This is a genomic window from Pseudoalteromonas sp. HL-AS2 (genome assembly GCF_031198805.1).
Classification (GTDB): domain Bacteria; phylum Pseudomonadota; class Gammaproteobacteria; order Enterobacterales; family Alteromonadaceae; genus Pseudoalteromonas; species Pseudoalteromonas nigrifaciens.
This window is the reverse complement of record NZ_CP133571.1, coordinates 1-230,686: the sequence shown is the minus strand read 5'-3', so window position 1 is coordinate 230,686 and position 230,686 is coordinate 1. Positions and strand designations below refer to the sequence as shown.

Below are 230,686 nucleotides of genomic sequence, written 5' to 3'. Positions count from 1 at the left end.
CTTCGATAAGCACAGGTTCAAACGCTTGGATACCCAAACGGTGAAGTGTTGGTGCACGGTTAAGTAATACTGGATGTTCACGAATTACTTCGTCAAGCACATCCCATACTTCCGGCATTTCACGTTCAACCATCTTCTTCGCAGCTTTGATTGTCGTAGCCATGCCGCGACGCTCTAATTTGCCATAGATAAATGGTTTGAATAGCTCAAGTGCCATCTTCTTAGGAAGACCACATTGGTGAAGCTTAAGTGTAGGACCCACTGTAATTACAGAACGGCCTGAATAATCCACACGCTTACCAAGTAAGTTCTGACGGAAACGACCTTGCTTACCCTTGATCATATCGGCAAGAGATTTAAGAGGACGTTTGTTAGAACCTGTAATTGCACGACCACGACGACCGTTATCAAGTAGCGCATCTACCGCTTCTTGTAACATACGTTTTTCGTTGCGTACGATAATATCTGGTGCTGCTAAATCTAATAGGCGCTTAAGACGGTTATTACGGTTAATAACACGACGGTAAAGGTCATTTAGATCAGACGTCGCAAAACGACCACCGTCTAGTGGTACTAATGGGCGTAGATCAGGTGGCAATACTGGAAGTACTGTCATGATCATCCACTCAGGGTTGTTACCTGATTGGTGGAACGATTCCATTAACTTAAGACGTTTGGTGATTTTTTTACGCTTAGTTTCAGAGTTAATTGTTGGTAACTCTTCACGCATTTCAGCAATTAATTGTGCAAGATCGAGTTCACGAAGCAAGTCTAAAACTGCTTCAGCACCCATCTTAGCTTCAAATTCATCACCATGCTCTTCAAGTGCATCTAAGTATTCTTCTTCACCTAATAGCTGACCACGCTCAAGCGTTGTCATACCAGGCTCAGTTACTACGAATGATTCGAAGTAAAGAACACGTTCAATATCACGAAGCGTCATATCTAGCATTAAGCCGATACGTGACGGTAATGATTTTAAAAACCAAATATGCGCAACTGGGCTCGCAAGGTCAATATGACCCATACGATCGCGTCGCACTTTAGTGAGTGTAACTTCAACGCCACACTTCTCACAGATCACACCGCGGTGTTTAAGACGCTTATATTTACCACATAAGCATTCATAATCTTTCACTGGGCCGAAAATACGGGCACAGAATAAGCCATCGCGCTCAGGCTTGAAAGTACGGTAGTTAATAGTCTCAGGTTTCTTTACTTCACCGTATGACCACGAACGAACCATGTCTGGTGAAGCAAGACCAATGCGAATTGCATCGAATTCTTCGGTCTTATTTTGTTGCTTCAGAAACTTAAGTAAGTCTTTCACCTTAGCTCTCCTGTCGGAGTTAATCTTGAGGACGGGTAGTCTCGTCCCTACATTCTATTCGGCCGTAACAGATGCTGCAGCGTTAACTGCAGCATCTAATTGGCTTAATTTTCTTCCAACTCGATGTTGATACCCAGTGAGCGGATTTCTTTTAACAATACGTTAAACGATTCTGGCATACCTGGTTCCATTTTATGGTTACCATCAACGATGTTTTTATACATCTTAGTACGACCGTTCACGTCATCCGATTTCACTGTTAGCATTTCTTGTAGAGTGTAAGCAGCACCGTAAGCTTCAAGTGCCCATACTTCCATCTCACCAAAACGCTGGCCACCGAACTGTGCTTTACCACCCAGCGGCTGCTGAGTAACAAGGCTATAAGAACCAGTAGAACGCGCATGCATTTTGTCATCAACTAAGTGATTCAGTTTCAGCATGTACATGTAACCAACGGTTACTTGACGTTCGAACTGATCGCCAGTACGGCCATCATAAAGTGTAACCTGACCACTTCTTGGGTAGCCCGCAAGCTCTAGCATGTCTTTGATTTCGTTTTCTTTCGCGCCATCAAATGCTGGAGTAGCTATTGGTAAACCACCTTTTAAGTTTTCAGCCAAACGACGAATTTCGTCATCTGTAAAGCTATCAATGTCTACTACTTGACGAGATTCGCCAATTTCGTAGGCTTGCTTGATGAAGGCGCGTAACTCATGCAGCTCACGTTGCTCTTTCATCATTTCTTCAATGCGTTCACCAATACCACGTGCAGCTAGACCCATATGTGTTTCAAGGATCTGACCGATGTTCATACGTGATGGTACACCCAGTGGGTTAAGTACGATATCTACCGTACGACCTTTATCATCGTATGGCATATCTTCTACTGGTACGATAGTCGAGATAACACCTTTGTTACCATGACGACCCGCCATTTTATCACCCGGTTGGATACAACGTTTAACAGCTAGGTATACTTTAACAATCTTAAGTACGCCAGGTGCTAAGTCATCGCCTTGAGTGATTTTACGACGTTTGTTTTCAAACTTCTTATCGTATTCAGCTTTAAGCTCGTCATACTGGGCTGCTAATTGCTCAAGCTCAGCTTGCTTGTCTTCTTCAGCAAGGCTTTGCGTAAGTAGCTTCTCAGCATTTAATAACGCTAATTTGTCTTCATCAAAGCCAGCTGCGATAAGTAACTTACGCGCACGGTCTAATACACCAGCTTCTAGAATACGGAACTCTTCGTTGAAGTCTTTCTTCGCATCGCGAAGCTGCATTTCTTCAACTTCTAACGCACGCTTATCTTTTTCAACACCATCACGGGTGAAAACTTGCACGTCAATTACAGTACCAGTTACAGAATTTGGTACACGTAAAGAGCTGTCTTTAACGTCAGACGCTTTTTCGCCGAAGATAGCTCGTAGTAGCTTCTCTTCAGGAGTTAATTGCGTTTCGCCTTTCGGAGTCACTTTACCTACTAGAATATCGCCGCTTTTAACTTCAGCACCAATATAAACAACGCCTGATTCATCAAGCTTGCCTAGTGCAGATTCGCCCACATTCGGGATATCTGCAGTGATCTCTTCAGAACCTAATTTAGTATCACGGGCAATACACTGTAGTTCTTGAATGTGGATAGTCGTTAGACGATCTTCTTCAACTACGCGCTCTGATAGTAAGATTGAATCCTCGAAGTTATAACCATTCCATGGCATAAATGCCACGCGCAAGTTTTGACCAAGAGCTAAGTCGCCCAAGTCAGTCGAAGGACCATCTGCTAACACATCGCCACGAGTAACCGGTTCGCCAACCATACAAGTTGGTTTTTGGTTAATACATGTATTTTGGTTAGAACGTGTGTATTTGGTTAAGTTGTAAATGTCGATGCCCGCTTCGCCTGGAACGCGTTCTTCTTCATGCACATTAACAACGATGCGACTTGCGTCACAATACATTACTTCACCACCACGTTTTGCAACGATAGTAACACCAGAGTCTTTCGCTAGTGTTAACTCAATACCAGTACCTACTAACGGCTTATCCGCTTTCAATGTTGGTACTGCTTGACGTTGCATGTTTGAACCCATCAATGCACGGTTAGCATCATCGTGTTCTAGGAACGGGATAAGTGCTGCCGCTACAGAGATCACCTGTTGTGGTGATACATCCATATATTGCTGGTCCATACGTCCCATAAAGGTAGATTCACCTTTGTGACGACATGGAATAAGTTCATCTACAAACTCATTGGTTTCGGTTAAGTTTGAGTTCGCCTGTGCGATAACAAACTGACCTTCTTCAATGGCTGATAGGTAATCAACTTCATCAGTTACAACACCGTCTACCACTTTGCGGTAAGGTGTTTCTAAGAAACCATAATCATTAGTACGTGCGTACGTAGATAATGAGTTAATTAGACCGATGTTTGGACCCTCAGGAGTCTCGATTGGACATACGCGACCATAGTGAGTTACGTGAACGTCACGTACTTCAAAGCCTGCGCGCTCACGAGTTAGACCGCCCGGCCCTAATGCAGAAATACGACGCTTATGCGTTACTTCTGATAGCGGGTTATTTTGGTCCATAAACTGTGATAACTGAGACGAGCCGAAGAACTCTTTAACCGCTGCCGAAATAGGCTTAGCGTTAATAAGATCTTGTGGCATTATCGCATCTAGGTCACCTAAGCTTAAACGCTCACGTACAGCACGTTCTACACGCACTAAACCTACACGGAATTGGTTCTCAGCCATTTCGCCAACACTACGTATACGACGGTTGCCTAAGTGGTCAATATCATCTACATCGCCAACACCGTTACGAATAGCAATCAATACTTTCATAACCGACACGATGTCTTCTTTGCTTAATGTGCCTGGGCCTGTATCGGTATCGTAACCAACACGGCTATTGAACTTCATACGACCTACCGTTGATAAGTCATAGCGCTCTTCTGAGAAGAACAAGTTCTGGAATAAGGCTTCAGCCGCGTCTTTCGTCGGTGGCTCGCCTGGGCGCATCATGCGATAAATTTCTACTAATGCTTCTAAACGGCTGCTTGAAGAGTCAATGTTCAATGTATTTGACATGTAAGCACCGCTGTCCACTTCATTGATATATAACGTATCAATTTTAGTGTGACCGGCTTTAACCAATTCAGCCATTAATTCAAGCGTTAGCTCGTCATTTGCATTAGCTACAACTTCACCTGTTGACTCATCAACATAGTTTTTCGCTAATACGCGACCAATGATGTACTCATGTGGTACTTCTAATTGCTTAATGCCTTTTTTCTCGATGTTCTTGATATGGCGAGCCGTAACACGACGACCACTTTCAACAAACACTTCACCGTCTTCGCTCTTAATATCAAAAGCGGCGGTTTCACCACGTAAACGTGAAGGTACCAGTTCCATAAGAACTTTACCGTCAGTTACTTCAAACGTAGTGTTGTCGAAGAAAATACCAAGAATGTCTTCACTCGAGTACTCAAGTGCACGTAAGATAATAGACGCCGGTAATTTACGACGACGGTCAATACGTACATATAAGTTATCTTTTGCATCAAATTCAAAGTCTAACCATGAACCACGATATGGGATAACACGTGCGTTATATAACACTTTACCCGATGAGTGAGTTTTACCGCGGTCGTTATCAAAGAATACACCAGGGCTACGGTGTAGCTGAGAAACGATAACACGCTCTGTACCATTGATTACAAAGGTACCGGTATCGGTCATGAGCGGAATTTCGCCCATGTAAACTTCTTGCTCTTTAATGTCTTTAACTGTGCCTGGAGCTTCTTTGTCCATAACTACAAGACGCAATTTCACGCGAAGTGGAGCAGAATAAGTCACACCGCGAATTTGACATTCTTTTACATCGAAAACTGGCTCGCCAATACGATAACTTACGTATTGCAGCTCAGAATTTCCTGAGTAGCTTTTAATTGGGAACACAGAACGGAAGGCTGCTTCCAAACCATGATCGCCATCAGCGTCAGGCACTAAGAATTTTTTAAACGATTCTAACTGTGTAGATAGTAAGAAAGGTATATCCAAAACTTGTGGACGTTTACCAAAATCCTTACGGATACGTTTCTTTTCAGAATAAGAGTAAGCCATGGGGTTCCTCAGCTTGCTGATCTTTGACCCGACCTGTTCTTGTAAGAACAGACTTAACTGGCATCTATGCCAAGATTTACAACATTTGATTGTTGTTCTAATTTAGTCCCACTTTAACACTAGCAAACTATAAAGCGTTGAAAGTAAAGAAAAAACCAGATTTTATTTGAACTAAAAGAGTGCATCACTCTATAGCGCAAAAAGGCCGGTGATTAAATAATCACCAGCCCTTGCCTGATTTCTCAGGCAGCGAACTTAGCAAAAGCTAAATTACTTAACCTCAACTTCAGCACCAGCTTCAGTAAGGTCTTTAGCAAGAGCTTCAGCTTCTTCCTTAGAGATACCTTCTTTAACAGGTGTTGGTGCAGCTTCAACAAGAGCTTTCGCTTCTTTAAGGCCTAGGCCAGTTGCGCTACGAACTGCTTTGATTGCAGAAACCTTGTTAGCGCCAGCGCCAGTAAGGATTACATCAAATTCAGTCTTTTCTTCAACTGCTTCAGCAGCTGGACCAGCTACCATACCAGCAGCAGCAGTTACGCCGAATTTTTCTTCCATTGCTTCGATAAGAGCAACAACGTCCATTACTGACATTTCAGCAATTGCGTCAAGGATTTGGTCTTTAGATACAGACATTTCAAATTTCCTAATAATTAACGGACTTTAAGTCCAAATAAATTTTACACCGAAAGGGATTAAACAGCTTAAAATTAAGCAGCTTGCTCTTCTTTCTGTACACGTACTGCTTCAATTGTTTTACACAATTTACCAGCAGACGCTTCTTTCATAGCGCTCATTAAGCGTGCAACAGCTTCGTCGTATGTAGGTAATGTAGCAAGCATTGCTGCATCAACAACATTTCCTTCAAAAGCGGCCGTTTTAAGCTCAAATTTCTCGTTCTTTTTTGCAAAAGCAGAAAAGATACGCGCAGCAGCACCTGGGTGCTCTGATGAGAAAGCGATTAAGCTTGGACCAACAAATGAATCAGAAAGGCACTCAAACTGTGTTCCTTCAAGAGCACGTTTTGCTAAAGTGTTACGGACAACTTTCATCCAAACACCATTTGCACGAGCTTCTTTACGAAGGGCAGTGATTGCGCCAACTGTTACACCACGAGAATCTGCAACAACTGCAGATAGAGCACCATTGGCTGCTTCGTTGACTTCAGCAACTATTGCTTGTTTGCCTTGAAGATTTAAAGCCATGGGTGTTACTCCTGGTTTAATGGGGTTACCGACACTCGGTGTCCCCTGTTCTACTCTTCCCTATCAAACAAGATAGAGATGCTTTTTACGGCGAGAGCCAGAAGGATTAGGAAAAATCTATCTGGGGTCTACACCGTCTACGTAGGTGAGTATTAAGGCCGAAGCCACCTACGGTCTTGGACGGAAGTCCAATTTATCGCTTTACCCTAAGGTGCAACGAAATTATGGACTTCAACCCGAATTCTTTACTTTGCTGAAAAACGAATTAATCAACAAAATGGCGCGAAATTATAGTACAAATTTCACGCCATGTAAACACTGATTAAGCTACAGTTGTGCTTAACGTGTTTTGGTCAACAGCAACGCCTGCGCCCATTGTTGTAGAGATGCTTACTTTCTTCACGTAAACACCTTTAGCTTGAGAAGGTTTAGCCTTCTTAAGCGCAACAATTAGTGACTCAAGGTTTTGTTGTAATTGCTCAGCAGTGAAATCAACCTTACCAATAGTAGTATGGATGATGCCATTTTTGTCATTACGGTAACGTACTTGACCCGCTTTTGCATTTTTAACTGCTTCAGCAACGTTAGGTGTTACTGTACCTGTCTTAGGGTTTGGCATTAGACCACGTGGGCCTAAGATTTGACCTAGTTGACCAACAACACGCATAGCGTCTGGTGATGCAACAACAACGTCAAAGTTCATCTCGCCTTTTTTAACTAGCTCAGCAAGATCTTCCATACCTACTAATTCTGCACCGGCTTCTTTCGCAGCTTCTGCGTTAGCGCCTTGTGTGAATACTGCAACGCGAACGTCACGACCAGTACCGTTAGGTAGTACAGTTGCACCACGAACGTTTTGATCAGATTTACGAGCATCGATACCAAGGTTAACAGCAACGTCAACACTTTCTACAAACTTAGCTGTCGCTAACTCTTTTAAAAGCGCGATCGCTTCGTTGATTTCGTAATCTTTAGTTACTTCCACTTTTTCGCGGATAGTACGCATACGTTTAGTTAATTTAGCCATATTCTTAGTCCTCTACGCTCAAGCCCATCGCACGAGCAGATCCTGCGATAGTGCGAACCGCAGCTTCTAAATCAGAAGCTGTAAGGTCAGCTCGTTTAGTCTCAACAATCTCTTCAAGTTGAGCACGAGTTACTGTGCCTACTTTTTCAGTGTTAGGACGGCCTGAGCCTGATTTAACGCCAGCTGCTTTAAGTAGCAAGTATGCTGCAGGTGGAGTTTTCATGTCGAACGTAAAAGAACGGTCACCGTAAACAGAGATCACTACAGGAACTGGAGCGCCTTTTTCGATAGACTCTGTACGTGCGTTAAACGCTTTACAGAATTCCATGATGTTTACACCGTGTTGACCTAGTGCAGGACCTACTGGTGGACTAGGATTAGCCATACCAGCATTAACTTGTAGCTTGATTAGAGCTTCAACTTTTTTAGCCATTATAAATACCTCATTAAGTGGGTCTCAGCCTTGTGCGCGCGAGGACGCGTACTCTAACGGCTCCCCAATATAAAAAATTGTTTCGTACTTTTTGTAGCGTAAAATTAATTTACCCAAATACAAAAAGGCCGCTGATTATAAGTTAATCAGCGGCCTTTTTCAAGCTTCGTGCCAAATTTTATAAAAAAATTAGCATCACTTTTTTAATCAATTACTTATCTTGTTCAACTTGACCAAATTCAAGTTCAACCGGTGTAGAACGACCAAAAATAAGTACCGACACTTTAACGCGGCTCTTTTCGTAGTCAACTTCTTCAACAACACCGCTAAAGTCAGCAAATGGACCGTCAGTAACACGAACAACTTCACCTGGTTCAAATAAGGTAGCAGGTTTAGGTGCTTCAGCATTTTCTTGTAAACGATTAAGAATACGCTCAGCTTCTTTGGCACTAATTGGTGCAGGACGATCAGAAGTACCACCAATAAAGCCCATAACACGTTCTGTGCTATTAACTAAATGCCAGCTTTTATCGTTCATATCCATTTGAATTAGTACGTAACCTGGGAAGAACTTACGCTCAGATTTACGCTTTTGACCAGCGCGCATCTCAATCACTTCTTCTGTTGGTACTAATACCTCACCAAAGCTCTCTTCAAGGCCTTTGATTTTAATGTGTTCTAAAATAGTTTGTGCAACACGCTTCTCATAACCTGAGAAAGCCTGTACTACGTACCAACGTAGCTTTATTTCGTTGTTCTCATCCGACATGGGATCAGATCTCCAATCCAGTTAAAAAGCCTACAGCGCGGAATAAAATGCCATCTAATCCCCAAAGGATAAGTGCCATTATCGCTGTTGCAACCATTACAATTAATGTCGTGTGGATAGTTTCTTGACGCGTTGGCCAAATTACTTTGCGCACTTCAATTCTTGCTTCTTTAGCAAAAGTAAGGAAAGTACGTCCTTTAGCTGTTTGCGAGGCAATTGCTAAACCAGCTGCTATTGCAACTACAACGCCAATCGCACGTAGTAATACAGACTGATCTGCAAACATGTGATTACCAACAACTGCGCCTGCAAGTAGCACTATTGCTACTAACCACTTTACTGACTCCATCGCACTTGATGGCGTTTCTACATTCGTGCTCATAATATTATTACCTTAACTACAGACACAACAACCCTACGCTATGGTAGGGTTAATCCATTAAAATCTAAACTTAAAAACAGACTTATTTAAACCGATTTTTAACCCCAGACTTACCCGCATCGCGAGTAATATTGGCAGGGGCGGAGAGATTCGAACTCCCAACCGTCGGTTTTGGAGACCGCTGTTCTACCAATTGGAACTACGCCCCTGCAAAGTGGATGCCTATTATACTTACGCAGTTCATTAACACAAGAGTAAAGATTGTCATCTGATAAAATCTTCACCGTTAATTTACACACCGCATTATTTAACCACTTAACTCGCTAAATTAATATTTATTTATGCAATAAAAAGTCATTCCTGCAATGAGTTACCGTAAAAAAATCAAAATAAACGTACCAACTCGCCACGATAGAAATCGCATAGCAACCAAATTTGCTCAAATGCATGCGTTTGCGGCACACTAATCATTTTAAGCTGAGCATCAAAGTCGGCTTTATGCCAAATAGTGCTGGCATTGCGAATTAATAACCAAGTTCGCGCTGAATGATAAGATTTAGTGGCTTTTTGCTCCAGTAATCTCTCTAACGCTAGGCGTAACCTTTGCTCACTTGGGGCTTGCGCCATATCGGCCAATGCCCGTTGCATTGGAATTGACAGTGGCCGGCCAAGCACTGCCATTGCTTCGGTTTCACTGGCATATAAATGCGCAACTTCAATATCAAGTTGCTGATCGCCTTTGTAGCAGCTAACGTCGGGCTTATTGGGCTCATTATGCCAAATATGGCGCATATGAATGCCATATTGCTGCTCATAACAACGTAAAAACAACCTCGCTGCCTCGTGCTCTAACTGTTGTTTTTCTTGTTCGCTATCACGCTTCATTTAATACCGCGTACACATTAGTTAATAAACTTGATGCGCCAAATCTAAAGGTATTTGCTTGTAAGTAGTCATTACCCATAATAGTGCTTGCAAGGGTTAAGTAATCGCTCGCATCTGCAACTGTTTTAACTCCTCCCGCCGCTTTAAAGCCAACTAGCTTGCCCGATTCTTTAATGGTATTGAGTATAGTTTTTGTCGCATCAAGCGTGGCATTAACGGCGACCTTACCGGTACTGGTTTTTACAAAGTCGGCACCGCCTTTAATAGCTAATAATGTGGCTGATGCGATTAAATCAGGTGTTTGTAACTCGCCGCTTTCTATAATCACTTTAAGTAGAGCGCGCGACCCACAGACTTTTTTGCTCTCGGTAACATACTTAAGCACACGGCTTTTATCACCCGCTATTAGCGCTTTATATGGAATAACTAAATCAATTTCATCTGCACCGCGCTCTATGGCAATTAGTGTTTCGTTTATTACGGTATTTAAAGGTGCGTCACCCGTTGGAAAGTTAGTTACTGTGGCTACTTTTATATGGCTTAGCTCTCTGGTAGCTAAGGCTATTTTTGCTTCTGCTACAAAATCACTGTAAACACATACTGCAGCGGGCGTGCCTAATTTAGGGTTAATGCTGTTCACTAACGTATTAATAGCGGCACTATCATCGTTGCTATTTAAGCTGGTTAAATCCATTAAGGCGACAGCCAAAGCAGCCTCTTTTTGTTGTTTAATCATAGTAACCTCATCATATTTATACCGTGATTTAATACCTGTAATTATAGTAACCTAAACTTGCTATAGCTCATAACCAAACACTCTAAGCCCTTAGTTTTACATGCAACCGACCGCAAAGCCTTACTAATTAAGATTTCGGCCTTAAAAACCCACTCGTTATAACTTTTAGTTATAACGAGTGGGTTTAAATTATTTTTTACTTAGTATGTGGCGCTATATTGTGGCTATCAGGCTAAACGAGCCATTTATTTTAGGGGTGTGATTAACGTGCAGTATTTACCTATCTTTACCAAACTCGACAACAAACCTGTATTGGTTGTTGGCGGTGGAGATGTTGCCTTGCGCAAATGCAGCGCGCTTTTAAAAGCGCGTGCCAGTATTACTTTAGTCGCTCCCAAATTTTGCCAACAGCTCATTGAACTTGCTAGCGAAAATAAAGTAACGCTTATACATGAGTACTTTAACGAGCAACATTTAAAAAATATGATGCTGGTAATTGCTGCTACAGATTTAGAGCATGTAAATAGCCAAGTGTTTGAACTGGCTAATGCTCATAACATTTTTGTTAATGTAGTTGACGATCAGCCTAAGTGCACCTTTATATTTCCATCGATTGTCGATCGCAACCCAATCACAATTGCTATATCAAGCGCAGGCACTGCCCCGGTATTAGCACGTCGCCTACGCGAAAAATTAGAAACCCTAATACCGCAACATATTGGCCCGCTGGCAACGCTTGTGGGTGGCTTTAGAAGCAAAGTAAAACAACGCTTTAAGCACTTTGCCGATCGTCGCCAGTTTTGGGAAGGCGTATTCGACTCATCTGTTGTTAGTAAAGTACAAACCGGCGACACCCAAGCCGCAGAGCAACAGTTAGAACACATGCTAAATGCTAAAGCCGAGCCCGAAGGCGAGGTTTATGTAGTAGGTGCAGGCCCTGGCGATCCTGAATTGCTGACACTTAAGGCACTGCAACTTATGCAACAAGCCGATGTAGTGGTTTATGACTATTTAGTGTCTGACGAGATCATGGAGTTAGTGCGCCGTGATGCCGACCTTATTTGTGTAGGCAAGCGTTTAGGCGATCACAGCGTAGCGCAGCAAGACACTAACCAAATGCTGGTCGATTTAGCCAAGCAAGGTAAAAAAGTATGCCGTATTAAAGGTGGCGATCCGTTTATTTATGGTCGTGGTGGCGAAGAAGTACAAGTACTTGCGGCTAACAAGGTAAATTATCAAATTGTACCTGGTATAACTGCCGCTGCAGGATGCAGTGCCTATGCGGGTATTCCGCTTACCCATCGTGACCACGCACAAGCGATTCAGTTTGTAACCGGGCATTGTAAAAAAGACGGCCAAGAACTCGATTGGCAATCGCTGGCTAAACCAAATCAAACCTTAGCTATTTATATGGGCGTGATAAAGTCGCCACATATACAAGCTGAGCTTTTAAAGCATGGCCGCAACGCCAATACACCCGTTGCCATTATTGAAAACGGCACCCGTAAAAATCAACGCGTAATTACTGGAAAGCTGGGCGAGCTTGCCGATTTAATTACGCGTAACAGTGTGGTTTCTCCTGCGCTGCTTATTATTGGCGAAGTAGCATCCTTGCACCAAGAGTTACATTGGTTTGGTGCCAAAGCGCAAACTAGCAGTTTTGCGCAACCACTTACCGATGTGGCATAAGCTTTATACATTTATTAGATTTTAACTTTTAATTATTTTAGTAGGACGACTAACAATGGCTTTAACTCACCTTCAGCAGCTTGAAGCTGAAAGTATCAAAATCATGCGCGAAGTCGCCGCTGAGTTTGAGAACCCAGTAATGCTTTACTCAATTGGTAAAGATTCGTCGGTACTTTTGCACTTAGCGCGTAAAGCATTTTACCCTGCAAAAATTCCGTTTCCGTTATTACACGTAGACACTAATTGGAAGTTTAGCGAAATGATTGAATTTCGTGACCGTATTGCCAAAGAATACGGCTTTGAGCTACTAGTGCATAAAAACCCAGAAGGCATGGAAATTGGTATAAGCCCATTCGAGCATGGCTCTGGTAAACATACCGATATAATGAAAACTCAAGGTTTAAAGCAAGCACTCGACAAATATGGCTTTGATGCCGCCTTTGGTGGCGCACGCCGCGACGAAGAAAAGTCACGCGCTAAAGAACGTGTTTATTCATTTCGCGATAAGCACCACCGCTGGGATCCTAAAAACCAACGCCCAGAGCTTTGGAATACGTACAACAGCCAAGTAAATCCAGGTGAAAGTATTCGTGTATTCCCTCTGTCTAACTGGACCGAGTTGGATATTTGGCAATATATTTATCAAGAAAACATCGACATGGTGCCTTTGTATCTAGCTAAAGAGCGCCCAGTGGTTGATCGCGACGGCACCCTAATTATGGTTGACGATGAGCGTATGCCACTTTTGGAGGGTGAAGTGCCAATGATGAAGTCGGTACGTTTTCGTACTTTAGGCTGCTACCCACTTACCGGTGCAGTGGAATCAACGGCCAGCTCATTAACCGAAATTATTGAAGAAATGCTGCTATCTACGTCATCTGAACGTGAAGGTCGGGTTATTGACCATGACTCGGCAGGCTCAATGGAAAAGAAAAAACGTGAAGGGTATTTCTAATGGCTAATCAAAATAACGACACATTTAACGAAGTAAAAGCAATCGGTATAGACGCTTACCTAGCACGTCAGCAAGACAAAAGCTTATTACGCATGCTTACCTGTGGCAGTGTAGATGACGGTAAATCAACACTCATTGGCCGCCTACTGCACGACAGCCACCAAATTTATGAAGATCAGTTAGCAGCACTACATAAAGATAACGAAAAAGTAGGTAACGCAGGTGATGACCTTGATTTAGCATTACTTGTTGATGGCCTACAAGCTGAGCGTGAGCAAGGCATAACCATTGACGTAGCGTACCGTTACTTCTCGACCGCTAAGCGCAAGTTTATTATTGCCGATACCCCAGGGCACGAGCAGTACACGCGCAACATGGTAACGGGTGCATCAACCAGCGATGTGGCCATTATTTTGGTGGATGCACGTTACGGCGTGCAAGTACAAACTAAACGTCACAGCTTTATTTGTGACTCGCTTGGTATTAAGCAATTTGTTGTGGCTATTAATAAAATGGATATCGTTGATTTTGACGAAACTGTTTATGAAAAAATTAAAGCTGACTACTTAAAATTTGCCGAGCAACTTAATGTAAGTAACATTAAATTTGTACCTATGTCGGCGCTTAAAGGCGATAACGTAGTTACTCGTTCTGTACATACGCCTTACTACACCGATAAACCATTGCTAGAGTTATTAGAAGACTCGCCAGCAGCGCAAATCGACACTGACTTTGAAGCACGTTTACCGGTGCAATATGTGGCGCGGCCTAACTTAAACTTTCGTGGTTTTCAGGGCACGCTAGCCTCAGGCAAGTTACAAGTGGGCGATGCAATAAAAGTACTACCATCGGGCAAAACTTCTAGCATTAAAGAAATTGTTACCTTTGATGGCAACCTAGACAGTGCACAAGCTGGCCAAGCAATTACCGTTACGCTAAATAGCGAAATTGATATTAGCCGAGGCGATGTCATTGTACCAGCAAGCTCTACGGCAATAGTTACCAACCAGCTACAAGCTAAATTAGTATGGATGCACGAAACGCCGCTGCAACTAGGTAAAAGCTATAACTTTAAACTTGGTAGCAAAAACACCTCTGCTCAAGTTACTAAGATTGATCACACTATCGATGTAAATACCTTAGAGCATGGTAGCAGCGACACTCTACAGTTAAACGAAATCGCTATTGTAACGCTAGAACTTAGCGAAACTATTTTGGCTGATGAGTATCACAGTAATCACGAAACCGGCTCGTTTATACTTATCGATCGCTTATCTAACTTAACTATTGCAGCCGGTATGATAGAGCAAGTACTGCAAAGCCAAGCGCAGCAAAGTAACTTTAGTGCTTTTGAAGTTGAGTTTAACACTTTAGTACGCAAGCACTTTCCGCATTGGCAAGCGCTTGATATATCAAAGTTATAATACTTTTTTAGCCTGTTATAGGATATAAAGCATGGTAGATCAGCTCATTTTAACAGGCATTATGCTTACCTTAGTCGGGTGCCTTTTTGGCACTCGGCTTAATCCTGCATGGCTATTTGTGGGAGCCATTGGCAGCAGCTACTTAGCAGGGCTAATAGATTTAGAAAGCATGTTAGTTAATTATACTAACCCGTCGCTAATTACTTTGGTATTATTAATATTAGTGTCAATTGCGATTGAAAAAACCACCCTTATTCAAAAATTAGCGCAATCACTATCGAGCGGTAGTTTAGTTAAATCAGTGACTAAATTGGGACTTTCGACCGCGTTTTTATCCTCCTTTACTAATAACACCGCCGTGGTTGCCTCCTTAATTACCGCGATAAAAGACAATCCCAATCACTCGCCATCAAAGTTATTATTACCGCTATCGTACACCGCTATTTTAGGCGGCACTATTACCCTTATTGGCACATCAACCAACTTAATAGTAAATGGTTTTGCCGTAGATGCGGGTATGGCGCCACTGGGATTTTTTGACTTTACCTTAGTAGGTTTGGGCGCATTAAGCGTGGGCTTAATCACCATTTTAGTCATGTTAAAATACTTACCCGACAACGGTAAAAGCGACCAAGAAGTCGTGCCTTTTTATCTTGAAGGTAAAGTACAAGCCGGTTCAAAGCTAATTGGTCGCACCGTAGAAGAAAATGGCCTGCGTGAACTTAAAGACTTATTTTTAGGCGAAATAATTCGCGATAACCAACGTATTTGTGCGGTCACGCCACAGCAAATAATTAAACAAAACGACATATTACTTTTTGTGGGCGATATAAAATCAGTCCCCCTACTTACGCGTTTCGATGGTTTAAAAGTAGTGCACGACAATCATCAAAAAGACATAGAACACTTAGTAGAGGTTGTCGTAAGTCAGTCTTCAAAATTTATTGGTAAAACCGTAAAAGAAGCCCGCTTTAGAGAGCAGTTTCATGCGGCCGTTATTGCTATTCGCCGCGGCCACGATCGCCTGCAAGGTGGTTTAGGGCAAGTGCGTTTACAAGCAGGCGACTCACTAATACTCGCCCCGGGTAAAAACTTTTACAGCTTGCCTAATTTAAAGCGCGAATTTGTGTATATATCGGGGTTTGATTTACAAACTCACCTAGCGCCTAAACAGTCAAACATTGTGCTGCTAAGCTTTGCCGCTGTACTGGGCTTAAGTATTATTGGCTTAGTGCCGCTAGTTAAAGGCTTATTAGTATTACTGATTGGCTTTATGCTTTGCGGTACTATTAAGCTTAGCGAAGTAAAACGTCGCTTTCCTATTGAGTTAGTCGCCGTAGTAGGCAGCGCCATAGGCTTAGCAAAACTAATGATAGGCACCGGACTTGCTGGGCAAATATCGGCGGCTATGTTTGTAGTACTTGGCGACTTTGGCCCATACAGCGCCTTTATCGCAATATTTTTAATGACAGTATTATTTACCGAGCTGATAACCAATAACGCCGCTGCAGCATTGTCGTTTCCGGTTGCCTATTCACTTGCCGTTGGCTTTAACGTAGACCCACTGCCATTTATTATGGCGGTTGCGTTTGGCGCATCAGCAAGTTTTATATCGCCGTTTGGTTATCAAACTAACCTTATGGTTTACAGCGCGGGTAACTATCGTTTAAAAGATTATGTAGTGATGGGCTTGCCCCTTTCTATTATTTATTCAATAACAGTATTAACCTTGATCCCGCTAGTATTTCCGTTTTAATACCGGCACGCACAGCATAAAGAGATAACTCACTATGGATGAAAATATTGTTTGGCATAACTACGCAACCACTAAAGCACAACGTAGTGAGCAAAAAAAGCATCAGAGCGCTATTATATGGTTTACCGGATTTTCGGGCTCAGGTAAAAGCACTGTAGCAAACGCGCTAGAAGCCGCACTTAATCAACAAGGTATTCATACTTACCTGCTCGATGGCGACAACGTACGCCACGGTTTATGTAAAGACCTAGGCTTTAGCGACGCAGACCGAGTTGAAAATATTCGCCGCGTAGGTGAAACGGCAAAACTTATGGTTGACGCTGGCTTGTTAGTGCTTACTGCGTTTATATCGCCTTTTAGAGCAGAGCGCGACATGGTACGCAGCTTAGTAGATGACAAGGAGTTTATTGAAGTATTTATCGACACCCCACTCGATGTATGCGAAAGCCGTGATCCTAAAGGCTTATACAAAAAAGCCCGCGCTGGCGAAATTAAACACTTTACCGGCATTGATTCCAGTTACGAAATACCCATCAATCCAGAAATAATTTTAGATACCAGTAAAAACACCCTAGACCAATCGGTTGTTCAGCTGATAACGTATCTAAAACAACAGCACATAATATAGGTTAACCCCAATGAACCAAACCGAACTGCTAGAAGAAACCCTGATCCTTGCCCGCCAAGCGGGTAGCGCCATAATGGGAATTTATCAAAAGGACTTTAACGTTGAATACAAAGCCGATGAAAGCCCTGTAACCGACGCCGACTTAGCAGCTCATAAAATTATTGTCGCAGGGCTACAGCAGCTCACTCCCGACATTCCTATATTAAGTGAAGAAAACGCCGATATAAACTGGGAAGTTCGCAAAGCATGGAAAAGTTACTGGCTAGTAGATCCTATCGATGGCACCAAAGAGTTTATTAAAAAAAATGGTGAATTCACCGTAAATATCGCACTTATCGAAAATGGCATTCCGGTTTTAGCCGTAGTAGACGCCCCTGCCCTTGGCGTATCTTACTTAGCAAGCGAAGCCATAGGCGCATTTAAAGACAAAGGCGATGAGCGCATAGAGCTAAAAGTAACTACCAAACCAAACACAGGGTTAATACGCGTAGTTGGCAGCCGCTCACACCCCTCACCCGATTTAGCCGAATTTGTAAAACGCTTTGACGAGGTAGAAATGGTTTCAAAAGGCAGCTCACTAAAGCTGTGCTTGGTGGCCGAAGGCAGTGCTGATATTTACCCCCGCTTAGGCCCAACCTGTGAATGGGATACTGGCGCCGGCCATGCAATCGCCGCAATCGCCGGCGCTAAAGTAACTAAACTTGATGGCAGCCCGCTAATTTACAACACCAAAGATGAATACTTAAATCCGTATTTTATTGTTTCAGCTATTGAAGAATAAAGCGCCTAGAGCTGCGGGCTTTTAGCTACTAGCAGCTCTATGTCAATTTAAACACCGTAGGTTGGGTTGAGTGAAGCGAAACCCAACGAATAACCGCTGTTAACCACAATATTTTAATCTTCCAATTTCACCTCAAAAACACTTAAATCGGTGCGCGTAAAAAGTGTGTAACGCCTAATGTGTGTCCGTTTATTGTCATGTAGTTGTCTTTATGTGATTGGGCTTTAAAGCCACACTTTAATAGTACGGCTTTTGAGGCGGGGTTATTATCTAGCACTAAGGCTTCTAACTTGTTAACTGCATAATGCTGAGCGGCTATGCTAATTAATTCGTTAAGGCAAAAACTGGCGTAGCCTTTACCTATGCTATTTTTAGCAACTCGATAACCCACTGCGGCAGTGTTTGTTTGCCCTGTTATATCTTTTAAATTTGCGCGCGCAACAATTTGCTCATTAACAATAAGCACACCCGAATAATGCGTACCTAATTGCATGTTTATAATGGCATCATAAATATGCATTTTAATGCCTAAATCGCGATAAAAGTAATCCTCTCTCGGCGGCAGCATTGATTCAAACCAAGCTTTATTTTCTGATTCAAATTGCAATAACATAGCTAAATGCTTAACTGACAAGGTTTCAAATATCACAAAAACTCCTGTTTTTAATCACTTTACAACCTAGGTGGAAAGTAGGGTTTACAATAATTATACTCTAGATTGCAGTGTGTAAACTTTAAACTTTATGGGGAAAAGCTATTAACCCCCTTTTTAAGTGCACCTTTCCTGCTTATTATTTTTAACGTTGAGCTAAAGCCACTGCCATTCTCTGCTCACTTTTATAACGCTGTTGCAAATTAATTACAGGCGTAACTGGTACGCTACAAATAAGCGAATATTAAGCTAGTTTATCGAATGAAATCATTAAGTAAAAACTATATGCTTTGCCGTCATTATTATTCTAAAAAAAACCTGGTGAGCTTATGCCCCCATCTCAAGATGCTACGCATTTTAATGCATCTACAGCAAAACAGTCTTCTTGGACTTTACACGACACACAGTGGACGTTAAGCCTATTTGGTACCGCCGTTGGTGCCGGTATTTTATTTTTACCTATTAATATTGGTATTGGCGGTTTTTGGCCGTTAATTATTATGGCGTGCTTAGCCTTTCCAATGACCTTTTTAGCGCACCGCGGTTTAGCGCGGTTTGTGCTGTCGTCAAAAAATAAAGATGCTGACTTTACCGATGTAGTAGAGGAGCATTTTGGGGTGACCGCGGGTCGGCTAATCTCTTTACTGTACTTTTTATCTATTTTTCCGATTTTACTTATTTATGGTGTCGGTTTAACCAATACCGTAGACAGCTTTATGGTGAACCAGCTTGGTATGGAGTCGCCTTCGCGGGTGTTGCTTTCTGGTGTATTGGTTGCAGGTATGATTGGCTTAATGATGGGCGGCGAAAAGCTGATGCTTCGTGCTTTTGCTATTTTAGTTTATCCGCTTGTGGGCATATTGTTTTTTTTATCCTTGTATTTGATCCCTAGTTGGCAAATGCCGAATATGGCGCTGCCAGAAGTGGGCAGCTTTGGTAAAACACTGTGGTTGTCGATTCCTATTATTGTATTTTCGTTTAGCCACGCAGCGGCTATTTCGAGCTTTGTAAACGTACAACGCGGTCATTATGGTAATAAAGCGGTTGCTAAGTCTGAGGCGATATTAAAGCGCACCAGTTTACTGTTAATTACCTTTGTATTGCTGTTTGTGTTTTCGTGTGTGTTGTCCTTAACTGGCGAGCAAATGGCGGCGGCGAAAGCGGCAAATGTGTCGGTTTTATCGTACCTTGCCAATATTACTGACAATTCGTTTATTGCTACGCTTGGCCCATTGGTGGCGTTTATTGCGATTATGTCGTCATTTTTAGGGCACTTTTTGGGTGCACGCGAAAGCTTTACTGGCTTAGTAACTAAGCAGTCGAACATAAGCGCTAAAGTTGCCGATAAGGTAGGTGCTGTACTAATGTTTTTTGCTATTTGGTTTTGCGCGGTTAAAAACCCGAGCATACTCGATATGATGGATCAGTTATCTGGCCCTATTATTGCGATGATTTTATTTATTATGCCCATGATTGCTGTTTATAAAGTACCGGCATTACACAAGCATCGTAATCGTTTAAGCACCTTATTTATATTAGTGGTTGGCTCAATGGCGGTAATGGCTTTGCTTTACAGCATGCTTAAATAATACTAAATATACTGGCTATAAGCTTTTTAACACAAAAAAATGGCGCTCATTGAGCGCCATTTTTATTGACTATATTTTGCTATTTAATCTAGGTCTGGCAAGTTACGGCCATAGAATATTTCTTGCATTTCACGGGTCAGTTTAGAGCGAATTTCTTCCTCTTCTTCATCTGACAAATCATCCGTAGAAAGGCCGAATAAATAGGTATTTAAATCAGTCTCTTTTAACATCATTTTAGTGTGAAACAGGTTTTCTTGATACACGTTTACGTCCATCATTTGGTACGCTTCTTTGGTATCTTCTGTCATGAAGTTTTGAATTGAGCTAATTGCATGATCGATGTAGTGCTTAACGCCATTAATATCGCGAGTAAAACCACGTACACGGTAGTCAATTGTTACTACGTCTGACTCTAGACTATGAATAAGGAAGTTTAACGCTTTAAGTGGCGATATTATGCCACACGTTGACACTTCAATATCGGCGCGAAAAGTACAAATACCGTCATCAGGGTGAGCTTCTGGGTACGTGTGTACACAAATATGGCTTTTATCTAAATGGGCAACCACTGAATCTGGTAATGGGCCTGGAGCTTCGTCAGCATCGTAATTTTGCTGCTCTTCTACCGGCTCTTCTGAAACCAAAATAGTTACGCTTGCACCTTGCGGTTCGTAGTCTTGGCGCGCTACATTTAAAATGTTAGCACCTATAATATCAACAACTTCACCTAAAATGTCGGTTAGTCTATCTGCACTGTACTGCTCATCGATATATTCAATATATTCTTTACGTTGTTGCTCGGTCTTTGCATAGCAAATGTCGTAAATACTAAAGCTTAAACTTTTAGTTAAATTATTAAAACCATGAAGTTTAAGTTTATCGAAGGGTTTGTTCATAATAAACCAACCTATAAATTAGTGAAATCTGCTCTAGCAGAATAAAAGTTCGCGGATTTTATACGAATTTTACTCATGGAAAAAGCGTTATTTTACTTGATCTTGCACAACTTCGTGGCTATGCGTAATTTTTACTGTTTTATCAAGCATTAATGCGACCGAGCAATACTTTTCAGCAGAGAGTGAAACAGCGCGTGCAAGGTGCTTTTCAGACACATTATTGCCCGTTGCTACAAAGTGTAAATTAACTTTGGTAAATACTCGTGGGGCAGTTTCGGCGCGCTCTGCCGTTAACTGTACTTCTACGTTGCTAAAATCTTGTTTGGCTTTTTTTAAAATGCTCACTACATCAACCGATGAACAACAACCGATTGACATTAATACCATTTCCATAGGGCTTGGTGCAGCACTGTCGCTACCACCGTCAAATACAACATTATGATTTGAATTAGAGCGACCAATAAAGGTATTACCTTCAACCCATTTTACATTTGCTTGCATTGTTATACCTCAAAAATTATTTTCTTGATTGTATACCAATCAGCTTTAATAAGTGAGCGCCCAGCAATAATATAAATTAGCTTGATCAAGGCACTTAAATTTATGCAAGGGTGGTAAAACCGTCAGCGCATTTAAAGCGTGCTACCGGAAAATATAGAAGGGTTGCGGGCTAAGAAACGGCGTTATCAAATAGGTTTTTAACCAAACCACCAAACTCATCAATAAACATGTGTTGCTCTACCGTAACAGGCCGCGAGGTGATGCTACTGAGGACTTCTTGTAAATCGTAAACTATGCCATCAACTTCACGCACAATTTGGCTACGCTGCTCTGTAGTGAGCTCTGTGTGCTGCTGACATATGAGCATTACGTTTTGTGCAATCACGTCTTCGATTAATTCCATAACCGTAGGTGCTCCTGGTTTTATTTCACCCGGCTTTTCAAATAAAGCTAAGTTTTGAGTTAGGTACATAATTAAGTCGTCGTACCCTTGCCTATTTAAAACCATTACACGTATACCTTAAAAATAATTAATTCAGTAATTTAAGCAGAAAGCACTAATAATTACTAGCTTAGCGACATAGCTAATACAAAAAAAGCAGCCGAAGCTGCTTTTATAATTATTTAGTAGTAATTTTAGTCTATTTTTAAGCCTGGGCTTAATGTAGCTGGCATAGCAACTTTTTCAAGCTCTACTGATGCTACTGGGTATGCACAGTAATCGGAAGCGTAATACGCGCTGGCTCTGTGATTACCCGATGCGCCAATACCACCAAACGGTGCAGCACTTGATGCGCCAGTAATTGGGCGGTTCCAGTTAACAATACCAGCGCGAATACGGCGTAAAAAGTGCTCGTAGTCGGCTGCACTGTCGCTAAGTAAACCTGCTGATAAACCAAAGCTTGTGTCGTTGGCTTTATCAATTGCTTGGTCAAAGTCGTCAAAGCGGAATACTTTTAGAAGTGGTCCAAAATGCTCTTCATCTGGGAAGTCGCTAATATTTGTACACTCAATAATACCTGGTGTTACAAAGCCAGTATTAACTGTATGCTCAAGCTCTACCAATACTTGAGCACCAAGCTCAACAAGTTCGTTTTGCGCTTTAACCATACCGGCAGCGGCGGCTGATGAGATCATTGAGCCCATAAATGGCTGATCTGCATCGTCATAATTACCTACTTTAATCGCTTTAGTTGCGGTAATTAAACGCTCCAGGATTACATCACCTTTGCTACCCGTTGGTAAAAATAGTTTACGTGCACAGGTACAACGCTGGCCACTTGAAATAAACGCTGATTGAATAATATCGTGAACAACCGCTTTAGTATCTTCAACGTCAGTAATAATAAGTGGGTTATTACCGCCCATTTCTAGCGCTAAAATTTTACCAGGTTGACCCGCAAACTGTTCATGTAAAATATGACCTGTGCGCGAAGAACCCGTAAAGAACAAGCCATCAATACCTTTGTGAGCAGCAAGGGCTTTACCCGTTGCTACTTCACCTTGTACAAGGTTAATTACACCCGCTGGTAAACCTGCTTTTTCCCACAGTTTAAGCGTAAGCTCGGCAACTTTAGGCGTAAGTTCTGACGGTTTAAATATAACCGTGTTACCCGCTAAAAGCGCTGGCACTATGTGGCCATTAGGTAAATGCCCCGGAAAGTTATACGGACCAAATACGGCTACAACACCGTGTGGCTTGTGGCGGATCATTGCGCGCCCTAGTGGCATTGCATTTTCTACGTCGCCAGTGCGCTCTAAAAACGCTTTTTCAGAAATGGCAATTTTACCAACCATAGCACCCGCTTCTGTGCGAGTTTCCCACAGTGGCTTACCTGTTTCTTGTGCAATAGTAATGGCTAGCTCTTCGCTGTTTTCTTTTAATTGCGCTGCGAATGCTTTAACTATTTCTAAACGTTCAGCAAATGTTTTATCAGCCCAAGCATAAAACGCTTCGCGCGCTGCGCTAACTGCAGCGTCTACTTGCTCTGCAGTTGCTGAGTTTGCTTGGAAAATAACATTGTTATTGGCTGGGTTTACTGAACTAAATTCGGTTCCTTGGCCTTGTGACCATTGACCATTAATAAATTGTGCAGGATGAGTCATTATACTTTCTCCTAAATTAAATCGTGGTTGCGCTTACGCTATCGCCCGCTTGTAAATACAGTGCATCGGCTACTTGTTGCGTTATTACTATGCTGCTCATGCGCTCATCGAACGTCATAGGCACTACAGTTGCTCTAAAATCTGTAAGCTTTTCGTTGGCTAATAACACCATGGTGTCGCCACTTGGTTCACCTATTTCAACTTTAAAGTGTTTAGCATTGCGAATGGTGGCAATGTTATCTACTTTTGCTTCAACTGTGGGGCCGGCATCAAAAATATCAACATACCCATTAAAGGTAAAACCTTCACTTTTTAATAGCTCAATTGCTGGGCGTGTGTTGTCGTGTACTTTACCAATAACAGCTTGCGCATTTTTGCTGAGCAAATTAACGTAAATTGGGTACTTAGGCATTAATTCAGCAATAAATACTTTTTGGCCTATGCCTGTTAAATAGTCGGCAGTTGGAAAGTCCATTGAAAAAAAGTGCTCTTCTAGCCATTGCCAAAATGGGCTGCTGCCATTGTCGTCAGACACACCACGCATTTCTGCAATGACGGTTTGCGCAAAGCGCTCTTGATGCTGCTTAATAAACATAAAACGCGATTTTGAAAGTAATTTACCGTTACTGTTTTTGCGGTATGCGTCTTTCAAAAATAATGTACATAGCTCTGTAGCGCCGGTGTAATCGTTACAAAGCGTTAAAATATCAACTGCTTTATATACGTTTAGAGTGCGTGAAGAATGAATCACTTTACTTAAATGATAGTGATAAAATGCATCATCTAAGCCAACAGCGGCTTCTATACCTGAGGTGCCAACTACTTCACCTGTTTCGGTGTCCTCTAGTACAAATAAATAACCTTCGTCGCCCGGCTCGGTAGCAGCTTTTGCAAATGAGCTAACCGAATGATCTATTTTCTTTTGCAATAACTTTTCATTATTAGGTAAAGAAGTAAAGCCATGACCCGATTCGTGGGCTATTTTCACTAATGCAGGGTAGTCACTTTGTTGGATTGGGCGAAGGATCATCATAAACCCGCTTACTCCCTTATATTATAACGGTAAATTAAAATTAGAGGGCAAACTAGGTCTGCCCTTAATAGATATTGTTTGGCTATGTTAAGCGCTTACAACACTGGCTACTGCTTTTTCAAAGCGTGCCATACCTTCACGAATGTCGGCTTCTGGGATAACTAATGATGGTGTAAAACGAACCACGTCAGCACCGGCAACTAATGACATAAGACCGTGCTCAGTACCTGCCACTAAAAACTCTTTTGCACGACCTTTGTATTGCTCGCTTACTACTGCACCAATTAATAAACCTTGGCCGCGAATTTCGCTAAACACGTGGTATTTATTATTAATTTCAGTAAGTAGTTGGTTAAATAATGCTGCTTTTGCTGTTACACCAGCAAGTACTTCTGGGGTATTTACAGTATCGAATGCTGCTTCAGCAACGGCGCACGCTAATGGGTTACCACCATAAGTAGAACCATGCGTACCTACTTTAAGGTGTTGTGCAATTTCAGTTGTGGTGATCATAGCACCAATAGGAAAACCGCCGCCCAATGCTTTAGCCGTAGTTAAAATGTCAGGAACAACGTTTAAACCTTGGTATGCGTATAAGTTACCTGTACGGCCAACACCTGTTTGCACTTCATCAAAAATAAGCAGTGCATTATGTTTAGTACATAAATCACGAACGCCTTGTGCAAATTCGTCAGTTGGCGAAACAATACCGCCTTCACCTTGTAGTGGCTCCATCATTACGGCACATGTTTTGTCGCTAATAAGTGCTTCAAATGCTGCCAGGTCGTTGTAATCACAATGTACAATGTCGCCTGGCTTAGGACCAAAACCATCTGAGTATGCCGCTTGGCCACCAACAGTTACGGTAAAGAATGTACGGCCATGGAAACCTTTGTTGAATGCGATGATTTGTGATTTTTCTGCGCCAAATTGATCAAGGGCAAAACGACGCGCTAATTTAAGTGCTGCTTCGTTTGCTTCTGCGCCTGAGTTGGCAAAGTAAACTTTTTCGGCAAAGGTTGCATCAACCATTTTTTTAGCTAAGCGTAATGCTGGCTCGTTGGTCATTACATTTGATAGATGCCAAAGCTTTTCGCCTTGCTCTTTTAATGCGCTTACTAATGCAGGGTGGCAATGGCCAAGACAGTTAACGGCAATACCACCAGCAAAGTCGATAAACTCTCGACCTTGTTGATCCCATACGCGAGAGCCTTCGCCTCGAACTGGAATTACGCTTGAAGGTGCGTAGTTAGGAACCATTACGTGATCAAATAATTCGCGATTGACTGTCATTTTATTTCCTCTTAATTGTGTACATCACAAAGCCGTAAATAGCTGTGTGGTAACCTGTAGCATATGTGTTTTTTAGCAAACTCAGTATAGCGATATTTACATAAAAAGGGCTGTGTGGTTCAATTTTCAGACGCTTATTATTTCAGAAAACATTGATTATGTCTCTTCAAAAACTTTCATGTAACCCTTGATAATAAAGGGCTTGAGATATAATTTCATAGATAGTGAATAACTATTTGCTTGCTTTATGCAGCTCGTTTTTAGCCAATAAAGCGCCTGAACAACGAGCGCGCCTCACTTTAAACGGGGAAATGTATTGAAAAGAGATAATAAAAAGTGAATGGATAGTCGCAAAAAAATTAACAAATTTAATCAATTTGAATAGCAAGATTATTAAAATTGCTTGCTTGGAGTGCTTTTAGCTCTTTTTTGGTGAACTTAAAGTACGAAAACCAACTAAGCGTTTCATCCGGTTCAACTAGCTGATGCTGCTTTAGCGTTAAGTACTGAGAGTAACATCGTGCTTTTAGCATTACCTGCGTTAAAGGCAGCGCTGTATCGCCTTTTTCTATACCATTAACGAGTTGCTGCATTACGCTATTAAACGGCAAATACTTAAAGGCCATTTTTTCAATTATTTTAGCGCTAATAGCCAACGACTGTTCGCTCAGTAAGGTGGTTAAAAATAAAGGGTCTGGTTTTAGCTCTAGCAATGCAGTATGCAAGCCTTTATTCGCTGTAGTGCGAGCAAATTGTACTTTTCGCTGCCAAATTTGCTCAAACACTTTTAAATATAAACGCACTAAGGCTATTTGCCCCACGTTTAATAACATCCCTAAGGTAAAAGCATGGCTTGGGTTAACCTCGTTAACTTCAGCAATTTTTTGTGCCGCAATAGCATTCGCCATGGCGCTTTCTTTTAAGCGCCTTTTTAGTAACGAAAAAGGCTCTGTGCTATAAGGCATCCAATGGCGCACTGCAAAAGTTGGTACTACTAGCTGTAAGTTATCTAGGCCAATATAACGCAGCGCTAAAGCGGGGCTATCTACTTTCACTGCGGTATTTTTGCTGCGTTGATTACGATAATAAGGCAAGTTAACTAAAGTAACTAACTCTCTGCCAAGCCAGCTTAGGTCGTTAACTAAGGGCTCTAAGCGCCCAACCGATGCGCTTTTTGTGGCTAAAATATCTAACATGGCACATACGCTGTCCTCTACACCTATGGTGTTTTGAATAACACTGTCTATATCGCTAAGCTGCTCAGACATCATTTTTTCTATTGCTTTATGCAGTTGCTCGCTCGCTGCTGCACGATATTTATGATGCGCGGTGCTTTTTAGCTTGCGCTTTTGCTGAGCGGCAACCTCTACTTCAAGTAATGTGCGTTGCTTTAGTGGTTCGCCATAGTCCATTTCTAGCGTATGAATAAAGCCAATTTGTTGATGAGCAAAGTTATGACCAAGCAGCAAATCATGTGCTCGTTGATTAAGCATTTTAACAATACGCGGTTGCTGCACTATTTCGGTCATGGCTCTCTGTCTTTAATGTAATGATATTTACTTAATACTATAAGCTTAGAAGCGAGTTAAAAAGTTATCAAGTAACGCTAAACCTTGCTCAGTTAAAATAGCTTCCGGATGAAATTGTACACCTTCAAGTGCTAAGTCTGTATGTAATAATCCCATAATTTCGTCAAACTCACCTTGCTGGGTTTGTGTCCAGGCTGTTACTTGCAACTCTTTAGGCAGCGACTGTGCCTCAACAATTAAAGAATGATACCGACAGACCGTTAAGGGCTTAGCTAAACCTTTAAATACTCCTTGATCGCTATGGTAAATTGGCGATGTTTTACCGTGCATTACTTTTTTAGCACGCACTACCTTTGCTCCTAAGGCTTGGGCAATAGTTTGATGCCCTAAGCAAATTCCTAAAATAGGATACTGCCCTTTTAATTGCTCAACAATACTTAATGAAATACCCGCTTCGCTTGGGCTTTTAGGACCGGGTGATATAACAATATGTTGAGGATTTAACTGCTTAATTTGGCTAAGCGTTATTTGGTCGTTGCGCTTAACCAGTACCTCTTGATCTAAACGCTGAAAGTACTGTACCAAGTTATAGGTAAACGAGTCGTAATTGTCGATCATTAAAAGCATGTAATAAAGCACTCAAAATAGTTATTGTTTGCGAGGAGTTGTTGCATTTTGTATTCTAACTTAAGCATCTTTGAGTGTCAGTGCTTTGTATAGTGATATATAAGTATTTCCGTAATAATAATTAATAACGGCTATGTGTTGATTTATACTCAAGCAACCCCCAGCTCTAATATTATGGCGTACATAAATACCCATACAATCTGAATTTAACTAAACCCTAAGCGTGTTATTTTTAAAACACATTTATTACACGCACCGTTAAGGAGTACCTATGTTAGGCGAAGATCATTCATTAACTCAAGACTTTCCTGAGCACCTAAATACCATTAAAAAACTCAATAGCAATGATCCAGAGTTTGCAGATAAAGCCAAAAAATACAACGCGCTTGATAAAGAAATTCGTACCTTAGAGCTGCAAGACGCGCCTATCGATGACGAGGAAATGCTGCAATTAAAACATGACCGTGTGGTGTTAAAAGATTGGCTACATCAACAATTGTTAAAAGCCAGCTAAGCGCAATTTATACCCATTGTATTTAAGAGCCCTCTGACTTATGGGCTCTTATTACTCTTGCTTCTTAATATACACTGCCACCACCCTTGGTATAAATTACAGCGTTATAGCTATAGCAGCCCTTCCTAATATTTAAAAAGCATTGCTATTAATTTAACTTGCAGACAAGCTATCTGTATCTAAGATAAATAACGTTAAGCTTATGTCTAAATACATACTCTCGATTGATCAAGGAACTACCAGCTCTCGGGCTATTTTATTTACCAAAGATGCCAAGGTAGTTGATACTGTTCAGCAAACATTCCCGCAGCACTTTCCCAATAATGGCTGGGTTGAGCATGACCCTAACGATATTTTACAAACCGTACTAAGTACCTGTAAAACAGTACTGGCTAATAACCAGGTTACAGCCGAGCAGGTCATTGCCATTGGTATCACTAATCAGCGCGAAACCACTTTAGTATGGAATAAAAAGACTGGCCAACCAATTTATAATGCCATTGTGTGGCAAGATCGCCGTACCAGCGAGTATTGCGAGCAAATACGTAGCAATAAACTCAGTAAAAAAATTAGCGATAAAACCGGGCTATTATTAGATCCGTACTTTTCAGCCACTAAAATTCGCTGGATTTTAGATAATGTTGCCGATGCACAGCAACAAGCGCTAGCCGGCGAGCTAGCATTTGGTACGGTTGACAGTTATTTACTGTGGCATTTAACCGCTGGCAAAGTACACCGTACCGATGCCACCAACGCCTCACGTACACTATTATTTAATATACATCAGCAATGTTGGGATGAAGAGTTACTAACGCAGTTTAATATTCCACACTCTATGCTTCCAGAAGTGATGGACAGCGCAGCCGAGTTTGGCAGTACCAGCAGTGAAATTTTTGGTGCACCGATTAAAATTTGCGCTATGGCGGGGGATCAGCAAGCCGCATTAATTGGTCAAGCTTGCTTTAAAGAAGGCATGGCTAAAAGTACCTACGGAACGGGCTGCTTTTTAATGCTTAATACGGGCGATAAAGCCCTTACCTCTAATAACCGCTTATTAACTACTGTGGCTTACAGGCTCAATGGTAGAGTGACCTACGCTATAGAGGGCAGTATTTTTATGGCGGGTGCCACTATGCAATGGATTGTTGAGGGCTTAAAGCTACTTGAACATGCCGGCGACAGCGAGGCTATGGTCAAAGACGTGCCACTGGATCACGGCGTATTTTTAGTGCCTTCGTTTACCGGTTTAGGCGCCCCATACTGGGATGCCAATGCCCGTGGTGCTATTTTAGGTTTAACCCGTGATTCTGGCATTAGCACTATAGTAGCAGCGGCGCTGCAGTCTGTTGGCTATCAAACCAAAGATTTACAAAAAGCCATGGAAGGTGATGGCCTGCGTCCAAGTATTTTGCGCGTGGACGGTGGCATGGCAAAAAATAATTGGGCCATGCAGTTTTTAGCTAATATTTTAGGCGCAAGTGTGGAACGCCCAGCGCTAACAGAAACAACCTCTCTGGGTGTTGCCTATTTAGCGGGGCTGCAAACTGGGATTTATAAGTCAACGGAGCAATTAGCTACTATGTGGCAATGCGACCGTCGTTTTGAACCAACCATGAGCATAGATGAACGTAACGACTTATACGCAAAATGGCAGCACTGTATAGCACAAGTCACGCTTTCAAATAACGCAACAAAAGACGACTGCTAATACGATAGTGTTATTCGCTATTGATATGCCATCGCTTAAATTAATAAAGAGGTATTCAGTGAAATTACTCGATAATGAATATGATTTACTGGTTATTGGCGGTGGCGTTAATGGCACTGGTATTGCGGCTGACGCCGCCGGTAGAGGCTTAAAAGTATTACTGTGTGAGCAAAATGATTTAGCCTCTGCTACATCATCAAGTAGCAGTAAACTTATTCATGGTGGACTACGCTATTTAGAGCATTACCAATTTAGGCTAGTAAAAGAGGCACTTAAAGAGCGTGAAGTGTTATTAAAAAATGCCCCACATATTATGTGGCCGCTATCTTTTAGGCTGCCACATCAAGCGCATTTACGCCCTTACTGGATGATTAGAATTGGGTTGTTTATATACGACCATCTTGCCAAACGCATTACTTTACCCGCATCAAAATCAATTAAATTTACCCGCGATAGTATATTGAATAATACTATTACCCGCGGTTTTGAATACGCTGATGGCTGGGTTGATGATTCGAGGTTAGTTATTTTAAATGCGTTAGCAGCACAGCAAAAAGGTGCAACCATTTTAAGCCGCACGCGCTGTATTAAAGCAGTTCGCAATAACAATAATTGGAGTGTGACCTTAGAGCAACAAGGTAGCAAAAAGCAATGTTCTATAGTTGCTAAAGGAGTTGTTAATGCAGCGGGCCCTTGGGTTGCATCACTTTTTGATGAGGTAATTACTGGGCCGTCGCCACATAATATTCGCTTAGTTAAAGGCAGCCATATTATTGTGCCGCGTATTCACACTGAGCCGCAGGCCTATATTTTACAAAATAAAGATCAGCGTATTATTTTTGTTACCCCATTTGAAGATGACTATTCACTGATTGGCACTACAGATGAAGAATACAGCGACAATATAGCAGATGTAAAAATTAGCGATAAAGAAGTCGATTACTTAATTGGCATTACTAATAATTACTTTAAAAAACAACTTACTCATAACGACATAGTGCATACCTTTAGTGGTGTACGCCCCTTACTAGATGATAACTCATGCGACGCACAAGCCGTTACTCGCGACTACAAACTGATATTATCGAGCAATAATAACCAGGCACCACTGCTAAGTGTATTTGGTGGGAAAATTACCACTTATCGCAAGCTCGCTGAAAACGCAGTAAACGAACTCGCCAGCTTTTATCCGCATATAGGCCAAACATGGACAAAAAACACTCCATTACCCGGTGGCGACTTTTCATCAAAGATAGTATTAAAGCAACAACTACAGGTAAAGTACGCATGGTTGCCTGAGTTTATTTTAAATCGCTTTATACGCAGTTACGGTACTGGCACTTATACCCTACTTACAGATGCCCGAAGCGTAGCTGATTTAGGCCAGCATTTTGGCCATGGTTTATACGCCACTGAAGTAAATTATTTAGTTAATAGCGAGTGGGCTAGCAGCGCCGAGGATATATTGTGGCGTCGTAGTAAGTTAGGTTTGCGTTTTAATACTGAGCAAATAACAGCGCTGAGCCAGTATATTCAAAATTATAATGGCTCAATACCGCTGTAAACATTTACCAAACTAGCTAGCCGGGGCTAAATGCTCATTAAGTGACGATTTTTCAGATACTGAAAGCGATTGCTTTGCTTTTGCTGCAAAATCGTAACGTACCAATACCGTTTTACCAACTGCACAGCAGTTACCTTGCTGGTGAGCTTCTTGGCGTAATACAAATGAGCTGGTACCTACATGCTCTACTGAGGTTTTAATGGTTACTTCATGGCCATAAAATAACTCACCAACAAACGACACTTCGACTTTGGCAATAATTAGCTTCCAGTCATGTGGGTTTAAATCTGGGGTAAAAAACCTAAAAATAGGCGCACGCGAAGCTTCAAACCATACAGGGAGTACGGTATTGTTAATATGTCCTAGCGCATCTGTTTCACTAAAGCGCGGCATCACTTTTTCAATAAACATAATAATCCAATAATAATTATATAAAGGTAAACTATGACGGACTTTATTCGCGTATACGATAACGCGCTCAGCAATGACTTTTGTGATAACTTTATCACTACCTTTTCTCAAAGCCCGCATATAAAACAAGGGATGACATCTGGCGGTATCGATTTAAATAAAAAAGATAGCCACGACTTGCACTTAAACAATCATCCGGAATACGTTGAGCAATTAAAACACATTCAACAAACCACTGCACAGTATGTTTTTAAATACATTGAAGAACATATTTTTATTATGATTGGTGCCTTTGGCCTAAAAGTGTATCACCCTAAAAGTGGCGAACCTGTTGACTTAACACACGCAAACTTTGATGAAGTGGGTAAACCACAACTGCCCTTATTAGTGCAGCAAATTTTTAGGCTAGGAAATATTCAGGCGCAAAAATACCAAGTTAATAAAGGCGGTTACCCGTATTGGCACAGCGAAGTTTATCCGCAGTTAAATCATAACGAGGCGCTACATAGAGTATTGCTGTTTATGTTTTATTTGAACGATGTTGAACAAGGTGGGGAAACGGAGTTTTATTATCAAAAGCGTAAAATTGCGCCTAAAAAAGGCACTATGGTAATAGCGCCCGGCTACTTTACTCACACTCACCGTGGCAATAAGCCAGTATCTAACGATAAGTATATTTTAACCTCGTGGGTACTGTTTAACCGCGCAGAGCAAATATACGGTGCGCCAAAGAGCTAGCGCACCTTTTTTATGTATATTAACCTAGTAGCTCATCAAACAAATTAAATAACTGATCAAGCTCTGCGGTGGTGTTGTAGTGCATGCAACCAATGCGCACTACGCCACCTTTATCAAGTACGCCTAATTGCTCACACAAACCTTGCGCGTAAAAGTTGCCATCCCATACACAAATATGTTGCTTACCTAAACATTCAGATACAGCGCGCGGCTCTAAACCTTCAAAAGTTAACGCAAAAGTAGGCGTACGCTCATTTAAACGATCTAAATCATCTATACCAAACAATTTAATACGCGGGTAATTAACTAAGCGCGTTAAAAAGTATTCACTCAGCGCCATTTCGTGTTGCTTGGTTTTAGCAAAGGCAACACTTAACTTTTCGCGGCGTGAATGGCTGTCGTCAAGCTCGCTAATTGCTGCAATGTAATCAACCGCCGCTATAAAACCAGCCATGGCTTCAAAGCTTTGCGTGCCGGTTTCCCAGCGACCAGGCGCTACGTCTTTAGCTGGCTCAACTTTGTACGGGGTAAATCCTTCAAGGTGCTCTTTTTTGCCATAAACCATACCTAAATGCGGGCCAAAAAACTTGTACGCAGAGCAGGCTAAAAAGTCGCAATCAAGCGCTTGTACATCTACAAGTTCGTGCGGTGCATAATGTACGGCATCAACATAAACAAGTGCGCCTACGTTGTGGGCAAGCTCTACAATACGTTTAATATTGTTAATTGAACCTGTGGTATTTGAAGCATAAGTTACCGCTACCAGCTTAGTATTACTGTTTAGTAAACTCTCGAACTGCGCCATATTGAGTGTGCAGTCGGTTTCGTTAATAAGCGCAGTATTAACTTTAACACCTTTATCTTCTGCGGCTTGCTGCCACGACGAAACGTTAGAAAAGTGATCCGCGTTAGTGACAATAATTTCATCACCCGTTTGCCAGTCGCGTGAAATTGCGCGGCTAAAGCTAAACGTTAAGCTGGTCATATTCGGACCAAATACAATTTGTTGTGAGCTGGGCGCATTGAGTAAATCGGCAGCAGCTTGGCGAGCATTTGCCATTAGCTCAACGGTTTTATCGCTTGAGAAAAATGCTCCACCTAAATTTGAGTTGTAATAACCCAAATAAGCAGTCATAGCGTTAAGTACCGATTGCGGTACTTGCGAGCCACCGGGGCCGTCTAAAAACACGGGAGATTTACCATTAACGCTTTGCATTAATGCCGGAAATTGCTCACGTAATTGCGTTATATTCATGCTCATTCCTTAAGACGTTAATACAAAGCAATCCAGGTAACCTGGCTTACTGGCATCAAGTTTATTCATTGGAGTAGCGTTATGCCACACTTGACGGTCGTTAATTACTGCAAACATACCGTCTTTTATGGCCATTTTAAAACAGGGATCGGCTTGCTTGTTTTCGTATACAAGCAATTCACCGCCCTCTAAGTTTTCATGCGATACTCCACATACACACACATGATCAAAACCATCTTGGTGCACGCCTTCTGGCGCTGCAGGCGTATCACTATCAATGGCTAACATACGAAATTGGTGAATTTCGATATCACGTTCTTCATCAATCCCGGTAATTTGACGAAACTCATTCACAATACTTTTCATGCCCGCTGACTCAAGTAGGCTTTGCTCTAAATTTTCGTAACTACGCTCAACATTACCCTGAAAGGTATTAATTGCATCATCTTGTACAAATGCTTTTGTTGCTTGTAGCTTTAGCTCACCATTTTGTAGTTTAACTACAGAGTAACGGCGTTTACGAAAGGCACCATCTGCATAAGGATTAGTCGGCAGGTTATCAAAAGAAGGCTTAACCAAATCAATATTTGTTTGGTTAATAAAACGCAGCTGCAGTAAATTCTGGGGGTTTAAAGCGGTCATAAAAATCCTGCTATAGTAATTATAATATTGCAGGGATTTTAATGCATGCAAAGAGGATTTATTGCTTTATTATTTAACTTCAAAACAATTAACCACCAAAATTAATACAATAAATGCAAAAAAACAACATTAACTATCTAAAATTTATTTTTGCCAATAAAAAACCCGCAAAAGCGGGTTTTTAAATAAGCTGTAAAAATTATACTGCTTGTTGAATGATCACGTTGTCTGCTTTTTTAGTGTAAGCAGGCATGCGATGGAAGTTCAAGTAGCGATATGTATCTGACGCTGTTGCATTGATCTTCGCTGCATATTCTTGATACTCAGCAGCAGTTGGCAATCGACCGATAATTGCCGCAACTGCAGCAAGTTCAGATGATGCTAAAAATACATTTGCACCATTACCTAAACGGTTAGGGAAGTTACGTGTAGAGGTAGACACTACCGTTGCTTTATCAGCAACACGTGCTTGGTTACCCATACATAATGAACAACCTGGAGTTTCTATACGTGCGCCAACACGACCAAAGATGCCATAGTAGCCTTCTTCAATTAGTTGGTCTTTGTCCATCTTAGTAGGTGGAGCAACCCAAAGCTGAGTAGGTAGTTGACCTTTAAAGCCATCTAGTAACTTACCAGCCGCGCGGAAGTGACCAATGTTAGTCATACAAGAACCGATGAATACTTCATCAATTTTCTCGCCAGCAACATCAGAAAGTAAACGCGCGTCATCTGGATCATTTGGAGCACAAAGAACTGGCTCTTTAATCTCAGCTAAGTCGATTTCAACTACGTGAGCGTATTCAGCATCTTTATCTGCTTCCATAAGCTCAGGATTAGCTAACCAGTCTTGCATTGCATTAATACGACGTTCAATCGTACGTACATCGCCATAACCTTCAGAGATCATCCACTTAAGCATAACAATGTTTGATTCTAGGTATTCAGAAATAGACTCTTTTGAAAGCTTAACCGTACAACCTGCAGCTGAACGCTCAGCAGATGCATCTGATAATTCAAACGCTTGCTCAACAGTTAGGTGCTCAACGCCTTCAATTTCTAGTACGCGACCAGAGAACTCGTTAATTTTACCTTTTTTCTCAACTGTTAATAAGCCTTGCTTGATACCGTAGTAAGGGATTGCATGTACAAGGTCACGTAATGTGATACCTGGTTGCATTTCGCCTTTAAAACGAACCAAAATTGACTCAGGCATATCAAGAGGCATAACACCTGTTGCTGCTGCGAATGCTACTGCACCCGAACCAGCTGGGAATGAAATACCTAATGGGAAACGTGTATGCGAATCACCACCAGTACCTACGGTATCTGGTAATAACATACGGTTTAACCATGAGTGAATAATACCGTCACCTGGGCGAAGTGAAACGCCGCCACGGTTCATGATGAAATCAGGAAGCGTGTGATGCGTGTTTACATCAATAGGTTTTGGGTATGCCGATGTATGACAGAAAGACTGCATTGTTAAGTCTGCAGAGAAACCTAAACAAGCTAAATCTTTAAGCTCATCACGTGTCATAGGACCTGTTGTATCTTGCGAGCCAACAGTTGTCATTTTAGGCTCACAGTATTGACCTGGGCGAATACCTGCAACGTTACATGCTTTACCAACCATTTTTTGCGCTAGTGTAAAGCCTTTATCTGATACTTCAGTTGCTGTTGGTACTTTAAATATATCAGTAGCACCTAAACCAAGTGATGTACGTGCTTTGTCTGTTAAACCACGACCAATGATTAGTGGAATACGACCACCAGCACGAACTTCATCTAAAATCACTTCAGATTTAAGTTCAAACTTAGAGATTACTTTATCAGTACCATGCTGCTTAACAACACCTTCGTATGGGTAGATGTCAATTTGCTCGCCCATGTTAAGCTCATCAACATTTAGCTCAATTGGTAAAGCGCCAGAATCTTCCATAGTGTTAAAGAAGATTGGTGCAATTTTATTACCTAGACATACACCGCCAACACGCTTATTTGGTACAAACGGGATATCATCGCCCATAAACCAAAGCACTGAGTTAGTTGCAGATTTACGTGAAGAACCCGTACCAACAACATCACCAACGTAAGCTAGTGGTAAGCCTTTAGTTTTTAATTCTTCTAGTTGGGTGATTGGGCCTACTTCGCCTGGTTTGTCAGGAGTGATACCATCACGTTCAATTTTTAGCATAGCTAAAGCATGTAGTGGAATATCTGGACGAGACCATGCATCTGGTGCAGGTGACAAGTCATCCGTATTTGTTTCGCCAGTTACTTTAAATACAGTAACTGAAATCTTTTCAGCAACAGCTGGTTTATTAGTAAACCATTCTGCATTTGCCCAAGACTCAATAATTTGCTTAGCGAATGTGTTACCCGCTTTTGCTTTTTCTTCTACATCGTAAAATGCATCAAACATTAATAATGTGTTTGAAAGGCCTTTTACTACGATAGGTGCAAGTGTGTCGTCATCAAGTAGGTCTATCATAGGTGCGATATTGTAACCGCCTAGCATAGTTCCTAATAATTCTGCCGCTTTTTCTTTAGAAAGTAGTGGAGAATTAGTTTCACCTTTAGCAACTGCCGCTAAAAACCCTGCTTTGATATAAGCTGCATCATCAACACCTGCCGGTACACGATTAGCAAATAAGTCGAGAATAAACTCTTCTTCACCAGCCGGTGGAGTTTTGATTAATTCAATAAGATCAGCCGTTTGCTGAGCATCTAATGGCGCTGGTACGATACCTAACGCGGCACGTTCTTCTACGTGTTTACGATATTCTTGTAGCACAATATTGCCCTCTTGGTGACGTGAAAGTATTCGGTAGCGCTTCATAAGCGCAATGTTACCCAATACTTATAGTATTCTAACGCTTAATTATAAAGCTTTTGTGGGTAGATGAAAATCTATCCAGTTCAGCAACTGATTATACCGACTATAAGTATTATGAATAGTAGATAAAGTAAAATCAATTTCTATGAATGTTTATTAAGTAAGAATCATTAGTATTAATTTTTAATTTAAGTTTTTAGTAGGCATAAAAAAACCCAGCATAAAGCTGGGTTTTTGTAATTCAATCGATTTTATTAACGTAAAACTTTAACGTTTTTAATCGTTTTGATATGCGCTTCTACACGACGGTTTTCTTCGTGTGCTGCTTTAGTGTTCGCTTCATTTTTAAGACGCTCTTCACCTAAACCAACTGTAGTAATACGGTCTTCTGCTACGCCATCAGCTACTAATTTTTTAGCTACTGCGTCAGCACGTTTTTTAGATAACCACTTGTTGTAAGATGCTTTACCTACAGAAGAAGTATGACCTTCTAAAAGAACAGTTGTATCTGGGTACTCTTTTAAGAACTCAGCTACTTTATCGATATCGTTTAAGTACTGTGTAGATACTGCAGATGTATTATTAGGGAAAGTCACTAATAAGCTTACAGTTACTTCTTTATCTTCGTATAAAGTACAACCTGTGCCATCAACTGCATCTGTCATTGGTGTGTTAGGACACTGATCATCTGCATCTGGAATGTTATCGTTGTCGCTATCTACTGGTGCAACTTCAACAATTACTGGCTCTGGAGCTGGTTGAACTGGCTCTTCTGCTACTGAACTTTGACCAAATAAGTAGTTAATACCTAGTTTAGCGTTCACATCGGTATAACCACGGTCAAGACCTTGATAAACAGATGTTTCTGCGTTAACAAATAAGCCGTCTGTAATGAAGTGCTGGTAACCAACACCTGCGTTTAAGAAAGTATTATCTGTTGCTACTTTTACTTCTTTAATACCAAATAAACCATAGAAAGGACCGCCACCAAAGTGGTAAAGTGCATCAACACCAAAACGCTCGCCGTCTACGTCGTTACGATTACCATTAGGAATCGGATTTTTAAGAAATGCATTAAAGTCCATATCTGCATACTCAAGACGTGCACTCCAGTAATCACTGAAACGGTAGCCAACTTCAGCACCCCAACTTGCAGATTCATTAACTTCCAAGTTTTGGTGCATGTTTAAGTTTTTCCAAGATGCATCGTAATAGTCACCGAACACACCAATGTAAAAACCTTCAGTTTTTTCTGCTGCAAATGCTGATGCGCTAGTTGCAGCTAACGCGATTGCGATTGTAAGTGATTTTAATTTCATTGTTTTCTTCCCATTTTAACAATTAAAAAATATAGCTAATTCGTTCTAGCTCAACCAGTTTTATTAATATTACCTGATCCTTTATTAATCAATACTTAACAAAAGATAAATTAATTCGTTTTCAACACTCTATATACAAGTATCAGTAAGTTTAGGACATATTAATTACTTTACCCAACCCCTAGATAATAAATACTATCGCTGGTATCTAAATTTATTAAATAACCATACCGACTTCACTAGCTGAGTTTATATTGAGCTCCAAGCTCCTAGCTTTAAATGCATATCAATAATATCAGCTCAGTTTATTGTGCTCAATAATAAAGCAGCGCTACGGCCGCTAAATGACCTTTTATAATCAGCAACTTAAATTTACATCTAGTGATTAAGTACCACAAAAAGTATAATACTCTTTATCGCTGCTAGGTGCATCCTGAAATTTTGCCAATTTGTCTGTATTTTCATAAGGTGTGTGCATAACCTGCATAAACTCATGCAATAATTCACTTGAGCCAGTCTTATTATACTCACTAAGTATTTTTTCGATCACATGGTTACGAGGAATAACTCGCGGATTAGCTGCCCGCATTACGGTATAGCTGCGATCATCGGTACGTTTTTGCCACTTACCGGCCCACTGAACTAATACCTCTGGTATGCTCATTCCACCTGTTAAAGACTCGGTTAGTGCATCAAACGTGTTGGTATAGTCGAGTTGGTGCTCTTTTAATAACTGTAATAGCTCTGCAATTAACTCTTTATCGGCTGTATCTGTGCCAGCTAAGCCCAGTTTTGTTGCCCACATTGCACTAAATTCAACATTAAATTGCTCAGCAAAACCATCTATTATTGGGGTCATTAACGCCACAGCTTGTTCGTCGTCATCATTTACAAGCGGTATTAAACTCTCAGCTAAGCGGGCGCAGTTCCAGTTAGCAATATTAGGTTGATTACCAAATGCATAACGCCCTTGCTTATCAATAGAGCTAAACACGGTATCAAAATCGAAGCTGTTCATCATGGCACATGGGCCATAGTCGATAGTTTCGCCGCTAACCAGCGTATTATCGGTATTCATTACCCCATGTATAAAGCCTACTCGCATCCAACTAACCACCAGCTCAACTTGGTTTTTAATCACTGCAGCTAAAAATGCTAAATAGCGCTCAGGTCCTGTTGCTTGAATTTTTGGGTAATGACGCTCAATAGCTAAGTCGGCAAGGTTTTTAAGCCCTTCAACGTCGCCTTGCGTTGCTAAATACTGAAACGAGCCAACACGAATATGGCTACTGGCTAAGCGCGTTACAATAGCGCCAGGTTGGGGTGGGTTTCTGTACACGGTTTCGCCACTACCAACCACTGCTAAGCAGCGCGTAGTTTTTATACCTAACGCTTGCATTGCTTCGCTCATTATATATTCACGAATTGCTGGGCCAAGTGCACAGCGGCCATCGCCACCACGAGAGTAAGGAGTGGCACCAGAGCCTTTTAATTGAATGTCCCACAACTGGTTTTGCGCATCCTCTACTGCACCTAGCAAATGAGCACGCCCGTCGCCTAAACGTGGTGAAAAATGTCCAAATTGATGCCCTGAGTATCCCAGTGCAACCGCTGCAATTGCTTGCTGTTCGTTGCCGCTAAAAGTACTGGCCCGTAACTCAGGAACTACATTAATATTAAACGCTTTAGCTAAGCTATCATTCCAAAGTAATAGCTGTGGGGCGGCCACCTTAGATGGGCGATCTTCAATTGCAAAATTGTCGGCTACTTGTCTGTACCTTGGCATTAAATTCATAACTACCCTCTACTGTTGTTGGCTTATACCTACACGATTATCGCCTACACTGTAGGCTATAATTAAGCTTAGCTCTTGCATGCTCAAACCGCTTTGTTGTTGTAATTCATTAAAGAACGCTTGCGCTGCAGTTAACGACTTTTTAGTTTGTAAGCCACCATCAATAATTTTATGCGCGCGCAAATAACTCTCAACATCCCGCGATAATAAAAAGGTGTCTTTACCCAATGCACGCAAAGTATAAGGGCCGGTATTTCCACCCAAGCGTGCACCGTGTTTTTTTAAGTACGCCCACAAACCAATAATATCTTCACTTGGCCAGTCTGCAATAAACTGACTAAAGCTACCATGTTGCTGGGTAACCTCATGGATCATGAACGCATTTTCGGGGATCGTTTTTACTTTTTTATAATTACGAACAATGCGCTCGTCGCTGGCTTTTTGCTCCAACATATCGGGTGGCATCATTAATAATTTTTCAACGCTAAACTGCCAAAAAACCTCTCTAAAGCCTGCCCACTTGCTGTTAATAACCGACCAGTAAAAACCACTTTGAAAAACCTTGCGCGTAAACTCTTCCAGCCAATCATCATCACTTAAAGCTGCTAATTGTTGCTTAGATGCAGGTTTAGCGAGTAATTGCTGTAGCATTTGTGTTGAGCCTTTTCGCTCTACTGCTCGCTGATAAATATCATTAAATTTTTCCATCTGCTTGAAACCTTATTTTGCAGTTACAAATTTCGCGCCGCGATTACCCCCTAGTTTAAGGGAAATCGTCCTTATACGTAACCGTTACCAAAATCGATGACACTATCTGCACTTAGCTGCTTGACACCCAGATGGCTAAAATGATTTAATCATCGCACTTACCCTATTTAATTATATTTGTATTGCTAGCAGTACAAATATAAAGGGCTGGAAGAGGTGCGTTATTCAGGTAGCGTATGTTAGGAGCACAAACTCCATTGAGCATACGTAAGGGGAATCAACGCCGAGAAACAACAATATTTGTGTCATTGTTGTTTCGGGCGACTAGGTTGAATCCTAGCGACTGTCACCAATAGCTATTTAAACGTAGCTTATTAGTTTGGTGGAGAGCTTCTGGTCTTAGTATAATAAGGCCGTGCGCCCTATTATTTAAGCCCATTCGCTCTTCGAATTATAACATACCCTACACGTGGGTATTTGTTCGAACGATGTTAATGCGGCTCTTTCCTATATAGCTTCTTAACTCACCGAACATTCTATAAGTTCGCGAGAGATGATCAAAAACTTTAATTTAGATGACTACTCAGTCTGGACGGCGCTCGTTACTCCGTTTAATCAAAACGGTACAATCGACTATGGCACCTTAACCACTTTGGTTGCTGAGCAAGCCGCTGCCAATAATGCTATTTTATTACTAGGCAGCACAGGTGAAGGCTTAGCCTTAACACTTAAAGAGCAACAAGCCATTGTTGAGCACGTGTGCCAATTATCGCCTAATGTACCCTTAATGGTGGCTGTAGGTGGTATGAACCTCAAACAGCAATTAGCCTGGGTTGAATACTGTAACCACTTGCCTATTCATAGCTTTTTACTTGGCTCGCCGCTTTATGCAAAGCCCGGTGTAATTGGGCAAACCCATTGGTTTGAAAGCCTTTTAAATATAAGTAAACACCCTTGTATGCTTTATAACGTACCAGGGCGAAGCGCTGTCGATATTCCAGTGGCAACCATTCAAAACCTACAACAACATAAAAACCTATGGGCACTTAAAGAAGCCAGTGGCAACATTGCGCAATTTGAAGCTTACCGTCAAGCGGCTCCTAACTTAGCTATTTTTAGCGGCGACGATGCGCTTATGCCCTACTTTGCCCAAGCCGGCGCTAAAGGGCTGGTATCGGTAGCAGCTAATGCTTGGCCGCTACAAACTCACGAATTTGTACAGCGTAGCCTAAGTGGCCAATACCCTAATTTATTTACTCAGTGGTCAAGCGCAATCAGTAGCTTGTTCACTGTAGCAAACCCCATTCCCGTTAAAGTACTCATGCATTTACAAGGGCGATTAACGAGTTCGTATTTACGCCCACCGTTAACTCACCTCGAATTAACGCAAACAACGTGCATTGAACAAGCAAACAACACCATTTTATCTTGGCATTAAACATAGGTTTTTATAATGAGCTGGTTAGAACTATTAAATAATTTAGAGTCGGGCGCAGTACGCGCAGCATCACAAAACGAAAGCGGCCAATGGCAGGCTAACGTTGCAGTAAAACAAGGTATTTTAGAAGCCTTTAAAAATGGTACAAACACCGAATTTGTCGGTGGCTTTGTTGATAAACATAACTTAGCGCCACAACAGTTTAGTGCCACCGATGGCGTACGTATGGTCCCGGGTGGCTCAAGCGTTCGCCGTGGTGCTTATGTAGCTAAAGGCACTATTATTATGCCACCAGCGTATGTAAATATTGGCGCATACATTGACGAAGGCACTATGGTAGATAGTCACGCTTTAGTTGGCTCGTGCGCGCAAGTAGGTAAAAATGTACACCTTAGCGCAGCCGTGCAACTTGGCGGTGTGTTAGAGCCAATTGGTGCCAGCCCAGTGGTAGTTGAAGATGATGCATTTATTGGCGCAGGCTGCGTAATTGTTGAAGGCGTAGTAATTAAAAAAGGCGCAGTACTTGCCCCTGGTGTGCGTTTATCGGCCACAATTCCGGTTTACGACTGTGTAAACGAGCGCCAACTAGACAAAAGCGAGCCAATTCCTGAGTACGCTATTGTAATACCAGGCTCTCGCCCTGCTTCAAACGAATGGGCGCGTGCACAAGGTTTAAGCATGTCGTGCGCGTTAATTGTTAAGTATCGCGATGAGCAAAGTGATGCATCATTACTACTTGAAGAGGTTTTACGTTAATGAGCTTTTTGAGCACGGGCGTTAAAACGGCAATTAATGAATTATCAAGCCAACTCGATAGCCCATTTTTTGTTTACGACCTAGATACGCTAAATAGTCACTTGGCACAATTGGTCGCACAAACCGAGGTAAAACTTTGGTATGCGGTTAAAGCGAATCCGCTGTCTAAAATTATTCAATGCTTAGATAACGCCGGGTTTAATTTTGACGTAGCCAGTAAAGGCGAGCTTGAGCAAGTACTTGCTCAAGGCGTTAGTAGCGATCGCGTGCTCAACACCGGGCCAGCTAAAAGCCCAAAACAAATTAAACACTTTATTGAGCGCGGCGTACGTACTTTTGTTGCCGAAAGTATTAATCAAGTTCGCTGGCTCAATGAGCAAGCCAAGCTACAAAACTATCAACTACAGGTATTACTGCGCGTACAGTTACGTTGGCCCGAGGGCGAAAAAAATCCACTAGGTGGCGATAGCCTCACGCCATTCGGACTCGGTTGTACAGAGTGGCAGGCACTTAATATTACCGACTATGACGCACTTAGCTTTGATGGCCTGCATATTTTTCAATGGGGAAATATGCTCAGCACGCAAAAACTCAGTGAGTTGTGGTCACAAATGATTGCACCACTTAGCCAACTTGCCCGCGATTTAAATATAAACCTTAAAATTTTAGATTTAGGTGGCGGCTTAGGTATTCCGTATACGCAAAACGACATAACGCTTAATTGGGATGACTTAATAACTGCCCTCGCTAAAATTAAAAAACAGGCGGGCGTTGAAGAGTTATGGATGGAGCTTGGCCGCTATGCCGTGGGTGAATGCGGACATTACGCAGCCCCAGTAGTAGAGCGCAAACAAAACTATGGCCAACAACAAGTTATTTTAAGTGGCGGTATAAACCACTTATTGCGCCCAGCCGTCACCAGTCAAGACTTTCCAGCAGCATTACTACGAGATTCACACACACCAACCCAAGCTATGAGCTTATACGGGCCACTTTGTACCGCACTCGATTGCTTGGGCGAGCACGCATTACCAAGTGATCTCAATGAGCACGACTGGTTGGTGTTTAGTCAATGTGGTGCCTATGGCTTTAGTGAAAGTATGCCGTACTTTTTATGCCACGAACTTGCTGGCGAATATGTTTTAGAACAAAACAAACTTAGCTGTTTGCGTACAGCCGAAGATGCCAGTTATTACTTGAGATAATGTACCTAAGATAATGTACCTGAGATAAAATTAAAATGTTGAGATACTCATGATCGCCTCACCAATTAGTCAAGAAAACATCGTCGTTGGTGAAGTTGCCAATGGCTTACCACTCACTATTCCTGTGTATCGTTTAAAAGGCGATGGCACGGGGCCAAGTGTGTATATTCAGGCCAACATGCACGGAGCTGAAGTACAAGGTAACGCGGTGATTTTTCAACTACTTGAACAATTAAAGCACCTTAATCTTAAAGGTGATATTACTTTAGTGCCCTATGCCAACCCTATTGGTTGCAATCAAAAGTCGGGGGAATTTACCCTAGGTCGGTTCGACCCTATCACCGGCACTAATTGGAATAGGATGTATCATTATAATACTGATTTAGTCACTCAGTTTGCACAAAACCATATGCAATACGACGATGCCATATTAAAAAGCGCGTTCAAACAGGCACTTATTGACGAAGTTGACAGTAAACTCAATGGCCCTGCTTATTTACTCAATACTGGTAAACGCATTGCGCTTAACTTACAAAAGCTCGCTCACCAAGCTGATATAGTACTGGATTTACACACAGGTCCTATTTCAAGCAAGCACTTGTACTGCCCAACCTATGCGACTAATAGCGCTCGCTACTTTAATATTGAGCACGTACTGCTTATTCCAAGTGACTTTGATGGTGCGATGGATGAGGCAAACTTTTGTCCGTGGTGGCATTTAAGCGAAGCACTGAGCAAACAAGGCCGCGAGCTCAGCATACCTGTAGAAGCTTTTACTGTAGAGCTAGGCAGCCAAGAAAAAATAGACTTGAGCGAAGCACTAAACGATGCAAACAGTATTTTAAGTTACTTAAATTATAAAGCCGTATTTGTAAATGCGTCCCACACTCCAGCTAACATTACTCGCTACGCGTGTCATTTAAACGATTACTTTGCTTACTACGCGCCCATGGGCGGAATGGTTGAGTATATTGCCCCCCTAGGCGGGCATATAAAAGCCGGTGAGCCAATTGCTAAAATACTGCGCATGGAGCGTTATTTAAGTGAACAACCACTACAAACACTTTCCCTTGAATCTGACGCTATTGCCATACTGCATTTTGCCTCGGCGAGCGTTAATCAAGGCACTGAACTGTATAAGTTTTTTACTAACGTATTTGAGCTTTAAGCTCTCCCTTCTCATTGCGTGAGAGTAAGTTAACTATAGTTAATTTGCATTATAAAAGCGGCTTAGGCCGCTTTTATTTTGATCTAATTATACTAAATATACGTAAATTCAGTAAAAGTTCACCGTTACATATGTAAAAAGGCGTTATAATTAAATTAACGCATTAAACCATCAATACTCACAAAGGAATTACAATGAGCTGGCGATACTTGATCATACTTTCAACATTAGTTAGTACTACTATTTTTGCTGAAGAAAAACCTAAAAGCAATGAGCAAAATAGTAATATTGAGCTGGTAAAACAATGTATTTTAAATGAGGTAATTGGTGGAGACGGCAAGCAAACACTCGATCAGCTTCGTAAAAAGTGCTCCGCTCTTGAAGAAGATAAGCAACTTACCGCCATCGATAAGCGCAAAGCACGAGAAGCAGTAAGCCAAAAAAACCGTAATGTTATTACGCCACATAAACGTAACTACATTTTACCTATTTCGTATGTATCGCATCCGAACAATAGCTCGTTTGAAACATTTGACGAGCTAACTGGCGAAAAAAATGACGAGCCACTCGATAACTTAGAAGCCAAATATCAGCTTTCAATTAAAGTGCCTCTATTCAATGACTTTTCAGATGAAGACCAAGCTATATTTTTTGCCTTTACACTACAGTCATATTGGCAGCTTTATAACAAAGAAAGCTCATCACCTTTTCGTGAGACTAACTACGAGCCAGAGGTTTTTTGGGTTAACTATTTAGATCCAGAACACGTTCCTTGGGGCGACGAAATGGCTGTTGTTTTGGGTATTTCGCATCAATCTAACGGTAATAGTCAGCCAAATTCACGTTCATGGAACCGTATTTACGCTAACTTTATTTGGGAAAAGAATGGCTTTGTATTTAACTTTAAGCCTTGGTATCGTATTTCAGAAAGCGAGAAAGAAACACCTTTAGATCCAAGAGGCGACGACAACCCTGACATTTACAAATACATGGGTTACTTTGAGTTTAGCGGTGCGTATCGCCTTAATGAACATGAATTTAGCTTTATGACCCGTAACAACTTAAATTCAGACAATCGCGGTGCATTACAGCTCGATTGGTCATTTCCGCTTTGGGGCCGAGTGCGTGGTTATGCACAGTACTTTAATGGCTATGGCGAAAGCTTAATTGATTATAACGCTGATATAGAAAGAATTGGCGTAGGTATACTACTTACCGATTTACTTTAATTAATTAGCGATTAAATTAAACAAATTAAAAAGCCAAGCATCGCTTGGCTTTTTTGCGTTTTAAAGAGTTAAACAGTTATTTTTTTACTACAAACTGCCCTTCAAATTCAGCCACTACCTTATCACCATCATAAATAATAACAGGTACTAAATAGCTGGCTTTACCTTCAGTTTCTAACTCGCTGAGCTTACCCTTACAGCTTTGTATATCAACACAGCCGCGTGGATCACTGCTAAGCGGTTTTAAATATTTAATATTGGCATCGGCTAATACAATATTTCCTTCAAGCCCTGCTTCTTTTAGTGCTAAGTAGGTTGCGCCCCAACCCGTAAGGGTTGCTAAGCTATAAATAGAACCAGCAAACATAGTGTTATGCAGGTTTAAATTAGCATCTAAATCTGCGCTAGTAGTAAACTGCCAGTCGGTATAGCTCTCTACTTTAATGCCCATTGCATCACTAATTGGAATTGACTCCCGCCAGGTGTTTTGCAGCACTTGAGTCCAGTTAGGGTGGCGAAACCAGCCTGGCTCTGATGGCTTTTGTTTTACCATTTTATAGTGTTGTACATCGTCGTACGCTAAATGCGCTTTTTCTTGTGTTTCATAACCATGGCGCTTATAAAATTCGAGTGCGCGCTCGCGTGCAAATAACACCAACTCTGCAGCGTCTTGTGACCATGCTATTTTTTCTAGGTCATGTAATAAACGACTACCAATATGCTGATTACGACTTTCTTCAGCTACAGCCATATAGCGAACTTGAGCTTGTTGCTGGTTATTAAAGTGCAGCCGCGCCACCCCTAATACTTTACCCGCTTTATTTTTAATAAAGCGATGCTCGGCATCTTGTTCTAAATCATCCTGTTCAGAACCACGTGGCTCACCCCAAGGGGCACGTAAAATTTCCCAACGTAATTGATAATAGGCTTGCCAATCTTCACTACTTTGCGGTGTACTTACCTGAAACATACATACTCCTGCTGTTAAGCCGTAAATAAAATACAACGTCACTTAATTATGGCAAATACCATACTCCATCTAAAAAAAACTGCCAATACGACTTTGGTGATGGCAAATACAAAGTGTAAAAAATTAATGACAAAAGCCATTGCGCTTTGCTTCGGCTAGTTTATGCTGGGCAACATGAGCGAATACATAAACCCTGTAAATGGCCTGATTAATAGCTATTTTATTGAAAATAGCCACAGTATTGGCCAGTTACTTTATTGGCATAAATATGGGGGCGATCACATTCAAGTACGCCAACATCAGCAACTGCGTTGGCTGCTAATAAATGACACTCTGCAATCTGTGGTAACGCAGCAGCAACCAAGCAATTTATTACTGCCACACTTACAGTGCTTAGCACAGCATTGGCACACATTAAGTACCCCTAAAAAAGTACTCGAACTGGGGCTTGGCGGCGGCGCAATTCGTAATTATTTGCTGCACCAATATCCACACGCAAAAATCACCTCAGCTGAAATAAATGCAGATATAATTAGTTGTTATAAAAAGTTTTTTACTACGCAGCAAGTGCCTAATAATAATACACAGCGGTTACTTTGTGAGGATGCTCAGCAAGTACTGGCGCGCGCCCGCAACATAGATTGGATTATTTTAGATTTATTTAGCCAAATAGACGCACCACGATTTTTATTCGCACCCGCTTTTTATCAAAAAATACACGCAGCCCTTAACAACAACGGCACGCTATTTATTAATTTTTTATCGCAACATGAGTCGCAATTAAAACAGTTACAGCAAGTATTACTTAATGTATTTGGTTATAAAGTTAGCCCGCAAAAGGTAGCAGGCTATATAAATCATATTGTGGTGATCACTAAACAGCTAAATTAAAGGTTACTGGCCCATCGTTACACAAACTCACTTGCATATCGGCACCAAACTCACCGGTAGCAACCGTTAAATTGAGCGCCTTGGCTTGCGCTACAAAGTATTCGTATAACTCATTAGCTTGGCTTGGAGTTGCCGCCGATGAAAAGCTAGGTCGCATGCCCTTTTTAGTATTTGCCGCCAAAGTAAACTGCGATACTACCAACAGCTCACCAGCAATATCTTTTAGACTTAAGTTCATTTTGTCGTTTTCGTCAGTAAAAATGCGGTAATTACTAATCTTATGCAGCAACTTATCGGCCGCTTGCTCGTCATCTTGTTTTTCAACACCCAACAACACTAAAATTCCTTGGCCAATTTCGCCAACTACTTGGTTATTAATTTCTACTTTGGCATGTTTTACACGTTGTATTAAACCTTGCATTTTATAGCGTATCCTTTGTATTTTCTTGCTCGTCTAGCTCTATTTCGGGCGTGTCTTCAATATTTTCAGGGCTAATACACGCCGTAAGCTCAGCGCCTAGCAACACCACTATCCACGACAAATATATCCACACAAACAAAATAGGAATGGTAGCAACTGCACCATAAATAACTTCATAAGATGGAAAGTGGCTAATATAAAGCGCAAAACCTTTTTTAGTTAACTCAAACAACATGGCAGCAAATAGTGCACCTGGTATCGCCGCTTTAAACGAAACCCGAGTGTTGGGCACCAAGGTGTAGAGCATAATAAAACCCACCATAGAAATGCCGTACGGCAATAACTTTAATAAAAAGCCACTAAACCCCGGAATCCCCTGATCAGCAAACGACACCAACGATACAATATACGAAGTAACTGCAATACTGCCGCCTAAAAATACGGGCCCTAAACTAAGTACCATCCAATAAACGGCAAACGAAATCATCATTGGACGCTTTTTCTTAATTCGCCAAATACGGTTAAGCGTGGCATCAACATTACGAATAAGTAACAAGGCAATAGCAGCTAAAAAGCCAATGCCCACTGCAGTCATTTGATTTGCATTGCCCGCAAACGAGCTAATATGCTCTTTAATAACATCTGACGAAGTAGGCACAAAGTTAGTAAATAAAAAGCTTTCAATTGCTAATCGAGTTGATTCAAACCCCGGAAAAGCCGAAAATATCGCCACACCTACGGCAATTAATGGCACCAAAGACAGCAAAGTTACATAAGCTAAATAGCCCGCGTTAACGGTTATTTGGTCATCAATACAGCGGTTAATATATTGCATCCACCAGCCGGGTTGCTGCCGTAAAAAAGATCCAACTTGCTGTTTATAATAAGAGAGCTTATCGTTCATAACATTGACTTGTGCTAATATAATTTTGACCATAATAACAATCAGCACCATAATTTACAGCATTAACACACGTAAATAGGAAACCAAATGAAAAAACAAACATTACTGAGTGTTACCGTACTTGCACTTGTACTAACATTATCGGGTTGCCAGTCAGCTTATTACTCGGCCATGGAAAAAGTAGGTGTTCACAAACGTGATATTCTTATTGACCGCGTAGAAGAAACCAAAGACTCGCAACAAGAGTCTCAAGAAGAGTTTAAATCAGCGCTTGAGCGCTTAACTACACTTATTGATTTTAATGGTGGCGAACTGCAAGACACTTACAATCAGTTAAACGATGACTATGAGTCGAGCTTAAATGCCGCTAACGAAGTGTCAACTAACATCAATAAAGTAGAAGACGTAGCAGAAGCTTTATTTGATGAGTGGAGCGATGAGCTTGAGCAATATAAAAGCGCATCACTTAAACGTGAAAGCAGTAAAAAGCTAGCCGCGACTAAGCGTCAATTTGATCAGCTATTACGCTCAATGCGCAGCGCAGAGAGCAAAATGGAGCCTGTATTAACATCGCTTCATGATAACGTTTTATACTTAAAGCATAACTTAAACGCACAAGCGGTATCGGCTATTAAAGGCGAGTTCACTAACCTTAAACGCGATATACAATTGCTTATGAACGACATGAACAAATCGATTGCCGACTCAAATAAATTTATTGAACAAATGAATAGTGCCGGTTAATTAGCTGATATTATATTTAAATTTGCCTGCATTATTGCAGGCTTTTTTATGGCTGCATGGCTGCTTTAGCACTATTTAAAACGGATTTAATTATGAAACACATTACCCTTATAATCTTTATAAGCTGTTTTTTATCAGCGTGTAGTACACCTAATCAGGTGCAAAAAATAGCTGATAAAAACTCAGTTATTGCTGTTAACAACCAAACAGGTCGTTACCATAATTTATATCAAGGCAAAAAGGTTTACCCAACCACCTGCGAGCAAAACTGCTACCCGCCACATCCGAACTTGATTTGCGAAACACCCAGCAGCAACTGCCAGTATCAAGGTAAGCAAATTAAGCCGCCGCTCAATACCGGTTATACGGTTCGTTGGTTAGGGCATGCCAGCTTTGTGGTCAGCACACGTAATGGGCAAAATGTATTATTTGATCCGGTTAGTGAGCAGTTTGATTCACCGGTTGATTTAGGCTTTAAGCTTGCAGGTGGGTTTTATCGCAAACCCGGAGCATGGCCAAATAAGCAAACACTTGAAAACATTAACGCCGTTATGTATTCGCATATTCATTATGATCACTTTAATAAAGCAGATATTAAAAAACTGGGTAATCAACCACGTTATTTAGCCCCGCTAGGCATGGCAGATAACTTCCCAACGGGTGGCTTTAATATTACTGAAATGGCGTGGTATGCAAAAACCAGCATTGAGGACTTAACCATACACGCAGTGCCTGCACATCACTTTAGTAATCGGGTGCTTATTCCCTATATTTACGAAGATGATAATAAAGATTCTTGGAATGGCTGGCTGCTTGAACAAAATGGCAGCACCTTATTTTTTGCCGGCGATACTGGCTATTCAAAACACTTTAAAGACATACAACAAAAATACGGTGATATAGACCTATGCCTAATGCCAATTGCCTCTTATTACCATAAAACCAACGCTAAAGGGTATCGATACGTTCATACTACGCCAGAGGATGCCCTTAATGCGGCCACAGAGCTTAATTGCAAAGTAATGATACCATGGGGGTATGGCAACTCAAGTTGGCAAATGGGCGATCACAGCAGCCACTCAGCGCTATCGCGCTTACTGCATATGTATAAACAAATGAATGCACCAGTACCGCTGTATATTTTAAATGAAGGCGAAACAATTAAACTTTAACTAATGCACGTAGGTTGGGTTGAGCGCAGCGAAACCCAACGAAAAATACCCTACCAACAAACACTAGTACTTAGTCTTATCGGCTGTTTTAAGCTCACTCTGCGTACAAAAGATCTTTAAGTGAATTATTCACAAAGAGGTTAAGAGGCGCTGCGCTTTTAGAGGAAAAAACTCAATGTAGTGCACAAGTGCACAGCGCACCAATTATCGCGGTGGTTGTAATTTCTTTAATCTACCCTCTTTAACCTTTTATTTAGCTAACCCACAAACACAAAAAAGCCGCTGTATTTTGCAATACAGCGGCTTTTAAAATCATTATTCTAAATTAATAGATTATGACTTAGGCGCACGACCCGCACGTTTACGTTCGTTTTCTGTAAGATGACGCTTACGAATACGAATGTTTAGTGGCGTTACTTCAACTAACTCATCTTCATCAATAAACTCAAGCGCTTGCTCAAGTGAATAGTTTAAAGGTGGAGAAAGCGTTTGCGCTTCATCTGTACCAGATGCACGTACGTTAGTTAACTGCTTACCTTTAAGGGCGTTAACTGTAAGGTCGTTATCACGGTTATGAATACCGATAACCATACCTTCGTAAACTTCAACACCGTGGCCGATGAATAAACGGCCGCGCTCTTGTAAGTTAAACAATGCGTTAGTCAGTGCTTTACCTGTAGCATTTGCAATGATTACGCCGTTTTTACGAACACCGATTGAACCGCCTTTATGAGGACCGTAATGATCGAACGTATGGTACATAAGACCAGAACCCGAAGTAAGTGTCATGAAATCAGTTTGGAAACCAATTAAGCCACGGCTTGGGATAATAAAGTCTAAACGCATACGGCCTTTGCCATCTGGAGACATGTTAGTAAGCTCACCTTTACGTAGGCCAACTTGCTCCATTACAGAACCCTGATGCTCTTCTTGACAGTCAATTGTTACTGTTTCAAACGGTTCTTCTAATACACCGTCAACAGTACGCAAAATTACCTCTGGACGAGATACTGCAAGCTCGTAACCTTCACGACGCATGTTTTCGATTAAGATACCTAGGTGTAACTCACCACGGCCAGAAACACGGAAGCTATCTGGGCTAGCAGTATCTTCAACGCGAAGTGCTACGTTGTGTACTAATTCTTTGTCTAAACGCTCACGAATATTACGTGACGTTACAAACTTACCTTCTTTACCACAAAACGGTGAGTTATTTACAGAGAATGTCATTGTTACTGTTGGCTCATCAACACTTAGTGGTGGTAATGCTTCAACGTTAGTAGGACAACAAACAGTATCTGAAATCTTAAGCTCGCCAATACCGGTTACAGTAACAATGTTACCTGCATAACCACGGTCAGTTTCGATACGGTCAAGGCCTAAGTAGCTTTGTACTGTACCAATTTTACCGTTACGTTTAGTACCATCAGCACTAATAATAGTTACTTGTTGGTTTGGAGCAACAGAACCACGCTTGATACGACCAACACCAATTACACCCACGTATGAGTTGTAATCAAGTTGAGAAATCTGCATTTGGAAGTCACCTTCAGGATCTGCATCTGGTGGTGATACTTCGTCAACGATCATTTGGAACATGGCATCCATGTTATCAGATGGCTCGTCTAAATCTAATGTTGCCCAGCCGTTGATTGCTGATGCATAGATTACTTTAAAATCTAACTGCTCGTCAGTGGCGCCTAAGTTATCGAATAAATCAAAGATTTGATCCATAACCCAATCAGGACGTGCACTTGGCTTGTCGATTTTGTTAATTACTACGATTGGCTTTAAACCTTGCGCAAATGCCTTTTGCGTAACAAAACGCGTTTGTGGCATTGGGCCTTCTTGAGCGTCAACAATTAGTAATACTGAGTCAGCCATTGAAAGTACGCGTTCCACTTCACCACCGAAATCGGCGTGTCCTGGAGTATCTACGATATTAATGTGGTAGCCGTTCCATGAAATAGCGGTGTTTTTCGCTAAAATGGTAATACCACGTTCTCTTTCTATATCGTTTGAATCCATCACGCGCTCTTCATTACCGCCGCGTGTTTCTAATGTGCCTGAAAACTCAAGCAGTTTGTCAACCAGTGTAGTTTTACCGTGGTCAACGTGGGCGATAATTGCTATATTTCTTATCTTTTCGATACTCATTAATATTCACTCAGAGAAATTGAATCTCATTGATCCTGCAGGGGCTTACGCACTCACCTGCGTTTTCACGAGATGTCCCAGCATAGGATTTAAAAGGGCGCATATTATCCCTTATAAATGGAATGGATGAAAGTTTATCCAAAATAAATTTGCAAACTTTCTGGTTTTTTTATTTAACCTACTGTTTTAAATTAACTAATTATAAAAATAAAATTTTTAATATTTTTATAAAAACCTCCACTTTAATGACTTTATTGCTATTTTGGTCAGTCTTTTGTATTTACTTTATGTTAGTCTATCACGATTAAATAGCGAGCAACTTTTTACTCTGTAACTGTTGCACTATATTGAAGCATTTACGCACCATAATGGTGCATATTAGAAACAGCCGTTATTACTTTTGTATTTTTTATGTTTATAAACATTAAGTTACAATAGTGGCACAAAATCAGCTTATAAAACACAAAGCATTTAAGCAGCAATAACAAAACCTTATAGTTGGAGGACACATGTCGCAATCGGTTTTAGATTTTATTAAAGAAAATGACGTTAAGTTCATTGATTTACGCTTTACTGATACCAAAGGTAAAGAGCAGCATATTTCAATTCCTCATCACCAAATTGATGAAGACTTTTTTGAAGATGGTAAAATGTTCGATGGTTCTTCAATTGCTGGCTGGAAAGGCATAAACGAATCAGACATGGTGCTAATGCCTGTTGCTGAATCAGCTAAGCTTGACCCATTCACTGAAGAAGCCACATTAATTATACGTTGTGACGTAGTAGAGCCTTCTACATTACAAGGTTACGAGCGCGATCCTCGCTCTGTAGCAAAGCGTGCTGAAGAATATATGCGCTCTACGGGTATTGCTGATACGGTTTTATTTGGCCCAGAGCCAGAGTTCTTCGTATTTGATGACGTAAAATATAAAACAGACATGTCTGGCTCTATGTACAAAATCGATTCTAAGCAAGCTGCTTGGAACTCAGATAAAGAATACGCAGACGGCAATACAGGTCATCGCCCTGGCGTTAAAGGCGGTTACTTCCCAGTTGCTCCTGTTGATGACTTTCAAGATTGGCGCTCTGCTACTTGTCTAGTATTAGAAGAAATGGGACAAGTTGTTGAAGCACATCATCACGAAGTAGCAACTGCAGGACAAAACGAAATTGCTACGCGCTTTAATACTATGGTGATTAAAGCCGATGAAATTCAAGAAATGAAGTATGTTATTCATAACATGGCTCATTTATACGGCAAAACAGCCACTTTTATGCCTAAACCTATTGTTGGCGATAACGGCTCTGGTATGCATTGTCATCAGTCGTTAGCTAAAGACGGTGTTAACTTATTTGCAGGTGATAAGTACGGCGGTCTTTCTGAAGATGCGCTTTATTACATTGGCGGTATTATTAAACATGCTAAAGCAATTAATGCGTTTGCTAATGCCTCTACTAACTCGTACAAACGTTTAGTACCAGGTTACGAAGCACCAGTAATGCTTGCATACTCTGCACGTAACCGTTCTGCATCAATTCGTATTCCGGTAGTACCATCAGCTAAAGGTCGTCGTATTGAAGTACGCTTCCCTGATGCAACGGCTAACCCGTATCTTGCTTTTGCTGCCATGCTTATGGCTGGCCTTGATGGAATTAAAAATAAAATCCATCCTGGTGATGCAATGGATAAAGATTTATACGACCTACCTGCAGAAGAAGCAGCAGAAATTCCAACCGTTGCCTCTTCATTAGAAGAAGCACTGGCATCTCTTGATGCTGACCGTGAGTTTTTAAATCAAGGTGACGTGTTCTCTAATGATTTAATTGATGCTTACATTAAACTTAAGAGTCAAGAAGTTGAAAAACTTAACATGACAACGCACCCAATTGAGTTTGAAATGTATTACAGCTGTTAATTTTAATTAACAGTTATAAAATATACCTTTAAGCCCGCTTTGCGGGCTTTTTTAATGGTAAATTAGTACTTTCTCCACTAAAGTAAAGTTAATGTTAAAAATGCAGGGTTGCAGAGTGAGTAGCAAGATTTTATTACTACTAATTACTTCATTATTAAGTGTTTGTAGTTACGCTGGTGAAAAAAAAATTTACGCATGGAAAGATAAAAATGGCGTACTGGTGTTTTCAGATACCCCCCATATTGGCGCCAAAGAGATAAAACTCACCAGCCAAGATTTAACCATGCCTGCAACAAATACAGATATATTAAATAATCAAACTAAAGCGCAGCCGGTTGCATTTAGTATTGGTATTGCATCGCCTGAGCATCATCAAACTATTCGTGAAAACACCGGCTCTGTGTATGTATCTACTCGCATTACCCCCCGCTTTGAAAACGACTTTACAATACAGCTATTTCTTGATGGTAAAGCCCATGGCGCAGCAAGTGATACCTCAACCTTTGCTTTAAGAGATGTAGAGCGTGGTGAGCACACTCTGCAAGTTAAGCTGTACAACAAACAAAGCCAAGTCATTGCGACAAGCCCATTGAGTGTATTTTTTATGCATAGAAAAGGCTTAAGCTTAGGTAATTAACTCCCACCTAATTCACATTAAAAATAGCAATTGCAGTGCAATTTCATTAAATTACTTGCCTGAAAACACAGGCGCACTAAAATGGTGCAACAATGCTTAATAACACACACTTTAGCCCTGAGCTACTCAATGCCATATGGCAAAATCAAACCACCGCCGTGATGCTTTTAAACGAAAGCTTTACGCTTATTTATGCCAATACCAGTACCAGTGAACTACTTGGTTTAGGCACTAAGCGTTTATTAGGGCAGTCTTTTGATGATTTATTTAACTACCATTCAATCGATTTAAAACGCATAGCGCAATACTCTTTAATTGATGGCGTAGATTGCCACCAGCATAGGGCTGACGTGGTATTTGTTGATTCTCGCCATGCTAAATTAGCAGTCAGTTCAAAACAGATAAAATACCAAGGTGCACTTTATATTTTATTAGAATGTCGGCAAACCGATGATGAAATTAAATTCGATCAAGCATCAAATCAAATGCACCAATACCAAGCCGCACGTAATTTAATTCGAGGTTTAGCGCACGAAATTAAAAACCCTTTAGGGGGAATTCGCGGAGCGGCGCAGTTATTGCAATACGAGGTAGACCAGCAAGAAAGAAATGAATGTGCCGAGCTTATTATTGAGCAAGCCGACCGATTGCGTGAATTAGTAGATAGACTGCTTGGGCCTAACCAATTGCCGCAAAAGTCTTATGGCAATATACATCAAACCTTAGAGTCGGTGATCAAATTAAGTACCCTAGATAATAGTGACAATATTCGCTTGGTAAAAGATTACGATCCGAGTATTCCCGATGTTTATATTGACCAAAGTAAAGTGCAGCAAGTGGTGCTTAATATTGTGCGTAATGCCCAGCAGGCATTAGTTAATGGTGGGGAAATAAAAATTAAAACCCGAATTAACTATCAGCACCGCCGGCCCGGTAAGGCACCCAAAAAAGCCTTGTTAATTCAAGTGCTCGATAATGGCCCAGGGATTGATATTAGTGTACGCGATACTTTGTTTTATCCGATGATCACTAATAAAGATGGCGGCTCTGGATTGGGGCTTTCTATAGCGCAAACATTAATTGATCAACACAATGGTTATATTGAGTGCGATAGCTGGCCTGGTCACACCGAATTTAATATTTATCTGCCTTTTGCAGATTAACGCCTTGGAGTATGCATGAAAACAGTTTGGCTTGTAGATGACGATGCCTCAATTCGTTTTGTATTAGAAAAAGCGCTTACTCGCGCAGGTTTTACAGTACAAAGCTTTGCTGAAGCACAAAGTGTGCTTAATGCATTAAAATTTAGCCAACCTAGTGTGCTGATCTCCGATGTAAGAATGCCCGGTATGGACGGCATGGCACTGCTAGAGCTAATAGCAGAGCAAGTGCCCGGCTTACCGGTTATTATTATTACCGCGCATTCAGATCTCGATTCCGCCGTAAATGCCTTTCAAAAAGGGGCTTTTGAATATTTAGCCAAACCTTTTGATTTAAACGAGGCGATTGCCCTAGTTGAAAGCGCCTATAGAGCTAATTCTACAAAAAAAGTTAAACGTAAACTCACGCCCCCTAAAAGCGCACATATAATTGGCGAAGCACCTGCCATGCAAGAAGTGTTTAGGGCCATAGGTAAGCTTGCAGCCTCAAGCATGAGTGTACTTATTAATGGTGAGTCAGGAACGGGTAAAGAGCTTGTTGCCAGCGCCCTGCATAACCATAGTCCACGTAAAGAAAACCAATTTATTGCGCTAAATATGGCCGCAATCCCTAAAGAGCTGGTTGAGTCAGAATTATTCGGCCATGAAAAAGGGGCTTTTACTGGTGCAGATAGCGTGCGAAAAGGCCGTTTTGAACAAGCCAATGGCGGCACCCTATTTTTAGATGAAATTGGCGATATGCCTCTCGACGTACAAACTCGACTACTGCGGGTATTATCTGATGGTGAGTTTTACCGTGTTGGCGGGCATAAAAGCATAAAAGTAGATGTGCGTATTATTGCTGCAACCCATCAAAACCTTGAAGAGCTCGTAAAACAAGGCAAGTTTAGGGATGACTTATTTCATCGCTTAAATGTAGTGCGCCTGCGCTTACCAGCCCTTCGAGAGCGTACCGAAGACATTGAGCGTCTAGCACTGCACTTTTTACATAAAAGCGCTAAAGATCTACAAGTAGAAAGTAAAATTCTTAGCCTTAAAGCAATTGAGCAGCTACGCTTGTTCAGTTGGCCCGGTAACGTACGTCAATTAGAAAACACCTGCCGTTGGCTTACGGTTATGGCTCCTGGCGAGCTTGTTAGCGAGCAAGACTTGCCACCTGAAATTATTAATGCCTCACTAACTCAAGAAGAAGGCGATTGGTTAGATGCCTTCCAGTTATGGCTTAATCAGGAACTTAAACAAGGTAAGGAAAATATTTGGCCTAATATTCAAGCGCAACTAGAAACCCGCTTAATAAAAACAGCACTCGCCAATTGCGCAGGCCACAAACAAGAAGCCGCTATAAAAATAGGCTGGGGACGCAATACATTGACCCGTAAATTAAAAGAGCGCAACATTAATTAGTTTTGCGCGAATAACTCTTAGGTAATTAATGAAGTTAATAGAGAACATTCCGCTATTTAAACAGATGGAAATTATCAACCGTTTAGGATTTTTTAAAGAATTTAGCCTTAACGAGCGCCAAATACTTTTAGAGTCGTTTGGTTTATTATATTTAGTGCGCGAAAATTCATTTTTATTTAAACAGCACGACAACGATAAGCGCCTATTTATAGTACTTAGCGGTGCATTAATAGTGTTTAAGCACAACCATTTATTAGAGCTCGGTACTATACGTCCTGGGGAGTTTATTGGTGAAGGCGCTTTTATTAATAACCGCGCACGCAGCATTAGCGCACGTGCTAAAACGGATGCAATTGTGCTTGCTATTACCTCTGATGCCCTTACTCGCTTACCCAATGTAATACGCGAAAAAATTAAAGATAGAATAATTGAAGGTATGAGCTTACGTATTGCCAAGTTGAGCGAACACATAGAAAACCATGGTTAGATTTGTATACGCACTTTGATGCAAAAATAGTGACTTCACTTTATACTAGCGTTAATGCGTTACCCCACCGAGAGCAAACATGAACGAAGAATATATAGAAATTGAATTAGAAGAAGAGCCGATTGAGCTGTGTAAATTATTAAAAGTACTAAATTTAGTAGAAGGCGGCGGCCAAGCAAAAAACTTAATTGCTGAAGGTTATGTGGGTGTTAACCATGAAATTTGTACAATTAAACGGAAAAAACTATACAGTGGCGACATACTAGAATTTGATGGTGAGCTTTTTCAACTTGCATTAACCGAAGATGCAACACCGGTAGAGCGACCTGCCGAGCAGCCGCAATCTGAGCCAAGCCAAGCAGCACCGCAGCCAGCGAGTCAGCCTGCAAAAAATAAACGTAAGCGTACTAAAAAACCTAAAGTAGATGAAAAAACCGGTCGTCGCCCTATTTCATTCGGTTAAATTATAGTCTTTTTTTGGTTTTTTATTTATAAAACCAGCCAGCTTGTATAGTTGGCTTTTTTGATCTTTAATTACCTCACTAACTATAAAAAAGTAAGGTAATTAAATGCTTGCACACCCCCCTCCTAAGTGGTTAAAACCACTCGCATGGGTAGCGCTTATATGGAACTTATGCGGCGTTATTGCCTTCGCACTACAAATGCTGATGACACCTGAAGTAATTAGCAAAATGCCTATAGATCAGCAAGCTGCATATTCTAACATTCCCGTTTGGTCAACCATTGCATTTGCTATTGCAGTCTTTGGCGGCACGCTTGGCAGTGCTTTATTGCTCGCTAAAAAGTCATTTGCACTGCCCGTATTTACCGTGTCGTTAATGGCTATTTTAATCCAACAGTATTACAATTTTATTGTTATTAACAGCGTTGAAATAATGGGATCTAGTGCGGTATTTATGCCACTGTTTGTGGTAGTAATTGCCATATTGCTACTTTGCGTTAGCTTTAAAGGCAAACAGCAAGGCTGGTTGTATGCAAATTAAAAATATCTTTTGGGTAAGTCTAGCTGGCTCCCTTGAATTAAAAACTTTCAGCATCATCTCTATTGTAATGGCTGTTTAAAAATCACGCTTTAAACACTGTTTTTTATCTTGGTATACACTTTGCAATTCACAAACTATAAAAGGTCACTCTACACAACACTTATCTAATAACAAAAGGGGCAAATAATGAATAATAGTTTCAAAACCCAGCAGCAACTTACCGTTAATGGTGAGCAGTTTCATATTCACTCTCTTAAAGGCCTTGGCGACAAAGCCAAACGCTTACCTTTTTCTTTAAAAATACTACTCGAAAACCTACTTCGTAACGAAGACGGCGAAAACATTAAAGAACAAGACATTCAAGCCCTATTAGATTGGGACCCTCAAGCTAAGCCCTCTGCTGAAGTAGCGTTTACGCCTGCCCGTGTTGTGATGCAAGACTTTACCGGTGTACCTGCCATTGTCGATTTAGCGGCAATGCGCGATGCGATGGAAAAACTAGGCGGCGATCCTGCAAAAATTAACCCACTTTCTCCTGCTGAACTTGTTATTGACCACTCTGTGCAAGTAGATGGCTATGGTAACGAGGGTGCGTTTGACTTAAACGCCAAGCTTGAATATGACCGTAATAAAGAGCGTTATGAATTTTTACGTTGGGGCCAAACTGCCTTCGATAACTTAAAAGTTGTCCCTCCAGCAACCGGTATTGTGCACCAAGTAAATTTAGAGTATTTAGCGCGCGTTGTTTTTAATGATGAACGTAATGGCCAAAAGTACGCGTACCCAGACACCTTAGTGGGTACCGATTCGCACACCACTATGATTAACGGCTTAGGCGTACTTGGCTGGGGCGTAGGCGGCATTGAAGCCGAAGCCGCTATGCTTGGCCAACCTATTAGCTTATTAATACCTCAGGTTGTAGGGGTTAAATTAAACGGCCGTTTACCAGAGGGCACCACAGCTACCGACTTAGTACTTACCGTTACCGAAATGCTACGTAACCATGGTGTCGTAGGTAAATTTGTAGAGTTTTATGGTGATGGCCTTGCCGACTTACCACTTGCCGATAGAGCAACAATTGCCAACATGGCGCCAGAATATGGTGCTACATGTGGTATTTTCCCGATTGATGACGAAACCATTAACTATCTGCGTTTAACCAACCGCGATGAGAAACAGCTTAAACTTATTGAAGATTATGCTAAGCATCAAGGCTTATGGCGTAACGATGGCGATGAAGCTAATTACACCGATAAACTTGAACTGATATTAGATGACGTAGTACCAAGCCTTGCTGGCCCTAAACGCCCACAGGATAGAATATCACTTGATAAAGCTGGCGAAGCAATTAGTCAGCATTTAAAAGAGTTTCAAGACGAGCGTTTAGCAAAAATTAGCAGCAGTGATACAGAGCAAGCACGTATCGAAAGCGAAGGCCCTGTAACTAATCCTGACGAATCAAGCAATGAAGCGCCGTTTATAGGCGCAGCAAAAGTAAACTTTAAGGGCCAAGAGTTCGAACTAAAAGATGGTGCCTGTGTTATTGCCGCAATCACTAGTTGTACAAACACCTCTAACCCCAGTGTTATTTTAGCGGCTGGCTTAGTTGCTAAAAAAGCCAAGCAATTAGGGATTAATGTAAAACCTTGGGTTAAAACATCACTTGCTCCTGGCTCTAAGGTCGTTACTGACTACTTAGAAAAAGCAGGGCTAATGGACGATTTAGAAAGCCTAGGCTTTAACTTAGTTGGCTATGGTTGTACAACGTGTATTGGTAACTCAGGCCCGCTGGCTCCTGAAATTTCAGATGCTATTCAAAAGCACAAACTGGTTGTGAGCTCAATTTTATCGGGTAACCGTAACTTTGAAGGGCGTATTCACCAAGATGTTAAAATGAACTTTTTAGCATCTCCTCCGCTTGTTGTAGCTTACGCCATTGCGGGCAGAACCGATATTGACGTATATAACGAACCACTGGCACAAGATGCTAACGGTAACGATATTTACCTTAAAAACATTTGGCCAAGTGTTAAAGAAGTAAGCGATTTAGTTAAGGAAACGGTAACCAGAGAAATGTTCGAAAAAAGTTATGCTAACGTATACGAAGGCGATAGCCGTTGGCAAAAAATTCAAATACCTGATGGGAAACTTTACGATTGGGATGATGCATCAACCTATATTAAAAAAGCACCCTTTTTTGATGGTATGAGTATTGAGCCTCCGGGTATTCCAACCATTACCGGCGCACGTTGTTTAGCAAAACTAGGTGACTCGGTTACTACGGATCATATTTCGCCAGCCGGTGCTATTAAAGCAGACTCACCAGCAGGGTTATATTTACAAGATAACAAAGTAGGACAAGCGCAGTTTAACTCTTATGGTTCGCGTCGTGGTAACCACGAAGTAATGATGCGCGGTACCTTTGCTAATATTAGGCTTAAAAACCTCCTTGCACCTGGTACTGAGGGCGGTGTTACCCGCACGCAACCTGATGATGAGCTTGCCAGTATTTATGATGCCGCCATGGAATATCAAAAGAACGATACGCCATTGGTTATTTTAGCTGGTAAAGAATATGGTACCGGCTCATCTCGTGACTGGGCAGCGAAAGGCTCGCTACTGTTAGGTGTTAAAGCTGTAATAGCACAAAGCTATGAGCGTATTCATCGCTCTAACCTTATTGGTATGGGAGTTTTACCGCTACAGTTTAAAGATGGCGAAAGTCATGAGTCGCTAGGTTTAACCGGCCAAGAGCAGTTTGATATTGAAGGCTTGTTTGATAAAACCAAGGAAGTTAGCGTTATTGCAACTAATAGTGAAGGTAAAAAAGTAAGCTTTAGTGCCGATGTACGTATTGATACGCCAAAAGAGTGGGATTACTACAAACACGGTGGCATTTTACAGTATGTACTTCGTAATATGCTCGATTAACTAATAGCAACTTAAACTTACGCCTAAAATTTAATCATAGCCTAACAATTTTGTTAGGCTTTTTTATGCGCGTCAGTTGCGATAAATCAAGGTAATGCTTTAAAAACACCCTACACTAGTAAGACTATTAGTGAGGGCGCTATGTCACAAATCATAATTATTAGGCTACTTAAAATATCAATTGTACTTGGGTTATGCCTAATTGTGACTGGTCATGCGTTAATTGTATCAAGCTACTTTACTAGCCAGCATGGTATTAACGGCATAATTATAGCGGCAGCCTGCATTGCTATTGGCGTATTATTATCGTTACCCACTAAAATTTATTTAACTATTTTACTTATGGAAGCAGAAAAGCGTTATTTAAAAGCGCATAGCCATAAACACAAATAATGAATAATTAAAAACCGTTTAAATCATTTAATTGTTTAGTACGTTGCTCTAATTTTTGTTTTGCTTTTTCAGCGTCATCAAACACCTTTTTAATTGATACTGGATCATAAACTGTAGGTGTAGCTGAAGTGTTATTTACTGCTGAGGATTTGGAACTGCCCGATAAAATAGCCGTATCTTGGGCAACCACCACGTTAATATCTTTAGGGTCTAGTTTTACTTCAACACTTTTACCATTAGGGTGAGGCGTATCTGAAAAATGCCATTGGCCTTGCCGATCTTGCCACTTAAATATTTTACTGCGGGTTGTTGAGGGTGTGTTCGACACGCTACTAACGGCTTGCTCAAACGTATTGCTGGTAAACGAAATTATTTTATCTTTAATTTGCTGAGATTCGTTGATCACAACAGATGTACTAAGCCATGTTTCTCCGTTTGGCTTTTTTAAATAAAATAGAGAAATAACAGCAATAATCATTACTGACACTGCTAAATAGGTAAAGTATTTCATAGCCTTCCTGCTTAAAATTAATCCTTTATTCGGCCAAGTTTAATAAAAAGCAATCAATCAGGCAATCCTTTTGTGTAAGTAAAAAACGCAGCCAAGGCTGCGTTTTATTAAATATTGAGCGAGATAATCAATAATATTAAATACCATCACCATCAATGTGCAAACCACACTCTCGGTTTAAACCAAAAAAGCGAGTTTCCTCTTCGGTCATACCGGGCTCTAGCTTACGTGTAGTATGTATGTCTCCCATAGAGACATAGCCTTCCTCCCAAAGGGGATGGTACGGCAAGTTATGCTTAGTTAAATACTGATATACATCGCGGTTTGTCCACTCAATAATTGGGTAAACTTTTACTGTACCACGGCTAATTTCAATTACTTGCTTATCAGCACGGCTTGATGCTTGGTCGCGACGCAGGCCACTAAACCACGTACCAGCATTAATTTCTTTTAAGGCGCGAGTCATCGGCTCAACTTTATTAAGCTGATTGTACTGCTTAATTCCGGCCTCTCCTTGCTCCCATAACTTGCCAAATTTAGCTTCTTGCCAAGCAGGGCTAAGCTCTGATTTGTACACTTTTAAATTGAGTGATAAACGTGCCGTCATTTGCTCAATAAATTGATACGTTTGTGGAAACAAATAACCTGTATCTGTTAATACCACCGGAATATCTGGCTGTTGTGATGTTATTAAGTGCAACATTACGGCGGCTTGAATACCAAAACTCGATGATAAAAAATGTGTCTCAGGTAAATTTTCAAGTGCCCATTGTACGCGCTGTTCAGCGCTCATGTTTTTCAGTATGCCATTGGCGTCTGCTAGCATGCTAGTTTGGCTTTGTTTATCTAACTGTAAAATATTTTTAAATTCACTCATGGTAAATTCCAAACCTTAGCCAGTGTGTTGCACTGGCTTATTATTATGCGTGAAAATCGGTAACCGATACTTTAACTTCAGCAACAATGCCTTTGCGGATCACAAAGTCACCAAAACATTCACCGTCATTACGCTCATTAACCCATTGCCCAATTAATTCATCAAAAGCAGCTAAATACACGTCTTCACCCACATTTTCTAAATATAATTTAGGAATACGCGTGCCTTCAAGGTTACCGCCTAAATACACATTATATTTACCCGGACCTTTCCCGACCAATCCCGCTTCGGCTAACATGGCACGGCCACAGCCATTGGGGCAACCCACTACGCGCATAATAATACTGTCATTCGGCACACCATGCTTGGCTAGTAGTGCTTCTATTTTTTCAACCAAGCTAGGTAAATAGCGCTCAGCCTCAGCCATGGCTAACGGGCATGTTGGCAGTGCCACACACGCCATGGAGTTTTTACGTTGCTCGGTATCTTTATCGTCAATTAAACCGTGGTTACGGGCAATTTCTTCAATCACGGCTTTTTGATCTGCAGCTACACCAGCAATAATTAAGTTTTGGTTTGCCGTCATGCGCATGTCACCTTGGTGAACTTCTGCTATTTTACGACAGCCTGTTTTTAGTGGTTTGTTTGGATAATCTAAAATACGCCCACTTTGAATAAATAATGTTAGGTGATGCTTGCCATCTATACCTTCAACCCAACCTATACGATCGCCTCGGTGAGTAAATTTATAAGGACGGCTTGCAGCAAACTCAACACCAGCGCGTTTCTCTACTTCCGCTTTAAATACATCAACGCCGACTCGGTCTAATGTATATTTTGTTTTAGCATTTTTACGATTTGAACGATTACCCCAATCGCGCTGTACCGATACCACATGCTCCGCAATTTTTAACGTATGTTCTAGTGGAATAAAACCAAAGTCGTCTGCTTTACGTGGGTAGGTTGCTGTATCGCCATGTGTCATGGCAAGGCCTCCGCCTACAAGCACATTAAAGCCAATTAATTTACCGTTATCGGCAATAGCTACAAAGTTTAAATCGTTGGCGTGCACATCCACTTCATTATTCGGCGGAATTGTTACCGTTGTTTTAAACTTACGCGGTAAGTAATTAGAACCTAAAATTGGCTCTTCTGTGGTTTCTGCTTTTTCACCATTAAGCCAAATTTCGGCGTAAGCCTTAGTTTTTGGTAACAAGTGCTCTGAAATTTTTGCAGCCCACTCATACGCTTCTTGATGCAACTCTGACTCAACCGGATTAGTAGTACACAATACATTTCGATTAACATCGCCTGCGGTAGCAATAGAGTCAATTCCAACGCTATCCAGTAATTGATGCATGCCTTTAATGTTAGGCTTTAATACACCGTGAAACTGAAACGTTTGACGCGTAGTTAAACGGATACTGCCATAACTGGTTTTTTCTTCTGCAAATTTATCAATGGCTAACCATTGCTCAGGCTTAATAATACCGCCAGGCATACGCGCACGTAACATTACGTTGTGTAATGGCTCAAGCTTTTGCTTAGCACGCTCACCACGAATATCGCGGTCATCTTGCTGGTACATACCGTGAAACCGAATTAACTGGAAGTTATCAGCGGTAAAACCACCGGTGATCTCATCTTTTAAATCTGTTGCTATAGTGCCACGTAAAAAATTACTTTCTCGTTTCATGCGCTCGTTATCAGAAAGCTTTACGTTTTTATCTTGTTCGCTCATGTTTAATCCTAAATTAGTGACAGTGACGGCTGCTTTAAATATTTAATTTTAGTAAACGTCTTTCTGATAGCGGTTTGCGCTGCGTAAATCTTTTAAATACTGCTGAGCATCTTCATCGCTCTTACCGGTATTTTCTTTAATAATTTCGAGTAATGCTTGGTGTACATCTTTTGCCATATGATTAGCGTCGCCACACACATAAAAATGTGCGCCGGCTTCAAGCCACTCAAAAATAGCTTTGCTGTTACTACGTAACTTATCTTGCACATACACTTTTTCGGCTTGGTCGCGGCTAAATGCAACATCTACTTTGCTTAGTAAACCCGACTTTAAGTAACCTTGAATTTCAACTTGGTATAAAAAGTCTTGAGTAAAATGTGGATTGCCAAAAAACAGCCAGTTTTTACCTGATGCGCCACGCGCATCACGCTCTTGTAAAAAGGCTCGAAACGGTGCTATTCCCGTACCAGGGCCAACCATAATGATTGGTGTTTCATCATTCGTTGGTAAACGAAAATTATCGTTATGCTCACTAAATACCTTAACTTTACAGCCTTCCTCAGCACGGCGCGCTAAATAGCCCGAACAACCGCCTAAATGCTCACGACCAAAGGCATCAAACTCAACTAATGCTACGGTTAAATGTACCTCGTCTTCAACCTCGCTTTGGCTAGAGGCAATTGAATATAAACGTGCTTGTAATTTACGCAGGCAATCGACGAGTGTTTGCGCGTCGAGCTTAGCGGGGTTTTGTGCAACTACATCAAATATTTGGCGCGGCTCAATGTATTGATGCATTGCCGCTTTATCTTCAACCAATTTTAATAGTTGTGGTGTGCCTGTCGCTATTGCATATTTTTCCACAAAGCCAGGGTACGACTGCGTTAATTCAAGTTTTTCAATCAGTGCATCGCGAACACTTAGCTGTTCATCTGCAACTTTTACTAAACTAGCTGCATCAATTTGCGTGTGTGTAAGCAACTCATCAACACGGGCTTCGTCATTTAAAAAATACACACCTAATGAATCACCTGGTATATAACTAATGTCTGAGCCTTCAAGCGAAATTTCTACGTGGCGGACATCTTTAGTTGAATCGCGACCTGTAATTTTTTGCACTAAACCTAGTTCTGCGGCAAACGGGTTTTGTTTAGTATATTGACTTGCCACAGTAGTTGACCCAGCAAACGGCATTGCAATAACTTGACCACCTGAACTACCTTGCTGTGCTTTTAAATCCGGTTCAAAGGCATCCAATGCGCCAGTGATCCAAGTTGTCGCTTCGTCTTCGTAATCTACATCTAAATCGGCGCGTTGATAAATTGTTTCTGCGCCGAGTGTATTTAACCGCTGCTCAAAGTCTTTTGCTGTTTGGCAAAAAAATTCATAGCTCGAATCCCCCAAGCCAATCACGGCTACCTTCACCCCATCTAACTTAGGCGCTTTTTTAGTGGTTAAAAATTCGTGTAAAGCCTCTGCATCTTCTGGTGGTTCACCTTCGCCGTAAGTTGCAACAACCACAGTTATAAACTTTTCTTTTTTTAGTGCAGTTGGTTTGTAATCGGCCATGCTCACTAGCTTTACGGCTAAACCGCGTGACTCTGCTTGTGCTTTTAACTTAGCAGCTACACCTTTTGCATTACCTGTTTGCGAGCCATATAAAATAGTTAATGCAACTGCCTCACCAGCACTTGGAGCTGCTCCCACAGCACCGCCTAAAGCCGCCGTATTAGCATTTGCAGCAAGATAACCACTAACCCATGCTTGTTGAATTGGATTAAGCTCAGCCACTAAACCTTGCAGCTTTTGTACTTGCTCTTGCGATAGCGGACTTGCCGCAGCGTTTAGTTGACCTAGCAACATGAATCAATTCCCCGTAACCCTAAAAGTTAAACACAACGTACTGTTATACGTCGTTCAAAATGAGTTTTACCTCACCCAGAGACTATCTGTTGAGGTTTACTGAGCTTGTAGGATAGCGGGCAATGCAGAGTTAAAAAAAGAACAGAATCAACTTTGATATTCTATTTAGTTATTAACTTTAGTAAATATAGTTAAAAACAGATTAAGAAATGTATTTTCGAAGGATAAAAGGGGCTATTTGTGCCTGAGCTTTATTGAGTAGATAAATATTGTTGTTATGTATAAATACCACAATCATAAAAGAGCGCTAAATTAACTCTGAGTTGCTGATTGCTTGCAGCTCAAACTCGCAGCTTCGTAAAAACAAAAAGCCCCAGCAAATAAATGCCGGGGCTTTTTATAAAACAGACTTAATTAAAAATTAAGCTTGTTTTGGACGTTCAATAACTGCTACGAATGTCCAAGATTTACTCTTAGAAATTGGAGCACATTCACGGATAGTAACTACGTCACCAGCCTGAACTTCATTATTTTCGTCATGTACGTGTAGCTTAGTCGTGCGTCGAATGAATTTCCCATAAATTGGGTGCTTCACATAACGTGCGATAGCAATAGTGAAAGATTTTTCCATCTTGTCGCTAATTACACGGCCTTGAAGAGTACGAATTTTATCGCTCATTATTGACCTGCCTTCTGGTTAATAACTGTTTTTACACGCGCGATATCGCGGCGTACTGTTCTTAGCGTGTGTGTCTGAGCTAACTGACCAGTGCTTGCTTGCATGCGCATATTAAATTGCTCACGAAGAAGTCCTAGAAGTTCAGTATTAAGCTCTTCTACGCTTTTATCTTTTAGTTCGCTAGCTTTCATCACATTACCGTCCGAGTTACGAAAGTTGTTTTGAATGGCAATTTACGAGCAGCAAGGTCAAACGCTTCACGAGCAAGCTCTTCTGAAACACCTTCCATTTCGTAAAGTACTTTACCAGGCTGAATTTCAGCAACCCAATACTCAACAGAACCTTTACCTTTACCCATACGAACTTCAAGCGGTTTGTTCGTGATTGGCTTGTCTGGGAAAACACGGATCCAGATTTTACCTTGACGTTTCACGTGACGCGTCATGGCACGACGAGCTGCTTCGATTTGACGAGCAGTCATGCGGCCACGGCCAGTAGCTTTCAAACCGAAAGTACCGAAGCTTACTTTGTTACCGTTTTGCGCTAGACCACGGTTGCGACCTTTGTGCGTTTTACGGAATTTTGTACGTTTTGGCTGTAACATTACTCGCTACCTCTACTTAGCACTTTTTTTGGCTTTCTTTGGTGCGCGTTTAGCTGGCTTCTCTTGCTCTTGTACTAGTGGTAAACCACCAATAACTTCGCCTTTGAAGATCCAAACTTTAACACCAATGATACCATAAGTGGTTAAGGCCTCAGAAGTTGCGTAGTCGATATCAGCACGAAGAGTATGTAGAGGTACACGACCTTCACGATACCACTCTGTACGTGCGATTTCTGCGCCGCCAAGACGACCGCTAACTTCAACTTTAATCCCTTTAGAACCGATGCGCATTGCATTTTGTACCGAACGCTTCATAGCGCGACGGAACATAACACGACGCTCTAGTTGAGAGGCAATGCCGTCTGCTACTAGTTGTGCATCTAGTTCTGGTTTACGTACTTCAGAAATATTAATCTGAGCAGGTACACCAGCGATTTTAGTTACCGCTTGACGTAATTTTTCTACGTCTTCGCCTTTTTTACCGATAACAACACCCGGACGAGCCGTGTGGATTGTTACGCGGATTGATTTTGCTGGACGCTCAATAACGATTTTAGACACAGAAGCCGTTTTCAATTCCTTTGTAAGGAATGTACGTACTTTGTGATCGCCAAAAAGCTGTGCAGAGAAATCTTTTGAACTCGCGTACCAGGTAGAAACCCAAGGTTTAGATATACCTAGGCGAATACCAGTAGGATGAACTTTTTGTCCCATTACTTATATCTCCTAGCTATCTGAAACCATAACAGTGATATGGCTTGTACGCTTAAGGATGCGGTCTGCGCGTCCTTTAGCACGTGGCATAATACGTTTCATTGTAGGACCATCGTCCACAAAGATCGTTGTTATACGAAGCTCATCAATGTCAGCACCTTCGTTATGCTCTGCGTTAGCAATAGCAGACTCAAGTACTTTCTTTACTAATACAGCCGCTTTTTTCGGGCTGTACGCCAGGATTTCTAGTGCGCGATCAACCGGTAGTCCGCGGATCTGATCTGCAACTAGACGTGCTTTTTGCGCCGAACCAGAGGCGAATTTATGTTTAGCTAATGCTTGCATTTATCTTCCCCTCTTATCGTTTCTTCGCTTTCTTATCCGCAGCATGGCCACGGTAAGTGCGAGTTGGTGCAAATTCACCTAGTTTGTGACCGATCATTTCGTCTGTGATAAACACAGGAACGTGCTGACGACCATTATGGACAGCGATGGTCAATCCGATCATGTTAGGTATGATCATTGAACGACGGCTCCAAGTTTTAATTGGCTTCTTGTCTCCGCTTTCCAACGCTTTCTCTACCTTCTTCAGCAAGTGTAGGTCTATAAAAGGACCCTTCTTGAGAGAACGTGGCATGGCTATTCCTCAACTATTATTTAGTACGACGACGTACGATAAACTTATCAGTACGCTTGTTCTTACGTGTCTTAGCACCTTTAGTCGGCTTACCCCATGGAGACACAGGATGACGACCACCAGATGTACGACCTTCACCACCACCGTGTGGGTGATCTACCGGGTTCATGGCAACACCACGAACTGTCGGACGGATACCACGCCAGCGATTTGCACCTGCTTTACCAAGTGAACGAAGCATATGCTCAGCATTGCCTACTTCACCTAGAGTCGCACGACAATCAGCTTCAACTTTACGTACTTCGCCTGAACGAAGACGTAATGTTACATACTGACCATCACGAGCAAGGATTTGAACGTATGCACCAGCAGAACGTGCGATTTGAGCACCTTTACCTGGTTTTAATTCTACGTTGTGAACAGTCGAACCTACAGGCATATTACGCATTGGTAATGCATTACCAGGTTTGATTGGTGCATCAACACCAGACTGGATTGCATCGCCAGCTTTTAAGCCTTTTGGTGCGATAATGTAACGACGCTCACCGTCTGCATATAATACAAGAGCGATGTTTGCGCTACGATTTGGATCGTATTCTAAACGTTCAACAGTGGCTGGAATGCCATCTTTAGTACGTTTAAAATCGATTAAACGGTAATGTTGCTTATGACCACCACCGATATGACGAACCGTAATACGACCATTGTTATTACGACCACCTGATTTAGAGTTTTTCTCTAATAGTGGTGCGTACGGCTTACCCTTATGTAAATCAGAGTTAACCACTTTAACTAAGTGACGACGGCCCGCAGAAGTAGGCTTACACTTTTGAAGTGCCATAATTCTATCCCCTTATTACTCGGCGCCGCCGACAAAGTCTAGCTCGCTACCTTCTTTAAGAGTAACGTAAGCTTTTTTCCAGTCGTTACGACGACCGAAACGTGCGCCAGTACGTTTTGTTTTACCCTTAACGTTAAGTGTGCGAACACCCGTTACTTCTACTTCAAAAAGCTTCTCAACTGCTGCTTTAACTTCAGCTTTAGTTGAATCTTTTGCTACTTTAAAAACAATAGTATTGTTTTCTTCAGCAGCAATAGTGCTTTTTTCAGAGATATGTGGAGCAACGATCACTTTTAAAAGACGTTCTTCGCGAATCATGCTAGCGCCTCCTCAAGTTGCTTAACAGCAGCGGCTGTAATAAGTACCTTGTCGAAAGCAATTAAGCTTACAGGATCGATACCAGCTACATCACGCGTGTCAACCTTATAAAGGTTACGTGCCGATAAGAAAAGATTTTCATCTACTTCTTCAGTCACGATAAGAACATCTTTAAGCTCAAGTTCTTTAAGCTTAGCAACTAGTTCTTTAGTTTTTGGTGCTGCTAGAGCAAAACTTTCAACAACGATTAAACGCTCTTGACGAACTAATTCAGATAAGATGCTTTTAATCGCACCGCGGTACATTTTACGGTTTACTTTTTGGCTATGATCCTGTGGTTTAGCTGCAAAGCTAACGCCACCTGAACGCCAAATTGGGCTACGAATCGTACCAGCACGTGCTCGGCCAGTACCTTTTTGAGCCCATGGCTTTTTACCACCACCGCTTACTTCAGAACGTGTCTTCTGAGCACGAGTACCTTGACGAGCACCTGCTGCGTATGCAACAACTACTTGATGTACTAATGCTTCGTTAAACTCACGTCCAAAAGTAGCTTCAGAAACTTCAAGACCGCCAGAAGCGTCTTTAATTGCTAATTCCATCACTAAATCTCCAGGACTTATGCTTTAACAGCTGGTTTAACGATAACGTCACCGCCGATAGCGCCAGGTACTGCACCTTTAACTAAAAGCAAATTACGCTCAGCGTCAACGCGAACTAGTTCTAAGTTTTGAGTCGTTACACGCTCAGCACCCATATGACCGGCCATTTTCTTACCTTTAAACACCTTACCAGGTGATTGGTTTTGACCGATTGAACCAGGAGCACGGTGAGATAGAGAGTTACCATGTGTAGCGTCTTGCATGCTGAAATTCCAGCGCTTAACACCACCTTGGAAACCTTTACCTTTAGAAGTACCGGTTACGTCAACCTTGTTGATTTCGTTGAATAATTCAACAGTAAGCTCAGCGCCTACTTCAAAATCGCCTTCACCACCATTTAGGCGGAATTCCCACAGACCGCGACCCGCTTCAACACCAGCTTTAGCGAAATGACCCGCTGAAGCTTTGTTTACACGACTTGCTTTTTTAGTGCCTGCGGTTACTTGAAGCGCGTTATAACCGTCTGTTGCTTCAGATTTAATCTGAGCAATGCGGTTAGGTGTCGCTTCAATAACTGTCACAGGGATAGATACACCATCTTCAGTGAAGATTCGTGTCATACCCACTTTACGACCGACTAGACCTAATGCCATTTTCCTAAAACCTCTCTAATCTTCCGATTAACCCAGGCTGATTTGAACATCTACACCAGCAGCAAGATCTAAACGCATAAGAGCGTCAACAGTCTTGTCAGTTGGTTCAACGATGTCGATCAGACGTTTATGGGTGCGGATCTCGTACTGATCACGCGCGTCTTTATTAACGTGCGGTGATGTTAGTACAGTAAAACGTTCAAAGCGTGTAGGTAGTGGAATTGGTCCACGTACTTGTGCGCCAGTGCGTTTCGCAGTTTCCACGATTTCCGCCGTTGATTGGTCAATCAAACGGTGGTCAAAAGCTTTTAGGCGAATACGAATGCGTTGATTTGACATTCTTAACCTCAATATAAAGAGCATTTAAAAGAGCATAAAAAAACGACCGAAACAATCTTAAATATTAAGATGTCGGTTGTTAGATTATATCTACGTTGAGTTCCAAATCGGAACTCCTGTTTATTAGCTAGAAATCCTAGCTTAATTTATCCTTCCAAGTTCCCTTGGGAATTTTGAAAGCCTGCGTATTATAATTACATTGGTGATAAATGCAACAGCTAATTAGTAAATAATTACAGCCTGCTGGTTGCTCAAATATACTGCAACCTATTATAGAGCAGCTACAATCAAGTGTAATGCATATATATTAAGCCATAACGTACTGACTAATCGGCAACGCAAATTAAAGGCTTTTTTAGATCTTATGTTATCATATGCGCCAATTTTGCTTTTATATACCCAAATTATATGGGTAATTACTCTCTATATGGTGAGTCGATGCGTATTGTAAATTATTGCTTAAATGTTTTATCAGCTGGAGTAAGCCGCTTACTTGTAAGAAGTAAGGTACTGCCAGAAAAGCCGACTGAACAATATGAATTAAACTCTAAAAACCCTACCTTTTATATTGTGCGCTTAAACTCTCGCTTTGACTTAGCGGCGCTTGCTCGGGTATGTAAACGCCATGGATTACCCGACCCTAGAGAACAACAAGTATTAGGCACACAACGCTTAGACCGCTTTATAGGGATTGAAAACCCACCTCCATTAATTGGTGACATATCAAAGCCAACTAATGCACTAGCGCAAGGCAAACAAATTATTGATCACTTATTAAGTAGTGGTCAAAAAGATGTACAGGTTATTCCTGTTACTATTTTATGGGGCCGAGCGCCCGGCAAAGAAAAGCCCGGACTTAGCACGCTCATAACACACTCATTAACACCAAGTTGGTTTAGAAAGTTATTTGTGGTGTTGTTTTCTGGCCGAGATAACTTTATCCGCTTTAGCCAACCACTCGACTTATCACTTTTAGTAGACGAAAAAGCGGACGTTAACGAGCTTCCACAAAAACTATTAAGAGTAGCCCGCGTGCACTTTCGCCGCCAAAAACTTGCCGCAACAGGCCCTAAAATGCCATCGCGCGAGCAGCTATTTAACTCATTATTAGCCTCTCCAACAATAAAAAAAGCCATACAAGACGAAGCAAAAGCTAAAAACATTAGCCAAGCGCAAGCACGTCAAAATGCGGTTAAGTTACTTAATGAAATAGCGGCTAACTATTCAGAGGCAATGATACGCGTAGCTGAGCGCTTTTTAACTTGGCTGTGGAATAAGCTATATAACGGTATAGATATAAAATACACAGAGCAAATTCATGAGCTGACTAATAAAGGCCACGAAATTATTTATATGCCGTGCCATCGCAGCCATATGGATTACTTACTACTTACTTATGCTATTTATCATCAAGGTTTAGTACCACCACATATAGCCGCGGGTATTAACCTTAACTTTTTTCCGGCAGGCGGGATCTTTCGCCGCTCGGGTGCGTTTTTTATTCGCCGTTCATTTGCCGGTAATAAGCTCTACTCTGCAGTATTTAAAGAATATTTAAGCCAGTTATTTATTAAAGGTTACTCTGTTAAATTTTATACCGAGGGCGGGCGTAGCCGCACCGGGCGTTTGTTACCACCTAAAACGGGTATGTTAGCAATGACCATGCAAGCTATGCTGCGTGGTATTGACCGCCCTATTTCTATTGTGCCGGTATATATTGGTTACGAGCACGTTATGGAAATTAACACGTACCTTAAAGAACTCGCTGGAAATGATAAAAAAGGTGAGTCTATCTTTGGAATTTTTAAAGCGATTAAAAATCTTAAAAACTATGGTCGAGGTTATTTAAACTTTGGTGACCCTATTTCCATAAACCAATACTTAAACGACAACCAACCCAATTGGCGTGACGACATACACCCTACCGATGTACAAAAACCACAATGGTTAGGCCCACAAGTGGCAAACCTAGCCGACCAAGTTATGGTTAAAATTAACAATGCAGCGGCACTTAATGCGGTTAATTTATTAGCGATGATTTTACTGGTAAACGACAAGCACGCACTGAGTAAGCCAAAACTTTTAGCGCAACTTGATTTTTACTTACGCTTACAACGCGACGCCAGCTACAGTAATAAAGTAACAGCTCCAGAGGAAACGCCAGAGCAACTGTTAACGCATGCATTAAAGCTTAATAAGTTTGATGTGATAAGTGATGAATTTGGCGAAATTATCGCGATTAACGATAAAGAAAAAACACTCTTTAATTATTATCGTAATAATATTTTACATCTTTTTGCCGTACCAAGTTTAATTGCACTGCATTTGTTTAGAGAAAAAACCACAACAGTTTCAAAATGTCAGCAGCTAGTTGCTGCGTTTTATCCGCTATTTGCTAAAGAATGGTATTTACGAGAGCTAGATGAGGACTACATTACGCGTATTTTAGCTAATTTTGTCGATCAAAACTTAATAGAACTTGATGGCGATAACATTCATATAACCAATACCAACGACTGTTTGGCTAAATTGGATATGTTAGGTAAAGCACTAAACTTTACGTTGCAGCGTTATGCCATTGTGATTGGCTTTATACAAACTAGCAACGGCATTGAAAAAGCAGAGTTAGAGCGAGAAAGCCAAGTGCTAGCACAACGCTTAGGTACTTTGCATGGGATTAAAACCCCAGAGTTTTTTGATAAAAAGGTGCTGGTCAGCTTTATTGATAATTTACGCGCACAGTCTTTAATTACCGATGGTGATGCGGGCTTAATAGGCAGCGTGCAATTATGTGAAACTTATATGCATCTTAAAGCATTATTGCCAGCACGTGTTTGGCAATCAATTAGCGATATAGTACAAGGTCAGTGTAAATAAAGCCTTAGTTTTGAGTGAGTGCTACGCCGCTTACTTACTTGTTTAAATGTAGGTGCCGTACAATTTATATGGCACCTACTACCCTTTGTTACTAGTGCGTAAGTTAGCGCTGACGCATAACCCCTTCTTGCATTGTTGAGGCAATTAAGTTGCCTTGGCGGTCAAAAAACTGCCCTCTTACTAACCCTCGACCAGAACTTGCACTTGGGCTGTCAACTGAGTATAAAATCCAATCATCCATTCTAAATGGTCGATGAAACCACATTGCATGGTCAATCGTGGCAACTTGCATATTAGGTTGCATAAAAGACACACCATGCGGCTGCAAAGCAGTTGGTAAAAATTCAAAATCAGACGCGTACGCTAATAAGTAATTATGAATACGTTGATCGTCTGGCATTTCACCGTTAGCTTTAAACCAAATGTGCTTAACAGGCTCCATTGCTTCAGGTTTAAATGGGTTATGAAAGGTCACCGGACGTATTTCTATTGGCATTTCACTAATAAATTGATTGCGTATAGCTGCGGGTATTTGCTCGGCGTTTTCTTTATAAAACTCTAACGATGAACGCAGCTCTTCGGGTAAAGGTACGTCAGGCATAGTCGCCTGATGCGATAATCCTTCTTCAGCCCCTTGAAAAGACGCTGTCATGTAAAAAATAGGCTTACCGTACTGAATAGCACTAACCCGACGAGTGCTAAAGCTTTTACCATCGCGAATAGCTTCTACATCATACACAATAGGCTTAGTGGCATCGCCTGGGCGTAAAAAGTAAGAGTGGAGTGAATGTACAATACGCCCCTCTGGTAGCGTTTCTTTTGCAGCAGATAGCGCTTGGCCCATAACTTGGCCGCCAAATACAGCACCAAAACCTAAATCTTGGCTTTGCCCTCGATACAAACCTTGCTCAATTTCTTCAAGTGTTAACAACGACAATAAATCATCTAATACTTGGCTCATTATTACTTCCTCAATTCTCTAATACCCAAATGATACTATACAATAGAGGGATGTAAATCATTCTACGAGTCCTGATATGGCGTATTGGCTATTTAAAACTGAACCCGATGCATTTTCGATTGACGATCTTAAAAATGCACAAAATCAAACCACACTTTGGGAAGGGGTACGTAATTACCAAGCACGTAACTTTATGCGCGACGAGGTAAAAGTAGGTGACCTCGTAATGATTTACCATTCTAGCTGCAAGCTCGTAGGCGTAGTAGGTATTGCTGTAGTAACAAAAGCAGCTTACCCAGATCCAACTCAGTTTGATTTAAGTAGTGATTATTATGATGCTAAAGCCACCAGCGACAATCCTCGCTGGGTAGTAGTAGAAGTAACTTATCAATCTCATTTAGACTCTCTGGTTAGCTTAAAAGAAATAAAAGCTAACCCTCGCATCACCGACATAGCGCTTAAAAAAGGCGGGCGATTGTCAATAATGCCCGTAACCAAAAGTGATTGGCAAATAATCACCCACATGGCTGAGGAGTAAAATATTTTACTATTTAACCTGAGCCTAGTTATTTAAAAAGCGGTAAATTTAGTTACCGGCTAATTTATAAGTAAAGCAATCCTCTATGCAACAGGTATAACTCTCTGACACTAATACAAAAGTACGTTTGTTTTTCTTATCTATGGTAATTTGCTATAATTCGCCGCTTGTTTTTGTGGAGGAAAAATGAAGTTACTGTATTGGTTAGATGAGTGGTTAACCCTTTCGTGTGATGAGCAGCAAGCCAAACTGCCAATGTCTGGGGGAGATTTACTTGGCGATGTATATGTTAAGTACGACTTTATTGATATTAATAAGCCTCTACTATTTACCTTTTCGCCTGCTGGTACTGATGTGCAGGAGCAAGACCTTCACGCAGACTTCGCGCCTTGGGGTTATCACCTAGCACAAAAACAAAACGTAAATGTTATCGCTTTTCAGCATTTGGGTAAGAGCAACTGGTTTCGTAACCGTAATTTAATTTTTTTTCTGGAACAATTATCCCCACTGCTTACATCTTTTAAAACTCGATTAGGTTATGGCTTAAGCCGTGGTGGCTTTGCGGTTGGTGCTTTTGCAAAATTATTAAAGCTAGATCAGGTATTGCTTTTTCACCCTGTTAGCACTAAAAATAAAAGCTTAGTGCCATGGGACGACCGCTCTAGCACAGATATAGCTCAGCAATATGATTGGGAAGGCAGTTATGCCGATTTAGATTTAGGCAACGCCCAAGGCTATATTATTTACGACCCCACTAATCGTATTGATCGACTACATGCCAAGCGCTATAAGCAACTTAACCATTTACGGGTATTTGGTATGGGTCACGGCACTCACGCCACTTACTTAAACAAGTTTGGTTTTTATAAGCAAGTAGCTGTGGACTTTATGCGCCATCAACAAATTGATATTGCGCAGTTTCGCCTGCAAACTAAAACCTTACGCTTTAAAGAGGACTATTACAAAAGGCTCAATAAAGCGAATAAAAAATCGGCGCATCGCCTAGAATTACTAAGTACTGCACATAATATTTTGATAGACGAAAAAACAGCTCACGTACAGGAGCATCAAGCCAGTATTGATATTCAGCCACTGATTGATGTAGCGCTTAAACATCAAGAGCAGCACCCCGATGATGCCATCCAATTACTCGAAGTCGCCAAGCAATTAGCGCCAAACGACCCTCTTGTGAAGCACAAACTGAAAGAGCTTGAATAGTACTAAAATTTAAACTAGCGGCCTGCAATACTATTAATACCACTGCGGCAACTACTTCCTATTGCCCAAAAGCCTTATATTTAAGGCTTTTTATTTTGCCTTTTTTTACGCCCATGTTTAGGCACTATGGCTAAATACATAATAAGCCCTAACCACGAAAAAAATACAATGCCAATTAACCAGGCATTTTTTTCGTGGCCTTGAGTGCGCTTACTATTGAGTATAATAACCACAGGTAAAATGTAGGCAATTAAAAGAATGATTAAAAATATAACTTCGTTCATGCTTTTGCCAAAGCAGGCCAGTCCACTTCACGACTTAATACTCGCTCTACTGCTATGTAGTGCAAAATGTCGCCGGCGCTAATTTTATAATCAAGTGGCGGATTTAAATCCATATTTTGTGCACTTAAATTGTGTGCCACACCAAGTAAAATAGCATCATGCTGATGTTTAAAATGATGAAACAACGTACCAAACTCCATCTCTTTGCTTTGCTCTGGAACGGCTAAGCTAAACTGCGTATCGCCATGTAAAATTGATAGTAGCTCTTCGTGCACTCGGCTCGAACCTGGATCTTGCATTGAACGTACGAGTATTTCTGCCGATTTAACACTGCTGCATTCTACATTTTGGCAATGCTCTAATAGCATATCTACTTTTGTTTCATCTAAAAAATGCGCGCTTATATGGCAATCATCTTTAACTAAACGGCTAATGCGCAATGCGGTAGTAAAGGTTTGATCGTCGTCTTGGCCGTCAATAATCACTTTATCGGCGTAGCTTATAGCTACACGTTTTAGCTCCTCTAAATCGGTAAAGCTACTTAACCGCACAAAGTCGACACTTTCGTTACTTAAAAATGGGTGCTCCATTTGCTCAGTTACTGCAAGTAAAATACGCCGTTCGGTACGTTTAGTGTCGGCCAGAATGTAATCAATCATTTTTTTAGTACGGGTATCGTGCCAACCAAAAATAATAATATGGTTGCTACTGTGAGCAAAGTTTTTATCACCAGTCATAGCGCGCCTAATTAAGTAAGTTATTGTTTGCCCTGTTTTGCCTAACAGAACGCCAAATAAAGCTAAACCAAAAGGTATTTGTATTAAAGCCACCACCCAACGCCCTAAATCTGTGGTTGGGCTAAAATCGCCATACCCTACGGTTGAAGTGGTTACCGTGTAATAATAAAAAAAGGTTGTTAGGGAGGTGAGTGCTTGCTCATTTGCTATATATAACAATCCCCATGTTAAAAGCATATGAGTCAAAATAGCCAGTGCCACTGCTTGCCAACTCAACTGATCTATATGAGCCCGTACAAGTAACACTAGCCTTTTAAATATCACCGGCATAATACAAAGTCTTAGTTAGTAAATTATCTATAAACAACACGTTACTTTATGCTATTGGTTTAAGCAATATTTTCACTATTCTCATTTAAACATAACGCCCATAAGACTAAATGCGGTTTGCCAATTAATGTTTTTCGTGATTAATTACCCTGCAAATAATACTAACAACAGTCCTAGTTATGCTTAATAAAATAGCCACTCCCTTTACCAAGCTCGTTGAGCGCTACCTGCCTGATCCCTTTATATTTGTAATACTGCTAAGTGTTATTACCTTAGTTATCGCTAGCGTGTTTACTCCAGCAACCGGTATTGAAGTACTGCAAGCGTGGGGCGATGGTTTTTGGAACTTACTTAGCTTTGCAATGCAAATGCTGCTGGTGTTAATTACCGGCTATATGTTGGCAAGCACTCCACCTATTAGTAAGTTACTAGAAAAGCTCGCCACCTTTGCTAACACTGCACCAAAAGCAATTATATTAGTAACGCTTATTTCACTACTCGCTAGTTGGCTTAACTGGGGGTTTGGCTTAGTTATTGGCGCGTTATTTGCCAAAGCCATTGCTAAACACACCCGAGTTGATTACCGCTTATTAGTTGCCAGCGCCTACTCAGGCTTTGTAGTGTGGCATGGCGGGTTAGCAGGCTCAATTCCACTGACGATAGCCACCGAAGGGCACTTTTTGCAATCAAGCATGGGGATTATTAGCACTGAGCAAACGCTATTTGCGGGCTTTAATATTGCCATACTAGTAGGGTTATTTATTATTATGCCGCTAGTTAACCGTTACATGCTACCAAGCGCCGAGGAAAGTGTTTACATAGACTCCGCACTATTAAAAAGTACCTCCCCTGCAATAATTAATATTACCAGGCCAGCCCAACACTTAGAGCAAAGTAAATTGCTTGGTATTACAATTGGCTTACTGGGGTTAATTTATTTAGGTTATTACTTTTTAGTTGCCGGTGGCGGCTTAAACTTAAATAGCGTAATTGCGTTGTTTTTGTTTTTAGCTATAACCTTACATCAAACACCGCATAACTTACTCAATAGCTTACAGCAAGCAATTCCTAGTGGCGCAGGTATTGTTATTCAATTTCCGTTTTATGCCGGCATTATGGCGGTAATGGTTGATAGTGGCCTAGCACAGCAAATATCAAGCGGTTTTATTGCCATAGCGGATGCAGACAGTTTGCCATTTTTTAGTTTTATAAGTGCCGGGTTGGTTAATATGTTTGTGCCTTCGGGCGGCGGACAATGGGCGGTACAAGCGCCAATTGTAATACCCGCAGCGCAAGCGCTTGGCGCCGACATATCAAGGGTTGCAATGGCAGTAGCTTGGGGCGATGCGTGGACTAACTTAATTCAACCTTTTTGGGCATTACCTGTACTTGCTATAGCAGGCCTAAAAGCCAAAGACATTATGGGATTTTGTGTAGTGCAGCTATTTGTAACTGGGGTATTTATATCCTTAATGTTGAGCTTTTATTAACTGTATAAAAATAATGTATTAAGCAGGACTGCAATTACAGCCCTGCTTTTAAATACGATTAGCTCGATAATATTTTCATTGGCAAGCTTAAAATGGGGTTTTCTGAGTCTGCAAAATGCATCATTACGGCTACATGCCCGGCAACCACCAGCGCATACATCACCGCTGAAAAACCTTGGCCATACTTATCAAGTGGCATTAAATGTGAAGTGTGCCTGCCGCGCCATTCAAATACAATTTCCAGCGCACCAATAAGCAAAAAGAACACCAACAACATTAAACCAAAGGTGTAACTTAGCCATAAACCAAACAGCACTCCCAATAAACACACACTTAAACCGACCCATGAGCGCATAGAAAAGCTAATACTTTTTAATACATGGCCACCATCAAGCGGTAAAATAGGCAGTAAATTAAATAAGTTAAGTAAAGCGCTAAGCACAGCAACACCGGCAAATATTTCCATTTCGGTAGCGTAGTACAACACTAAACTTAATACTGACGTTATAAGCCCAAACGCGGGGCCCATTAAAGAAATCACTACATCTTGCCAACGCGTGGTAATTTTATCATCACTTACTGCAAGCCCGCCTACAAACGGAATTAAATAAATGCCTTTGGTTTTAATGCCAAAATATTGCATGGCACGCACATGGCCGTATTCATGCACCACTAAGCAAGCAATAAGCATAAGTGCAAACTCAATACTGAATAACCAGGCATAACCGGCAACTGACGCTCCCGCTAACACTACCTTAATTACTTTGGCACTTTTAAATAGCTTAAAACCAAGGGCGGCCAATCCAAGCCAGCCTTTTTTAGTTTCACCACCAGTAGCTGCAGGTAAAGCAAGTTGCGTAGCAAACTCATCGTTTACAAACAACGAAATACTCTGCTCATTTACCAATGAGCTATCAATACCTATTAGTTTGTTATCAAAAGTAAATTGATAATAGTTGTCGCGGGGGTTATCAAAAGTAATCGCTTGTTGACTATGAAATATCTGCACAACTTTTTGCCCAGAAACCATTAGTGTAAAAGGCTGATCGGCTAACTTAAGTTCTATTCTTATCATAATTAAAACCGTTTAAAACAATAGCGCTAGTATACCGACTCAGCTAAAAAACACGAGCGAGCATGATTAATAACAACTTTTTATTAGCCGGATAATATACACATTAAAAGAATGACAAACACATGAGAATCTACTACTTTTATAGTAATACACACTATGCATTGAAAGGGATAACAGTGAAAAAAGTAGTGCCTAATATTCTGGTCGTTGATGACTCAAAAGCTATTTTAATTGTAATGGAAGCAATCCTCGCTGAGTTAGATATGTCAGAAACCATAACCACTTGCCTAAGTGCTACAAAAGCGCTAGAAAAAGTTAAACGTGACATAAACTATTTTGATGCCATTTTTACCGATTTAAACATGCCTGAAATGGATGGCATGGAGCTAATACGCCATTTAGGAGAGCTAAATTACCAAGGCGCCATTATTATTATTTCTGAAATGGAGCATAAGGTAATTAGTTTAGCTGCCAACTTAGCCAAGCAGCATAATGCTCACCTTATCGGTAATATTTCTAAGCCCGTACAATTAACTCAAGTAGGCTCCTTGTTAAATAAAGTTGCCTATTTAAATAGCCACACTTTAATAAAAGAACCTGCTATTTCAAAAACAGAGCTTATTAACGCATTAAAAAATGACGAAATAACGCCGTTTTATCAACCTAAAATATGTATTAATACCAGTAAAATAAAAAGTGCTGAAGTATTAGCGCGTATTGTGTCAAATACCGACGGTAGTATAATTTTACCAGCTCGTTTTATTAGCCTTGCTGAGCAACATGATCTAATTAATGAAATTACATTTGCGCTCTTTGAAAAAGCCACCAGTGATTTCGAAAATATAAAAGAACAGCTAGGACAAAATTTAAAACTGGCATTTAACTTATCTCCCATGCAGTTAAACGATCTTAGCTGCCCAAATAAGCTATTACTTATATTAAAACTTAACCAGCTTAAACCTAGTGATATTATTATTGAGATAACCGAACAACATGCGCTTTCAAGCCTAAGCCAATTAGAAACATTAAACCGCTTAAGAATGCATGGTTTTGGTTTATCGCTTGACGATTTTGGCGTTGGCTTTACTAACATGAGCCAGCTTAAAAACTTGCCCTTTACCGAAATAAAAATAGACCGCACACTTATTAGTAATATAGAAACAGATCAGTTTTCTCAAGTTGTTGTAAGCTCCCTCATCGACATTACCAATCAAGAGCATTTAGAACTAGTAGCAGAAGGGGTTGAGCGCCCCGAAGAGCTTGCCTATTTAAGGCATTACAAAACTCGCTTAGCAATACAGGGATTTTTATTTAGTCGTCCTAAATCTAAGAGTGAATTTATAGACTGGGCACAATATTGGATTAAAGTGACAGGAAATACCATTAACTATAAACCCCCAAGCTAATAAGGAGACCTCTTTAGTTGTCTCCTCTAGGGTGTTTATCCTCTTCAGTGACTAAGTTTTTACTATTTGCCAAACGTTTATGCCAACGCTGCTTCGCAACCGCACGCATATTAGTGGACTGATCACGCTCATCTACAATTTCTAAACCCATTAGTGCTTCAATCATGTCCTCAAGCGTAACAATACCCTGTACGTCGCCATACTCATCAACCACTAAACAAATATGCGTGCGGTCTGTTAATAAGGTTTGTAACAACGACGACGCATTTTGCGAACTAGGAACCGTATAGATTGGCTTTACTAGTTTACTAATTTTGTAATCGCTACCTAAGCGATGACATGCCAACATAATATCGTTTTTATGCACAAAGCCGATAATATCGTCAGTGTCTTTATCAAACACCAATATGCGAGAAAACGACGACGAACCATGCAGGTTCAAGTATTCGTTTACGGTTAAGTCTTTATGAACTTTAAAAATAACTGTACGTGGGGTCATCAAATCGCATAATTTGGCATGTCTAAAATGTAATAAGTTACGAATTATTTCAGACTCATCTTGGTGCAGCGCCCCCGACTCAGTGCCTATATCGGCCATGGCTTCTATTTCTTGGCGAATATAATAGGCTTGGTCATGCTTTGGTCCCATTAAATTTGTCAGCTTTTGTGCAAGCCATACAAAAGGTTTAAGCAATATAACTAAAAAACGTAAACCGTAAGTCACACTTGGGGTAAGTACTCGCCAATAGTTTGCCCCTAACGTTTTAGGTATGATTTCAGAAAACACCAGCACAAATAAAGTCATCACTGCAGAGGCAACCCCTACTGCTGCATCCGAAAATACAATAGCTGCTTGCGCGCCAACTCCAGCGGCTCCGGCGGTATGCGCCACCGTATTAAGCGTTAAAATAGCCGCTAATGGCTGATCAATATTATTTTTTAGTTTTTCGAGCTGCTTAGCTAATACAGGCTGCTTTTTACGCAGTAATGCAACATAACTAGGTGAAATGCTTAACAGCACGGCTTCCATTACTGAGCATAAAAATGAAATAACAATGGCAACGACCATATAAACTATCAGTAATGTCATTTGATCTCCGCTTAGTTGAATATATGGGCATGATAACAATACATGCTATATTTGGCCAAAGACTCAATAATAATAGGTATAATAATGAAACTTAACGCACTTTGGCGTCATAGCAATAAACTATTTAAACACTCCTTTGCCCTTTTTACTCTTAGCAGCTTAAGTTTTGCCGCGTTTGCAGCACCGCTTGATAAATCTAAAATTCAATTTATTGGTCCACTGGCTGAAAACATGCAATTAAAGCCTTTTCAAACGGCCCAAAGCGATACCATAATTAGTAACTTATTACCCCAGCTACAACTCCCCGTAGCTAACTTTTCGGTGTTTGACAAAAAACACAGCTGGCAGCCATTTAATAAAATAAATGCACTCACTTTAGGCGGCTTACAGGCACTTAAGTTTAATATAGAAACCACGCGTTTTAGCCAAGGTACGTTAACCTTAAAAGGCATTGAACAAGGGCAATTGTTTATAAATGGCGAATTGCAAAAGGCAGACAACAGCAGCTACAAACTCGCCTTAAATAATGGTAGTCATACTGCTATTATTGTTGCGCAACAAGTTGCAAATTGGCACGATGTAATACTCGACTTTGCACCAAAAACACCGAGCGATAACATTACCCTTAGTACTTCACAAACTAAGCGTTTATCGGCAAAACAATTATTTGATGCTCCCACTATTAGCGGCTTATCATTAGCGCCAAACTCAGAGCACTATATTACGACAACGCGCCGCTTTAATGATAAAACACTAAATCAAGCAAACAATGTAACTGAACTTAAAAACACCGACAATCAAACACTGTATCGCTTTGAGGCAGAACAACCAAGCAACCTTATTTGGAGCCCAGATAACCGCTTTTTAGTGTATTTACTAAATGGTGAATTAAAACAACTTAACCGTAAAAATTTATCAGTAAAAACCCTCTCTACTCGCTTAGAAGGCGCTAGCGGTTTTACCTTTTATAACGAGCACAGTGTAATATTTAGTTGGTCTAACCCTGCATCTGACAAGGGTAATGACAAACTCACGAAGCATTATAAAGGGTTACAAGATCGCTGGTCATACGCACGTTCAGTAAGCCAAGTTTATATGCTTGATACGCAAAGTGGTTTAATAAAAACACTTAGCCAAGGGCCACTTTCGCATAGCTTTGAAGACTTTAACAATAAGCGCGGTAAACTATTAATGAGCCGCCCTGTAGTCGCTATGCAAGCGTCAACTCACCCAGAAACAGAACTAGTAGAGCTTGATTTAAAATCAAATAAGCTTACTTCTTTGGGTAAATTTAAAACTTTTAATCAGGCCAAGTACGCCAATAAGGACGTGTATGTTGTTGCGGGCCCCGACTTTAAAAATGGGGCAGGTAGAGCATTGCCAAAAGAAATGCTAGCGAATAACTACGACGGTCAACTTTACCTGCTTACAGACGGCGGAAAAAACGTTAAAGCACTCAGTAAACAGTTTGATCCAGCAATTGGAAGACTGAGTGTTTTAAACAATGGCGACGCATTGCTAAAGGTTACTGAGCACGACACCCAACCGCTCTACCTATTTGATTTAAGTAAGCAGCACTTTAAAAAATTAAATACCGGTTTAGATATTGTTGAGCAGTTTAGCTACTCAAACGAGCGCAACATTGAAATATTACTCAGTGGCACCACGGCTTCTAGTCCACAACAATTAAAGCGATTTAATATAAGTAAAAACACCGCTAAAATAGTCTGGGATTCAAAGCCACTTAGCTATGCAAATACACAAATTCCAACTCTCGAAGAATTTAATTTCACTAATAAAAATGGCGTTGAAATTTCAGGGCGTGTTTATATCCCAAATAACCTTGATAAAACTAAAAAACACCCAGCGCTGGTTTATTACTATGGCGGCACATCGCCAGTGACACGAGGCTTTACTGGACGTTATCCGTTTAATTTATGGGCGGCAAACGGGTATGTGGTTTATGTAATACAGCCAACAGGCGCTACCGGCTTTGGGCAAAAGTTTTCGGCGCAGCACGTTAATGCGTGGGGCAACTACACCAGCGACGATATAATTGCAGGCACGCAGGCATTTTTAAATAAATACAACTATGTAGATAGCGAAAAGGTAGGCAATTTAGGTGCCTCTTACGGTGGCTTTATGACTATGCATTTAGCAACTAAAACCGACTTATTTAGCGCATCGATTTCTCATGCTGGTATTTCTAACCTCACATCTTACTGGGGTGAAGGATGGTGGGGCTACTTATATTCTGGCGAAGCGTCTAAAAACAGCTTTCCGTGGAATAACCCCGAGCTTTATAGTAAACATAGCCCGGTATTTAATGCCGATAAAGTAACCACGCCTATGCTACTCATTCATGGTGACAGTGATACTAACGTACCCGTTGGCGAAAGCTTAACTATGTACACTGCACTTAAATTACTTAATAAAGATGTAGAGTTAATAGAATACAAAGGTGCGAACCATCAAATTATTGCCCGCGACAAACGTTTTGATTGGTGGAATACCATGTTAGCTTATTTTGATAAAAAACTTAAAAATGAGCCACAATGGTGGGATTATCTTTACCCTAACGACTAATCGCTAAATTATTTTTAATAATTAAGCAAACTTAGATTAAGATATTTATTCTGAGTACAGCAGGCTAAATAGCACCTTTAATAAAACCCTAAAGGTGCTAAATTTTCTAAACTGTAAACTTATTAACTACTTTTGAAACATTAGCTTACTTAAAAACAATAAACGCCCTTCTCAGCCTTTACTTAATGGTGCTACCATAGAAAACTATAAGCATTAACAATAAAGTATTATGACTATTCATGTTTTATTGGTTGAGGACGACGAATTACTCGTTAAACGCATCCAAAATCATTTTACAAATACCGAGTTTACAATAGAAGTTGACCCTACTGGCGCCGATGCACTGAGCACTATAAGGTCGCGAGTTAATTTGCGCGGTGCTTTTTCATTAGCCATTATTGATATTGTTTTACCAAAGCGCGACGGCTTACAACTTGCAAAAGAGCTAAATACCCTTACCGATATTGGCGTAATTTTATTATCGAGCCGTGATTCACAGGCCGATCGTATTGCTGGCCTTGCCCAAGGCGCAGACGACTACATATGCAAACCCGTAGACTTACTTGAACTAGAGCTGCGCATGCGTGCTTTATATAAACGCATTGCACACTTAAATTCAGACAATGATAAAAACGATGATAACGGCGAAGAGTTTATAGAATATGCCGACTTTAAATTACACCCCGACAACCGCACACTAATTACAGCTACAGGTGCTGAATCGCGCTTAACCGAAGCGGAACATAAAGTACTTATTTGTTTAATTGGTAACGCAGGTAAAGCAACTTCTCGCGAAAAAATATCTGAAGAAATAGGCCAGCCTGATTGGAGCCCAAACGATCGTACTGTGGATGTGTTAATTGGCCGTTTGCGTAAAAAATTAAATGATGAAAAAGATCAAAAGCGCATTGTTACTGTACGCGGTAAAGGTTATATGCTCTCTATTTAGTACTTAGTTAATTGCGCTAGTAAGCGCTCAAAGGCGCGGTAGTTAAGTGCTTCTTTTAGCTCATCTAAGCTAATACGCTCCGCCCCTTTTAAATCACTAATAGTACGCGCGACTTTAATTATTCTATGGTATGAGCGTGGCGATAATGCCAGTTTTTCACTCGCTCTGGCTAAAAACTGCAACTCAGTGGAAGCGAGATCACAATGTATACTCATTTCTTTATTGTTTAACCGCGCATTCACTTTACCTTGGCGTTTTAGCTGCAAATAATAAGCAGCCTCTACTCGCGCTCTTACTACTGCACTGGTTTCTTCGGGTTTGCTACTTTGTAACTCAACACTCGTTAGCCTTGGTAATTCAATTTGTAAGTCAATACGGTCAATAAACGGCCCCGAAACACGCGACAAATAACGCATTACTTGATCAGGCGTTGCCCGCTTATCATTATGGCAACCTGTAGGGCTGGGGTTTAGCGCCGTAATAAGCTGAAACTGCGCCGGAAACTCCATTTGCCTTGCCGCACGCGAAATAGTGACCGTACCAGTTTCCATAGGTTCACGCAGCGAATCGAGCACTTTACGTTCGAACTCTGGCAACTCATCTAAAAAAAGCACGCCATTATGCGCCAATGAAATTTCACCCGGTTTAGGGTTTGACGAGCCACCGACTAATGCAACGGCAGAGCAGGTATGGTGAGGATTGCGAAATGGCCGTTGTCGCCAATTAGTTAAATCAATCGACTGGCCAATAATAGAATAAAGCGCCGCAGTAGCAATTGCTTCATCATCTGACATGGTTGGCATAATGGTTGCCATACGTTGAGCCAGCATTGACTTACCCGTACCAGGGGGTCCTAAAAATAGTAAGTTATGGCCTCCTGCAGCGGCAATTTCGAGTACTCGCTTTGCCCCAGGCTGGCCTTTCACATCACTTAAATCAAGCAAAAAATCAGGAGCTTGCGTACAATCTGGGTATTGTATATTTAACGGCAGTGGTTGCTGATTAAGTAAATCGCCCCACACTTCTGCAATAGAGCTTACGGCTTTGCGTTTAACCCCGTTAACTAAACTGGCTAAGCTATCATTTGCCAGTGGTAAAAAACAGCAACGGTCCTGCTCTTTAGCAGCAAGCACCGAGGGCAAAATAGCATTTACGCCACGTATCTCACCGTTAAGTGCCAGCTCCCCATAAAACTCATATTTATGAATGTCAGAGCACACTATTTGCCCTGAGGCGACTAAAATACCTACGGCAATAGCAAGATCGAATCGGCCACCGTCTTTTGGTAAATCGGCAGGGGCTAAATTAACAGTAATACGTTGATCGGGAAAACCAAACTTAGAATTTTCAAGTGCGCTACGCACTCTGTCTTTAGATTCTTTAACCGAAGCCTCGGGCAAACCGACAATATGAAAAGCAGGCAAACCATTACCTAAATGCACCTCAACAATCACTTCGGGGGCATTTATGCCCACCTGAGCACGAGAATATATGCGAGCTAACGACATTCCCTATCCTAATAAATACCCTTTAGCTTTAGTTTAGTCGGGATATTTAAAAACGTGTAATACAATACCCCATTTTATGGCTGCAAAACGCAGTAATAGAGTCATCAACATACTCAAAATCATCGCAACTTCAACGATAAGCGAAAAGTTAATACACAAGGTGTACACTATTCCCCCTGCTATACAGGTGGTTGCATAAAGCTCGCCCTTTAACAGCATGGGGATCTCTCGGGCAAGTACATCACGAATTAGGCCACCAAAACATCCAGTAATAACCCCCATAATCACTGCTGTCATATCTGGCATACCGGCAAGCAATGCTTTTTGTGTGCCCATCACGGCAAAAAAAGCTAAACCAAACGCATCGGCAATTTGTAAGTTATAGTGGGGTATGGTTCTTTGCTTATTTATTAGTCGCGTTGTTAGTAATATTGCAGCTAAAATTGCAGCAAAATAACTTTGGTCGTGCAGCCAAAATACCGGAACATTTAATATCACATCGCGAACAGTTCCTCCGCCGATAGCGGTTACGGTAGCAAGTACAACAACACCAAAGCCATCCATCTTCTTTTCATACGCTACCAAGGTGCCCGATATGGCAAATACTGCAACACCTATTAAATCAAACCAGTGGTAAAGTTCTGTCATGCCTACTCTTGCTAAAATATTTACGTTATTGCTACATAAGCTACGCTAAGTTTAAAAAAATAACTACTTTTAGCACTAATTAAGCTACTAAGTTCCTTTTATATTCAAAACTAGTCTATAAACCCTATGAGTTAAATTAACCTTTATAGCCGTTTATTACTCCTTCCTGATTAGCCAATTGAACGTGGTAAACAGTAAAGCGACGGCTTTTGGGTTGTAAGTCATTCGCCAAACTTTAGACATAAAAAAACACTCTTTAAGAGTGTCTGTTTATTCTTATTTATTTCAGTGGTTGCGGGAGCCAGAGTTTATGAAGAGCGAACGCATCACGCAGTGACGACGACCTTCGGGTTATGAGTCACTCACTAAATTTTAGACATAAAAAAACACTCTTTAAGAGTGTCTGTTTATTCTTATTTATTTCAGTGGTTGCGGGAGCCAGGGTTTATGAAGAGCGAACGCATCACGCAGTGACGACGACCTTCGGGTTATGAGTCACTCACTAAATTTCAGACATAAAAAAACACTCTTTAAGAGTGTCTGTTTATTCTTATTTATTTCAGTGGTTGCGGGAGCCAGGGTTTATGAAGAGCGAACGCATCACGCAGTGACGACGACCTTCGGGTTATGAGTCACTCACTAAATTTCAGACATAAAAAAACACTCTTTAAGAGTGTCTGTTTATTCTTATTTATTTCAGTGGTTGCGGGAGCCAGGGTTTATGAAGAGCGAACGCATCACGCAGTGACGACGACCTTCGGGTTATGAGTCACTCACTAAATTTCAGACATAAAAAAACACTCTTTAAGAGTGTCTGTTTATTCTTATTTATTTCAGTGGTTGCGGGAGCCGGATTTGAACCGACGACCTTCGGGTTATGAGCCCGACGAGCTACCAGACTGCTCCATCCCGCGCCTGAAATTGTATACTTATTTAAAGTTGCTTACATTACAACTTAGCTTCCAATTAGAAATTGGTTTCGGGAGCCTAATTTATAACGACTACCTTTGCTGGCTAATGAAGAGCTGAGACCGACAAGTTTTTCATTAACTAACATTTACAGTAACCTCAATCCTCTAAAGGAAATTGGTTGCGGGAGCCGGATTTGAACCGACGACCTTCGGGTTATGAGCCCGACGAGCTACCAGACTGCTCCATCCCGCGCCTGTATATTTTAAGTCTATCGACTACTTTATTTTATCTCTTAAGCTAGAGTTTACAGTAACCTCAATCCTCTAAAGGACATTGGTTGCGGGAGCCGAATTTAAAACGACTACCTTTGCTGGCTAATGAAGAGCTGAGACCGACAAGCTTTTCCCTAACTAACATTTACAGTAACCTCAATCCTCTAAAGGAAATTGGTTGCGGGAGCCGGATTTGAACCGACGACCTTCGGGTTATGAGCCCGACGAGCTACCAGACTGCTCCATCCCGCGCCTGTAATTTCTTTAAAACAAATCCGTAATAATTACGAGCCTGCCTTGAAGAGAGCGCTACTATATAGGAATAAACATATAATGCAAGGCTTTAGTTATTATTATTGTTTAAGTGAACAAAAAGCAAGCAAGTGGTGTTATAAGCATTCCCATTAATGTGGGTTAATCATTTTTTGCCACTCCCAATCAGGGTGCCCCATTACAATGAAGTCTGGATTTTCAGTGCTTTCACGCTGATTATAAGTTAGTGGGTTAAACTCTGCATCGGTAATACTGCCGCCAGCTTGCTCAACTATAATTTGTGATGCGCCCGTATCCCACTCACCAGTGGGGCCTATTCTTAAAAAACAGTCAGCCTTTCCTTCTGCTACAATACATGCCTTTAAAGAGCATGACCCTAAAGCAACGGTAGTAAATTGGGCGTTAAGGTACTGGCTCACTGCTTCAATTTTTTGGCGGCGGCTCACTGCAACCGTTAAGTTATCGGGTGAGGCTACAAATATTTGCTTATCGCTACCATTTTTACGCTTAAATGCCCCATTATCGGCGCTCGCAAAATAGGTTACCCCTTTTGTAGGCCAATGAATAACTCCCAGCACAGGTTGGTTATTCTCAATGAGTGCTATATTTACCGCAAAGTCGCCACTTTCTAAAATAAATTCTCCGGTACCATCCATAGGATCAAGTAACCAATAACGTTGCCAATGCTGCCTATCGGCTAATGCTGGGATCGGTGTTTCTTCTGACATAATAGGAATATTGGGTGCTAATGCCTCTAAACCAGCCACAAGTACGTCGTTAGCAGCAAGATCAGCTTTAGTAACTGGTGTGTTGTCTAGCTTTTGCTCTTTGCCAATATCACCATTTTTATAAATAGCCATAATGGCATCACCAGCACGCTCAGCCAATAATATACAAGGCTCTAGTAATTTATTCATCAATGACTCCTGATGCTAAATACTGATCTAATAATAATAAAGCAGCTACACTGCGTGCTTCGGTAAAATCGTCTTGTGTTAATAATGACCGCCAATCGGTTAATGGCCACTTAACAACGACCAGTGGCTCTGGCTCATCACCGGGCAATGTTTGTGAATACAATTGTTTAGCGACCATAATGTGCATGGTGGTATTAAAATGACTTGGCGCTATAGATACCGCTTTTAATCGTTTTAGGTAATCTGCACCAAAACCAACTTCTTCTTTAAGTTCGCGATTAGCGGCTTGCTCTGGTGTTTCACCTGGGTCAATTAACCCTTTAGGAAAACCCAGTTGATAGTCGTTAGTACCAGCGCAATATTCTCGCACTAGTAGTAATTCGTTATCTTTAGTTAACGGCACAATCATTACTGCACCTCGCCCGCCGCCACGAATTCGCTCATATTGACGTTTTTCGTTATTAGAGAATTTAAGTTCTAAAGATTCCACGGTAAATAAGCGACTTTTAGCTACAACTTTATTACTGAGGATTTGCGGTGGTATAGGGTGCTTTTTCTGTGTCATTGGCGTTAATTTGCTATCATGGCAGTTGTGCTTAATCATAAACTTTTCACAGGGAAAAGCCCATGCTAAATTGGTCAAAAATCGATACAGTTTTACTCGATATGGATGGAACATTACTCGATTTACATTACGATAGCCATTTTTGGCTTAACGTTATTCCACAACAGCACGCATTAGCAAAAAATATTAGCTTTGAAGCAGCGCAAGCTGATATTTCAAAACGCTACCAAGCCGTTAGCGGAAAAATACAATGGTACTGCTCAGATTATTGGGAGCAACAGTTAAACCTGCCTATTATGGAACTAAAGCGACAGTCTAAGCACTTAATAAAAGTGCGCGACGATGTGCCGTACTTTTTAACTGAACTTAAAAAAGCAGGTAAAGAGTTAATTTTACTTACTAACGCCCACCCTGAGTGTGTAATGCTTAAATTTGAGCAAACTGCAATTGATAACTACTTAGATGGAGTCGTATCGACTCATGAATATGGGGTAAGTAAAGAGCAGCAAAGCTTATGGCAACAGGTGCAAAGTGACTTAGGATTTAACAAAAGCCGTACGCTTTTTGTTGATGATAGTGTTCCTGTACTCAACGCTGCACGCCAATACGGTATTGAACACTTGCTTGCGGTTGCTAACCCAGACAGCCAACAACCACATAACGATATAGCCGATTACTTAAATGTTACCGACTATCGCAAGCTAATTTAATTATTTTAGCGCAAACTATTTTGTTGGATATCGTGCCTCTAAGCCTTCGTACACTAATTTTGCAAAATCTGCATGTTCGGTATTAAGGCTTTTAACAACTTCTACTAAATGCTCGTTATCTTCTTGGCCATCCCACACTTTAATGTAACTGCCATCTTTATAGCCATGATCTTGGCGGAAGAAGTTTAAGGTATTTTTACCTACATAACCTCGGTATAAATCGTCAATATTCATACCTATTTGTGCCATACAACCTGCAAAAGCAGCCGCATTAAAAGTTTTATCTGCGACAGCAGATGCCGCCAATACTTCCAGTGTTTGCTTAAAGTCATCGGCTTGATGGGCAGTGCTTAATTCTAGCTCAAGCTGTTTAGCTATTTTTTCGTAGCTGGTGATACCGTCAATTCTGAGTGACAAGCCAAAATGAAAAATATCCACTAACTCTAAAATAACTTGTTCGGTATCAGGCGTTTGTTTTTTCCACCATTTCCAACCGTAATGATCGAGCATTTCTGCACACTCAACCCAAATGGCTCTGTACCAATCAAACCCTTGGCTAAACCATTGGTCATGTACTTTGGTATTCATGGCATTTTGCATTTCTAGCATCACTACTAGTTTGTTTAAATTGGCAGACATATCAATTCCTGTCGTTTTTGATTAGCTAAATTTTCATTAGTGTAATAATACAGATAAAATGCTTGTTGTGCATTGCTGTATATTTTCATTAGCGTGCTAACTATGTTTATCTTGAAGTCGTAAACTCATGCCATGAGTTTATTAGGTCTATAAAATCTTCAAAACCACAACCACTGCTTAGGCCATTTTCTTCAAGCATTAAATCGTCGTCTTGATAAGCCATAAGATCTTCACTGTCTTGGTGCAGAGCATGGGCTTCAAATAGAGCTTCGTCTTTCGTTAAAATTAAATCTATTTCTTGGCCCTTTAGCGTTAAAGGCTCAAAGCTTGAACTCACCGATGCAATAAGCGCTTGCACCATAGCTATTTTATCTTTGCCTATTTCTTCGTTTAACCAGCGGCCAATTATGGCATGCTCGCTACTTATTTTAATGCGTAATCCGCTAATTGGATCGCGAATAAATTGATATTCCATACGTATCGCTTTTAAATCGTTAGTTGCGCAATTATATACGTAAATAGCTGCAGACGCTAAAAAGCAAAATAGCGCCAAAAGGCGCTATTTTATAAAGCTTTAATATTAATTACGTCACGATCTATAACGTGCTGCATCAATAATTGCCCAAACATATACAATAGCGGCAATTATTCCTGGCACAATTAAAAACCATAATGCCGCACCACCAAAAAATAATATAGCGAATATAAGCGCGGCAAGAATACGCCCTTGCACTAGCTGCCCCAACCCCGGGAAAAATATATTACATAATGCTGCGATTACGTTACCGCCTGAACCTTGTCCTGACATACTAACCTCTGTAGTTTATTTAATTTTTATATTTTAGCTATAGAATTACTTACACACTCTATGCCAATTTAATAAATGTTACAAATCATATAGTTGTATTTTTATCAGTTTAACGCTGTGGTGATTTTTACTAAATTGAGGTCAAATTAGCAATTTTTATTATATCTTTTTAACCTTTTTCTTTTTTGATTTGCTATCAAGCTACTAGTTTAGAACATAATTTTATGAATAGCTGTGTATAAAAACAGTATTTTATTTAGCCTAACAAAAACACCTGCTATACTGCCCGCATTATTGATTAAAAAGGCGTAACGATGGACGTTTCACAATTACTCGATGGCTTAAACGACAAACAACGCGATGCCGTTGCAGCCCCACTACAAAACATGCTGGTATTAGCAGGTGCTGGGTCTGGTAAAACACGAGTGTTGGTTCATCGTATTGCTTGGCTAATGCAAGTTGAGCAAGCCTCAGCGTATAGTATTTTTGCGGTTACCTTTACTAATAAAGCAGCTAAAGAGATGCGTACTCGCGTTGAAGAGACGCTAAAAGCGCCGGTTGGTGGTATGTGGATTGGTACTTTCCATGGTTTGTCGCACCGTATTTTACGCGCGCACCACCGTGAAGCAAAATTACCCGAAGCATTTCAAATTTTAGACTCAGACGATCAGCTACGTATGATCAAACGTTTATTAAAATCGATGAATATTGATGATAAAAAATGGCCCGCTAAACAGTTTGGTTGGTACATAAGCGCTAAAAAAGATGAAGCACTTCGCCCTAAAGATATTCAAGCCTACGATATTAACGAGCAAATGATGCTGCGCGTGTACGCGGCGTATCAAGAAGCATGCGACAGAGCAGGCTTAGTCGATTTTGCCGAAATACTACTGCGCAGCTACGAAGTACTCAAAAATAACCCTACACTACTGCGCCATTATCAACAGCGCTTTGCACACATGTTAGTAGACGAGTTTCAAGACACCAACACCATACAATACGCATGGTTAAAACTACTTGCTGGCGACTCCAATAGTATTATGATTGTTGGCGATGACGATCAGAGTATCTATGGTTGGCGCGGTGCAAAAATAGAAAACATTAAACGTTTTTTAACTGACTTTAGCGCAGAGACCATTCGTCTTGAGCAAAACTATCGCTCTACCGCCACTATATTAAAAGCCTCAAATGCCCTGATCCAAAATAACTCAGAGCGTATGGGTAAAAGCTTATGGACCGACGGTAACGAGGGCGAACCTATTTCTATTTACGCCGCATTTAACGAGCTAGACGAAGCGCGTTTTGTAAGTAGTAAACTGCGTAGTTGGTTAAATGCCGGCAATGCGCTGCAAGATGCGGCTATTTTATATAGAAGTAATGCGCAATCACGTGTACTCGAAGAAGCCATGCTACAAGAAGGCCTAAAGTATCGTATTTATGGCGGCATGCGATTCTTCGAACGCCAAGAAATTAAAGACGCCCTGTCGTACTTACGCATAATAGGTAACCGTCAAGACGATGCTGCATTTGAACGAGTAATTAATACTCCAGCTCGTGGTATTGGCGATAAAACGCTAAGCCATATACGCGACTGTGCACGCGCCGAATCGTTACCACTTTGGTATGCAGCAAAAGCAATTGTAGAGCAACAACATTTATCTGGCCGCGCTTCTGGTGCAGTGAGTAAGTTTGTCGAACTAGTAGAGCATATTGAAGATAAAATTAGCGATCTAACGCTACATGAGCAAGCTAAGTACGTTATTCAAACTTCTGGGTTAATGGCAATGTACCAAGCCGAAAAAGGTGAAAAAGGCCGTGCCCGAGTAGAAAACTTAGAAGAACTTATTAGCGCTTGCGATCAGTACGAATTGCCTGAGGAAGAAGAATATAGCTCTCCTCTACAAGGCTTTTTAGCGCATACCTCGCTTGAATCTGGTGAAGGACAAGCAGAAGAGCACGAAGACGCCGTACAAATGATGACATTGCACTCAGCTAAAGGTTTAGAATTTCCGTTAGTGTTTATGGTTGGCGTAGAGGAAGGTATGTTCCCTTCTCAACAAAGTAATGAAGAGTCTGGCCGTTTAGAAGAAGAACGCCGCCTTTGTTATGTAGGTATGACCCGCGCTATGGATAAACTATATATTAGCCATGCCGAAAGCCGTCGTTTATACGGACAAGAAAAATACCATACACCATCGCGCTTTTTACGGGAAATTCCCGAGGACTGTGTTGAAGAAATTCGTATTAAAACCCAAGTATCTCGACCACCCGCTGCAGGGCGTTTTAGCGCATCAGTTAGTCACGCTGCATTTGAAGATAGCGGCTTTAACTTGGGGCAACGTGTACTGCATGCTAAATTTGGTATTGGTACAGTACTTAATTACGAAGGTGCGGGTGCGCAATCTCGCGTACAAGTCAACTTTGATGATTTAGGTAGTAAGTGGTTAGTAACGGCATATGCAAGACTACAAGCTATATAAAAAGCAACTCATACAACTAGAACAACAATTAGCTGGCGCGCATCACCGCCAGCTAGTGCTTGTTACTGGCAATGATAATTGGTGCTATGAGCTGACAAACTCACTAGTACAAAATACTAATACACTTACTCTATCTAAACATTGTGCACTTAAAAATGCTCAATGGCCTGCACACATTCACCAAATATTAGGACAAGAATTTACCCACGCCATTTACGATGGCTTTAGTGGCTTATACCCCGATAAGTTGGCCGCAATTGCTGGTACAGTTAGAGCTGGCGGAGTATTGTTTGTATTACTTCCTGAGCTGGGTAACCTAAATAACTGGCAAGATCCCGCATTAAAAAGTGTCCAGTCTCATGGCCACAGCAATCAATATAGTTTATTCAATCAGCGTTTCAGCTCTATTATTAAAAGCTTACCGGCCTTGCATTACAGTGAAGAATTTGGCTGCATCAATAATAATTATAACTATGTCCTGCACAGTAATATTGATTTTGAACCGCAGAAAAACTGCGTAGCACAAATAGTAAAAGTAGCTCATGGTCGCGCCAATAGACCGCTACTGATCAATGCAGATAGAGGCCGAGGAAAGTCAGCCGCATTAGGCCTAGCAGCCGCAAAATTAGCTGATAAAAATGTAATTATTTGCGCCACTCAATTTAGAGCAACACACAGCAGCTTTAAACACTTAGCTGCACAGCTAAATGTTAATTACGATCCATTACAAAAACAGCTTGCTAACATGCAATATATTGCGCCAGACGCTCTGTTAAATGAGCTTCCCGAGTGTGACGTACTCTTAGTAGATGAAGCTGCTGCTATCCCAGTGCCTATGTTATTAAGCATGTTAGCGCATTATCCTCGTATTGTATTTGCAAGCACCTTAGTAGGTTATGAAGGCAATGGTAGAGGCTATACAATTCGCTTTAGTCAATATATTAAAAACCACTACAAAGCTTCTAAAGTAATTACTCTTGATGAGCCATTGCGCTTTGCTAAGCAAGATCCACTTGAGCAGCATATTCGTAGTTTATTAGCACTTGATGCACAGTATCAAGAGACTAATAGCAATAAATCGCAGATTCCTAAGCATAGTGAAGTAACTCAGCAACAACTCGTAACTGATGAAGCACTATTGTGCCAAGTCGTTGCTTTACTTGCACTTGCTCATTATCAAAGTAGTGTGAATGATTTACGCCAGTTGTTAGATGCGCCATCGCAACGCATATTTATCAGCAAAATAGACAAGCAATTAGTGGGTGTATGCTTAATCGCGATAGAAGGCGGTTTAAGTGAAGAACTTACTAAGCAAGTTATAAGTGGTGAGCGCCGCCCACAAGGGCATTTAATGGCGCAAACACTTGCACAACTGAGCTTTAACAGTGATTTTTTAACTCATTTAAGTGCGCGAGTTGTCCGTATTGCAATTGATCCAAGCTCACATAATTGTGGCCTAGGAAAAGCATTACTGAGCTATAGCGAGTCACAAGTAAAAGAACAATGTACTTGGTTTGGTGCTAGTTTTGGTGCCACTGCACAATTGCTAAAATTTTGGCAAAGCCTAGGCTTTAATGCTGTTAAATTAGGTTACCAACGCGACAAAAGCACTGCTGAGCACGCAACTTTAGTTGTTAAATCTCTTAATGCATCACAACAAAGTTTACAGTCACTGATTAAACAGTTTCAATACGAGCTGTTTTATGGCCTATTAAGCCACTTTAAGTCATTAGAATGGCAACTGGTTAGCACATTACTGCGCTCATTTAATGATGAGGTAATAGCTTCTGATACGTTAAGGTTATTTACACAGCAACTCAGCAGTAACCGCTTTACTATTTCCCCCACTCTCTGGCGTTTAATTAGCCAAAATCCTGTTATAATTACTAGGATAGCAGCCAATCAGCAGCAACTTTTAATTCAAACAGTTTTACAACACCATACCGATGAGCAACTTATTAAAAATTTAAATCTCAGCGGCAAAAAGCAATTAGAACAACAGTTTAGAAACACAACAAACATACTCGCAAAGCAACTTTCTTCATAAAGCCATTTCACTTTTCTGCAGACGTAAAAAAGCCCGAATCGTTAAATTCGGGCTTTCTACAATTTGGGGTCGGCGCGCTACTTCGTAGCGACAACGCAGTAGAATGTCGTAAGTGCCCACAGCGGTGGAAAATCACAGTGCAAATGCACCACATTCATTGGCTAGTGGTGATGTTTTTATGATTTGAGTGTCGGGTGTCGCTACGCTCGCCCGACCTACGCGGGAGACTTGTGTACATTATTCACCCACATTTCACTTTTCTGCAGACGTAAAAAAGCCCGACTATTTCTAGTCGGGCTTTCTACAATTTGGAGCCTGGCAATGTCCTACTTTCACATAGCAAATGCTACACTATCATCGGCGCTGTTTCGTTTCACTACTGAGTTCGGCATGGGGTCAGGTGGGTCCAAAACGCTATTGTTACCAAGCAAATTAGGGCGTTAATTCGTATCACTACAAATTAACTGAATTTGGAAAATATCTGATAATATTTTTTAAGTCTTTGCGTAAATATCTACTTTAGCAATATTAACTTCTTGCTTGAACTGTCACATAAAACGCGTTTGGCGTTGTATGGTTAAGCCTCACGGGTAATTAGTACAAGTTAGCTTAATGCCTCACAGCACTTCCACATCTTGCCTATCAACGTTGTAGTCTCCAACGGCCCTTCAGAGAGCTTATAGCTCTAGTGAGAAATCATCTCGAGGCCTGCTTCGCGCTTAGATGCTTTCAGCGCTTATCAGTTCCGAACGTAGCTACCGGGCAATGCCATTGGCATGACAACCCGAACACCAGCGGTTCGTTCACTCCGGTCCTCTCGTACTAGGAGCAACCCCTCTCAATTCTCAAACGCCCACGGCAGATAGGGACCGAACTGTCTCACGACGTTCTAAACCCAGCTCGCGTACCACTTTAAATGGCGAACAGCCATACCCTTGGGACCGACTTCAGCCCCAGGATGTGATGAGCCGACATCGAGGTGCCAAACACCGCCGTCGATATGAACTCTTGGGCGGTATCAGCCTGTTATCCCCGGAGTACCTTTTATCCGTTGAGCGATGGCCCTTCCATTCAGAACCACCGGATCACTATGACCTACTTTCGTACCTGCTCGACGTGTCTGTCTCGCAGTTAAGCTGGCTTCTACCATTACACTAACCGTACGATGTCCGACCGTACTTAGCCAACCTTCGTGCTCCTCCGTTACTCTTTAGGAGGAGACCGCCCCAGTCAAACTACCCACCAGGCACTGTCCGTAACCCCGATTCAGGGGCCAACGTTAGAACATCAAAACTACAAGGGTGGTATTTCAAGGTTGACTCCAACAAAACTAGCGTCTCATCTTCAAAGTCTCCCACCTATCCTACACATGTAGGTTCAATGTTCAGTGCCAAGCTGTAGTAAAGGTTCACGGGGTCTTTCCGTCTAGCCGCGGGTACACAGCATCTTCACTGCGATTTCAATTTCACTGAGTCTCGGGTGGAGACAGCGTGGCCATGGTTACACCATTCGTGCAGGTCGGAACTTACCCGACAAGGAATTTCGCTACCTTAGGACCGTTATAGTTACGGCCGCCGTTTACCGGGGCTTCGATCAAGAGCTTCTCCCTAAGGATAACCCCATCAATTAACCTTCCGGCACCGGGCAGGTGTCACACCGTATACGTCATCTTGCGATTTTGCACAGTGCTGTGTTTTTAATAAACAGTCCCAGCCACCTGGTCACTGCGGCTCCCGTCCGCTTAGAGAGCAAGTCTCATCACAGATAGGAGCGTACCTTCTCCCGAAGTTACGGTACGATTTTGCCTAGTTCCTTCACCCGAGTTCTCTCAAGCGCCTTAGTATTCTCTACCTGACCACCTGTGTCGGTTTGGGGTACGATTCCATATAATCTGAAGCTTAGAGGCTTTTCCTGGAAGTATGGCATCAGCAACTTCATCACCTTAGTGACTCGTCTCGTGTCTCAGGTTTAATGTTCGTCCGGATTTACCTAAACAAACGCCCTACTCACTTTCACATGGACTACCAACGCCATGCTTGCTTAGCCTGCTCCGTCCCCCCATCGCAATTATATCGAGTACAGAAATATTAATCTGTTTCCCATCGACTACGCCTTTCGGCCTCGCCTTAGGGGTCGACTTACCCTACCCTGATTAACATGGGATAGGAACCCTTGGTCTTCCGGCGTGGGAGTTTTTCACTCCCATTATCGTTACTCATGTCAGCATTCGCACTTCTGATACCTCCAGCAACCCTCCCGGGTCACCTTCAACGGCTTACAGAACGCTCCCCTACCACTCAGAATAAATTCTGAATCCGCAGCTTCGGTGCATAGTTTAGCCCCGTTACATCTTCCGCGCAGACCGACTCGACCAGTGAGCTATTACGCTTTCTTTAAAGGATGGCTGCTTCTAAGCCAACCTCCTGGCTGTCTGGGCCTTTCCACATCGTTTCCCACTTAACTATGACTTTGGGACCTTAGCTGGCGGTCTGGGTTGTTTCCCTCTTCACGACGGACGTTAGCACCCGCCGTGTGTCTCCCGGATATTACTTTACGGTATTCGGAGTTTGCAAAGGGTTGGTAAGTCGGGATGACCCCCTAGCCTTAACAGTGCTCTACCCCCGTAAGTATTCGTCCGAGGCTCTACCTAAATAGATTTCGGGGAGAACCAGCTATCTCCCGGTTTGATTAGCCTTTCACTCCTAACCACAAGTCATCCCCTAACTTTTCAACGTTAGTGGGTTCGGTCCTCCAGTTGATGTTACTCAACCTTCAACCTGCTCATGGCTAGATCACCGGGTTTCGGGTCTATACCTTGCAACTATTCGCCCAGTTAAGACTCGGTTTCCCTACGGCTACCCTAATCGGTTAACCTCGCTACAAAATATAAGTCGCTGACCCATTATACAAAAGGTACGCAGTCACCCAACAAGTGGGCTCCTACTGCTTGTACGTACACGGTTTCAGGTTCTATTTCACTCCCCTCACAGGGGTTCTTTTCGCCTTTCCCTCACGGTACTGGTTCACTATCGGTCAGTTGGGAGTATTTAGCCTTAGATGATGGTCCACCTATATTCAGTCAAAGTTTCACGTGCTCCGACCTACTCGATTTCACTTAAAATGTCTTTTCATGTACGGGACTATCACCCTGTATCGTGGCGCTTTCCAGCAGCCTTCCATTAACACATAATAAGCTTAAGGGCTGTTCCGATTTCGCTCGCCGCTACTTTCGGAATCTCGGTTGATTTCTTTTCCTACGGGTACTTAGATGTTTCAGTTCTCCGCGTTCGCCTCGTTAACCTATGTATTCAGTTAACGATACCTGCAAGCAGGTGGGTTTCCCCATTCGGAAATCCTAGTCTCAAGTGCTTTTTACTAGCTTGACTAGGCTTATCGCAAGTTAATACGTCCTTCATCGCCTCCAACTGCCAAGGCATCCACCGTGTACGCTTAGTCACTTAACCATACAACCCAAACGGGTCTTTGTTGTGTGACAGTTTAACTTCGCCAGAAGTCAATATTGAATACTAAAGTAGATACCAATCAATCAACTCAAAGAGTTAATTAAATGGCACTGAATGGTACTGCTACCATTCTTTTTTTACTTTTGAAAACTCTTGATAAATAACAATGTTATTCATCAGAATTTTATTATCAGCTTTTCCAAATTTTTAAAGAGCATATTAATTAGTTATCCCGAAGGACAAGCACTAATTAACAATCATCTGTGTGGACACTACGAACAAATAAGTTCTAAATCGTATAAGGAGGTGATCCAGCCCCAGGTTCCCCTAGGGCTACCTTGTTACGACTTCACCCCAGTCATGAATCACTCCGTGGTAAACGTCCTCCCGAGGGTTAGACTATCTACTTCTGGAGCAACCCACTCCCATGGTGTGACGGGCGGTGTGTACAAGGCCCGGGAACGTATTCACCGCGTCATTCTGATACGCGATTACTAGCGATTCCGACTTCATGGAGTCGAGTTGCAGACTCCAATCCGGACTACGACGCACTTTAAGTGATTCGCTTACCTTCGCAGGTTCGCAGCACTCTGTATGCGCCATTGTAGCACGTGTGTAGCCCTACACGTAAGGGCCATGATGACTTGACGTCGTCCCCACCTTCCTCCGGTTTATCACCGGCAGTCTCCTTAGAGTTCTCAGCATTACCTGCTAGCAACTAAGGATAGGGGTTGCGCTCGTTGCGGGACTTAACCCAACATCTCACAACACGAGCTGACGACAGCCATGCAGCACCTGTATCAGAGTTCCCGAAGGCACCAAACCATCTCTGGTAAGTTCTCTGTATGTCAAGTGTAGGTAAGGTTCTTCGCGTTGCATCGAATTAAACCACATGCTCCACCGCTTGTGCGGGCCCCCGTCAATTCATTTGAGTTTTAACCTTGCGGCCGTACTCCCCAGGCGGTCTACTTAATGCGTTAGCTTTGAAAAACAGAACCGAGGCTCCGAGCTTCTAGTAGACATCGTTTACGGCGTGGACTACCGGGGTATCTAATCCCGTTTGCTCCCCACGCTTTCGTACATGAGCGTCAGTGTTGACCCAGGTGGCTGCCTTCGCCATCGGTATTCCTTCAGATCTCTACGCATTTCACCGCTACACCTGAAATTCTACCACCCTCTATCACACTCTAGTTTGCCAGTTCGAAATGCAGTTCCCAGGTTGAGCCCGGGGCTTTCACATCTCGCTTAACAAACCGCCTGCGTACGCTTTACGCCCAGTAATTCCGATTAACGCTCGCACCCTCCGTATTACCGCGGCTGCTGGCACGGAGTTAGCCGGTGCTTCTTCTGTCAGTAACGTCACAGCTAGCAGGTATTAACTACTAACCTTTCCTCCTGACTGAAAGTGCTTTACAACCCGAAGGCCTTCTTCACACACGCGGCATGGCTGCATCAGGCTTGCGCCCATTGTGCAATATTCCCCACTGCTGCCTCCCGTAGGAGTCTGGGCCGTGTCTCAGTCCCAGTGTGGCTGATCATCCTCTCAAACCAGCTAGGGATCGTCGCCTTGGTGAGCCATTACCTCACCAACTAGCTAATCCCACTTGGGCCAATCTAAAGGCGAGAGCCGAAGCCCCCTTTGGTCCGTAGACATTATGCGGTATTAGCAGTCGTTTCCAACTGTTGTCCCCCACCTCAAGGCATGTTCCCAAGCATTACTCACCCGTCCGCCGCTCGTCAGCAAAGAAGCAAGCTTCTTTCTGTTACCGCTCGACTTGCATGTGTTAGGCCTGCCGCCAGCGTTCAATCTGAGCCATGATCAAACTCTTCAATTAAAAAGTTTTATGTCTTTCGACAGCTCAATGAATTCTGAATTTATTTTAATATCTTTCGATATTGAATTGACTGTGCCGAAGCAACTTATAAATAAGTTACTTCTGTTGGTCACTCAGTTTTCAATTGAGACTCTAATTTGTTTGCCTCGCTAATTACCCATAAAGAGTAAGTAGATTGGCTGTTAGAACTCAATCTGTACGAGTGCCCACACAGATGATTGCTTTATATTGTTAAAGAACGTTGCGACAATAAAGTAAAACTTTATCTCGCTAGGGCTGCGCATATTACGCTTTCCTATTTTTTTGTCAACACTTAAATGTAAACTTTATAAAAATCTAAATTTAAGTTTTACTCGACTCACTGATTGACTCTTGCCTCGCTAAGCGTTGCTGTCTGCCGTCTCAGTGGGGTCGCATTATAGGGCGCAGCCAGTTTTACGCAAGCGTTTTTTAAAGAAAACTTAAAATAAAACGCTGTTCGCTTGATATTTAAACCAAATGGTTATTTTAAACACTAAAAAGGCCCTTATGGGCCTGTTTAGTTAATTTACTATGAGCTTCCAGCCAAGTTTCGCTTGCTGCTTAGATTCTTGTTGCAGCTCGCTTGCCATTAATGGATGGTTTTTCAACCAGTCATTTTCAAACTGCAGATTTAAGACATCGTCTTTAACAGTTATCGCAAACTCAGGGAGTACATCATCTTGGCGACGCATACATAAAATGACAGCTATACGTATTAGTCTTACTAAATACTGCGCAAGTACACTATTTGCACCAAGAGAATCAAAATAGCCTTTTTGAAGATCAGAGCGATGCCCTTTAGCTACCGCAACAATGACTTTATGCTCTGACTGCGAAAAACCTGGCATTTCAGTATTTTTTAAAATATAAGCACTGTGTTTGTGATACTGCTTATACTCTATCAATAAACCAATTTCATGAAGCTGTGCAACTGCCGTTAATAAAGGCAACCCATTAAGTGCTTTTATTGGCCAGCTTTCATTTACTTCTGATGCTAAGTTTAATGCGAGACTGGCGACGCGGCTAGCTTGCTTTTGATCAACATGGTAACGATCGATAAAGCCATCGATTGTACGTTTACGAATATCGCTATTATGCAGCTCTGGTAGCATGCTGTATAAAACACCCTCACGCAGTGCTCCACCTGCTAATCCCATTTTTTCGATCTCGAGCGATTCAAATAATGCAATTAAAATGGCAAGCCCTGATACAAATACTAAACGGCGATCTTCACTTAGCCCTGGTAGGTCTAATGCGGCAATCGTTTTATAAGCGATTGATTGCTTTTTGATAGTGTAGAGTTTTTCAAGGGTTAATAGCTCATCTAGGTTTTGCGCTATCATGATTTCTTGAATTGCTTGTACTGTACCCGAAGCACCTGAGGCTATTTGCCAGCCTTTAACTTTATACTCTGATGCAATTTCATCAATGACAGTACGTGCGGCTTTTATTGCGGTGTTAAAGTTTGCATTGCTTAATTTGCAATCTTTAAAATAGCGCTCTAGGTAGGTAACACACCCGATGTTCAGGCTTTTGTAAAGTAATGCATCAAAGTTCTTACCAATAATCACTTCAGTGCTAGCACCACCAATATCGATAACAAGCTGACTACCGGTACAAGATGAGGTATGAGCAACGCCTTTATATATAGTGCGCGCTTCTAGTTCGCCGCTAATGACATTAACTTTATGACCGAGGATTTTTTCTGCTTGCGCTTTAAATACATCAGCATTACTAGCTAAACGTAATGTGGCGGTGGCAACTATAGTGATGTTTTGTTTAGGGATGTCTTGTAAGCGCTCAGCAAATAACGCTAGGCACTCCCATCCTCTATGCATTGCTTCTGAGCTTAATACATTGTCTATATCAAGCCCTGCAGCTAACCTTACTTTGCGTTTAACACGACCTATGGTTTGCAGGCCGCCAGCTATTGATTTAGCAATAAGCATATGAAAGCTATTTGAACCTAAATCAATAACTGCATATACATTTTTTTGCGGTTTAAGTTGCCCCACCGTTCAAAAACCTCTAATTACTATTACAGTTAAACTAACGGTCGTTTATGACCGTCCTTTTTGATAACTATTATTTGGGCGACGTCCGCTGTTGTTACTGCGATTACGTGGGCCTGTAGAAAAGTTACGCTTTCTATGAATAGTAGGTTTAGTTAAATCATCCAGCAATGCTGTTTTATCGTAATGTGATAAAGGAATACTGTGATCTATATACTCTTCAATTTCATGCAAGTTATAAGCATATTGTTCACATGCAAAACTAATAGCGTGACCAGACGCGCCAGCACGGGCTGTACGGCCAATACGGTGTACGTAATCTTCGCAATCATCTGGTAAATCAAAATTAAATACATGGCTTACTTCAGGAATATGTAGACCACGTGCTGCAACATCTGTTGCCACTAAAAAGTCTAAGTCGCCTTTACTAAACTCAGCTAAAATTGATTGACGTTTTTTCTGATTTACGTCACCGGTAAGCATGCCAACCCGATGTCCATCGGCTTTTAACCAGGCATATACGGTTTCACAACTATGCTTAGTGTTAGCAAAGATAATGGCTTTTTCAGGCCACTCTTCTTCAATTAACGTCAGCAGCAGCTTAATTTTATCTTCTTGTGAAGGATGAAATAGCTCTTCTTGAATGCGTTTACCGGTTTTTACGTCTGGTTCAATTTGTACGTGCTCAGGATTGGTCATATGTTCAAACGCAAGTTCTTGTACACGATACGATAGCGTTGCAGAGAATAATAAATTTAAACGCTTTGATGTATCTGGCATACGGTGGAACATATAACGAATATCTTTGATAAAGCCCAAATCAAACATACGATCTGCTTCGTCAAGCACGACTACCTCAATTTCATTAAGGGTGTAACAGCCTTGCTTATACAGATCAATTAAACGACCTGTAGTACCAATTAAAATATCAACGCCTTTTTCTAGTTGTGCACGTTGTTTTTCGTAATCTTCGCCACCATATACTAAACCTAAGTTAAGATTACAGTGCGGCGCTAAAATTTTTGCATCTTTGTGTATCTGAATCGCCAGCTCCCTTGTAGGGGCCATGATCAGGGCTCTTGGATGTTTACTAGGGGCTTTGCTAGATTGTAATAACCGATGGCACGTGGCAGTTAAAAACGCCAACGTTTTGCCTGTACCTGTTTGTGCTTGGCCTGCGATATCGCGACCCTCACAAATAAAAGGTAGGCATTTAGCTTGAATGGGTGTGCAATATTCAAACCCACTTTCGGTTAAACCGGCAACCACTTCCGGTGCAATAGCAAAGTCTGAAAACTTTTTATCGGTCAAATGTGTCTTAGTCATAGCGTTTAAGCATAACGTTTAAACTTGCAATAAGAAACAAGAGTGTTTAAATACGCACTAAATATTTCGCCTAACTAAACCGGAGAGCGCAATGAGCGAGAAAATAATCCAAATTACTGACGATAGCTTTGAAGCTGACGTATTACAATCAGACAAGCCTGTACTAGTAGACTTTTGGGCTGAGTGGTGCGGACCTTGTAAAATGATCGCCCCTATCCTTAGTGAAGTTGCTGAGGAATTTGATGGTCGCGTTACCATAGCTAAACTTAATATCGATCAAAATGCGGGTACACCGCCTAAATTTGGTATTCGTGGTATCCCTACATTACTTCTTTTTAAAGATGGCCAAGTTGCTGCAACTAAAGTTGGCGCACTTTCAAAAACTCAATTAATCGAGTTTTTAGAAAACAATCTTTAAATTTAAACAATAAAAAAGGGCTTAATGCCCTTTTTTTATTATTTTTTTGTATAAACACTGGACGCTGTGTCAATGAGCTGCTAGTTTATAAAGCCAACTAATCCTTAGTTATATTCAACAAACCTCACTCAACGATCAAACAAAGCGATTTTGAGTATGACAACTGTAATAAAGAACCCACCAATATGCATTTACGCGAACTAAAAGACAAATCTATAAAAGAGCTTGTAGACTTAGCTGAGTCCATGGGGCTCGAAAACGTAGCCCGCTTAAGAAAGCAAGATATCATTTTTGCTATTTTAAAATCACATGCCAAAGGCGGAGAGAATATCTTCGGTGGCGGTGTATTAGAGATTTTGCAAGATGGTTTTGGCTTTTTAAGATCATCAGAAGCCTCTTACTTAGCTGGCCCAGATGACATTTATGTTTCACCTAGCCAGATTCGCCGTTTTAGTATGCGTACTGGCGATTCAATCTCAGGCCTTATTCGTCCACCTAAAGACGGTGAGCGTTACTTTGCTTTACTTAAAGTAAATGAAGTTAACTTTGATAAACCTGAAAACTCTCGCACTAAAATTCTTTTTGAAAACCTAACACCACTGCATGCAAACGAACGTTTTCGTATGGAACGCGGTAACGGTAGTAAAGAAGATATTACAGCCCGAGTACTTGATTTAGCCTCTCCTATTGGTCGCGGTCAACGTGGTTTATTAGTAGCACCGCCAAAAGCGGGTAAAACCATGCTACTACAAAATATTGCGCAATCGATTACTCACAATCACCCAGATGCAACATTAATGGTATTACTAATTGATGAGCGTCCGGAAGAAGTAACCGAAATGCAGCGTCTTGTAAAAGGCGAAGTAATTGCATCAACATTTGATGAACCTGCTTCTCGCCACGTACAAGTAGCCGAAATGGTTATCGAAAAAGCAAAACGTTTAGTAGAGCATAAAAAAGATGTTGTTATCTTACTTGACTCAATCACACGTTTAGCCCGTGCTTACAACACCGTTATTCCATCATCTGGTAAAGTACTTACCGGTGGTGTTGATGCAAACGCACTCCATAAACCGAAACGTTTTTTTGGTGCTGCACGTAATGTTGAAGAAGGCGGCAGCTTAACAATTATTGCTACTGCGCTTATTGATACCGGCTCTAAAATGGATGAAGTTATCTACGAAGAGTTTAAAGGTACTGGTAACATGGAACTACATCTTAACCGTAAAATTGCGGAACGACGTGTATTCCCAGCTATCGACTTTAACCGTTCAGGCACTCGTCGTGAAGAGTTACTCACAAAACCAGATGAGCTACAAAAGCTGTGGATTTTGCGTAAAATTGTTCATGACATGTCAGAAATTGACGCAATGGAATTTTTAATTGATAAATTATCGATGAGCAAAACCAACGATGAGTTTTTTGATTCGATGAAACGCCAGTAATTCCATATAAGTTTTAAAGCTTATAAAAAAACGCCTAACAATTGAATATCAATTATTAGGCGTTTTTATTTGCCTGCAAAAAAGTAGCGCTGTACCGCTTTAACCATGCTCTTTGTAGTGCAAAAATAAGGCTTGTAGTTTATCAACTAACACTGCAATATTTTGTACTTCTTCTGGGCTTTTACACGCATCATCTAACGCTTTTGCAGCGTCTGCAATATCGCACAACTTAAACATTTGTGCTGCCCCTAAAATACGATGGCTATCTTTTTGTAACGCAACAAAGTCGCCACTATTAAAGTGCTGGCTAATTAACTCACTTTCTATTGATAAGCTTTGTTTGAAACTAGTCACTAAGTCACTCATATCTATATTTACGCTTGTGCTGTTTTGCTCATTTTTTATTGATGCGAGATGCTCAGCTATAGTGCTATAAAACTTCTCTTTATCAATTGGTTTAGCTAAGTAATCAGTAAAACCAAGTGCTAAATACTGCTCGATCTCATGGCTCATTGCATTGGCCGTTAAGGCAAATATTGGCTGCTCATAACCGCACTGCCTGAGCAACTCAAAAGCAGTAATGCCATCCATAATAGGCATTTGAATGTCCAACAGCACAAAATCAGGATACTCTTTTAAACATTGCTCTACAGCCTGCTCGCCATTTTCAACTGCAATAACGTCAAGCCCCATGGCGCGTAAATAACGGCTTATTAATCTGCGATTATCGTCATGATCCTCTGCAAGTAACACTTTAGCGCTTAGCGCTTTATAGTCACCATTTATATTGTCTTTAGCTGTAACTGCACATTCGCTTTTATCTACTGGTACGCACGGTACAAAGAATGAGAATTGACTGCCTTTTTTAAATTCGCTTTGCACACTAATATATCCCCCCATCATGGCAGCTAGTTGTTGTGACAAACTAAGTCCCAAACCAGTACCACCAAAACGACGGCTAATACTATTATCTGCTTGGCTAAAACATTCAAAAATAAGCTTTAGCTGCGCTGTATTCATACCTATTCCGGTATCTTTTACCGTAAGCACTAGCCCTTGCTCGGTATTATTGGCCACAATCGTAACTTGGCCACTGTGAGTAAACTTAATTGCATTAGCACACAGGTTTATTAATATTTGCTTTACTCGGGTTAAATCAAGCCTGGTATACAGTTCATTACCGAGTTGGTTGTCAAATACCAAGGATAAGTTTTTGGCTTTTGCTTGTACGCTAAACATCCCATGTATGTCATTCAGCACTTGTACAATATCAAAACAAGAAATAGACAGCTCCAATCTGTTTGCTTCTATTTTACTTAAATCGAGCACATCATTAATTAAACTTTTTAAATGCTCGCTTTGACGCTGAATAACTTTGAGCTCATCTTGTAACTGCTCAGGATCATACAAACCATTAATTAAGTCGTCGGTTTGGCTTAAAATAGCGGTGAGTGGGGTGCGAATTTCATGGCTTATATTTGCTAAAAACTGACTTTTAACATCGTTTGCTTCGCGCAGCTCTTGCGCCACACTTTGTAATTCTAACGTGCGTTGCTCTACTTGCTCTGTTAGTTGTAATTTTGCATTACTTTCTATTCTGCGACGGTAAATTGCTATTACTGTAATTAAAATAAGGATTGCTACAATGCCAAGCAGAATAGTTAACTGTGAACGTTTAGATATTTGCAGTTGTTGTAAGTGTTGTTGTTGTTTTAGCTGTTTAATTTCTTGGTTTAGTTTATCTGCTTCAAATTGAGTTTGAAAAATACTAACTGCCTTTGAAGCCTCTTCTGTATTTATACTACGTTGATAGTCAACATACTGCTGATGCAATTGCAGCGCTTGTTTAAAGTCGCCTAAGCTTGAGTAAATCAAAGCCTCAATACCTAAGCCGTCTTTAATGCGCATGCCATTTTTATATTCTTTTGCTAATGCAATTGAGTGCTCTGACGTTGTTTTTGCATTTTCAATATCGCCCTGAGCAAACTGCGCAGTGGCAAGCACATGCAGTGCTGCCGCTAATAACGATTTATTCCCTGCATCAAGTGCAAATTGCTGCGCCGCCTTTGCATGATATAAGGCCACATCAAATTTATTTAAGTGCAGATTAATACTCGCTAAATTAGCGTGCTTAGTAGAGAGTTGGAATGCATTATTTATGCTCTGATAGTAACGCAGTGCCAGCTGATTATAATGCAGTGCCAACTGGTATTGCTTTGACTCAGTATAGGCTACTCCCATATTGCCATAGACTTGAGCTACACCATCTTCATCACCAAGTTGTTGAAATACCTTTAATACCTCACGATACATTTCAAGTGCTGATTCGTAACGAGAAAGGCGAATATATATCCCGGCAATATTGTGCAAAATATCGGCTTTGTCTTGCGCACTGCCCTCTTTTTCGTAGATCAGTTTTGCTTGCTGATAATAATCTAGTGCTAATTCCATGTTATACATATCAAAATAAGCCAAGCCTATATTACTTAATAAATTGGCTTGTTTTAATGAGCCTTTTAAACGTATGGCTAACCCTAAAGCCCGGCTATAATCAACCACAGCTTGTTGTACAAACCCTTGATAATACAACACCACACCTTGCATTTTTATTGCTCTAAAATACAGATCGGGCAACTCATTAAAGGTGATGCTACTCTCTAATAACTTATAATACTCTAAGGCATGGGGAAGGTCGTTGGCATTAAAGGCAAGTTCAGCTAAGTCGCTATATATAGCAATGCGCTGTTGGTGTGGTAAGTTTTTTTTAGCTAACAGTGTAGAGGCAAAGCTTTGTTTATCTGACCAACTTTCAGCAGACTTAAATTGTTCAAATAAGTCGGCTGGTGTAACAGAAAAACTCAATGTAGAAAAAATGCTGCATACAGCCATAAAGCCAACAAAAAAGAAGCGTTGTAACCAACCCTGCATAATTACATCCTTGAAACTTTTGTAGCCACTATGATAATTTACCCAAGATACACTAATAACTAGATTGTAAACAATGCTTAACCCACTGATAGATGAGATTTTTGAGTTACTTTTGCAAAAGAAAGTATGGATGGTACATACTTTAGCAGCAGAATTACAACAACGTAAAATGATTAACACGCTTGATGTTGCCCCTGATCGTGATTTATTCAAACGTAACTTTTTAATTATGAACGCGCTTTATCAGCTACAGCAGCAAATTATGCCTAAGCAGCAACTCCTTATTAGTGGTTTACAAATACAATTTATTACCACAGCCAGTAACACTCTCATAAAAAACACCGATCCGCTACGAGACTACTACCTTGATTGGCAAAACTTTGAAACCTCTAGCGCCGAAATCGATACTCTTTTAACCCAGTTTTGGCAGCGTTTTACCAAACACAGTAAATCTGCACAAATAATAGATCTAGACACTCATAAACAGCTATTAATAAAGTGGCAACTATCTCAGCAAAGCACGCTAAAAGAAGTACAAAAGCGTTGGCGGCAACTGGCGTTACAGTGTCACCCTGATAAAGCAGTTGGTAATGCAGAAAAATTTAAACAGTTAAAGGGTGAATATGAGCAGCTTAGGGCAAGCTGCTCAGTAGATTAGTAATTATTGAATTAGTTATTCAATACACTATTAGCACGTAAGGCGACGAGCGCGTATTTTACGGCCTTTAATATTGCCTTCGGTTAATTTACGCAGTGCCGGTTTTGAAGAATTACGCTCTACGGCAACAAACGCAACGTTGTCGAGTACGTTTATTTTACCAACTTGACGCCCCGCAATACCGTCTTTACCGGTAAGTGCACCTAAAATATCACCTGCGCGTACTTTTTGCTTTTTACCAGAATCAAGCATTAAGGTTACCATTTCTGGTTTGTATGGTGGTTTTTCTAATAAGCTAAACGATGGCATTGGCTCTGGGATCACATCGCGCTCATAATGGTCACCAATTTGTGCAATTTTAAATGCTTCTGCCTCACCATAAATAGAGCATGCAATACCCTTTTTACCCGCTCGACCGGTACGACCAATACGATGCACATGTGTTTGTGTGTCGTGAGCTAAGTGATAGTTAATCACCATATCCATATCGTCAATGTCTAAACCACGCGCGGCCACATCGGTTGCTACTAGTATTGATGCACTTTTATTAGAAAAATGAATTAACGTACGCTCACGATCACGCTGCTCTAAATCACCATGTAAAGATACCGCACTAAAGCCTTCATCAACTAAATCATCACACAATTGCTGTGTTTCTACTTTAGTATTACAAAACACGACACAGCTTTGCGGGGTAAATTTAAGCAGCAATAATTTAAGTGTTGGGTAACGTTGTTTATTGTTATCCATTTTATAGAAGTATTGCTTAATAGTGCTTTTAGCTTGCTCTTCTTCTACCTTAACCATTACTGGATTGCTAAGCACACGCTTTGCAACAGCTTCTATTGCACGTGGAAACGTAGCGCTAAATAGTAATGTTTGGCGGTTAGTCGGAATGCGCTCAATAATTGCATCTAAGGTATCTTGAAAACCCATATCTAGCATTTGGTCGGCTTCATCTAATACGAGCGTTTCTACATCATCTAAACGCAAAGTACCTTTACGAATATGATCGTCAACTCGCCCCGGTGTACCAACAATAATATGTGCGCCATGTTCAAGTGAGCCAATTTGTGGACCAATTGATACACCACCACATAAAGTAAGTATTTTAATATTATGGATGCCACGCGCTAATTTGCGCATTTCTACAGCTACTTGCTCTGCCAACTCACGTGTTGGGCACAATACTAAAGATTGAATGCGAAAACGTTTTACGTTTAATTTAGCCAATACGCCTAAGCTAAACGCCGCAGTTTTACCTGACCCCGTTTTTGCTTGAGCAATAATGTCTTTTCCAGCCAGTACTGGCGGTAAACTTTGCGCCTGAACAGGTGTCATGTGGGTGTAGCCGAGTGTTGATAAGTTATCAACTAACCCAGAAGGTAAAGCCAAAGATGAAAAAGCAGTTGTGGTCACAGTAAATCCCAATACAAAAAAATAACATGGGGAAAAGCCCCACTCAATATGCTGCTAATAATAGCAGAATTCCTAATTGGCAACCATTAAGCATTATAAAAAAACACACTAAAAGGCATTGCAAATGATACTGGTTTTCATTAAGATTAACTCAGCGTTAATACTATCAACCCGGAAACAACTAATGAAACTAAGCCCACTTTTTATCGCACTGCTAGCAAGTACTACTGCGAGTGTTTATGCAAACGCAACAGATATAGAACATATAGAAGTAAAAGGAAGTTATTTTAATGACTATAAAGTAGACAATGCTAATGGCGCAATGAGAACGTCAGCTTCGTTACTTGATACCGCACAGTCGGTTACCGTTATTACCGACACCATAGTAAATGAACAACTCGCAACTACGTTAGGTGAAGTACTTACTAACGATGCCAGCTTAACGCCAGGTTCAAAGCAACGTAACCGTGAAGTATTTAATTTACGTGGGTTTGAACTGAGTTCATCTACAGGTTACTTGCGTGACGGCCATCAGCACTGGTCGCACTACCAACAACCTATCGAAATATTACAACAAGTTGAAGTTATTAAAGGCCCATCAAGTATTTTATATGGCCAATCGGGTCCTGGTGGCTTGGTTAATATGGTCACTAAAAAACCCACGTCACAAACATTATTTAAAGCCAGTGCCGATGTTGATCAACATGGTTCAACTCGCTTTATGCTGGATGCGGGCGGTGCACTTACTGAGTCGGAAGATTTACGTGCTCGCGGTATTTTAGTAAAGCAAGATGTTGATTATTGGCGTGAATACCAAAATGGTGAAAACCGTGAACGCGATCGCTTTTTAGGTGCATTAATTGTTGATTACGATATTAGCGATAACGCCTTAGTACGCGTACATTACGACCGCACAGATGACGAAGCCGGTTTAGATACGGGTGCCTGGATTGATAGTAATGCCAATGTAATTGGCGACGATAAAACAATTCGCGATATGTCTTGGGCGTTTACAGATATAACGGTAGAAAACCTAGGTGTTGACCTAGAAGTGTTTTTAACCGAAAACTGGCAAGTAAAACTTGGTTACAACGAGCAAACATTTGAGCGTCAACGCTTTGAGTCAGCACCTCGTAAACCAAGTAACTTTATCGAAGGTGATAGCTACGCGTCACGCCCTTACGATCGTTTTGATGATTGGCAGTTTAAAACCGCCTTTGTTGACTTTATTGGTGAATTTGAAACCTTTGGTATTCAGCACCAATTTTTAATTGGCGCAAATTCGCTTGATTATTATTATGGCCAATTAAAAACTAATGCCGAATCATTTGACTTTAGCGCCGGGCAAAACGAACCATTTCGCCCAGCTATAAGCTATAAAACAGATGACACTGTTAGCTCATCTGCTTATGACTATTACGGTATTTACATGCAAGATCTCATTTCGTTCTCACCAGAATGGCAGTTATCTTTAGGCGGTCGTTACGACAAGCAAAGTAAAGAAAATAGTAATAATGAATCGTTTGTTCCTAAAGTGGGTGTGCTATATCACCCTAATGCCTCGGCCACTATTTACGCTAGTTACTCTGAAGGTTTTGAGCCGCAAAACGAAACGCTAGTAAATACAAACGATGTTAATAATGGCATGAAGCTCGATGCGATTACCTCTGAGCAAAAAGAAATTGGTATTAAATGGCAGCTGTTTGACGATCGATTAATGCTCAGTGGCGCATTATTTGATATTAGCAAAACAGGCACTTTAGTGAGCGAAGATCTTGTAAACCCTGTTGATAATATAACCAGCATCACTACTCAAGCTGGCGAGCAGCGCCATAAAGGCTTTGAATTAGCGGCGCAAGGTGCAGCAACTGATCGCTTATTTGTAATGGCATCAACTATGTACTTAGATGCCAACTACGAACGCGACGCAACATTGCAAGGTAAGCGCCCTACCGATGCCCCTAAATGGTCTGCATCACTTTGGACGCGTTATGAATTAAACGACGTAATTGCATTAAACGCAGGTGCATTTTACGAAGGCGAACGCTTTGCCGACAATGCCAATACCGTTACTAAAGATGCCTACACCCGCGTAGATGTGGGTGCAACGTATAAAATAAACTTAAACAATACCGACGTTAACTTACGCCTAAATATTGAAAACTTATTTGATACAAACTACCTAGCAGGCGGTGGTTTAAATAATGTAACCATAGGTGAAGGCGCGAGCGTACGCTTAGCAGCACAATTTAGCTTTTAATTAATACAGCCCATACACATTTAACTGTATGGGCTTATTTAACTATACGGTTGTTAAACAGGCAATAATTGTAAGCTGTGAATTAGCGCTATTTTTTGAATATTTTTAAATAAGCTAAATGCCCAAGCACAACAACTAAGCCTGCTATAACACCTAATAAGCCATCAAATATAAGTGGTGCCAGCACTTCACCTGTAGTACCTACAATTGTTTGCCCATAATTGGTTACCGCTATTTGAATATGATGCAAAGCTTTAATGCCATGCACTAAAATGCCGCCGCCCACTAAAAACATTGCAACTGTACCCGCAAATGCTAAAAACTGCATAAGCCGTGGTGCTGCCGCTAACAACCCTTTGCCTAGTATTTCTTTAAATTTATTAGCCGATAGCTTAGATTGATTAAGTAAATATAGACCTGCATCATCAAGCTTCACAATTCCTGCAACTAAGCCATAAACGCCAATAGTCATAATTATGGCAATAACACACAATACCAATGCCTGATTTATTAATGTAGCAGCTGCAACTGTGCCAAGCGTAATTACTATGATCTCAGCAGAAAGTATAAAGTCGGTTCTAATCGCACCTTTAACTTTTTGCTTCTCGTATTCTACTAGGTCTAATTTGTCGCCCTCACTTTCGCTTTTATCATCATGAGGCAAAAACTTGGCAAATACTTTTTCTGCGCCCTCAAAACATAAAAATAATCCACCTAACATTAATAAAGGCGTAATTAACCAAGGTAACCACACACTTATTAATAACGCCGCAGGTACTAATATTGCTTTATTTAAAAACGATCCTTTTGCTACCGCCCACACCACAGGTAGCTCACGCTCTGCAGCTACACCGGTAACTTGTTGAGCATTAAGCGCTAAGTCATCACCTAATACACCCGCTGTTTTTTTTGTAGCAACTTTACTCATAGTTGCAATGTCATCTAGTAGCACAGTAATGTCGTCTAATAAGGTTAAAAGATTAGTACCTGCCATATAAATACCTAGCTTAAAAATAATATTATTAACATAACTTAAAGCCGCATTTTCACCAACGGTTAATTTTTCTTTGCTATGCTGATTAAAATTAATACGCAAATATCGATAATTACTTGCTGTTTGCACTGGAGATATAAATGAAAGCGCTGCTGATAATCGCATTAACTGTATTAGGCTTATCTGCTTGTAATGAGCCCACAATTAACACTCGTTATCTATGTAATCAAAAAGAAGCCACGCTTAGCGTTATCAATGAGCAAACAGCAGCACTAACACTTAATAATAATACTTATCAACTTAGCCGAGAAAAAAGCGCCTCAGGTAATAAATACATAAATAAAAATGTGTTGTTTTGGAGTAAAGATAGCGAAGCCATGCTTATTATTGAAGGGACAAAATACCACTGCCTACAACAGTAGGTAGTACAATAAAACTAATAAAATTAAACCGTGATAAAGCAAGTTTAGTGATACAAAGTAACTGTATTTTTCCAAGTGCTAATAGCTAAGTAACTGAGCATGCAATTTTACGTTACTTGGGTATAATACTTTTAACTTTATTGCTTAATAGCGGCCCACAATGAAATACAAAGATCTTCGTGATTTTATCGATTTACTTGAAAAAAGAGGTGAGCTTAAACGCATCACTCAAGAAATCGACCCGTATCTTGAAATGACCGAAATAGCCGACCGTACATTACGTGCTAAAGGCCCTGCGTTATTATTTGAAAACCCTAAAGGTTACGATATTCCGGTATTGGCTAACTTATTTGGCACACCCAAGCGTGTTGCCATGGGTATGGGCCAAGAAGATGTAAGCGAATTACGTGAAGTTGGCAAGCTTTTGGCTTTTTTAAAAGAACCAGAGCCACCAAAAGGCATTAAAGAAGCGCTAGGGCAAATACCTGTTTATAAACAAGTGCTTAATATGCCAGCAAAAGAAGTAAAAAAAGCCCCCTGCCAAGAAGTTATTTTACAAGGTGATGAGGTCGATTTAACTAAGCTGCCTATTCAACATTGCTGGCCAGGTGATGCTGCACCGTTAATTACTTGGGGCCTTACCGTTACTAAAGGGCCTTATAAAAAGCGCCAAAATTTAGGAATATACCGCCAACAACTGTTAGGCAAAAATAAAATTATTATGCGCTGGTTGTCTCACCGTGGCGGCGCGCTTGATTTTCAAGAATGGTGTAAAGAAAATCCAGGCCAACCGTACCCGGTATCTGTGGCATTGGGCGCCGATCCGGCGACTATATTAGGTGCAGTAACCCCTGTACCCGACACATTAAGCGAGTACGCTTTTGCAGGCTTACTGCGCGGCAGTAAAACTGAAGTAGTTAAATCAATATCAAACGATTTACAAGTACCCGCAAGCGCCGAAATAGTACTTGAAGGCTACATAATGCCAGGTGAAATGGCACCTGAAGGTCCGTATGGCGATCACACTGGATATTATAACGAAGTTGATGACTTTCCGGTGATGACAGTAACCCATATGACCCACCGTAAAAACCCTATTTACCACAGTACCTTTACCGGCCGCCCGCCTGATGAGCCTGCTATTTTAGGGGTGGCATTAAACGAAGTATTTGTACCTATTTTACAAAAACAATTCCCTGAAATTGTTGATTTTTACTTGCCACCAGAAGGCTGCTCGTACCGCATGGCTATTGTTACCATGAAAAAACAATATCCTGGTCATGCAAAACGCGTAATGATGGGAGTGTGGTCTTACTTACGTCAATTTATGTATACCAAGTTTGTTATTGTGTGCGATGACGATATTAACGCCCGAGATTGGGAAGATGTTATTTGGGCAATTACTACGCGTATGGACCCCGCTCGCGACACCACTTTAATAGAAAACACACCAATTGATTATTTAGATTTTGCGTCACCGGTTTCTGGCCTTGGCTCTAAAATGGGTATGGATGCAACGAACAAATGGCCTGGCGAAACAAACCGTGAATGGGGCGAGCCGATTGAGATGGATAAAGCCACCAAAGATCGCGTAGACGACATTTGGCAGAGCCTCAACATTCTCTAATATCCTAGACCAATAGGCTATAAAACAACCCTGCAGATATGCTAGAATCAACACATTCTATTGCGTATCTGCTATGAAAAGCGCTGCTAAAAGGTAAAAAATGCAAACATTAAAAGCTGAAGTTGTTGCTATCAGCCCACTTACAGAATTTGTTCATAAAGTAATTTTAAAACCACAACAACCGGTTTCGTTTGAAGCAGGCCAATACATGCATCTTGTATTGAGCGAAAATGACAAGCGTGCATTTTCGATTGCCAGCCGCCCTTCACAATGCGATCAAATAGAGTTACATATTGGCGCTTCGGGAACCGATACATATGCAATGCAGTCGCTTGAACATTTACGCAATGCACTTAACGAAAAGCAGCTAATAGAGATAGAAGCAGGCTTAGGTATATCGCAACTTCGTTTACAGTGTGAACGTCCAATTATTTTACTTGCTGGCGGTACTGGGTTTTCATATGCAAAATCAATGGCTGATCACCTAGCTGAAATTAGCTGCGACCGCCCGGTATTATTATACTGGGGCGTAAGAGAAGAATCGGCACTTTATGCACACCGCGAAATGCAAGTGTGGGCCGATAGCCACAAAAACTTTCAGTTTATTCCGGTAGTAGAAAACCCATCGGCTGATTGGCAAGGACATACCGGTTATGTACACAAAGCCGTAATGCAAGATATAGTATCGCTAGCGCCTTACGATATTTACATGGCTGGACGTTTTGACATGATAGGCATAGTTCGTGACGATTTTATTGCTCATGGTGCTATTCGCGAAAACATGTACGCAGATGCGTTTGCATTTATTAAATAATTGCACTTAACGCTCTCATTTCAAATATTAAGGCATCTAAATAGGTGCCTTAATTGTTTTTATAACAATAAATAATTAATAGTTAAAATCTATCAACATCATCAACATAAACAATTTCCTAAAAGTCGATCTATAAACCATACTTTGTATAGAACATTCAGCGGGAGAGACCCATATGCTAAATACAAAAGTAAAAGACTTTATGCAACACAAGTTGCCAAACATTACCCCAGATACCGAAATGACCACTGCCATTGCAGAGCTGCAAAAATTTAAATTACTTGGTGCCCCAGTATTCGATAGCAATAAATTTTTAGTTGGCTTTATCTCTGAGCAAGAGCTGCTTAAACCACTCATGCAAAGCAGTTATTTTTGTGATGGGGTGGTGAAAGTATCGCAACTAATGCAAACAGAAGTCGTGACTGTAAATGGCGACACCAACATTATTGAACTTGCTGAGCAAATGAGACCCGGTAAACCGAAAAACTACCCTGTGGTTGACGGCGAAAAAGTAATAGGAATGATCAGCAGAGCCGATATTCTCAAAGCCCTTTACGATAACTACCTAGCTTGTCAAACACACTAAAAACACTAATTTATAAATACTTCACCTGAACTCTGGTTACTTAGATACAAAAATGCCGCTATTAATAGCGGCATTTTTTATACTAATAATATTAAATTAGCGCGTACTTGCCATTGTTAGCAGTGCTTTTTTATCGCTGTAACTTAAGTAGGCTATTTCAAGCGCATTAGCTTGCGCTTTTTCTATATCGGCTTGTGATAAACCAGCTTGTGGCGCTGCCACTAAGTATTCGTGTTCAATTTCAATACCTTCAACCGCTGGATCATCGGTATTAATACAAGCCAAAATACCATGATCTAAAAACTGTTTTAGCGGATGCTGAGCTAAATCATTTACGGTACTGGTTTGTATATTACTAGTTAAGCACGACTCAATACCAATACGCTTATCGCGCAGATAGTTCATTAATTCAATATCTTCAATTGCTTTAACGCCATGGCCTATACGGCTCGCACCTAGCTCGTTAATTGCTTGCCAAATACTTGGTGCACCTAGTGCTTCACCGGCATGAATTGTTGCTGCTAAGTATGCGTCGTGTACTTGCTTAAAATGCTCTACAAATAATTCACCCGGAAAACCAATTTCATCACCGGCTAAATCTACAGCCACTAAATCGTCTTTAAAAGCGAGTAAGGCATCAAGCTCTTGTTGGCAAACTTTTACGCCATAAGTGCGTGATAAAATACCAATTAAATTAGCTTTTACATTAGCGCCTTTGGTTGCCGACTTAATGCCATCAATTACCGCCTCAACCACACCTTGAGGGTGTAAACCTTGGCTTTGTGCCATGTAGTAGGGGCTAAAGCGCAGCTCAACATAATCAAGCCCTTGGGCTTGTGCATCTTCAATATTTTCAATCGCTATACGTCTACAAGCATCGTAGTCACCTAATACAGTTACACCCCAATCTAATTTTTGTAAAAATGCCATCAGGTTTGGCTCAGGATCAATGACTTGTACATGAGGGATAAGTGCTGCAACGTTATCAGCAGGTAAAGTTATATTAAACTGACGACCAAGTTCTAATATGGTTTGCGCTCGTACATTACCATCTAAATGGCGATGAATATCTAGCAAAGGTAGTTTTCTATTGATCATAGTAGCAACTCAGTTAGGTTAAAATTGCGCGCATAATACGCAGCTATAGTAATAATTCAAGTCTAGTTTATTTAAAATATACTTTTGAGGCCATATGTCTGCTTTTTATGCAAAAAAGCAGATGATTTTATTTTTCTATCGCCGCTAAATAATGCCAAAGAGCTTTAAACAAAATATTCGCATCTATTGGTTTCGTTATATAGCTATTCATTCCACAGGCAAGCGCTTTTTTAACATCGTCATCATGGGCATTAGCCGATAAACCTATAATAGGCAAATCTAATAAGCCTAGCTCATTGCGTATTACCTTGGTTGCTTGTAAGCCGTCCATTTTGGGCATTTGAATGTCCATAAGGACAATGTCGTAACTTTTTTCAGTTAACATTTCAATTGCGGCAAAGCCATCATTAGCAATATCAGCAACACACCCTTTGGTTTTTAAAATGGCAGTGGCTACATGTTGGTTTAACGGGTTATCCTCAACTAAAAGTACTGCGCTGTTCGCAAATGATACGTTTTCTATATCCACGTCACTAAAGCTTTGCTCACTTTTCTCTACTTTAGGTAAAGGGGAGTTAAGCGGTAAACTAAAGGTAAATGTTGAACCTTGCCCTGCAGTGCTTTTTAAATCTATAGCGCCACCCATAAGCTCAACTAGCTTTTTACAAATACTGAGGCCCAACCCTGTACCGCCATATTGGCGTGACGTAGAGTTATCTGCTTGAGCAAAAGGCCTAAATAATTTCTTTTGTGCCTCTTTACTAATACCAATACCTGTATCGCTTACACTTAAATAGGTCATGGTTTTCGATTGCCAAATTTTCAGTGTAATACTCCCTTGAGCAGTAAATTTAACCGCATTATTGAGTAAATTTAGTAACACTTGCTTTAAACGAATAGCATCGGTGTTAATCACCAAGTTTGTATTTTTATCGTAATCTAGCTTTATTTCTAACGACTTAACACTTACTTCAAATTGTATTAAGTTAATTACCTCTTCAGCCAAGCGCCCTATATCTACGGGTTCTTGCATTAAATCAAGTTTACCTGCCTCCATTTTAGAAAAATCGAGTAAGTCATTTAATACCCTAAGTAACACCCCTAACGCACCATCAGCTTGCTCTATGTAAGTACGGGCTTGTTGCCAATCATTTTGTTGTAACGCTAAGTAGTGTAAGCCTTTAATACCATTAATTGGCGTGCGCACTTCGTGGCTCATATTCGCTAAAAACTGGCTTTTTATTTGACTCGCTTCATCAGCTTTTTGCTTTTCTTGGCGTAATGTGCGCGTTTGCCTAGCAACTTGCTCACGTATTTGAACATTTGTGCCTGTAACAGAAATTAAAAATGCTACCAGTAACCAAACAAACAGCATCCCCACTATTTGTGCCAACCAATATATTAACCAGGAGGTTGTAACTAAGGGCTCGTGCAACTCAACCTGCCACATACGGTTACCAATGAGTAGCTGGTAGGACTTTAACAAGTCCATTGACTCGTTGTTGGCAATATAAATAGCGTGGGTATTATTGGTATTGTTAATATCTAAAAAGCTTGCTGTAACTAAGTTTTCATGATCAAAAAGCAACGACTGCGATAGTTTTTTTAAGCTCACTACCGCAACGGCAAAACCTTTAAAGTCATCTTCAGTCTCTATACTTCCAAATACAGGATGCAAAAATAACACCCCTAACTCAGCCTGGTTTTGCACCAACTTAACCGGTTGGCTAATGACCATTTCGTTAAGCGTTTTTGACTTATTTAATGCCTCTTGCATAAAGTCGTTTGATGCTAAATCAAAGCCAATAGCATCTTCATTGCCTTTTAATGGGTATGCGTACCTAATTGGATAATATACATCTCGCTCAGCAACGGCTTGCCATTGGTTGGTTGGTGATTTTTCTTTTACAAAAAAATGTTCAACATCGGCTAGTTGCGTCATTTTTTGATATTCTAACAGCGCACTTTTAGGAACATACGGTACCCATTCAAACGCCAATATTTCTTCGCTGTAGCTTAACTGTTTTGCCGTAAATTGCCGAAACTCTTTAAAGTTCACATCTTCACTGCTCGAAAAAAAAGTAGCCAGTAAAGCCAAGTGTGCAGAGATTTCATCTAATTTATGAGTAATTGAGTCTTGTACAGCTAATGTTTTTATCTCTTGTTTTTGAATGTTTTTTTCTTTTTTAACACTGGCAGCACCATAAAAGCTAACACTAATAAGAATGTAAATAAGTAAAGAAGGCAGGATAACTTGTAGCCGGTATCGCATCACTGAGTAATTAAATGCAGCCAGCATCAATGGCGTAAAAATGAGCACCCCAATACTGTCGCCAATCCACCACGCAATAAAACTATCTAGCGCGGCATGTTGAGCAATTATATTATTAAAAACAAGTAAGCTGGTGCCGACACTAGCACCAATAATACAACATACAGGGCCGGCTATAATTAAGCTTTGTACACTATGTTTTAGTGACGATAAATCGAGGGGGGCTTTAATAACTTTAATTATTATTTGCGCGCCAAGCCATGCTTGAAAAACAACAGCGATAGCAATTGCAGCGGCTTGGAAAAAAACTTGCCAGTTTAATATATCAACAACATTATCAAGGTGAATTAAGCTAGTAAGTAATGCACCAACAAAAACACCTAAAAAAGACTTACGGCCCCATAACAAAAAGCTTGCTACAGCTATGCCCGCAGGGGGCCAAGAAGCCACAGCGAAACCATCTATAGCAAGCAATAAATTACTAAAATAGCCTGTAATAAAGTAAGCGCAAGCTAAGCAAAAAGACAATTTAAACAAACCTTTCATCGCCTTTTGCTCCTTGCAATATTAAATGGTGTTTATTAAATGTAACTCATTATTTATAAAGTACCAATGCTTTATCTAGTTGTGCACTTTTTTCATAACTTAACTTTGCTTGCTGCATATATTGTTTTTTATTTTTATTATTTAGTGCTTTATCAAACACCCTTGCCGCTAGGTCGTAATCACCTTGCGCATTAGCAAGACAAGCCAAAGCGAGCAGTAATGAGTTATTTTGCTCATCTTTTTTAAGTCGATCTTGAATACTCGTTTGTAATTTACGGGCATTTGCCGTTGTTGCTTTACTTAATATGTTAGCTAATTGTGCATGTTGTTCTTCATGCTTAACCATTTTTATTAAGTCATTTTCAATTACGCTTAACTGCCCTGCAGCAGCCATTTGCGTTAAATAAGCGCTGTAGGCGTAGCTATGTAGCTTTTTAGGTAACTGCTTATATTTAGCTGTTACTTCATCAACAGGAAATGAGGCAAAATAGGCATTAAAAACGCGATGCCACTGCTCATTTGTTAGTACTTTTTTGCGTAAAAGACGCGGTAAAAATGCTTCTAAAGCACTAAAATGTTGTTGCTGCACTAGCACTTCGGTGTAAATTTTTAGCTCAAGTGCTGTCGCTTTTTTCGATTCTGCAATAACCCGTAGTTGCGACTCTATAGCGCTACTATTACCACTAGCTAGCCATAGTTTTGCTACTTTTAGTTGCTGCTCTGGGTTTATATCAAATAAGTACTCAAGGGCTTTGTCGGTTTGATTATTAGCTAGTGCCGCCTTAGCAAGCAGTGCTAAACGTATATCTTGATACTGATCAGGTACCTTGCTAGATAGCGCCTGCTCTATTTGTGCATAGTCGTCATTAATTACACTCCATAGCGCCTGCTCAATTGCAGCTTGCTTGCGCCCTTGGCTACGAGCAAAAAAACTATGCTTAGTATTGCGATAAATAGAGAATAAATAACGCACGAGTTTATAGGTTAAATAACTAACGACTAATACTGCGATTGTTAGCACGGCAAACGAAACTATTGTGCCTTCAATTGTGGTGTTGTTAAACGAAATTAGTACATAGCCTTTTTCGTCCAATAAAAAAGGGGCTGCTGCTAACACCACAACAAGTGCAATAATTAAAATGATCAACCCTATCATTTTGCCCACTCCTTAACTTGCTGCGTGCTTTGTAAGTTTACTTTAGGGTTAAAGTTAAGCTGCTCTTTTTCTAGATTAGACAGCGACTTTAAAACCATTTTTGTAACATCATCATCTTGTTTAAAGTATTCAGCCACTAAACGTTTTGCTTCGCTTAGTGCTGCAAAGTAAACACTGGCGTGCTTGCTCAATAATGCATCTTGCGCTTGCGTTATATAAAGCTTAACTCTTTGATTTACCAGGTGTCGCTGTTGTTCACTTAATAATGGCTCTATAGCAACGCCTTCACGATGACGAATAGTAATAAAACCATCTAAAAATTGATCCCAACTATTTTTTAAGTTTTGCTGCCAATCGCTAAGATCTTCACTTAATACCTTGTCATCAATTTTTGCTACTTCTTCAGGCAGGTTCACCGCATTAAATACCAATTCATCAATATTTTTCAGCACACTACTAAGCTGTAAATAAATAGCTTCAACGGCAATTGGTTTTATGGCATCTAAGGTTTGTATATCTTGTGTAATGGCTTGGCGCACTGTAATAGTACCGGGGTGATCGCTAAGTAAAGCATCTAAACGTTTTAATACAGCGCTAGTTCCTTGATAGTCGTTTTCGGCCCACAACTTAAACTCAGCCATGCGCTGCAAGCTGGTAACTTCTTGTGGATTTAAAGACGAGCCTTGCTGCTGCGCTTGTTGTAAGGCAGCCTTTAGTTCTTGCTGGTTTTTTGTAGTACTTTCGCGCATTGCAGCTGTTACTTTTTGCTCAGACGTTAATAGTGTCTGTTGCAAATTAGCTTGAGCTAACTTAAGTCCTTGCAGCTCTTGTTGTAGTAATTTATTTTGCTCATTTAACTGATTAACAGCTAAGCTTTGCGTCTTGCTCGCGTTGAGCTTTTGATAAAACTCAAAGCCAACTCCAGAGGCAACAATTAGCGAAATAATAAGTGCTAAGCTCCCGACTTTACTTACTCGTTGCTTAGTATTGTCAGCCTTATCAGTTGCTTTAAGCGTATCGCTTTTAGCCGTAGCTTTGCCATTGTTGGCTGTTGCATTAGTCGTTTTTTGCGCTGCTTTATCTACCGTTGACGGTACTGACTGTTCGCTCATTTTGCTACCTTGCTGATTAATGCAGGTAAACATAGCGTTATCGCTAGCTCCTGCTGCAATATGTATATTAGCCGAACTTACCTGATGCTGCTGTAAATAAGCGCCTATACGCTCACTAGCTACATAAAATCGGCACTGTTGTAACCATTGTCTTTGGGGTGCAGCAAGGTTTTTAAAAATAGCATCAACCGCCGCATTACTTGTTATGACTATACCGTGTACATTCTGGCTTTGCCAGTGGTCTATCCAGTTGTTAGGCTCAGGGTCTATGGGAGTACGCTGATACACTACGCAGTTATTTAAAAAGGCACCACGCTGCTTTAGTGTTTTAGCTATATCAGGACGCCCCCCTATTCCTTTAACCAATACAATATTACAGCTATCAACATCGGCAAGCGATTTAAGCGCTAATAACCCCTCTGAGTCGTGCTGTTTAGGAACAGCCGCTCGCACGCCAAACACCTCATAAATAGTGTCGGCTGTTTGTTGGCCAACCCCATAAAATTGCGCTTTTATATTAATATCTGGCTTTAATTCACTCAGCGCCAAAACCGCATCTTGCGACACAAAAATAATTTTATCGGCATTAGTTAATGGGCTGAGCTCAATACTATCGGGGGTTAAATACTCTATTTTTAATACAGGAAATAAAGACGCTTGATAACCCGCTTGCTCAAGTTGTTGTGCAAGGGCTGCGCCTTTTCCTTGGGGACGAGTTATCAAGATATTTAACATTACGCGTCTCTATATACTTCAGCTAATATTCTGTCTGCACCTTGAGCCAATAACATTTTAGCCAGCTCAACCCCTAGTTTTTCTGCGTCATTAACGTGGCCGCTAACTTCATCACGTAAAATTTCGCTACCATCTATTGCGCCTACTAAACCACGTAAGTGCACTTGATCGCCGTTAACTAGCGCATAAGCACCAATTGGCACCTGACACCCACCTTCTAAATGGCGGTTCATTGCGCGCTCGGCATTTACCCGAATACGTGTTTCGCTGTGCTCCAGTGGAGCAAGTAATGCTTTTATTGCTTCGTCATCAGTACGACACTCAATACCTACAGCACCTTGTCCATTGGCAGGCAATGACACTTCAGGCTCAATATAAGCACGAATGCGGTCTTTCATTTCTAAACGGATCAAGCCTGCTGCTGCTAAAATAATTGCGTCGTATTGGCCTGAATCTAATTTTGCTAAGCGTGTATTTACGTTACCGCGAAGGTCATGAATTTTTAGATCTGGACGTGATGCGCGTATTTGACACTGACGACGTAAGCTTGAAGTGCCCACAATTGCACCTTGTGGCAGCTCGTCAATATTGGCAAAGTTATTTGATACAAAAGCATCACGTGGATCTTCGCGCTCACAAATAGTGTGTAGTGTTAACCCTTCTGGAAACTCTACAGGCATATCTTTCATCGAGTGCACGGCCATATCGGCCAACCCTTCTAGCATGGCTTGTTCAAGCTCTTTAACAAATAAACCTTTACCACCAATTTTAGCTAAAGGGGTATCTAAAATAATATCGCCTTGGGTCGACATAGGCACTAATTCTACTAAAATACCTGGGTGATAATGCTCTAGTTGCGCCTTTACAAATTCAGCTTGCCAAAGTGCCAATGCACTTTTACGAGTAGCAATACGCACTATATTTGTTGTTTGGGTCATAAAAAATACTCACTTAATAATTGCAATTTAGCTGGCTCAATCAGCTAATATTCTAAATTCTTTTTGAGCAATTAATTGGCCTTGCTCATCAATTACATCAACCCGCCATTGGCCTATTTGCGAGTCCATTATATTCTTGGTCGAATACGTACGATAACGAGAGGATGTTATATCTAACTCAATTTCAGCCACAATATCATCCTCAAAAAACCATACATGCTTTACCTGTTGGCCTTGTAAGTTTTTTAGCTCACTAAAAAACGATAACGTCTCGTCAAATTGACTTAAACGAATATCTGCAGCAAATACATTTACCGGCTCTCGCTTGCTTACTTTGCGTGTAAGCACTGCTCGGCTTATTTTATCGGTATCTATTTGCGCGCCAAGTGCCACACTCGCTAGCTGCGCTAAAGGGGCAAAGCCCTGCGTGCTAGAGAGTGCAGTATCACTAATAGCGGCAACATCAGTATCAACTAATAAATCGGTAGTAGGTACTTGCTCAATATTAACCGGCTCTGGTGAGTTGTTTTTAATCTCAGCTTGCGGGATTACGGGTAACTCTGCCGCTGCTACTTTATCAGGCTCTGCTACTTTTTGCTCTGCAACTAAATTAATAGGCGCAACTAACAACTCACTTTCACTGTTTTGTGACGCAACTGTTGCCGAGGTATTTAGCTCTACTTGCGTTGTTTGTAATGAAGTAACAGCACGCTGGCTTATATCGTTACTTTGCGCCAACACTCTATCCTCTGGCTCATTGGGGTGTTCATCCTGCTCGGCACTAACGGCACTGGTTAAGCCATATATAACGGCAGCAGAGGTCATGAGTAGCAGCATAGAAATACTCACAATACGACGCCAATTCCACTCGTAGGTTAGTGTAGTTACACTTTCTTGTGGTTCGCGTTTAACATTTGCTTTAATAACTATTTTTTGACTCATTTTAACCTCAGCGGCTCCATTATTAGCTTAAGCGAGCAATTAACCAATGGCGAATAGCTTGCAGTTCTTCTGCGCAAACCTGGTGAGCCATAGGGTACTCTTGCCAGCTTACATCCATGCTAAGTGCTGTTAATACTTCGAACGCACTTTTACCTGCACTAGGCGGTACTACATTATCTTGACTGCCATGCGCCATAAAAATATTTAAATCTGTGTGTAGTGCTTCATCTGCCAGCTTTTCTGGTACACACATATAGGTTGAAAGCGCCATTACACCCGCCAGCTTTTGCTCAAAACGTGGGGCTAAATGCAAAGCTACAACGCCACCTTGGGAAAAACCCGCTAAAATAATTTTATCAGCAGCAATACCATTGGCTATTTCTTGGTTAATAAGTTGCTCTACTTTAGCGGCAGAATCTCTTACACCTTGCTCATCGGCACGTTTATCTAATTCTATTGATTTAATATCATACCAAGAACGCATTTCCATGCCACCATTTATGGTGACCGGTTGCACAGGCGCGTGCGGAAAAATAAATCGCAGCCCTAGTTCATTTGGTAATTGTAACTGTGGTGCTACGGGTGCAAAACCTTCCCCCGAATCACCTAAACCGTGCAACCAAATAACGGTTGCTTTATGCTCACCTTGAGCCGGATATTCTACAAACTCTAAACTCATAACGATGATTGCCATTTAACGTCTTGGCCAGCTTGGCGAGTTGATGCCTCGTTAATAAACTGCCAAAACTCTGCGCCAGAGCGATTATCTATCCACTTATCACCACGTAATTCAAAATGATGTCCGTTAAACTTAGTCGCAACCCATACTTGGTGTAAAGGTGCTTGTTTGTTAATCACAATTTTACTGTTGTCAGGAAAAATAAGTTCTAAAATACCTTGTGCCGACTCATAATCTACATCTGCTTCACAATCATCAACTTGTTCTTCAATTGTGAACATAAGTGCTTCGGCTAATTGGTGATATTCATGATCAGTCATGGTTAATTTCCTTTGCAGGCGAGCCGCCTAATAGTGGGTGCGTTTTTGTACAGCTAGTGTAACAGGAATAAAATCATCCGCGAATAGCTGCATTTTTTAGATATTCTGTTACTCTGCGATTATAAAGCCAGCAACACTATTAATCTAATGAAAGCGATACATACTTCACAATTTAAGCAACTATTAATAAGCACTGTACTGCTAAGCGCATTAGCTGGCTGTGGTCAAAGCGGTCCTCTCTATTTGCCAGAGCAAAAAGCAGAACAAAATAAACCTCAAGACGTAGCTAATCCAGCAACTCAAACTGAGCAAACCAATACACCTAAAAAGCAGGAGCAATAAATGGATTTTTTTAATTATAAAAACAATCAATTATTTGCTGAAGACGTAAGCATTGCAAGTATTGCTCAGCAATATGGTACGCCATGCTACGTTTATTCGCGAGCCACCTTTGAGCGCCATTATTTAGCCTTTGCTAATGCTACTAAAAATCATAAATCCCTGGTGTGCTACGCCGTTAAAGCCAACTCTAATATTGCGGTACTCAATATATTAGCGCGTTTAGGGTCGGGCTTCGACATTGTATCTAAGGGTGAACTGGCGCGAGTAATTAAAGCCGGTGGCGACGCCTCCAAAGTGGTGTTTTCGGGTGTGGCTAAAACAGCAGACGAAATAGCCTATGCATTAAAGCTCGGAATTAAATGCTTTAATGTTGAGTCGGTCTCGGAGCTAGAACGTATTTCAGAAGTGGCCTGTGAGCTAAATTTAGCAGCGCCTATTTCTATTCGCGTTAACCCCGATATAGATGCAAAAACGCATCCGTATATTTCTACCGGCTTAAAAGAAAACAAGTTTGGTATAGATATCCAAACAGCTGTGAGCGTGTATCAGCATGCCGCTTCACTGCCTGGATTAAACATTATTGGCGTTGATTGCCACATTGGCTCGCAACTCACCGAAACCAGACCTTTTCTTGAAGCACTTGATAAGCTACTAACGCTAATAGATGAATTAAAAGCGTGTAACATCGAGCTTACCCATTTAGATATAGGCGGTGGTTTAGGGGTAACTTATAATGACGAGCAACCTCCGCACCCTAGCGAATATGCAGCGCAAGTTACTGAGCGCCTAGTTAATTATCGCCACCTTGAGCTTATATTTGAACCCGGTCGCGCCATTGCTGCTAACGCAGGAGTTTTAGTTACTCAAGTTGAATTTATTAAACAAAACCAAGATAAGTACTTTGCTATTGTTGATGCAGGCATGAACGACATGCTGCGCCCAGCGCTTTATCAAGCATGGCAAAAAATCATTCCGGTATCGGTACGCGACGACGAAACCCCTACTCATAACTTTGATATTGTTGGCCCTGTTTGCGAAACTGGTGACTTTTTAGGTAAAGACCGCGAGTTAGCACTTAAACAAGGCGACTTACTGGTACAAAGAAGTGCCGGTGCTTATGGCTTTACTATGAGTTCAAATTATAACTCTCGTCCGCGTGTTGCAGAAATAATGGTAGATGGCAGTCAACATCATCTTATTCGCGAACGCGAAACCATAGAGAGCCTGTATCAAGGTGAGAAAATTTTACCTTAAACGTTTTTGTAAGTCCCTGCTCTGTGGCATGATTAGCGCAGAGCAAAACCGAATTAGAGCGCTATGTTAGTTAATTTTTCCAAAATGCACGGCTTAGGCAACGACTTTGTTGTGATTGATAATATTACACAAAACGTTTTTTTGTCGCGAGATCAAATAATAAAACTGGCCGATCGCCATTTTGGCATTGGCTTTGACCAACTGCTAATGGTTGAAGCACCATACTCCCCTGATCTCGATTTTCATTACCGTATTTTTAATGCCGATGGCACCGAAGTAGAGCAATGCGGCAATGGCGCACGTTGCTTTGCCCGCTTTGTACGTATGAAAGGCCTTACCAATAAACATAAAATTACTGTGTCTACTAAGTCGGGTAATTTAACCCTATACATAGAAAAAGACGGCCAAGTAACTGTAAATATGGGCCATCCTAATTTTGAGCCAAGTAAAATCCCACTCAAAGCAACCAAGCGCGAACTGACCTATATTATTCGTACCGAAGAGCATACTGTTTTTAGTGGCGCGGTTTCTATGGGTAACCCACATTGTGTATTAGAAGTTGACGATATTACTACCGCACAAGTTGATATTTTGGGTCCGTTACTTGAAAACCATGAGCGTTTTCCGCAGCGAGCTAATATTGGTTTTATGCAAGTTATTTCCAAAGAGCATATTAAATTACGAGTGTGGGAGCGCGGTGTAAACGAAACATTAGCATGTGGTACAGGCGCTTGTGCAGCAATGGTTATTGGGTTTATTCAAAATAAATTAATCAGCACAGTACAAGTAGACTTACCCGGTGGCAGTTTACAAATTCGCTGGAACGGTGAAGGTCACCCAGTACGTATGACCGGCCCAGCAGAGCATGTGTTTGATGGACAAGTAGCACTATGAGTAAGCTAAACGCGCAGCAAGTGGTAGATTATTTACAACACCACCCTGATTTTTTAATTCAGCACCCTGAGCTACTTGCTCAGCTTGAGCTGCAACAACAAGCCCAAGGTGCAACATCTTTGGTGCATATTCAGCAGCGCCAATTGCGCGAGCACAATACGTTGTTAAAAAATCAAATTGCCAGCATGAACAAATACGCTGCACAAAATGAGCAAGTGTATCGCTTATTTAGCCTATGCCATCAACAGCTTTGCAGCAATAACGACTTCGATGCGCTTGCCAGTAACTTACAAGATATTATTTGTAGCAATCCAGATATTAGCGACTGTCGGTTAGTAAAGTACGACACTAAATATGCTCAACTTGTTGAGCATCGCCTGAGCAATTCAGGGCACTATTTAGGGCGTATTAATCAGCAAGAACGAGATTTGTTATTTAGCGATACGGCGCAATCAACGGCTATTTATTTAATTGGTGATATTAACAAGCCAATTGCTATTTTGGCTTTTGCCAGCAACAACGCCAACCACTTTGAGCCCGCACAAGACACCCTTTTTGTACTAGACTTTGTAGTCGCTCTGCAGTCAAGGTTGTTGGAACTTGCATGAGTGACAACCCTGCGCCAAATATCAGCGACTTAAGCGATAACTGGCGCACGCCTATTACTTTATTTAGCGACTATTTAAAATTTGAAAGGCAGTACTCAGCGCACACTGTTAACCAATATGTCAGCCAGCTTGGCTTTGCAGCGCTTTACTTTAGTAAACTCTGCGACGACTGGTTTAGCGTCCAGGGTGAGCATATTCGCCGTTACAGCATGGCACTGCGCTCAAAACAATTAAGTGGCCGCACTATTAGTTTAAAGCTCAGTTGTATTCGCAGTTTATATAAATTCTTAAAAGCCAAAAATATTGCTAAACAAGCGCATTACCATAACCCAGCGGTAGGCATAAAAGGGCCTAAGTTTGCTAAGCCTTTACCTAAAAATCTCGATGTAGATCAAATGGCACGCTTGCTCGAAATACCCGACGACGAACCTCTGGCCATTAGAGATAAAGCCATGATGGAGCTTATGTACTCATCAGGTTTACGTATTAGCGAATTAGTTGGTGCTAACCTACAAGATATAAGCGCCGCAAATGGTGAAATATTAGTACGCGGTAAAGGCAATAAAGAACGCTTAATTCCGGTAGGCAGTAAAGCGTTAAACGCGCTAAGAAAATGGCTCATAATACGCCCTCAATTTGCAAACCCTGACGAAGTGGCGGTGTTTTTAAGTAGCAAAAAAAATCGTATTTCGGTACGCCAAGTACGTTTAAGAATGCAAGAATGGGGCATCAAGCAAGGCATTAGCTCGCAAGTGCATCCGCACAAATTGCGCCACTCGTTTGCTTCGCATATTTTAGAGTCATCTGGCGATTTACGCGCGGTACAAGAACTGCTCGGGCACAGTAGTTTGTCGGCCACTCAAGTGTATACTCATTTAGATTTTCAGCATTTAGCCAAGGTGTACGACAACACGCACCCAAGGGCAAAAAAGCGAACTGATTAGGAAACCATAATATGATCCGCTTTAATCGTGCCATTGCACCTGTGTCGGTATTAAGCTTCGACCTAGACGATACCCTTTACGACAATCGCCCAATTATAAAAGCCGCCGTACAAGCGCAAACTGATTATTTAAATACCCTGCCGGGTTATCAACATCAGGGCTTGCAGCAATGGCTGCATTGTCGTGATTGTGCACTGCAACAGCAGCCAAAATTAATTGAAGATGTAACGCAGTGGCGTTTGCAAACACTGGGCTTACTTCTTGCTAAGCAAGGCTTTAATGCCGACGACGCAAAACACTTTGCAAGTGCTGCGTACAAGATATTTGCTCAAGCTCGCAGTAATATAACCGTGACCGATGACGTACTTAACTTGCTCGATAAGCTCGCTACTCGCTTTACCCTTATAGCCATAACCAACGGCAATGCCGATGTGAGCCAGTTTAATTTAAATAATAAATTTAACTTGGTACTGCAAGCGGGTTTACACGGTAAAGCTAAACCGCACAATAACTTGTTTGATCAAGCAGCTACACATTTACAGGTGCCACACAAAGCTATTTTACACATTGGTGACAGCCTAGATAGCGACGTGCAAGGCGCTAATAATGCCGGCTGCCAATCTGTATGGTTAAATAACCAAGCTGCCAACTATACTTACAAAGGCCTTGCCGATATTGAAATAACTAACATTAATGCCTTATCACACTTAATTTAAGTGCACGTGTACTAGTTTAATATAAATCAGTAAACAGATAGGTTAGAGTTAAGTATAAAAATAATCCTAAGGACAGAAAGTGACTCTAAGTGACTACCTAGAAAAATTGGCAAATGAGCCAAAAAGCATCGAATTTACCGACACTATGGCAATTATCGATACACATTACCGCTTCACCCCTTGCGCATTTAATAATCATGGTTTACTTAGTGCTGCGAGCGAGAACAATGGTTCTTGCAAAATTTTCGCTTTTGCAAAACTAAACCAACTTAGTAAACAAAATACGCTCGATTGCTTTGGTCAGTTTTATCATCAAGATGTGCTTAACAACCCCAAAGGTAGCGATCATATGAATATTCGCACCTTTATGCTTGCTCCTGAAGTGACCCCGTTTTTAGGCGTAACCTTTACTGGCGAGCCACTTAAAGCTATTTAATCACCCTGCAAGGGTTAAATAAGCGATTTTTCCATAAAATAGCGAGTACCCGTGCGCGGATAATTATTAAGTTGATACTTAACTTGGTAACCGTGCTTTTCATAAAAAGGCTTGGCTTGAAAATCAAGCGTATCGAGCTGCCCCCTCGTTGCCCCAAGCTCAACTGCAGCCGCTTCAAGTGCGACTAATAACTTAGTCGCCAAGCCATTGCCACGTACTAACTCGCTGCACCAAAGCCAATTTATCTGCAACCAATTGCCAAATACACAGCCACTAATCCCAGCGACCAATTCCTCTTGTGCGTCTAAAAACTGATAACCAATAGACATACGCTCAGCATCAAAATGCGCGCTATTAAACGCCACTATTTTTTGACGAAGCGCCTGATTTAAGCAATCGTCATTATTTGCATATAATTGATACATTAACGCCTCTAATATTTATAAAATTAAAAATTATTAAACCAACAGCTGCTTATAAAAATGCATATTCTGTAGCGCCTAACACTAAATTTATAGCTATTTACCCACCTTCAGTAATGTTTACTTGGCAGCTTTGCTATAATCTGCTGCACACTTTTGCCAATGACTAACAGCAACCATTTATGAGCACCAAAATTCGACTCGCTAAATACATTGCCCATGCTGGTGTTTGCTCGCGTAAACAAGCCTCACGCTTAATTGACGAAGGTGCAGTGATAGTAAATAACCGCCCGGCTAATCATATTGACCATGTTGATGAGCAAGACCAAATAACAGTTAACGGGCAAATTATTAAAGGCACTGCTGAGTTAATTTATTTTGCTTATCATAAGCCTGTAGGTATTGACTGCAAGCTTGATCAGAATGACCCTGCTAGCCTTTATCACCACCTGCCTACTATTACGCGTGTTTACCCTATTGGCCGTCTTGATAAAGACTCCCGTGGCTTGCTTATATTAACCAACGATGGTGAGTTGTGTAACCAACTAATTCATCCCGACTTCCACCAGCCAAAACGTTACTTAGTTAGCGTTAATAAAAGCATTGATGCCGAGTTTTGTACAAAAATGGCCGCAGGTGTACCGGTAGATAAGCAAATAACCTTGCCCTGTAGCGTTGAAAAAATAGCAGACAAACAATTTAGTATTATTTTAAAGCAAGGGCTTAATAGGCAAATTAGAAAAATGGCACACTATTGTGGTTACAAGGTAATTGACTTGTATCGCGAGCAAATTAGCGAGCTAACCCTGCAAACGCTAAACCTTGCCCAAGGGCAATATATTGCAATTAATAAAAGCGATATTATAAAGTAAGCGCCTTTTAAAACGCTTTGGGGTTTTAAAATAAATTTAAAAGCTCACTGCAATCATTGCAATAGCTGTACTTATACCAACAAACCACATAATTGAGCGCATAATATCTAGGTTAAGGTAGTAAAAAGCACAAAATAAAACACGCGCTACAATGTGGCTCATCGCCAAGGTTTCGGTTACCGCATTAACATTATTAGTGCCTAATACCACCGCAAGTGCAACGGCAAATACTGCTAACGACTCAAAACAGTTTTGGTGTGCAGCTAAAGCGCGCGCTCCTAAACCGGTTAATTGAGTTTGTTGTTGGCGCGGATGCTTGTTGTCGTAGCCGCCCAATTTATTAAGTTCGATTACTGCGGGTATTCTTGCTAAATAAGGCATTACAACGGCCAATAAAGCACAAGCGATTAAAATAGTCATAGTACGGTTCTTTGTTATTGTTAATTATTTAAAATAACACACCCACTATAAAAAAGCCGCCAGATAAGCACCTGACGGCTAAACAGTAACATCAAGCCAACTATAAACTAATTTACGGCAGTTAAACTGCGGCATATTGTCGCAGCTGAGCCTAAAGCACTATCGCTTTACTTTGTATACCTTGTTAACTTATCGCCCTCTATTATTTTTGTATTGTTATTATGACTTGGGTATTTTTCACTTTTTTAGCCGCTTTTATGCAGGCGTGGCGCAATGCACTGCAAAGTAAGTTAAGTAGTAATGTGAGCGTAGCTGGCGTTACTCTATCGCGTTTTATTGTTGCAGGCCCTATTGCTGCTGTGTATTTGTATGGTTTATATCAATACCAAGATACCGCTATGCCTAGTTTTAATAATGCTTTTTGGGGCTTTATTATTGGCGCAAGTATTATGCAAATTCTTGCTACTGGCTTAATGGTTAAATTATTTAAAATGAATAATTACGCTGTGGGCGCTGGGCTTGCAAAAAGTGAGGCTTTGGTTGCCGCTATTTTAGGAGTATTATTTTTTGGCTCGGCGTTAACCTTATTGGGTTGGTTGGGGGTATTTTTAGGGGCTATTGCCGTACTGCTAATGAGCGGTATAACCAGCATTAAACGCTTCGATGCCAAAACAGCTTTATTAGGGCTTGCGTGCGGTACTTGCTTTGCGCTTACTTCATTATGGGTACGTGAGGGCAGTTTAAATTCAGGGCTATTATTTCCTCACTCTGCTGCTTGGGTACTGCTTTTTGTTATTAGCTTACAAACTCTAATATTGCTGGGTTATTTATTATTAAAAGAGCCACACACCCTCAGTAAACTTTGGCAATATAAGGGCACAACTGTCGCGATTAGTATTTTTAGCTGTGTGGGCTCTATTGGCTGGTTTAGCGCCATGAGCTTGCAGCATGTTGCCTATGTAAAAACGCTTGGCCAAATAGAAGTGTTTTTTACCATACTCATTGCCGTACTGTGGCTAAAACAACCGCTTAAAAAACAAGACAGCGCCGGGTTATTACTCATTGCTGTTGCCGCTATTTTAGTCATGCTGCCCAATTAATTACTGGCAAAAAAAGCGCAGGCTTTTAATCCTGCGCTTTTTTTGATTAAACCGCGTTGAGTTTACTTTTTAATGACTTATTTTAAGTGTGATCACACCGCAAATAATCATTAATACACCGGCAATACGGCCAAAAGTGGCGGCATCACCATAAAACAAAATGCCCACAATAAATGTGCCAGCAGCGCCAATGCCTGTCCATACCGCATAAGATGTACCCATAGGAATATCACGTTGAGCTAGCCACAACATAAAACCACTAACCACCATAAATGCAACCGCAATGCCAATACCTAACCAGCGGCTGTCACTTTGTTGCGAAATTTTTAAGCCTATTGGCCAGCCAATTTCAAGCAAGCCCGCAATTATTAAATACATCCAAGCCACTTAAAGCACTCACTCTATTAAAAATTTGCGGTATTTTAGCGAGCTAATTTATTCATTAACAGCAATAAACAAGATTAATGATAATTAACCAGCTCACACTTTAATAAGCTACCTATTTTGTAGTGATTAAAAGCTACTTTTTTGCTTATCCGCACTAACCTTTTTATCGTCGCTCACTTTTTTTAGCATTATGTCGTATAAATCTTCACGTCGATCTTTTAAGTTACGTACTGTCCCTTCGCTGTGAAGAATTTTTAATTTATCCATATCAAGGTCACTAAATAACAACATTTCGGTATTAGTGGTTGCCTCATTGAGTGTTGCATCATGTGGGAATGAAAAGTCAGACGGTGTAAGTACTGCCGATTGTGCAAACTGTACATCTAGGCTTTCTACTTCTGGTAAGTTACCAACAGAGCCTGCTATAACCACATAACATTCGTTTTCAATAGCGCGTGCTTGAGCACAATGACGTACCCGTAAATAGCTATTTTTAGTATCAGTCCAAAAAGGTACAAATAAAATTTCTAAGCCTTCTTTGGCCATAATTCTAGATAGTTCTGGAAACTCAACATCGTAACAAATTTGAATACCAACACGCCCAGCATCAGTTTCAAATACCGCTATTTTGTCGCCGCCTTGAATAACCCAGTCATTTTGCTCATGCGGGGTAATATGAATTTTACGTTGCTCATCTATTTTACCGCTGCGGTGACATAAATAACTGACGTTATAAATTTTATCCCCGTCGGCTACTGGCATTGAGCCGGTAATAATATTGGCATTGTATTCAATTGCCATACGCGACATAGCATTTTTAAAGGTTTCTGTGTACTCGGCTAAATTGCGGATCGCTTCGGTTTGATTAACTTGCTCAGTTAACCCCATTAGCGGGGCATTAAAAAACTCAGGGAATAAAATAAAGTCACTTTGATAATCAGAAACCGTATCAACAAAATACTCGACCTGCTTGAGCATTTCCTCTACCGACTCCACCTTACGCATTTGCCACTGCACCGCACCTACACGCACAATCGACTTTACTATATTAATAACGGTGTCGGTTGGTTCGTACAATATGTTATTCCACTCCAGTAATGTGGCATAACCTACTGATTCTTGATCTTCGGGTAAATACTTTTTAAGTAAGCGTTTAACTTGAAAATCGTTTGCTAGCTGAAAACTTAAGATAGGATCGTACAGCTCTTTTTGATCTACTTTAGCTATATATTCCATTGGGGTCATTTCATTACTGTGATTGTAATAACGCGGAATACGACCACCCGCTAAAATAGCGCGTAAGTTGTATTGGCGGCACAATTCTTTTCGGGCATCGTACAGCCTACGCCCAAGGCGCATACCTCTGTGCGTTTCGCTAATCGCAACATCTAAGCCATACAATGCATCGCCAGCGGTATCACTAAATACGCGGTCATGACCATCGGCTATGTCTTCATAGGTATGGGGGTTAGAAAAGCGGGCATAGTCTACTTGCACGCTTAATGCTAAGCCTACCAGCACACCATCATCCACAATGCCTATTTGCCCTTCTGGAAACTGGTCTATTAATCTAAAAATTGTATGGCTAGGCCATGCACCACCTAAATCTGGGTATGCTTGATCCATCAAGGTTTTAATTTGTGGGTATTGCTCTTTAGTTAAATTACAAATTTCGAGATGGGTTTTTTCTACCGTCATACACAACTCCTTGAGGAATGGGGAATAAAAAAGCCGAACATACGCCCAGCTTAATAAAATAGTTGATGTGCTATTACTTAATTCATTTTTATTGTTTTAAACTACGATAAAAAAGTGTAGTTACACGCTCTTTAGGTAACCAGCTAGCGTATTCAAGGCCAAGCTCTGCCAATGGGTCGGCGTTAAGTACTTGCTCTAAGCTTGCCTTGTTTTGCATTGCTTTAAGCATAACATCTTTGGCTTTTTGCACCAGCTTACGATACACCACCAGCCCTGAACGATCGCTTAGCGGACCATGTCCTGGGATCACTTTTGTATTATCGTCAATTTGTTTCACTACGTCATCTACAGCCGCTAAAATACCATCAACACTGCCACCACTGTCTACATCTACAAACGGTAAGCTGCCAAAGTTAAAGAAAATGTCGCCCATGTGTACAATGTTAGCCTTGTTAAAAAATATGACTGCGTCACCGTCAGTATGTGCATGCTGATAATGCATTACATGAGCATGTTCGTTGTTAAAGTACAGCTTTAAATCGTGGCTAAAACTAATCCGTGGTAAAAAATCTGCCCCTTCACCATGCTCCGCTACTAAGCGCTTATGCACATTATCGTGAGCAATAACGTGGGCACCTGCTTTAGCAAAATTTTCGTTGCCTCCGGTGTGGTCGCCATGATGATGGGTGTTAATTACAAACTCAGTACTGCCGGGCTGTAAATCGCTAATCGTTTTTTTAATATCGCTTGAAAGCTTGGCAAATTGATCATCAATAATATAAATACCATCGTCGCCGACACTTACAGCAATATTGCCTCCTTGACCAAGTAACATATAAATATGCTCGCTCAGTTTTTGCGTTTTAACTACACTTTCATCGGCATAAGCCGCACTACTTAACAACAAACCAGTGATTAATGCGGGAAGTAATTTTTTCATTTTAGTGCTCACTTATATTTATAATTAATTATCGTCTATTAATGGAATAACCACACTACATAGACCCTACCTGCCTAAAAACACACTGCTGTAAATTCACCCTAAAAAGATAAACAGGCACTAGCTTAGTTCACTAAACAGTTACTTGCCTTTTGGCGATATTATTATTTGATGTACTAGCGCTTGTGGTAATAATGGCGTGTTTTCTGCATTAATATACTGACTAAAACCGGCACGATAAAAGTTTGATAACGGGTGCCCCGACTGCCCGCCAGGTACGGTTAAAATGGCGTTTTCTAAATGTCCGGGCTGTACAATAAAGCGCTGTGAAGCACCAAAGCTACGCCCCTGCACTGCTGGCATGTAACTATCACCAAACCCTGGCGTTTTTGGCATATTTAAAAAACGGGCAAGTATTGGTATTTGTTTAGCAAACGGATGCTCTATAACCAGCTCGTTTACTTTGCCCCACTGCCAGCCTTGAATGTTATTACCGTATTGCGTACTGAGTTTAGCAATAGTTTGACTAAATGCCCCCTGCAGCTGCTGCTCCCAAGTTGAAAATTGTGGATTGAGCCAACTGCTTGGTTGCGCGTTAATAAGCTGCCAAACTGCCGGTTCTAAGTCACGCCTTACGTAGCTCAACGTGCCATTTTTCTCACTTAAGCTTTGCTGCAACGCACTAAAGGTAATATTAATCACTTCATCGCGATAATGCTTTACCAAGGTATAACCTACTGAGCTTGCACACGCGCACTGCTGCCAGTTTTCAACCGCGCTAATATACGCGGCGTTATTACCTTCATCGGCTTTGAGTTGCTTGAGTAATAAAGCGTGCCAAGGAATTAAAAACCGGGCTTGGTTATCAAGCTGTAATTGATAAAAATCATCTTCAACAAATTTTTGTTTTTCAAACAAGCGGTCGCGCACTTGTGTTGCACGCGCGCCAAGTGAATAGCCGCCGTTACCAAAGCGCTCGTTATCCTGAGCACTTACCACCCGTGAGTTTGCAGTCCATATTCGTCCACTTACTGGGTTTTTAACCACGGGGCGCTGCGCTTCATTTTGCAACCAAAGCGGCGAGTAATCAGTACTTTTCACACTAAGCTCGCTGGGTGTTTTACGCCCAGGAATCCCCCCCATTAACTTCCATGCGGCACTGCCTTGGCTATCAACTACAATTAAATTTTGTACCGGAATACCTACATCGCTGGCTATAGCAAGGGCATCATCAACTTCGGTAGCCTGTTCGAGCTGTAATAATTGCATATTAACCGCATAACTTTGATGCGCCGCCCAGCTCAGTGCATAAGCTTGCCCGTTAATATATTTTACCGGGCCATATTCGCTCAGGGTAAGTGTGTAAGTTTCGGCTTCATTATTAGGTAATGCAATTTGCTCATCTATTTGCCACGTTTTATTGTTACTTGTAAGCGCAACCCAATCCGCGGTATCAATATAACCATTGGTAAACCCCCATGCGATATGATTATTAGTGCCTACTACAATAGCTGGCGCACCCGGTAACGATACGCCCGTAACTTGGGTTTTTACATTGTTATGTACATAATTTAGTTGCGCTTTGTACCAAATAACAGGCACTGCCATTGCTAAGTGCATGTCATCGGAGAGCATAGCAGATCCGGTTGTAGTTAATGCGCCGGTAACTGCCCAGTTATTACTGCCGCGCTCTTGGCTTGCTGCAAAAGAATTAAATGCATACATTGCTGGTGTTGATGATTGCACAGTGGATGATTGCTGCGTTTGTTGCTTGGGTATTGGTAGTTTAGGTATGCCTGCGCTGTAAGGTGCTAGTTGGCTGCCATCAAGCGCAGCTTGGTATTGACTAGGTTGCGTTAAAAATTTGAGCATATGTTTGCCGTATTGCTGCTCAATTTGAATTAATGCTTGGTCGCGCTCAAAGGTGGCACTTTGTAAATCAAGATACATACTAAAAATTATTAATAGGCTATCTTCGCTTTGCCATGGCCTTTGCTGTGCACCAGTGAGCAAATATTCAAAGCTTGAGTAACCTATTTGCGCTAACCCTTCGTTAACCCCTTGAGCGTAGCTTTTAAGTAATTGCTTATCCGACTCAGGAAGATTTTTTAAAATAACTTGGCTGCGTTTACGCAATTGATGAAAACGCATTTTTTTATCTAGTGCTAGCGCCGCCTTACCAAAAATTTCGCTCAACTCACCAGCGGCATTACGCCTCAGTAAGTCCATTTGAAAAAATCGGTCTTGCCCATGCGCATACCCCAAACCATAAGCGGCATCGTTGTGGCTTTGTGCTTTTATAACAGCTTGACCAAGTACGTCGCGCGAAATAATGACCGGCTCATTAATCGCTTCGCTATGACCTTTGCCGTCAAGCGCTGGTAAACTCAAACTAAGTACACCATAAACAACCGCAGTACCGGCCAGCCCTAAAACCACTACTAACAGCAGCAAGCGCTTGATTACTTTAAACATCCAGCTATCCTTTAAAAATTCTAATAAAGTATTATTAACATATATTTACTATCCTTCTATTAAAAAGTCATATTCTGCGGCGCAAAGGATGAAATAAACCTCAAAATCCACGATAATAGCTAATCCACATATTGTGCAGCCCTAGTTGAGATGAGTATGACTGATAAAACATTTATAAAAGGTAAAGACCGCGATTTAGAATCGTCGATCTCTACTATGCAAAATAAGCTAAAAGCCCTTAATATTAATATTGAGGAAGCGTTATGGCTTAACCCTGTAGCTAACTGTTATTCGGTACATATTCGTGACCAAGACTGTGGCGTAATGTTTACCAATGGTAAAGGCGCAAACGACAAAGCATCGTTAGCTTCGGCATTAGGTGAATACTTTGAACGCTTAAGCTGTAACTACTTTTTTGCTGACTTTTATTTAGGTGAAGAATTTGCCCATGCAGAGTTTACCCATTACCCAACCGAAAAGTGGTTTACAGTAACAAACGATGAAGTGCCTGAGGGCATTATGGATGAAAGCTTATGGGACTACTTTGACCCAGAGCGCGAACTTAATGCATCGCACCTTTTCGATTTTAACTCTGGTAATGTTAAGCGTGGTATTTGTACTGTGCCATACACCCGCCAAAGCGATAACCAAGATGTGTATATTCCGGTTAACGTTATTGGTAATATTTTTGTATCTAACGGTATGAGTGCCGGCAATACTAAATTTGAAGCACGGGTACAAGGCTTATCCGAAGTATTTGAACGCGCTATAAAAAGCCGCATTATTACTGAGGGCTTGTGTCTGCCTATCGTGCCTGAAGAAGTCGTTAAGCTGTACCCTAAAATTCATGAAGCGTGTGAAGAGTTACGCAGCCATGGTTTTCATTTACGTATTGCCGATGCCTCTCTAGGCGGTAAATACCCAGTAATGAGCGTTACCCTTATTCACCCAGCTGATGGCTCTGTATTTGCTTCTTTTGGTGCTCACCCATCATTTGAAGTGGCACTTGAGCGTACCGTAACAGAACTATTACAAGGTCGTCGTTTAGATCAACTTGATGTGTTCCAACCTGCTACTTTTGATAATGATGAAGTTGCCTCTCCAGAAAACACTGAACTGCACTTTATTGATTCTAGCGGCTTAATTTCTCATGACTTTTTCCGCGCAAAAGCCGACTTTGACTTTGTGCATTGGGACTTTAGCGGCACAACTGAGCAAGAATATAACTTTTGTACCGACTTAATCCATAGCATGGGGCATGATATTTACATCATGGATTACACTCACTTAAACGTATATGCATGTCGTATTTTAGTCCCTGGTATGTCAGACATTTACCCAGTTGATGAACTAATTTGGCGTAACAACAACGAAGGCGCTAAGTTCCGCGAAACATTTTTATCACTTGATCAGTACGACGTTGAGCAATGGATGGAAATTTATGACTCACTAGAGGAAGCGGGCCATAGCGATATCATTCGCGCTGCCGAGTTTATTGGTTTAGTAACCGACCCTGATACATCTTGGGATACGCTGCGTATTGGTGAACTAAAAGCGCACCTTTGCCTAGCCGCAGGTAACGAAGAAGCCATTGATTGGGTTGACTGGATATTACATACCGGGCAAGTAAACGAAGATGCAATGCGTCACTTTCGCTGTTTAAAAGCTATTTTAGAAATAAAATACGATGACGAACGCGAATATGCAGACTATCAAGATGCATTAGGCTTAATGTTTGGTACTGCCAATGTAACGCTCGCAATTGAAATAGCCGAAGGCCGTAAATTATTTAACGGTTTAACCTTCCCAGGCTTATCGCTTACTGGCTTTACAAAGCATGCTGCATTACTCGATGGTTATCGCAAGCTCCATGTAGCTAAACAGCAGCATTGGGCACGCGAGGTTAGCGACTCGTAATTTAGTTAAACTATTAATTATAAAAATAAAATGGCGCATAATCTGATGCGCCATTTTTATTTGTACAATAAATTAGCTATAGTGGATACTGTCTAATATAAAAGCAAAATGTAGCTAATGTCGCCAATGAATAATAGTAAAAATAATAAAGTTCATAATTTTAAGCTGACCTTCTGGCTATCACTTACTCTTATTGTATTAGTAAGTGTTGTACTTGATCGGATTAACTATAACCGAGCAAAAGATGCACACCGATTACAAATACTCTCTGAAGTAAGCACTTACCGAGCACAACTTGAAGCTATTTTAGTGTCTAATATTCAGCTAATTCGTGGTTTAGGTGTTGCTGTTGCCGCAGAACCAAATTTACAGCAAGCACGCTTTGCGCAAATTGCTGCCCCCTTATTTGAGACCTCAAACGAACTACGAAATATTGGTGGCGCACCCGACATGGTAATTAACATGATCTATCCGCTTGCCGGTAACGAACAAGCCCTAGGCCTTAACTTTTTAGACAATGAAGCTCAACGTATCGATGCAATTAGAGCCAGAGACACAAATAAAATTGTAATGGCTGGCCCATTAACGTTAATACAAGGGGGTTCTGCACTTGTTGCTCGCGTTCCTGTTTATAAAGCGGATAAATCCTTTTGGGGGCTGCTTTCTGTGGTATTAGATCTTGAAAAAGTATATGCAAACGCAGGTATTAATGAACTCGAAAAACAATACAACGTTGCTATTCAAGGACGCCATGGCTTAGGCACAAAAGGCGATTTTTTTTACGGTGAGCCCGCCATAATAGAGCAAGATCCTCTTGAGTTTTCTTTAAGTTTTCAAGGCGGTAATTGGCAACTTTATGTTGCTCCTAAAAAGGGCTGGAGCCCTGTAAGTTCTTCTATTTGGCCTTTGCGTGTAGCTATAATAATTATATGCGGCCTATTAATTTGGGCGTTTTTATTCTTTTTAAAAATGTTTAACCGCCAACAACAAAATGAAAAAATGCTAGAGGTTATGAGCGATCTGGCTCTAGTAGGCGCTTGGTCGTTTAATTTAGAAAATAAACAAGCGTATTGGTCTGATATGACCAAAAAAATATTTAAATATTCACCTGACGAACAACCACAATGGCCAAAGGATCTTGGCTACTTTAAGCCCGGAAAAAGCCGAGAAAAAGCAGCTAAATTAATTGAACAAGCAATTAAATTTGGTGAGAGCTACGAAGCTGAACTTGAAGTTATTGATGCTAAAGGTAATATTATTTGGGTATTGGTGCACGGTGAAGCTGAGCATAAAAATGATCGCTGTATAAGAATATTTGGCTCATTACAAAATATTGATACCCGTAAAAAAATAGAATTAGAAAATAATAAAATATCGTTATTTAACGAAGCCTTGGCGTCTTTAACCGTTAACGATCAAATTTTAAACGGACAATTAAGCCAATCTAAAGGTGTGATTACTCAAGCAATTTGTCAGGCGCTCAACGTAGATCAAGCCAGTATTTGGCTATTTAGCGAAAATAGAACCCAGCTCAAGCCTATTGCCTTTCATAATATAAACACCACAACAAATAACAACAATGAACCATGGTTACAAAAAGATATTCCTGATTTTTTTGAAGCCATAGAGCATAAAGCCATATTTAGTGCAGCAGATGCACAGCAGTGCCCTATTTTAATGCCAATTAAAGAGCACTACCTAAAGCCACTAAAAATAAATGCCATGTTGTGTGCAGTTATTCCTGCCGGAAGTGGGATCATTGGTATGGTTTGCGCCGAGCAATGCAATACAACCCGCGCTTGGGCGCACAACGAAGAAAGCTTTTTAATTGCTGTAGCAGCACTTGTTGGCAGCCTTTACTCTAGCCAACAACGCATAGAAACAGAGCAACAACTAGTAACCGCCAAAGAAACCGCAGAGCAAGCTGTAGCTGCTAAAAGTGAGTTTTTAGCGAGCATGAGTCATGAAATTCGCACCCCTATGAATGGCGTGCTAGGGATGCTTAATATTGTTAAAAACACAAAGTTAGATCAACAACAAATGCACCACATAGAGCTTGCTCAGTCGTCGGCGCAATCATTACTGAATATTATTAACGATATTTTAGATTTTTCTAAAATAGAGGCTGGTAAATTAGATATTGAAAAAATTCAATTTAATTTACCACGTTTGTTAGGTGAGGTTGTTGAATCATTTGCGCTTAAAGCGGAGCAAAATAATACCATCTTAATTTTAGATGCAACCCTCATCACCGTCAGCGAAATAGTTAGCGACCCTAATCGGTTACGACAAATATTAAGTAACTTAATTAGTAACGCGGTTAAGTTTACATTTAACGGAAAAATAGTAGTCACCGCAAAAATTGATGAAACAACCGATGGTACATCTTTAGTTTGTTCCATTATTGATACCGGTATTGGCATAAAGCCAGAAAAACACTCCACATTATTTGACTCATTTACCCAAGCAGATACCTCAACAACACGCCAATATGGTGGCACTGGCTTAGGGCTCGCTATTGTGAAACAGTTATGTGAACTGATGGGAGGTGAAGTAAGCGTAACCAGTATGCTAAACGAAGGCAGTACTTTTTCGTTTTCAATAAAAATAAAACCTAAATTAAGTAAGCAGCAAGACCTACCTAGCCATTTAATTAAAAACAAACATATTTTAATTATTGATAGCTGCTTATTAAACTCAACCATAGCTAAAAAGCAGCTGATAATATGGCAAGCAAATGCCAATACCTTAACCGACTACACTGCTGTAAGTGCGTATTTTAAAGATCAGGCAACTACAACCCTCGATGCTATTTTAATCGACTATTATTTTTTTGAACAAGCGCCGCAATCGCAAATTACTGAGGTTAAAAATTACCTAGCTAAGCACAGTTGTAAGCTAATAATAATGGCACCTATGAGCTATTCCAAAGATGACTCTACGCTAAGTTTAAAAGTAGACTCAATGATTTTTAAGCCATTAACACCCTCAGACTTATTTGACTCTCTTGCTAATGATAAATACATAGAACAACAGCAACAACAGGCACAACTACAAAATAAACTCACTGAAACGCCATTAGTTAATACAAATGAGCCACAAGTTTTATTAGTAGAAGACAATAAAATTAACCAAGTTGTTGCTGGGGCTTTATTAAAACAAGCCGGTATTTCATTTGATATTGCTGAGAATGGACGTGAGGCGATAAAGCAACTAAATGAGCAACCCGCTAATACTTACCAGTTAATTTTAATGGACTGCCAAATGCCTGAAATGGACGGCTACCAAGCAACTAAAGCGATTAGAAATGGCGACTCGGGTAAGCATTATCAAAACATAACTATTATTGCTTTAACAGCCAATGCAATGCAGGGAGACAAAGAAAAGTGCTTAGCAGCGGGTATGAATGATTACTTAAGTAAGCCACTCGATTTTAGTGCACTGCACCCTAAACTTCAGCAATGGCTTGGCACTCAATAAAAGTGTAAGCTAATCATATAGTTTATTAGTTGAGATGAGTTATGCAATTATCAGCAAATCAACAGCGTATTATTGGCTGTTTACTAGAAAAGCAAAGTACAACTCCCGAACACTACCCTTTGTCGTTAAATGCGCTAACTAATGCGTGTAATCAAAAATCAAATCGTGCACCGGTTTTAAACTTAACCGACAGCGAAGTGCAAATTGCACTCGATGAATTAATAAATGCTCGACTGGTTACCATTGATGAAGGGCTTTCTGGGCGAGTAAATAAATACGACCACCGTTTTTGTAACACCGAGTTTAGTAGCTTAAAATTTAGTGCGCAGCAGCGCGCAATTATTTGCTTGTTACTGTTACGGGGTGCACAAACTCCCGGAGAATTAAAAACGCGATGCGCACGATTAGCAAATTTTAATAGTGTAGATGACGTTGAGCTTGCACTTAATAAATTAATTGAAAATGACATAATAACCAAACTCGCGCGCGAGCCTGGTAAACGTGACTGTCGTTATATGCATTTGCTTGGCGAGCAGCCAATAAGTGAAATAACACGCCCTGCAGAGCAAACGACTGATGAGTTAAAAAGTGAAGAACTCAATGAGTTACTCGCCGAAGTAGACGAGTTAAAAACCGAGTTACAAAAAATTAAAGCTCACTTAGGGCTTTAATTTGTTAGCCCTAAATCACATAATACAAGTGCTCTGCTGAGCGAAATAATTATTTAACCCTAAGGAGTTGGCCATGCGCGCCGAGATTATGGCTGCAATGAAAGTGCAGCCAGTTATTGATGTAAATGCTGAAATTAGCCGTCGTGTTAACTTTATTAAAGCCCGCTTAATAGCAGCCCATGCAACGTCTTTGGTATTAGGTATTAGTGGTGGAGTCGACTCTTCAGTGTGCGGCCGTTTATGCCAACTTGCTGTTAATGAACTTAACCAAGAGCAAAGCACTACTGATTATAAATTTGTTGCTGTGCGTTTACCTTACGGTGTGCAAGCCGACGAAAATGAAGCGCAACTAGCGGTTGATTTTATTCAACCTAGCAGCCGCATGACAGTAAATATTAAGCCTGCAACCGATGCGCTACACGAACAAACAATGGCGGCTATTGTTGGTAACGGTGAGTCACTCCCTGAGCAAGAAAAAATTGATTTTATTAAGGGTAATGTTAAAGCCCGTCAACGCATGATTGCACAATACGAAATTGCTGCATTTTGCCAAGGTTTAGTGGTTGGCACCGATCACAGTGCCGAGAATATTACCGGCTTTTATACCAAGTTTGGTGATGGCGCTTGTGACCTTGCACCGCTTTTTGGCTTATCTAAACGCCAAGTGCGCGCTTTAGGTAGTACATTAGGTGCTTCGTCTGTATTAGTTAATAAAGCACCTACCGCAGATTTAGAAAGTGATCGCCCAGGACTTACCGACGAAGAAGCGTTAGGTTTAAGTTATGAGCAAATTGATGACTTTTTAGAAGGTAAACCGGTTACGCAACAGGTTGAACAAACACTTAGCGCTATTTATCAGCGTACGCAACATAAGCGTCAACCAGTGCCAACTATATACGATGAGCTTTAATACAGTAATTATCGTACGATACCTTAGTAATTTGACTGATCGACCGCTTAAAGTATTACGTAAGATTTTAATTAAATTGGTATTAACGCTGATCCCCTGCCAAAAGAGAGTTTTGTAGTATATATGACACCACCGATTTTAATTACAGGTGCTGGGCAACGCATTGGCCTTGCTTTAGCTAAACATTTTATTGCACAAGGGCAGCCGATAATTATTACCTATCGTACTCGCCACGCTGCAGTTGATTTACTGGAGCAGCAGGGCGCTGTATGCATTTATGCAGACTTTAGTACTGATGATGGTATTAGCACTTTTATTAAAGCACTTAAAGAGCATACCAACTCACTACGCGCTATTTTACATAATGCTTCCAGTTGGGACTGCGAAGCTAATAACGCCAACTTTGCGCAACTGTTTGACAATATGATGCGAATTCATGCAAAAACACCTTATTTAATTAATTTACTGTGTGCAGAGTTATTACTAAATTATCAAACTGAGATGAATACTCCCGCAGATATTATTCATCTTACCGATTACGTAGTAGAAACAGGTAGCCCAAAACATGTCGCTTATGCAGCAAGTAAAGCAGCGCTTGATAACTTAACTAAGTCGTTCAGCGCCAAGTACGCACCTAATATTAAAGTAAATTCGGTTGCACCATCGTTAATTATTTTTAATGAGCATGATGATGAACAATATCGTGCTAAAACGCTGAAAAAGTCATTAATGGGTATCGAACCAGGATGCCAAGAAATAATAAATAGTATTGATTTACTATTACATAGCCACTACATCACAGGCCGCGCTATACCTGTAGATGGTGGTCGGCATTTAAAGTAAACCAAACTAAATTAACTGAGAAATTTATGCATAACGAACTAAAACAAAGCTATGAAAATATTATTACCGCTGTAGGGGAAGATCCTAACAGAGAAGGCTTACTCGACACGCCAAAACGTGCTGCTAAAGCAATGGAATACCTAACTCAAGGGTATCGTCAAACATTAGAAGAAATTACTAATAACGCCGTATTTACCTCAGATGCAGACGACATGGTATTAGTACAAGACATAGAGCTTTACTCTATGTGTGAGCATCATTTATTACCTTTTACTGGCCGTTGTCATATTGCTTATATTCCCAATGGCAAAGTATTGGGACTGTCTAAGTTTGCCCGTATTGTTGACATGTTTGCCCGTCGTTTTCAAATTCAAGAGCAACTAACTCATCAAATTGCTAAAGCCGTTGAAGAAGTAACGGGTGCAACCGGGGTTGGCGTAATTGTTGAAGCTAAACATATGTGTATGATGATGCGCGGCGTAGAAAAGCAAAATTCAAGTATGCGTACCTCTGTAATGCTGGGTAACTTTAGAGCCGATCCAAAAACACGTAATGAGTTTTTGCAGCTAATAAAAGGCTAACTTATGGCTAATGCAATTATTAACGTAACCAATTTACGACTGCGTACTTTTATTGGCTTTAACCAAGAAGAGCGCGAGAAAAAGCAGGATGTAGTGATTAACTTAGAAATTCATTACCCTGCACACGACGCCTGTAAAACCGATGAAGTAGATCAAGCACTAAACTACAAAGTAATTACCAAAGAAGTAATCACTTTAGTAGAACAAGGCGACTTTTTATTACTCGAAAAACTGGTTGCTGAAATTCTTGCTGTTTGTCATTCACACCCAAGTGTTCATTATGCTAAGGCTCGCGTAGATAAACCGCATGCATTACGCTTTGCCGATTCTGTGTCTTTGACGTTAGATTGGGCTAAATAATACGTGTGGATCAATTGATTTAGAATAAATAAGAAAGCTTAAATAAGCTTTTCGACACCTAAGGTAAGGGCGATAACGGCTAAGTAGCGTGCCCCCTTACCTAGTGTTACCAACAATAAAAACGTACTAAAACGCACTTTAAATATTCCCCCTATTACGGTAAGCGGATCGCCAACTATAGGTAGCCAGGCAAATAATAAACTATATACACCGTATTTATTAAACTGCTTTTGTGCTTTTTCAAGCCCCTGCTCTGACACTGGAAACCAGCTTTTATCTTTAAAGCGCAGTACTTGAGTACCCAACCAGTAATTAACGCAGCTCCCTAATACATTGCCCAAAGTGGCAGCTAGCCATAACAACAATAAATTTACTTTACCTTGGGTCATCATAGCTACCATTACCACCTCTGACGAGCTGGGCAATAAAGTAGCCGATATAAAAGCGCTAAAAAATAGCGTGAGATAAAGCATAGTATCCTTAACAATAGGAAGTAAATAAAAAATAAACCCAGCAAAAGCTGGGTTTAAAATACGCTATTAACAAACCGACATTGCTATTTTATCAAATTTAAACTCAACGGGTAGTCAAACTCTTTACCATCATTGGCTTTAACCGCGGCAATAATCACCATTACAAACGAAAATATAGCGACTATTGGCAGTAAAATTACACCAATAACAACAAACATTAAAAGAAAACACACAAAGTAAGCAATCATCATAGTGATTTGAAAGTTGAGTGCTTTTTTGCCATGAACATCAACAATCGGCATGTCATCTTTTTTTATTAACCACACAATTAACGGCCCAATTACAGAGCCTAATGGCACAATAAATCCAGACAAGGCACTTAAATGACAAAGCATTGCCCATGTGCGGTCATCTTTTTTGACGGGTTCCAGCTGTTGCTCATCATGCATAACGCTATCCTTATATTTACTATTTTTGCGTGAGTGTAAGTGTGTATTTCATAACTATAACTCAGTTTATAAACTTATTTAGCTAACTTAGTAATAAATTAAGGCATCACTTTTAAATGATGCCTTTAGCTTATTACTCAATGGTTGTACTTTGTTTACTCTTTAATACCCATTAAATCGAGCATAAATGCATAGTTTAGCGCGGTATCTTCTAAGCGCTTAAAGCGCCCTGATGCACCGCCATGCCCTGCTTCCATATCAATTTTAAACAGTAACTTATTGTCATCTGTTTTATAGTCACGCAGCTTAGCAACCCACTTTGCTGGCTCAAAATACTGTACTTGCGAGTCGTGCAGACCCGTAGTTACTAGCATATTAGGGTACGCTTGCTTAGACACTTGATCGTACGGCGAGTAAGATAGCATGTACTCATAGTATTCTTTTTCATTTGGGTTTCCCCACTCACCATATTCGTTAGTTGTTAGTGGAATACTTTCATCAAGCATGGTTGTAACCACATCCACAAAAGGTACTGCGGCAACCATACCTTTGTAAAGTTCAGGAGCTTGGTTTGCTACTGCGCCCATTAATAAGCCACCAGCGCTACCGCCTTGGGCAAATATTTTGTCTTTAGCGCCATACTTTTGCTCTACCAGTGCTTTAGTCACATCTATAAAGTCATTAAACGTATTCTTTTTAGTAAGTAATTTACCATCGTCATACCAAGGACGACCTAACATTTGCGAGCCTCGAACATGGGCAATAGCAAACACAAAACCACGATCAAGTAAACTTAAACGCGCACTTGAAAAAGTTGGATCCATAGTGGCGCCATACGAGCCATAACCATATTGTAGCAATGGGTTCGTCGCATCTTTTTTAAATTTATCTTTACGGTAAACTAAGCTTACGGGGACTTTTACACCATCGCGGGCGTTAATAAATATACGTTCAGATGCGTAATTATCAACATTAAAGTTGCCTAGCACAGCTTGTTGTTTTAAAAGCGTTTTATCCGTTGTTTTTAGGTTTATATCGTAAGATGAACCCGGCGTGGTCATGCTCGTATAGTAAACACGTAACTTATTGCTGTTTATATCGTTATTACCATAAGCACTAATAGTGTAGGCACTGTCGTTAAAAGATAATAACTGCTCTTGATTAGTGCTTAAATTGCGTATTATTTGTCGCGATTGCCCCATTTCACGCTGTTGGTAAACCACATAGTCATTAAATAACTCTATCCCTTCTAGCTTTATATCATCACGTGCTGGGATCAGCGTTTGCCAGTTTGCTTGATCATGTGCTTTCTTAATAGCGACTTTCATTAGCTGAAAATTAACCGCATTTAAATTAGTGACAATATAATAACTCTCACCTAATTTAGAAATACTATACTCAAGATTCGCTTGGCGTTTAATTAAGCGTTGAGGCATTGCTTTAACGTTATTTGCGCTAAGCACCGACATACCTGATGCAGTGCTACTACTGTGCCAAATATAAATTTCAGTACCGTCTTTGCTTTTACTTAACCCGGTGTAATAGCTTGAGTCTGTTTCTTCGTAAACTAGTTCGTCATTGGCCTGCGGCGTACCTAAAGTATGGCGATAAACCTGGTAGCCTAACAAAGTCTGTAAGTCTTTTTTAATGTAATACAGTGTTTTGTTATCGTTTGCCCAAACAAGGTTACCACTTGTGCCTTCAAGCGTATCTTGGAGTAGCCTCCCGGTGCTTAAATCTTTAATTTTAACGGTATAAATACGTCTACTGAGAGTATCTTCACCGTAAGCCATTAAGTTACCGTTTGGACTCACATCTAAACCACTTACAGCATAATAGTCATGAGCCTTAGCAAGTTCATTTACATCTAAAATAACCTGTTGGTTAGTTCCTGAAAAGTCACTGCTACGCACATAAGTAGTGTACTCGTTATTGCCACGAGTTTGCGACGAGTAATAATAATCACCTTTTTTTATCGGTACTGAATCGTCATCTTTTTGAATACGCCCTTTAAGCTCGGCAAAAAGTTTAGCTTGCTGCGCTTGAGTATGAGCAAGCATGGTATTTGTATAGCTATTTTCAGCCTCAAGGTAACTAATAACATCGGCTGCTTTGCGTTCATCGTCACGCAGCCAATAGTAATTATCAATGCGGGTATCGCCATGAATAGTCATGGCGTGCGGTACTTTTTTAGCTATAGGTGCAACAACTTGAGGTAACTGCTCTGCTGTAGTACTTATAACGTTTGTTTGGACTGCTTCGGGCGCCTGATTACAGCCACTTAAAATAGCTAAAGATGATATAGCTAGAACACAAGGGATATGTTTCATAAGATAAAGCCTTTACTTTAGTGAAGCTAAATAAAAAGGGAGCCGAAGCTCCCTCTAAGTAACAATTAAGTTATAAGCTTACTTTTGCTTACGACGACGCATAAATGCAAGCGGCGCAGTAAGTAATAACCAAGCTAATGAACCCGAAGATTTTTTCTCTGGCTCTGGTGTTACAACAACCGGTGGTGGTACTACTTTAGTAATACTAACCGTAACCATTGCAGGCTCTGATACATTACCACGCGTATCAATTGCCACTACTTGTATCTGGGCTGAAGAATCACCTGTCAGTAAAGCTGTGTTAGTAACAACAACTTGACCATCGGCATCAACACCCAAACCTTGGTGAGTATTTGACTGAACAAAGTACTCTGAAATAGCTAAATCAAACTCAGACTCTGTTACTGTTAAAGCACCTACAACGGTACCGTTTGCTGCATCTTCAGAAACAGTAAATTCACCACCAACAAGCGCTGGCGCTGAAACATCTGGAACCTCTAAATCAGCAGCTGCCATCACTTTAACAACATCTAAGCCTGAAGCCTGTGTTAGCGCAAATGGACCACTTGCTGTAACAACTGCTTTTTCACCTGGTTTAAGTGTTGTAACTGCTTCACCTGTTTCAAGCGAGGTAAATGCTACTTGAGGTTGCATACCAAATACAGTTGAACCTGTAACACTATCAGTTTCAGTAAATACACCACTTTGATATGCAGCATAACCCACAGATGCTTTAAAGTTCATCTGCTCGCCTAGTAGTGTCCCATCTATATTAAGTAGTTCAGAACAACCAGAGAAGGTAATGGTGTCCTCTCCCGCAGAGTGATAAAGCGGAGTACCCCACGCCCATGAATCATTACCCGCGCCATCTGTCTCACCAATTAGCGTACGGCTACGCCCAGGGAACGCTGTATCGCGGCCACGGTCGTTTAAGTTTGTCATAAACTGATCTGCTACACCGTCATTATCGGTATCAATTTCTAATCTGTAACCCGCTTGGAAGGTATGCGTTAGTGGGTCTCGTAATTGAATCGATGAAGTAACAAATATGCCTGAGTCACAAAACTCTGCATTAAACGCCGAGAAAGTAGTTGCTAGAATATTAAATTCAGCTTCTGCAAATGTTTTCTCAACACCCACTGCAACAATGCTTTCTGCTTGTGGCATAATTTCAGTTTGACCACTATTTGTAACAACAAGAGCCATTTCACTATCGACGATTTGCGATGAAACGCTTAGCTCAGTAGCTGCTTTAGGCATTGCATGATAAACAAGGTGTAAATCATGGTCAGTATCTGTGCTGGCATCATCAAACACCAAAGCACCATCAAACTCTACTGAGGTTAATGCTGCACTTCTTGCTGCAACTTCCTCTGCGCTAAATGGGTTATTTAGATTCCACTCTGGTAACTTAGCTGGATCAACGGTTAATACTACGTCAAAATTAATAGCTTGGCCTGCAGGAACAGTAATTGATGCAGGGAAATCCCAACTAATAGCCGCAGTATCTATATCGCTCTGGTAACGCGCTTCTGTACGTAAGTTATAAGTTTTAGCGTCAGCTGAGAAGTTCTTAACTGTTACCGTTTTAGTTAACGATGCAGTTTCTGTCATGCTTTCTAAGCCAAATGAAAGCGCTGCTTGCTTGGTATTAAACTTAGCGTTATTTACCCATGCAGCAACCGGTAAATTAACCGCTTTAGCTACATCAACTAAACCTGCGCCAATCATACTAATAGGTGCTAATTCTGAAGCAGGATTAATTGCTAACGGCTCGTTTGTTACATTTAAATTAGCCGCATTCATTATTGTGGCTTTAATTTCAAAGGCATTACGATCTGGATGTGCTTCACGAATCATCGCAACAGCACCAGCAGTAATTGGACCTGAAAAAGATGTACCTGAAACTGGGTTAGTACCAGTTTGAGTACCTGCTGCTGCAACATCAATGCTAGTACCTGGTGCGGTAATTTCTGGTTTTAATAAACCATCCATTGAAGGACCACGAGATGAGAACGTAGCTACAGCGCCAGATGTAGTTTTAATGTCAATGCTAATATCAAATGTTGCCGGACCACCTGCTGCTAACTGTGCTTTTAAAGCCGCACCTGCAGCAAAATTAATGCCTACGTTTTTAATTGTTACAGCAGCATCAAAACCACCCATAGGAGCTGGTGTACCATCATCAGTATTGTTTGCAATCATCACAAACTCTGCACCATTTATTTGTGCGTTTAATACTTTGTCGGTAAATGCACAAGCACCACGGTCTATTAATACAGCTTTACCGGTAAAATCAACATCGGCGGCAAACGCAACACAACCATTTTGGTTAGCGTCTGGATAAACTAACTCAATGTCTGCACCTGTTATTGTGTAAGCTTCTTGAGGACCAAAACCTGATGGCTGAATATTACCTTCAACGCCAGCAATAGTACCTGTAGCAACACCTATTTCAGTTGTAGGGTGCGTCATTGCACCTACAGATAAGGCATTAGGTGTGGTACTTGGGCCGCCTATACGGAATGGGTTATCACCATCGTTACCCGCAGAAATAACCATATTAACGCCTAATTCAACAGCACGCTGAATTAAGTATTGTGTACCGCCGCCAGTATATGTGTCGCCAAACTCGCCACCAAGCGACATATTCATTACATCTACACGGTCAGAAATATCACCATCGCCATTAGGATCCATTGCGGCTTCTAGTGCTGCAGCCTGTGCGGCACTTGGACAACCGCCACCACATACAGAGTAAACATAAAGTTCAACGTCTGGCGCAATACCATTTACTGAGTTTGAAGACGAAGTACCGTGGTTTGTTGGATCTCCTGTTACTGGAGAGTTAGCAGGATCGTTCTCTATCGGATCAGCGTCTTCATTAATAAAGTCGTAACCACCTTTAACAACACCTTGAGGCCAAGCCACTGTAGTAGGATCTGCTTGCGCTGCTAAATATGCTTCAACTGTACCTGCTCCACCAAATGCTTGGTGAGTGTAATCAATACCTGTATCTAATACCGCAACACGCTGACCTTTACCGCTTGCAATACCGTCTACAATAAGTGGTTTTGCATTAATATAGTCAGAGCTTGCTGCAACATGCAGTTCGCTATCGAACATAGGTAATACTTTTGCTACTCGTGAATCTTTAGCAATTTTAGCAAGTGCTTCAGCCGAAGCTTGAACGATTAACGTAGGTGCTAATATTTTGGTTTTACCAATTATTTTCGCATCAAAATCTAAGCTATTTAATTCAAGAGTCATAGTGTCTTGAAGTTGCTCTATATTAGCTGTAATTTCACGATTATTTGATTGCTGGTAAGTACCTGCAACATAGGCGTCTACTGATGTTGTAGCGCGTAATACAATCATATGTGCCGATGGTTCTTTTTTATCTGCAACTTGTTCTTTTACTGCTTCAGCTTTTTGATAAGTAATATTAGCCGTAGGTAAGTTACTTGCACTTGCAAGTGTTGCAATAAATGCGCTTGAGACAGCAGTGGCAATTGCTGTTTTCTTTATTATATTTTTAGACATCATTTCCCCTAGGATAGGTTATGTATTATTGTATTTACTATATTCAACCATGGGCTTAAATATAAAACTTAAACCCATACGTGAGCAACACCTTAGTTACATTTAAGTTACAAGCAACACATAAAAACAGAGAAAACACTAGCAACAAACTGATTCCAAAGGGAAAAGAAAGAAATTAAGTTTGTGAATGATTGTAAACAACCAACACTTATTTTGAGATGTAAATGGATAACGAAGTAATTAATATTTTAAGCATGGCCAAAGTGATTCAAACCGCGGTTGCTCCCGTCTTTTTAATTACAGGTATTGCTGCCACTTTAGGGGTTTTATCAAACCGTTTAGCGCGTATAACAGATAGAGCTCGTTTGCTTGAACGTAGACTAAAAGTAAGCACTGATGATGACTTTAATCTGTCGCTAACCACCGAGCTAAGAGCGCTGCTAAAGCGCTCTCGTTGTATACACCTTGCATTTAGCTTGAGTGTGTTAAGTGCATTGTTGGTTTGTGCGGTTGTTATGTTATTATTTTTATCGCATATTCAATCAGTTAACTTAGGCGTAACGATAGGTAGCTGTTTTGTAGCTGCTATGGCTTTGCTTATATTTGCTTTTATGTCGCTACTTTGCGAAGTGTTTTTAGCCACTCGCAGTATGCGCCGTGGCATGATATTCGCCGACGTCGATATTAACGATTAAGCCTCAAGCAAACCAAACTATCGCTTTCACTTGAATAAAAGTGGCAGCTAAGATACAAAGATAGAATTAGAAACTTTTACTAGGGATAAGTTTAATGAAATTGAAGCAAGTATTTATCGGGGCATTATTATCAACATGCGCACTTAGCGTATCAGCAAATTCTGCATTTAAAGAGCCAAGCGACGCTATTGAATATCGTCAAGCTGCATTTTCTATGCTCTCAGTACAAATTAGTGACATGGGCGCTATGCTTAAAGGCAAAATTCCTTTTGATGCAGATAAATTTAAAGCACGTGCAAATAACGCAGCTGCACTGGCAAAAATGCCATGGGAAGCGTTTTACGAAGGTACTGATAAGGGTGATACTGCTGCACTTGCCGCTGTTTGGGCTGAAAACGACACTTTTATGAAAAAAGCAACTGCATTTCAGCAATACGCAGATGAACTTGCTGTAGCTGCACAGTCTGGCGATAAAGCTGTTATTGGTAAAGCGTTTGGCGCATGGGCCAAAGGCTGTAAAGATTGCCACACGCAATTTAAAGACTAAGTTTTCAAATAATAAAGGCGCCTATTTAATTCATAATCGGATTTAAATAGGCGCCTTTTTATTTTTAACCCAAGTTAAGTAAATAACTAAGTGGCTCACTGCCCCAAGTTGTCATAAGCACTACAAGCAATATTAAAAATACGACCCAAGCTAACCAAGGTGCTTTTGTAAGTATTGCTGGCTTTTCATTTGGCTGTTGTTTCGTTCCGGTGATCATCGCTTTCACTAAAGGCTTGCCTTTAATCTTATAAATTACAATTGCTAAAACATGCAAACCTATCGCATAAAGTAAAATATCAAAGTTTAAACTATGTAACCAATTAGCAAAATCAACTGTACTGCTCGACACGTACTGCGCTAAAGGCCCATCAGTTAAAATACCATCACTACTCATTAAGCCACTAACAAGCTGAGTAATAATAAGTATAAAAAACAACAACACCATATAACTACCTGGCGCAGAATGCCCAAGCGGAGTTTTATTAGTTTTAAGTGAGGTTATTACCGCTTGCGGGGAGTGTATTAACGCGCTTAACTTAGCTGTTTTACTGCCTATAATCCCCCATATTAATCGCGTTAAAATAAGTGCTAAGGTAAAAAAGCCAGCAATAAAGTGCAGTTCAATCATACCTTCTTCAATACTAAAATAGAGCACAGCAATACTAAACACTAATAACCAGTGAAAGCTTCTGACAAAGCCATCCCATACTTTTACTTTAAACATTAGTTATCTCGCTAATTAAGTTATTGTTTCATTATTTCAAACTTTGTTTAGATTTGCATTAAACCTATTATTTAAAGCATGCTTTATGGCACACTTAAGCAATTAATTTTACTGGCTAATATTTCTGCAAATGAACAGACCATCGCGTGCAATTTTAAAAGGTTTTGTTGACATGTTACCGCTTTGTTTGGCGGTGATCCCTTGGGGAATACTCTGTGGCTCACTGGCTATTCAAAATGGTTTTACTGCCCTTGAAACTCAAGCGATGTCTTTATTAGTGTTTGCGGGCTCTGCGCAGCTTGTCGCTATTGAGTTAATTGCGGGAAATACGCCACTACTCACCATTTTGTTTACTACCTTTATAATTAGCTCTCGGCATTTTTTATATGGCTTAGCGGTACGTCATAAAGTAATTGATCAACCTTTGCGCTGGCGTCTACCTGTAAGCTTTGTATTGACCGATGAGTTGTTTGCATTTTCGCACCACCCTAAAGCCTATCGTACAAAAATACGTTTAATTTACGCACTTAGCGCCGGTTTTAGCTTTTATATTGCATGGAATTTATGGACATTTATAGGCATTGTTGCTGGTACTATGCTCCCCGATTTAACCCATTTGGGCCTCGACTTTGCTATAGCCGCTACATTTATAGCTTTAGTTATTCCGGGTGTTAAAAGCCTCGCCTCACTCGTTACAGTTATAGTCGCAGGCATTAGCGCTACACTGTTTAAAAGTACCGGATTTGAGTTATGGCTGGTGAGCTCTGCATTACTGGCCATGAGCGCAGGATACTTTACAGCAAGAATAACTGCCAAAAAGGAGCGCAACTTATGATGACCACTATTTTACTAATGGCCTGTATTACCTTTTTTACCCGTTACTTATTTTTGCACCGCGCTTTACCCTTTAAAGTTGGGCCTAAAATGCAACAATTTTTAAGTTTTAGTGCACCAGCGGTACTTACGGCTATTTGGGTACCTATTGTATTTTTAAACGATGATGGCATTAATTTAAATTGGCAAAACCCTTATTTAAGTGCGGCTATAGTAGCTATTATTGTGGCTTATAAAACCCATAATATTTACTACACTACGATTGCGGGTATGGGATTATTTTTAATTTTAAATTAAAAAATAGTCTTAATATATACAACAACCATATTAAGCAATGTACTTAAAAGAGTAAATTGAGCATCAACAAAGATAAGGTAAAGCATAAATAATGCACAAGTTTCATCAGTTAAGCGCCACCAGTTTGCAAGGTAACACCATTGATTTTAGCGAGTTTGCTGGTAAAGTCGTGCTTATTGTAAACACGGCAAGCAAGTGTGGTTTTACCTACCAGTACGAGTCACTACAGGCTTTGCATAATAAATATGCTAGCCAAGGCTTAGTAATTTTAGGATTTCCGTGTAATCAGTTTAATCAGCAAGAACCCGGAGATGCACAGCAGATAGAGCAAGGATGTTTAATAAACTACGGGGTTAATTTTTTAATGGCCGCTAAAGTAGAGGTAAACGGAGAGCATGCTCATCCGGTATTTCGTTATTTGAAATCGACACAACCTGGCTTTTTAACTCGCAAAATAAAGTGGAACTTTACTAAGTTTTTAATCGCAGCAGACGGCTCACCAATTAAACGCTATGCACCCTTTACCAAGCCAGAAAAGCTAGAGCTCACCATTCAAAAAGCACTGCAACAAAGCAATAAGTAACGCCGCTTAAAAGTAATAAAGAGGCACACAGCCTCTTTATTGCCAATCTAATCAAAATTTAAACATACATAAATGCGTACATTTAGAGTCTAATTCACATTGGTACTTTAGTTATACTAGCGCAATTTAATCGGTGTAATCGCTTAAATCGTCTTCGCCTAGGTTTTTACGCAAGCGCTTTTGCTCAAGGTAGTCTTCCAACTTTTTCTTAACCTTTTGCTTGTTCTTATCGTGCTGATTACGCCCGAGCATTTCGTACTCGTCTTCAACAAAATCGTCATCTAGCGCATCGTAACTAAATGTCTTACCCACAACCCACTCCATAAAGTGTTTGAGACCAACCAAGGATTTTATAATCGCAATAATTGGTAAAATTAAAATGTTCGACACATAAAGTGCAATGCAGTTTAGCGCCAAAATAAAGCCATGTAGCTATCTTAAATAGCCTCCATGTCAATACTGTGAATAAATAGCGCTAAATTCGCTTTATGGAAAGTGAGAGTTTTTTATCGTATCGATAAATAAAATTAATTACTGCTCTAGCTTTAGCCAATTTGACTAAAAAATAGTTTTTTTATAATAAACCTTTGCTATAGACAATACTAAAAATAAAACCAACCTATTGTTTAATATAATAAAAAAACATTGGCACTAAACTTGTTATTACTTATTTATCATCAATAAAAAACTGAGAATAAATATGAAAAAATTACTATTAATGAGCACTTTAATATGTGCACCTGCCGTTGTGGCACATAATGATAACGATTCAACAGTGTCATTTAATAATGAGCAATGTAATGTAGAATTTAAAAATGATGTACGTATTAAGCCTGACGAACTAGAGATTTTTACCGCCAATAAGCAAACTATGCAATTTAATACCAATGGCAATTTAACCATTAATGGTGAATCGGTAGCGCTTAATCATTCCCAGCAAAAGGCGCTAACTCAATATTCAGATAGTTTACGCACGCAATTACCCGAAGTAGCAAATATAGCCTTAGAAGGCGTTAAAATTGCAGGTGTTGCACTGCAAGAAGTTGCTAATGCTTTTAATATTGATGGCCTCGATAATATCTCATCGTTAATGGACGACATTAAACTTGAAGTACAAAATACTTTTTATCAACAAGACACCTTTGTTATGGGCCAGCAAAGCTTTAACCAATTTGGTGAAAACTTTGAGCAGCAGTTCGAACAACAAATAGAGACCGCTGTTGAGTCTGCTGTAATGCAATCTATGGGGAGTATTTTAGTTGCTTTAGGTTCTGAATTACTTGGCTCAGGAGGCGACATGCAAGCCTTTGAACAACGTATGGAAAATATGGGTACGCAAATAGAAGAAAAAGTAGAGCAGCATGCCGATGCGCTCGAAAAACGTGCCAATGCCTTATGCGAAAATTTTGCCAATATAGCTAAACAAGAAGAACAGCTAGTAGTACAAGTACCTGAACTTAAAGGTTACCAATTATTTAGCTTTAAACAAAACTAGTTTACAAACTTCACTTAGGTAATTATTTAACATCCCTTTGCAGCCGTTACGCTTAACTTAACGGCTGTTTTTTATTGTGCCGAAAAACTTGTTACAAGCTGTTGTTCCCCTTTAAATTAGGCTACTTTTTTGCTAGTAAGGTAAGTTTACCTAGTGTGACAATTGCTTGCTCTATTTGCTCACTCCACTGCACACCATAGCTTAGCCTTATACAGCTTTTGTATTTATTTGAAGCTGAAAATATCAACCCTGGAGTAATGCTTATACCTACCTCAAGCGCTAATGAAAATAGCTTTTGGCTATCATACTCGCAGCCTAAGTCTAACCAAATAACACAGCCACCTTGTGGATCGCTGATCCGTGTACCTTTTGGCATGGCTTGCTGTAAGCAACGTCGCATATGCTCTTTATTCGTACGTAAACGCTGCCTAAGTACTTTTAAATTACGATCGTATTCACCGCTAAAAACAAATTCTGATAACGTCCATTGATTAATTAGTGAGGTAGAACAACTCAATGCTCTTTTATAACGCCTAGCTTGCCCTGCAAATTTCCCCGCAATAAGCCAACCAACACGATAACTAGGGGCAGCCGTTTTAGAAAAAGACGAACAACTTAGCACCAAGCCTTTTTTGGAATACGCTATAGCAGGTGTACCTCGTTTGGGTGTAAAGTATAGGTCGCCATATACGTCATCTTCAATGAGCACTACGTTATGGCTTTCAACTAGTTCCACCAGCTGTTCTCGATTTTTATCTGGCATAAAACTACCAACCGGATTACTAATAGCCGTAGAAAATAAGCACGCTTTAATATCGTGCTCATTAAGCGCCTGCGCTAAATCGTTTAGCCAAATACCATTATCTGGGCATAAAGGTATTTCAAGTGCTTTAAGGCCTAAACTTTCTATTAACTCTATAATTCCGTGATAGCAAGGGCTCTCTATGGCCACTACATCACCGGGCTTAGTTACGCATTTGAGTGCAATTGCCAGTGCTTCTTGCGCACCATTAGTGATCACCATTTCATCCATATTAATGCCAATGCCAAAGTCTAAATAGCGATGAATAAGTTGCTTTTTTAACGGTGCATAACCATCCAGTGGCCCGTAATTAATAGCGTTACTACCGGCAAGCGTCATTACTCGGCGCATATTTCTGGCTAAGGCTTTATCGGTTGGTGCTGCAGCAACCGGGTTAGCGACTCCAAAAGGCACCACATGGGCCTGATGAATGGCTGTGTATACCTGCTCAATCAGCGCCTGCTTGTTTACAATCACGGGCTCGCGGCTCAGCTTAACCCGTTTTGGTAAGCTGCTTGCCATGTTAACGGCTTTTAAAAAGTAGCCTGACTTTTCGCGTGCCTCTATAACCCCTTGATCCTCTAGCGCTTGATAGGCCTGCTTTACCGTAGGAATACTTATATTAAGGTTGCTAGCCATTTTACGTAAAGACGGCAGTTTTTCTGAGGGCAATAAAGCCTGTTGAGCACTCATATCCCTGATCAGTTGAATAACTTGCTGGTACAAAAACTCATGACCTTGATGGCTAACCGCTTTTAAAATCATTACACCCTCAATCTGTATAGGTTACATATTCCATTTTCTGTATATGGTAAGTATACAGATAAGCTTTAAAATAGCAGCTTAATCGACTTTGGAGAGCAGTATTGAAAAGTGCAGCGCTATATATAACAACTGTTTTAATTTGGGGCTCAACCTGGTTGGCCATAGAGTTTCAGCTAGGCGATATTGCTGTTGAACTATCGCTATTTTATCGTTTTGCAATCGCGGCATTATTAATGTGGTTATATGTGGCATACAAAAAACCTAAAATGCGATTTAATTTAGTCGATCATGGTTTTTTCGTATTATTGGCCCTGTTTAACTTTGGCCTAAATTACTTAATGCTTTACTGGGCACAAAATCACCTTAGCTCTGCAATGACCTCGATTGCTTTTTCAATGCTATTAGTAATGAATATAGTTAATACCCGATTATTTTTTGGCAAACCTATTTCAAAACGAATTTATACCGGTGCTGTACTTGCCATTTTAGGTATCACCTGCTTGTTTTGGCCACAATTACAGCAACTCAACTTGAGTAACAGTGCATTCGTCGGGTTACTACTTGCTCTTGGAGGCACCTTTGTGGCTTCATTAGGAAACATGGTAAGTGTACGTAATTCACGCAAACAAATTGGTGTGTTACAAGGTAATGCTTGGGGCATGTTATACAGTGCCATTGGCTTAGCCTTATATGTATTTATAAGCGACGTGCAATTTAATTTCACTGCACCTACTAGCTATTGGCTGTCGTTATTGTACTTATCTATTTTTGGCACTGTAATCGCCTTTGCTTGTTACTTTGCACTGTTAAAAAATATTGGCCCCGAAAAAGCCAGCTATGTCATCGTACTGTTTCCTTTAGTTGCGGTAACACTAAGCAGCTTTTATGAAGGCTTTGAATGGCATGCAAATACCTTTGCAGGGTTTAGCTTAGTACTACTTGGTAACGCCATAGTGCTTACCCCAACAAAACGAATTAATGCCTTTTTAGCAAACAGAGCGGTTGCTAGAAGAGGCTCTGTCCCCAGTTAGACGCGTTATTAACGCAACTAACGCAAAAGCGCCTACTGTAAAGTAGGCGCTTTTTTATTGGTTAATATAAAAACAGCTGCCAAGTGTTCGTTATAACTCCTAGTAATACTAACTTTATTAAAAACACCATTTTGCTAAAAAGCTAAGTAATTCACCCATGCAATGCAAATATAAAGTGCATTACACCAACTTTTTTTAGAACTTTACTGGAATTTTTTTAACGCTCATAAAGTTAATTTTATAAACACTAATTAAACAGCATAAAAAATCATTTAATTAAAATAATTTAATCTGAATAAATAACCAAAAAAGAATACTTTTATCGCATTAAAAATAAAAACAAACACAGAGACCCCATAACAAAAGGGATTTAAAAACTAACGGCGTGAATAAAAATGCAAAAACACCCAAACCCACCAAGTGAACGGCAGGTTAATAAAATCCTTTCGGATTAAAATAACTAATGCTTCGGGCTCAATTTTTATCGCTTTATTTTTAAACAATTAAGAGGCAGAATGCCCCCGTTTTCACCAACCACAACTCGGAGTTAAGTAATGAACCCAATTAACACATTAAATGAAACAGCTGCTACTCACATTGCCGTTAAACCAACAAACCGTAAAGCTAAAATGTTAGCAAAGCTTAATCGCTTCGGTAAAAGACTCGCTCTTGGTAGCACAGCTCAATATAAATAGTCACACAACCATGACTATTTATACGGTGCAGCAAGCACCCAACCACTAAATAAAGCTTCTTATTTAGCTCCCACTGCTTGCTGCAACCTATTTAATTTTATTAAAATTGTCTTTATTTCCCCTTATTTACAAAAAAAACCTCATTTTAGCCTAAATTTTAAGCAAACAGTCTTTTTGCTATTTACACATGCGTATGACCTAAGTATTATTCTGCGTCACGGAGAGATGGCAGAGTGGTCGAATGCACCGGTCTTGAAAACCGGCATAGGTTTGTAGCCTATCTAGGGTTCAAATCCCTATCTCTCCACCACATTTATATTGGTGGCTTTAATTTTTACTTCCATCAATAAAAAAACGGTTATGCGTTGGAGAGGTGTCCGAGTGGCCGAAGGAGCTCCCCTGCTAAGGGAGTATAGAGTTTGTAGCTCTATCGAGGGTTCGAATCCCTCCCTCTCCACCATACTTAATTTAAACCACTTAGTTGTGGTTTTTTTATGCCTATAATTTAACACCAAGACTAAATTGGGAGGGTGAGATCCCTCGACAGGGTTCAACAAAATGTCGGGAACATTTTGGGCCGCTGCAAGCGTCGCGCAGCGATTGATTACATGGAGGTAAGCAAGTCTATCCCTCCCTCTCCACCATATTTAATTTAAACCACTTAGTTGTGGTTTTTTATGCCTATAATTTATAAAACTAAACAAATTGTACCAAACTATAACTTAGGGCATGATTAACTTAACTTTAAGCCAATTTAGGTTTAACTATGATCCGGGTTATATTGCTATCAATTTGCTTAACCGCGCCAACCTTTAGCTTGGCAGAAAACATTACTGTTTATAAATGCGTTATTAAAGGTGTTCCTACATTTAGCCAGCTGCCCTGTGCTCTAGATGCACAAGCCATTACGCTAAAAAATATTAATGTAACCACAGCCTATAGCAATACAACTGCTAGCAGTAAAATTACAGATACTTCTGTTGATGATTACTTAAAAACGCAGCAAATTAATCGTGATATAAAACGCTACCAACTGGCTATTAAACAATATCAGCAGCAATACACAGAAAAAAAACAGCAAATTGATTACATGACGCAAGATAAAGCCAATCGTTTAGGGGCTTCCTCTATTGCCAATGCGATTGCAACTAAAACATCAGCTCTTAAACAGTCATACGATGCTTTAATTGGGCAAGCACAGCAACAAATAGAGGCGTTAAATCAGCAAAAAGAGCAACTTAGTCAACAACCTTAATCGCTTTTTTTATAACCGCTATAAACTTATGTATTGCGTCGGCGCTATTATATATATGCGGTGAAACTCGTATACCAAGCTTTCTGGCATCCACACTAATCCCTGCACTATTAAGCTCATTCAATACATGTTGTTGCTGCATGTTAAAGTTTAAAATAGCAGTACCACTGCATTGATGCTGCAGCGTGGGCGACACAACATATTTACCCAACTGTTGCTGAATAAGCGCAAGCATTGCTAAATTATGCGACCTAACTTTATCAATTCCCAATGCGGCAAAATAGGCAATACTATTGGCTGCAATAATATAAGGTACAACTGAGGGAGTACCGCCCCAAAATTTAAGCGCTCCCTTGTTATAAATAAAATGATTTATATCAAACTCAAAGGGATTTTGATGAGAAAACCAGCCAACATCTTTAGGCTCACAAACAGCTATTTGCTGTGGGTTAACCCATAAGTAAGCAGCACCAGGGCCGCCACATAGCCATTTAACGCTAGAGCCAATCATAAAGTCAGCATTTAAGGCGGTTAAATCAAGCGGTATCACCCCTGCAGATTGCGCAACGTCAATGATTGATAAGCTATTCGTTTTTTTACTCAAAGCAACAATATCGTGTACAGGGGCTTGTACCCCTGTATTTGAATATACGTGACTGATAAAAACTAAATCTATGTTATCCGTTAAATAACGCTGCCAAACGGTAATATCGGTTAAGTTTTCATATTCAGGAATAAATGTTATTTGCGCGCATTTTGGCAAAGCTTTTTGCATCGCAAAGCCCATACTTGGAAAGTCGCTTTGCGTCATTAATACTTTGCAATTTTTTTGCTGTAATCGCGGATGCGACATTAACAATTTGGTTAAGCCGCTGGATAAGTTAACTTGTGGACAAAATTGCTCGCTAGGCGCATTAAATAACTGCCCTAATGCGGTATTAAATTGCTCTACTGCAGGTAACCATTGCTGCCAGGGTTCTTTATTTGACGATTCCCACGGCGAAAAATAATGAGCTGCTAAATGCTGCTGACTATTTTTCAGTGGACGCCCTACTGAGTGGCTTAATAAATAACAGCCTTCGGCCATACAAAAATCGTGTTGATTCATCTTATTTAATCCACTGTTTTAGCAAGTTTATATCGTCGTAACGTGTTTTTATATCGTCGCGTTTAGCGCTGGCACGTTTATCACGGAGTTTTTCTAACGAATCGAGCAAAACATGTAATGGTGGGCCACTGGCTGTTACTTTACTCATATGTTGCTGTTGCATTTGCTTTGACGGTTGCGCAATAAATTTTTCAACCAATTGATTATGATGACCGATTGCAGTGTCACCATGTAATTTACACACCTGAATAAATAGCTTTGCGTGGTATTTAAACCAGTCATTGTCTTTATATTGCTGCGCCTGTAAAAAGTCATCCATAAAGCTTTGCATGCGCATTGCTTCGCGCAATATTTGCTGATCTTCTGGCATCATATATAAAAACTTATCCACCAGCATTTGTGAATAACTTGGCTCGTTGGCATTACACAGCCCAAGTAGCATATCGATAACGTTTATGCCGGCAAAATCTCCCGCATTTGCACCTCTGTATATCTCATTGCCTACTCGATGCGGTTTATAATAAGGGCGCACACAATTAAAAAAGCGCTCTGTGTCTAACTGGGTATAAAGTGCATTATTCGATTCAATTACATCTATTAACGCTTGTTTTGCTACTTTTAATAGCTCGGCACAGGTGGGGTGCGAAATACCTAATGGTAATATTTTTAATAATGCATCGCTGGCGCGTTTATATGCCAAAATACCTTGGGTGTTGTAATCAATAAATAGTTTTTCGTCGGGTAAATTAGTAAAACGTTTATACGTGCCATTTAGCGCTTTATTGTGCGTGGTTAAATGGGCAGTCGCAAAGCGTGGCGTTACTCCAATAGAGGCACCTATATGCATTGCTAGTGCCGACGCTTCTACCAATGGCGATGTGGTCTCACGGCTTGGCTCGGTAATTTCATGACGACGACACGCCGCCATAAAAAGCCCTACATTACCGAGTAAATCAAACGCACTATCAAAACCTTCATCGGTATTTCCCTCCGCTAATAAATTACTTATTAATGCGTTACCTTCATCTTTTAATTGCTGTTTTAAAGGCTCTCCCAACCCCTCTACATTGGCTTTATCATCTTGTTGCCAGTAAAGTTGCTCAAGCTCGCTGTTTATCTGTGGGAAGGCGCTTCTTATCCATCGATCAAAAATGGCTGTATGGGTGCTCATTATTGTTTCCTGTTATTATAGTTATCACTAAATGCTAACAGAGTTTAATGAGGGTAAAACGCTAAAAAAATTAGTAATTATCAACATCATTAGCAATAATCACTACAAATATAAAAATAATTAATAAGAATCTATATATGCTCGATAAAAAAGATCAGCAATTGCTCATTGCCTTACAAGCCAACGCTAGAATGTCTGTTGCAGATCTTGCCAGTCATATTAGCCTCTCAGATACGCCCTGCCTTAGACGAATTAAAAAGCTAGAACAAGCTAGTATTATTACCGGCTACCACGCTGCTATTAACCCCAAGGCACTTAAACTAAACGTTTTGGTGTATGCATTTGTACGTTTAAATCAAAATTCGGCCAGTGCTGCCCGGCAATTTGAGCAACACGTAGAAAAGCTCACTCATGTGCTAGAGTGTTCGGTAATATCGGGAAGTTACGACTATTTACTAAAAATAATTGCGCATGATTTAGAAAGCTATGAGCAGTTTGTTAAGCATCAACTAGGGAGCTTAAGCTGTATCGCTAATATAGAATCAACCGTGGTGTTAAAGCAGTCTTTTAGCAAAAAACAATTACCATTATAAAAAATACCGCAAATAACTTACTGTTAGCTATACTGATATTTTAAATTGGGAATATTACTTGTACAGGGATTTATGTGAAAAATTTTAACTCCAAGTATTACTCTAGTGTTTTTTACATTATTTTTTCTTTAGCCTATTTTTTTGTAGGAGTAATACTTACCAAGCTAACCTTTGACTCGCAAATTATTCCGGTTTGGTTACCTGCTGGTATAGCCTTAGTTGGCTGCTTTGTGTGGTGGTGGCGATTTATTCCTGCGCTATTTTTAGCGGCTCTCGCATTTAATTTAAATTTTTTTGCTAATACAACTCATGAAATGGTATTGGTAGGAAATTCATTAAACGAGGCTATGTATATTGCCTTTGGGGTGGTATTGCAGGCCATGGTTGGGGCCGCAATATTAAAGTTTTGGTTAGGCCACCCTCTGCGCCTTAAAAAGCGCCAAAACATTATTTATTTTATTGTAGTTGTAGGTGTTTTAGTCAGTTTAATTTCGGCTAATTTTGGCGTGTTTGCACTAAGCCAATTTAATGCAATGTACAGTGCAGATAATCACTGGAAAAACACAACTTACTGGTGGTTAGGTGATATTTTAGGGGTGTTAATTGCCACTCCATTTTTACTTTCGTTATTACCAGAGAAGTCTGATAACTATAATATTTCGGTGCTACCGACACTTTCGGTATGTTGCATTTTATTTGTATCAGTAGCGGCCACCACACAATTATACGATAGTGAAAGCCGTATTAATGCGATAAAAATTGCTGAGCGCGAAGTGCAAGTGATAGAAAACAGCCTGTACCGCTATACTAATCGCAGCATTATTGCTGTGCAAAGTTTAGCTAGCCAAGTTCAGTCATCGCCAACATTAAGCCAGCAAGACTTTAATCAATATGCCAACACCCTACTTGCTAAGCACTCATTTATAAAAGCTTTATCATGGAATGTAAAAATCCCATCTCATCAACGCCAAGCATTCTCTAAAGAAATTTCAAGCATTTATAACTTAAATTATGATGTTATTGGTGAACCTTTAGAGCCAAACGATCCACTCGTTATTGTAAAATATATAGCACCGCTTAATAGCAACCAAAAAGCAATTGGGTTTAATGTATATTCAAACCCAGATCGCAAAGCATCCTTACTCAACCCCGCAATAAAGTATCAGCCAGTGGGAACTAAAATAATTCAACTCGTACAAACTGAGCACTCTGATGCTGCTTACTTATTATTTGCGCCTGTATATTCTCAATCCAATGAAAAAGAAACTATTAAAGGCTATGCCACAGGCGTATTTTTAGTCCCTCAAATTATTAAGCAGGCCATTACTGAGCAGCAGTCTAAAATGTTTTCGATTGCTATTTATGAAGATATAAACAAACCCGCATTTTACAGTAACTCAAACAATCTTAATGTTGCACAAGGCAGTAAGCTAATATCGTTTAATGTCGATTTTGGCGGGCAACAATGGATCGTAAAACTGGCACTTAAAGATGCCTTTTTAGCTCAACATAATAATCAACTCACCTTACTGCTGCTGATACTTCAAGTAGTTGTATGCTCATTAATTTTATTGATTTTACTACTGTTTAATCAGCAGCAAATTGCACTTACTCGCCAAGTAGCAGAGCGTACTTATTCGTTAGCACAAGCAAAAAAGCAATCTGATTTGGCTAACCGGGCTAAGAGTCAATTTTTAGCTAATATGAGCCATGAAATACGCACGCCACTAAATGCTGTTATTGGCTTTTCTTCGCTTGCCCGTAAAGAAGACGACGCCAATACCCTAATTGATTATTTAGATAAAATAAATTCGTCATCTAAAAGCTTATTAAATTTGATAAACGATATTCTCGATATATCTAAAATTGAATCAAAACGGCTAGTGCTTGAACGTATTCCATTTGATTTAACCGCACTTATTCAGCGCATTAATACTATGTTTGAACAAAGTGCTGCAAGCAAAGCAATTGTGTGGAAAATAAATAGCAACATCCCTAAAGACACTTGGTTTGTTGGCGATCCAATGCGATTAGAGCAAATAATGCTTAATTTATGCAGTAACGCTATTAAATTTACTAACGCTGGCAGTGTTACTTTAAATGTAGATACGCAACTTATTGCGCCCAATAAAGCACAGCTAACAATTGCCGTTATTGATACCGGAATAGGTATAAAAGCAACTCAACATGAAAAGTTATTTAGTGCATTTACTCAAGCCGATAACTCTACTTCTCGGCAGTTTGGTGGCACCGGCCTTGGGTTAGCCATAGCCAAAGAGCTTAGTGTATTAATGAATGCAAATATAGCGCTACATAGCGAGCTTGATAAAGGCTCTACTTTTACATTTACATTAGAAATAGAGACGGTTAAAGCGCAAGACCCCCTTATAAAACCTACAGATAATACTAATATAGCCGCTTTAAAAATTTTAGTGGCCGAAGATAACCCGGTTAATCAAATGGTTATAAAAGCCATGCTTGGCTCACTAAAAATTGTGCCACAGGTTGTTGAAAATGGTGAGCTTGCAGTTAATATTATAAAAAAACAGCATTTTGACCTCGTGTTTATGGATTGCCAAATGCCAGTAATGGATGGCTATAGAGCAACGGCCCTAATCAGGCAATTTAAAACGGCTGAGGAACTGCCAATTGTTGCCTTAACTGCCGACGTTATGCCCGAAGACAAAGCACACGCTCAGGCGGTTGGTTTTAATCAACACCTTGCAAAACCGCTTGAACTAATTAAGCTAACCGAGTGTCTTGCTCAATATGCAGTGGTTTATGAACAATAATAGTGTGTTTTTAAAAATATTTTTAACTTGTATGCTTAGCTTTTTGCCTCACTTAGCTGTCGCTGAAAATTGTATTGCGCAGGCAAGCGATTTTGAATTTATTAAAAAGAGTAAACAGCAAGGCCTATTACGCTATACAAAGGATCACCACCAAGCGTATTTTGATTACCAAGCGCGTGCCCCATTTAATAGCTACCTCAATCATGCGTATCAGTATATTAGTGTAGCTAATCCTCGCGCTGCTATGCCATGCCCTGTATTTACTCAAACGTATCAGCAACTAGTTACTCAAGGCAGTCGTAAGCCTAACCCCACTATTGCCGACATTATTGCTCCTTTTGAGTTAAAACATTCACAAAGTAAAAAAGCGGTATTACTCGTGCACGGCCTTACCGACTCTCCTTTTACCTATCACGATTTAGCCCAAGTGTATTATCAGCAAGGTTATACCGTACGCACTATTTTGTTACCCGGCCACGGCAGTGCTGCTAGTGCGTTACAAGATGTAGACCTACAGCAATGGCAACAAGCTGTGCGTTACGCTATAGAGCGCACAACACAAGACTTTGATGAGGTTATTTTAGGGGGCTACTCTACGGGGGCCGCACTACTTATAGACTATGCAATCACGCAAGCGCTTTCATCAAAAATAACGGCGCTTATGTTATTTTCACCGGGCTCCGAGCCGCATAATAAACAAGGTTGGATAGCCAAGTGGCTTGATTTAATCCCATTTTTAAATTGGATAGATAAAGACGCCGATGTTGATTTTGCTAAGTATGAGTCGTTTCCACTCAATGCTGCAGCAGCCTCATATGATGCAATGTCATTGGTTAGCATTAAAAACTTAAGTAAGCGCCCTGCTTTGGCATTGCCTGTATTTAGCGTAATAAGCGATATTGACGCGACAATTGATAGCCATGCCACCCTTAAATTATTAAATGCACTACATAATACTAATTTAAGTCGCTATAAAAAACTCGATACCCTAGTGCTTTATGGTAGCAGCACTATTTTACCCCCAAATTTTGCAGCAGATTACAGAGTATTAAATCCGCAGTGTGCCAGCGAAGCATGTCTAAAAATCCATGGTATATCGCATATTGCCATTGTTAACTCACCACAAAATCCGCATTATGGTATTAGTGCCTCTTATCGTAATTGCGGCAGTTTTATTGGCGGCGAAAAGTTATATAAAACCTGTAAAACCACAAAAAGCCCGCAACTTGGAGAACGTACAGCTGCTAACTTAAAGCAATATCCCACCTTACAACGATTAACCTATAACCCCTTTTTTCCTGAGCTTAAAAAACAAATAAGCACCTTTATAAAAAACGTAGAACACGCACAAGGTAAGTAGTAATGGCGACATTTTCGCATCAATGGTTTAGTAGTATTAATCAAATAGAGCGAGCGCATTGGCAACGTTTGTTTGGCGACGAGCCATTTACCCAACATGCTTTTTTATACGCATTAGAGCAAAGTCAGTGTGTTAATCAACAAAGTGGTTGGCAGCCTTATCACTTAGCTATTTTTGAGGGCGAAAATATTATTGCGCTGGCACCTGGCTATTTAAAAAGCCACTCTTACGGTGAATATGTGTTTGATTGGGCCTGGGCAGAAGCATACGAGAAACATGGCTTAGAGTACTACCCTAAATGGTTATGCGGTGTGCCATTTTGCCCCATTGAAGGTAGCCGTATTGCTATAGAGCATAGCAATCCTAGTTTAGTGTATAAATACATTACAGAGTTACTAAACCTGCACAGCAAAGAGCAAGGCTGGTCTGGTTGGCACGTTAATTTTTGCAACTTAGCCCAAGCCACACACCTCACTGAGCAACACGCCATGCTTAGAGTGGGTGTGCAATTTCAGTGGTTTAATAAAGGCTTTACATGCTTTGACGATTTTTTAAATACGCTTAATTCACGTAAGCGTAAATCACTAAAAAAAGAACGCAGCAAAATAACTCAACAAAACATTACTATTGAATGGCTGCAAGGGATGCAAATTACGCCTGAAATTATGCAGCTATTTTGCGAATTTTATCAACGTACTTATTTAAAACGCTCTGGCCACTTAGGCTATTTAAATATGCCCTTTTTTAAGCTTTTACATGCGCTAATGGCCGACAAGCTAGTCATTATGCTAGCCAAAAAAGAGGACGCTATTATTGCCGCAACCCTTAGTCTAATAGGAGCAGATACACTGTATGGGCGGTATTGGGGGGCAAGCGAAGAGGTAGATTCTCTGCACTTTGAACTATGCTATTACCAAGGGATTGAGTTTGCAATAAAGCATAACCTCAGCTGTTTTCATTCAGGGGCACAAGGTGAACATAAAATAGCACGCGGTTTTGCCCCTGTATTAACCTACTCAGCTCACCATATAGTTGATAATAACTTTAGCAACGCAATTAGCGATTACTTAAAACGTGAACGCCAGCATATTAATATTTATAAAGATCAATGCAGCGCATTACTGCCGTTTAAAAATCAGTAACTGATTATTAGCAGGCATGGCTATATCACTTATTAACGTTAGCCCTGCTTGCTTTGCTAATAGCTCAACTGCTGCAAAATCTCTAATACCGCTAAGTGGGTCGCGCTCTATTAAAAAGCGATTAAAGTCGTTATTACTTTGGCTAGTAAACTCGCCTTTATATTTAAATGGCCCGTAAATACATACTATGCCTTGGTCATTTAAATGCTGTTTTACACCCGCAAAAAAATGCTCTACAAGTTGCCAGCTTACAATATGAAAAGTATTAGCCGTGTAAATAGCATCCACTTTATCTATTGGCCACGCATTGTTTAAGTCAAGTTCAAGGGGAACATGTAAATTGGTTAAATTAACATCGCGGTGCCATAAATTAATACCTTCATGATTAATCGCTCTGTCGCTGCTATACCATTGTAAATGCGGCAACTGCTGAGCAAAGTACACGCTGTGCTGACCTGTACCTGAGCCTATTTCGAGCACCGTTTTGGCATTCGCTAACACAGGTTTTAACTGCGCTAAAATAGGCTGTTTATTATTTTCACACGCTTGTGAGAATGGCTTGATCATTTTTACTCTCGAGGTTAAAGACTGATGCGCAACAGTAAAACAAATTTAGCGTATTTTGTCGTGCGCTAATGTACGCTTTAAAGCCAGTTAATTAATCTATACTTTTATAGCTGTACTTTACATTGAAACACCTAGCTCAAAATGTAATGATAACTATTATCAAATAACCCTTGCAATTTACCACACCAGCCTACAGATAGAGTACAAGGTTTACTTACAATAAATAATTACCAAGCGAGTGCGTAATGAGCATTCTCAGCCGCTGGTTTAATCCTTTTAAGGAAGAATATTATGACTCAGTTTAGAACAGAATCAGATAGCATGGGCGAGTTACAAGTCCCTGCTAATGCACTATATCAAGCGCAAACTCAGCGCGCTGTGAATAATTTTGCCATCAGTGGTTTAGCTATGCCTAAGCAGTTTATAACCGCCCTTGCTTACATTAAACAAGCGGCAGCGCAGAGCAACTTTGAGCTTGGGCACCTAAGCAAAACTAAAGCTAAAGCAATAGAGCAAGCATGCCAAGAAATTATTGATGGTAGCCATTATGAGCATTTCCCGGTCGATATATTTCAAACTGGCTCGGGTACTAGCTCAAATATGAATGCCAATGAAGTGATTGCCACTTTAGCAAGCCGGCTAGGCGATGAAAGCATTCATCCTAATGATGATGTAAACATGGGGCAAAGCTCTAACGATGTGATCCCTACTGCCATTGCCCTGAGCAGCGCAATAAATGTGGTGTACGAATTACTCCCTTCACTAGAAAAACTATCACAGCATTTAGAACACAAAAAAGCCGAGGTTGGCGCTATAGTAAAAACCGGCCGCACTCATTTAATGGATGCTATGCCGGTTACTTTTGGGCAAACTCTAAGTGCCTGGCAAACGCAAATTAACCATGCCGCGGCTGGTATAAGGCATAGCCTAGAGCGTGTTTGCGAACTAGCGCAAGGTGGTACCGCTGTAGGAACAGGTATTAATGCCGATCCACAATTTGCACCGCTATTTGCTAAAAATCTCAGTGCCAACGTAGGTATTAGATTTACGCCTAGCAGTAACTTTTTTTACAATATTGGTTCGCAAGATGCCATTGTCGCGCTTTCAGGGCAATTAAAAGTACTTGCTGTAGCGCAAATGAAAATAGCCAACGACTTGCGCTGGATGAACTCTGGTCCATTAGCTGGTTTAGGTGAAATAGAGCTTGAAGCACTGCAACCCGGATCATCTATTATGCCCGGCAAAGTAAACCCAGTGATCCCCGAAGCGGCAGCTATGGTGAGCGCCCAAGTAATTGGTAACGACGCTACAATTACCGTTGCCGGCCAAGCAGGTAATTTTGAGCTAAATGTAATGCTGCCTGTAATTGCTTATAATATTTTACAAAGTATAGAGTTACTCGCTAATAGCGCCCAAGCACTGGGAGATAAAGCCATTGCTAGCTTTACAGTAAATCAGCTAAATATTGATAAGGCACTGGCTAAAAATCCTATTTTAGTAACCGCGCTAAATCCGGTGATCGGTTATGAGAAAGCAGCCAAAATAGCGAAACAAGCATATAAAGAAGCTCGCCCAATTATTGATGTTGCCGAGCAAGAAACTGATTTATCGCGCAGCGAGCTCGAAAAGCTACTTAACCCCAGCAAGTTAACCCAAGGCGGGCTGTAAATATTCACAGTAATTAATAACGGCTTTAATTGCTTGATAATAGAGTTTTTATTGCCGTAACAAATGCACAGTGTATGATAGTGGTGAATAATTCACCACTATCAGGATTTGTTATGCGTACACCATTGCTAGCTATATTTTTACCACTGTGTTTAACCGCTTGTTTAGATAACCCCGTAGCAGAAACAGAAAAAACAACTGCCAGCGAAGCAACAACGCCATCGCAGCAAAAACTACAACAACTGCAAAAAAGTAACAAAGCAGAATTACATGCCCCAGCCGAAAAACTATCAAATACTGCCATGAAAACAGTTACTCTTGATGACATTAAAACAGCTAAAAATGAATTAAATACGCTCATTGCTAATAAACAATGTGATAGCAGTACGCAGTGCCAAGTAGAAGCTGTAGGTAGCCGAGCATGTGGCGGCCCAAGTAGTTATATAGTGTATTCAACGACAACAGCAACAACTGAGCAAGTCACTGCATTAAGTAAAAAAATCACTACTTTTGAAAGTAACTATAATGCCCAAAATCAAATGGTCAGTATTTGCCAACATTTAACTGCGCCAAGCACGCAGTGTGTAGAAAATAAATGTGTTAAACTTGAAGGCTCAGCAGTAAGTGTATTTTAAGGATAAGGTTATGAGTTGTTTGCCATCAGCAATTAAACTATCAATTGTAAGTATTGCTACTAGTATTTTGTTACTGAGCGGCTGTGCTAGCACAACATCGTCAAGCAATGATCACGGAACGAGTTTAGCGAGTCTTAATAGTCAACTTAACGATATTGTTAGTAACAATAGCTGTACAGCTAGCTTTCAATGTAAAGTGCTTGAAGTAGGTGCGCGTGCGTGCGGTGGGCCAAGTAAGTATACGGTGTACTCAACACTTAATACCCAACAAGAACAAGCTGAGCAGATTGCACAGCAAATAACAGCACAAGAAAACACGCTAAATAAGGCACAAGGCTTAACTGACTGCCCATCAGTGCTTGAAGTACAATCACTGTGCATTAATCAGCAATGCCAACCTTTTGAAATAAAATAATGCTGCAAACAATTTAATTTCAGCGTTATCCTAAATATGGGATTAACGCTGAAATAATTACCACCATTACTAAACAAATCCCCGCTTTAATAATATAGTGCATTGGCATTTTGTTAAGCACCCAATACGCATAAATAAAACGCACAAAGTAGCTTGCCGCAGTACCAAATAATGCAAAAATTAGTAAGTAAGCAATTAAAATTATATTCACGGCAACTCGTTATTTTATCTTTTTAGTTTAAGGGCATAGCGTCTATAACATAAAACTACTTAATTTTTTTTGTATGAGCAATCAAAAGTTCTGCAACGCGTTGCTTTACTACGCGCTTATCATCACTTTGCACATCAAAACGGCTTGCAAGCTGTGCTATTTCATCGTCGTTTAAATTAAACGATAGACGCTGTCGGGTTTTTTTAGACTTTACATCCAAACCGAGTATTTTGCGGATCATATCTGAAGGTGTTAGCTCTTGATCAATCGCTTGCTTTTTTATCGACTTTTGTACTTCGCTACTTAGATCAAATGCCATTTGCGTGGCACGCACTGCCTGCTCTTGGCGTAACCACTTTTCTTTAGCATCACTCACTTAGCGTCTCCTGGAAACAAGTCAACAATGTCGGTAATTGGCCGCGTTAAGGTAAGCGATACTTCGGTTTCGCCACCATCCCAAATCTCAATATTTAAACCAAAGCCTTTATCATCAGACTCTAAACAAATCATTTCACACAGCTCACCACCTTCTTGCTCATAACGTGGAAGAGCTTGATTGCGATAGTCTTTATTATGAAAATAACACACAAATGGCGATTCGCTTTGCTGATAGCTGTTAGCTAAAAACTGCGTAAAACGCTCTGGTATATTTTGCACTGTGATATGCGTTAAAGACTCTTCATCAAAAATACGCGCAAACTGATCAAGGCCAAATATATCTTCTACTTCATCACGTTGTACTTTTATAGAAAAGTTAGCCCATTGCTCACCATCTTCTTGCTCTATTTGTAAAAATACCACTTGGCCGCTGTCACTTTCCAACACAAACTCAGTGTCACTACTGTGTTGATACTGGTAGGTTTGTATATCAATAACGCGAAGAGTTTGCCCTTTTAACCACGCTGGATAAGCAAATGAATCGATGACAGTAAACATGTCACCTTTTTTAAGCTCACTGGCATGATTAAGCTGACGCTCTGGCTCTTTTTTAGATTTGAAAAAATTAAACATAGGAAGGCTGCCTTCTAAGCAAAAAAGGTAACTAAGCTAAAGCCTGGTTACCTTTTTAAATATGAACGTAATTATTAGCTATTTTGCTTGGCTTTAATACGCGCTAAAATATCAGCACTTTTTGGACTGCTGTCGCCAATTCCGGCCTCTGCCATTTTCGCTTTTAAATCGTCGCCGTTTACATCGGCTTCAAGCTCTTTAGCTGCACCTAACTGATCTTGACGGTCTTGCTGGCGTTGCTTAATACGCTCAAGTGATTGGCGAGCCGATGTCATAGACGAGCTGTTAGTGTTTAATGTGCTGTTTACAGCCATAGTAGCTTGTTGCACGCTTTCTGTGGTTTTAACCATAGTTAGCTGGCGTTGGTTTTCTTTAATCGACTTTTCAGCTTCTTTAACTTGCTGTTTAAGCGCTACAATATGATTGCTAAAACCAGATAATACTTGTTCGTTCTCTGCTTTTTCAGCTTCAAACTCGCCAATTTTTTCTGCAATTTCTAATGCTAAAGCTTCGTTGCCTTTTTCCAGCGCTTGCCCAGCATAAGCTTCATGCTCAGCAATAGATGCATCTACAGCGCTAATTTTACGCTTAGTTTGCATTTCTTTCGCCATAACTTCTGTTAGGCTTTTTTTAGCACGGTGCAAAGCATTTTGTGCATCTGCAATTTCTTGCTCAAAAATACGGATACCGTTTTTATCTACAATTGCTTCGCCTGCTTCACGCGCGCCGCCACGTACTGCTGTAAATAATTTTTTTAAAATACTCATAATCTTAACTCCACTAAATCGCTACTAATCGTTTAAATACATGGTCACGGCTTCTAGTGCATCAATAGCATTATCGGCTAATGTCACTAGTTCGTGGGTAATGTCATCTAATGATGAATTTACCGACAGTGCGCCAAAAATCGCGTATTTATTATCGATTTTAGCAAATGCACTTAATGGAATTGGCACGTTTAAACGTAGTAATGTTTCGTTTAACTCGTTACGTAATTCCGGCTTAACTTCATCTTCGTCAAACAAGTAGCTAATGCATAATAACTGCTCTTGTGTTTGCGTAACAAAAATTGGAAGCTCATCATTTTCATCAACAATGACTTGTAATACATCTTGCTCACCTGGATTAGCAATCAAGAAAGACTCAAAGTTAGCGCCTTCTGTTTCAAAAGAAGCTAATTTTATTGAAAGTTCATTTAATTCCATGTCTCTGCCTTTTGTCGTTTGACATATTATGTCTGAGTTAAGATTCTCATGGCTGACATATTATGTCAACCATGTTTTATTAGTTTTTATACAACTCGCTTTCTATTTGCCATGCTGTACGGTAATAATCGTACAGTTGGCCAGAGCCTAACCTATTGACTTCAATATCTTTAATATGTTCGAAATAATTATTCGGAAAAATAAAACTAGCCAGTAAATATTCTTTACTGATCCACCTTGATGGTATCGGCATTGCGGTTACATCGTTGATTCGCCCACTAGCCGATTGCCCCATTTTGGTAGCTATAGTCCAGCCCCACTGTCCAAATGAAGGAATGTTTTGTTGATACTGCTCTACATATTCAAATCCAGCCGCTTTAACCGTTTTAGCAATACTTAAAAAGGCTTTTTTAGCATGATAAGGCGAAGTTGACTGCACCGCCATTGCGCCATCTGGTGCTAGTAATTGGCGTACATGATTATAAAAGTAGTCACTATACATTTTATTTAAATCGGGATGATTAGGGTCAGGTAAATCAATTAAAATAGTATCAAATTGCTTTGCCTGATCGAGCAACTTTTCAACTTCTAAAAAGGCATCACCAACAATAATATCTGCACGCGGATCATGCATAGATTTGCTATTAAGGCTTAACAACCGCTGGCTAATATCTTCAGGCGAAGTAAATTCAGCATCTTTATGGCCAAACAAATTAAGCAATTGCCCATCAAGGTCAATCAGGGTTACTTTGCTCACCGGCCACTTTAAAACATCTCTAAGTGCCAGCCCATCGCCACCGCCAATGATCAGTACCCGCTCATGACGGTTTGATGCCAACATTGCCGGGTAAACTAACATTGAATGATATATTTGCTCATCAACACTAGAAAACTGTAAGCGCCCATTTAAGTATAAATCGGTTATTGGCTGCGGCTGATTTTTACTTAACCGCTCGGTTAGTACCACATGTTGATATTTAGTGGCTTGAGAATAAATAACCTTGTCTTTGTATAAAACATTGCTCAAGTTATCCATCCAACTACTGCCCAATACCAATATAAACGCAAATAATACTAGTAATAACAGGTGACACGCTAATAACAGTTTGGCAAAGCGTACATAGGTGTGATACCGCCATAAAAAAGCAAGCCCAGCAATTATATTAAACAGCGCAGTCCACGCGGCTGCTTGCATTATGGGCATAGACAACATAATGCTAACCCAAATAGCCGCGCCAATTCCGGCGCCTATATAGTCGGCACCATAAATTGTTCCTGCGTTATTTTCTAAAAAACGGCCATAAACATGCTGACGAATACGCGCAATAAGCGGTATTTCCATACCAATAAACAAGCCAAGTATAAGGCCAAATACATAGGGTAAAAAACGCGACCACTCTTGTAGCTTTTGAAATACATAGCCATTGAGTACTACGTCGGGAGGTAAATTAAAAATACTCGAAAACATATGCGGCAGTGAATAGCTAACAGCAATAACGCCGGCAATGGCTAAAATACAGCCCATACCAATCAAAGCAATTATACTTTCTAGCCAAGCAAAGGCGGTAAATGCATCTTTAAACCAACGTGCTAAAAATGCGCCAATGCCCATTGCTACTATCATAGTGCCGATCATCGCATAAATAGCGCTTTCTACTGAGCCAAGTACCCGCCCCGCATAATGAGACAGTAAGTATTCATAAATAAGGCCACACCCTGCGAGTACGGCCATAACGGTAATAAGTAAAATATCGTGCCCAAGTAAACTAAATTTACTTGGGCTTTTTATAGTTGATGACACTCGATTATGCGCCTAATAGTGTTGCCATAGTTATACCTACCGCAAATGATAACGCTGCAGAAATAGCGGCTACACCCACATTTTTTTGACGGTTCACTTCATCTGAAATATCACAGCCAGATAAAATTATTTTAATTGTCACTAAGTGCAAAATAATAAATACCAGTAAACTAACTACTGCACTTATAGCCCAGTACAACAAACTCGCATTAATATTATCGGCTACATAAGGCGCAATCCCCGTTGCTGCGGTAATGGCTAATGCGCTGCCAATTAAAAAACCGGCATAACGAATACCCACGGCTAAGTTGCCATCAATAATTGCTTGTTGTAAGCAATCACCACTTTTATTGGTGCGCTTAAACAGCTGTACGCGATATTGGCTCACTAACAACAGCACTAGGCTGCCAATAACAAAAGCAGCAACCACAATTGGTAAACCATGCCAACCGTCGGTAGCCACCCACAGCAATGCCGAGCGAATTACAATGGCGACACTAACAACGTGGCCAAAGTCGATAACAGCCGCAGTCACGTTACCTTTAACTATTTCGCTATGTAAGCTCACTTTACGCAGCGCAACTTTATCTTGAAAGAAATGCCCAAGCTTAATAAGTAAAATAGCCAGTGCACCATAACCCAACATTTGCAGAGCTTCTTGCTGTAATGACACTGCAAAAGCACCGCTGCTTACACCTGTAAGCACAATCGCCAATGCAACTAAACCCGCAGCAAAACTAATACCAAATGCAAAGTTATCACGCTCAGTAATTTCATCATTAGCATGCAGGTTAGATACCCAACCCTTAATATATTTAAGACTCACAAACAGCAAAACAATAATTGCAAAATCAATCGCCAGCGCTTGTAGTGACCACATTGTTATTCCATTAAATTCATACATATTACTCTAACTCCAACTTTATTCTTTTACTTACCACGGCTCACGCCACGAGAGGTTCTACTACCGCTGTTACGAACTGAGCCCGAGTTATTGCTATAACTACTCGAACGAGAATAACTACTGCGACTTTTAGGTGGTGTGTAGCTACTTCGGCTTAAGCCTGACGCCCCCGTTTTTTTGCTCGCATAAGGGCTAGTAAACTGCTTACCTTGGCGTTGATATGATTGACGCGTACGTGTTTCTAGCGTGCTCTGCGCTTTAATTTGTTTTGGGCTTGAGTAGCGCGTGCGGCCGTAATCGTTGTAATAACTATATTTACGACCTCGGCTCCAGCTACCATATTCAACACGATTGAATACATCCCCTAAAATACGATACATACCGTACCATTGCCAAAAGCTAGTACCATTGCTGTTAGATTGCCAGTTACCATAATTAGGATTACCCACCATTTGGTTACCAACTCCAGCGCCTTCAGCTTGCTGACTAATAGCACCAATACGCGCTAAATTACCTTTAGACATATCCGCAAGCATATTAATAGGATCGGTTAACGCATCTGAAAATAACGTAGGCTTTGCAGCTTCACGCAATAAGTCAATACTGTGCAAAGTATCTTCGTAAGGAGGAATAAGGTAGGTGCCCTTAATATCTTTAAGTCGCTGTGTTAAACCACTATAAAGTGCACCTTGACGAGTGGCGTCAAGGGTAATGACATCAACAACTTTTGAAAGTTCTGGTTGCTGATTTTTAAGCTGAACACCGTATTCTTTAAGTAGTAATGCATTACGCAAACTACCATTATCAAGCGCAGTACCTAGCTGTGATAGCTCAACCTCCGCTTTTTTAATCGATTCTTGAATTGTTTTTTGCAGTTGCTCTTCTTTAGATTGGCAACCCATAAGCACCGCAAACAAACAAAACAGGCTGAGAAGTTTCCAAGCTTTAATATTTGACATTCATGTCACCTGATTTACTGAATTAACCTCAGTAGTTTTACACAGGTCACTTATTAAACCAACAGTGAAGTTGCAACAAAATGATTTTAAAAATGAATTTCTAACTTGAGAATACAACGATTGTTAAAGGCTACAGGCTCCTTGAGCTATTTTTGATGCTCTTTATCGTCGGGTGTCGCTACGCTCGCCCGACCTACGTGGGAGATTTGTGTACATCACTCACCCATATTTCACTTTTCTGCAGACGTAAAAAAAGCCGAATCGTTAAATTCGGGCTTTTACAATTTGGAGCCTGGTAATGTCGTGGTGCCCACAGCAGTGGAGAGCCACAGTGCAAATGCGACACACTCATTAGTCAGTGGTGATATTTTTATGATTTGAGTGTCGGGTGTCGCTACGCTCGCCCGACCTACGCGGGAGACTTGTGTACATTACTCACCCACATTTCACTTTTCTGCAGACGTAAAAAAGCCCGAATCGTTAGATTCGGGCTTTCTACAATTTGGAGCCTGGCAATGTCCTACTTTCACATAGCAAATGCTACACTATCATCGGCGCTGTTTCGTTTCACTACTGAGTTCGGCATGGGGTCAGGTGGGTCCAAAACGCTATTGTTACCAAGCAAATTAGGGCGTTAATTCGTATCACTACAAATTAACTGAATTTGGAAAATATCTGATAATATTTTTTAAGTCTTTGCGTAAATATCTACTTTAGTCATATTAACTTCTTGCTTGAACTGTCACATAAAACGCGTTTGGCGTTGTATGGTTAAGCCTCACGGGTAATTAGTACAAGTTAGCTTAATGCCTCACAGCACTTCCACATCTTGCCTATCAACGTTGTAGTCTCCAACGGCCCTTCAGAGAGCTTATAGCTCTAGTGAGAAATCATCTCGAGGCCTGCTTCGCGCTTAGATGCTTTCAGCGCTTATCAGTTCCGAACGTAGCTACCGGGCAATGCCATTGGCATGACAACCCGAACACCAGCGGTTCGTTCACTCCGGTCCTCTCGTACTAGGAGCAACCCCTCTCAATTCTCAAACGCCCACGGCAGATAGGGACCGAACTGTCTCACGACGTTCTAAACCCAGCTCGCGTACCACTTTAAATGGCGAACAGCCATACCCTTGGGACCGACTTCAGCCCCAGGATGTGATGAGCCGACATCGAGGTGCCAAACACCGCCGTCGATATGAACTCTTGGGCGGTATCAGCCTGTTATCCCCGGAGTACCTTTTATCCGTTGAGCGATGGCCCTTCCATTCAGAACCACCGGATCACTATGACCTACTTTCGTACCTGCTCGACGTGTCTGTCTCGCAGTTAAGCTGGCTTCTACCATTACACTAACCGTACGATGTCCGACCGTACTTAGCCAACCTTCGTGCTCCTCCGTTACTCTTTAGGAGGAGACCGCCCCAGTCAAACTACCCACCAGGCACTGTCCGTAACCCCGATTCAGGGGCCAACGTTAGAACATCAAAACTACAAGGGTGGTATTTCAAGGTTGACTCCAACAAAACTAGCGTCTCATCTTCAAAGTCTCCCACCTATCCTACACATGTAGGTTCAATGTTCAGTGCCAAGCTGTAGTAAAGGTTCACGGGGTCTTTCCGTCTAGCCGCGGGTACACAGCATCTTCACTGCGATTTCAATTTCACTGAGTCTCGGGTGGAGACAGCGTGGCCATGGTTACACCATTCGTGCAGGTCGGAACTTACCCGACAAGGAATTTCGCTACCTTAGGACCGTTATAGTTACGGCCGCCGTTTACCGGGGCTTCGATCAAGAGCTTCTCCCTAAGGATAACCCCATCAATTAACCTTCCGGCACCGGGCAGGTGTCACACCGTATACGTCATCTTGCGATTTTGCACAGTGCTGTGTTTTTAATAAACAGTCCCAGCCACCTGGTCACTGCGGCTCCCGTCCGCTTAGAGAGCAAGTCTCATCACAGATAGGAGCGTACCTTCTCCCGAAGTTACGGTACGATTTTGCCTAGTTCCTTCACCCGAGTTCTCTCAAGCGCCTTAGTATTCTCTACCTGACCACCTGTGTCGGTTTGGGGTACGATTCCATATAATCTGAAGCTTAGAGGCTTTTCCTGGAAGTATGGCATCAGCAACTTCATCACCTTGGTGACTCGTCTCGTGTCTCAGGTTTAATGTTCGTCCGGATTTACCTAAACAAACGCCCTACTCACTTTCACATGGACTACCAACGCCATGCTTGCTTAGCCTGCTCCGTCCCCCCATCGCAATTATATCGAGTACAGAAATATTAATCTGTTTCCCATCGACTACGCCTTTCGGCCTCGCCTTAGGGGTCGACTTACCCTACCCTGATTAACATGGGATAGGAACCCTTGGTCTTCCGGCGTGGGAGTTTTTCACTCCCATTATCGTTACTCATGTCAGCATTCGCACTTCTGATACCTCCAGCATACCTCCCGGTACACCTTCAACGGCTTACAGAACGCTCCCCTACCACTCATCCTAAGATGAATCCGCAGCTTCGGTGCATAGTTTAGCCCCGTTACATCTTCCGCGCAGACCGACTCGACCAGTGAGCTATTACGCTTTCTTTAAAGGATGGCTGCTTCTAAGCCAACCTCCTGGCTGTCTGGGCCTTTCCACATCGTTTCCCACTTAACTATGACTTTGGGACCTTAGCTGGCGGTCTGGGTTGTTTCCCTCTTCACGACGGACGTTAGCACCCGCCGTGTGTCTCCCGGATATTACTTTACGGTATTCGGAGTTTGCAAAGGGTTGGTAAGTCGGGATGACCCCCTAGCCTTAACAGTGCTCTACCCCCGTAAGTATTCGTCCGAGGCTCTACCTAAATAGATTTCGGGGAGAACCAGCTATCTCCCGGTTTGATTAGCCTTTCACTCCTAACCACAAGTCATCCCCTAACTTTTCAACGTTAGTGGGTTCGGTCCTCCAGTTGATGTTACTCAACCTTCAACCTGCTCATGGCTAGATCACCGGGTTTCGGGTCTATACCTTGCAACTATTCGCCCAGTTAAGACTCGGTTTCCCTACGGCTACCCTAATCGGTTAACCTCGCTACAAAATATAAGTCGCTGACCCATTATACAAAAGGTACGCAGTCACCCAACAAGTGGGCTCCTACTGCTTGTACGTACACGGTTTCAGGTTCTATTTCACTCCCCTCACAGGGGTTCTTTTCGCCTTTCCCTCACGGTACTGGTTCACTATCGGTCAGTTGGGAGTATTTAGCCTTAGATGATGGTCCACCTATATTCAGTCAAAGTTTCACGTGCTCCGACCTACTCGATTTCACTTAAAATGTCTTTTCATGTACGGGACTATCACCCTGTATCGTGGCGCTTTCCAGCAGCCTTCCATTAACACATAATAAGCTTAAGGGCTGTTCCGATTTCGCTCGCCGCTACTTTCGGAATCTCGGTTGATTTCTTTTCCTACGGGTACTTAGATGTTTCAGTTCTCCGCGTTCGCCTCGTTAACCTATGTATTCAGTTAACGATACCTGCAAGCAGGTGGGTTTCCCCATTCGGAAATCCTAGTCTCAAGTGCTTTTTACTAGCTTGACTAGGCTTATCGCAAGTTAATACGTCCTTCATCGCCTCCAACTGCCAAGGCATCCACCGTGTACGCTTAGTCACTTAACCATACAACCCAAACGGGTCTTTGTTTCGTGACAGTTTAACTTCGCCAGAAGTCAATATTGAATACTAAAGTAGATACCAATCAATCAACTCGTAAGAGTTAACTAAATGGCACTGAATGGTACTGCTACCATTCTTTTTTACTTTTGAAAACTCTTGATAAATACAATGTATCTATCAGAATTTTATTATCAGCTTTTCCAAATTTTTAAAGAGCAAGAGAAATAAAAACTTCTCAAAATTAAACACACTTCATTCTCAGGTCGTTTATGACCCGATAAAGAATATTTATTTTTAAGAAGTAAAGTGGTGGAGCTAAGCAGGATCGAACTGCTGACCTCCTGCGTGCAAGGCAGGCGCTCTCCCAGCTGAGCTATAGCCCCACATATGCTGGTCTTACTGTTTGTATACCGACTTTGCTTCCAGACAAGGCGTGGGAAATCGACGTTTAGTTTACTAAACGAGATATTCCATAACGATGTATGGGAGTAAAGTGGTGGGTCTGAGTAGATTTGAACTACCGACCTCACCCTTATCAGGGGTGCGCTCTAACCAGCTGAGCTACAGACCCAAACAATAAGTGTTGTTCTCTTTACAATTAACAATCATCTGTGTGGACACTACGAACAAATAAGTTCTAAATCGTATAAGGAGGTGATCCAGCCCCAGGTTCCCCTAGGGCTACCTTGTTACGACTTCACCCCAGTCATGAATCACTCCGTGGTAAACGTCCTCCCGAGGGTTAGACTATCTACTTCTGGAGCAACCCACTCCCATGGTGTGACGGGCGGTGTGTACAAGGCCCGGGAACGTATTCACCGCGTCATTCTGATACGCGATTACTAGCGATTCCGACTTCATGGAGTCGAGTTGCAGACTCCAATCCGGACTACGACGCACTTTAAGTGATTCGCTTACCTTCGCAGGTTCGCAGCACTCTGTATGCGCCATTGTAGCACGTGTGTAGCCCTACACGTAAGGGCCATGATGACTTGACGTCGTCCCCACCTTCCTCCGGTTTATCACCGGCAGTCTCCTTAGAGTTCTCAGCATTACCTGCTAGCAACTAAGGATAGGGGTTGCGCTCGTTGCGGGACTTAACCCAACATCTCACAACACGAGCTGACGACAGCCATGCAGCACCTGTATCAGAGTTCCCGAAGGCACCAAACCATCTCTGGTAAGTTCTCTGTATGTCAAGTGTAGGTAAGGTTCTTCGCGTTGCATCGAATTAAACCACATGCTCCACCGCTTGTGCGGGCCCCCGTCAATTCATTTGAGTTTTAACCTTGCGGCCGTACTCCCCAGGCGGTCTACTTAATGCGTTAGCTTTGAAAAACAGAACCGAGGCTCCGAGCTTCTAGTAGACATCGTTTACGGCGTGGACTACCGGGGTATCTAATCCCGTTTGCTCCCCACGCTTTCGTACATGAGCGTCAGTGTTGACCCAGGTGGCTGCCTTCGCCATCGGTATTCCTTCAGATCTCTACGCATTTCACCGCTACACCTGAAATTCTACCACCCTCTATCACACTCTAGTTTGCCAGTTCGAAATGCAGTTCCCAGGTTGAGCCCGGGGCTTTCACATCTCGCTTAACAAACCGCCTGCGTACGCTTTACGCCCAGTAATTCCGATTAACGCTCGCACCCTCCGTATTACCGCGGCTGCTGGCACGGAGTTAGCCGGTGCTTCTTCTGTCAGTAACGTCACAGCTAGCAGGTATTAACTACTAACCTTTCCTCCTGACTGAAAGTGCTTTACAACCCGAAGGCCTTCTTCACACACGCGGCATGGCTGCATCAGGCTTGCGCCCATTGTGCAATATTCCCCACTGCTGCCTCCCGTAGGAGTCTGGGCCGTGTCTCAGTCCCAGTGTGGCTGATCATCCTCTCAAACCAGCTAGGGATCGTCGCCTTGGTGAGCCATTACCTCACCAACTAGCTAATCCCACTTGGGCCAATCTAAAGGCGAGAGCCGAAGCCCCCTTTGGTCCGTAGACATTATGCGGTATTAGCAGTCGTTTCCAACTGTTGTCCCCCACCTCAAGGCATGTTCCCAAGCATTACTCACCCGTCCGCCGCTCGTCAGCAAAGTAGCAAGCTACTTTCTGTTACCGCTCGACTTGCATGTGTTAGGCCTGCCGCCAGCGTTCAATCTGAGCCATGATCAAACTCTTCAATTAAAAAGTTTTATGTCTTTCGACAGCTCAATGAATTCTGAATTTATTTTAATATCTTTCGATATTGAATTGACTGTGCCGAAGCAACTTATAAATAAGTTACTTCTGTTGGTCACTCAGTTTTCAATTGAGACTCTAATTTGTTTGCCTTACTTAGCGAACTAAGCTTGGCTGTTAGAACTCAATCTGTACGAGTGCCCACACAGATGATTGCTTTATATTGTTAAAGAACGTTTTGAGTCGCTTTAGCGTCTCAAGGGATGCGTATAATACATCCTTTATTTTTCGAGTCAATACTTTGTTTTAAACTTTCTTTCGACAATTTAAAACCGAAGTTTTATTTAACTCTCTGAGTAGTTCGCGTCTCGCTAGGCGTTGACGTTTCCCGTCTCAGTGGGGTCGCATTATAGGGAGATCCGAAAACAGATCAAGCATTTTTTACTGAAAAACTAAAAAAAAACGACGTTCGCTCAGTAACTGAGCTAAAGCGCCTAAAACTGATAGTTTTATAAACAATTACTGCTTTTGTGGCACTTAAATAAGCTCTGCTGTTACACTCATAATTTAATATAACTGTTAGTTAAAGGTGCAGATATGACAATCCGTTCTTATAAAGGTGTTATCCCTTCATTTAATGCGTCTGTTTATATAGATGAATCATCGGTATTGGTTGGCGATATTACTTTGGGTGATGATAGCAGCGTGTGGCCGTTAGTTGCTGCCCGTGGTGATGTAAACTATATACGCATTGGTGAGCGTACTAATATACAAGATGGTAGCGTGCTGCATTTATCGCGAGCAACCAAAAGTAACCCCGAAGGTTATCCGCTTATAATTGGTGATGATGTAACGGTTGGGCACAAAGTTATGTTACATGGTTGTCAGTTAGGTAATCGTATATTGGTGGGAATGGGCGCAATTATTATGGACAATGCCATTGTTGAAGATAATGTGATTATTGGCGGGGGTTCATTGGTGCCACCAAATAAGCGTTTGGAGTCTGGTTACTTATATGTAGGCAGTCCAGTTAAGCAAGCTCGAGCGCTTACCGAGCAAGAGCTTACATTTTTAAAAGTATCTGCGGATAACTATGTACTGCTTAAAAATGAGTACTTAAGTGACGACGTTATATAAGCACTTAGCTAATTAAGCTGACTTCTATTTGGCCTGCCGAGTTGTAACTTTCATCTTCGATAAGTTGCTCGGCGCGCTCTTCGTAATCAAAACGATTTTTTTCAAAATAACTTGTTGCATGACTTTCATCGGTCAAACCTAAACTACTTACCGCAATAACACATTCCACCAGCATGCCATTTACTTGTGCAAAAAAGACTAATTGGTGCGCTGGCTCTCTAAATTCTAACCTATCTATAAATTGTATTGCTTGGTTCATGTAAGTGCTCCCTGTTTTAGTGCATTAACGACAGGTAGTATTGCAGGCATTTTATTACGCCATACATAATATGCCTGGGCAGCCTGACCAACTAGCATGCCGCTGCCATCCAACAATTTAGTCTTACTATTATACTGCGCTACCCAATTCATAAAAATGGTATTTTGCAGTGAATAAAACATGTCATACGCTACTTCACAGTTAGTAATATGTTTTTGATCAAGTGCTGGAAGCTCGTCATTCATACTGCTAGAGGTAGAGTTTATGATAAGCGCATAATCGTTTTCTGGTAGATTGTTAAAACCATAACCCGATACATTCCCATGTTGAGCAAACAACTTTGCTAAATTTTGTGCTTTTTCGGCGGTACGATTAACAATAACAACTTCCTGTGGCTGATGATCCAGCAAGGGTAAAACAACCCCCCTTGCAGCCCCGCCTGCGCCTATTATTAAAATACGTTTACCGGTAATACTGACATTATTAGCCAGCAGATCGCTTACAAAGCCGATGCCGTCGGTGTTATCGCCTAGTAACGTGCCGTCTGCTTGCTTTTTTAAGGTATTTACTGCACCGACAATTTTAGCTAATGGTGTGAGCTCATCTGCCATTGCAAAAGCCTGCTCTTTAAAGGGCATAGTTACATTAGCTCCCTTACCGCCTTGAGCAAAAAAATTCGATACTGTTTTTTCAAAGTTATCGATAGGTGCTAAGATTGCGCGATAGTCGATTTGCTCACCTAAAGAGATAGCAAATTGTTTATGTATCGCGGGGGATTTTGAATGTTTTATTGGATTTCCAAAAACCGCATATTTGTCCATTTTAAAGCAACCTCTTTGCAGTAGTAATACTGCCTATTAACGATGATAAATAATATGATTAAACGACTTTTTTCAAAATCTAAGCCCGCCATAATAGAGCAAACACCCACACCTGAAAAAACACCTTATGAAATACTAGGTGGAGAAGCAGGCGCACTTGCTATTGCAAATAGATTCTACGATATTATGGCTACAGATGAATACGCTAAACCATTATATGATATGCATCCTCTGCCATTAGATAGAATTCGCCAAGTGTTTTTTGAATTTTTATCTGGCTGGTTAGGCGGCCCAGACCTATTTGTAGCAAAACATGGCCATCCTATGCTGCGTAAACGCCATATGCCTTTTACCATTGATCAAGACTTGCGCGACCAATGGATGTACTGCATGAATAAAACATTAGACCTTGAAGTAGATAATCCATTACTACGAGAAGGCCTTAAGCAATCGTTTGGACAGCTAGCGAGCCATATGATTAACCAGCATTAACGCATAACGCTAAATACAAAAAAGGCGCTATGTAGCGCCTTTTATATTTACACGAGAAGCCTTAAAGCTGGCACTCTCTAGCAATTAAATCATTTGGTTGTGTACTCAACCATTGCTGAGGGCGTAAGTAATACTGGTATAACTTAGCCTCAGCACTCTCTGCGTCTGGAGTGTAGTTATACTCCCAACGCGCTAACGGTGGCATAGACATTAATATAGATTCGGTGCGACCACCCGTTTGCAAACCAAACAGAGTGCCTCTATCCCAGACTAAATTAAACTCTACGTAGCGGCCACGACGATAAAGCTGGAAGTCGCGTTGCTGCGCTGTGTATTCATCTTTTTTACGACGCTCTATAATAGGTAAGTAAGCCTCTAAAAAGCCATTACCTACTGCTTGCGTAAAGGCAAAGCTTTGCTCAAAACCCAGTTCATTTAGGTCGTCAAAAAATAACCCACCTACACCGCGTGTTTCATCGCGATGCTTTAAATAAAAATATTCATCGCACCAGGTTTTGTACTTTGGATACAACTCATCGCCAAATGGTGCACATAAGTCATGTGCTACTTGATGCCAATGTACTACATCATCAAGTACAGGATAAAAAGGGGTTAAGTCAAAGCCACCACCAAACCACCATATTGGTTGTTCGCCTTCTTTTTCGGCAATAAAAAAACGCACATTGGCATGACTGGTTGGTATATGTGGATTTTTTGGATGAATAACCAATGACACACCGCAAGCATGAAAGCTTCGCCCTGCAAGTTCGGGTCTGTGTGCGGTTGCAGATGCGGGCATAGAGGCACCAAATACATGCGAGTAGTTAACACCGCCTTGCTCAATAATATTACCATTAGTGATAACGCGTGTACGTCCGCCGCCGCCTTCGCTACGCTGCCAGTTATCTTCTATAAACTTAGCTTTACCATCGGCTGCTTCAAGGCCTTGGCTAATAGTGTCTTGCAAAGCCATAAAGTAGGCTTTTACTTGCTCTAATAATTTACTTTGCATATTAACCTCTAAATACTTTGCCATTCATGGCATCTTTAATTGTACTTGGTTGCGTATTACCACCGAGTGGCTCATCAACATAATAACCTACCTGCTCAGTAAACTGGCTTTTAGCCTCGGCAATGCTTAATACTGTATTTTGACCGCTTAAATTAGCGCTAGTTGATACCAGTGGCTTACCAAACTCTTGGCATAAGCGCTTTACGGTTGGATGGTTAGTCACCCTAACTGCAATAGTGTCATACTGCCCAGTTAACCACTTTGGGGTGTTTTTAGCTGCGGGCATAACCCAAGTAATCGCATTTGGCCAACTTGAAAAAATGTCGGCACGTTTATCCATTGGGATTTTGGCATCATCTACATATTTTAATAACTGCCCGTAGTTATCGGCAATTAAAATAAGGCCTTTTTCGACCGGGCGCTGTTTAATAGCCAGTAGTCGCTCAACTGCTTGTTGATTATCTGGATCGCAACCTAAGCCATATACAGCTTCTGTAGGGTATAAAATCACTTCGCCTTGCGCTAAACATGTTATAGCAGCAGCTATAGTAGATTGATCTGACAAAATCGTCTCCAGGAGTTTTAAACGTTATTCAGTGGCTGCAAGTTTATGCATACAACTTTTTTGCGGGCATTGTAACACAGTGCTATTAGCCATTTTTCTCTCAATCAGCAGTGGCCAGTTACATTCTGGGCACGATTGCTCAACCGGTTTATTATTCAGCGTATATTTACAGCTTGGGTAGCAATCGCATGAATAAAATATTTTACCAAATTTATTACTACGTGAAACTAAACGGCCTTTTTTACATTTAGGGCAACTAGGTAATGGCTCTTCATTTTGCTTTGCCTCGTTTTCATTGGCAATGTAATGACACTCTGGATACCCTGTACAACCAATAAACATACCGTAGCGGCCATTTTTTACCACCAGCTGCTTACTACATTGTGGACATGCGGAATCTTCTAGCACTTTTATTTCACTGCTATCGTGATGCGCCAACGGGCGAATAAAATCGCACTTGGGGTAGCTGGCACAACCTAAAAATGGGCCTGATTTACTATTGCGGATCACTAACTCTGAACCACATTGTGGGCATATCTCATATTCTTTTTCTAGGGCGTGCTTATTCGCCGAGAAAAGCGAATGGTCGATTTTACTCATGGTGATCCTAAAGGTTGGTGAATTTTCGCCTAATATACCCAAAACACTTAAAGATACAATAGCTATACCCATTACATTAAATTAGCGGCCAATTATAGCGTAAAAAGTACGGTGCAATAATAAGGCAAAGATTATGGCATATACTTGCTATATAAATTACTTTTTCGAAAGTACTTAAGCAATTTAATTTACTCGTATGCTCATATTTTGTATTAAATAGGTATTAATAGGTATCTTGAATTTAGGTATTAGTGAAGTAAGTCGCCGGGCTGGTCAAATATAAGATCTTCCATTTGCTCACAAGCCACTTCTGCTCCGGGTATATTAAATAGCACCATTAACACCACCCACTTTAAATCGTCTAACCCTATAAAAGATTTATCTAGCGCTGCTAAGCGGTCCATTACCATTTCACGGGTAATACCATTAGTAACGCCAATGCGTTCAACAAACATTAAAAAATTACGGCACTGCACATCCAGCATTTTGCATTCGTGGTCGGTAAATATTCTCATTGTTTGTGGCGAGTCAGTGATTAAATATGGTGATGTGTCACTATGCTGTAATTCGGCTAGCTGCTCTAGCCAATCTAGTGCTTTAAATATTTCGGCTTGATTAAAACCAGCTCGTAATAATTCATCGGTCAATTCGTTAGGTTCAATGAAGAGCCCAGCGTCGTTGTGAATATAGTTTTCAAAAAGATACATAAGCACTTCAAACATATCACCACCTCGCATTTAGCTTAAGTACTTAGTTTAGGGTCTGTTAATCTTTCAAGGTTAAATTTGCAGCAGCCTGTTTGGTATTTAGGCAAGGCAGAGCCTATGTGGTGTATTCCCCATAAATTGGCGATAACGCAGCATTAATGCCACACAGGCGCTACCCGAAGGGTTCTGCCTAGGGGCAATTAACTCTTTGTTGCTCGGTTTTTACTTAGCCCACTAGGTTACAAACCTCGCGCCGCGATTAAATTGCCTCTAGTTTGAACAAATATTAACCCGCAAAGGTCAACAGACCCTGATGTAACCATCTAAAACTCGCTCTATTTGATCATCTAGCTCCAAGTCCAGCAATCTGGCTTGCACTTTATCAATTGGCCACTGAGCACGGCGAACAATGTCATCAACACTGGTTACCTCAAAGCCAATACTATTTAACACCTCACACTGGGAGTCTTTATTGGTTTGGGTTGACTGCTCTGGAGTTAAAAAACCACTTTGATAAGCAAAGCTCACCTCATCAAGAATATCACTTACATTCTCCACGAGCTTAGCACCTTGCTTAATTAAAAAATGACTCGCTTGGGCAAGTGGGTTTTTAATCGATCCGGGAACAGCAAATACTTCTTTATTTTGCTCCAGCGCATAGCGTACAGTAATAAGCGAACCGCTTTTAATTTCAGCTTCAACAATAAGTACCCCCAGCGACAACCCCGATATAATACGATTACGACGCGGAAAATTATGTGCATTCGCGGCAGTACCAGGTAAAAACTCACTTACAAGCAAGCCCTGCTCTAATACTTGATTTGTAAGTAGCTTATGCTGCTTAGGGTAGTAAATATCAACACCGGTACCCAGCACGGCAATGGTTTTTCCGCTGCCAGCTAAGGCCCCTTTATGCGCAGCTCCGTCTATACCGCGGGCCATGCCTGAAGTAATAGTGATTCCAGCTAAGGTAAGTTGATATGCAAACTCAGCAGCTATTTCCAGCCCGGTGGGAGTGGCGTTACGGCTCCCAACTATGGCTATTTGTGGGCTAGTTAATAACGACACATCGCCTTTGCAAAAAAGCAATAAAGGCGCACTGGCTATTTGTTTTAAATCTTCGGGGTAAGCGGCATCAAAAATACTAATAACCGTTATATTATTGTGTAGGATTAACTGTTCATAATGCGTAATTTGCTGCCAATTAGTGTGCAACAAATTAGTAGCTTGATTAGCACTTAGTCCTAATTGCAGTAATTGCTGATGAGATAAGCCAAACAATGACTCAAGGGAATGGTTTTTAGATAGTGCTAAAAGGGTTTTAATACCCAACCCTTTACACATATAAAAGGCAAGCCAGTGGGCTAGCTTGCCAGATGACTGATCCATGCTCTCTCCTAGAGCACCGACTCGCTACTTAATGAATAACTGCAATATCTCCAACGCGAATTGGGTGCTGATTTTTAGTTATTAGCGCATAACTTACGTTGTCATACACCTTAAATACAATTAACTCACCTACTTTTTCTTTCGGCATTTTCCAAACCGTACTTCCATCATCGGGTTCAGCACCAAAAAACTCGTTAGCATTTGAAATTAACTTTTCAAAGCGACTTGAGTCCTCGGTGTAGCGAGGACCACGAGGACCATCTATAACGCTTGGTGATTGGCGTTCAATATCAAGTACATGACCCACTTCTACTTGCTGCTCTGATCCTAAGTTTAGCACCACTACATCCATAGTGCTAAATTCTCTAGAATCGCTTGGCGAAGCAATAACATAACCCAATACAGCCTGGGTAGGACGATGCATATTAAAATACGCTGGTAGCATTTGCCCTTCCATTGCTGGAAGTAAAAAGTCGCCTTGTTTTATTTCGCGCTTCACCGACTCAACTCTGACCGATGCAGGCTCGCCATTAGCGGCATCACCTTTTCTAAAGGCGCGAGCCATACCAACATAAGCAGCACGATTAGCAAGTACCCTTCCAGTTTCTGGGTCTAAATATGGCTTACCTTTATGATAAATTGCATAAGCTTGGTGTAACTTTAAATCGCCTTTAACGTATAAAATATGCCCTAATGTTTGTGTTTTCGTGTTCTCGTTTGCCCCTAAAATATAAGGTTTAGCTTTTATATCGTCGCTATTTATAGCTTGCTCATAAGTTATATAAGGTCTGATCATTTCTAGTGGCAAGGTGGTAATTGCATTTTTGCCTTTAGGGGTAATTCGCCCCTGAGGAGACAGCTTTCGGTACGCTTTATTTATCACTAAACGTGGATTTCCCTGCGCATCGTAGATTAATGCTAAGGCATCGCCGGGATAAATAAGGTGAGGGTTATTAATTTGCGGGTTCAATTGCCACAACTCAGGCCATAGCCAAGGTTCGTTTAAATAAACTCCAGAAATATCCCAAAGTGTATCGCCTTTTTTCACAACATACTGTTTAGGTGCATCTTTTTTTATTTTTAGCACATCAGCATAAGTATAGAATGCAGCACCTAATGCAACGATAATTGCAATTAATGGAGATTTCATTGGGCTTCCTTGTATTGTTTTTTCATTATTATTGACCAAAACCTGTTAAAGGGGAACGCGAATGGCTAAAATAAGAGCATACAATACCCTAAATTAAGCATAAGTGTAAAAGGTAACTATGGCTACGTTAGAAGTTTTAAGATTCCCAGATGAACGTTTACGTACAATAGCACAAGAAGTTGCACATGTTGACGACCAAGTCCGTGTGATTATAAAAGACATGCTAGAAACTATGTATGATGAAAATGGCATTGGTCTTGCTGCCACACAAGTTAATATTCATCAACGCATTGTAGTGATTGACGTATCAGAAGAGCGCAACGAACCACTGGTATTAATTAATCCACAAATCATTAAAAAAGACGGTACAACCGTAAGCGAAGAAGGCTGCCTTTCTGTGCCTAACTCTTACGCAAAAGTTGATCGCGCAGAAACGGTTACTGTTGCCGCGCTTAACGAGCAAGGCGAAGAATTTGTACTAGATGCAGATGAACTACTAGCTATTTGTATTCAACACGAACTAGATCACCTTCAAGGTAAGCTTTTCATTGATTACTTATCGCCATTAAAGCGCCAACGTATTCGTAAAAAGCTTGAAAAAGAAGCCAAATTTGCAGAATAGTAATAAGCACCTTAGGAAAACTCAGTGACTCAACCATTACGCATTATATTTGCCGGTACGCCGGACTTTGCCGCACGTCATTTACAAGCGCTGATACAAAGCGAACACCAAATAGTGGGTGTGTATAGCCAGCCAGACCGCCCGGCAGGTCGTGGTAAAAAATTAAAAGCCAGTGAAGTCAAAGAGCTCGCACTTGAGCACAACTTACCGGTTTTTCAGCCACAATCACTAAAAACAGAAGACGCCTTAAATGAGCTTACTAGCCTTAATGCCGACATCATGATTGTAGTGGCTTATGGCTTAATTTTACCTAAAGCCATTTTAGATGCGCCGCGATTAGGCTGTTTAAATGTGCATGGTTCTATTTTACCACGCTGGCGTGGTGCTGCCCCGATTCAACGTGCTATTTGGGCAGGTGATGAACAAACCGGCGTCACCATAATGCAAATGAATGAAGGGCTAGATACTGGCGACATGTTACATATAAGCCGCTGCCCTATTAGTGCCACCGAAACCAGTGCCAGTTTATATACTAAATTAGCTGATCTTGGCCCTGGTGCACTTATTGACACTATTAACAACTTAGCGAATGGTAAAATAACCCCTGAGCCACAAAATGATGCCGCGGCTAATTACGCTAAAAAGCTCTCAAAAGACGAAGCCAATATTGACTGGTCTATGAGCGCGGCGCAAATTGAGCGTAACATTCGCGCGTTTAATCCGTGGCCGGTATGCTTCACCCAAATGGGAGGGCAGCCAGTAAAAATTTATCAAGCACATGTTGTAGAGCAATCAAGCAACCAGCCTGATAATAACGGGCGCGTTCTGTCGAGCGACAAAAATGGCGTTATTGTAGGTTGTGGCGAACATGCTTTATGTATTACGCAATTACAACCGCAAGGTAAAAAACCAATGGCAATTAACGACTTTTTAAATGGTCGTAGTGACTGGGTTACTCCTGGCACAATATTAGGCGAAAATAATGAGTAATGTTCCAAACGTACGAGCGCTTGCCGCTGAAACTTTATATAACGTAGTTGATAAAGGCGCTTCGCTTAATCAAGAACTACCATTTGCCAGCCAAGGCTTGCCACCTAAAGATAAAGCCCTGCTACAGCAAATTTGCTATGGCGTTTTACGCTATTTACCAAGCCTTGAAAACTACTGCCAACATTTAGTTGAGGAGCCGTTAAAAGGTAAGCGTAGAATATTTCAGTTTTTATTGTATGTGGGCATTTACCAACTACAACACATGCGTGTTCCGCCACATGCGGCAATTTCAGAAACTGTAAATGCACTACAACAATTGCGTGCTTTGGGTTTAAAAGGACTTATTAACGCTATTCTACGTAGTTTTCAGCGCCAACAACTTGAGCTTGAAGAAAAAGCCAAACTTATTCCGGTGTGTTTATACAATCATCCAAACTGGTTTATCAAACAAGTTAAAGAAGCTTATCCTGATAGTTGGGAAGATCTGCTTGCAGAAAACCAACAGCAAGCGCCTATGTGGCTGCGTGTAAATCAAGCGCAATACAGCACGCAAGAATACAGCGATATGCTAACAGCTAACGATATTGAGCATACACTTAACCCTGATTTTATAGATGGGATAAAGTTAGCTAAACCACGAGATGTATTTTCATTACCCGAGTTTGATACCGGTGCTTGTTCTGTACAAGATGCTGCTGCACAGTTAGCTGCGCGCTTTTTAGAGCCTAAAGATGACGACACTATTTTAGATGCCTGCGCCGCGCCGGGTGGCAAAACCTGTCATATTTTAGAATTGGCCGATGCTGAGGTACTTGCCCTTGATAGCGATGCAACTCGCCTAGAGCGTGTTAAGCAAAACTTAACTCGTATAGGCTTAGGTGCCGACCTACAATGTGGTGATGCATCACAACCACACACTTGGTGGGATGAAAAACAGTTTGATCGTATTTTACTCGACGTACCTTGCTCGGCTACCGGTGTTATTCGCCGCCACCCCGATATAAAGTGGTTGCGTCGTGCATCAGACATTGCCGATTTAGCAGCATTACAAGGCGATATACTCGATAGTATTTGGCCGCTTCTAAAGCCAGGTGGCACCTTGGTATACGCTACTTGTTCAGTACTCCCTCAAGAAAACCAACAACAAGTTGCTAAGTTTTTAGCTAATAACAATGATGTTGAGCATATTCCTCTACATGATAAAGACACGCCCACCACACCTGGTTTACAGTTACTTCCTGGTGAAAGCGATGGCTTTTATTACGCTAAACTAGTTAAAAAAATATAACCTATACAGCACACAACAATTAGCTATCTATCTTATTTTAGATAGCTAATACTTCATAGCAATAGGTACTTATAACACTGGTAAATAATGAAAATAATCATACTCGGGGCTGGCCAAGTAGGCGGCACACTAGCTGAAAATTTAGTTGGTGAACAAAACGAAATAACGGTCGTTGATATTGACGGCAACCGCTTACGCGAGCTTCAAGATAAGTATGACCTACAAGGCGTTGCTGGTCACGGCGCTCACCCAGATGTACTTCGCAGAGCCGGTGCGGAAGACGCCGATATGATTATCGCGGTAACCAGTTCAGATGAAGTAAACATGGTTGCCTGCCAAGTTGCGTATAGTATTTTTAATACCCCGACTAAAATAGCCCGAATTCGTTCTGAGCAATATTTAAAGTATCGTGAAAAGCTGTTTCATAACGATGACTTGCCGGTCGATCACTATATTGCTCCTGAGGCATTAGTAACTAAGTACATTCGCCGCTTAATAGACTACCCAGGCGCATTGCAAGTGCTGCAGTTTGCCGATGGCATGCTCTCTTTGGTTGCTGTAAAAGCTTACTATGGCGGTTTATTAGTAGGTTATGCGCTATCTACGCTTAAACAGCATATTCCCAATGTGGAAACTCGTGTAGCCGCTATTTATCGCCAAGGAAAAGCGATAAAACCTCTAGGCACAACAATTATTGAAGCCGATGATGAAGTGTTTTTTATAGCAGCCACTAAACACATCCGCGCCGTTATGAACGAACTCCAAAGGTTAGAGCGTTCATATAAAAACATTATGATTGCTGGTGGCGGTAATATAGGCGCAGGCCTAGCGCGCTCACTGGAAAAAAATCACAGTGTAAAATTAATTGAGCGCAGCAAAGAGCGCGCCGAGCAACTCTCTGAAATGCTCGACAACACGATTGTTTTTTGCGGAGATGCGTCAGACCAAGAGCTATTGTCAGAAGAGCATATAGATCAGGTTGATGTGTTTATTGCTGTAACCAACGATGATGAAGTAAATATAATGTCGGCCATGCTAGCAAAACGTATGGGCGCACAAAAAACCATGGTACTTATTCAACGCAGTGCATACGTTGACTTAGTACAAGGCGGCGATATTGATATTGCAATTTCACCACAAGAAGCCACTATTTCGGCATTACTTACTCATGTTCGCCGCGGCGATATTGTTAACGTATATTCACTACGCAAAGGTGCAGCTGAAGCTATTGAAGCTGTTGCCCATGGTGATGAAAATACATCTAAAGTAGTTGGCCGAACTGTAAGGGATATAAAACTCCCAGCAGGTACTACTATTGGTGCTGTAGTACGTAACGACGACGTGCTTATTGCCCACGACGATACCATTATTATGTCGGGCGACCATGTCATCATGTTCTTAATTGATAAAAAGCACATTAATATTGTAGAAAAACTATTTCAGGTGAGCGCTATATTTTTATAGCAGTACATTGTTGGTACTTTAAACACAAAAAAGCAGCTTAGTTAAGCTGCTTTTTTAATATAGGGTACTAAAGCTTTATTGTACTTTGGCAAACTCTTCTTTAGAAAGTTCGCCATTACCGTCAGTATCTAGCTGATCAAATATTTTTACTAACTGTGTATTTGCCGCAGCTTCTTGCTGAGAAATAACACCATCGCCGTTGGTATCAAAAGAGGCAAAATCCACTGCTGCATAGGCTGCTGCTGAAGACGCTAAAACTAAAATCGCAAGTGATGTATTTAATACTTTCATAATAATCTCCTAAAAATGAGAGGTCCTTCTCAGAAATCCCTGGCTGTGAAAAATAACCGAAAAAGTAATTAGTAGTTAGCAAACTCTGCTTTAGAAAGCTCACCGTTACCATCTGTATCTAACTCTGCAAATTGTGCGATTAAATCGGAATCTACCGACGCTTCACTTTGGCTAATTGCGCCATTACCATCTACATCAAGGGTATCAAAATCACTTGCTGCAAAAGCGGCTGATGACGATGCTAGAGCGATAAGTGCGAGTGCTTTATTTAACTGTTTCATAATTTAATCCTTTACTATGTTATTCAATGCTTTATCAAAAAATTAGATATACTAAGGTTTATACTTTCCTTGTTATTCTTTTTTCATAAGCTCCCTTGCTTACTTAGGTTGTCTTTGGCAACACAGAATTTTATCAACCTTGCATTTTGCTTATGCTTTAGAAAATTCTTCTTTTGATAACTCACCGTTTTGGTCACTATCAAGCTCTGAGAAAATACTCATTAACTCTGCATCAACAGCAGCTTCGCTTTGACTAATTGCGCCATTACCATCTACATCAAGGGTATCAAAATCACTTGCTGCAAAAGCGGCTGATGACGATGCTAGAGCGATAAGTGCTAACGTTTTATTTAATGTTTTCATAATCAATCTTCCTTCAAAGTTTATGTTAACTGCGATTAAGTGCTTCACTTTAAATCACGTTTAATGCAATACAGCTTAACTATTACAACTTCGATGCCAACATTTAAAACATCAATAACTTCAATTAGTTAAAGGTAACATGCACTTAAAGGTGATAATTAACTGTCTATTTTTGTTGCCTTTTTGCAACACACTTTAACCCCAAACAATAAGTTCGAACAAATTCAATGCCTTACAAAAAGCAAAAAACGCCACAGATTATAAATACACACTGTAAGGAGACTGTTTAGCTGGGGTATTCAACTCGGTTACAGCTGAATAATTTTTGAAATGAAAATAACCAATAGCTTTTATTTTTATAAATAATTGTTTTTTATCGATTATTTTATTTTTATCAATGCAGGTATGCGTTATTTAAAATTAAATTTAATAAATCGCTATTTTGTTGCAAAATAGCGAAATGTACAGTTACTCGGTTTCTGATTGGAGTATTGAAGGGTCAATAAAGTGATCCCCCATAAAGCTTTTCATTTCTTCTTCGCTGGCTAATAGCTTTATTCCACAGTAAGCACCTTGAACGTGTTCTTTCACGCTACAAATTTCTCCCTGAAAGTCTTTAACTTGCTTATTACTGCTATCGAGGATGATTGAGCATTGCATCCCTTTAATGTTTTCGGCCTGGGCTTTGTCTTTAAGATCAAACTTTACGCCCGTTAGCGAAATATCTTTAATTACCCCGTCGAGTATCCTGTCATCACTAAGTTTTAGCTTGGCCGATAATAAGGTAGGTATACGAGTTTGCGAGCGTAAATCGAATAACTGCACTTGCTTTGGGTAATTAATAAAAAGTAAGCGTGCGGGATGAGATGCAACTGACATTATTTGCTGACGAAAAGCGATAACCTGCCCACCACTTCCCTCTATTAGTGCTCTTACTACCACCATTACCCCATCGTGCAGGTAGTCGCTTGCTGTAGGCAGGCGCTTTGAGCTCGGATAGTTTAAAATAATAAATCGATTTTCGAGCAAACCTATAAACTCTGTTTTTACACGCTTGCTGGCTGTTGGTGTTAAAATTTCAAGATCAACCATGGCACCAGACATTATTTGGTGTAACTTTTCTAGGTTAGTTGTTGGCATATCCTTTTCCCTAATACTATTTATAAACTAACAATTAAATTATCCGCGCCAAAATGTAGGCGTAAACAGCACTAATAAAGTAAATATTTCTAAACGGCCAAATACCATAGCAATGGTAAGCAACCATTTAGCACCATCACTAATAGACCCATAGTGCGATGCAACATCTCCTAAGCCCGGGCCAAGGTTATTTAAACACGCTGCAGTAGCAGAAAATGCTGTAATGTTATCCATACCGGTTCCCATCAGCGCTAGCATAATAATTATAAACACCAATGCGTACGCTGAGAAAAACCCCCATACAGCTTCCACTACTTTGTCTGGCAACGCTTTGCTGCCTAACTTGATAGAATATATAGCCCGAGGATGCACTAGCCTATTAAGCTCTCGCACGCCTTGTAAGTATAGTAAGAATACGCGCACCACTTTCATACCGCCACCGGTAGAGCCCGCACAGCCACCTATAAAGCTCGAAAATATAAGCAGTATTGGTAAAAATAATGGCCAAGCCGAAAAGTTATCGGTGGCAAATCCTGCCGTACTGCTAATTGAAACAGCATGAAATAGCGCTTGGTCGAGTGTTTCATCGCCATTGGCATACACTTCATGAGACGAAAGCACGGTAAAGCAAATCACCACCAGCGCTAACTGAATACATAAAAACACTTTAAACTCAGGGTCGCGAATATAAACACTGATATTTCTACTTGCTACCGCAGCGTAATGCAGTGAAAAGTTAATGGCTGCAATAATTAAAAAGAACACACAAATAAAGTTAATTACTGGGCTATCAAAATGCCCCATAGAGGCATCATAAGTAGAAAACCCACCAATGGCGACCGTTGAGAACGCATGGCTTATTGCGTCAAACCAATCCATACCTGCAATCCAATATGCCAAGGTACACGCAAGCGTAATTGACACATATATATACCAAAGGTGCTTTGCAGTGTCGGCAATTCGCGGGGTCATTTTAGAGTCTTTTACTGGCCCTGGTATTTCGGCGCGATATAGCTGCATACCACCAACCCCTAGCATAGGTAAAATAGCAACCGCCAACACAATGATCCCCATACCGCCAAACCACTGTAGTTGTTGGCGATAAAATAATACCGATTTAGGCAAGTACTCTATACCGGTTAGTACCGTTGCTCCGGTGGTGGTTAACCCCGAAAACGCTTCAAATACCGCATCAGCCAGTGATAGGTTTGGCTCTTGTAAAAATATCAGCGGTAAGGATGCAAACGCGCCAAGTACCAACCAAAACAACACAACAATTAAAAACCCTTCCCGCGCTTTTAAATCGCCATCTTCGTGGCGGTTAGGGTAATAAGCCATTAAGCCAATAGTGACACTAAAAATAAAAGCCAAAACAAAAGGAACACCACCACCGTCTTTATAAATTAAAGACACGATTGCCGGAGGCACCATGGTAATACTAAACAGTGCAACAAGTTGCCCAAGGATTTTTATAATGGTACGAAATTGCATTTAGCGTATCGCTTTTATTATTAGTAAGTTTAACGAGTAAGATATTGTCTTACTCTTTAATGGTTAACTCAACCGCGCCGTGGCTTAAATCAAAAATATCTTGAATTGCTTGCGTCGCTTGGCGGCTATCAATAGTAATAACCCATTCAATATTAGCAGTAAATTGCTTATCGATGTTAAGCACTTGATACTTCGTTTTTAATAGTTGCTCAATAACGCCTTGCATACTGTATTCACTACTACCAATTAGCTCAATACTTGGCACTTTATTTATCGTTGATAAGTTAGCTAATGCATTATTTAATGTGCCCCCATAAGCACGTACTAAACCGCCTGTACCTAGCTTTATACCACCAAAATAACGCGTAACCACAGCGGTAACTTCACCAAGCCCTGAGCCCATAAGCACATTTAACATGGGTTTACCGGCGGTGCCATTTGGCTCACCATCATCTGAAAACCCATACACATGGCTTCCTCCTGGTTTACCCGCTACGTAAGCCCAGCAATTATGCCGTGCATCGGCATACTTAGTTTCAATACTTTTTATAAACGCTTTAGCTGAACTTAAATCTGGGGTATGTGCAATATGCACAATAAAGGTGCTTTTTTTAATCTCTTCTTGATGAAAAGCATCTGCTGCTGGGTATTTATATTCTGACATTCGTTGATGAACCAAGTTATAAACCAAAAAATGGGGCCAACAGGCCCCTCTTTATAATACAGCTAGTCTAACGCGTGATTAATCTAGCGCTAAATTTCGTGTCATATTCTCAAGGCTATCTTCGTGTACTATGATGTTATCTTCAATACGAATACCACCATAAGGCTTAAACGACTCTACCTTTTGCCAATTAATAAACTGTTTATTATCGGTTTGTGCTAAATCGCCTAGCAAAGAGTCGATAAAGTATAGCCCAGGCTCAATAGTAAACACTTGGTTTTTTTCAATTATGCGAGTACAACGCAAAAATGGATGTCCCTCTGGAGCTGCTTGTTGTGCGCCCATTTCATCAGCCATAAAACCACCCATGTCGTGCACTTGTAAACCTAGGTGATGCCCTAAACCATGTGGGAAGAAGGTAGAGGTAATTTTACGTTCAACTATTTCCTCAGCCGGTAGCTTAACAATATCAAAGTCGCTAAGTATTTGTGCAACTCTATTGTGACACTCAACATGTAAATCACCATAAAGCATGCCGGGTTTTAACCCCGTACCTAACTCTATTTGCGCTGCAGTCATTGCTTGCACTAGCTCTGCAAATTCGCCTTGTTTTTTAAAGTCATACGTACGGGTAATATCTGCCGCATAGCCATTAAAATTAGCGCCTGCATCTATTAAAAATGAGTTGTGTTGCTGCGGTGCTTTTGCCTCAAAGTGCGTGTAGTGCAAAATGGCGCAGTTTTCGTTTAGCGCCACAATGTTGCCATAAGGCATTTCGTTTTCACTTTGGCGAGTTGCCATTAAGTAAGCTTGCTGAATATCAAACTCACTGCCACCATTAAAAAAGGTATCGCGGGCAGCTTTGTGGCCATCTACTGCAATACGGTTGGCGTTGCGTAAACATTCAAGCTCATATTGGGTTTTATAAGCGCGGTGGTAATGAAAGTAATTTAGTACCGGCTCAGGATTCATAACACTAAAGCCTAGTGCTTGTGCTACTTCTAAGTATTCGCCCACATAAGCGTAGTTAGCTTTGTCGTAGGGCAATAGCTTTTCAACCTGATCGGGCTGTAATAACAATTCAATGTCAAAATACTCAGCCCAAAAATCGCGAGGCTCATCTGGCACTTTATGCCAAAAATCAACCGGACGATAAAAAATAAGTTTAGGCTTGTCGCTACCATTTACCACAATCCAGCAATGTGGATTGTCTAGTACAGGTAACCAAGCTTTAAAGTGTGGATTAACTTTAAACGGATAATACATATCATCTAAAAACTGACGCTTAGCTTGGCCCGAGTGAATAACTAATCCCTCTAACCCTTCACGTTCACAAATTGTACGAGTACGTTGTTGCAGTGTTGCAATATGTTCGGCGTATAAAACGGCTAATTTATCCATAATAAACCCATCTGTTGTATTTAACTTGCTTTGAGTCTACCACACACATAATCCATACCCAAAGCGCTCAAAATAAGGGGAACATCTAACCTTATTAGCATCCCCTTACCTTTATTAATTATCCGCCCATTTTCATTTCGAGTAGCGGCGCCAGTATATTTCCCTCGCGGTGTAAACGCGTATGATAAACCTGCCTGTAGGCAAATACGTTTTTAACATAATCGCGAGTTTCTCTATACGGGATCAATTCAATCCATAGCTCTGCTGGAATAGCTTCATCTGGTAACCAGCGTTTAATACGATGATACCCTGCGTTATATGAAGCCGTTGCCAATATTTCATTGCCGTGGTTTTTCTTTTTTAAATACTGCAAATAGCGCGTACCTAATCTTATATTTGTTTGTGGTTGATATAAGCGGCGGCTCGACACACTGCCTTTATTTACGTAATCGGCAGTACTGGGCAATAACTGCATTAACCCTCGCGCATTTGCTGATGAACGTGCATCGGGGGCAAATGAGCTTTCACGGCGCGCAATGGCAATACTCCACGCCACGTCTATTTTACTGCGCTTACTGTAGCGCTCAAATACATCTTGAAACGCAAACGGAAAACGCTGCTCTACGTTATCCCACGCTTTTATTTTTGCCAGTGTAAAAATAGTGCTGTCATGCCAACCCAGCTCTGTGGAGAGTATTGAAGCAGCTAACTTTTCTTCGTCACTCGAGGTGTTTGTTAGGTAATTCCATTCGCGACGTGCCGAGGTAAAGCGCTCAAGCTCATAAAAAGCTTTCGCACGCTTGTAGCCCGGGGCATTTTTTACTTTATTAACAAGCGCCTGATCAACAACTAAAGGTTGGTTATTTAAATCAACCGGTAACCCTAATCGTGCCGCGGCTAAAAAACCATAATAATCGCGATTAGCTGCTACTGTTTTCCAAATAGCGTCTGCTTTTTGTTGCTCACCACGTTTTGCGTAGCTGTACGCTAACCAGTATTGCTGGCCAAGACTTAAGTTATCTTTACCAGTAAAAAAGGCTGCAATACCCTCCCAGTCTTGGGTTTTAAGCATATTACCGAGTTGCCACTGAATTAGTTTGCTGTCTTGGCGATCTTTTGGCACTTTGTTTAGCCAAAAGCTTGCTTGTTTATGTCCGCTGGAAGCAAGCGACAGTGCAAAGGTATAATACACATCTGCTTTAGCTGCATCGCTGTAAGTAAATATTTGCTCTAGCTTTTCCCATGCTTTTAAAGCAAGCTCTTTATCGCGCCAAATTAAACGCTTTACACCATAAAGAGCAATTTGCCCTTCTTTAACCGACTTATTTTTGTATCTGTATAATCCGGCTGCAGCACTTGGATCGCGGCGTACTTTTAAGTATAAATCAGCTAAGTAACCTTCATTACTGGGTAGTAATGTTTTTAAATAAGGTAATAGGCTTTGAGTACCGCCTTCTGCCGCCATAGTCACCCGCTGCCAAACAGCCTCTTTACTCATATAGCCTTTTTTACGCCATAACGAAAAAAGCCCATCGCACGCTTTAGGTTGCGACTTGCCTACCGTCCATAAATCAGTTACTTGGTTAAATATCGCTTTTTCTGGCGCACCTAAATCAAGTTGATAATCTAAATATGTACAAGTCAGTTCAGTATCAGAGGTTTTACGGTAATTGCGAATATACGCTGCTTTTTTATTATGCTTTTCTAAATAGCTTAACCATGCTTTACGCACTGGCCACTCTAGCGGCGTATGCTGATAAATAGTGAGGTAATCCTCTATTTCTGCTTGGTGTTTTATATCGGGATGTCGTTGCCAATATACTTTTTCAACATAAGGCTTTAATGGATGATCAAGATTACTTATAGCCATTTTAAAGTCTTGGTAATCACCATAGCGAACTTTTTTTTCAGCGTCTAAAAATGCATCGTTATCGATGTTTGCCTCAACGCAGTGAAGAGGGAAAATAAAAACCGCTGCCATAGCATTTAATAAATATTTTTTCATAATGCCTTCATAATAAAATTAAAATAATAAGCAAAAACTTTTGTTCCACCATAGCACCAAACAAGCTATATTTTAACCAACTGTTTTGTAACCAAGTTAAATTTTTCGTTGCATTTTTAATTCAAAGCAAGCACACTGATTAAATCGCAACTCATCGTACCAGTCTTAGTTCGTCAACTAGGGAGAATAATAATGTTATATAAAAGCGATTCCTTTGAAGTTAGCTTCATAAAGGAAAACATCGCCGAGTTTAAGTTTTGTGCTACAGGTTCTGTAAACACACTATCTCAGCAAACCCTTTCAGATTGCGCAACAGCATTAAAACAATTAGCTGCAAATACTGATATAAAAGGCATGATTTTTACCAGTGATAAAGAACACTTTATTATTGGTGCCGACGTATTCGAATTTTTACCTATATTTACTAGATCTGAAGCAGAACTAGTAACTTGGATAAAAGAAGCCACTGACGTTTTTGACGCTATCGAAGACTTACCATTCCCAACTCTAAGCGCTGTAAATGGCTTAGCACTTGGCGGTGGCTGTGAGTGGGTACTTGCTACCGATTATCGTGTAGCAAGCGAAACTGCACAAATGGGTCTTCCAGAAGTAACCCTTGGCATAATGCCTGGTTTTGGTGGCACAGTACGCTTACCGCGCATTATTGGTGCCGATAACGCCATGATGTGGATTACCTCAGGTTCTACTAACCGCGCAGCAGATGCCCTTAAAGTAGGTGCTTTTGACGCAGTAGTTAGTGCTGACAAACTTATAGAGTCAAGTGTATCAACACTTGAATTAGCAATTGCTGGCAAGCTCGATTGGCAAGCAAAACGCAATGTAAAGCTACAACCACTTAAATTAAATCGTGTTGAGCAAGGCATGAGCTTTGCAATGGCTGAAGGCATGGTAATGGCTAAAACTAAAGGCCACTATCCTGCACCTGTAATGGCTGTAAAAACCATTAAAGCAGCTGCTAACTGTACTCGTGATGAAGCAATGGCAATCGAAAATACCAACTTTGCTAAATTAGCAGGCACGCCAGAAGTTGCCGCGCAAATTGGTATATTTCTAGCCGACCAGTACATTAAAGGTAAATCACGTAAACTTGCTAAACAAAGCGATGTAGAAATTAAACAAGCTGCAGTATTAGGTGCTGGCATTATGGGCGGCGGTATTGCATACCAGTCTGCTTATAAAGGTACACCTATTATAATGAAAGACATCCAACAGGATGCACTTGACTTAGGTATGGGCGAAGCCTCTAAGTTACTTGGCCAAAAAGTTAAACGTGGCCATATGTCGATGGAAAAAATGCTTGGTACGCTAAGCAAAATTAAACCGACCCTTAATGATTCTGATCTACAAAGTGCCGATATTATTGTTGAAGCCGTAGTAGAAAACCCTAAAGTTAAGCAAGCAGTACTTGCAGAGCTTGAGAAGACCATGCCAGAGGGCACGGTACTTACCTCAAACACTTCGACTATTTGTATTGATTTGCTAGCAGAAGCGTTAGATAAACCAGAAAACTTCTGTGGTATGCACTTTTTTAACCCAGTACCAAAAATGCCGTTAGTAGAAATTATCCGTGGTGCAAAAACCTCTGATAAAACCATTAACGCCGTAGTTGATTACGCGCTTAAATTAGGCAAGTCTCCTATTGTTGTTAACGATTGCCCTGGCTTTTTTGTAAACCGTGTTTTATTCCCTTACTTTGCAGGTTTTAGCAAATTAGTAGTTGAAGGTGCTAACTTTGCAAAAGTAGATAAAGTAATGGAAAACGTATTTGGCTGGCCTATGGGTCCGGCTTACCTACTTGATGTTGTAGGTATTGATACTGCTTTTCATTGTACTGGCGTAATGGCCGATGGCTTCCCTGAGCGCATGGCGCGTGCAGATAAAGACCCAGTGACTATTTTTGCTAACGAAAAACGTTTTGGCCAAAAGAACAAAGCTGGTTTTTATAAGTACGAAACAGATCGTCGCGGTCGTCTTAAAAAATCGCATGACGAAACTGCAATTGAGCTACTTAAGCCAATTACTGAAGCAGAAAAAGCATTCGATAAACAAGAAATCATTGACCGTTGTATGATCCCAATGCTTAACGAAGTGCTACTTTGTTTACAAGAAGGCATTGTTGCATCACCACAAGAAGCTGATATGGCACTTGTTTACGGTGTTGGTTTCCCTCCATTTAGAGGCGGCGCGTTCCGTTACTTAGATCAAACCGGTTTAGCTAACTTTGTGGCAACTGCCGACAAATATGCTCACTTAGGTGCGATTTATCAAGTATCAGAGCAAACTCGTCAATGGGCCGAAGAAGGTCGTGTTTTCTATAAGGTGGAAGGTTAATATCATGAATAATCCAGTAATTGTAGATTGTATCCGCACACCTATGGGTCGTTCTAAAGGTGGCGTATTCAAAAATAAACGTGCCGAAGACTTAAGCGCACATTTAATGAAAGGCTTACTCGATCGCAACCCAGCAGTTGATCCAGCATCAATTGACGATATTTATTGGGGTTGTGTACAGCAAACATTAGAGCAAGGCTTTAACGTTGCACGTAACGCTGCATTACTTGCCGGTATTCCGCATAGCGTACCAGCAGTAACAGTTAACCGTTTATGTGGCTCGTCAATGCAAGCATTGCATGACGCAGCACGCGCAATAATGACTGGCGCTGGCGACACTTACCTAATTGGTGGTGTTGAGCACATGGGCCACGTACCTATGACTCACGGTAACGACTTTCACCCAGGTTTAGCAACAAGCATTGCACAAGCTGCTGGCTCTATGGGCTTAACAGCTGAATACCTAGCAACACTGCATGGCATTAGCCGTGAGCAGCAAGATGAATTTGCGTACCGCTCACATCAACGTGCTCAAGCTGCAACTGTTGAGGGACGTTTTCGCCGCGAAATTTTAGCAATGGAAGGTCACGCAGCAGATGGTTCTCTTATCTTAGTTGAAGACGACGAAGTAATTCGTCCAGAAACAACGGTAGAAGGCCTATCAAAGCTGCGCCCAGTGTTTAATCCTGCATCGGGTACGGTAACAGCCGGAACTTCTTCTGCACTTTCTGACGGCGCATCTGCAATGTTAGTAATGAGCGAAGCAAAAGCAAAAGAACTTGGCTTACCAATTCGCGCACGCATTAAAGCAATGGCAGTAGCGGGTTGCGATCCATCAATCATGGGTTACGGCCCAGTACCAGCAAGCAAAAAAGCACTTGCACAAGCAGGTATTACAATTGATGACTTAGGCGTAGTTGAGCTTAACGAAGCCTTTGCAGCACAATCATTACCTGTAATGAAAGATTTAGGGTTAATGGATGTAGTTGACGAAAAAGTGAATTTAAACGGCGGCGCAATCGCACTTGGACACCCACTAGGCTGTTCGGGTTCGCGTATTAGCACATCGCTTATTCACTTAATGGAAGACAAAAATGTACGATACGGTTTAGCAACTATGTGTATTGGTTTAGGCCAAGGCATTGCAACTGTATTTGAACGTGTTCAAGACTAATTAGTTTAAACATGTAAAACCATCTTGGTGATTAAAAAGGCGAACTGATTTTATGCAGTTCGCCTTTTTTTATTGGTTTATTTTTAGTTATTTTATATGGTTAGATTAAAAAATCTGGAATACTGTGATCGGGTGTATTATCTGTTATTGCCAAGCTCTATTGATTAAACCCTTTGATTAAATAAGGTGTGTAATTTAGATATGAGTAAAATAGTTAAATAACGCTTTAAATTGCGCTAAACTCTACAACTTATAAAATGTAAAACCCTAATGTGCAGCAATCGCTTTAACTAAACAGGCAAATTTATTATGAGCTTTAATAACCCCGATCACCAATTAGATGCCATAGGCCTTCGCTGCCCAGAGCCAGTGATGATGGTACGCGCTGCTATTCGTAAAATGAATGATGGTGAAACGTTATTAATAACCGCTGATGACCCATCAACAACTCGCGACATTCCGAGCTTTTGTACGTTTATGGATCACACGCTGGTGGCTAAAGATGCAGAAGCAGCACCGTATAGATATGTAGTTAAGAAAGGGCTTTGAACTGGCGTAGGTTGGGTTTCGTTTCACTCAACCCAACCTACAGAAAATCTACTTCTTCGTTATCGTCACTTGTGGCTTGTCGTAATTACTGTAATCAATACTTACTATGTAGGTGCCTTTTATTGCGGGCGTATAGCTAAAGTAATTATAAATAGTATTACAGTCGGCAACTGCAGGTTGGACTAGTGTTAGTTTTTGCCCTGCTGGCTGAGTATCGCTGTAGCCACAGTTGTAACCTTCACTAAAGTCGGCATCGGCAATTTTAAATTCGTATACTTTACCAGGCGTTGAAAATTTAACTTCTGCTTGATACAGCGATCGCGCTACTTGGGTAAATTGGTACTGTGGCTCTGCATCCCATAAGGTAAAGTCGCCCCTTAAATACACGGTACGATCTAATTTTTGTTGTGGTAATACATCATCAAGCGTTATTTGCGTAGAACAAGCAGTTAAAAAACTAACAAGTGCTAAGGTTAAAATACGTTTTATTGGGCTTTTCATTCGAGATCCTTACTTTATATATGCAGGTTAATAATACACCAAAATTAAAACTAAAAAGCCAGCAAAACGCTGGCTTTTTACATTATCGAATAATGTTATTTTTGTAGTACAGAAATGTCTGCAATACCTAAAAACAATCCGCTTAACTGACTTAAAAGCGCCAGACGATTTTGCTTAACTGCTTCGTCGTCGGCCATAACCATCACGTTATCAAAAAAGCTATCAACACTTTGACGAATACCAGCCAATTGGCTTAATGCTTCTTGGTAATTACCACTGGCGTAAAGTGGTGCAAGTTCAGTAGCAAATTTTGCTACTTGTGCCGCAAGTACTTTTTCAGCGTCGTCGGTTAGTAAACTTTCATCTACATTACCTTCGCTGGTAATGTCATTTTTAGCAAGTATATTACTTACGCGCTTATTAGCGGCTGCAAGCGCTTCTGCTGCGTCTAATGTGCGAAAATGGCTTACGGCTTTAACACGGCGATCAAAATCAACAGGTTTAGTCGGACGACGTGCAAGCACAGCTTGAATCACATCTACTTCTATTCCTTCGTCTTGATACCAAGCACGGAAACGCCCTAGCATAAACTCAAACACATCGGTTGATACATTAAGATTAGTTAGCTTATCGCCAAACAAGGTTTGCGATTTAGCAACTAGGTCTAAAATATCAAGCGGTAGCTCTTTTTCTACCATGATGCGCAATGCGCCAATAGCAGCACGGCGTAAAGCAAATGGGTCTTTGTCGCCTTTTGGCGCTTGGCCTATGCCAAAGATACCCACTAAGGTATCAAACTTATCGGCAATCGCTACTGCGCAACTAATTAAGTTGGTAGGTAAGCTGTCGCCTGCAAAGCGTGGCATATATTGCTCATTCTGCGCTAGTGCTACATCTTCAGCTTCGCCGTCAAAACGTGCGTAATGCATTCCCATAACACCTTGGATGTCGGTAAATTCCATCACCATTTCGGTCATTAAGTCAGTTTTACTCAATAAACCAGCACGTTGTGCTAGCTCTTTATCTGCACCAAGTTGCTGGGCAATATAACCGGCAAGCTCGCTAATACGCGCAGACTTGTCTTTAAGTGTACCTAACTGTTTTTGGAACAATACGCTATCGAGAGATTCTAAACGGCTTTCTAGTGTTTTCTTTTTATCGCTTTCAAAAAAGAATTGCGCATCGGCTAATCGAGGACGCACTACTTTTTCGTTACCCGAAATCACTACGCTAGGATCTTTACTTTCTATGTTAGACACAAACAAAAACTTATTTAAAAGTTTGCCGTTTTGATCTAAAAGCGGAAAGTATTTTTGATCGTCTTTCATCGTGTAAATAAGCGCTTCGGCCGGTACTGCCAAAAACTCTTCTTCAAATGTAGCCGTTAATGTTACTGGCCATTCTACCAGTGATGTTACTTCTTCAAGTAAATCTTCATCCATGGCTACAACCGCATTTATTGCTTTTGCTGCAGCTTCTATTTGCGCTCGAATTTGCGCTTTACGCTGCTCGTAATCGGCAATAACGTAGGCTGATTTTAAAACATCAAAAATATCATCAGCATGGTTAATGGTAATTTTTTCAGGATGATGAAAGCGATGTCCTTGAAGCTGGTTACTTACCTGCTTACCCAGCACTTCACCTGTTACTAACTCATCACCCAATAAAATAGTTACCGTATGCACTGGACGAATAAATTGTGTTTTATTCGCGCCCCAACGCATTGGCTTAGGAATAGGTAATTTAGCCAGCGCTTTATTAATAACGTCAACCATCAGCGTTTTAGTTTCTTGCCCTGCTACTTTAGCAAGGTGCAGCAACCACGCGCCTTTGTCGGTTTCAAGTGTTTGCGCATCTTTTACTTCAATACCACAACCACGTGCCCAACCCATTGCAGCTTTAGTAGGATTGCCATCTGCATCAAACGCTGCCTTAATTGCTGGGCCGCGTTTTTCTACTTCTTTATCTTGTTGTTTTGCATCAAGCGCTATTACGCGAAGGCCTAAACGACGTGGTGATGCATACCAGCTTACGCCTTGATGCGCTAATTCTAATGTCTCTAGTTCTGCAGTTAAGTTTGCAGCAAATGCTTCTGCTAATTTACGCAGCGCTTTTGGTGGCAACTCTTCGGTGCCAATTTCTACTAATAAGTTTTGTGCTGACATGCCTACTTATCCTTACACAGCGGGAAACCAAGCGCTTCACGTTTATCATAATAACTTTGTGCACACGCTTTTGATAAAGCACGAACGCGTAGTATGTAACGTTGGCGTTCGGTTACCGAAATTGCGTGGCGCGCGTCTAATAAGTTAAATGCATGCGATGCCTTCATTACTTGCTCATAAGCCGGTAACGGTAAGTTTGCTTCAATTAACTTTTGGCTCTCTGCTTCACATTTATCAAACTGAGCAAATAGATCTTCTACGTTGGCGTGCTCAAAGTTATAAGTAGATTGTTCTACTTCATTTTGATGAAACACATCGCCGTAAGTTACTCGCCCAAGCGGGCCATCAGCCCAAACTAGGTCGTAAATACTGTCTACGCCCTGAATATACATGGCTAAACGCTCTAGGCCGTAAGTGATTTCGCCAGTTACCGGTGAGCACTCAATGCCGCCCACTTGTTGAAAGTAGGTAAACTGGGTTACTTCCATGCCGTTTAACCAAATTTCCCAACCTAGGCCCCACGCACCTAAGGTAGGTGATTCCCAATTGTCTTCAACAAAGCGCACTTCGTCTGTTAAGGTATCTATGCCTACGGCCGCTAAAGAGCCTAAATAAAGCTCTTGAATATTATCTGGCGAAGGCTTTAGCACAACCTGAAACTGGTAATAATGCTGTAAGCGGTTTGGGTTTTCGCCGTAACGGCCATCGGTAGGTCGTCGACACGGTTGTACGTATGCACTCGACATTGGCTCTGGGCCAATCGATTTTAAAAATGTTTGCGGGTGGAATGTCCCAGCGCCCACTTCCATATCAAGTGGTTGAATAATAACGCAGCCTTGCTGCGCCCAATAATCCTGTAAAGCCAGGATCAAACCTTGAAAGGTTTTAACGTCATATTTTTGCATATTTGGCTTTTTACTATCTGAGAAGTAGCGTGAAAATTACCCTCAGTATACCTTGTGCACACGCAGGTTTTAAGCAGTTTGTGCAATTGAAAAAATAAAAAAGGAGCCATTGGCTCCTTTTTTGTGAGTAGTATTACTAATTATACGTCTAGGTTAACTACGCGTAGCGCGTTCTGTTCTATAAACTCGCGACGAGGTTCTACTTGGTCACCCATTAGCGTTGCAAATAACTGATCGGCAGCTACTGCATCTTCAACGGTTACTTGTAGCATACGACGTGCATCGGGATCCATTGTAGTTTCCCACAGCTGACTTGGGTTCATTTCGCCCAACCCTTTATAGCGCTGTATATAGAGGCCACGCTTAGATTCAGCAATTAGCCATTCTAAAGCATCCACAAAGTTATCAACAGGTTGTGTTTTCTCACCGCGTTGAATATAAGCGCCTTCAGTAATGATATTTGCAATGTTTACACCAGTAACAGCAATGCGCTGATAATCGCGTGAAGCTATAAAATCATAATGAAGTACGTGCGCTTTATCTACACCGTGCTGACGAATTTTCACTACTGGGTAGTATAAATTGCGCTCAGTATCGTGCTCTGTTGCAGCTTGGAAAATAGTAGCATCTTCATCACGATCAATTAAGTCATCAACTAATTCTTTAGTCCATGCTATTACTTTAGCTTCATCTGAAAGATCTTCTTTTTTCAGTTCACTTTGGTAAATAAGACGGTTCATTACAGTATTAGGAAACTTACGTTTTAGACGCTCAATTACCTTAACGGTATTTTGATAATCGTGAACAATTTTTTCTAGTGCTTCGCCTTCAATACCGCTTGCATCTGTACTGGTGTACAAAGTTGCATTATTTAAAGCAAGTGTTGTTAGGTATTCAACTAGTGCTGGATCATCTTTAATATAACGCTCTTGCTTACCTTTTTTCACTTTATAAAGTGGTGGTTGTGCAATATAAATATATCCGCGCTCAACAATTTCAGGCATTTGGCGATAAAAGAACGTAAGTAATAAGGTACGAATGTGCGAACCATCCACGTCAGCATCCGTCATGATAATGATACGGTGATAGCGCAGTTTTTCAGGATTATATTCATCACGACCAATACCACAACCTAATGCCGTAATGAGTGTTGCTACTTCTTGTGATGAAAGCATTTTATCAAAACGTGCTTTTTCAACGTTTAATATTTTACCTTTAAGCGGAAGAATAGCTTGGTTTTTACGGTTACGTCCCTGCTTGGCTGATCCGCCAGCAGAGTCTCCTTCCACTATGTATAGTTCTGATTGTGCTGGATCTTTTTCTTGGCAATCGGCTAACTTACCAGGTAAACCGGCTAAGTCCATTGCACCTTTACGACGTGTCATTTCACGTGCTTTACGTGCAGCTTCACGCGCACGTGACGCATCTATTATCTTACCTACAACAATTTTGGCATCTGTTGGGTGTTCTAATAAAAACTCAGTGAATTTTTCAGCCATTGCTTGTTCAACCGCAGACTTAACTTCGCTCGAAACTAGCTTGTCTTTAGTTTGTGATGAAAACTTAGGATCTGGTACTTTAACACTTACAACAGCAGTTAAGCCTTCACGAGCGTCATCACCCGTTGCATTACTGGTTGTTTTAGCTTTTTTGTTAAAGCCTTCTTTTTCCATATAGTTGTTAAGTGTACGTGTTAGCGCAGATCTAAAACCGGCTAAGTGTGTACCACCATCGCGTTGTGGGATGTTATTTGTAAAACAGTATATGTTTTCTTGATAAGCATCATTCCACTGCATTGACACTTCAACAACAATACCATCTTCTTCACGCGTATGTGTAAAGTGAAATACACCTTTATGTATAGGTGTTTTATTACGGTTTAAATACTCTACAAACGCTCTGATACCGCCTTCGTATTTAAAGTGATCACTTTTATTCTCTTCACGCTCATCATTTAAAATAATGCTTACGCCAGAGTTTAAAAATGAAAGCTCGCGTAAGCGCTTAGCTAAAATGTCGTAATGAAAATCTAAGTTAGTAAATGTTTGATCACTTGGCCAAAAACGTAACTCTGTACCAGTTGTGTCTGCGTCGCCAATTACGGCTAATGGCGCATCTGGTACACCATGAGAGTATGTTTGCTCATGAAGTTTACCTTCACGGCGAATTGTTAATTTAAGCTTTTCTGATAATGCGTTAACAACCGATACACCAACACCGTGTAAGCCACCTGAAACTTTATAAGAGTTATCATCAAACTTACCACCGGCATGCAGTACCGTCATGATTACTTCGGCTGCAGATACACCTTCTTCTTCATGAATTGAAGTTGGGATACCACGGCCGTTATCTCGTACAGATACCGAACCATCTAAGTGAATCGTTACAAAAATATCATCACAATGACCTGCTAAGGCTTCATCTATAGAGTTATCGACGACCTCAAACACCATATGGTGTAAGCCCGTGCCATCATCGGTGTCCCCTATATACATTCCAGGACGCTTTCTTACTGCGTCTAATCCTTTAAGTACTTTTATACTCGACGAGTCATAATTCTCAGACATGGTTAATCCCACTTATCTTGTTATTAGGTTGCCATGTTTCACGTGGAACATTTGCAGTTCTCGTTGCATGGGTTCCACCACAGCAGAAATACTTTCAGACAAAATTGAAGATATAAAAATTTGAGAACTGCAGTGAGCTAATAGTTGCCCCACTTTCTCTTTTGTATCTTCGCTTAACTCTGAAGGTAAATCATCTATTAGCAATATAGATTGCTTATCTGTCTCTGACTCAATTAAACTATTTTGCGTTACTTTTAACGCATAAAGTAATAGCTTTAATTGTCCACGAGAGAAAATATTCTCAACGCTACTGCCAGCGACACTAAAACTAAAATCAGCCTTATGAGGCCCTTTACTAGTAAAACCTTGGCGAGCATCTCGCTCAAAGTTTAACTCTAATGCATCGCTAAGAGATTCGCTCTCTTTCCAGCCGGCATTAAAGCTTATTTCTAAATCGCGTATTAGCGTTAATTCTGCACACATTTTATCAAAAAACTGCTGCTTAAACCTACTTATATACGCCATTCTTAATTTATTTATTTGCTCAGCCAGTCTAACAAATTCTTTGTCCCAAAACTTAATTTGGTCAAAATAATTCTTTGGCTTACTTTTTAGTAGCGCATTTCGTTGTTTTAACACTTTATTGAACGATTGCCATAAAAAGAAAAACTCATGTTCCACGTGGAACAAACCTAAATCTAAAAACTTTCTGCGCTCTTTAGGCCCACCAAAAAATAACGAGTAACTCTCTGGAGTAATTATTTGTACCGGCATAAGCTGTGCAAGTTCTGATATTTTTCGACTCGCCTTACCTTGAATTTTTAAATTCGTTTCGCCCGCTTGGGTTTTACTAATACCAATAGGAATAGATAAGTCGTGTATAGCTTTACGGCCATGAATTACAAACTGCTCTTGCTGATGCGCAATAATACTTTTATGCTTTGATGTTCTAAAAGATTTGCCGTGTGAAAGGTAATAAATAGCTTCTAAAAGGCTGGTTTTTCCGCTGCCGTTTTCACCATAAATTATATTAACGCCGTTAACTGGTTCTAGCGTCAGCGCCTCAATATTACGAAAATATTTGAGGCTCAAATGACTTAAGCTCATTGGGTACTTATAGTCTTATAAACGCATAGGCATAACTACGTACATTGCTTCTTCATCGCCTGCACCTTCAATTAGTGCGCTGCTGTTTGAATCGGCCAATGTAAACAGTACATCTTCTGTTTTTAATGTGTTTAATACATCAAGTACATAAGAAACGTTAAAGCCTATTTCTAGGTCGGCGCCTTCGTAACCAACCTCTACTACTTCCTCAGCTTGTTCTTGCTCAGGGTTATTAGCAGTGATTTTTAACAAACCATTGGATAAGTTTAAACGCACACCTCTAAACTTTTCGTTAGATAAAATAGAGACTCGCTGAAACGCACTACGTAACCATTCGCGATTAGCAGTAATGACTTTATCGCCACCACGAGGTAACACACGGCGGTAATCAGGAAAGCGTCCATCAACTAACTTACTAGTAAAGGTAAACTCTATATCGATAATACGAATATGATTAGCACCAAACTGAATAGTGACTAGTTCTTCGTCGGCTACCATAAGGCGCATAATTTCTTGCACCCCTTTACGAGGTATAATTAGCTGACGCTGCGTATTAAGCGATTGCTTTAATTGCTTTTGTGCAATAGCTAAGCGGTGTCCATCAGTGGCCACTGTTTTAATGTCAGTATTGTCTACTTCAAACGACATACCATTTAAATAGTAACGTACGTCTTGATTCGCCATCGAAAAATGCGTGCTTTCTAGTAATTTTCGCAGCTCTAAACGCGTTAGTTGAAACTCAACTTCGCCATCCCACTGTTCTAAATTAGGAAAGTCTTCGGCGGCTAAGGTCGTTAACGAAAAACGACTTTTACCGCTGGTTAGTAATAACTGATGCTCTTGTAAGCTTAACGTTAGGTCTGAACCATCTGGTAGGCTTTTACAAATATCGAGTAATTTTTTAGCCGGTAATGTTAACTTAGTATCGGCAATATCATCACCTACAAACACGCTTGCAACGAGTTCAATTTCAAGGTCGGTACCTGTCATTGAAAGTTGCCCGTTTTCTACTGCTAACAATACGTTAGATAAAATTGGCAATGTATGCTTACGCTCAATAGCGCCCGATACTTGCACTAATGGCTTTAAAAACTGTTGTCTTGATATTGTTATTTGCATAATAAAGTCAGCCTTAAGATGACAATGTTCTTATTAAATTTTGGTAATCTTCTTTAATTTCGTGGCTTTCATCACGTAGTGATTTAACCTTACGACACGCATGCAATACAGTTGTATGATCGCGGCCACCAAAGGCGTCTCCAATCTCAGGTAAACTGTGATTGGTTAACTCTTTAGATAATGCCATAGCAACTTGTCGAGGCCTTGCTATAGAGCGACTACGGCGTTTAGACAGCAGATCAGAAATACGAATTCTGTAATACTCTGCCACAGTGCGCTGTATGTTATCTATGGTAACTAGCTTATCTTGTAAGGCAAGTAAATCGCGTAGCGCTTCTTTTACAAAGTCGATAGATATAGGACGACCGGTAAAGTTAGCATTGGCAATAACACGATTAAGCGCACCTTCTAGTTCGCGTACATTAGATCGTAATTTTTTAGCAATAAAAAAGGCGACTTCGTGCGGTAAATTAATTTTACTCTGCTGCGCTTTTTTCATCAATATAGCAACGCGTGTTTCAAGCTCAGGAGGCTCAATTGCAATAGTTAAACCCCAACCAAAACGCGATTTAAGTCTGTCTTCAACGCCTTCTATCTCTTTTGGATAACGGTCAGAGGTTAAAATTATTTGCTGATTGCCTTCTAATAACGCATTAAAGGTATGAAAAAACTCTTCTTGTGAGCGCTCTTTGTTAGCAAAAAATTGAATGTCATCAATCATTAGCGCATCAACACTACGATAGTAACGCTTAAATTCTTCAATCGCGTTATTTTGCAGTGCTTTTACCATATCTTGTACAAAGCGCTCTGAATGCATATAAACTATTTTTGCATCTGGCTTATTAGCCAAAATACCATTACCTACAGCATGCAATAAATGCGTTTTACCTAAACCTGTACCACCGTATATAAATACAGGGTTAAAAGCGGCACCTGGATTATCTGCAACTTGTGTTGCTGCTGCTTTTGCTAACTGGTTTGATTTACCTTCAACAAAACTGTCAAAGGTATAATTTTCTTTTATATTCGATTTATATTCAGATTTTGGCGCTGGCTCTACAACAGGTTTTGGTTGTCGTGATTGTTGTTTGGCTTGTGTAGTTGGCGCCGATTGCGTTCCAGCAACAGATACAGGCTGTGCATTTAATAAAGGCTTACTGCCTACATCAAAACGTAGCTCTGGAGCTTCAACACCACAAATCTCTACTAATAATTCATTAATTCTATTTAGGTATTTTTCTCTTACCCAATCTAGTACAAAGCGATTAGGTGCATAAATCGTCAAGGTATCTTCGGTACTTTCTGCTTGTAGTGGTCGCACCCACATACTGAACTGCTGCGAAGGCAATTCATCTTGCAATACATATAAACAACTTTGCCAAACCGACAGATACAC

Annotated in this window: 204 protein-coding genes, 8 tRNA genes, 6 rRNA genes and 1 riboswitch (1 of these 219 cut by a window edge); of the genes, 89 read left to right on the top strand and 129 right to left on the bottom strand. The window is 40.9% G+C overall.

What is annotated here, in order from left to right; all coding sequences use genetic code 11:
- From rpoC to deoC, 11 genes are all read right to left on the bottom strand, one after another.
- Positions 1-1,330, bottom strand: the beginning of a protein-coding gene (rpoC, locus tag RB215_RS01090; RefSeq protein WP_011326941.1) for a DNA-directed RNA polymerase subunit beta'. 2,843 nt of this gene lie to the left of the window's left edge; only the first 1,330 of its 4,173 coding nucleotides appear in the window; the start codon lies at positions 1,328-1,330; its stop codon lies off the left edge, out of view.
- 104 nt (positions 1,331-1,434) lie between these two features.
- Positions 1,435-5,460 (bottom strand): DNA-directed RNA polymerase subunit beta, encoded by a 4,026-nt coding sequence (rpoB, locus tag RB215_RS01085; protein ID WP_086995185.1) that lies wholly within the window; start codon positions 5,458-5,460, stop codon positions 1,435-1,437.
- Between the two features lie 270 nt (positions 5,461-5,730).
- The gene (rplL, locus tag RB215_RS01080; RefSeq protein ID WP_011326939.1) at positions 5,731-6,093 is read right to left on the bottom strand and encodes a 50S ribosomal protein L7/L12; all 363 of its coding nucleotides are present in this window, start codon (positions 6,091-6,093) and stop codon (positions 5,731-5,733) included.
- A gap of 74 nt (positions 6,094-6,167) precedes the next feature.
- On the bottom strand, positions 6,168-6,662 hold the full coding sequence (gene rplJ, locus RB215_RS01075) for a 50S ribosomal protein L10 (protein ID WP_011326938.1): 495 nt from the start codon (positions 6,660-6,662) through the stop codon (positions 6,168-6,170).
- A gap of 322 nt (positions 6,663-6,984) precedes the next feature.
- Positions 6,985-7,689 (bottom strand): 50S ribosomal protein L1, encoded by a 705-nt coding sequence (rplA, locus tag RB215_RS01070; RefSeq protein WP_011326937.1) that lies wholly within the window; start codon positions 7,687-7,689, stop codon positions 6,985-6,987.
- Positions 7,690-7,693: 4 nt separating this feature from the next.
- Positions 7,694-8,122 carry a 50S ribosomal protein L11 gene (gene rplK / locus RB215_RS01065; RefSeq protein WP_011326936.1) on the bottom strand — a complete coding sequence of 143 codons (429 nt, stop codon included), beginning with the start codon at positions 8,120-8,122 and terminating at the stop codon, positions 7,694-7,696.
- A gap of 211 nt (positions 8,123-8,333) precedes the next feature.
- Complete coding sequence (nusG, locus tag RB215_RS01060; RefSeq protein ID WP_011326935.1) at positions 8,334-8,891, bottom strand: transcription termination/antitermination protein NusG; 558 nt, start codon at positions 8,889-8,891, stop codon at positions 8,334-8,336.
- Positions 8,892-8,895: 4 nt separating this feature from the next.
- On the bottom strand, positions 8,896-9,273 hold the full coding sequence (gene secE / locus RB215_RS01055) for a preprotein translocase subunit SecE (RefSeq protein ID WP_011326934.1): 378 nt from the start codon (positions 9,271-9,273) through the stop codon (positions 8,896-8,898).
- A gap of 132 nt (positions 9,274-9,405) precedes the next feature.
- Positions 9,406-9,482, bottom strand: a tRNA-Trp gene (locus RB215_RS01050).
- A gap of 175 nt (positions 9,483-9,657) precedes the next feature.
- Positions 9,658-10,158, bottom strand: a complete 501-nt coding sequence (locus RB215_RS01045) for a hypothetical protein (RefSeq protein WP_089367604.1) — start codon at positions 10,156-10,158, stop codon at positions 9,658-9,660.
- On the bottom strand, positions 10,148-10,894 hold the full coding sequence (gene deoC / locus RB215_RS01040; protein WP_086995174.1) for a deoxyribose-phosphate aldolase: 747 nt from the start codon (positions 10,892-10,894) through the stop codon (positions 10,148-10,150). The genes RB215_RS01045 and deoC overlap by 11 nt, the downstream gene beginning before the upstream one ends.
- A 267-nt stretch (positions 10,895-11,161) precedes the next feature.
- On the opposite strand from deoC, the gene cysG reads away from it, so the two are divergent.
- Genes cysG through cysQ (RB215_RS01010) form a run of 6 tightly spaced genes read left to right on the top strand, consistent with a single transcriptional unit; the run spans position 11,162 to position 18,127 of the window.
- The gene (gene cysG, locus RB215_RS01035; RefSeq protein ID WP_182677334.1) at positions 11,162-12,583 is read left to right on the top strand and encodes a siroheme synthase CysG; all 1,422 of its coding nucleotides are present in this window, start codon (positions 11,162-11,164) and stop codon (positions 12,581-12,583) included.
- A gap of 55 nt (positions 12,584-12,638) precedes the next feature.
- On the top strand, positions 12,639-13,538 hold the full coding sequence (gene cysD, locus RB215_RS01030) for a sulfate adenylyltransferase subunit CysD (RefSeq protein WP_011326930.1): 900 nt from the start codon (positions 12,639-12,641) through the stop codon (positions 13,536-13,538).
- Positions 13,538-14,962 (top strand): sulfate adenylyltransferase subunit CysN, encoded by a 1,425-nt coding sequence (gene cysN / locus RB215_RS01025; RefSeq protein WP_011326929.1) that lies wholly within the window; start codon positions 13,538-13,540, stop codon positions 14,960-14,962. The genes cysD and cysN overlap by 1 nt, the downstream gene beginning before the upstream one ends.
- A 31-nt stretch (positions 14,963-14,993) precedes the next feature.
- Entirely contained in the window at positions 14,994-16,718 is a 1,725-nt protein-coding gene (locus RB215_RS01020) for an SLC13 family permease (RefSeq protein WP_309216695.1), read from the top strand.
- A 34-nt stretch (positions 16,719-16,752) separates the two neighbouring features.
- Complete coding sequence (gene cysC / locus RB215_RS01015) at positions 16,753-17,346, top strand: adenylyl-sulfate kinase (RefSeq protein WP_011326927.1); 594 nt, start codon at positions 16,753-16,755, stop codon at positions 17,344-17,346.
- A gap of 10 nt (positions 17,347-17,356) precedes the next feature.
- Positions 17,357-18,127, top strand: coding sequence for a 3'(2'),5'-bisphosphate nucleotidase CysQ (gene cysQ, locus RB215_RS01010; RefSeq protein WP_309216694.1), 771 nt, complete (start codon positions 17,357-17,359; stop codon positions 18,125-18,127).
- Positions 18,128-18,269: 142 nt separating this feature from the next.
- Here the strand turns inward: cysQ (RB215_RS01010) and RB215_RS01005 are convergent, their stop codons facing one another.
- Positions 18,270-18,776 carry a GNAT family N-acetyltransferase gene (locus RB215_RS01005; RefSeq protein ID WP_041454314.1) on the bottom strand — a complete coding sequence of 169 codons (507 nt, stop codon included), beginning with the start codon at positions 18,774-18,776 and terminating at the stop codon, positions 18,270-18,272.
- Positions 18,777-19,108: 332 nt separating this feature from the next.
- Between RB215_RS01005 and RB215_RS01000 the strand changes: the two genes are divergently transcribed.
- The gene (locus RB215_RS01000; RefSeq protein WP_182677330.1) at positions 19,109-20,368 is read left to right on the top strand and encodes an aromatic amino acid transport family protein; all 1,260 of its coding nucleotides are present in this window, start codon (positions 19,109-19,111) and stop codon (positions 20,366-20,368) included.
- Positions 20,369-20,451: 83 nt separating this feature from the next.
- Here the strand turns inward: RB215_RS01000 and speD are convergent, their stop codons facing one another.
- From speD to RB215_RS00960, 8 genes are all read right to left on the bottom strand, one after another.
- Positions 20,452-21,264: an adenosylmethionine decarboxylase gene (gene speD / locus RB215_RS00995; RefSeq protein ID WP_011326917.1), complete on the bottom strand. Its 813-nt coding sequence runs from the start codon at positions 21,262-21,264 to the stop codon at positions 20,452-20,454.
- Between the two features lie 87 nt (positions 21,265-21,351).
- Complete coding sequence (locus RB215_RS00990; RefSeq protein WP_011326916.1) at positions 21,352-21,765, bottom strand: OsmC family protein; 414 nt, start codon at positions 21,763-21,765, stop codon at positions 21,352-21,354.
- A gap of 169 nt (positions 21,766-21,934) precedes the next feature.
- On the bottom strand, positions 21,935-22,273 hold the full coding sequence (locus tag RB215_RS00985) for a DUF3802 family protein (RefSeq protein ID WP_011326915.1): 339 nt from the start codon (positions 22,271-22,273) through the stop codon (positions 21,935-21,937).
- 128 nt (positions 22,274-22,401) lie between these two features.
- Positions 22,402-23,871: a succinylglutamate-semialdehyde dehydrogenase gene (gene astD, locus RB215_RS00980; protein ID WP_309216692.1), complete on the bottom strand. Its 1,470-nt coding sequence runs from the start codon at positions 23,869-23,871 to the stop codon at positions 22,402-22,404.
- A gap of 16 nt (positions 23,872-23,887) precedes the next feature.
- Positions 23,888-24,904, bottom strand: coding sequence for an arginine N-succinyltransferase (gene astA, locus RB215_RS00975; RefSeq protein ID WP_011326913.1), 1,017 nt, complete (start codon positions 24,902-24,904; stop codon positions 23,888-23,890).
- Positions 24,905-24,991: 87 nt separating this feature from the next.
- Entirely contained in the window at positions 24,992-26,197 is a 1,206-nt protein-coding gene (locus RB215_RS00970; protein ID WP_309216691.1) for an aspartate aminotransferase family protein, read from the bottom strand.
- A 368-nt stretch (positions 26,198-26,565) separates the two neighbouring features.
- Positions 26,566-27,726, bottom strand: a complete 1,161-nt coding sequence (locus RB215_RS00965; RefSeq protein WP_309216690.1) for an HDOD domain-containing protein — start codon at positions 27,724-27,726, stop codon at positions 26,566-26,568.
- Between the two features lie 45 nt (positions 27,727-27,771).
- Positions 27,772-28,353: an aminodeoxychorismate/anthranilate synthase component II gene (locus tag RB215_RS00960; protein WP_011326910.1), complete on the bottom strand. Its 582-nt coding sequence runs from the start codon at positions 28,351-28,353 to the stop codon at positions 27,772-27,774.
- Positions 28,354-28,624: 271 nt separating this feature from the next.
- On the opposite strand from RB215_RS00960, the gene RB215_RS00955 reads away from it, so the two are divergent.
- The 3 genes from RB215_RS00955 to glpD all read left to right on the top strand — a co-directional run bounded on the left by RB215_RS00955 (position 28,625) and on the right by glpD (position 32,139).
- A complete protein-coding gene (locus RB215_RS00955; RefSeq protein WP_011326909.1) occupies positions 28,625-28,867 on the top strand; it encodes a YdcH family protein in 243 nt (80 codons plus the stop codon).
- Between the two features lie 202 nt (positions 28,868-29,069).
- Positions 29,070-30,575 (top strand): glycerol kinase GlpK, encoded by a 1,506-nt coding sequence (glpK, locus tag RB215_RS00950; protein WP_309216689.1) that lies wholly within the window; start codon positions 29,070-29,072, stop codon positions 30,573-30,575.
- Between the two features lie 58 nt (positions 30,576-30,633).
- Complete coding sequence (gene glpD / locus RB215_RS00945; RefSeq protein WP_309216688.1) at positions 30,634-32,139, top strand: glycerol-3-phosphate dehydrogenase; 1,506 nt, start codon at positions 30,634-30,636, stop codon at positions 32,137-32,139.
- Positions 32,140-32,151: 12 nt separating this feature from the next.
- On the opposite strand, the gene RB215_RS00940 is transcribed toward glpD, so the two are convergent.
- Positions 32,152-32,550, bottom strand: coding sequence for a thioesterase family protein (locus RB215_RS00940; protein WP_011326906.1), 399 nt, complete (start codon positions 32,548-32,550; stop codon positions 32,152-32,154).
- A gap of 33 nt (positions 32,551-32,583) precedes the next feature.
- Here RB215_RS00940 and RB215_RS00935 point away from each other — a divergent pair, with 33 nt between their 5' ends.
- Positions 32,584-33,288 (top strand): 2OG-Fe(II) oxygenase, encoded by a 705-nt coding sequence (locus RB215_RS00935; protein ID WP_011326905.1) that lies wholly within the window; start codon positions 32,584-32,586, stop codon positions 33,286-33,288.
- A gap of 19 nt (positions 33,289-33,307) precedes the next feature.
- On the opposite strand, the gene RB215_RS00930 is transcribed toward RB215_RS00935, so the two are convergent.
- The 6 genes from RB215_RS00930 to RB215_RS00905 all read right to left on the bottom strand — a co-directional run bounded on the left by RB215_RS00930 (position 33,308) and on the right by RB215_RS00905 (position 41,846).
- Positions 33,308-34,543 carry a cysteine desulfurase-like protein gene (locus RB215_RS00930; protein WP_011326904.1) on the bottom strand — a complete coding sequence of 412 codons (1,236 nt, stop codon included), beginning with the start codon at positions 34,541-34,543 and terminating at the stop codon, positions 33,308-33,310.
- Positions 34,544-34,552: 9 nt separating this feature from the next.
- Positions 34,553-35,185 (bottom strand): 2OG-Fe dioxygenase family protein, encoded by a 633-nt coding sequence (locus tag RB215_RS00925; RefSeq protein ID WP_011326903.1) that lies wholly within the window; start codon positions 35,183-35,185, stop codon positions 34,553-34,555.
- A gap of 199 nt (positions 35,186-35,384) precedes the next feature.
- Positions 35,385-37,982 (bottom strand): bifunctional aconitate hydratase 2/2-methylisocitrate dehydratase, encoded by a 2,598-nt coding sequence (acnB, locus tag RB215_RS00920; protein ID WP_011326902.1) that lies wholly within the window; start codon positions 37,980-37,982, stop codon positions 35,385-35,387.
- 296 nt (positions 37,983-38,278) lie between these two features.
- Entirely contained in the window at positions 38,279-39,343 is a 1,065-nt protein-coding gene (locus RB215_RS00915) for an OmpA family protein (protein ID WP_011326901.1), read from the bottom strand.
- Between the two features lie 385 nt (positions 39,344-39,728).
- On the bottom strand, positions 39,729-41,138 hold the full coding sequence (locus RB215_RS00910) for a YdiU family protein (RefSeq protein WP_306287641.1): 1,410 nt from the start codon (positions 41,136-41,138) through the stop codon (positions 39,729-39,731).
- 9 nt (positions 41,139-41,147) lie between these two features.
- The gene (locus tag RB215_RS00905) at positions 41,148-41,846 is read right to left on the bottom strand and encodes a DNA-3-methyladenine glycosylase I (protein WP_058372338.1); all 699 of its coding nucleotides are present in this window, start codon (positions 41,844-41,846) and stop codon (positions 41,148-41,150) included.
- A gap of 203 nt (positions 41,847-42,049) precedes the next feature.
- A riboswitch (Lysine riboswitch) is annotated at positions 42,050-42,247 on the top strand.
- Positions 42,248-42,399: 152 nt separating this feature from the next.
- On the opposite strand from RB215_RS00905, the gene dapA reads away from it, so the two are divergent.
- From dapA to RB215_RS00880, 5 genes are all read left to right on the top strand, one after another.
- Positions 42,400-43,284 (top strand): 4-hydroxy-tetrahydrodipicolinate synthase, encoded by an 885-nt coding sequence (dapA, locus tag RB215_RS00900; RefSeq protein WP_011326898.1) that lies wholly within the window; start codon positions 42,400-42,402, stop codon positions 43,282-43,284.
- A 15-nt stretch (positions 43,285-43,299) separates the two neighbouring features.
- Positions 43,300-44,040, top strand: a complete 741-nt coding sequence (locus tag RB215_RS00895) for a 2,3,4,5-tetrahydropyridine-2,6-dicarboxylate N-succinyltransferase (RefSeq protein ID WP_309216686.1) — start codon at positions 43,300-43,302, stop codon at positions 44,038-44,040.
- Complete coding sequence (locus RB215_RS00890; protein ID WP_309216684.1) at positions 44,040-45,245, top strand: PLP-dependent decarboxylase; 1,206 nt, start codon at positions 44,040-44,042, stop codon at positions 45,243-45,245. The genes RB215_RS00895 and RB215_RS00890 overlap by 1 nt, the downstream gene beginning before the upstream one ends.
- Before the next feature lie 49 nt (positions 45,246-45,294).
- Entirely contained in the window at positions 45,295-46,413 is a 1,119-nt protein-coding gene (locus tag RB215_RS00885; protein WP_309216683.1) for a M14 family metallopeptidase, read from the top strand.
- Positions 46,414-46,607: 194 nt separating this feature from the next.
- The gene (locus RB215_RS00880) at positions 46,608-47,642 is read left to right on the top strand and encodes a phospholipase A (protein WP_309216682.1); all 1,035 of its coding nucleotides are present in this window, start codon (positions 46,608-46,610) and stop codon (positions 47,640-47,642) included.
- Between the two features lie 76 nt (positions 47,643-47,718).
- Here the strand turns inward: RB215_RS00880 and RB215_RS00875 are convergent, their stop codons facing one another.
- Positions 47,719-48,612: a bifunctional GNAT family N-acetyltransferase/hotdog fold thioesterase gene (locus RB215_RS00875; RefSeq protein ID WP_208834386.1), complete on the bottom strand. Its 894-nt coding sequence runs from the start codon at positions 48,610-48,612 to the stop codon at positions 47,719-47,721.
- Between the two features lie 162 nt (positions 48,613-48,774).
- Here RB215_RS00875 and RB215_RS00870 point away from each other — a divergent pair, with 162 nt between their 5' ends.
- On the top strand, positions 48,775-49,503 hold the full coding sequence (locus RB215_RS00870; protein ID WP_011326891.1) for a spermidine synthase: 729 nt from the start codon (positions 48,775-48,777) through the stop codon (positions 49,501-49,503).
- Here RB215_RS00870 and dtd read toward each other — a convergent pair.
- On the bottom strand, positions 49,487-49,924 hold the full coding sequence (gene dtd, locus RB215_RS00865) for a D-aminoacyl-tRNA deacylase (protein WP_058372331.1): 438 nt from the start codon (positions 49,922-49,924) through the stop codon (positions 49,487-49,489). The genes RB215_RS00870 and dtd overlap by 17 nt on opposite strands.
- 1 nt (position 49,925) lies before the next feature.
- Positions 49,926-50,828, bottom strand: coding sequence for a virulence factor BrkB family protein (locus RB215_RS00860; RefSeq protein ID WP_011326889.1), 903 nt, complete (start codon positions 50,826-50,828; stop codon positions 49,926-49,928).
- Positions 50,829-50,915: 87 nt separating this feature from the next.
- Here RB215_RS00860 and RB215_RS00855 point away from each other — a divergent pair, with 87 nt between their 5' ends.
- Positions 50,916-51,572 (top strand): DUF2959 domain-containing protein, encoded by a 657-nt coding sequence (locus RB215_RS00855; RefSeq protein WP_011326888.1) that lies wholly within the window; start codon positions 50,916-50,918, stop codon positions 51,570-51,572.
- A gap of 92 nt (positions 51,573-51,664) precedes the next feature.
- On the top strand, positions 51,665-52,744 hold the full coding sequence (locus RB215_RS00850) for an MBL fold metallo-hydrolase (RefSeq protein ID WP_011326887.1): 1,080 nt from the start codon (positions 51,665-51,667) through the stop codon (positions 52,742-52,744).
- Between the two features lie 333 nt (positions 52,745-53,077).
- Here the strand turns inward: RB215_RS00850 and typA are convergent, their stop codons facing one another.
- Positions 53,078-54,901, bottom strand: a complete 1,824-nt coding sequence (gene typA / locus RB215_RS00845) for a translational GTPase TypA (RefSeq protein ID WP_011326886.1) — start codon at positions 54,899-54,901, stop codon at positions 53,078-53,080.
- Between the two features lie 509 nt (positions 54,902-55,410).
- Here typA and glnA point away from each other — a divergent pair.
- From glnA to RB215_RS00800, 9 genes are all read left to right on the top strand, one after another.
- Positions 55,411-56,817 carry a glutamate--ammonia ligase gene (gene glnA / locus RB215_RS00840; protein WP_011326885.1) on the top strand — a complete coding sequence of 469 codons (1,407 nt, stop codon included), beginning with the start codon at positions 55,411-55,413 and terminating at the stop codon, positions 56,815-56,817.
- Between the two features lie 115 nt (positions 56,818-56,932).
- Positions 56,933-57,454 carry a DUF4124 domain-containing protein gene (locus RB215_RS00835; protein WP_309216680.1) on the top strand — a complete coding sequence of 174 codons (522 nt, stop codon included), beginning with the start codon at positions 56,933-56,935 and terminating at the stop codon, positions 57,452-57,454.
- Positions 57,455-57,546: 92 nt separating this feature from the next.
- Positions 57,547-58,617 (top strand): nitrogen regulation protein NR(II), encoded by a 1,071-nt coding sequence (gene glnL / locus RB215_RS00830; RefSeq protein WP_011326883.1) that lies wholly within the window; start codon positions 57,547-57,549, stop codon positions 58,615-58,617.
- A 15-nt stretch (positions 58,618-58,632) separates the two neighbouring features.
- Entirely contained in the window at positions 58,633-60,018 is a 1,386-nt protein-coding gene (gene ntrC / locus RB215_RS00825) for a nitrogen regulation protein NR(I) (protein WP_011326882.1), read from the top strand.
- Between the two features lie 28 nt (positions 60,019-60,046).
- Positions 60,047-60,505 carry a Crp/Fnr family transcriptional regulator gene (locus RB215_RS00820; protein ID WP_011326881.1) on the top strand — a complete coding sequence of 153 codons (459 nt, stop codon included), beginning with the start codon at positions 60,047-60,049 and terminating at the stop codon, positions 60,503-60,505.
- A gap of 79 nt (positions 60,506-60,584) precedes the next feature.
- Positions 60,585-60,968, top strand: a complete 384-nt coding sequence (locus RB215_RS00815; protein ID WP_011326880.1) for an RNA-binding S4 domain-containing protein — start codon at positions 60,585-60,587, stop codon at positions 60,966-60,968.
- Positions 60,969-61,074: 106 nt separating this feature from the next.
- Positions 61,075-61,509, top strand: coding sequence for a hypothetical protein (locus RB215_RS00810; protein ID WP_011326879.1), 435 nt, complete (start codon positions 61,075-61,077; stop codon positions 61,507-61,509).
- 186 nt (positions 61,510-61,695) lie between these two features.
- Positions 61,696-64,440 carry an aconitate hydratase AcnA gene (gene acnA / locus RB215_RS00805; RefSeq protein WP_011326878.1) on the top strand — a complete coding sequence of 915 codons (2,745 nt, stop codon included), beginning with the start codon at positions 61,696-61,698 and terminating at the stop codon, positions 64,438-64,440.
- A 141-nt stretch (positions 64,441-64,581) separates the two neighbouring features.
- Positions 64,582-64,833 (top strand): hypothetical protein, encoded by a 252-nt coding sequence (locus RB215_RS00800; protein ID WP_182684120.1) that lies wholly within the window; start codon positions 64,582-64,584, stop codon positions 64,831-64,833.
- 7 nt (positions 64,834-64,840) lie between these two features.
- Here the strand turns inward: RB215_RS00800 and RB215_RS00795 are convergent, their stop codons facing one another.
- From RB215_RS00795 to rpsJ, 15 genes are all read right to left on the bottom strand, one after another.
- Positions 64,841-65,344 (bottom strand): DUF4124 domain-containing protein, encoded by a 504-nt coding sequence (locus RB215_RS00795; protein ID WP_089367569.1) that lies wholly within the window; start codon positions 65,342-65,344, stop codon positions 64,841-64,843.
- A 136-nt stretch (positions 65,345-65,480) separates the two neighbouring features.
- The gene (locus RB215_RS00790; RefSeq protein WP_058372320.1) at positions 65,481-66,221 is read right to left on the bottom strand and encodes a phosphoadenylyl-sulfate reductase; all 741 of its coding nucleotides are present in this window, start codon (positions 66,219-66,221) and stop codon (positions 65,481-65,483) included.
- 43 nt (positions 66,222-66,264) lie between these two features.
- Entirely contained in the window at positions 66,265-67,962 is a 1,698-nt protein-coding gene (cysI, locus tag RB215_RS00785; RefSeq protein WP_197182393.1) for an assimilatory sulfite reductase (NADPH) hemoprotein subunit, read from the bottom strand.
- Positions 67,963-68,010: 48 nt separating this feature from the next.
- Positions 68,011-69,825 (bottom strand): assimilatory sulfite reductase (NADPH) flavoprotein subunit, encoded by a 1,815-nt coding sequence (locus RB215_RS00780; RefSeq protein ID WP_309216679.1) that lies wholly within the window; start codon positions 69,823-69,825, stop codon positions 68,011-68,013.
- 421 nt (positions 69,826-70,246) lie between these two features.
- The gene (rpsQ, locus tag RB215_RS00775; RefSeq protein WP_011326872.1) at positions 70,247-70,504 is read right to left on the bottom strand and encodes a 30S ribosomal protein S17; all 258 of its coding nucleotides are present in this window, start codon (positions 70,502-70,504) and stop codon (positions 70,247-70,249) included.
- Positions 70,504-70,695: a 50S ribosomal protein L29 gene (rpmC, locus tag RB215_RS00770; RefSeq protein WP_011326871.1), complete on the bottom strand. Its 192-nt coding sequence runs from the start codon at positions 70,693-70,695 to the stop codon at positions 70,504-70,506. Before rpmC ends, rpsQ begins: the two co-directional genes overlap by 1 nt.
- The gene (gene rplP, locus RB215_RS00765) at positions 70,695-71,108 is read right to left on the bottom strand and encodes a 50S ribosomal protein L16 (protein ID WP_011326870.1); all 414 of its coding nucleotides are present in this window, start codon (positions 71,106-71,108) and stop codon (positions 70,695-70,697) included. Before rplP ends, rpmC begins: the two co-directional genes overlap by 1 nt.
- A 12-nt stretch (positions 71,109-71,120) precedes the next feature.
- Positions 71,121-71,822, bottom strand: a complete 702-nt coding sequence (gene rpsC, locus RB215_RS00760; protein WP_011326869.1) for a 30S ribosomal protein S3 — start codon at positions 71,820-71,822, stop codon at positions 71,121-71,123.
- 12 nt (positions 71,823-71,834) lie between these two features.
- Entirely contained in the window at positions 71,835-72,167 is a 333-nt protein-coding gene (gene rplV / locus RB215_RS00755; RefSeq protein ID WP_002957892.1) for a 50S ribosomal protein L22, read from the bottom strand.
- Positions 72,168-72,180: 13 nt separating this feature from the next.
- Complete coding sequence (rpsS, locus tag RB215_RS00750; RefSeq protein ID WP_010376377.1) at positions 72,181-72,459, bottom strand: 30S ribosomal protein S19; 279 nt, start codon at positions 72,457-72,459, stop codon at positions 72,181-72,183.
- A gap of 16 nt (positions 72,460-72,475) precedes the next feature.
- A complete protein-coding gene (gene rplB / locus RB215_RS00745; RefSeq protein WP_011326867.1) occupies positions 72,476-73,300 on the bottom strand; it encodes a 50S ribosomal protein L2 in 825 nt (274 codons plus the stop codon).
- A 15-nt stretch (positions 73,301-73,315) separates the two neighbouring features.
- Complete coding sequence (rplW, locus tag RB215_RS00740; RefSeq protein WP_011326866.1) at positions 73,316-73,618, bottom strand: 50S ribosomal protein L23; 303 nt, start codon at positions 73,616-73,618, stop codon at positions 73,316-73,318.
- Positions 73,615-74,220 carry a 50S ribosomal protein L4 gene (gene rplD / locus RB215_RS00735; protein WP_002957897.1) on the bottom strand — a complete coding sequence of 202 codons (606 nt, stop codon included), beginning with the start codon at positions 74,218-74,220 and terminating at the stop codon, positions 73,615-73,617. The genes rplW and rplD overlap by 4 nt, the downstream gene beginning before the upstream one ends.
- Positions 74,221-74,237: 17 nt before the next feature.
- Complete coding sequence (gene rplC / locus RB215_RS00730; protein WP_011326865.1) at positions 74,238-74,873, bottom strand: 50S ribosomal protein L3; 636 nt, start codon at positions 74,871-74,873, stop codon at positions 74,238-74,240.
- Positions 74,874-74,900: 27 nt separating this feature from the next.
- On the bottom strand, positions 74,901-75,212 hold the full coding sequence (rpsJ, locus tag RB215_RS00725; protein WP_002957900.1) for a 30S ribosomal protein S10: 312 nt from the start codon (positions 75,210-75,212) through the stop codon (positions 74,901-74,903).
- Positions 75,213-75,650: 438 nt separating this feature from the next.
- Here rpsJ and plsB point away from each other — a divergent pair, with 438 nt between their 5' ends.
- Entirely contained in the window at positions 75,651-78,089 is a 2,439-nt protein-coding gene (plsB, locus tag RB215_RS00720) for a glycerol-3-phosphate 1-O-acyltransferase PlsB (RefSeq protein WP_309216677.1), read from the top strand.
- A gap of 103 nt (positions 78,090-78,192) precedes the next feature.
- Here the strand turns inward: plsB and tesB are convergent, their stop codons facing one another.
- Complete coding sequence (tesB, locus tag RB215_RS00715; protein WP_011326863.1) at positions 78,193-79,050, bottom strand: acyl-CoA thioesterase II; 858 nt, start codon at positions 79,048-79,050, stop codon at positions 78,193-78,195.
- 76 nt (positions 79,051-79,126) lie between these two features.
- Here tesB and RB215_RS00710 point away from each other — a divergent pair, with 76 nt between their 5' ends.
- Positions 79,127-79,588, top strand: a complete 462-nt coding sequence (locus RB215_RS00710) for an EVE domain-containing protein (protein WP_182684122.1) — start codon at positions 79,127-79,129, stop codon at positions 79,586-79,588.
- A 186-nt stretch (positions 79,589-79,774) separates the two neighbouring features.
- Positions 79,775-80,806, top strand: a complete 1,032-nt coding sequence (locus RB215_RS00705) for a hypothetical protein (protein ID WP_011326861.1) — start codon at positions 79,775-79,777, stop codon at positions 80,804-80,806.
- 80 nt (positions 80,807-80,886) lie between these two features.
- Here RB215_RS00705 and RB215_RS00700 read toward each other — a convergent pair whose 3' ends face one another.
- A complete protein-coding gene (locus tag RB215_RS00700) occupies positions 80,887-81,090 on the bottom strand; it encodes a PLD nuclease N-terminal domain-containing protein (protein ID WP_197182387.1) in 204 nt (67 codons plus the stop codon).
- Positions 81,087-82,157: a potassium channel family protein gene (locus RB215_RS00695; protein WP_306287646.1), complete on the bottom strand. Its 1,071-nt coding sequence runs from the start codon at positions 82,155-82,157 to the stop codon at positions 81,087-81,089. The genes RB215_RS00700 and RB215_RS00695 overlap by 4 nt, the downstream gene beginning before the upstream one ends.
- A gap of 179 nt (positions 82,158-82,336) precedes the next feature.
- Between RB215_RS00695 and RB215_RS00690 the strand changes: the two genes are divergently transcribed.
- Positions 82,337-83,647 carry a short-chain fatty acid transporter gene (locus RB215_RS00690; protein WP_306287647.1) on the top strand — a complete coding sequence of 437 codons (1,311 nt, stop codon included), beginning with the start codon at positions 82,337-82,339 and terminating at the stop codon, positions 83,645-83,647.
- Positions 83,648-83,705: 58 nt separating this feature from the next.
- Here RB215_RS00690 and RB215_RS00685 read toward each other — a convergent pair whose 3' ends face one another.
- Positions 83,706-84,722, bottom strand: a complete 1,017-nt coding sequence (locus tag RB215_RS00685) for a site-2 protease family protein (RefSeq protein WP_309216674.1) — start codon at positions 84,720-84,722, stop codon at positions 83,706-83,708.
- Positions 84,723-84,898: 176 nt separating this feature from the next.
- On the opposite strand from RB215_RS00685, the gene RB215_RS00680 reads away from it, so the two are divergent.
- A complete protein-coding gene (locus tag RB215_RS00680; RefSeq protein ID WP_041454312.1) occupies positions 84,899-86,128 on the top strand; it encodes an EAL domain-containing protein in 1,230 nt (409 codons plus the stop codon).
- A gap of 13 nt (positions 86,129-86,141) precedes the next feature.
- On the opposite strand, the gene RB215_RS00675 is transcribed toward RB215_RS00680, so the two are convergent.
- Positions 86,142-87,218 carry a hemolysin family protein gene (locus RB215_RS00675; protein ID WP_011326855.1) on the bottom strand — a complete coding sequence of 359 codons (1,077 nt, stop codon included), beginning with the start codon at positions 87,216-87,218 and terminating at the stop codon, positions 86,142-86,144.
- A gap of 84 nt (positions 87,219-87,302) precedes the next feature.
- On the opposite strand from RB215_RS00675, the gene RB215_RS00670 reads away from it, so the two are divergent.
- Positions 87,303-89,804: a prolyl oligopeptidase family serine peptidase gene (locus tag RB215_RS00670; protein WP_309216673.1), complete on the top strand. Its 2,502-nt coding sequence runs from the start codon at positions 87,303-87,305 to the stop codon at positions 89,802-89,804.
- Positions 89,805-90,033: 229 nt separating this feature from the next.
- Positions 90,034-90,753 (top strand): response regulator transcription factor, encoded by a 720-nt coding sequence (locus RB215_RS00665; protein WP_011326853.1) that lies wholly within the window; start codon positions 90,034-90,036, stop codon positions 90,751-90,753.
- On the opposite strand, the gene RB215_RS00660 is transcribed toward RB215_RS00665, so the two are convergent.
- The 7 genes from RB215_RS00660 to nudE all read right to left on the bottom strand — a co-directional run bounded on the left by RB215_RS00660 (position 90,750) and on the right by nudE (position 95,848).
- Positions 90,750-92,261 carry a YifB family Mg chelatase-like AAA ATPase gene (locus tag RB215_RS00660; RefSeq protein ID WP_182684127.1) on the bottom strand — a complete coding sequence of 504 codons (1,512 nt, stop codon included), beginning with the start codon at positions 92,259-92,261 and terminating at the stop codon, positions 90,750-90,752. The two genes, RB215_RS00665 and RB215_RS00660, sit on opposite strands and share 4 nt — an antisense overlap.
- Positions 92,262-92,294: 33 nt before the next feature.
- Entirely contained in the window at positions 92,295-92,909 is a 615-nt protein-coding gene (locus RB215_RS00655) for a trimeric intracellular cation channel family protein (RefSeq protein WP_011326851.1), read from the bottom strand.
- An 837-nt stretch (positions 92,910-93,746) separates the two neighbouring features.
- Positions 93,747-93,823 (bottom strand) — tRNA-Met (locus RB215_RS00650).
- A 173-nt stretch (positions 93,824-93,996) separates the two neighbouring features.
- Positions 93,997-94,073 (bottom strand) — tRNA-Met (locus RB215_RS00645).
- Between the two features lie 195 nt (positions 94,074-94,268).
- A tRNA-Met gene (locus RB215_RS00640) sits at positions 94,269-94,345 on the bottom strand.
- Between the two features lie 152 nt (positions 94,346-94,497).
- Entirely contained in the window at positions 94,498-95,283 is a 786-nt protein-coding gene (gene cysQ, locus RB215_RS00635; protein WP_011326850.1) for a 3'(2'),5'-bisphosphate nucleotidase CysQ, read from the bottom strand.
- Positions 95,276-95,848 (bottom strand): ADP compounds hydrolase NudE, encoded by a 573-nt coding sequence (gene nudE / locus RB215_RS00630; RefSeq protein WP_309217147.1) that lies wholly within the window; start codon positions 95,846-95,848, stop codon positions 95,276-95,278. Before nudE ends, cysQ (RB215_RS00635) begins: the two co-directional genes overlap by 8 nt.
- 62 nt (positions 95,849-95,910) lie before the next feature.
- Between nudE and yrfG the strand changes: the two genes are divergently transcribed.
- Complete coding sequence (gene yrfG, locus RB215_RS00625) at positions 95,911-96,558, top strand: GMP/IMP nucleotidase (protein ID WP_011326848.1); 648 nt, start codon at positions 95,911-95,913, stop codon at positions 96,556-96,558.
- Between the two features lie 15 nt (positions 96,559-96,573).
- Here yrfG and RB215_RS00620 read toward each other — a convergent pair whose 3' ends face one another.
- The 3 genes from RB215_RS00620 to RB215_RS00610 form a co-directional block, all read right to left on the bottom strand.
- Positions 96,574-97,197, bottom strand: coding sequence for a dUTP diphosphatase (locus RB215_RS00620; RefSeq protein ID WP_086994344.1), 624 nt, complete (start codon positions 97,195-97,197; stop codon positions 96,574-96,576).
- A gap of 106 nt (positions 97,198-97,303) precedes the next feature.
- Entirely contained in the window at positions 97,304-97,672 is a 369-nt protein-coding gene (locus RB215_RS00615; RefSeq protein ID WP_011326846.1) for a YacL family protein, read from the bottom strand.
- Positions 97,673-97,786: 114 nt separating this feature from the next.
- Positions 97,787-98,005: a hypothetical protein gene (locus RB215_RS00610; protein WP_011326845.1), complete on the bottom strand. Its 219-nt coding sequence runs from the start codon at positions 98,003-98,005 to the stop codon at positions 97,787-97,789.
- Positions 98,006-98,319: 314 nt separating this feature from the next.
- On the opposite strand from RB215_RS00610, the gene uvrD reads away from it, so the two are divergent.
- Positions 98,320-100,485, top strand: a complete 2,166-nt coding sequence (gene uvrD / locus RB215_RS00605) for a DNA helicase II (protein WP_058372303.1) — start codon at positions 98,320-98,322, stop codon at positions 100,483-100,485.
- Positions 100,463-102,532: a GNAT family N-acetyltransferase gene (locus RB215_RS00600; protein WP_309216672.1), complete on the top strand. Its 2,070-nt coding sequence runs from the start codon at positions 100,463-100,465 to the stop codon at positions 102,530-102,532. The genes uvrD and RB215_RS00600 overlap by 23 nt, the downstream gene beginning before the upstream one ends.
- Positions 102,533-102,845: 313 nt before the next feature.
- Here RB215_RS00600 and rrf (RB215_RS00595) read toward each other — a convergent pair.
- The 5 genes from rrf (RB215_RS00595) to rhlB all read right to left on the bottom strand — a co-directional run bounded on the left by rrf (RB215_RS00595) (position 102,846) and on the right by rhlB (position 111,190).
- Positions 102,846-102,960 (bottom strand): 5S ribosomal RNA (gene rrf / locus RB215_RS00595).
- Positions 102,961-103,105: 145 nt separating this feature from the next.
- Positions 103,106-105,996, bottom strand: a 23S ribosomal RNA gene (locus RB215_RS00590).
- 299 nt (positions 105,997-106,295) lie between these two features.
- Positions 106,296-107,831 (bottom strand): 16S ribosomal RNA (locus RB215_RS00585).
- Together the 16S, 23S and 5S rRNA genes form the textbook arrangement of a ribosomal RNA operon.
- Before the next feature lie 542 nt (positions 107,832-108,373).
- Positions 108,374-109,867 carry a guanosine-5'-triphosphate,3'-diphosphate diphosphatase gene (gene gppA / locus RB215_RS00580; protein WP_309216671.1) on the bottom strand — a complete coding sequence of 498 codons (1,494 nt, stop codon included), beginning with the start codon at positions 109,865-109,867 and terminating at the stop codon, positions 108,374-108,376.
- A 45-nt stretch (positions 109,868-109,912) separates the two neighbouring features.
- Positions 109,913-111,190, bottom strand: coding sequence for an ATP-dependent RNA helicase RhlB (gene rhlB / locus RB215_RS00575; RefSeq protein ID WP_041454311.1), 1,278 nt, complete (start codon positions 111,188-111,190; stop codon positions 109,913-109,915).
- A gap of 91 nt (positions 111,191-111,281) precedes the next feature.
- On the opposite strand from rhlB, the gene trxA reads away from it, so the two are divergent.
- A complete protein-coding gene (gene trxA, locus RB215_RS00570) occupies positions 111,282-111,608 on the top strand; it encodes a thioredoxin TrxA (protein ID WP_011326840.1) in 327 nt (108 codons plus the stop codon).
- 185 nt (positions 111,609-111,793) lie between these two features.
- A complete protein-coding gene (rho, locus tag RB215_RS00565) occupies positions 111,794-113,053 on the top strand; it encodes a transcription termination factor Rho (protein WP_011326839.1) in 1,260 nt (419 codons plus the stop codon).
- A 99-nt stretch (positions 113,054-113,152) separates the two neighbouring features.
- Here rho and RB215_RS00560 read toward each other — a convergent pair whose 3' ends face one another.
- Positions 113,153-115,981 carry a tetratricopeptide repeat protein gene (locus RB215_RS00560; RefSeq protein ID WP_309216670.1) on the bottom strand — a complete coding sequence of 943 codons (2,829 nt, stop codon included), beginning with the start codon at positions 115,979-115,981 and terminating at the stop codon, positions 113,153-113,155.
- A gap of 73 nt (positions 115,982-116,054) precedes the next feature.
- On the opposite strand from RB215_RS00560, the gene RB215_RS00555 reads away from it, so the two are divergent.
- Positions 116,055-116,639 carry a DNA-J related domain-containing protein gene (locus RB215_RS00555; protein ID WP_208834487.1) on the top strand — a complete coding sequence of 195 codons (585 nt, stop codon included), beginning with the start codon at positions 116,055-116,057 and terminating at the stop codon, positions 116,637-116,639.
- 30 nt (positions 116,640-116,669) lie between these two features.
- Here RB215_RS00555 and dbpA read toward each other — a convergent pair whose 3' ends face one another.
- Positions 116,670-118,058, bottom strand: coding sequence for an ATP-dependent RNA helicase DbpA (gene dbpA, locus RB215_RS00550; protein ID WP_011326836.1), 1,389 nt, complete (start codon positions 118,056-118,058; stop codon positions 116,670-116,672).
- 184 nt (positions 118,059-118,242) lie between these two features.
- Between dbpA and RB215_RS00545 the strand changes: the two genes are divergently transcribed.
- On the top strand, positions 118,243-120,318 hold the full coding sequence (locus RB215_RS00545) for a TonB-dependent siderophore receptor (RefSeq protein WP_011326835.1): 2,076 nt from the start codon (positions 118,243-118,245) through the stop codon (positions 120,316-120,318).
- Between the two features lie 88 nt (positions 120,319-120,406).
- On the opposite strand, the gene RB215_RS00540 is transcribed toward RB215_RS00545, so the two are convergent.
- On the bottom strand, positions 120,407-121,312 hold the full coding sequence (locus tag RB215_RS00540; protein ID WP_011326834.1) for a DUF808 domain-containing protein: 906 nt from the start codon (positions 121,310-121,312) through the stop codon (positions 120,407-120,409).
- A gap of 140 nt (positions 121,313-121,452) precedes the next feature.
- Here RB215_RS00540 and RB215_RS00535 point away from each other — a divergent pair, with 140 nt between their 5' ends.
- The 4 genes from RB215_RS00535 (at position 121,453) to RB215_RS00520 (ending at position 124,761) form a co-directional block, all read left to right on the top strand.
- Positions 121,453-121,734, top strand: a complete 282-nt coding sequence (locus RB215_RS00535; RefSeq protein ID WP_011326833.1) for an MliC family protein — start codon at positions 121,453-121,455, stop codon at positions 121,732-121,734.
- 160 nt (positions 121,735-121,894) lie between these two features.
- A complete protein-coding gene (ubiD, locus tag RB215_RS00530; protein ID WP_011326832.1) occupies positions 121,895-123,361 on the top strand; it encodes a 4-hydroxy-3-polyprenylbenzoate decarboxylase in 1,467 nt (488 codons plus the stop codon).
- Positions 123,362-123,461: 100 nt separating this feature from the next.
- On the top strand, positions 123,462-124,175 hold the full coding sequence (fre, locus tag RB215_RS00525) for an NAD(P)H-flavin reductase (RefSeq protein WP_179807250.1): 714 nt from the start codon (positions 123,462-123,464) through the stop codon (positions 124,173-124,175).
- 175 nt (positions 124,176-124,350) lie between these two features.
- Positions 124,351-124,761, top strand: coding sequence for a CBS domain-containing protein (locus RB215_RS00520; protein WP_011326830.1), 411 nt, complete (start codon positions 124,351-124,353; stop codon positions 124,759-124,761).
- Positions 124,762-124,857: 96 nt separating this feature from the next.
- Here RB215_RS00520 and add read toward each other — a convergent pair whose 3' ends face one another.
- The 8 genes from add to cyaY form a co-directional block, all read right to left on the bottom strand.
- Entirely contained in the window at positions 124,858-125,859 is a 1,002-nt protein-coding gene (gene add, locus RB215_RS00515) for an adenosine deaminase (protein ID WP_011326829.1), read from the bottom strand.
- Positions 125,860-125,986: 127 nt separating this feature from the next.
- Positions 125,987-128,677, bottom strand: a complete 2,691-nt coding sequence (locus RB215_RS00510; RefSeq protein ID WP_309216669.1) for a CHASE domain-containing protein — start codon at positions 128,675-128,677, stop codon at positions 125,987-125,989.
- 49 nt (positions 128,678-128,726) lie between these two features.
- Complete coding sequence (locus tag RB215_RS00505) at positions 128,727-129,833, bottom strand: heme biosynthesis HemY N-terminal domain-containing protein (RefSeq protein WP_309216668.1); 1,107 nt, start codon at positions 129,831-129,833, stop codon at positions 128,727-128,729.
- Positions 129,830-131,680: a uroporphyrinogen-III C-methyltransferase gene (locus RB215_RS00500; RefSeq protein WP_309216667.1), complete on the bottom strand. Its 1,851-nt coding sequence runs from the start codon at positions 131,678-131,680 to the stop codon at positions 129,830-129,832. The genes RB215_RS00505 and RB215_RS00500 overlap by 4 nt, the downstream gene beginning before the upstream one ends.
- Entirely contained in the window at positions 131,680-132,618 is a 939-nt protein-coding gene (gene hemC, locus RB215_RS00495; protein WP_011326825.1) for a hydroxymethylbilane synthase, read from the bottom strand. The genes RB215_RS00500 and hemC overlap by 1 nt, the downstream gene beginning before the upstream one ends.
- A 36-nt stretch (positions 132,619-132,654) precedes the next feature.
- A complete protein-coding gene (locus RB215_RS00490; protein ID WP_011326824.1) occupies positions 132,655-133,560 on the bottom strand; it encodes a DUF2914 domain-containing protein in 906 nt (301 codons plus the stop codon).
- Positions 133,561-133,582: 22 nt separating this feature from the next.
- Positions 133,583-134,239 (bottom strand): alpha/beta hydrolase, encoded by a 657-nt coding sequence (locus RB215_RS00485; protein ID WP_041454309.1) that lies wholly within the window; start codon positions 134,237-134,239, stop codon positions 133,583-133,585.
- Positions 134,236-134,559 carry an iron donor protein CyaY gene (cyaY, locus tag RB215_RS00480; RefSeq protein ID WP_309216666.1) on the bottom strand — a complete coding sequence of 108 codons (324 nt, stop codon included), beginning with the start codon at positions 134,557-134,559 and terminating at the stop codon, positions 134,236-134,238. The genes RB215_RS00485 and cyaY overlap by 4 nt, the downstream gene beginning before the upstream one ends.
- Before the next feature lie 147 nt (positions 134,560-134,706).
- On the opposite strand from cyaY, the gene RB215_RS00475 reads away from it, so the two are divergent.
- The 7 genes from RB215_RS00475 to RB215_RS00445 all read left to right on the top strand — a co-directional run bounded on the left by RB215_RS00475 (position 134,707) and on the right by RB215_RS00445 (position 139,753).
- The gene (locus tag RB215_RS00475; protein WP_011326821.1) at positions 134,707-134,901 is read left to right on the top strand and encodes a lipoprotein; all 195 of its coding nucleotides are present in this window, start codon (positions 134,707-134,709) and stop codon (positions 134,899-134,901) included.
- On the top strand, positions 134,902-136,155 hold the full coding sequence (lysA, locus tag RB215_RS00470; RefSeq protein ID WP_011326820.1) for a diaminopimelate decarboxylase: 1,254 nt from the start codon (positions 134,902-134,904) through the stop codon (positions 136,153-136,155).
- A 63-nt stretch (positions 136,156-136,218) separates the two neighbouring features.
- Entirely contained in the window at positions 136,219-137,049 is an 831-nt protein-coding gene (dapF, locus tag RB215_RS00465; RefSeq protein ID WP_011326819.1) for a diaminopimelate epimerase, read from the top strand.
- Entirely contained in the window at positions 137,046-137,657 is a 612-nt protein-coding gene (locus RB215_RS00460) for a DUF484 family protein (protein ID WP_309216665.1), read from the top strand. Before dapF ends, RB215_RS00460 begins: the two co-directional genes overlap by 4 nt.
- Positions 137,654-138,601, top strand: coding sequence for a tyrosine recombinase XerC (locus RB215_RS00455; RefSeq protein ID WP_309216664.1), 948 nt, complete (start codon positions 137,654-137,656; stop codon positions 138,599-138,601). Before RB215_RS00460 ends, RB215_RS00455 begins: the two co-directional genes overlap by 4 nt.
- A gap of 11 nt (positions 138,602-138,612) precedes the next feature.
- Positions 138,613-139,317, top strand: a complete 705-nt coding sequence (locus tag RB215_RS00450) for an HAD-IA family hydrolase (protein ID WP_086997031.1) — start codon at positions 138,613-138,615, stop codon at positions 139,315-139,317.
- 79 nt (positions 139,318-139,396) lie between these two features.
- Positions 139,397-139,753, top strand: coding sequence for a HopJ type III effector protein (locus tag RB215_RS00445; protein WP_011326815.1), 357 nt, complete (start codon positions 139,397-139,399; stop codon positions 139,751-139,753).
- A gap of 14 nt (positions 139,754-139,767) precedes the next feature.
- On the opposite strand, the gene RB215_RS00440 is transcribed toward RB215_RS00445, so the two are convergent.
- Entirely contained in the window at positions 139,768-140,178 is a 411-nt protein-coding gene (locus tag RB215_RS00440) for an N-acetyltransferase (protein ID WP_011326814.1), read from the bottom strand.
- Positions 140,179-140,357: 179 nt separating this feature from the next.
- Here RB215_RS00440 and RB215_RS00435 point away from each other — a divergent pair, with 179 nt between their 5' ends.
- Positions 140,358-141,047, top strand: coding sequence for a pseudouridine synthase (locus tag RB215_RS00435; protein WP_011326812.1), 690 nt, complete (start codon positions 140,358-140,360; stop codon positions 141,045-141,047).
- A 36-nt stretch (positions 141,048-141,083) separates the two neighbouring features.
- On the opposite strand, the gene RB215_RS00430 is transcribed toward RB215_RS00435, so the two are convergent.
- Positions 141,084-141,467 carry an MAPEG family protein gene (locus tag RB215_RS00430; RefSeq protein ID WP_086997040.1) on the bottom strand — a complete coding sequence of 128 codons (384 nt, stop codon included), beginning with the start codon at positions 141,465-141,467 and terminating at the stop codon, positions 141,084-141,086.
- A 221-nt stretch (positions 141,468-141,688) separates the two neighbouring features.
- Between RB215_RS00430 and RB215_RS00425 the strand changes: the two genes are divergently transcribed.
- A complete protein-coding gene (locus tag RB215_RS00425; protein WP_179807257.1) occupies positions 141,689-142,567 on the top strand; it encodes a DMT family transporter in 879 nt (292 codons plus the stop codon).
- Between the two features lie 69 nt (positions 142,568-142,636).
- Here the strand turns inward: RB215_RS00425 and RB215_RS00420 are convergent, their stop codons facing one another.
- The 4 genes from RB215_RS00420 to RB215_RS00405 all read right to left on the bottom strand — a co-directional run bounded on the left by RB215_RS00420 (position 142,637) and on the right by RB215_RS00405 (position 148,067).
- Positions 142,637-142,954: a multidrug efflux SMR transporter gene (locus RB215_RS00420; RefSeq protein ID WP_041454308.1), complete on the bottom strand. Its 318-nt coding sequence runs from the start codon at positions 142,952-142,954 to the stop codon at positions 142,637-142,639.
- 126 nt (positions 142,955-143,080) lie between these two features.
- Positions 143,081-144,652 carry a bifunctional GNAT family N-acetyltransferase/carbon-nitrogen hydrolase family protein gene (locus RB215_RS00415; RefSeq protein WP_011326808.1) on the bottom strand — a complete coding sequence of 524 codons (1,572 nt, stop codon included), beginning with the start codon at positions 144,650-144,652 and terminating at the stop codon, positions 143,081-143,083.
- 88 nt (positions 144,653-144,740) lie between these two features.
- A complete protein-coding gene (locus RB215_RS00410; protein ID WP_309216662.1) occupies positions 144,741-145,592 on the bottom strand; it encodes an MBL fold metallo-hydrolase in 852 nt (283 codons plus the stop codon).
- 141 nt (positions 145,593-145,733) lie between these two features.
- A complete protein-coding gene (locus tag RB215_RS00405; RefSeq protein WP_309216661.1) occupies positions 145,734-148,067 on the bottom strand; it encodes a penicillin acylase family protein in 2,334 nt (777 codons plus the stop codon).
- Between the two features lie 156 nt (positions 148,068-148,223).
- Between RB215_RS00405 and ycaO the strand changes: the two genes are divergently transcribed.
- The 7 genes from ycaO (at position 148,224) to folX (ending at position 156,829) form a co-directional block, all read left to right on the top strand.
- Complete coding sequence (gene ycaO / locus RB215_RS00400) at positions 148,224-149,984, top strand: 30S ribosomal protein S12 methylthiotransferase accessory factor YcaO (protein ID WP_086997093.1); 1,761 nt, start codon at positions 148,224-148,226, stop codon at positions 149,982-149,984.
- A 117-nt stretch (positions 149,985-150,101) separates the two neighbouring features.
- Positions 150,102-153,464, top strand: coding sequence for an ATP-binding protein (locus RB215_RS00395; protein ID WP_309216660.1), 3,363 nt, complete (start codon positions 150,102-150,104; stop codon positions 153,462-153,464).
- Positions 153,465-153,505: 41 nt separating this feature from the next.
- Positions 153,506-154,135 carry a YceH family protein gene (locus tag RB215_RS00390; protein WP_193038736.1) on the top strand — a complete coding sequence of 210 codons (630 nt, stop codon included), beginning with the start codon at positions 153,506-153,508 and terminating at the stop codon, positions 154,133-154,135.
- 73 nt (positions 154,136-154,208) lie between these two features.
- The gene (gene nadE, locus RB215_RS00385) at positions 154,209-155,045 is read left to right on the top strand and encodes an ammonia-dependent NAD(+) synthetase (RefSeq protein ID WP_011326802.1); all 837 of its coding nucleotides are present in this window, start codon (positions 154,209-154,211) and stop codon (positions 155,043-155,045) included.
- Positions 155,046-155,168: 123 nt separating this feature from the next.
- Positions 155,169-155,888, top strand: a complete 720-nt coding sequence (gene folM, locus RB215_RS00380; RefSeq protein WP_011326801.1) for a dihydromonapterin reductase — start codon at positions 155,169-155,171, stop codon at positions 155,886-155,888.
- A gap of 26 nt (positions 155,889-155,914) precedes the next feature.
- Positions 155,915-156,469, top strand: coding sequence for a GTP cyclohydrolase I FolE (gene folE, locus RB215_RS00375; protein ID WP_058372272.1), 555 nt, complete (start codon positions 155,915-155,917; stop codon positions 156,467-156,469).
- Between the two features lie 3 nt (positions 156,470-156,472).
- Complete coding sequence (gene folX / locus RB215_RS00370; protein WP_011326799.1) at positions 156,473-156,829, top strand: dihydroneopterin triphosphate 2'-epimerase; 357 nt, start codon at positions 156,473-156,475, stop codon at positions 156,827-156,829.
- A 38-nt stretch (positions 156,830-156,867) separates the two neighbouring features.
- Here the strand turns inward: folX and RB215_RS00365 are convergent, their stop codons facing one another.
- The 4 genes from RB215_RS00365 to RB215_RS00350 all read right to left on the bottom strand — a co-directional run bounded on the left by RB215_RS00365 (position 156,868) and on the right by RB215_RS00350 (position 163,624).
- The gene (locus RB215_RS00365; protein WP_089367541.1) at positions 156,868-157,302 is read right to left on the bottom strand and encodes a YqaA family protein; all 435 of its coding nucleotides are present in this window, start codon (positions 157,300-157,302) and stop codon (positions 156,868-156,870) included.
- Positions 157,303-157,385: 83 nt separating this feature from the next.
- A complete protein-coding gene (locus tag RB215_RS00360; RefSeq protein WP_011326797.1) occupies positions 157,386-157,751 on the bottom strand; it encodes a DUF4870 domain-containing protein in 366 nt (121 codons plus the stop codon).
- A gap of 155 nt (positions 157,752-157,906) precedes the next feature.
- Positions 157,907-160,081 carry a S9 family peptidase gene (locus tag RB215_RS00355; protein ID WP_309216659.1) on the bottom strand — a complete coding sequence of 725 codons (2,175 nt, stop codon included), beginning with the start codon at positions 160,079-160,081 and terminating at the stop codon, positions 157,907-157,909.
- Positions 160,082-160,159: 78 nt separating this feature from the next.
- The gene (locus RB215_RS00350; protein ID WP_309216658.1) at positions 160,160-163,624 is read right to left on the bottom strand and encodes a S8 family serine peptidase; all 3,465 of its coding nucleotides are present in this window, start codon (positions 163,622-163,624) and stop codon (positions 160,160-160,162) included.
- Positions 163,625-163,848: 224 nt separating this feature from the next.
- Between RB215_RS00350 and RB215_RS00345 the strand changes: the two genes are divergently transcribed.
- Positions 163,849-164,319, top strand: coding sequence for a DUF2721 domain-containing protein (locus RB215_RS00345; RefSeq protein WP_011326794.1), 471 nt, complete (start codon positions 163,849-163,851; stop codon positions 164,317-164,319).
- Between the two features lie 94 nt (positions 164,320-164,413).
- Positions 164,414-164,866: a cytochrome c gene (locus RB215_RS00340; protein WP_011326793.1), complete on the top strand. Its 453-nt coding sequence runs from the start codon at positions 164,414-164,416 to the stop codon at positions 164,864-164,866.
- A gap of 64 nt (positions 164,867-164,930) precedes the next feature.
- Here the strand turns inward: RB215_RS00340 and RB215_RS00335 are convergent, their stop codons facing one another.
- Complete coding sequence (locus tag RB215_RS00335; protein ID WP_086997074.1) at positions 164,931-165,590, bottom strand: cytochrome b/b6 domain-containing protein; 660 nt, start codon at positions 165,588-165,590, stop codon at positions 164,931-164,933.
- Positions 165,591-165,720: 130 nt separating this feature from the next.
- Here RB215_RS00335 and RB215_RS00330 point away from each other — a divergent pair, with 130 nt between their 5' ends.
- From RB215_RS00330 to RB215_RS00320, 3 genes are all read left to right on the top strand, one after another.
- Positions 165,721-166,425, top strand: coding sequence for an AzlC family ABC transporter permease (locus RB215_RS00330; protein WP_041454307.1), 705 nt, complete (start codon positions 165,721-165,723; stop codon positions 166,423-166,425).
- Positions 166,422-166,721, top strand: a complete 300-nt coding sequence (locus RB215_RS00325) for an AzlD domain-containing protein (RefSeq protein WP_041454306.1) — start codon at positions 166,422-166,424, stop codon at positions 166,719-166,721. Before RB215_RS00330 ends, RB215_RS00325 begins: the two co-directional genes overlap by 4 nt.
- Before the next feature lie 91 nt (positions 166,722-166,812).
- The gene (locus RB215_RS00320) at positions 166,813-167,304 is read left to right on the top strand and encodes a glutathione peroxidase (RefSeq protein WP_309216657.1); all 492 of its coding nucleotides are present in this window, start codon (positions 166,813-166,815) and stop codon (positions 167,302-167,304) included.
- Between the two features lie 126 nt (positions 167,305-167,430).
- Here RB215_RS00320 and RB215_RS00315 read toward each other — a convergent pair whose 3' ends face one another.
- On the bottom strand, positions 167,431-167,616 hold the full coding sequence (locus tag RB215_RS00315) for a PA3496 family putative envelope integrity protein (RefSeq protein WP_007579801.1): 186 nt from the start codon (positions 167,614-167,616) through the stop codon (positions 167,431-167,433).
- 388 nt (positions 167,617-168,004) lie between these two features.
- Between RB215_RS00315 and RB215_RS00310 the strand changes: the two genes are divergently transcribed.
- A complete protein-coding gene (locus tag RB215_RS00310; RefSeq protein WP_089367535.1) occupies positions 168,005-168,799 on the top strand; it encodes a YggN family protein in 795 nt (264 codons plus the stop codon).
- A 121-nt stretch (positions 168,800-168,920) separates the two neighbouring features.
- On the opposite strand, the gene RB215_RS00305 is transcribed toward RB215_RS00310, so the two are convergent.
- Positions 168,921-170,366 carry a PLP-dependent aminotransferase family protein gene (locus RB215_RS00305; protein WP_218910953.1) on the bottom strand — a complete coding sequence of 482 codons (1,446 nt, stop codon included), beginning with the start codon at positions 170,364-170,366 and terminating at the stop codon, positions 168,921-168,923.
- Between the two features lie 101 nt (positions 170,367-170,467).
- Between RB215_RS00305 and RB215_RS00300 the strand changes: the two genes are divergently transcribed.
- The 5 genes from RB215_RS00300 to RB215_RS00280 all read left to right on the top strand — a co-directional run bounded on the left by RB215_RS00300 (position 170,468) and on the right by RB215_RS00280 (position 173,347).
- A complete protein-coding gene (locus RB215_RS00300; RefSeq protein ID WP_011326785.1) occupies positions 170,468-171,397 on the top strand; it encodes a DMT family transporter in 930 nt (309 codons plus the stop codon).
- Between the two features lie 554 nt (positions 171,398-171,951).
- A complete protein-coding gene (locus tag RB215_RS00295; protein ID WP_167376929.1) occupies positions 171,952-172,092 on the top strand; it encodes a hypothetical protein in 141 nt (46 codons plus the stop codon).
- 219 nt (positions 172,093-172,311) lie between these two features.
- Positions 172,312-172,402, top strand: a tRNA-Ser gene (locus tag RB215_RS00290).
- 57 nt (positions 172,403-172,459) lie between these two features.
- Positions 172,460-172,552, top strand: a tRNA-Ser gene (locus tag RB215_RS00285).
- Between the two features lie 306 nt (positions 172,553-172,858).
- A complete protein-coding gene (locus tag RB215_RS00280; protein ID WP_089367534.1) occupies positions 172,859-173,347 on the top strand; it encodes an RNA-binding protein in 489 nt (162 codons plus the stop codon).
- Here RB215_RS00280 and RB215_RS00275 read toward each other — a convergent pair.
- Positions 173,331-174,455, bottom strand: coding sequence for an aminotransferase class V-fold PLP-dependent enzyme (locus RB215_RS00275; RefSeq protein ID WP_089367533.1), 1,125 nt, complete (start codon positions 174,453-174,455; stop codon positions 173,331-173,333). The two genes, RB215_RS00280 and RB215_RS00275, sit on opposite strands and share 17 nt — an antisense overlap.
- 1 nt (position 174,456) lies before the next feature.
- Positions 174,457-175,626: a monodechloroaminopyrrolnitrin synthase PrnB family protein gene (locus RB215_RS00270; protein ID WP_089367532.1), complete on the bottom strand. Its 1,170-nt coding sequence runs from the start codon at positions 175,624-175,626 to the stop codon at positions 174,457-174,459.
- 137 nt (positions 175,627-175,763) lie between these two features.
- Between RB215_RS00270 and RB215_RS00265 the strand changes: the two genes are divergently transcribed.
- The 4 genes from RB215_RS00265 (at position 175,764) to RB215_RS00250 (ending at position 181,513) form a co-directional block, all read left to right on the top strand.
- Positions 175,764-176,219, top strand: a complete 456-nt coding sequence (locus RB215_RS00265; protein WP_011326781.1) for an Lrp/AsnC family transcriptional regulator — start codon at positions 175,764-175,766, stop codon at positions 176,217-176,219.
- Positions 176,220-176,293: 74 nt separating this feature from the next.
- Entirely contained in the window at positions 176,294-179,011 is a 2,718-nt protein-coding gene (locus tag RB215_RS00260) for an ATP-binding protein (protein WP_179807270.1), read from the top strand.
- Positions 179,001-180,371 carry a carboxylesterase gene (locus RB215_RS00255; protein ID WP_011326779.1) on the top strand — a complete coding sequence of 457 codons (1,371 nt, stop codon included), beginning with the start codon at positions 179,001-179,003 and terminating at the stop codon, positions 180,369-180,371. Before RB215_RS00260 ends, RB215_RS00255 begins: the two co-directional genes overlap by 11 nt.
- A gap of 2 nt (positions 180,372-180,373) precedes the next feature.
- The gene (locus tag RB215_RS00250; RefSeq protein WP_011326778.1) at positions 180,374-181,513 is read left to right on the top strand and encodes a GNAT family N-acetyltransferase; all 1,140 of its coding nucleotides are present in this window, start codon (positions 180,374-180,376) and stop codon (positions 181,511-181,513) included.
- Here the strand turns inward: RB215_RS00250 and RB215_RS00245 are convergent.
- Entirely contained in the window at positions 181,490-182,080 is a 591-nt protein-coding gene (locus tag RB215_RS00245; RefSeq protein ID WP_011326777.1) for a DUF938 domain-containing protein, read from the bottom strand. The genes RB215_RS00250 and RB215_RS00245 overlap by 24 nt on opposite strands.
- A gap of 291 nt (positions 182,081-182,371) precedes the next feature.
- Here RB215_RS00245 and RB215_RS00240 point away from each other — a divergent pair, with 291 nt between their 5' ends.
- The 3 genes from RB215_RS00240 to RB215_RS00230 all read left to right on the top strand — a co-directional run bounded on the left by RB215_RS00240 (position 182,372) and on the right by RB215_RS00230 (position 184,798).
- On the top strand, positions 182,372-183,748 hold the full coding sequence (locus tag RB215_RS00240) for an aspartate ammonia-lyase (RefSeq protein ID WP_011326776.1): 1,377 nt from the start codon (positions 182,372-182,374) through the stop codon (positions 183,746-183,748).
- A gap of 113 nt (positions 183,749-183,861) precedes the next feature.
- Complete coding sequence (locus tag RB215_RS00235) at positions 183,862-184,383, top strand: hypothetical protein (protein WP_011326775.1); 522 nt, start codon at positions 183,862-183,864, stop codon at positions 184,381-184,383.
- Positions 184,384-184,393: 10 nt separating this feature from the next.
- Complete coding sequence (locus tag RB215_RS00230; protein WP_011326774.1) at positions 184,394-184,798, top strand: hypothetical protein; 405 nt, start codon at positions 184,394-184,396, stop codon at positions 184,796-184,798.
- A 25-nt stretch (positions 184,799-184,823) separates the two neighbouring features.
- Here the strand turns inward: RB215_RS00230 and RB215_RS00225 are convergent, their stop codons facing one another.
- The 13 genes from RB215_RS00225 to RB215_RS00165 form a co-directional block, all read right to left on the bottom strand.
- On the bottom strand, positions 184,824-185,009 hold the full coding sequence (locus tag RB215_RS00225; RefSeq protein ID WP_011326773.1) for a hypothetical protein: 186 nt from the start codon (positions 185,007-185,009) through the stop codon (positions 184,824-184,826).
- A gap of 55 nt (positions 185,010-185,064) precedes the next feature.
- A complete protein-coding gene (locus tag RB215_RS00220) occupies positions 185,065-185,385 on the bottom strand; it encodes a hypothetical protein (RefSeq protein WP_041454305.1) in 321 nt (106 codons plus the stop codon).
- On the bottom strand, positions 185,382-186,020 hold the full coding sequence (locus RB215_RS00215) for a DUF4178 domain-containing protein (RefSeq protein ID WP_011326771.1): 639 nt from the start codon (positions 186,018-186,020) through the stop codon (positions 185,382-185,384). Before RB215_RS00215 ends, RB215_RS00220 begins: the two co-directional genes overlap by 4 nt.
- 74 nt (positions 186,021-186,094) lie before the next feature.
- Positions 186,095-186,787 carry a PspA/IM30 family protein gene (locus tag RB215_RS00210; protein ID WP_011326770.1) on the bottom strand — a complete coding sequence of 231 codons (693 nt, stop codon included), beginning with the start codon at positions 186,785-186,787 and terminating at the stop codon, positions 186,095-186,097.
- A 24-nt stretch (positions 186,788-186,811) separates the two neighbouring features.
- Positions 186,812-187,225, bottom strand: coding sequence for a YjfI family protein (locus RB215_RS00205; RefSeq protein WP_011326769.1), 414 nt, complete (start codon positions 187,223-187,225; stop codon positions 186,812-186,814).
- Positions 187,226-187,304: 79 nt separating this feature from the next.
- Positions 187,305-189,026 carry a polyamine aminopropyltransferase gene (locus RB215_RS00200; protein WP_011326768.1) on the bottom strand — a complete coding sequence of 574 codons (1,722 nt, stop codon included), beginning with the start codon at positions 189,024-189,026 and terminating at the stop codon, positions 187,305-187,307.
- 4 nt (positions 189,027-189,030) lie between these two features.
- Complete coding sequence (locus RB215_RS00195; protein ID WP_011326767.1) at positions 189,031-189,930, bottom strand: DUF350 domain-containing protein; 900 nt, start codon at positions 189,928-189,930, stop codon at positions 189,031-189,033.
- Between the two features lie 26 nt (positions 189,931-189,956).
- Positions 189,957-190,889, bottom strand: coding sequence for a hypothetical protein (locus RB215_RS00190; RefSeq protein ID WP_011326766.1), 933 nt, complete (start codon positions 190,887-190,889; stop codon positions 189,957-189,959).
- A 507-nt stretch (positions 190,890-191,396) separates the two neighbouring features.
- Positions 191,397-191,511, bottom strand: a 5S ribosomal RNA gene (gene rrf / locus RB215_RS00185).
- Positions 191,512-191,656: 145 nt separating this feature from the next.
- Positions 191,657-194,545, bottom strand: a 23S ribosomal RNA gene (locus RB215_RS00180).
- 304 nt (positions 194,546-194,849) lie between these two features.
- Positions 194,850-194,925: transfer RNA gene (locus RB215_RS00175), tRNA-Ala, on the bottom strand.
- A gap of 111 nt (positions 194,926-195,036) precedes the next feature.
- A tRNA-Ile gene (locus RB215_RS00170) sits at positions 195,037-195,113 on the bottom strand.
- A 76-nt stretch (positions 195,114-195,189) separates the two neighbouring features.
- A 16S ribosomal RNA gene (locus RB215_RS00165) occupies positions 195,190-196,725 on the bottom strand.
- Positions 196,726-197,316: 591 nt separating this feature from the next.
- Here RB215_RS00165 and RB215_RS00160 point away from each other — a divergent pair.
- The gene (locus RB215_RS00160) at positions 197,317-197,856 is read left to right on the top strand and encodes a gamma carbonic anhydrase family protein (protein ID WP_011326765.1); all 540 of its coding nucleotides are present in this window, start codon (positions 197,317-197,319) and stop codon (positions 197,854-197,856) included.
- 4 nt (positions 197,857-197,860) lie between these two features.
- On the opposite strand, the gene RB215_RS00155 is transcribed toward RB215_RS00160, so the two are convergent.
- The gene (locus tag RB215_RS00155; RefSeq protein WP_011326764.1) at positions 197,861-198,115 is read right to left on the bottom strand and encodes a DUF1488 domain-containing protein; all 255 of its coding nucleotides are present in this window, start codon (positions 198,113-198,115) and stop codon (positions 197,861-197,863) included.
- Positions 198,112-198,936, bottom strand: a complete 825-nt coding sequence (aroE, locus tag RB215_RS00150; RefSeq protein WP_011326763.1) for a shikimate dehydrogenase — start codon at positions 198,934-198,936, stop codon at positions 198,112-198,114. The genes RB215_RS00155 and aroE overlap by 4 nt, the downstream gene beginning before the upstream one ends.
- A 54-nt stretch (positions 198,937-198,990) precedes the next feature.
- On the opposite strand from aroE, the gene RB215_RS00145 reads away from it, so the two are divergent.
- Entirely contained in the window at positions 198,991-199,428 is a 438-nt protein-coding gene (locus RB215_RS00145) for a group II truncated hemoglobin (protein WP_309216653.1), read from the top strand.
- A gap of 61 nt (positions 199,429-199,489) precedes the next feature.
- On the opposite strand, the gene hemF is transcribed toward RB215_RS00145, so the two are convergent.
- The 6 genes from hemF to RB215_RS00115 form a co-directional block, all read right to left on the bottom strand.
- Positions 199,490-200,440 (bottom strand): oxygen-dependent coproporphyrinogen oxidase, encoded by a 951-nt coding sequence (gene hemF / locus RB215_RS00140; RefSeq protein WP_179807574.1) that lies wholly within the window; start codon positions 200,438-200,440, stop codon positions 199,490-199,492.
- A 1-nt stretch (position 200,441) separates the two neighbouring features.
- On the bottom strand, positions 200,442-201,005 hold the full coding sequence (locus RB215_RS00135; protein ID WP_179807559.1) for an L-threonylcarbamoyladenylate synthase: 564 nt from the start codon (positions 201,003-201,005) through the stop codon (positions 200,442-200,444).
- A gap of 24 nt (positions 201,006-201,029) precedes the next feature.
- Positions 201,030-201,605, bottom strand: a complete 576-nt coding sequence (locus RB215_RS00130) for a type I DNA topoisomerase (protein ID WP_011326759.1) — start codon at positions 201,603-201,605, stop codon at positions 201,030-201,032.
- A gap of 248 nt (positions 201,606-201,853) precedes the next feature.
- Complete coding sequence (locus RB215_RS00125; protein ID WP_011326758.1) at positions 201,854-202,327, bottom strand: DUF494 family protein; 474 nt, start codon at positions 202,325-202,327, stop codon at positions 201,854-201,856.
- Between the two features lie 285 nt (positions 202,328-202,612).
- On the bottom strand, positions 202,613-203,701 hold the full coding sequence (dprA, locus tag RB215_RS00120; protein WP_089367527.1) for a DNA-processing protein DprA: 1,089 nt from the start codon (positions 203,699-203,701) through the stop codon (positions 202,613-202,615).
- Positions 203,702-203,729: 28 nt separating this feature from the next.
- Positions 203,730-204,851 carry a LysM peptidoglycan-binding domain-containing protein gene (locus tag RB215_RS00115; RefSeq protein ID WP_182678438.1) on the bottom strand — a complete coding sequence of 374 codons (1,122 nt, stop codon included), beginning with the start codon at positions 204,849-204,851 and terminating at the stop codon, positions 203,730-203,732.
- A gap of 118 nt (positions 204,852-204,969) precedes the next feature.
- Between RB215_RS00115 and def the strand changes: the two genes are divergently transcribed.
- The 4 genes from def to trkA all read left to right on the top strand — a co-directional run bounded on the left by def (position 204,970) and on the right by trkA (position 209,215).
- Positions 204,970-205,473, top strand: coding sequence for a peptide deformylase (gene def / locus RB215_RS00110; protein ID WP_011326755.1), 504 nt, complete (start codon positions 204,970-204,972; stop codon positions 205,471-205,473).
- A 24-nt stretch (positions 205,474-205,497) separates the two neighbouring features.
- On the top strand, positions 205,498-206,463 hold the full coding sequence (gene fmt, locus RB215_RS00105) for a methionyl-tRNA formyltransferase (protein ID WP_309216651.1): 966 nt from the start codon (positions 205,498-205,500) through the stop codon (positions 206,461-206,463).
- Entirely contained in the window at positions 206,456-207,751 is a 1,296-nt protein-coding gene (gene rsmB / locus RB215_RS00100; protein WP_011326753.1) for a 16S rRNA (cytosine(967)-C(5))-methyltransferase RsmB, read from the top strand. The genes fmt and rsmB overlap by 8 nt, the downstream gene beginning before the upstream one ends.
- A gap of 87 nt (positions 207,752-207,838) precedes the next feature.
- Positions 207,839-209,215: a Trk system potassium transporter TrkA gene (gene trkA / locus RB215_RS00095; RefSeq protein WP_011326752.1), complete on the top strand. Its 1,377-nt coding sequence runs from the start codon at positions 207,839-207,841 to the stop codon at positions 209,213-209,215.
- Between the two features lie 75 nt (positions 209,216-209,290).
- Here the strand turns inward: trkA and RB215_RS00090 are convergent, their stop codons facing one another.
- From RB215_RS00090 to RB215_RS00055, 8 genes are all read right to left on the bottom strand, one after another.
- On the bottom strand, positions 209,291-209,506 hold the full coding sequence (locus RB215_RS00090) for an EF-hand domain-containing protein (RefSeq protein ID WP_086996434.1): 216 nt from the start codon (positions 209,504-209,506) through the stop codon (positions 209,291-209,293).
- 68 nt (positions 209,507-209,574) lie between these two features.
- Positions 209,575-209,787 (bottom strand): calmodulin, encoded by a 213-nt coding sequence (locus RB215_RS00085; protein ID WP_011326750.1) that lies wholly within the window; start codon positions 209,785-209,787, stop codon positions 209,575-209,577.
- Positions 209,788-209,937: 150 nt separating this feature from the next.
- A complete protein-coding gene (locus RB215_RS00080) occupies positions 209,938-210,150 on the bottom strand; it encodes an EF-hand domain-containing protein (protein WP_309216648.1) in 213 nt (70 codons plus the stop codon).
- Between the two features lie 468 nt (positions 210,151-210,618).
- The gene (locus tag RB215_RS00075) at positions 210,619-211,290 is read right to left on the bottom strand and encodes a flagellar brake protein (RefSeq protein WP_089367525.1); all 672 of its coding nucleotides are present in this window, start codon (positions 211,288-211,290) and stop codon (positions 210,619-210,621) included.
- Between the two features lie 39 nt (positions 211,291-211,329).
- A complete protein-coding gene (locus tag RB215_RS00070; RefSeq protein WP_011326747.1) occupies positions 211,330-212,781 on the bottom strand; it encodes a TrkH family potassium uptake protein in 1,452 nt (483 codons plus the stop codon).
- Between the two features lie 49 nt (positions 212,782-212,830).
- On the bottom strand, positions 212,831-213,445 hold the full coding sequence (locus RB215_RS00065; RefSeq protein WP_309216647.1) for a YigZ family protein: 615 nt from the start codon (positions 213,443-213,445) through the stop codon (positions 212,831-212,833).
- A 78-nt stretch (positions 213,446-213,523) separates the two neighbouring features.
- Positions 213,524-214,846, bottom strand: a complete 1,323-nt coding sequence (gene pepQ, locus RB215_RS00060) for a Xaa-Pro dipeptidase (RefSeq protein ID WP_011326745.1) — start codon at positions 214,844-214,846, stop codon at positions 213,524-213,526.
- Between the two features lie 118 nt (positions 214,847-214,964).
- On the bottom strand, positions 214,965-216,851 hold the full coding sequence (locus tag RB215_RS00055; protein ID WP_011326744.1) for a transglycosylase SLT domain-containing protein: 1,887 nt from the start codon (positions 216,849-216,851) through the stop codon (positions 214,965-214,967).
- A gap of 192 nt (positions 216,852-217,043) precedes the next feature.
- Here RB215_RS00055 and fadB point away from each other — a divergent pair, with 192 nt between their 5' ends.
- The 3 genes from fadB to tusA all read left to right on the top strand — a co-directional run bounded on the left by fadB (position 217,044) and on the right by tusA (position 220,926).
- Entirely contained in the window at positions 217,044-219,203 is a 2,160-nt protein-coding gene (fadB, locus tag RB215_RS00050) for a fatty acid oxidation complex subunit alpha FadB (protein ID WP_309216646.1), read from the top strand.
- A gap of 4 nt (positions 219,204-219,207) precedes the next feature.
- Positions 219,208-220,377, top strand: coding sequence for an acetyl-CoA C-acyltransferase FadA (gene fadA / locus RB215_RS00045; RefSeq protein ID WP_011326742.1), 1,170 nt, complete (start codon positions 219,208-219,210; stop codon positions 220,375-220,377).
- A 309-nt stretch (positions 220,378-220,686) separates the two neighbouring features.
- Entirely contained in the window at positions 220,687-220,926 is a 240-nt protein-coding gene (gene tusA / locus RB215_RS00040; RefSeq protein ID WP_086996459.1) for a sulfurtransferase TusA, read from the top strand.
- A gap of 48 nt (positions 220,927-220,974) precedes the next feature.
- Here tusA and RB215_RS00035 read toward each other — a convergent pair whose 3' ends face one another.
- The 7 genes from RB215_RS00035 to dnaA all read right to left on the bottom strand — a co-directional run bounded on the left by RB215_RS00035 (position 220,975) and on the right by dnaA (position 230,686).
- On the bottom strand, positions 220,975-221,427 hold the full coding sequence (locus RB215_RS00035; RefSeq protein ID WP_309216644.1) for a hypothetical protein: 453 nt from the start codon (positions 221,425-221,427) through the stop codon (positions 220,975-220,977).
- Positions 221,428-221,522: 95 nt separating this feature from the next.
- Complete coding sequence (gene glyS / locus RB215_RS00030; protein ID WP_011326738.1) at positions 221,523-223,592, bottom strand: glycine--tRNA ligase subunit beta; 2,070 nt, start codon at positions 223,590-223,592, stop codon at positions 221,523-221,525.
- Between the two features lie 2 nt (positions 223,593-223,594).
- Positions 223,595-224,497, bottom strand: coding sequence for a glycine--tRNA ligase subunit alpha (gene glyQ, locus RB215_RS00025; RefSeq protein WP_011326737.1), 903 nt, complete (start codon positions 224,495-224,497; stop codon positions 223,595-223,597).
- 140 nt (positions 224,498-224,637) lie between these two features.
- Positions 224,638-227,064, bottom strand: a complete 2,427-nt coding sequence (gene gyrB / locus RB215_RS00020) for a DNA topoisomerase (ATP-hydrolyzing) subunit B (RefSeq protein WP_011326736.1) — start codon at positions 227,062-227,064, stop codon at positions 224,638-224,640.
- A gap of 12 nt (positions 227,065-227,076) precedes the next feature.
- A complete protein-coding gene (recF, locus tag RB215_RS00015; protein ID WP_011326735.1) occupies positions 227,077-228,171 on the bottom strand; it encodes a DNA replication/repair protein RecF in 1,095 nt (364 codons plus the stop codon).
- 15 nt (positions 228,172-228,186) lie between these two features.
- Complete coding sequence (gene dnaN / locus RB215_RS00010; RefSeq protein ID WP_011326734.1) at positions 228,187-229,290, bottom strand: DNA polymerase III subunit beta; 1,104 nt, start codon at positions 229,288-229,290, stop codon at positions 228,187-228,189.
- A gap of 13 nt (positions 229,291-229,303) precedes the next feature.
- A complete protein-coding gene (gene dnaA / locus RB215_RS00005; RefSeq protein WP_041454303.1) occupies positions 229,304-230,686 on the bottom strand; it encodes a chromosomal replication initiator protein DnaA in 1,383 nt (460 codons plus the stop codon).

What these genes read in the sequence shown, in the direction of transcription:
- RB215_RS00035 (WP_309216644.1), bottom strand. Translation starts at nt 221,427, where the DNA reads ATGAAAAGCCCAATAAAACGTATTTTAACCTTAGCACTTGTTAGTTTT.
- nudE (WP_309217147.1), bottom strand. Translation starts at nt 95,848, where the DNA reads ATGACACAGAAAAAGCACCCTATACCACCGCAAATCCTCAGTAATAAA.
- glyQ (WP_011326737.1), bottom strand. Translation starts at nt 224,497, where the DNA reads ATGCAAAAATATGACGTTAAAACCTTTCAAGGTTTGATCCTGGCTTTA.
- RB215_RS00235 (WP_011326775.1), top strand. Translation starts at nt 183,862, where the DNA reads ATGCGTACACCATTGCTAGCTATATTTTTACCACTGTGTTTAACCGCT.
- tesB (WP_011326863.1), bottom strand. Translation starts at nt 79,050, where the DNA reads ATGAGCCAAGTATTAGATGATTTATTGTCGTTGTTAACACTTGAAGAA.
- RB215_RS00925 (WP_011326903.1), bottom strand. Translation starts at nt 35,185, where the DNA reads ATGACCGCTTTAAACCCCCAGAATTTACTGCAGCTGCGTTTTATTAAC.
- hemF (WP_179807574.1), bottom strand. Translation starts at nt 200,440, where the DNA reads ATGCAAAGTAAATTATTAGAGCAAGTAAAAGCCTACTTTATGGCTTTG.
- RB215_RS00425 (WP_179807257.1), top strand. Translation starts at nt 141,689, where the DNA reads ATGACTTGGGTATTTTTCACTTTTTTAGCCGCTTTTATGCAGGCGTGG.
- cysI (WP_197182393.1), bottom strand. Translation starts at nt 67,962, where the DNA reads ATGAGCGAACAAGATAAAAACGTAAAGCTTTCTGATAACGAGCGCATG.
- secE (WP_011326934.1), bottom strand. Translation starts at nt 9,273, where the DNA reads ATGAGCACGAATGTAGAAACGCCATCAAGTGCGATGGAGTCAGTAAAG.
- rsmB (WP_011326753.1), top strand. Translation starts at nt 206,456, where the DNA reads ATGAGTAATGTTCCAAACGTACGAGCGCTTGCCGCTGAAACTTTATAT.
- RB215_RS00205 (WP_011326769.1), bottom strand. Translation starts at nt 187,225, where the DNA reads ATGGAATTAAATGAACTTTCAATAAAATTAGCTTCTTTTGAAACAGAA.
- trxA (WP_011326840.1), top strand. Translation starts at nt 111,282, where the DNA reads ATGAGCGAGAAAATAATCCAAATTACTGACGATAGCTTTGAAGCTGAC.
- RB215_RS00115 (WP_182678438.1), bottom strand. Translation starts at nt 204,851, where the DNA reads ATGAAATCTCCATTAATTGCAATTATCGTTGCATTAGGTGCTGCATTC.
- cyaY (WP_309216666.1), bottom strand. Translation starts at nt 134,559, where the DNA reads ATGACTGATCATGAATATCACCAATTAGCCGAAGCACTTATGTTCACA.
- lysA (WP_011326820.1), top strand. Translation starts at nt 134,902, where the DNA reads ATGGATTTTTTTAATTATAAAAACAATCAATTATTTGCTGAAGACGTA.
- dapF (WP_011326819.1), top strand. Translation starts at nt 136,219, where the DNA reads ATGTTAGTTAATTTTTCCAAAATGCACGGCTTAGGCAACGACTTTGTT.
- RB215_RS00955 (WP_011326909.1), top strand. Translation starts at nt 28,625, where the DNA reads ATGTTAGGCGAAGATCATTCATTAACTCAAGACTTTCCTGAGCACCTA.
- cysQ (WP_011326850.1), bottom strand. Translation starts at nt 95,283, where the DNA reads ATGAATAAATTACTAGAGCCTTGTATATTATTGGCTGAGCGTGCTGGT.
- rpmC (WP_011326871.1), bottom strand. Translation starts at nt 70,695, where the DNA reads ATGAAAGCTAGCGAACTAAAAGATAAAAGCGTAGAAGAGCTTAATACT.
- RB215_RS00500 (WP_309216667.1), bottom strand. Translation starts at nt 131,680, where the DNA reads ATGTTAAATATCTTGATAACTCGTCCCCAAGGAAAAGGCGCAGCCCTT.
- RB215_RS00890 (WP_309216684.1), top strand. Translation starts at nt 44,040, where the DNA reads ATGAGCTTTTTGAGCACGGGCGTTAAAACGGCAATTAATGAATTATCA.
- RB215_RS00705 (WP_011326861.1), top strand. Translation starts at nt 79,775, where the DNA reads ATGAAGTTACTGTATTGGTTAGATGAGTGGTTAACCCTTTCGTGTGAT.
- RB215_RS00310 (WP_089367535.1), top strand. Translation starts at nt 168,005, where the DNA reads ATGAAAAAATTACTATTAATGAGCACTTTAATATGTGCACCTGCCGTT.
- RB215_RS00360 (WP_011326797.1), bottom strand. Translation starts at nt 157,751, where the DNA reads ATGCATGATGAGCAACAGCTGGAACCCGTCAAAAAAGATGACCGCACA.
- trkA (WP_011326752.1), top strand. Translation starts at nt 207,839, where the DNA reads ATGAAAATAATCATACTCGGGGCTGGCCAAGTAGGCGGCACACTAGCT.
- RB215_RS00710 (WP_182684122.1), top strand. Translation starts at nt 79,127, where the DNA reads ATGGCGTATTGGCTATTTAAAACTGAACCCGATGCATTTTCGATTGAC.
- RB215_RS00365 (WP_089367541.1), bottom strand. Translation starts at nt 157,302, where the DNA reads ATGCTTTATCTCACGCTATTTTTTAGCGCTTTTATATCGGCTACTTTA.
- typA (WP_011326886.1), bottom strand. Translation starts at nt 54,901, where the DNA reads ATGAGTATCGAAAAGATAAGAAATATAGCAATTATCGCCCACGTTGAC.
- RB215_RS00305 (WP_218910953.1), bottom strand. Translation starts at nt 170,366, where the DNA reads ATGATTTTAAAAGCGGTTAGCCATCAAGGTCATGAGTTTTTGTACCAG.
- RB215_RS00245 (WP_011326777.1), bottom strand. Translation starts at nt 182,080, where the DNA reads ATGATCAAGCCATTCTCACAAGCGTGTGAAAATAATAAACAGCCTATT.
- RB215_RS00450 (WP_086997031.1), top strand. Translation starts at nt 138,613, where the DNA reads ATGATCCGCTTTAATCGTGCCATTGCACCTGTGTCGGTATTAAGCTTC.
- RB215_RS00660 (WP_182684127.1), bottom strand. Translation starts at nt 92,261, where the DNA reads ATGTCGTTAGCTCGCATATATTCTCGTGCTCAGGTGGGCATAAATGCC.
- RB215_RS00475 (WP_011326821.1), top strand. Translation starts at nt 134,707, where the DNA reads ATGAAAGCGATACATACTTCACAATTTAAGCAACTATTAATAAGCACT.
- hemC (WP_011326825.1), bottom strand. Translation starts at nt 132,618, where the DNA reads ATGACCCAAACAACAAATATAGTGCGTATTGCTACTCGTAAAAGTGCA.
- astA (WP_011326913.1), bottom strand. Translation starts at nt 24,904, where the DNA reads ATGATGATCCTTCGCCCAATCCAACAAAGTGACTACCCTGCATTAGTG.
- RB215_RS00230 (WP_011326774.1), top strand. Translation starts at nt 184,394, where the DNA reads ATGAGTTGTTTGCCATCAGCAATTAAACTATCAATTGTAAGTATTGCT.
- RB215_RS00970 (WP_309216691.1), bottom strand. Translation starts at nt 26,197, where the DNA reads ATGACAGTCAATCGCGAATTATTTGATCACGTAATGGTTCCTAACTAC.
- RB215_RS00940 (WP_011326906.1), bottom strand. Translation starts at nt 32,550, where the DNA reads ATGTTTATTGAAAAAGTGATGCCGCGCTTTAGTGAAACAGATGCGCTA.
- RB215_RS00415 (WP_011326808.1), bottom strand. Translation starts at nt 144,652, where the DNA reads ATGACGGTAGAAAAAACCCATCTCGAAATTTGTAATTTAACTAAAGAG.
- RB215_RS00860 (WP_011326889.1), bottom strand. Translation starts at nt 50,828, where the DNA reads ATGAACGATAAGCTCTCTTATTATAAACAGCAAGTTGGATCTTTTTTA.
- folX (WP_011326799.1), top strand. Translation starts at nt 156,473, where the DNA reads ATGGCTAATGCAATTATTAACGTAACCAATTTACGACTGCGTACTTTT.
- RB215_RS01020 (WP_309216695.1), top strand. Translation starts at nt 14,994, where the DNA reads ATGGTAGATCAGCTCATTTTAACAGGCATTATGCTTACCTTAGTCGGG.
- RB215_RS00690 (WP_306287647.1), top strand. Translation starts at nt 82,337, where the DNA reads ATGCTTAATAAAATAGCCACTCCCTTTACCAAGCTCGTTGAGCGCTAC.
- add (WP_011326829.1), bottom strand. Translation starts at nt 125,859, where the DNA reads ATGATCAATAGAAAACTACCTTTGCTAGATATTCATCGCCATTTAGAT.
- RB215_RS00620 (WP_086994344.1), bottom strand. Translation starts at nt 97,197, where the DNA reads ATGTCTGCCAATTTAAACAAACTAGTAGTGATGCTAGAAATGCAAAAT.
- RB215_RS00070 (WP_011326747.1), bottom strand. Translation starts at nt 212,781, where the DNA reads ATGCAATTTCGTACCATTATAAAAATCCTTGGGCAACTTGTTGCACTG.
- RB215_RS00695 (WP_306287646.1), bottom strand. Translation starts at nt 82,157, where the DNA reads ATGCCGGTGATATTTAAAAGGCTAGTGTTACTTGTACGGGCTCATATA.
- RB215_RS00265 (WP_011326781.1), top strand. Translation starts at nt 175,764, where the DNA reads ATGCTCGATAAAAAAGATCAGCAATTGCTCATTGCCTTACAAGCCAAC.
- RB215_RS00935 (WP_011326905.1), top strand. Translation starts at nt 32,584, where the DNA reads ATGACGGACTTTATTCGCGTATACGATAACGCGCTCAGCAATGACTTT.
- glnL (WP_011326883.1), top strand. Translation starts at nt 57,547, where the DNA reads ATGCTTAATAACACACACTTTAGCCCTGAGCTACTCAATGCCATATGG.
- cysQ (WP_309216694.1), top strand. Translation starts at nt 17,357, where the DNA reads ATGAACCAAACCGAACTGCTAGAAGAAACCCTGATCCTTGCCCGCCAA.
- RB215_RS00600 (WP_309216672.1), top strand. Translation starts at nt 100,463, where the DNA reads ATGCAAGACTACAAGCTATATAAAAAGCAACTCATACAACTAGAACAA.
- nusG (WP_011326935.1), bottom strand. Translation starts at nt 8,891, where the DNA reads ATGTCGGATGAGAACAACGAAATAAAGCTACGTTGGTACGTAGTACAG.
- RB215_RS00325 (WP_041454306.1), top strand. Translation starts at nt 166,422, where the DNA reads ATGATGACCACTATTTTACTAATGGCCTGTATTACCTTTTTTACCCGT.
- RB215_RS00810 (WP_011326879.1), top strand. Translation starts at nt 61,075, where the DNA reads ATGCTTGCACACCCCCCTCCTAAGTGGTTAAAACCACTCGCATGGGTA.
- RB215_RS00340 (WP_011326793.1), top strand. Translation starts at nt 164,414, where the DNA reads ATGAAATTGAAGCAAGTATTTATCGGGGCATTATTATCAACATGCGCA.
- rpsJ (WP_002957900.1), bottom strand. Translation starts at nt 75,212, where the DNA reads ATGTCAAATCAACGCATTCGTATTCGCCTAAAAGCTTTTGACCACCGT.
- dnaN (WP_011326734.1), bottom strand. Translation starts at nt 229,290, where the DNA reads ATGCAAATAACAATATCAAGACAACAGTTTTTAAAGCCATTAGTGCAA.
- def (WP_011326755.1), top strand. Translation starts at nt 204,970, where the DNA reads ATGGCTACGTTAGAAGTTTTAAGATTCCCAGATGAACGTTTACGTACA.
- RB215_RS00990 (WP_011326916.1), bottom strand. Translation starts at nt 21,765, where the DNA reads ATGCAAGCAAATGTAAAATGGGTTGAAGGTAATACCTTTATTGGTCGC.
- RB215_RS01000 (WP_182677330.1), top strand. Translation starts at nt 19,109, where the DNA reads ATGCCCCCATCTCAAGATGCTACGCATTTTAATGCATCTACAGCAAAA.
- RB215_RS00440 (WP_011326814.1), bottom strand. Translation starts at nt 140,178, where the DNA reads ATGTATCAATTATATGCAAATAATGACGATTGCTTAAATCAGGCGCTT.
- fadB (WP_309216646.1), top strand. Translation starts at nt 217,044, where the DNA reads ATGTTATATAAAAGCGATTCCTTTGAAGTTAGCTTCATAAAGGAAAAC.
- aroE (WP_011326763.1), bottom strand. Translation starts at nt 198,936, where the DNA reads ATGGACAAATATGCGGTTTTTGGAAATCCAATAAAACATTCAAAATCC.
- ycaO (WP_086997093.1), top strand. Translation starts at nt 148,224, where the DNA reads ATGACTGATAAAACATTTATAAAAGGTAAAGACCGCGATTTAGAATCG.
- RB215_RS00275 (WP_089367533.1), bottom strand. Translation starts at nt 174,455, where the DNA reads ATGAATCAACACGATTTTTGTATGGCCGAAGGCTGTTATTTATTAAGC.
- RB215_RS00210 (WP_011326770.1), bottom strand. Translation starts at nt 186,787, where the DNA reads ATGAGTATTTTAAAAAAATTATTTACAGCAGTACGTGGCGGCGCGCGT.
- RB215_RS00510 (WP_309216669.1), bottom strand. Translation starts at nt 128,677, where the DNA reads ATGAAAGGTTTGTTTAAATTGTCTTTTTGCTTAGCTTGCGCTTACTTT.
- rpoB (WP_086995185.1), bottom strand. Translation starts at nt 5,460, where the DNA reads ATGGCTTACTCTTATTCTGAAAAGAAACGTATCCGTAAGGATTTTGGT.
- RB215_RS00320 (WP_309216657.1), top strand. Translation starts at nt 166,813, where the DNA reads ATGCACAAGTTTCATCAGTTAAGCGCCACCAGTTTGCAAGGTAACACC.
- speD (WP_011326917.1), bottom strand. Translation starts at nt 21,264, where the DNA reads ATGAACAAACCCTTCGATAAACTTAAACTTCATGGTTTTAATAATTTA.
- RB215_RS00795 (WP_089367569.1), bottom strand. Translation starts at nt 65,344, where the DNA reads ATGAAATACTTTACCTATTTAGCAGTGTCAGTAATGATTATTGCTGTT.
- RB215_RS00335 (WP_086997074.1), bottom strand. Translation starts at nt 165,590, where the DNA reads ATGTTTAAAGTAAAAGTATGGGATGGCTTTGTCAGAAGCTTTCACTGG.
- RB215_RS00905 (WP_058372338.1), bottom strand. Translation starts at nt 41,846, where the DNA reads ATGGAAAAATTTAATGATATTTATCAGCGAGCAGTAGAGCGAAAAGGC.
- RB215_RS00670 (WP_309216673.1), top strand. Translation starts at nt 87,303, where the DNA reads ATGAAACTTAACGCACTTTGGCGTCATAGCAATAAACTATTTAAACAC.
- RB215_RS00085 (WP_011326750.1), bottom strand. Translation starts at nt 209,787, where the DNA reads ATGAAACAGTTAAATAAAGCACTCGCACTTATCGCTCTAGCATCGTCA.
- RB215_RS00665 (WP_011326853.1), top strand. Translation starts at nt 90,034, where the DNA reads ATGACTATTCATGTTTTATTGGTTGAGGACGACGAATTACTCGTTAAA.
- RB215_RS00255 (WP_011326779.1), top strand. Translation starts at nt 179,001, where the DNA reads ATGAACAATAATAGTGTGTTTTTAAAAATATTTTTAACTTGTATGCTT.
- RB215_RS00390 (WP_193038736.1), top strand. Translation starts at nt 153,506, where the DNA reads ATGCAATTATCAGCAAATCAACAGCGTATTATTGGCTGTTTACTAGAA.
- RB215_RS00435 (WP_011326812.1), top strand. Translation starts at nt 140,358, where the DNA reads ATGAGCACCAAAATTCGACTCGCTAAATACATTGCCCATGCTGGTGTT.
- recF (WP_011326735.1), bottom strand. Translation starts at nt 228,171, where the DNA reads ATGAGCTTAAGTCATTTGAGCCTCAAATATTTTCGTAATATTGAGGCG.
- RB215_RS00610 (WP_011326845.1), bottom strand. Translation starts at nt 98,005, where the DNA reads ATGTCAGGACAAGGTTCAGGCGGTAACGTAATCGCAGCATTATGTAAT.
- RB215_RS00855 (WP_011326888.1), top strand. Translation starts at nt 50,916, where the DNA reads ATGAAAAAACAAACATTACTGAGTGTTACCGTACTTGCACTTGTACTA.
- RB215_RS00490 (WP_011326824.1), bottom strand. Translation starts at nt 133,560, where the DNA reads ATGAGTCAAAAAATAGTTATTAAAGCAAATGTTAAACGCGAACCACAA.
- RB215_RS00075 (WP_089367525.1), bottom strand. Translation starts at nt 211,290, where the DNA reads ATGCCAACAACTAACCTAGAAAAGTTACACCAAATAATGTCTGGTGCC.
- rpsQ (WP_011326872.1), bottom strand. Translation starts at nt 70,504, where the DNA reads ATGAGCGATAAAATTCGTACTCTTCAAGGCCGTGTAATTAGCGACAAG.
- RB215_RS00790 (WP_058372320.1), bottom strand. Translation starts at nt 66,221, where the DNA reads ATGAGTGAATTTAAAAATATTTTACAGTTAGATAAACAAAGCCAAACT.
- RB215_RS00410 (WP_309216662.1), bottom strand. Translation starts at nt 145,592, where the DNA reads ATGAAAAAATTACTTCCCGCATTAATCACTGGTTTGTTGTTAAGTAGT.
- RB215_RS00685 (WP_309216674.1), bottom strand. Translation starts at nt 84,722, where the DNA reads ATGATAAGAATAGAACTTAAGTTAGCCGATCAGCCTTTTACACTAATG.
- RB215_RS00850 (WP_011326887.1), top strand. Translation starts at nt 51,665, where the DNA reads ATGAAACACATTACCCTTATAATCTTTATAAGCTGTTTTTTATCAGCG.
- RB215_RS00985 (WP_011326915.1), bottom strand. Translation starts at nt 22,273, where the DNA reads ATGGTTTTAAATAGGCAAGGGTACGACGACTTAATTATGTACCTAACT.
- dprA (WP_089367527.1), bottom strand. Translation starts at nt 203,701, where the DNA reads ATGGATCAGTCATCTGGCAAGCTAGCCCACTGGCTTGCCTTTTATATG.
- RB215_RS00800 (WP_182684120.1), top strand. Translation starts at nt 64,582, where the DNA reads ATGTCACAAATCATAATTATTAGGCTACTTAAAATATCAATTGTACTT.
- folE (WP_058372272.1), top strand. Translation starts at nt 155,915, where the DNA reads ATGCATAACGAACTAAAACAAAGCTATGAAAATATTATTACCGCTGTA.
- fadA (WP_011326742.1), top strand. Translation starts at nt 219,208, where the DNA reads ATGAATAATCCAGTAATTGTAGATTGTATCCGCACACCTATGGGTCGT.
- gyrB (WP_011326736.1), bottom strand. Translation starts at nt 227,064, where the DNA reads ATGTCTGAGAATTATGACTCGTCGAGTATAAAAGTACTTAAAGGATTA.
- RB215_RS00155 (WP_011326764.1), bottom strand. Translation starts at nt 198,115, where the DNA reads ATGAACCAAGCAATACAATTTATAGATAGGTTAGAATTTAGAGAGCCA.
- RB215_RS00870 (WP_011326891.1), top strand. Translation starts at nt 48,775, where the DNA reads ATGCTGGGCAACATGAGCGAATACATAAACCCTGTAAATGGCCTGATT.
- rplA (WP_011326937.1), bottom strand. Translation starts at nt 7,689, where the DNA reads ATGGCTAAATTAACTAAACGTATGCGTACTATCCGCGAAAAAGTGGAA.
- RB215_RS00895 (WP_309216686.1), top strand. Translation starts at nt 43,300, where the DNA reads ATGAGCTGGTTAGAACTATTAAATAATTTAGAGTCGGGCGCAGTACGC.
- RB215_RS00125 (WP_011326758.1), bottom strand. Translation starts at nt 202,327, where the DNA reads ATGTTTGAAGTGCTTATGTATCTTTTTGAAAACTATATTCACAACGAC.
- RB215_RS00675 (WP_011326855.1), bottom strand. Translation starts at nt 87,218, where the DNA reads ATGACATTACTGATAGTTTATATGGTCGTTGCCATTGTTATTTCATTT.
- rpsS (WP_010376377.1), bottom strand. Translation starts at nt 72,459, where the DNA reads ATGCCACGTTCTCTCAAGAAGGGTCCTTTTATAGACCTACACTTGCTG.
- RB215_RS00080 (WP_309216648.1), bottom strand. Translation starts at nt 210,150, where the DNA reads ATGAAAACATTAAATAAAACGTTAGCACTTATCGCTCTAGCATCGTCA.
- pepQ (WP_011326745.1), bottom strand. Translation starts at nt 214,846, where the DNA reads ATGGATAAATTAGCCGTTTTATACGCCGAACATATTGCAACACTGCAA.
- rplW (WP_011326866.1), bottom strand. Translation starts at nt 73,618, where the DNA reads ATGATTCGCGAAGAACGTCTTTTAAAAGTGATCGTTGCTCCACATATC.
- RB215_RS00355 (WP_309216659.1), bottom strand. Translation starts at nt 160,081, where the DNA reads ATGAAACATATCCCTTGTGTTCTAGCTATATCATCTTTAGCTATTTTA.
- cysN (WP_011326929.1), top strand. Translation starts at nt 13,538, where the DNA reads ATGGCTAATCAAAATAACGACACATTTAACGAAGTAAAAGCAATCGGT.
- rplV (WP_002957892.1), bottom strand. Translation starts at nt 72,167, where the DNA reads ATGCAAGCATTAGCTAAACATAAATTCGCCTCTGGTTCGGCGCAAAAA.
- RB215_RS00195 (WP_011326767.1), bottom strand. Translation starts at nt 189,930, where the DNA reads ATGTATGAATTTAATGGAATAACAATGTGGTCACTACAAGCGCTGGCG.
- RB215_RS00915 (WP_011326901.1), bottom strand. Translation starts at nt 39,343, where the DNA reads ATGAAATTAAAATCACTTACAATCGCAATCGCGTTAGCTGCAACTAGC.
- RB215_RS00820 (WP_011326881.1), top strand. Translation starts at nt 60,047, where the DNA reads ATGAAGTTAATAGAGAACATTCCGCTATTTAAACAGATGGAAATTATC.
- dapA (WP_011326898.1), top strand. Translation starts at nt 42,400, where the DNA reads ATGATCAAAAACTTTAATTTAGATGACTACTCAGTCTGGACGGCGCTC.
- rplJ (WP_011326938.1), bottom strand. Translation starts at nt 6,662, where the DNA reads ATGGCTTTAAATCTTCAAGGCAAACAAGCAATAGTTGCTGAAGTCAAC.
- RB215_RS00880 (WP_309216682.1), top strand. Translation starts at nt 46,608, where the DNA reads ATGAGCTGGCGATACTTGATCATACTTTCAACATTAGTTAGTACTACT.
- RB215_RS00330 (WP_041454307.1), top strand. Translation starts at nt 165,721, where the DNA reads ATGAACAGACCATCGCGTGCAATTTTAAAAGGTTTTGTTGACATGTTA.
- RB215_RS00345 (WP_011326794.1), top strand. Translation starts at nt 163,849, where the DNA reads ATGGATAACGAAGTAATTAATATTTTAAGCATGGCCAAAGTGATTCAA.
- RB215_RS00215 (WP_011326771.1), bottom strand. Translation starts at nt 186,020, where the DNA reads ATGTTTAATTTTTTCAAATCTAAAAAAGAGCCAGAGCGTCAGCTTAAT.
- RB215_RS00190 (WP_011326766.1), bottom strand. Translation starts at nt 190,889, where the DNA reads ATGTCAAATATTAAAGCTTGGAAACTTCTCAGCCTGTTTTGTTTGTTT.
- RB215_RS00055 (WP_011326744.1), bottom strand. Translation starts at nt 216,851, where the DNA reads ATGAAAAAATATTTATTAAATGCTATGGCAGCGGTTTTTATTTTCCCT.
- plsB (WP_309216677.1), top strand. Translation starts at nt 75,651, where the DNA reads ATGCGTATTGTAAATTATTGCTTAAATGTTTTATCAGCTGGAGTAAGC.
- glpK (WP_309216689.1), top strand. Translation starts at nt 29,070, where the DNA reads ATGTCTAAATACATACTCTCGATTGATCAAGGAACTACCAGCTCTCGG.
- RB215_RS00160 (WP_011326765.1), top strand. Translation starts at nt 197,317, where the DNA reads ATGACAATCCGTTCTTATAAAGGTGTTATCCCTTCATTTAATGCGTCT.
- yrfG (WP_011326848.1), top strand. Translation starts at nt 95,911, where the DNA reads ATGCTAAATTGGTCAAAAATCGATACAGTTTTACTCGATATGGATGGA.
- RB215_RS00240 (WP_011326776.1), top strand. Translation starts at nt 182,372, where the DNA reads ATGACTCAGTTTAGAACAGAATCAGATAGCATGGGCGAGTTACAAGTC.
- RB215_RS00520 (WP_011326830.1), top strand. Translation starts at nt 124,351, where the DNA reads ATGCTAAATACAAAAGTAAAAGACTTTATGCAACACAAGTTGCCAAAC.
- RB215_RS00130 (WP_011326759.1), bottom strand. Translation starts at nt 201,605, where the DNA reads ATGAGTAAAATCGACCATTCGCTTTTCTCGGCGAATAAGCACGCCCTA.
- nadE (WP_011326802.1), top strand. Translation starts at nt 154,209, where the DNA reads ATGCGCGCCGAGATTATGGCTGCAATGAAAGTGCAGCCAGTTATTGAT.
- rplL (WP_011326939.1), bottom strand. Translation starts at nt 6,093, where the DNA reads ATGTCTGTATCTAAAGACCAAATCCTTGACGCAATTGCTGAAATGTCA.
- RB215_RS00460 (WP_309216665.1), top strand. Translation starts at nt 137,046, where the DNA reads ATGAGTAAGCTAAACGCGCAGCAAGTGGTAGATTATTTACAACACCAC.
- RB215_RS00350 (WP_309216658.1), bottom strand. Translation starts at nt 163,624, where the DNA reads ATGTCTAAAAATATAATAAAGAAAACAGCAATTGCCACTGCTGTCTCA.
- RB215_RS00815 (WP_011326880.1), top strand. Translation starts at nt 60,585, where the DNA reads ATGAACGAAGAATATATAGAAATTGAATTAGAAGAAGAGCCGATTGAG.
- RB215_RS00065 (WP_309216647.1), bottom strand. Translation starts at nt 213,445, where the DNA reads ATGTCAGAATATAAATACCCAGCAGCAGATGCTTTTCATCAAGAAGAG.
- RB215_RS00295 (WP_167376929.1), top strand. Translation starts at nt 171,952, where the DNA reads ATGAACCCAATTAACACATTAAATGAAACAGCTGCTACTCACATTGCC.
- RB215_RS00875 (WP_208834386.1), bottom strand. Translation starts at nt 48,612, where the DNA reads ATGTTTCAGGTAAGTACACCGCAAAGTAGTGAAGATTGGCAAGCCTAT.
- RB215_RS00910 (WP_306287641.1), bottom strand. Translation starts at nt 41,138, where the DNA reads ATGAATTTAATGCCAAGGTACAGACAAGTAGCCGACAATTTTGCAATT.
- cysC (WP_011326927.1), top strand. Translation starts at nt 16,753, where the DNA reads ATGGATGAAAATATTGTTTGGCATAACTACGCAACCACTAAAGCACAA.
- RB215_RS00270 (WP_089367532.1), bottom strand. Translation starts at nt 175,626, where the DNA reads ATGAGCACCCATACAGCCATTTTTGATCGATGGATAAGAAGCGCCTTC.
- cysD (WP_011326930.1), top strand. Translation starts at nt 12,639, where the DNA reads ATGGCTTTAACTCACCTTCAGCAGCTTGAAGCTGAAAGTATCAAAATC.
- ntrC (WP_011326882.1), top strand. Translation starts at nt 58,633, where the DNA reads ATGAAAACAGTTTGGCTTGTAGATGACGATGCCTCAATTCGTTTTGTA.
- RB215_RS00545 (WP_011326835.1), top strand. Translation starts at nt 118,243, where the DNA reads ATGAAACTAAGCCCACTTTTTATCGCACTGCTAGCAAGTACTACTGCG.
- RB215_RS00250 (WP_011326778.1), top strand. Translation starts at nt 180,374, where the DNA reads ATGGCGACATTTTCGCATCAATGGTTTAGTAGTATTAATCAAATAGAG.
- RB215_RS00505 (WP_309216668.1), bottom strand. Translation starts at nt 129,833, where the DNA reads ATGATAGGGTTGATCATTTTAATTATTGCACTTGTTGTGGTGTTAGCA.
- RB215_RS00395 (WP_309216660.1), top strand. Translation starts at nt 150,102, where the DNA reads ATGTCGCCAATGAATAATAGTAAAAATAATAAAGTTCATAATTTTAAG.
- astD (WP_309216692.1), bottom strand. Translation starts at nt 23,871, where the DNA reads ATGACTCATCCTGCACAATTTATTAATGGTCAATGGTCACAAGGCCAA.
- RB215_RS00540 (WP_011326834.1), bottom strand. Translation starts at nt 121,312, where the DNA reads ATGGCAGGTACTAATCTTTTAACCTTATTAGACGACATTACTGTGCTA.
- folM (WP_011326801.1), top strand. Translation starts at nt 155,169, where the DNA reads ATGACACCACCGATTTTAATTACAGGTGCTGGGCAACGCATTGGCCTT.
- RB215_RS00885 (WP_309216683.1), top strand. Translation starts at nt 45,295, where the DNA reads ATGATCGCCTCACCAATTAGTCAAGAAAACATCGTCGTTGGTGAAGTT.
- ubiD (WP_011326832.1), top strand. Translation starts at nt 121,895, where the DNA reads ATGAAATACAAAGATCTTCGTGATTTTATCGATTTACTTGAAAAAAGA.
- rplB (WP_011326867.1), bottom strand. Translation starts at nt 73,300, where the DNA reads ATGGCACTTCAAAAGTGTAAGCCTACTTCTGCGGGCCGTCGTCACTTA.
- RB215_RS00655 (WP_011326851.1), bottom strand. Translation starts at nt 92,909, where the DNA reads ATGACAGAACTTTACCACTGGTTTGATTTAATAGGTGTTGCAGTATTT.
- RB215_RS00145 (WP_309216653.1), top strand. Translation starts at nt 198,991, where the DNA reads ATGATTAAACGACTTTTTTCAAAATCTAAGCCCGCCATAATAGAGCAA.
- tusA (WP_086996459.1), top strand. Translation starts at nt 220,687, where the DNA reads ATGAGCTTTAATAACCCCGATCACCAATTAGATGCCATAGGCCTTCGC.
- uvrD (WP_058372303.1), top strand. Translation starts at nt 98,320, where the DNA reads ATGGACGTTTCACAATTACTCGATGGCTTAAACGACAAACAACGCGAT.
- RB215_RS00960 (WP_011326910.1), bottom strand. Translation starts at nt 28,353, where the DNA reads ATGCTTTTAATGATCGACAATTACGACTCGTTTACCTATAACTTGGTA.
- acnA (WP_011326878.1), top strand. Translation starts at nt 61,696, where the DNA reads ATGAATAATAGTTTCAAAACCCAGCAGCAACTTACCGTTAATGGTGAG.
- RB215_RS00535 (WP_011326833.1), top strand. Translation starts at nt 121,453, where the DNA reads ATGAAAGCGCTGCTGATAATCGCATTAACTGTATTAGGCTTATCTGCT.
- rplP (WP_011326870.1), bottom strand. Translation starts at nt 71,108, where the DNA reads ATGTTACAGCCAAAACGTACAAAATTCCGTAAAACGCACAAAGGTCGC.
- rho (WP_011326839.1), top strand. Translation starts at nt 111,794, where the DNA reads ATGCATTTACGCGAACTAAAAGACAAATCTATAAAAGAGCTTGTAGAC.
- glyS (WP_011326738.1), bottom strand. Translation starts at nt 223,592, where the DNA reads ATGTCAGCACAAAACTTATTAGTAGAAATTGGCACCGAAGAGTTGCCA.
- glnA (WP_011326885.1), top strand. Translation starts at nt 55,411, where the DNA reads ATGTCGCAATCGGTTTTAGATTTTATTAAAGAAAATGACGTTAAGTTC.
- RB215_RS00615 (WP_011326846.1), bottom strand. Translation starts at nt 97,672, where the DNA reads ATGGAATATCAATTTATTCGCGATCCAATTAGCGGATTACGCATTAAA.
- rpsC (WP_011326869.1), bottom strand. Translation starts at nt 71,822, where the DNA reads ATGGGACAAAAAGTTCATCCTACTGGTATTCGCCTAGGTATATCTAAA.
- RB215_RS00930 (WP_011326904.1), bottom strand. Translation starts at nt 34,543, where the DNA reads ATGAATATAACGCAATTACGTGAGCAATTTCCGGCATTAATGCAAAGC.
- RB215_RS00560 (WP_309216670.1), bottom strand. Translation starts at nt 115,981, where the DNA reads ATGCAGGGTTGGTTACAACGCTTCTTTTTTGTTGGCTTTATGGCTGTA.
- RB215_RS00700 (WP_197182387.1), bottom strand. Translation starts at nt 81,090, where the DNA reads ATGAACGAAGTTATATTTTTAATCATTCTTTTAATTGCCTACATTTTA.
- RB215_RS00555 (WP_208834487.1), top strand. Translation starts at nt 116,055, where the DNA reads ATGCTTAACCCACTGATAGATGAGATTTTTGAGTTACTTTTGCAAAAG.
- rplK (WP_011326936.1), bottom strand. Translation starts at nt 8,122, where the DNA reads ATGGCTAAAAAAGTTGAAGCTCTAATCAAGCTACAAGTTAATGCTGGT.
- RB215_RS00965 (WP_309216690.1), bottom strand. Translation starts at nt 27,726, where the DNA reads ATGACCGAAATAGTGCAGCAACCGCGTATTGTTAAAATGCTTAATCAA.
- RB215_RS00430 (WP_086997040.1), bottom strand. Translation starts at nt 141,467, where the DNA reads ATGACTATTTTAATCGCTTGTGCTTTATTGGCCGTTGTAATGCCTTAT.
- RB215_RS00090 (WP_086996434.1), bottom strand. Translation starts at nt 209,506, where the DNA reads ATGAAAGTATTAAATACATCACTTGCGATTTTAGTTTTAGCGTCTTCA.
- RB215_RS00780 (WP_309216679.1), bottom strand. Translation starts at nt 69,825, where the DNA reads ATGTTGCTAGGTCAACTAAACGCTGCGGCAAGTCCGCTATCGCAAGAG.
- rplD (WP_002957897.1), bottom strand. Translation starts at nt 74,220, where the DNA reads ATGGAATTAGCAATTAAAGACGCTTCTGGCGGTCTTGAAGTTTCTGAA.
- RB215_RS00405 (WP_309216661.1), bottom strand. Translation starts at nt 148,067, where the DNA reads ATGTTTAAAGTAATCAAGCGCTTGCTGCTGTTAGTAGTGGTTTTAGGG.
- rhlB (WP_041454311.1), bottom strand. Translation starts at nt 111,190, where the DNA reads ATGACTAAGACACATTTGACCGATAAAAAGTTTTCAGACTTTGCTATT.
- rplC (WP_011326865.1), bottom strand. Translation starts at nt 74,873, where the DNA reads ATGGCATTAGGTCTAGTCGGTCGTAAAGTGGGTATGACACGAATCTTC.
- deoC (WP_086995174.1), bottom strand. Translation starts at nt 10,894, where the DNA reads ATGATTAAACAACAAAAAGAGGCTGCTTTGGCTGTCGCCTTAATGGAT.
- fre (WP_179807250.1), top strand. Translation starts at nt 123,462, where the DNA reads ATGCAAACATTAAAAGCTGAAGTTGTTGCTATCAGCCCACTTACAGAA.
- RB215_RS01045 (WP_089367604.1), bottom strand. Translation starts at nt 10,158, where the DNA reads ATGAAGCGTGATAGCGAACAAGAAAAACAACAGTTAGAGCACGAGGCA.
- dtd (WP_058372331.1), bottom strand. Translation starts at nt 49,924, where the DNA reads ATGCAAGGTTTAATACAACGTGTAAAACATGCCAAAGTAGAAATTAAT.
- RB215_RS00455 (WP_309216664.1), top strand. Translation starts at nt 137,654, where the DNA reads ATGAGTGACAACCCTGCGCCAAATATCAGCGACTTAAGCGATAACTGG.
- RB215_RS00485 (WP_041454309.1), bottom strand. Translation starts at nt 134,239, where the DNA reads ATGAGTTTAGAGTTTGTAGAATATCCGGCTCAAGGTGAGCATAAAGCA.
- RB215_RS00280 (WP_089367534.1), top strand. Translation starts at nt 172,859, where the DNA reads ATGATCCGGGTTATATTGCTATCAATTTGCTTAACCGCGCCAACCTTT.